The organism is Novosphingobium sp. IK01, from assembly GCF_033242265.1.
In the GTDB taxonomy this organism is placed as follows: domain Bacteria; phylum Pseudomonadota; class Alphaproteobacteria; order Sphingomonadales; family Sphingomonadaceae; genus Novosphingobium; species Novosphingobium pituita.
In genome coordinates this window covers 171,911-397,942 of sequence record NZ_BTFW01000001.1, presented here as the reverse complement: position 1 = coordinate 397,942, position 226,032 = coordinate 171,911, and the positions used below count along the sequence as shown (strand labels likewise).

Here is a 226,032-nt window from a genome sequence, read left to right as displayed (position 1 = left end):
CGCCTGTTCCATTGGCCCCAGGGCCGCAGGCCCGATGACCACCCCGGACTTTCGGACCTTGGCCTTTGAGAGCCTGACGGCACCGGCATTTCCGGGCGCCTTTATGCAATCTTCATGCGCGCTCGCGCAGCCTCATCTGGAACCTTAACGCACAATCGGACCATCAGCGCCCCTGCCAATCCGGCAGAAGGTTCGCGTTCATGGCTCAAGAAACCCCGACACTCGCCCGGCTGATCCCCCCGAAACGGACACCCGCGCGCTTTGAGGTCTTCCGCACGTTCAGGGCCAGTATCCTCCTGCGCTCAGCAGGTCTGGTCGTGCTGCTCGCAGCGCTTGCACTCGGGCGCTGGCTGTGTGGCGCGCCACCGGCAGGCGGGGCCTCTTCGGCCAGCCTGTCCGAATGGATCGGGGCACTGGGCGTGACGGTGCTGTTGTGGAGCGGCCTCCTCCTCCTCCTGGCTGGCGATACGCTCCTGCGTCCTGCACCTCGCCCACCGCGGCCCTTGTGGTGACAAGACGCGGTGACAAGGCGTGGTGACAAGGCCCCGCCAGAAACGCGCGCCTCCCCCCTCCCCCCTGTCTTTCGATGGAACTGTCACATGAATGACGTTGTCTGGCTGGCCGTTCCGGGCGGCCTCGTTTTGCTCACGTTCGCTTTTCTGCGGCTGGCCGTCAGGGCCTGAGCCGCTCCCCGATCCGAAAGAAACCCCGATGACGCTGCCCCTCACCCTGGCCGCGCTGACCGCGCTTGGCCTGCTTGCCTATCTGGTGGTCGCCCTGATGCGGCCCGAGAAATTCTAGGGAGACACCCCATGACCCTTTCCGGCTGGGGCCTGATCCTCGCCTTTACCGCGCTCGTGGCGCTGCTGGCCCGGCCTGTCGGGGCCTGGCTTTTCGCGCTCTACGAAGGCCGCACGACACCGCTGCATCGCGTGCTCGGCCCGCTTGAGCGCGGGTTCTATCGCGCCTCGGGCATCGATCCGGCCCGCGAGCAAAGCTGGCTGACTTATGCGCTGCACATGCTCGCGTTTCAGGTCGTGCTCACGCTGTTCACTTACGCGATCCTGCGTTTGCAGGGCTATCTGCCGATGAACCCGCGCGGTCTGGCCGGGATCGGCACGGATGGCGCGATGAACACCGCCATCGCCTTTGTCACCAACACCAACTGGCAGTGGTATGCGGGCGAAAGCGTGCTGACCAACCTGAGCCAGATGGTCGGCCTCACGCTGCACAACTTCCTGTCGGCGGCCACCGGCATCGCTGTTGCCTTTGCCCTGTTTCGCGGGTTTGCCCGGCACGAGACCGGCACGGTCGGCAATTTCTGGGCCGATTGCACGCGCGTGACGCTCTATCTGCTGCTCCCGCTCAGCCTCGTCTATGCGCTGTTCCTGATCGCCAGCGGCGTGCCGCAGACTTTTGCCAGCCTGGTCGAGGCCCACACCCTCGAAGGGGCCAAGCAGGCCATCGTGCTCGGCCCGGTCGCCAGCCAGGAAGCGATCAAGATGCTCGGCACCAATGGTGGCGGCTTCTACAATGCCAATTCGGCCCACCCGTTCGAAAACCCCACCGCGCTGACCAACTTTGTCGAGATGCTCTCGATCTTCGCCATCGGATCGGGGCTGACCTGGTGCTTTGGCCGCGCGGTTGGCAATACGCGGCAGGGCTGGGCCATTCTGGCGGCCATGCTGATCCTGTTCGTGGCGGGTGCGGGCATCACCTATTGGCAGGAAGCGCAAGGGGCGAGCGCGCTCACCCATGCCGGTTTTGCTGGCGGCAACATGGAAGGCAAGGAAATCCGCTTCGGCATCGCGGGTAGCGCCCTGTTTGCCGCGGTCACCACGGCGGCCAGTTGTGGCGCGGTCAATGCCATGCACGACAGCTTCACCGCGCTGGGCGGCATGATCCCGCTGTTCAACATGCAACTGGGCGAGATCGTCATCGGCGGGGTGGGCTCAGGCATCTATGGCTTCCTGCTCTTCGCGATCCTCGCGGTCTTCGTCGCCGGGCTGATGGTCGGACGCACGCCCGAATATGTCGGCAAGAAGATCGAGGCCCGCGAGATCAAGCTGGCGGTTCTGGCCATCGCGGTCCTGCCGCTCTCGATCCTGGGCTTCACGGCGCTGGCCTGCATGCTACCTGCGGGCCTTGCCGGGCCGCTCAACAAGGGGCCCCATGGTTTCAGCGAGATCCTCTATGCGTTCTCGTCGGCCACGGCCAACAACGGCTCGGCCTTTGCCGGGCTGAGCGCGGGCACCCCGTTCTACAACGGCCTGCTGGGCGTGGCGATGTGGGTCGGACGCTTCTTCGTGATCGTGCCGGTCCTGGCCATCGCCGGAAGCCTTGCCGCCAAGCGCCAAACGCCCGCCACCTCGGGTTCGTTTCCCACCACCGGCGGCCTGTGGGTGGGCCTGCTGGTCGGGGTGATCCTGATCCTGGGCGGCCTCACCTTCCTGCCCGGCCTCGCGCTTGGTCCGATCGCGGACCAGGTCACGCTGAGCGCCGGCCAGACTTTCTGAGAGGAACAGCAATGTCCACTCCCCAATCACCCGCTTCACACGCCCAGCCCGCTCCCCGGACAATGTTCTCGCCCGCCCTCGTGCTTCCCGCCGCGCGCGACGCGGTGTTCAAGCTGGCCCCCCGCCAACTGGTCCGCAACCCCGTGCTGTTCACGACGGCGGTGGTCGCCCTCCTCTTGAGCGTGCTGCTGCTGATCGGCGGCAGCGGGCTTTCCGCAGGCTTTCAGGCGCAACTGATCGGCTGGCTCTGGCTGACGGTGCTGTTCGGCACCTTTGCCGAAAGCCTGGCCGAAGGACGCGGGCGGGCACAGGCCGCCTCGCTGCGCGCCACCAAGTCCGATCTGGTCGCCCACCTGCCCGACGGGCGCCATGTCCCGGCCAGCGAACTGGCGCGCGGCGCCATCGTGGTGGTCAAGGCCGGCGAGCTGATCCCCGCCGATGGCGAAGTGATCGCGGGCGTAGCCTCGGTCAACGAGGCGGCCATCACCGGCGAAAGCGCGCCGGTCATCCGCGAGGCGGGCGGCGACCGCAGCGCGGTGACGGCGGGCACCCGCGTGCTGTCCGACACGATCACCGTGCGCGTGACGCAGGAACCGGGACAGGGCTTCCTCGACCGCATGATCGCGCTGGTCGAAGGGGCCGAGCGCCAGAAAACCCCCAACGAGATCGCGCTGACGATCCTGCTGGTGGGGCTGACGATCATCTTCCTGATCGCGGTTGCCACGATCCCCGCCTTTGCCCGCTATGCCGGGGGGGCCATCCCCGTGGCCGTGCTGGCGGCCCTGCTGATCACGCTGATCCCCACGACCATCGCCGCGCTGCTCTCGGCCATCGGCATTGCGGGCATGGACCGGCTGGTGCGCTTCAACGTGCTGGCCAAGTCGGGCCGCGCGGTGGAAGCGGCGGGCGACATCGACGTGCTGCTGCTCGACAAGACCGGCACGATCACCGTGGGCGACCGCGCAGCCTGTGCATTCCGTCCGCTGGCGGGCGTCCCGCTGGCCCGGCTGGTCGAAGCCGCGCTTCTGGCGAGCCTTGCCGACGAGACCCCCGAGGGCCGCTCGATCGTGACCCTCGCGCGCGAAAGCCATCAGGCCCGCGCCAGCCTGCCCGAAGGCGCGCAAGTCATCCCCTTCACCGCCCAGACCCGTCTTTCGGGCATAGAGACCGGGGACAGGCTGATCCGCAAGGGCGCGGTCGATTCCCTGCTGCGCGCCCATCCCGACAGCGCGCTGACACCGGCCGGGAACGAACTGCGCCGCATCGCCGACGAGATCGCGCGCGCGGGGCAGACCCCGCTGGGGGTTGCCGAAAATGGCCGCCTGCTGGGCGTGATCGCGCTCAAGGACGTGATCAAGGCGGGCATCCGCGAGCGGTTCGGCCAGTTGCGGGCCATGGGCATCCGCACGGTGATGATCACCGGCGACAACCCGCTGACGGCTGCGGCCATCGCCGCCGAAGCCGGGGTGGACGATTTCCTCGCCGAAGCCACGCCCGAGGACAAGCTCGCGCTGATCCGCCGCGAGCAGCAGGGCGGCAGGCTGGTGGCAATGTGCGGCGATGGCACCAACGATGCCCCTGCCCTCGCCCAGGCCGACGTGGGCGTGGCCATGAACACCGGCACCCAGGCCGCGCGCGAGGCGGGCAACATGGTCGACCTCGACAGCGACCCGACCAAGCTGATCGAGATCGTGGGCCTGGGCAAGCAATTGCTGATGACGCGCGGCGCGCTCACGACGTTCTCGGTCGCCAACGACGTGGCCAAGTATTTCGCGATCATTCCGGCCATGTTCGTCGTGCTCTATCCCGGCCTTGGCGCGCTCAACGTGATGGGGCTGGCCAGCCCGCGCAGCGCGATCCTCTCGGCGATCATCTTCAACGCGCTGATCATTCCCGCGCTCGTGCCCCTCGCGCTCAAGGGGGTTCGCTATCGCCCGATGGGGGCCGGGCCCCTGCTGGCACGCAATCTGGCGGTCTATGGGCTGGGCGGCCTGATCGCCCCGTTCATCGGGATCAAGCTGATCGACCTGGGCGTGGCCGCGCTCCATCTGGCCTGAGGGAGAAACCCCATGCTTTCCACTTTCGCTTCCGCCCTGCGCCCCGCTGCCGTGATGACCGCAGGCTTTGCCCTGCTGCTGGGCGGGGCCTATCCCGCGCTGGTCACCGGCCTTGGCCAGATGGCCTTTCCCAGACAGGCCAATGGCAGCCTGATCGTGCGCGGCGGGCAGGTCGTGGGCTCCGACCTGCTCGCGCAGGGGTTTGCCGCGCCCGGCTATTTCCACCCGCGCCCCTCGGCTGCCGGTGCCAATGGCTATGACGCGAGCGCCTCGTCCGGGTCCAACCTTGGCCCGGCCTCGCACAGTCTGGCCGACCGCATCGCCCGTGACAGCGCCGCACTCGCTTCCGAGAATCACCACGCCATCCCGCCTGCGTTGGTGACCACTTCCGCCTCGGGGCTCGATCCCCATATCAGCCCCGAGGCGGCTTTTTGGCAGATCCCCCGCGTGGCAGCGGCCCGCCACATCCCGCAAGCCCGCCTCGAAGCGCTGGTGCGCGCCTGCATCGAGACACCGATGGGCGGCGTTCTGGGCGAACCGCGCGTCAATGTCCTGCGCCTCAATCTGGCGCTCGACGAAGCGGGGCATACGGGCGCATGAGGGACGCATGAATGCCATGCGTCCCGATCCCGATGCCCTGCTGCGCACGCTCGCGCCCGAAGGCAAACGCCGGGGCCGCCTCAAGGTCTTCCTTGGGGCGGCGCCCGGCGTTGGCAAGACCTGCGAGATGCTGAGCGAGGCAGCCCAGCGCCGCGAGGCGGGCGAGGACGTGGTGATCGGGGTGATCGAGACCCATGGCCGCGCCGAGACCGAGGCGCGCATGGCCGGTTTCGAGATCATCCCGCGCCGCGCCATCGACCATCACGGGCAGGTGCTCCACGAGATGGACCTCGACGCCATCCTCGCCCGCCACCCCGCGCTGGTGCTGATCGACGAACTGGCCCACACCAATGTCGCGCCGCCCGGCTACTCTGCCAGCAGTGCTGGCGGCTACTCTGGCAACCATGCCGCCATCCGCCATGACAAGCGCTGGCAGGACGTGGAGGAAGTGCTCGACGCCGGGATCGACGTGTTCTCGACACTCAACGTCCAGCACCTCGAAAGCCTCACCGACCTTGTCGCCTCGTTCACCCGCGTCCGCGTGCGCGAGACCCTGCCCGACCGCGTGCTCGACGCTGCCGAGATCGAGGTGGTCGACATCCCGCCCGACGAGCTGATCGCGCGGCTCAAGGCGGGCAAGGTCTATGTCCCGCAGGAGGCCAGCCGCGCGCTCAGCCACTTCTTTTCCAAGTCGAACCTGAGCGCACTGCGCGAACTGGCGCTGCGCCGTGCGGCCCGGACGGTCGATGCACAGATGCTCGACCATCTGCGCGCCCATGCGGTTGCAGGCACGTTCGGCGTGGGCGAACGCGTGCTGGTGGCAGTGGGCGGCGGCCCGGCGGCAGACAAAGTGGTGCGCGCGGGCAAGCGGCTTGCCGATTCCCTCGCCGCGCCATGGGCCGCGGTCCATGTCGAGACCCCCCATCCTGCCGCCCACGACGAGGCCCTCCACGACGGGGCCCTGACCGCCACCCTCCATCTGGCCGCCCAGCTGGGCGCGCAAGTGATGACCGTTCCTGCCGCCAATGTGGCGCAGGGGATCACGCAGATCGCCGGGGAATTGCGCGCGACCGTTCTGGTTCTGGGCGCCTCGGGCCGGGCGGGCCGCTGGTGGCCCCTGGGGCGGGCGCTCAAAGGCCGGTCGCTCGAACAGCGCCTGCTGGCCGATACCGGCGATCTGGCGCTCCATGTCGTCCCCGCGCAGCAGCGCACCACGTCAGGGCTCCGCGCGCCCTTTGCCGGGTTTCAGACCGGCAGCCTGGCCCTCCCCGGCCTACTGCTCTCGGGCCTGATGGTCGCCGCCGTGACCCTCCTGGGCACCTTCATCGCCAGCCTTGGCAACATCACCAACGTCGCCCTGCTCTACCTGTTGCCGGTCCTGCTCGCGGCCAGCTGCTTTGGCCTGTGGACCGGGATCATCACCGCGCTGACCTCGCTGCTGGCTTACAATTTCTTCTTCATTCCGCCGCTTCACACCCTCACCATCGCCGATCCGCAGAACATCATCACCGCCGTGGTCCTGCTCGCGGTCGCCCTTGCCGTCAGCCACATGGCCGGGCGCCTGCGCGATACGGCGCAGTTTTCGCGTGCGAGCGCGGCGCGCAGCCAGACGCTGGCAGGCTTCGCGCGGCGCCTGACCGGACAGAGCGCGACGGGCCGGATCGCTGCGGTCCTGTGCGAGGAAAGCGCCAGCCTGCTCGGCACCCGCACCGTGCTGCTGATGCCCAATCCCGGAGGCCTGCCCAATCCCGGGGGCCTGCACATCCTGGCCGCCAGCCCGCCCGAGATCACGTTGCCGCCGCTCGATCATGTCGTCGCGCAATGGGCGCTCGACAACCGCCGCCCCGCCGGGCGCGGCTCGGACACGCTGGGCGCGGCCGAATGGCTGTTCCTGCCGGTCGAGGCGGGCGGCAGGGCACTGGCCGTGTTCGGGGTGGCCAACCCGGATGCCGGGCAACCGGTGCGCGCAGACCTGCTGCCCCTGCTCACCAGCTTTCTCGACCAGACCGGACTGGCGCTCGACCGCGCCCGGCTGGAGGCCGAACAGGCGCAGATGAAACGTCTGGAGGAGCGCGACGCCTTGCGCGCGGCGCTGCTCTCGTCGGTCAGCCACGACTTGCGCACCCCGCTCACCGCCGTGATCGGGCTGCTGGGCGATCTCGTGCCCGCCTCGGCCGAACAGGACAAAGTCCTGACCATGGCCCGCGCCGAAGCCGAGCGCTTGCAACGCTTCGTCGCCAATCTGCTCGACATGGTGCGCATCGAGACCGGCGCGGTCGAACTCCATATCGAGCCGGTCGACCTTGCCGAAGCGGTCACCAGCGCGATCCACGACTTGCGCCGCCTGCTCGGCAGTCGCCCGCTCCATATCGCAATCGCACCCGACCTCCCGCTGGTGCGGCTCGATGCCCGGTTGCTGCACCATTGCCTGATCAACCTGATCCAGAATGCTGCGCAATACAGCCCGCCCGACCGCCCGATCACCCTTGTCGCGCGGCGCCTGCCCCAGGGACTCGACTTGTGCGTGCTCGACGAAGGCGAAGGCCTGCCTGCGGGAACCGAAACCATGGTGTTCGAGCGCTTCACCCGTCTCGAAGGGTCTGACCGGCAGGGCGGCACGGGCCTCGGGCTGGCGATCGTCAAGGGGTTTGCGCAAGCCATGGGCCTGCGCGTATCAGCCGCCAATCGCGATGACCGCAAGGGCGCCTGCTTCACCCTGCACATGGCAGAAACACAACTCTGGGAGGATCGGCCATGACGTCCGCGAAAATCCTGGTGGTGGACGATGAAATGGCCATCCGCCGCCTGCTCAGGGCTGGCCTTGCCCGCGCGGGGCTCGCTGTCGTCGAGGCCGCCAACGCGCGCGAGGCGCTGGCGGCGCTGGCCATCGACAAGCCCGATCTGGTCCTGCTCGACCTCGGCCTGCCCGACCGCGACGGCCTCGAACTGATCGCCGCGATCAAGGCCGCCAAGGCCGCGCTGCTGGTCATCTCCGCGCGCGATGCAACCACCGAGAAAGTCGCCGCGCTCGATCTGGGTGCCGACGACTATGTCACCAAGCCCTTCGATACCGAGGAGGTGCTCGCCCGCATCCGCGTGGCGTTGCGCAACCGCCTGCTGGCCGAAACGCCCGACCCCGTGCTGCGCTTCGGCCCGGTCACGCTCGATCTGGCCGCGCGGCTGGTCTACCGCGACGGGGTCGAAGTCCATCTCAGCCCCAAGGAATACGGCTTCCTGGCCGAACTCGCCCGCCATCCGGGCCGCGTCCTCTCGCACGCGGCGATCCTGCGCGCGGTCTGGGGGCCGGGACAGGAACAGTCCGTCGAATATCTGCGCGTGGCCGCACGCGGGCTGCGCCGGAAACTCGAAGACGTGCCTGTCGAACACAGCATGATCCGCAACGAACCGGGCATCGGCTATCGCCTCCTGACCGACGCCAGCCGCCCCGTTGTGCCGTAATCCGGCTTGCCGACGGGCAGAGAGCCCGCCATCCCATCGGCCCCGCCCGCATGAAGACGCCCGCCCTTTTGTCATTCCCCTTGCATCGATCAGCCTCGGCGATCTCCTCGCTCGGGCCTTGATCGGGAACTGCGGCGAAAATATCTCAAAGGTAACGGGGCTGCATCCTTTCCGCACGCCCCGCCTTCCCCCTCGGGGGCTAGCAAGGAATTCGACATGAGCACGCTGATCGAGAAACTGTCCTGGCGCTATGCGACCAAGAAATTCGACCCTGCCAGGACCGTCCCGACCGAAAAGATCGACCGGATCATCGAGGCCGTCCGGCTGACCGCCACTTCAAGCGGGCTCCAGCCTTTCGAACTGCTGCTGGTGACCAATCCCGAAATCCGCGAGAAGATCCGCGCCGTGGCCTGGAATCAGGCGCAGGTCACGGAGTGTTCGCATCTGCTGGTTTTCGCCGCCTGGGACGACATCACCCCCGAGCGCGTCAACATGATGTTCGATCTCACCAATGAAGTGCGCGGCTTTGTCAACGAAGGCTGGGAAAATTACCGCCAGCAGTTGCTGGGGATCATCGCCAGCCGCAGCACCGAGGCCAATTATCAGGCTGCGGCGCGTCAGGCCTATATCGGGCTCGGATCGGCGCTGGTGGCGGCCGCTTTCGAAGAGGTCGATTCCACACCGATGGAAGGCTTCGATCCTGCGGCCGTTGACGAGATCCTCGGCCTGAAGGCACGCAATCTGCGCAGCGTGATCCTGCTTCCGCTGGGGTATCGGCAGGAAGAAGGCGATTGGCTGGTCAACCTCAAGAAAGTCCGCCGTGATCGCGCCAGCTTCGTGACCGAAATCCGGTAATTGCCCCTCGGGATGGCGGCATCCCACGCGCGAGGGTGCCGCCATCCATCAAGCCGGCAAGGCGTGCCTGATCCCGTCGAAGCGCGTCTGGCGGGAGAAAGCGGTGTTCCGGTTGCATCGCCGGTCCGCCTCGGGCAGACTGCGGCAAAACATAGGAGAGGCGCGGCGGTCGCAAGGCGGTCGCGAATATGCATGCTGGCTCACGCAGAACACGTGCGCGAGATCGAGCGGGCGGCACAAGGCCTGGCGGTCAATCGCGATGCGACGGTCATCCAGTCCTGGCGGCGCTGTCTGGACGATTATCGCCTCGATCCGGGTCGTTTTTGCGAAGCCGTGATCGTTCCGGGGGAGCGATTGAAGGAGCATCGCCAGCAATCCGAGGAACTGGTGGCCATCGCGCGGTCCGGGCTGGAGCGGCTCTATGGTCAGGTCGCCGATCAAGGCTATGTGCTGCTGCTGGCCGACAGCCAGGGCGTGACGGTGGATTTCATCGGCGATCCGCAACTGGATGGCAATCTGCGCAAAGCTGGCCTCTATCTCGGCTCGCAATGGGCCGAGCCGGGCAGTGGCACGTCCGCGGTCGGTTCCTGCCTTGCCACCGGCGAGGCGCTGACGATCCATCAGGCCGACCATTTCGATGCGACGCATATCGCGCTCTCGTGCACGGCAGCGCCGATTTACGACATGCTGGGGCGGTTGACGGCGGTGCTGGACCTGTCCCTGCTCTCCTCGCCGATCCCCAAGCCCAGCCAGAATCTGGCGCTGCATCTGGTGCGGGCGACGGCGCGGCGCATCGAACTGGCCAATCTGATGGCGCAGACCCGGCACCAATGGGTCCTGCGTTTCGCGCGCTCGCCCGAATTTGTCGATGTCGATCCCGAAGCGGCGATTGCGCTCGACCAGAACGGGCGGATCGCGGGGATGACCCATATCGGCGCGCAAGTGCTCAGCCGCGCCATCGAGCAGGATTGGCGCAGCAGCCCCGATCTGATCGGGCGGCCCGTGACGGATTTCTTCGATCTCGACCTCGATGTCCTGCCCGAACTGACCCGCCAGCGTGCCACGCAGGAGCGGCTGGTGCGGATGCGCGATGGCCATGCCCTGTTCGCTCATGCCATCGAGCCCAAGCCGGTGCGCTCCGGCATGGTGCGGGGCGCAAGCCTTCCTGCCTCGATCAGCAATCTGGGCGAAGGCGCGGATATGGCGGCGCTCCAGCTCAAGACCGCCAAGCTGGCGCGCACGGCCTTGCCGATCCTGATCCAGGGTGAAACAGGGTCTGGCAAGGAGCATCTGGCCCGCGCCGTGCATGACGCCAGCGGGCGCAAGGGGCCGTTTATCGCGATCAACTGCGCGGCGATCCCCGAGCAGCTGATCGAAAGCGAGCTGTTCGGCCACACCGCCGGCGCGTTTACCGGTGCGGCGCCCAAGGGCCGCAAGGGGCTGATCGAGCAGGCCGATGGCGGGACGCTCTTTCTGGACGAAATCGGCGACATGGCCCTGCCCCTCCAGAGCCGGTTGCTCAGGGTGCTGGCCGAAGGCGAGGTGCAGCCTGTCGGCGCGCTGGCCCCGCGCAAGGTCGATCTGCGGGTGGTCTCCGCCTCGCACCGGTCCCTGACTTCACTGGTGGAAGAAGGGCGGTTCCGGGAAGACCTTTTCTATCGCCTGAGTGCGGCCACCCTGCGCCTGCCTCCTTTGCGCGAACGCAGCGATTTTGGCTGGATTCTCGATCGCCTGCTGGTGCGCCATGGCCTTGACCAGGATGGCAGGGAGATCCCGCTGGCGATGACGGCCACGGCGCGGGCACTCCTTCACGCCCACCGTTGGCCGGGCAACATCCGCGAGCTGGACAATGTGATCGCCGTCGCGGCAGCCCTGAGCGACAGTGGCATCATCGATTGCGACGATCTGCCAGACTATCTGGCCCCCGGCGATCTGGCAGGAGATGACGAGGCCGCCGGGCTGCGCGCGGCGCTTGTGGCCTGCAACTGGAACGTGTCGGAAGCCGCGCGGCGGCTTGAGGTCGACCGCACCACCATCCACCGCCGCATCAAACGGCTGGGCATCACGCCACACAATTGATGCCGCATCTGTGGCGCCCGCTACAGGTGCCCCCACAGATGCTGCCACGGGAGGCCTCTGAAAAAGATCGGCTTTGCGCCGATTATGCCTTTGGCACGGTGATTGCTGGGCACCCTCCAGACAAAAAAATGTCCGGAGGGTGAGGATGAAGGCGATCAAAATCGCAACGATAGGCTGCGCCATGTCGGCCTGGCTGGGGCTGGCCGGGCAGGCCAATGCCGAAGACATTACTTTCGCCGTGATCGGCCCGCATGAATATGACCTGCCGGTCGATTTCAAGCCGTTCAACGCCCTGGTCCAGTATGGCGAGTACAATTCCGGCTCGCGCGCCTATGACGACCGGGGGAAGCGGCAGCAGGGCCCGGACACCGACCTGATGGTGGGCCTCACCAAATATGTCCACTTCTGGACTTTCGACAAGCTGCCCGGCGTGGGCTTCGCCTATGAATATATCCAGCCCGAGGTGCGATTGACCGGACCGGGCCTGAAAGCCAGTGGCTTTGGCGATCCGCTGACCGGTTTTGCGGTGTGGATGAAGCCCTCCAGGAACAGCACGCTGGGCGTGCAAAGCTTCGTGAGCGTGCCCATCGGCGCGCATGAAGTGACCAATGATTTCTGGGCCAGCTACACTTCGGCCTTCTTCGACATCGAGCATCCGCTGGGCAGTATCGGCGGCAATGTCGGGGCGATTTTTCGCGGCAATCGCCACAATGGCCGCGATCCCGATATCGATAAGGGCAACAGCTATCACGCCAACATCCGTGCCAGCCTGAAGACCAAAACCCCGCTGGAACCCTTCTTGTCGTTCGACTGGCAGAAGAACGATGCCAGCCGCTATCGCGATGGGGCGGGTCTGGCGTCCCTGCCCGGACATGATGTGGCGCTGGGAGCAGGCACGGTTCTGACCCTGTCGAAGAAAGTGGCGATCACGGCGCGCTATTCCCGCAGCATTGATGGCCGCAATGTGACCGCCACCAACGCCGCCTATCTCAAATTCGCGCTGATTTTCTGACCCGCCACAGCTGTGGCGCCGGTGTGGCGCCGCAGCGTTGCAAACAACCGGCCATCGTTACGCTGTCACCGGGAAAACAGCGCTTTCAAGCCTTTGGCACGGCGTTTGCAAAGCACTTCGCAAACACATGGGAGAGACTGAGATGGCCATCGATCTGAATGGCGTGCGCGTTGTCATCAACGGCGCCGGGCAGGGAATCGGCGCTGCGATTGCGCGTGGAGTAGCGGAATCGGGCGCCCGTGTGGTGATCGGCGATATCGATGGTGACAAGGCGCAGGCGGTCGCCGACAGCATCGGCGCAAGTGCGCGCGCCATCCGCGTCGATGTGCGGGACCGGGCTTCGGTGCGCGCGGCGATCGGTCTGGCGGTGGCCGATTTCGGCGGATTGGACGTGATGTTCAACAATGCGGGCATCGCCCAGGTCCGCCCTTTTCTCGACATCACCGAGGAGGATTTCCGCGCGGTGATGGAGATCAACGCGCTGGGCGTGCTGATCGGCACGCAGGAGGCCGTCCGCCAGATGCTGGCACAGGGCACCGGCGGCTCGATCATCAACACCGCCTCCATCGCGGGCAAGCAGGGCTATGAGCCGCTGGGCCATTATTCGGCGAGCAAATTTGCCGTCGTGGCCCTGACCCAGACCGCCGCGCGCGCCTTTGGCAAGGACAGGATCCGCGTCAACGCCATCTGTCCCGGCGTGGTCGCCACCGACATGTGGAAGACCATCGACCGCGGTTTTCAGGACAATGCGCTGACCTCCAGACCGCAGGAAGCTTTCGAAACCTTTGCGGCAGGCGCCGTGCTGGGCCGCCCCTCGACGCCGCAGGACCTGGTCGGCGTCGCACGCTTCCTCGCTTCCCCGGAAAGCGGCTTCACCACCGGGCAGAGCATCATGGCCGATGGCGGCATGGTGTTTGTTTGCCCCCCCATCAGAACAGGAGAGAGATGATGAACGATATGAGCAAGCTGTCCCCCGACCAGATGGTCAGCACCGCGCGCTTTGAAACCACCCGGTGGGTCGACGACCTCAATGCGGCGCTGGCCGCGAAAGATGCGCTCGCGGCCTCCAGCCTCTTTGCGACGACCAGCTTCTGGCGCGACCTGATCGCCTTCACCTGGAACCTGAAAACGGTCGAAAACCCCGAGGGCATCGCCGACATGCTCACGGCCACATTGCCGCACCTGGACGCGGTGCATTTTACCATTGCCCAGGAACCCACCGAGGCCGATGGCATCATCACCGCCTGGCTCTCGCTGGAAACCGGCCATGGGCGCGGCGAAGCCGTGGTGCGCCTGCGCGAGGGCAAGGCCTGGACGTTCCTGACCACGCTCGTGGAGCTCAAGGGCCACGAGGAACACAGCGGCCCCACCCGCATCATGGGCGCCGAACACGGCGTGGTTCGCGGCCGCAAGAGCTGGCCCGAGCGCAAGGCCGATGAAGCCGCCACGCTGGGCATCACCGAGCAGCCCTATGTGCTGATCATCGGCGGCGGACAGGGTGGCATCGCGCTGGGCGCGCGCATGCGGCAGCTGGGCGTCTCGCATATCGTGATCGACAGCCACGACCGCCCCGGCGACCAGTGGCGCGGCCGCTACAAGTCGCTCTGCCTGCACGATCCGGTCTGGTACGATCACCTCCCCTACCTCGATTTCCCCAAGAACTGGCCCGTCTTCGCGCCCAAGGACAAGATCGGCGACTGGCTGGAAATGTACACGAAGGTGATGGAGGTGAATTACTGGTCGAAGACCCTGGCCTGCAAGGCCGCCTTCGACGAGGAAGCCGGGCACTGGAGCGTCACCGTCATTCGCGACGGCAAGGAAATCACCCTGCACCCCACCCAGCTGGTGCTGGCCACGGGCATGTCGGGCAAGCCGAACATTCCCCGGATTCCCGGCGCCGAAACCTTTCTGGGCGAGCAGCACCACAGCTCGAAGCATCCCGGCCCGGATGCCTATGCCGGCAAGAAGGTGGTGGTGATCGGGGCGAACAACTCGGCCCACGACATTTGCGCCGCCCTGTGGGAAGCGGGCGCGGATGTGACGATGGTACAGCGCTCCAGCACGCATATCCTGCGTTCCGACACGATGACCGAAGAAGTGCTGGGCGATCTCTATTCGGAACGGGCCCTGGCCAACGGGGTCACCACGCGCATGGCCGACCTGACCTTTGCCTCGATCCCCTACAAGGTGATGCCCGAGTTCCATATCCCGCTCTATGAGCGGATCCAGCGCAAGGATGCGGCCTTCTACGATGCGCTGCGCAAGGCCGGTTTCATGCTCGATTTCGGCGCGGACGGCAGCGGGCTGTTCCTCAAATATCTGCGGCGCGGTTCGGGCTATTACATCGATGTGGGCGCCAGCGATCTGGTGATCGACGGCTCGATCAAGCTGAAAAGCGGGGTGGAAATCGACTGCATCACCCAGACCGGTGTGCGCTTTGCCGATGGCAGCGAGCTTCCCGCAGACCTGATCGTCTATGCCACCGGCTATGGCTCGATGAACGGCTGGGCCGCCGATCTCATCAGCCAGGACGTGGCCGACAAGGTCGGCAAGGTCTGGGGGCTGGGCTCCGACACGCCCAAGGACCCCGGCCCCTGGGAGGGCGAGGAACGCAACATGTGGAAGCCCACCCAGCAGCAGAACCTGTGGTTCCATGGCGGCAACCTGCACCAGTCGCGCCACTATTCGCTCTATCTCGCGCTTCAGCTCAAGGCGCGGATGGAGGGGATCCCCACCCCGGTCTACGGCCTGCAACAGGTCCATCACCTGAGCTGACACAGGTGCTGGCGCGGGGGGGCGTTACGACGCGCCCCGCGCCTTTTTTTTTCCAGAAAACAACAAAGCCCCAAGGCAAAAAGGAGAGGTTCATGAAAGCCCTGCGTTTCCATGCCGCGCGCGATCTGAGGATCGAGAGCGTGAAAGCGCCCCAGAACCCCGGCCCCGGCCAGGTCCGTGTTCGCAACCGCTATGTCGGCATCTGCGGGACGGATCTTCACGAATACGCATCCGGCCCGATCTTCATTCCCAGCAGCGCGCCGCACCCTTTCACCAAATCCCACGGCCCCCAGATCCTGGGCCATGAATTCGGCGGCACGGTCGAGGCCATCGGCGAAGGCGTGACGACCGTGGCAGTCGGAGATCGCGTTTCGATCCAGCCGCTGATCATGCCGCGCGTGGGCGACTATTACGCCGAGCGGGGCCTGTTCCATCTGAGCGACCAGATCGCCGTCACCGGCCTGTCCTGGCAATGGGGCGGCATGGCGGAAGAAGCGATCCTTCATGAATACAATGTCGCCAAAGTGCCCGAGAGCCTGACCGACCAGGAAGCCGCGCTGGTCGAACCGACCGCAGTGGCCGTCTATGCCTGCGATCGCGGCGGCATCCGCGCGGGCGCCAGCGTGCTGGTGACAGGGGCCGGGCCGATCGGGTTGCTCACCCTGCTGGCCGCGCGCGCTGCCGGGGCAACGACCCTGTTCGTGTCGGACCTCAACGATGCGCGCTTGAAGCTGGCCCAGGCCGCGGTGCCCGGCGTTGTTTCCATCAATCCCAAACGCGAGAATGTCGGCGATGTGGTCCGCGACCAGACCGAGGGCAAGGTCGGCTGCGATGTCGCCATCGAATGCGTGGGCAATGAACATGCGCTCAAGGCCTGTGTCGATGCGGTGCGCAAGCAGGGCGTGGTGGTGCAGACCGGCCTGCACCCGCACGAAAACCCGCTCGACTGGTTCAGTGTCACCTTCAAGGACATCGAGGTGCGCGGGTCATGGTGCTATCCCACCTGGTACTGGCCGCGCGTGATGAACCTGATCGCCAGCGGGGCGCTTCCTGCCAGCCGTGCCGTCACCAACATCATCACCCTCGATACGGCGGTGAAGGATGGCTTCGAGGCCCTGCTCGATCCGGCAGGCACCAATCTCAAGATCCTGATCGACCTGGCCGCCTGAGCCTGTCGGCAATCCCCGAGGAGAGACCATCATGAAAGCCTTGCGCTTCCACGCCGCGCGTGACCTGAGACTGGAAGATATTCAGGCACCGCAAAACCCTGGTCCCGGCCAGGTTCTGGTTCGCAACCGCTATGTCGGCATTTGCGGCACAGACCTTCACGAATATGCATCCGGTCCGATCTTCATCCCCGGCAACGAGCCGCATCCTTTCACCAAGGCACGCGGGCCGCAGATCCTGGGCCATGAATTCGGCGGTACGGTCGAGGCCATCGGCGAAGGTGTGACCACCATTGCCGTGGGCGACCGCGTTTCGATCCAGCCGCTGATCATGCCGCGCGTGGGCGACTATTACGCCGAGCGGGGCCTGTTCCATCTGAGCGACCAGCTCGCGCTTGCGGGCCTGTCCTGGCAATGGGGCGGCATGTCCGAGGCGGCCATCGTCCACGAATACAATGTCGCCAAGATCCCCGACAGTCTCAGCGACGAAGAAGCCGCGCTGGTCGAGCCGACAGCGGTGGCCGTCTATGCCTGCGATCGCGGCGGGGTCAGTTCTGGCAACAGCGTGCTGGTGACGGGCGCAGGGCCGATCGGCCTGCTCACCCTGCTGGCCGCGCGTGCGGCGGGGGCGACGCGGCTGTTCGTTTCAGACCTGAACGATGCCCGTCTGGCCTTTGCCGAAAAAGCCGTTCCCGGTGTCATTCCCGTCAACCCCAGACGACAGAATGTCGGCGATGTGGTCCGCGACCAGACCGAAGGCAAGGTCGGCTGCGATGTCGCCATCGAGTGCGTGGGCAATGAGCATGCCCTCAAGGCTTGCGTCGATGCGGTGCGCAAGCAGGGCGTGGTGGTGCAGACCGGCCTGCACCCGCACGAGAACCCGCTCGACTGGTTCAGCGTGACCTTCAAGGATATCGAGCTGCGTGGCTCATGGGCTTATCCGACCTGGTATTGGCCGCGTGTGATCAATCTGATCGCCACCGGCGCCTTGCCCGCCAGCAGGGCGATCACCAACAAGATCACGCTCGATACGGCGGTGAAGGAAGGGTTCGAGGCGCTGCTCGATCCGGCAGGCACCAATCTCAAGATCCTGATCGATCTGGCTGCCTGAACTGATCCTGCCCCTTGCTGGCGTGGCAGCAGGGGGCAGGACTGCTGCCGCCACAATGCCGCCGCGGCAATGCCTGCCCCGACCGATGCGGCCCCCTGAAAGCGAGATGACGATGGTTTTCGTTCCCGGAACGGCACTGCCTCTCCACGATTTCGCGGCTCCTCGCCGGATCATCCGCAGAGGCCACCGCTCTTTTCTGCGCCGCATGGCGGGCGTGCTGGTGCCGGGCCTGCTGGTCGCGGTCGGCTATATGGACCCCGGCAATTGGGCGACCGACATTGCAGCGGGTTCGGCCTTCGGTTTTGATCTGCTTTTCGTGCTGGTCGCGGCGAGCCTTGCTGCCATTGTCCTGCAATCGCTGGCGCTGCGGCTGGGGATCGCCTCGGGGCTCGACCTCGCCCAGGCATGCCGGCATCGCTATGGCACCACTGCGAATGTTGCGCTCTGGCTGCTGGCCGAACTGGCCATTGTGGCAACCGATGTGGCCGAGGTGCTGGGCGGCGCGCTGGCCATTCAACTGCTGCTTGGACTTCCGTTATGGGCAGGCATCGTCCTGACGGCGGGCGATACGCTGATCGTGCTTGGTCTGGAAGGACGCGGCTTCCGCCGGATGGAAGCGATTGTCGCCGCCCTGGTCGGAACGATCGCCCTGTGTTTCCTGATCGAACTGCTGATCGTGCCGCCCGATGGCCCGGCGCTGGTGGCCGGGCTGGCGCCCGATCTCAAGCGCCTCGCGCAACCGGGCGCTCTGGCGCTGGCGGTGGGGATCGTGGGGGCGACAGTGATGCCGCACAACCTCTACCTCCATTCCAGCATCGTGCAATGCGCGGCGCCCGCGCCCGGAGAGACCGGCAAACGCCGGGCGATCCGCGATGCCAACATGGGGTCGGCCATCGCGCTGCTGCTGGCGATGGTGATCAATGGAGCGATCCTGACGCTGGGAGCAGGTGCCTTCCACATGACCGGTCATACCCAGGTTGCGGGGATCGACGATGCCTATCGGCTGCTCTCGCCGATCACCGGCACGACAGCCGCAGCGCTGTTTTTCGGGATCGCCCTGCTGGCATCCGGGCAAAGCAGCACCTTCACCGGCACGCTGGCCGGCCAGATCGTGCTGGAAGGCTTTCTTCAACTCAAGATCCCGCTGTGGCAAAGGCGGATGATCACGCGCCTGATCGCCATCGTCCCGGCCATGGCAGGGGCTATCCTGCTGGGCGATCACGCCGTGGGCGGCATGCTGGTTGCCAGCCAGATGGTGCTTTCCTTGCAGCTTCCTTTCGCAATCTGGCCGCTGGTTCGCGCCAGTCGCGATCCGGCGATCATGGGGGGATTGGCCACATCCCGCCTTCATGCCGCCTGCGCATGGCTGATCCTCGCGGTCATCTCGTTGGCCAACTTGTGGCTGGTATATGATGTTGTGACATATGGGATGCTGTGACAGGGGCATTTATTGCGCGAGGACTGGCATGACTTCAAAAAACACCGCCATCTTGTGACTGATGGCTTAAGAACGGACCATCAGCAGCATCAAGGCCCGCACCATCGCCGATCATCCTGCACAATACGGCCATGCCATTCGCATCTGCCTGCCACAGCCGCCCAATAGCGAGCATGGCTTGACCCGGCGCAAGGGCCGCGCAAAACAGCCCCATGGCTTCCGACAAGACCCTCAACGCCAAAAATCTCGCGGCTCTGGGCGCAGACCGGCTGGCCGATTTGCTGCTGGAACTGGTGTCCGGCAATGCTGCCGCCAAGCGCCTGCTGCGCCTTGAACTGGCAAGCCGCAGCGATGGTGGCAATGTCGCAGCGGAAATCCGCAAACGGCTTGCCACCATCGCCAAGTCGCGCTCCTTTGTGGACTGGCACAAGGTGCGCCCGCTCGCGACGGATCTCGACATGCAGCGCAGCGCCATCGTCAAACATGTCGCGCCAACCGCGCCAGCCGAAGCCTTCGATCTCCTCTGGCGTTTTCTCGAACTGGCCGCGTCCGTCCACGAGCGCTGCGACGACAGCAACGGCACCATCGGCCACATCTTTTCCGAAGCGCTCGACGATCTGGGCGCGATCGCCCCCCAGGCAAAGCCCGATGTCCGCAAGCTGGCCGACCGGGTTCATGCCGCGATCTTCGCCAACGACTACGGTCAGTTCGACGGCGTAATCGGCCTGATGGCCCCGGCACTGGGCGGCGAAGGCCTCGCCATGCTCAAGACCCGGCTGGAGGCAGAAAGCACCACCCCGCCCAAGGCCTCCGACCGCAAGGTTATTGCCATCACGACACGCGGCCCGATCCAGCGAGAAGATTTCGAGGCACGCTACAAGGCCCGCCGCATCCAGTCCGCCCTGACCGACATCGCCGATGCGCTGGGCGATGCTGATGGCTATGCCGCGCGCTACTCCGACGAGGAACGCGGCAATCCGGCCATCGCGGCCCAAATCGCCGAACGCCTGCTGCGCGCTGATCGCCCGGACGATGCCATGGCAGCCCTCGAACTGGCCGAGCCACAGACCCGTGGTGGCCGCCATTGGCCCGATTGGCACAGGGTCTGGATAGACACACTCGAAGCCCTGGGCCGGGCCGATGAGGCCCAGAGCGCCCGATGGTCCATCTTCGAGCGCGACCTCGACGCCGATTATCTGCGCGCCCACCTCAAGCGCCTTCCCGATTTCGACGATGAAGAGGCCGAAAACCGGGCACTGGCCCATGTGCGCCAACATCCCGATTTCCATCAGGCACTCGATTTCCTGATGAACTGGCCGGCCCCTCACCTGGCCGCATATCTGGTCCTGCAACGCCATGGCGAACGCGACGGCGACCAATACTGGCTGCTGACGCCTGCTGCCGAAGCGCTGGAACAGATCAATCCCCTCGCCGCCACGCTTCTCCTGCGCGCCATGATCGATTTCTCCCTCGATCGCGGCAAAACCAAGCGATACGGCCATGCCGCCCGCCATCTCCAAACCTGCCTCTATCTGGCCAAGCGGATCGACAGCTTCGCCCCGCACCCGGACCACGAGGCCTACATCGCGGCTCTCAAAGAACACCATAGCCGCAAAAGCGCATTCTGGAAATCATAGGCCAGGCCTTGGGCCAGGTGCCGCCCGCCGCCAGAAAGCGGATATCCAGCCCCGTCTCGCGCCGAAGGTCGGCAAGCGCGGGGATCATCAGCCTGAGGCACAATGTCGGCGCGCACGAGACGATCAGGGGCCTTGGTTGCCCATGCGCGTAAAAATCCTGAAACGTGCCGGTCAGCTCGGCGAACAGGTCCGTGAGCCTGAGACTGAGCCACTTGCCGCGATCGGTCAGAAAAATCCCTCGATTGCGACGCTCGAACACGCACTCTCCCAGATGGTCTTCCAGCGCCTGGATTTGCCGGCTTACCGCGCCATGCGTCACATGCAGTTCTTCGGCCGCGCGCACCAGGCTTTGATGGCGTGCAGCCGCTTCGAATACCCTGAGTGTGCCGAGCGGAGGAAGGAGGCGGGTGCGCGAGACCATGGATCAATCTGTGATTATTTCTCACAGGATCAGGTCAGAAGAGATCGATTTTCAAGAAACAGCCCGCCCGGCACACATCGCCCCGGCTCCGCGAACGAGGTGAGAGTCCTGATCGTCACAGGAGGGCAAGGTGTTGGAAGAAATCACAGCGCATGAAGGAAAGGGTGGCCTCGACGCCCTCGGCAGGACAACGCTCGGGGGCCTGTCATGAACGCGCTTCCCCTGATTTTCGGTATCACCTGGCTTGCAGTCATCAGCCCCGGCGCGGATTTCGCGATGATCTCGCGCAACAGCTTCCTGCACGGGCGCCGCGCGGGAATGCTGGCGGCGCTGGGCATTGCCATTTCCTGCTGGTTCCATGTGTTTTACGCGGTGTTCGGGCTGACCGTTATGGAACGGCTGTTTCCCCATCTCCTCAATATCGTGAAAATCGCCGGTGCGGCCTATCTGGTTTACGTGGGAGCGGCGACGGCCCTGGCGCGGCCTGCGATCCGGGCAAGGGTGCTGGCCAGCCAGCGCATCTTCAACGCGGCCATCGGGGCTGTTCTCGTCCTGCTGGGCACTGCGCTGGCCCTGTTCGATGCCTCGCATGCCCTGGATGGGTAAGAGGACAGCTCCACTCCGCAAGATGTCGCTGCTGTCCCCGCCTCGCGTGGACCGCGCGACAGGAAACGGACTTTCCAGCCTTCTGCTACGCCAAAGTCAGAATGGCCCCGTTTGCGTTCATGATATGGGTGGCTCGCCGGAACAAGCACGGGCAAAACTCCCCGGCGGGCAGCCGATGCGCTTGCGAAAGGCCGTACTGAAAGCACTGGCCGAGCCATAACCGATATCCTCGGCAATGCGGTCAAGCGATTGGCCGCCCCGCACCAGCGCATCGCGGGCCACTGCCATGCGCCAGTCGATCAGATATTCGATCGGCGCGCAGCCGACTACCGAGCCGAACTTCGCCGAGAAGGCCGAGCGGGACATGCCGGCGATCCCGGCAAGACGCGCGACGGTCCAGTCAGCCCGAATATCGGCGTGCATGGCCGTCAGCGCGCGCGCCAGCGAGGGATCGCGCAAGCCCGCCAGCAGCCCCGCAGGATCTGTAGAATGATCGCCGCCAGCCCAGCGCAAGGCTTCCACCAGAAGGACCTCAAGCATCCTTCGGACAATCAGATCCTTGCCGGGATGGCTGGACCTGCATTCCTCGGCCAGCAGGTCGATCATGCGCCCCAGCCGACCGGTCACACCTTGCGCGGCGGGAATGAAGATCTGTCCGGGCAACAGCGCGAGCCGAAGCGGAGCGTTGGCCCGCTCGAAGGAAAAGCTGCCGCCAAGAGCCAGGAAATCAGGCTCCCCCTGTGGTTCGCCATGGCGAACCGCATCACTGCCGGGTTCCAGCAGGGGGCCGACCAGGCCCGGCTCGCTGCCCAGCGAAAAGGCCGGCGTGGCGGGCATCAGCAGAAAATCACCCTGCGCAAGGCGCAGCGGCGCAGATCCCTCGAACGTGACCCACGCTTGCCCGGCAAGGATCAGCGTAAACCCGGGGGCCTCATGCGCACGATAACGGATGCTCCAGCAGCCGCGCGCCGTGATCGGTTTGGAGATGGCCGCATTGGGCCGAAGCAGGGCGATGATCTCGCTGAGAGGATCCATATCTTGGACGATCGATAATAATATAGCGATATATGATTATGTATCGCCTTGCACATTCTGTCTACCCTTCCCCCATCGCCACGAAGGAGACAGGCCATGAACGAAACCATTCTCATCACCGGAACCTCATCAGGCTATGGCAAGGCAACGGCTGACTTCTTCCTTGAAAGGGGCTGGAATGTGGTGGCCACGATGCGGCGCCCAGATCCGGCGGTATTCGGCCCCTCATCGAACCGGCTGCGTATCCTGCCGCTCGATGTGACCTCGCAGGACAGCATCGCCGCGTTGGTGGAGGCCGCCGGACAGATCGATGTGCTGGTCAACAATGCCGGCATAGGCGGCGTGGGCGCTTTCGAGGCCATGCCGATGCGCCTGATCCGGCAATTGATCGAGACCAACACGATCGGCGTGATGGCGATGTGCCAGGCCTTCATCCCGCAGATGCGGGTTCTCCGCGCCGGTTGCATCGTCAATGTCACCTCGAGCGTCACGCTGGGGGCGTTTCCGCTGGCGGCAGCCTACACGGCAACGAAGCAGGCGATCGAGGGCTTCACCGCGTCGCTGGCGCATGAACTCGGCTATTTCGGCATTCGGGCCAAACTCGTCGAGCCGGGCTACGCACCTACCACGCGTTTCGGGGCCAATGCCATTGTGCCCGTAAGCGACTTGCTGCCTGGCGACTACGCCGATTTTGCCCGCCCCATCCTCGATGCTTTTGCCGCCCCGGCGCTGACAACCCACGAGAGCGATGTCGCACAAGCGGTGTGGTCCGCAGTACACGATCGCACAGGCCGACTTCGCTTTCCGGCCGGGGCCGATGCGCTGGCGCTGGCAGATGCAAGGTGACGCAGTCCCTGGCCGCCACCCTGCGTGCGCATCCAACACGGCGCTTGTCCCTTGTTCCGGTCATCCGCGTTCAAGGCTGCGCAGCGTGACCGGGAGCATCCGCTGCGAACGTCGAGCTCGTCAAGGCACTGGACGGAGGTGGGCCGGGGGCGGGTGATCACTGCCTCGACAGACGGGCAGCGACAGGCGGCACTACTGCGTGTCCGTCAATGCAACCCGTCGGCGAAACAGCGTTGCGCCAGGCGCAGACGCCATTGGGCCAGATAGGCAAACCACAGCATCGCTTCAACGCGAAGCCCGGCAACAATCGCCAGCACGACAGGAACGCGTGCTTTCCTGATCGACGGTTCAGATCGAGGACACTGCCTCGCTGGAGCGCTGCCCTAACCGCCAAATGAGCAACCGCATGAACGGCTCCGGATCGTCCAGGCGGAACGCGATACGGACAACCGCCCCCCGCTTCTTCAGGAGCGAGCGAGGGTGCAGCGGGCGGTTCAGCTGCAGCATGATGTTCGGCCAAGCGAGCAGCGCCGCGTTGAGAGTGGCCGGGTCGCGCACCTCCTCGCCGGTAAAGCCTCCTTCAATGGCCACGATCGCGTCGAGTGGAACGAATTGGTCAATGAGGAACCCTGCCCGTACCCGGACGCCTTCGGGCGTCAGCAATACCGGCCTGAACCGGAACGACTTGATGAGGCCGAGCAAATACACGAAACCGACGTCGCTCAGGATGAACATGACGACGGCGGCGGCACGGCTCCAATGCCCGACAAGCAGGTGATAGACTGCAATCTCGATCGCCGACAGAATCAGCAGTGTCGCACACATCGGTGTCAGGTGCTCGTGATAGGCGAAGGCTCGGGCGTCTTCCGGCACGTCGGCCGGTCCGCCCCAGCGGAACAGCGCCATGTGAATCACCGTCAACTCCGCCACGACCAGACGGACCAATGCGGGCGGGAAAAACTCAGAGGCGACAGATGCCCACCGCTCCTTGCGATCGATGTTCTCGCTGCTTGCCACCCGGCTTGCTCTTGCCGTGGCCCAGGCAACATGCCCCAGAACCACGGCCGTCATCGTCAACGCAAGGATCGGCGTATCCAACAGTACGCCTCGTATCACCGAAGGCGAGCCCAGCCAGACAGTGAAGCTCGCTCCGGCCAACACGCCCAAAACGGCGCGCCACTCCGGCTTGCCGGATGATCGGACGACCAGCGCAAGCATCAACGTGTCCGCGACAATCCAAAGGAATAGAATGAGGGCTAAAAATGGATGAGCAGATGCCAACGGGGTTCGCACCGCCATCCCAGCCAGCGCAACGATGATGAATGGCACAACTTGAGCGACGATCTGCGGTCGAGCAAAACCGATACCGATCTTGACTGTCATCAGCCCCCCATCCGCTTGCGCGAACGACCGGATTCCAGTCCGGCGCAGCGCCAGCCTTTCTTATACGTCGACTTTCCTTGTCGGGAAAGAAGCGACGGTTCGCGGCAAACAGGTGCTTTCTGGCAAGCCCCTCCCCAAAAGAGGGCGTTGCCGGAAGCAAAGCTGTTCGTCGGACTGTGCCGCAGGTTCAGACTGCGAGGCGATTTATGCGTTCGGCTTCTGTAGAAGAAGTGGCCACCCCCGCCTATCTTGCCCGGCACGGCACACCGCAAACGCCCGATGACCTGAAAGCACTCCTGGCCGTGCGCGCTTCCTACCCTCATCTGCAGTGGAATTACGTCTTCGGAACGTTATAGTGCTTCCATCAAGGGCTTGGGGGCACATGAAAATTCTTCTCGCTACACTCGTTGCCACGAGTACGCTCACGAGCGTAACCTACGCTGCAGATAAGCCGGTGATCGGCCCGGCGCCTGCCTGGGTGAAGCCTGTTACTCCGTCACCGGCTCCCGTAAAGGCGGACGAAGCGCCGGTTCGCATCCTGCTGTCCGATCAGCAGATCGCGTTGGAACCGGGACGGCAGACCGTCTACTCCGAGACATCGCTGAAGATTCAGACGCCGCAGGGGCTAGCCGCCGGCAACATTTCGCTGCCGTGGCGCCCCGAGACCGATGTCCTGTCGGTCCACAAACTTCTGATACGTCGCGGCGACCAGACCATCGACGTGCTCAAGTCTGGTCAGACGTTCACGGTGCTCAGGCGTGAGCAAAACCTTGAGAGCGCGACACTGGATGGCGTCCTTACAGCCAATATCCAGCCGGAAGGCTTGCAGGTCGGTGATACGCTGGAGTTCGCGGTGTCGGTTTCGTCGAGCGACCCGACGCTGAAGGGGCACATCGAGCAGATTGCAGCAGCCTGGAACGGCCTCCCAATCGGACGGGCGCATCTCCGCATGGAGTGGCCAACCAACCTGCCAGTGCGCCTCCGCCAGACAGCCTCCCTGCCCGCATTGAAGCCGACGAAGACAGGCAATACGTCCACTGTCGAACTCTCGCTTGACAATGTGGAGCCGATCATTCCGCCGAAGGGGGCGCCGCCTCGCTATCGCATCGGGCGCCTTGTTGAGGTGACCGATTACGCCTCTTGGGCCGATCTAGGGGCACTCATGGCGCCGCTCTATGAGAAGGCTGCCGCGATCCCGGCGCAAGGTCCGTTACGGTCGGAACTGGAGCGCATACAGAGCCTCTCGCCCGACCCTAAGGTTCGCACCGAGGCGGCGCTCGCACTCGTACAAGACAGGGTGCGTTACGTCGCGCTTGCGATGGGAGCGGGCGGCTATGTTCCCACCGACGCCGAGACGACGTGGTCGCGCCGGTATGGCGACTGCAAGGGCAAGACAGCCCTTCTGCTCGCACTCCTTCACGCCATGGGGATCGGGGCGGAACCCGTTGCGGTCAGCACCACCCTCGGCGACGGCCTGGACGCACGTTTACCCATGGTGGGGCTGTTCAATCATGTGCTGGTCCGGGCATCCGTGGCGGGACGCACTTACTGGCTGGACGGGACGAGAACTGGCGATACCAGCCTCGACAGGCTGACCATTCCCAATTTCGGTTGGGGTCTTCCCCTTCTCGCCAAGGACGCCGCGCTTGTCCGCATGATGCCCACGCCCCTCGCGGCACCGACGCAGGACGTTTCCATTCGGATCGACGCGAGCAAAGGGATCTCGGTTTCCGCCCCAGCTATCGTCGAGACCATCATACGTGGTGATGAGGCGATCGGCGTTAACGCCGCGCTGTCGAACCTTGTTGGGGAAGCTCGGGATCGAGCGTTGAAGAACTATTGGAAACAGCAGTACGACTTCATCGATGGGAAAACAGCGAGCGCTAGCTTCGACCAGAAAGCCGGAGAGCTCCGTCTGTCGATGACAGGCGAGGCGAAGCTGGATTGGGCAAATGGCAATTATCAGACGGACGGAACGAACGTCGGTTACAAGGCCGATTTTGGCCGTGATCCGGGTCCAGACAAGGACGCCCCTTTCGCCGTCCCGTATCCCTACTTTACCCGCACTCGCGAGACGATCGTGCTCCCGAAGGGGGCTGGCGAGTTTCAGATCGGGACGGGAATGGAGGTCGACCAGACCGCAGGAGGTATCGAGTATCGACGTCACGCGAGCATAGCGAGTGGCGTGTTCACCATCGAGAAGACTGAGCGAAGCGTCGTTGCGGAGTTCCCTGCCAAGGACGCTCCTGCACAGCAGGCGGCGTTACGCATGCTCAGTGATCGACCTGCTTCGGTACGCATGCCGGCGGGTTATAAGTACTCTGGCAGTGATATCGCTGCAGTTCAGGCCGACGTGCCGTCAACCTCGTCAGGCTACGTCGGGCGCGCCAAGATTTTCATCAACCGGGGCATGGTGAAGGAAGCCCTCCTCGACTACGACAAGGCTGTCGAACTCGACCCGAACAACGTCTACGCATGGGCAAACCGCAGTATCGCTCGTGTGCAGGTCGGGGACCTCGCAGGAGCACGAAGCGATCTTGCCAAGGCCGAGGCTATCGATCCTTCGTTCGTCCAGAACGGCATCGGCCGGGGGATGCTTGCCGATATCGAACGCCGCCCCCGTGACGCCGTAGAGGCCTATACAAGGGCTTTAGAGCAGGAACCTGACAACCGCTATGCAATCGAGCATCGGGCAGCAGCATATGCCAGCCTCGGGGACACGCAAAGAGCGCTCGCTGATCTGACAGCGATCGTTGAGAAGAGGCCCGACGATCCAGCCGCCTACGTCGACAGGGGCAACTTCTTCTTGGACCAGCGGGAGTACGACAAGGCCATAGCGGACTTCGACAAAGCCCATTCTCTAGACCCATCCGATGAGGAGCCACTTGCAAATCGGGGCATGGCACGAGTTTGGGAGCGGGATTTCGCCGCAGCAGTTAGCGACCTCGACGCAGCGGCCAAAATCAACTCGAAGAATGCCGTAGTGTTTCGTGCCCGTGGAATGATGGCACAGCGGAAGGGCGAATGGCAGGACGCGATAGCAGCATATACTTCGGCTTTGCAGGTTGAGCCGAACAGCAGCTTCGCGTTGGGCCATCGCGCCGAGTCGGCGCGCGCGACAGGTGATTATGAGGCTGCCCTTCGGGATGCAGCCGCGGCGATCAAGCAGCAACCCGGATGGATCGAACTCTATCTTCTTCGGGCGAATGTTCTGCGAAGCCAAGGCAAAGAGGCCGAGGCGATCGCCGAGGCCAGGGCTGTCACCGCTGCCAACCCGGACAATAGCTACGCCCATGTCGTCGCCGCGAACATCTACAGCGCCTTTCATAAAGACGCTGAGGCGATGCACGCCTATGACAGGGCTATCGCGCTTGGTCCTGAGGCTTACATCTACCTGAATCGCAGCCTGCGCAGACCAAAAGCGGATGTGGCAGGTCGCCGGGCAGACCTGGATGCTGCCTTGGAGCTCGATCCAAACCTGACCGAAGCCATCGCTCGGAAGGCCGATTTGCAGACGGAAAGCGGAGACCTGACCGGAGCAATCTCGACCTATTCCTCCGCTATTGCGAAGTCTCCAGACGACTTCACGCTTCTTATGGGGCGTGGCATCGCTTATGCTCGCTCAGGTGAAGTTGCCCATGCTGACGCTGACTTCCAGCGGGCCAGAGGGAAGGCTGCCGAGCCGGTGATCTTCAACAATATGTGTTGGGCGAAGGCGACTGCCGGAGTGGCGCTCGAATCCGCGCTTGCCGATTGCAACGCGGCGCTTGCAAAGGCACCCGACATGGCCGGATATCTTGACAGCCGCGGCTTGGTTTTGCTCCGGCTGGGCCGAATTGATGACGCAATAGCCGACTATGATCAGGCACTCGCTAAAAGTCCGAATACACCCTCAGCGCTGTTCGGCCGAGCCATAGCCTGGGCGCGTAAGGGTGATCGCGCCAAGGCCGAAAGCGACGCTGCCGCTGCTGCAAAAGTCGACCCGGATATCCGAGCCGAATTTGAGCGCTACGGCGTCAATCTGTGAAGGATTTGTCTCAGTGGCCTGCTGCAACCAGATCGAAGAATTTGCTGCGGCTCAGCCCAAGAAAAGCAGCAGCTTCCGGAACGCGAATGGCGAGCCGCTCATCCGATGCCATGTCCGGCGCCAGTTTGGGCTCTGCGGCCCGGTCCTTTGCCATGGATTTTCTCCTGTCTGAGGCTGAGTGGCCTTCACTATGGTCGTCATCGCAGCGATCGCCGCCGCAGCACCGGCAGAGGCCGCGCCGCGCCCTCCACGCCGATCGCCGGGCGCTGCACGGAACTGCCAGATATCGGCGGCGCGTGAACGGTTGTCGCCCTGGGCGGCGGCGAGCAATAGTCTGCCCATTGCTGCATCAACCTGGCACGCTTGCGGAAGAAGTCCGTGCGCAGATAGACAGCTTTGGCCTTGTCACCCACGGCATGAGCCAGACAGGCTTTGCGCGGAGATCGTCCAGAAAGCTGGCGACGTCATGATAGGCCAGCGCCGCAAAATGCCCTTTCCGCTTGGGTTGGCGCGGGAGCCCCTTGGTCAATGAACGCTATCGCGAAAGCCGTTGGAATAGGACCAGTCGAGCACCGCGCCGATACGCTGGCGCACACGCCTGGCCGTCTCGGGGATCTTCAGCCAGATTTCTGAACATCGGCCCGTCGATCTTGTCGACCGTCAGCTTGCCCAACTTGGGATAGGTATAGAGCTCGAGCGTTTTGAGCCATTGTTGGGTGTGCTTACCGTTCTTCCAGCCCTTGAGCATCTCCGCATGTGTGCGCCTCGCCGCCTCCTCAAAGGTCGGTATGACCTTGAGAACCTTGCGTCGCTCCTCAAGCGGATCGATACTCAGGGCAGCGAGACGTCTGGCCGCGCCTGCCTCGAGGCGGGCAGTCTTGACCGAGACGTAATTTGCATCACCCAGCTCAATGCCCCGCCGGCCCCGGTTTACCTGGATGCGCAGGACCCAGCTCTTGCCGCCCGAAGGCGAAATCCTGAGGTAGAGCCCCTCCGCCGTCAGCATAGCGCACCATGGCGAGCTGGGGGATGGAAGGCTTGGCGGAGAGGGTGGGATTCGAACCCACGGTACGGTTGCCCGTACACCGCATTTCGAGTGCGGCGCATTCGACCACTCTGCCACCTCTCCGTGAAGTGCCTTGCGGAGGAAGCGACTTGCGCCTCCCGGGTCGATGACGGCGCCTCTAACGCACGATTCGCGACCTGCCAAGAGGGAAGTCGAGTTATCCCCAGCCTGATATTCCTCTTGATGCTTGCTTGTTTCACCACGAGGGCAAACCTATATCTCCCTCATGTCGAATGTTGCCGAAAATGCCCGCTATTTCTCCCCTCAGGCCGGTCGCCAGATTTCCGTGCCTGCCGTGAGCGAGGCGCGCTTTGCCATCGGCGATGTGGTGCGCCATCGGCTCTTCGGGTTTCGCGGGGTGGTTTTCGATATCGATCCCGTCTTCGCCAACAGCGAGGAATGGTATGAATCCATTCCGGAAGACATGCGCCCCGTGCGCGAGCAGCCGTTCTACCACCTCCTCGCCGAGAACGACGAGAGCAGCTACGTTGCCTATGTAAGCCAGCAGAACCTGACTTCGGATGCCGAGGCCGGGCCGGTCGACCACCCTTCCCTGCGCGAGATGTTCGACGGGTTTTCTGATGGGCGCTATCACTTGCGCCGCAGCCTCTCGCACTGAGCCCTGCTCCCCGGAAACAAAAAAAGGGCGCCCCGTTCGGGAGCGCCCTTTTTTGTGGCCCGATGACCGGAGGCTCAGGCCTTCAGCTTCCAGCCCGACCGCAGCAAGGCATAGACGCCAATGCCCAGCAGCAGGTTGAGCACGCCCAGCCCGACCGCACCGTGCAGAACGGCCATGTTGTCGCTGCCAATGTCGCTCTGGCCCAGAAAACCATAGCGGAAGCCCGAGATCACGTAGAAGATCGGGTTCATGCGGCTCACGGTCTGGAAGGCCGGGGCGAGGCGGTCGATCACGTAGAAAGTGCCCGAAAGCATCGACATCGGCGTGATGATGAAGTTGGTCACCGCCGCGTTGTGATCGAACTTTTCCGCCCACATCGAGGTGGCCACGCCGATCAGCGAGAGCAGCGTCGCCCCCATCAGGCCGAACCACACGATGGCCCAGGGATGGCGGGCCTCAAGCGAGACGCCCGGCCAGAACATCATGGCCGCCGCCACCGCCAGGCCGACCAGCACCGCGCGCGTCACCGCCGCACCGACAAGCGCAGTCAGCAATTCGCCCTCGGACACCGGCGGCATCAGATAGTCGATGATCGTGCCCTGGATCTTGCCGCCGAGCAGGCCGAAGCTCGAATTGGCAAAGGCGTTGTTGATCATACCCATGGCGATGAGACCGGGCGCAACGAAGCTGGCGAAAGGAACGCCCAGCACCACCCGGCCACCACCGCCCAGCGCGAGCGTGAAGATCATCAGGTAAAGCAGCGTGGTGACCGCAGGGGCCCAGATCGTCTGGGTCTGCACCTTGAAGAAGCGGCGGACCTCCTTCATATAGAGGGTCCAGAGCCCGACTCGGTTGAAACTGCGGAAAATCGGCTGTCCGGGCGGCGGGAAACCGGCTAGATGCCCGTAGGCATAAGCTGCCGAGGTGCCGGTGAACGCAAGTTCGCCAGCCTTGCTCTGGTCGAGCGGTTTCGTGTCCCCGGTGGGGGACGGGAATTGATTGGCCATGGGCAAGGCGGTATCGCGCGCCGGGGCCAATGGCAAGATGATGTAAGGGCCAGGGAGCATCCCTGCCCATAAAAGGGTTTTCAAACGGATGAGCTGGACCGACGAGCGGATCGAGAAACTGACCAAGATGTGGGAAGGCGGCGCCACCGCCAGCCAGATCGCTGACGAACTTGGCGGGGTCAGCCGCAACGCCGTGATCGGCAAGGCCCATCGCCTGGGCCTCAAGGCACGCCCTTCCCCGGTCAAGGCCAATGAAAAGGGTGAAGTGGCAGAAGCGCCCGTGGCCAAGGCGGCCAAGCCTGCTGCGCCCGCGCCGGTCGAGGCGCGCCCTGCCGCACCCAAGCCGGTGAGCCCGCCTGCCGCACCTGCTCCGGTCGAAGCGCGTCCGGCGCCTGCAAACCCGCCCGCAGCCCCGGCTGCGCGTCCGGCACCTGCCGCTCCGGCCCCCAGCGCCGCACCGGCTGCCGATGCTCCGGTTGCCGCGCCAACCCCGCGCGTGGTCTCGGTCGGCCCCGGCGGCTTCCTGCGTCAGGGCCCCGGCGACCAGCAGGCACCGATCCCGCCTGCCCCGCCCCGCCGCCTCGTGCCCGCGCGCCCGAGCCCGGAAATCGCCGACAAGACCAGCCTGCTCGACCTCAACGACCGCATCTGCCGCTGGCCGATGGGCCATCCCGGCGAGCCCGATTTCCACTTCTGTGGTGAGAAGGTGAACCCCGGTTTCCCCTATTGCGTCGAGCATTGCGGCCGCGCCTATCAGGCGCAGCTTCCGCGTGGCCATCGCCGCCCGCCCCCGCCGATGCCGTTTGGTGGTCCGCGCGTGCGCTGAGGCACAGGCTTCTTGCCATAAGAAAGGCCGCATTCCCTGATGGGAGCGCGGCCTTTTCTTTTGCCTCCTGAAGACGAAGAAGCCCCTCCGTCAGGCCTTCGGCCTGCCACCTCCCCGCAAGCGGGGAGGATCTGGATCTTATGAAAAAAGGGCCCGCACCGGGTGGTGCGAGCCCTTTTTTGTTCAGGCCTCAGGCCCCTCAGTCGTCCGACTTGAGGAACGCGGGCATGTGGTCGGGAGCCGGACCTTCGTCGCGGTCGCGACGGGGACGGTCGCCGTCACGGCGCGGGCCACGGGGGCCGCGATCACCACCACGGTCGCCGCTGCGGGGGCCACGACGGTCGCCGCCGCGATCACCACGGTCGCCGCGCGGTTCACGCGGTTCGCGGGCCGGACGGGTGTCTTCCAGCTCGGCACCGGTTTCCTGATCGACGACGCGCATCGACAGGCGGACCTTGCCACGGTTGTCGATCTCGAGGACCTTGACCTTGACTTCCTGGCCTTCCTTGACGACGTCGGTCGGCTTTTCAACGCGTTCGTTGCGCATTTCCGAGACGTGGACGAGGCCGTCCTTGCCGCCCATGAAGTTCACGAACGCACCGAAGTCGACGATGTTGACGACCTTGCCGGTGTAGATCTTGCCGACTTCAGCTTCCTCGACGATGCCGAGAATCCACTTCTTGGCCGCTTCGATCTGCGCAACATCCGAAGACGAGATCTTGATCACGCCTTCGTCGTCGATGTCGACCTTGGCGCCGGTTTCAGCGACGATCTCGCGGATCACCTTGCCGCCGGTGCCGATCACTTCGCGGATCTTCGACTTGTCGATCTGGATCGTCTCGATGCGCGGCGCGTGAGCCGAAAGTTCGGTACGCGCAGTGCCCAGAGCCTTGGTCATTTCGCCCAGGATGTGCGCGCGGCCTTCCTTGGCCTGGGCCAGAGCCTGACGCATGATCGTTTCGGTGATCCCGGCGATCTTGATGTCCATCTGGAGCGAGGTGATGCCTTCGCTGGTGCCGGCGACCTTGAAGTCCATGTCGCCGAGGTGATCTTCGTCACCCAGGATGTCCGACAGGACGGCAAAGTCGTCGCCTTCGAGGATCAGGCCCATGGCGATGCCCGAAACCGGACGAGCGACGGGAACGCCGGCGTCCATCATCGAGAGGCAGCCGCCGCACACCGTGGCCATCGACGACGAACCGTTCGATTCGGTCACGTCCGAGAGCACTCGGATGGTGTAGGGGAACTCTTCCTTGCTGGGCAGGACCGGGTTCAGCGCGCGCCAGGCGAGCTTGCCGTGGCCGACTTCGCGGCGACCGGGAGCGCCGAAGCGGCCCACTTCACCCACCGAGTAGGGGGGGAAGTTGTAGTGCAGCATGAAGCGCTGATAGGTCAGGCCGTCGAGACCGTCGATCATCTGCTCCGCGTCCTTGGTGCCAAGGGTGGTGGTGCAGATGGTCTGGGTTTCGCCGCGGGTGAACAGCGCCGAACCGTGGGTGCGCGGCAGGAAGCCGACCATCGATTCGATCGGGCGAACCTGCGTGACCGAACGACCGTCGATGCGCTGGCCTTCCTTGAGGATGGCGGTACGCACGATCTCGGCCTCAAGCTTCTTGAGGGTCTTGATCGCGACCATCTGGGTCTGCGGGGTTTCGTCCGCGAACAGCACCTTGGCCTTGGCGCGCACTTCGTTCAGCGCGTTCGAGCGGGCCGACTTGTCGGTCAGCTTGTAGGCAGCGGCGATGTCGGCGCCCAGGCCCTTCTTGAGCTTCGCCTTGATGTCGGCCGTGTTGTCCGACAGGTCGATTTCCCAGGGGTCCTTGGCGGCCTTCTCGGCCAGCTCGATGATCGCGCCGATCACCTTGCGGCTTTCCTCGTGGGCGAAGATCACCGCACCGAGCATTTCTTCCTCGGTCAGTTCCTTGGCTTCCGATTCCACCATCATCACGGCGTTGTCGGTCGCGGCCACGACGAGGTCGAGGCGGCCCGTGGCGGCTTCGGCCAGCGACGGGTTGAGCTGGTATTCGCCGTCCTTGAAGCCGACGCGCGCGGCACCGATCGGGCCCATGAAGGGAACGCCCGAGATGGTCAGCGCAGCCGAAGCGGCGATCATCGCGACGATATCGGGTTCAGTCTCGCCATCATAGCTCATCACCTGAGCGATAACGTTGATTTCGTTGTAGAAACCTTCGGGGAACAGCGGACGGACCGGACGGTCGATCAGGCGCGAGACCAGCGTTTCCTTTTCGGTGGCGCCGCGTTCACGCTTGAAGAAGCCACCGGGGATGCGCCCGGCAGCCGAAAACTTTTCCTGGTAGTGGACGGTGAGCGGGAAGAAGTCCTGGCCTTCCTTCACCGACTTGGCGGCGGTCACCGCGCAAAGCACCACGGTCTCACCATAGGTGGCGAGCACGGCGCCATCGGCCTGGCGAGCGATACGGCCGGTTTCCAGAGTGAGGGTCTTTCCGCCCCACTCCAGCGATACGGTCTTGACGTCGAACATTTGGTTTCCTTCAGCCCGCAGGCCCTATTGCCCACGGGGTTTTGCTGCCGGGGATGCCGTCCCGGTCCGGTCTGGGGCTTGGCCCCTTGGTGCCCTGGCCGAATTGCCGGGGCGCCGATAATCTAGCACTGTTTTGTGACAGCTCCGAAGGCCTTTTGCCTCCACTCAAGCCGCAACACTCAAAAACAGCGCCCAAAAAGAACGGCCCGCCGATGGCGGGCCGTTCGTGAAATCACTTACGCAGACCGAGCTTCTGGATCAGAGCGTTGTAACGCTCCACATCCTTCTTCTTCAGGTAGTCAAGCAGCGAACGACGCTTGTTGACCATCTGGAGCAGGCCACGACGCGAATGGTTGTCCTTGTGGTGGGCCTTGAAGTGTTCGGTCAGGTTGACGATGCGCTCGGTGAGGATGGCAACCTGGACTTCGGGCGAACCGGTATCACCGGCGACGCGCGCGTTGTCCTGGATGATTTCCTGCTTCTTTTCAGCGGTAACCGACATAATTTCACTCCGCGACATACTTTACAGGTTGAAACCCCGTTCGACGCGCAAGGCGCCGTCCGCAAGCATGACCAGCGCCACCGGCTTGCCGCCGCATCGCGCCCACCACAGCCCGTCGGAAAAGGGCAACCCCGCCAGAACACGGCCCTGCTGGACCGCCCTTGCCTGTTCGGGGTCGAGGTCAAGAGCCGGGATGTCGACCAGCCCTGCCTCCAGCGGCAAGATTACGTTCTCGAAGGGGGCGCCTTGGCCCCATTCGTTCAATTTGTCCAGCGAAATCGCCTGATCGAGCGTGAACGGCCCTGCCTTCAGGCGGCGCAGCATGGTGACATGACCGCGCGTTCCCAGTGCCAGCGCGATGTCGCGCGCGAGGCTGCGGATATAGGTGCCTTTCGAGACATGGGCTTCGAGCGTGGCGCTTTCCAGGGCATCGTCCGGCCCCGCCGTTTCCAGCACGCGCAAGGTGTGGATCGTCACGTTGCGCGAGGCCAGCACGACCTCGTGCCCTGCCCGCGCCAGATCATAGGCACGCTCGCCATCGACCTTGAGCGCCGAATAGGCAGGCGGAACTTGCGCAATCGGGCCGGTAAACGTCGGCAGAACGGCGTCGAGCGCCGCGCGCGCGGGCCGTACCGCGCTTTGCCCGATCACGGCGCCTTCAAGGTCGAGCGTGTCGGTCTCCGTTCCGAACGCGACCGTGAAGGCATAAGTCTTGCTGGCGTCGAGCATCCGCCCGCACAGCTTGGTCGCCTCGCCCACGGCAATCGGCAGCACGCCGGTCGCCAGCGGGTCGAGCGTGCCGCCGTGCCCCACTTTCACTTTGCCAAGGCCGCGCGTGCGCGCGTTGCGCTTTACCGCCGCCACACCCTGGGTCGATCCCAGCGTGAGCGGCTTGTCGAGAATGATCCAGCCGTTTGCCATTGCCCGCGCCCTAGCTTGCGCATCGCCCCCTGTCAGCCGGCAATCCCTGCCTGCCCGCAATTCCTCAGGAGATCGGGTGCCCTGCGACCAGCGAGGCAAGCGCGAGGAATTGTCCGCCCAGCCACAGCACGGGCGGCGCCAGGACCAGACGCACGAGATCGAAACGCGGCGCCAGCCAGGGCAGGATCACCAAGAGGAGCAGCACCAGCGGCATGCCCAGACGCCGCAACTGCGCGTAGCGATCCGCCAGCGCCGTCGGCAGCAGCCCCTCGACGATATGCGAACCATCGAACGGGGGCAGCGGGATCAGGTTGAAGCTGCCCAGAAAGAGGTTGATCGCCAGAAAGTTGACGAGATTGTCGGCCACGAACTGCCCGATCACGCCCGGCGCGGAAAGAAACCGCGCCTCCAGCCCCAGCGCCACCGAGGCCAGCAGCGCCAGCGCGAAATTCATCGCCGGCCCTGCGGCCCCCACCAGCATCATCGCCTGACGCGGGCGTGGCAGGCCACTGACATCGACCGGAACCGGCTTGGCCCAGCCAAACACCGGCGCATGGGCCAGCGCCAGCATGCCCGGCAAAAGCACCGTCCCGACCGGATCGACATGGCGCAGCGGATTGAAACTGAGCCGCCCGAGGCGCTCGGCCGTCCGGTCGCCCAGCAGGCGCGCCATGCGGCCGTGGGCGACCTCGTGGAACACGATGGCCACGATCATCGGCACGGCCAGCGTGGCCAGCGCATAAAGGGTATCCATCATCGGTGCAGATCCAGGGCCGCGCTGAAATGGGCGCGGCAGAGGGAAAGATAGCGCTCGTTGCCGCCGATCTCGGTCTGCGCGCCTTCGCGCACGGCACGGCCTTCAGCGTCAACGCGCAAGTTCATTGTCGCCTTGCGCCCGCAGTGGCAGACCGCTTTCAACTCGATCAGCGAATCGGCCAGCCCGAGCAGCGCGGCAGCCCCTTCGAACAATTCGCCCTGAAAGTCGGTCCGCAAGCCATAGCACAGTACAGGCAGGCCTGCCCGGTCAGCCAGATCGGCCAGTTGCCAGACTTGCGCGCGGGTGAGGAACTGCGCCTCATCGACCAGCACGCAAGCCAGAGGCCCCTTCCCCTGTTCGGCGAGAACTTCCGCCCGCAGATCGGTTTCGGGCCCGAAACGATGGGCATCGGCATGGAGCCCGACGCGACTGGCAATCGCATGCCCGTCAGCCCCGGTACGGTCATCGATCGCGGCGGTCCACAGCATCGTGGCCATGCCGCGTTCGCGATAGTTGAAATCGGCCTGGAGCAAGTTGGTCGACTTGCCCGCGTTCATGGCCGCATAATAGAAATAGAGCTTGGCCATGGGCTGCTGCCAAGGGCGCTCAGCCCTCGGATTCGTCCCCGGAGGTCTCTTCACCCTCTTCCAGATCGCGACGAACGCGCGGATCGGCGAGCAGGGCATCGATGCGGAACGCCTCGTCGAAGCTCTCGTCGGCCAGGAACTTGATCCGGGCGGCATACTTGAGCTTGAGGCGCCCGGCCACTTCCTTCTGGAAGAAGGCCGTGTGGGTGCGCAGGGCCTTGAGCACGATCTCCTCGTCGGTGCCCAGCAGCGACTTCACGAAGACGGTGGCATGGCGCAAGTCGGGCGACATGCGCACTTCGGTGACCGAGACGGTATGGGCGCTGAGCACGTCATCGTGGACCTGCTGGCGGGTGAGCAGCTCGGAAATGACGTGGCGCACTTGCTCGCCGACCTTGAGCAGGCGGACCGAGCGTTGTTCGGGAGAGGCAGACTGACGGTTCATTGCCGCCCTATATGGGGCATCCCGCGCGCCAGTTCCAGACGGGAACACCGATTATCGGGGAAGAACCTTGCGCTTGGTGCCGCGCCGGGAAACAACCGCACGCCATACCAGCACGCCTACCCCGGCCAGCGCCAGCGCGGCACTGGCGCGCCCGAAAACCGTAATCGCCAGATCCGCGTCTGGCCTGGCCCAACGTGCCATGGCCACAGCCACAACCAGCAAGACAAGACTGACACTCCAAGCCAGTCCCGGCAGACGATCAAGCCACCCTTTCTTCATGGCACACCCCACAATGCGAAGAACCGGTCCTCTTGTACCGTTCCGCAAGCAAGTTGCCCATGCAAAAGCAAGGCGCCCACTCCTTGCGGAATGGGCGCCCAGCCAGCTTTGCAGAATGGATCGAATCGATCAGAGCGTGCGTTCGCGCTCTTCGACCTCGAACACTTCGAGCGTGTCGCCCGCCTTGATGTCGTTGGTGTCCGTAAGGACCACACCGCATTCCAGACCGGCGCGCACTTCGGCCACGTCGTCCTTGAAGCGACGCAGCGAAGCAATCGTCGTCTTGCTGACGATAACGTCGTTGCGGGTAAGACGCGCGTAGATGCCCTTGCGGATATAGCCTTCGAGCACGAGCAGACCGGCAGCCTTGTCCTTCTTGCCCGCGGGGAAGACTTCCTTGACCTCGGCGCGGCCCACGACCGTTTCGATGCGTTCCGGACCCAGCTCGCCCGCCATCTCCTTGGCGATGTCGTCGGTGAGCTGGTAGATCACGTCGAAGTACTTCATCCGCACCTTGTTGCGCTCGATCAGCTCGCGCGCCTTGGCGTTGGGACGGACATTGAAGCCGACGATCGGCGCACCCGAAGCCTGGGCCAGGCCCACGTCGCTTTCGGTGATGGCGCCCACGCCCGAATGCAGCACGCGCACCTTGATCTCGTCGGTCGAGAGGCGGTTGAGTGCATTGACGATGGCTTCGGTCGACCCTTGCACGTCCGCCTTGATCACCACCGGATATTCGATGACGGTCTGCTTGGCGGCCAGCGCCGAGAACATGTTCTCGAGGCTCGACGGGGCCACGGCGGTGCGCTTGGCAGTCGCCTTTTCCTGACGGTAGGCGGCCACTTCGCGGGCACGGGCCTCGTTCTCGACGACGGTCAGCGTGTCACCGGCCATCGGCACGCCGCCGATGCCCAGCACTTCGACCGGCAGCGAGGGCGGCGCCGACTTCACCTGACGGCCCTTGTCGTCGAGCATGGCGCGCACGCGGCCCGACTGGGTGCCGACAACCAGAATGTCGCCGACATGGAGCGTGCCACGGTTGATCAGGACAGTGGCCAGCGGCCCCTTGCCCTTGTCGAGCTTGGCCTCGATCACGGTCGCTTCGGCGGCGCGATCGGGGTTGGCGCGCAGTTCCATCAATTCAGCCTGGAGCAGGATCTTCTCGATCAGCGTCTCGAGACCGGCGCCGGTCTTCGACGAGACTTCCACGTCCTGCACGTCGCCCGACATCTCTTCGACGATGACTTCATGCTCAAGCAGGCGCTCGCGGATCTTCTGCGGGTTCGCCTCGGGCTTGTCGCTCTTGGTGATCGCCACGATCATCGGCACGCCAGCGGCCTTGGTGTGATGGATGGCCTCGATCGTCTGGGGCATGATGCCATCGTCAGCGGCCACCACCAGGATCACGATGTCGGTGACATTCGCCCCGCGCATGCGCATTTCGGTGAAGGCTTCGTGGCCCGGCGTGTCGAGGAAGGTGATGTAGTCACCGCCCTTGGTCTTGATCTGGTAGGCGCCGATGTGCTGCGTGATGCCGCCCGCTTCGCCGCGCACCACATCGGTGCCGCGCAGCGCGTCGAGCAGGCTGGTCTTGCCGTGGTCGACGTGGCCCATGATCGCAACCACGGGGGGACGCGCCTTGAGCGTGGTTTCGGCGTCGACGTCAGAAGCACTGTCGATGTCGACATCGCTTTCGTTCACGCGCTGGATGTTGTGGCCGAATTCGGTCACCAGCAGTTCGGCCGTGTCCTGGTCGATGGTCTGGTTGATGGTGACCATCATGCCCATCTTGAACAGCGCCTTGATCAGATCCGCAGCCTTTTCGGCCATGCGGTTGGCCAGATCCTGCACGGTGATCGCCTCGGGCACGATCACGTCGCGCACCTGCTTTTCACGCTGCTGGGTCTGCCCGGCGAAGTGCGCACGGCGTTCCTTTTCGCGGGCGCGCTTGAGCGCGGCGAGCGAACGGGCGCGGGCGCCCTCGTCCTCGTTGAGGGCGCGGGTGACGGTCAGCTTGCCAGCCTGGCGACGGTCGTTGGTGTTCTTGTCGCGCGGGGCGTGGGCAGGCTTCTTGGGCGGTTCGGGACGCTTGGGCGCAACAACCGGGGTGAAGCGGCGCGGCGCGGGAATGGCCGCCGCAGGCGCAGCAGGACGCGCTGCGGGCGCGGCCGGGGCAGCAGCAGCAGCCGGAGCGGCCGCAACCGGAGCGGCAGGGGCCGCAGCAGCAGGCTTGGCGGCCTCGACCGGCGCCGGAGCGGCGGCGGCAGGAGCCTGCGCAACAGGAGCCGGGGCCGGTTCGGCAACCACGGGGGCCGCTTCCGCGACGACGGCTTCGGCAGCCTGCTGGGCCGCAGCGGCGGCCGCTTCACCGGCAGCAGCGCGGTTTTCCTCGGCGCGGCGGCGTTCTTCCTCGATCGCACGCAGGCGTTCTTCCTGCTCGCGACGGTTGGCTGCCTCAAGGGCGGCCAGACGCGCTTCTTCAGCCTGACGCAGCAGACGGGCCTGCAATTCCTGGCGCGTCTCGCGCGAGGCAGCAGGCGACACCGGCGGCGGCGGCGGCGGGACGATCGGGGCACGGGCCGCCGGACGGGGTGCCGCCGGGGCAGCAGGCGCGGGCGCTGCCGGCGCGGCGGCCTGACCGCCCTGCACCAGCTTGCGGCGCTTCACCTCGACCACCACCTTGTTGGTGCGACCATGGCTGAAGGTCTGCTTGACCTCTCCGGCTTCCACTGCGGTCTTCAGGCCCAGTGGCCTGCGGCCCAGTGTCGGCTTCTTGTCGCTATCGCTCATCGAACTCATTCGCCCTTCGTATCAATATCATCGTTCGCCGCATGCGCGGCCGGTCGTGCGGCTTCGGCCAGGCCACCAGGTGGCCCGTCCGGCGTCGCAGACCCGAGAAAGTGCATCAGACGGGCCAAAGGCCCGGCAATACGCGCTGCAGCGCCCGCATCGGTGACGCCAAGGTGAACGACGTTGTCGCGGCCCAATGCCACAGACAACGCCGCGCGGTCCAGCGGCAAGATGATGCCCATCTTGCCCGATCCCTCGGCCATTTCGCCCACCCGCCAGGCCTGTCCCAGCTTGCCCACACCATCGGTGCCGGCGTCGCAGGCATGACCCAGCCAGGCAATCGCGCCCGAACGGGCTGCCTGGGCAATCTTTTCGGTTCCCAACACCAGATTGCCCGATCGCAGTTCGATCCCGAATCGATCCAGCAAGGCACGGGTCAGCGCCTGCTCGATACGGTCGGCAAGGTTGTCAGGGATGGTCAGCGGCGCGCCTTTATAGGCGCGCGCCAAGGCACCCTTCAGTTTGCCATTGGCAAGGGCGATTTCAAGGTCTGCACGGTTCACGCCGATCCACGCGCCGCGCCCGGGGGCACGCGCGAGCGGATCGGGAAGAACCAGCCCCTCGGGCGAGATCGCCAGCCGCAGCAAGGCATCCCGCCCGTCATGGACAGCGGTGAGAATACATTTCCGCTCCGGCGAGGCGTCAGAGCGCCTTGCCGGACGGTCCTGCGGCCTTCCGGCGCTCAGCGTCTCATTGCGAGGATTCCGCATTGGCGGCCTCCTCAGTTTCGGTGGCGGCGGTTTCGCCAGTCGCCACATCTTCAGCGACGGCTTCGCCAGCAGCCGGTTCATCGTCGAACCAGTGCGCGCGAGCGGCCATGATCATCTCGTTGCCCTGCTCTTCGTTCAGGCCATATTCGCCCAGAACGCCGCCCTTGTCGTCCTGACGGTCCGAGCGGTCCCGGTCGCGACGATCGTTGTTGCGACGGCGCTGGTCGGTGCCGCGCTTCTTGGCGATCAGTTCGTCGGTGGCAAGGTCGGCCAGATCGTCGAGGGTCTTGATCCCGGCCTTGCCGAGCGTGACCAGCATGGCCTCGGTCATGTGCGGCAGCTCGGCCAGGGCATCCTCGACGCCCAGCGCGCGGCGTTCCTCGCGCTGGCCTTCCTCGCGGCGTTCGAGCGCTTCGAGCGCACGGTTCTGAAGCTCGGTCGCCAGCTCCTCGTCGAAGCCTTCGATCGTCGCCAGCTCGCTGATGTCGATATAGGCCACTTCTTCCAGTTCGCTGAAGCCTTCGGCGACGAGCAACTGCGAGAGGGTTTCGTCAACGTCGAGCTCTTCCTCGAACGTCTTCGAGCGTTCCGAGAATTCCTTCTGACGCTTTTCGCTCGCCTCGGCCTCGGTCATGATGTCGATGGCCGAACCGGTGAGCGCGGAAGCCAGGCGCACGTTCTGACCACGACGACCGATCGCCAGGCTGAGCTGATCGTCGGGGACGACCACCTCGATACGGCTTTCTTCCTCGTCGATCACCACGCGGCTGACGGTGGCGGGCTGGAGCGCGTTGACCACGAACGTCGCAGCGTCTTCGCTCCAGGGAATGATGTCGATCTTTTCGCCCTGCATTTCCTGCACGACGGCCTGAACGCGGCTGCCCTTCATGCCGACGCAGGCGCCGACCGGGTCGATCGAGCTGTCGCGGCTGATCACGCCGATCTTGGCACGGCTGCCCGGATCGCGGGCAGCGGCCTTGATCTCGATGATGCCATCGTAGATTTCGGGCACTTCCTGCGCGAAGAGCTTCTTCATGAACTCGGGGTGCGCGCGGCTCAGGAAGATCTGTGGACCGCGGTTCTGGCGCTCGACCTTGAGGATCAGCGCCCGCACGCGCTCGCCCACGCGCGGCACTTCGCGCGGGATCTGCTGGTCGCGGCGGATCACGCCTTCGGCGCGGCCCAGGTTGACGATCACATGGCCGAATTCGACCGACTTGATCACGCCGGTGATGATCTCGCCCGCGCGGTCCTTGAATTCATCGTACTGACGGTCGCGCTCGGCGTCACGGACCTTCTGGAAGATCACCTGCTTGGCCGACTGGGCGTCGATGCGGCCCAGATCCACCGGGGGCAGCGGATCGACGATGAAATCGCCGACCTTGGCACCGGGCTGGAGCTTCTCGGCCTGCTTGAGGTCGACCTGCTTGAAGTAGTCCTCGACATGCTCGACCACTTCGACGACGCGCCACAGACGCAGGTCGCCCGAACGCGGGTCCAGCTTGGCGCGGATGTCGTTCTCGGCACCATAGCGGTTGCGCGCCGACTTCTGGATCGCTTCTTCCATCGCTTCGATCACGATGGACTTGTCGATCATCTTTTCGGCGGCGACCGCGTTGGCAATTGCCAGCAGCTCGGCACGGTTGGCGGAAATCGCACTGGCCATGTCTTAGTCTTCCTGTTCCTCAAGAAATGCGGCGGATTGAGCCGAAACGTCTTCGTCTTCGAAATCTTCCTCATCGACGCCACTGGCATCGACAGGGCGCGAGGCAGCGATCAGCTTGTCCGTCAGGATCAGCTTGGCATTGGTGACGAGCGCGAAAGGCACCGCGAACACAGCGCCATCATCCTCGATCGAGATCACCCCGGCCGCTTCGTCGAAGGCCACCAGATCGCCACGGAAGCGCTTGCGGTTGTCGAGCAGCTCGGCCAGTTCGACCCGCGCCTCGTGACCGATCCAGGCGGCAAAATCCTTGGGACGGGTGAGCGGACGGTCGATCCCCGGCGAGCTGACCTCGAGGCGATAGGCCTCCTCGATCAGCATTTCACCAGCCTCTTCGAGCGCGTCGATCTTGTCGGAGATACGGTGCGAGAGCGCGGCGCAATCCTCGATCACCAGCTGCCCGGTCTCGGGCCGCTCGGCCATGATCTGAAGCGTATGCTCCTCGTCGCCCACTTCGCTCTTGCCGTAAAGGCGCACGCGCACGAGATCGAAGCCCAATGCCTTCACCTCGGGCTCAACAATCTCGATGATCCGCGCAATATCCGTCATGCCGTCTCCAATGACCCGCTCCTGAACACCGTGCAGGAAATGCCTTTTCGCGCCGGCCCCTTCCGGCGCCAGCCCGCATCTGCCTTTCACAATGTCGGGATGAATGTGCAAATAGGCCACCTCGCGGAAAATTGCAAGAACAAAGCCGCAATCGCGCCAGATCACCGTTGCGGCCTGCGCAAGACGGGACTCGCCCCCTTATTTCGCGAACATCCACGCCAAACAATCGGCAAATTTTCCCAATTTTTGGCGGCGGGCAAGTCCGATGTCGTGCAAATATTTTTTCAGCCTCGCGGAAATCCGCCATTTTTACGGTTTGGCACGCCTCCTGCATTGCCTTGTGCATCCGCCGGGCACCACCGCCCGCGCCACCAGACAAACAGGGAGTTTACCAAGATGACTTCGCTTTCCACCCTCGCCAACCGCAGCCTCGCAGCTTTTGCCGCCCTCGCCCTTTCGCTGACCCTGATCGGCCAGACCGTCTCCAACCCGGCCGCCCACACCACTTTGAGCACCACCCTTTCGGAGATGGCATGATGAGCGACCTGCGCTTCGAGACTCGCGACCCCGTGCGCCCCGCCGCCGGCTCAAAAGGGCGCAGCGGCTTTCACCTCGACCGGCAGAACCGCAAGATTTTCGGTGTCTGCGCAGGGATGGCCAATGCCCTCGATGTCGATGTCACGCTGGTTCGCATCGCGTGGATCGCGGGCACGCTGATCGGCTTCGGCTCGCTGATTCTGATCTACCTCGCCATCGCCCTTCTGGTAGACTGACAAGCTGGCAGATCGAGGGCCGCTCAGGCCGGACGCAAATCACGCGTGTTGCGGAAGCCCGCTTGTAAAAACGGGCTCCGGGCCTTCACAAATCTGATGATCAGCAATTTTTCAGCCGATCATCACGCCCAGTCTACCGGATGCTTCACCCGCATGGCCCGCACCTGACTGTCAAAGACCATTTGTGCAGCCCGCCCGCTCTGCGTCAGGCTTTCGGCAGAAGCCTTGCAGCGCGCGGCGATCTCCTCGCCGATCTGGCGGTCAGGACCCGGAATCTGACCAGCCGCGCATTGCACCTCGGCGGCGCGCTGGGCGATCCAGAGCAGAAAGAAAGTGGAGGGAATGTCGCGTTCGCACACCGCAATGCCGTGGTTGCGCAACACCAGCACATGCTTCTGCCCAAGGCTTGCCACCATGCGCGGGCGCTCGTCGGCGAAGAGGGTGATACCCTCGAAATCATGATACCCCACCCGTCCGATCAGTTGTGCGCCATAGAAGTTGTTGTGATCAAAGCCCCCCTCTTTCATCGCCACGGCGGAAACTGCGATGGAATGGGTATGCGCCACGCAATTCACATCATGTCGATGGCTGTGGATCGCCCCATGCAGCGCGAAACCGGCGGGATTGGCGGCATAGTCTGACGTCCCGACCAATTGCCCGTCGACATTGACCGTGAGCAGGTTGTCAGGGGTGATTTCGGTGTAGTTCAGGCCGAAGGGGTTGACCAGATAGGCATCCCGCCCCGGCAGCCGCACGGAAATATGGTTGAAGATCAGTTCGCCCCAACCAAAATAGTCGACCAGATGGTAGAAATTGGCCAGGTCGCGACGCAAAATCCGTTCGGCTTGATCCATAATGCACTATATCCCTCTGTGTCGCCGGGATCATGAGGTTCCAACCCCTTGCGCGGGAACCTGCAGCAGGCCCCTGCTCCTGCCCAATTCCCCCCGATGCGTGGCACAAAGCGTATGGCATGACACTTGAAGCTTCAAGTGATGTTTTAAGGCGTTGCAGGACTTCATTCCTTCACGCCACAATTCTGCATCCGATCGAATCGACCCCATTCCGCAAGAACCACCCCGCCCTGCCGAGGCGCTCGCCGCAGCGCACACATAATCAAGACAAACAATTGTTATTTAACAATTATCAATTTTGCATCCGCAACAGGCAGGCCAAAAAAATTCAAAAATAATTGAGTTGGATCAATTTTCCTATTGACCCGACACCGGATTCCGCATTCATATTCACATGAAATATCAAGTGAAAATAATAACAGGTCGAGCCCCGGCAGATAACCTCTGACAGACAGGGCCCGGCATTCAGGTGAGCGCATCGACATTCATGTGGGGTATCTATGCAAAAGGCAGTCAAGCAAGCTTCGTGGATGAATACTTGCGCCGTGACAGCGCTGCTGCTGGGGGCCTCTTCCGCCTCCGCCCGCGCTGAAGAAACGGCTCCCGCCGCCCCGCCGGCAGCAGCACCCGCAGCAGAAGAACCTGCCGGTGTCGGCGATATCGTGGTGACCGCACGCAAGAAGCAGGAATCGAGCAACTCGATCGGCATGTCGATCAACGCGCTGACCGGCGATACGCTGGCCAAGCAGGGGATCCTCAACACCGCCGATCTCGTCAAGGCCGTCCCCGGCTTCAACTATACGCGCAGCACTTATGGCACGCCGGTCTATACGCTGCGCGGGGTGGGCTTCAACGAAACCACGCTGGCCGCCGCTCCTCCGGTTTCGGTCTATGTCGATGAAGTGCCGCTGCCCTACTCGGTGATGGCACAGGGCGCGGCGCTGGATGTGCAGCGCGTCGAAGTGCTTAAGGGGCCGCAGGGCACGCTCTTCGGCCAGAATTCGACCGGCGGCGCGATCAACTACATCGCCGCCAAACCCACCAAGACCTTGCAGGCGGGCGCCGACGCCAGCTTTGGCCGCTTCGACAGCTTCACCGGCAGCGCATTCCTGAGCGGCCCGATCACCGACACGCTGCGCGGCCGCATCGCCATTCGCCGCGAATCCTCGGGCCCCTGGCAACAGAGCGCCACCCGCCCCGGCGATCGCACCGGCGGCACCGACCGCACCCAGGGCCGCATCCTGCTCGACTGGGACGCCAACGACAAGCTGACCTTCGAATTGAACGCCAATGGCTGGATCGACCGCTCGACACCGCAAGCCGGGCAGTATGTCGGGGTGATCTCCACCAGGGCCCCGGCCAATGTCGCGGGCGCCGCCACCACGGCGGGCAATGCCCAGAGCGCAGACTGGGATCCGAACACCCGTTTCTACACCCACGACAACTTCTACCAGATCGCGCTGCGCACCAATTACGACTTCACCGATGATCTGAAGCTCACCTCGATCACGGCCTACCAGAAGCTTCACCGCGATACGCTGACCGATGCCGACGGCCTGGCCGTGAACAATTTCACGGCGGGCAACAAGGGCTATATCAAGAGCTTCTCGCAGGAACTGCGCCTGGCCGGGAAATATGGTGATCACGTCAACTGGATGGTGGGCGGCAACTACCAGAACGACGCGACCTACGATACGTTCTCGCCGCAGGCCTCCAGTTCCAGCTTCCCCTTCAAGGCCGCAACCGCGATGGGGCATAATCAGGTCAATACCTATTCTGCCTTCGCCAATGTCGACTGGCAGGTGCTGCCCAAGGTCACGCTGACGGGCGGGGTGCGCTACTCGTACCAGTTCCGCGATTATGTGGGCTGCCTGTTCGATTCCGGCGCGGGCGATCTGGCGGCCGTGGTGGCGTCGGCCTCAACCAGGCTGAGCGGCTCCACCACCACCATCGCGCCGGGCTCCTGCGTGACGATCAGCTCCACCACCTACAAGCCTTCTTACTATCAGGACTCGCTCAACCAGGGCAATGTCTCGTGGAAGGCGGGCGTGAACTGGGAAGTGGCGCCTCACAAGCTGCTCTATGCCACCATCAGCAAGGGCTACAAGAACGGCGTCTTCATCACCACCGGCGCCACGTTTGCGGCCCAGTTGGCCCCGGCCACGCAGGAATCGGTGCTGGCCTATGAAGCCGGCTTCAAGCTGAGCCTGCTGGACCGCAAGGTGCAGTTGAACGGCGCGGCCTTCTATTACGACTATCGCAACAAGCAAATCCGCGGTCGTGTGATCGATGCGGTGCTCGGCGGACTGAACCGCCTGATCAACATCCCCAAGAGCCGTATCGCGGGCGCCGAACTGCAACTGGTGACAGAGCCTGTAAAGGGCCTGACGATCAATGCCGGGGCCACGTATATCGGCTCGAAGATTCTGGGCGATTTCTCCAACTTCACCCCCACTGGCACAGCCATGCTGATGAGCGGCGAAGCCTTCCCGCTGACCCCGAAATGGCAGTTGACCGGCGATATCGGCTATGATCGCCCGATCAGCCAGACCTTCAACGGCTTCATCGGCGCATCGGCCACGTATCAGAGCGCGACCAATTCGGCGCTGGGCGCGCAGAGCCTCTTTGCCGTCAACGCCTATACGCTGGTCGATCTGCGTGCCGGTGTGCACACCGCAGACGACAAGTGGCGCTTCTCGGCCTTCGTGCACAATCTCAACAACGCCTACTACTGGACCAACGTGTCCTATGCAGGCCCCGACGTGGCTGCACGTTTTGCCGGAATGCCGCGCACGTATGGCATTACGGCGGGCTGGCGCTTCCAGTAACATCCGCCTGACAAGACCTGCCCCACGGCCCTGCGTGACCCCTCACGCAGGGCCGTTCGGCTTTACCCGCGCAGCTGCGTCGAAGGCAGCATGCCGAACCGTTCGCGATAATAGCCCGCAAACCGCCCGGTGCTGACGATCCCGCAGGCATGCATGAGCGTGGTGACATCGTCCTGACCCGAGGAAACGGCGATCAACCGGTGCAGTTCATGCAGGCGCTGCTCGCGCAGGTCCTCGCCAAAACTGCGCCCCACAAAACGGCGGAACCCCATCTGCAAGGTGCGCAGGCCCACACCGACCTGCGCTGCCACCTGCCCCGGCGTAATGACCTCCTGGCCTGAGCGGACAAGCTCGGTCATCAGCGCGCGGGCCTGCACCACGAACCAGGGCACCGCCCCCCCCGCAGCCCCCTCGATGGTGACACGATCACACAGAAAATCGCCGATCAGCGCGGCAATATGCCCTGCAGAATCCTGTAGCACCCGGCTGCCGATCTCCCCCCAGCCCAGCGCGAAACGCATCAGATCAAGCCAGACGCCAGCCGAACTATCGTCCAGCGCCACCATCGGGCTGCGCTCCTCCTCGCGAAAAGCTGCGGCGGCGGGCCAGAGGCTGACAGGCAGATTGGCGGTCATATGCCTGCTGCTGCTCCCGAAAGCGATGGCCAGCGGAGCCCCCGGCATGGAGACATGCATCGCCCCCTCGTCCAGAACGCGCGTGCGCCCGTCCGAAAGCGCCATGCGGCTCTGCCCCTCGATCACGGTGTGGACCAGAATGCGGTCTGCCGGCACGCGCGAGCGAATGCGCACCGCCGCACCATACGTCAGGTCGGCCAGACGGCAGGAGGCCAGTTGCACATGGCGCACATGCGCGCGGATCGTCTGGCCGGGATGCCGCACATCCATCTCGTGCGGCGCCAGAATGCGCGACACGGCATCGACCACCGCGACGGCATCGCGCGATTCGAACTGCTGCGGAAACGACGCCCCCATCGAACGATCCTTCCTGCCTTATCCAGCACCACCGTGACCGGACCCGCGTGCGGACAGCCTGTCACACCACATCGCCATCGCCCAACAGGATCTGGCTGCGCTCATACTCCTGCCGCAGGATCGCCAGCGCCCGCGCCGCGCCCGCCTCGCCAGCAACCGCCACGCCATAAAGCGTCGCCCGCCCGCCCATCGCCGCATCGGCTCCCAGCCGCTGCGCCTTGAGCAGATCCGTTCCGCGCCGGATGCCGCCTTCGACCAGCACCATGGCCTTCTCGCCCAAAGCCTCGCGCGTTTCGGCCAGCAGGTCCATGCCCGAGACCGCGCCATCAAGCTGGCGCCCGCCATGATTGCCCAGCACCACGCCATCGGCGCCCAGCGCCATGGCCCGCCGCGCATCGGCGACATGGCCGATCCCCTTGACCAGCATCCGCCCGCTCCACAGGCGCCGCACTTGGGCCAATTCCTCCCATCTGACGGTGGGCGCGATATTGCAGCGCAGCCACTGGCTGGCCTGAAGCAGATCGCCCGCGCCTTCGCCCAGCCATTCCGCGATATTGGGAAACCCCGGCAGGCCATGACGATAGACCTGCGCCAGCCAGCGCGGGTGACGCAGCACGTCCAGCCTTGCCGCAAAGCTCGGGCGCGCCTCGGCGGCATAGAGCCGCGTGTTCCATTCACGGTTGCCGAAGGTGTTGGCGTCCACCGTCACCACCAGCGTTCGCACGCCCGCCCCTGCCGCCCGCGCCAGCAATTGCTCCACCATGGCCATCTGGCTGAACAGGTAGAGCTGGAACCAGTGGTCGATCCCCGGAACCGCCGCAATTTCCTCAAGCCTGACATTGGAGACAGTGCTCTGGGTAAACGGCACGCCCGCCGCCGCCGCCGCGCGGGCCAGCGCCATGTCGGCGCCGCGCCAGTAGAGCCCGTTCAACCCGGTGGGCGCGATGACATAGGGGAAGCCCTGCCCCCCCTGCGCCCCCTCGGCCAGACGCGGACGGAAGCGCAGCCTGTCGAAGGCCGCACGATTGGCTTGCAGCGACACTTCCTCTTCGGCCCCGCCCTCCAGATATTCGGCGGCAATGGCAGGCAACCGGTGCAGGGCCATGGCCCGCAACTCGGCAATCGAAAGCGCACGGTCAACCGGCCCTCCGCGCCGATAGCGCCGCAAGGGCAGGACAGCGCCCCCCACCGCCCCGCATGACAAAAGGCTGCGAGACAGGCGACCGTGTGCCCCGACTCCATGCCGGGGAATCCCATGTGGGGGAAAATCGTCTTGCACCATGCCTCCATATCCGGGCCCCGCCCCGAAAATACTGGCGCAAGGCAATTGAAAATTCCAGTAAAATAACCGCCGATCGCCGACCAGCCGCGGGGCCAGTCGCCGGCATGTCTGTCCTTCCTGTTTGCCCGCAATCATGGGATTTCATCCCGTGGCACCGCATTTTCCTGCACGCGGCGCACAGGCTTGCGCCCTGCGGATAGCGCCGGTCCATCCTGCGGCGCACAAGGCCCCTACAGGTTCAAGGAGAACATCATGCGGATCGCTGTACTGGGTGGGGGCCATGGCTGTTATGCGGCGGCGGCCGAATTGAGCGCCAGGGGGCACGAAGTCTGGTTCTGGCGGCGCGATGCCGCCGCTTTCGAGGCCATCCGCGAACAGGGCGGCATCGAGGTGCGCGACCATGCCGGAACCCGCATCGTGCCCGTCGCCCATCTGGAAAGCGATCTTGGCGCCGCTCTTGCGGCAACCGAACTGGTGATCATCCCCTTGCCCGCCACCGCACACGAGGATCTGGCCAAAGCTTGCGCTCCGCATTGGCGCGATGGTCAGGTGGTCTTCCTCCCGCCCGGCACACTGGGCTCGCTGCTGTTCGTCAAGGCTGCGCGCGCTGCGGGCAACCAGGCCCGCGTGCGTTTCGCCGAAACCGGCACGCTGCCCTATCTGGTGCGCAAGCATGGGCCCGCCAGCATCGTCGTGAGCGTCTATGCCACGCGGCTGCCCACCGGGGTCTTCCCCGCCGCAGATGCCGATGAGGTGATCGGCTTGCTGCAACAGGCCTATCCTTCTGTCGAGCCTTGCGGCGACATCCTCTCGGGCGCGCTGATGAACGCCGGGCCGATCATCCATCCGCCCCTCATCATGATGAATGCAGGCCCGCTCGAACATTTCGACGCCTGGGACATTCACAACGAGGGCACCCAGCCCTCGATCCGTGCGGTGACCAATGCGCTGGATGGGGAGCGCATGGCGATCCGCGAAAAGCTGGGATATCCAGCCCCGCACTTCCCGCTGGCCGACCATTACAGCAAGGATGGCGAGGAATGGATGTATGGCAATTCCGCTCATGAAAAACTGACCGACAGCGGCGACTGGCGCGAGAAGATCGACCTCCAGACCCATCGCTACATGCGCGAGGATACCGCGATCGGTCTTGCCCTGTTCGTCTCGGCAGGCCGCTGGGCGGGGCAGCCGATGGCCGTGGGCGAAGGCCTGCTGGCACTGGCCAGCGCGATCACCGGCGAGGATCTCTATGCCGCCGGGCGCACTTTCGAGAACCTCGGCCTTGCCGGTGACAGCCCGGCAGACCTTCAGGAACGGCTGCATCATGGCTTCTGAGGCAGCCACGCCGGGCAGCCCGCCCGCCCGAACGGAGATCATCGGGATCGTCGGGGCAGGACGAATGGGACGGGGGATCGCCACCAGCTTTGCCCTGGCGGGCCACAAGGTCCGCCTGCTGGACCTTCGCCAGCGTGAAGAGGCCGACTTCGCACGGCTGAGCCGGCAGGCCCGCGACGACATCGCCCGCGATGTCGATTTCCTGCGCGAAGCAGGCCTTGTCGATGCGGCAACGGCGGCCAGCGTGCTGGCCGATGTCACCATCGCCCGCGCAGCGCAGGCCCCTGCCCTGCTGGCAGACTGCGACCTGATCTTCGAAGCGGTTCCCGAAACGCTCCCCGCCAAGGCCGATGCCTTCGCCGCAATCGGAGCCCATGCAAGGGCGCAGGCCCTGATCGCCTCGACCACCTCGACGATCGATGCCGAAACGCTGGCTGCCATGGTGCCCGATCCGGGGCGGTTCATGAATGCCCATTGGCTCAATCCGGCCCATCTCGTGCCCCTCGTGGAGGTGAGCCCGGCCAGTTCAAGCGATGCCGCACTGGTCGAGAAACTCTGCGCCATGCTGCGCAGCATCGGCAAGGTGCCGGTGGTCTGCCGTTCTTCGCCCGGTTATATCGTGCCGCGTATTCAGGCCCTGGCGATGAACGAGGCGGCAAGGCTGGTCGAGGAAGGCGTCGCCAGCGCGCAGGATGTCGATACGGCCATCCGTGTCGGCTTCGGCTTCCGTTTTGCCGTGCTGGGCTTGCTCGAATTCATCGACTGGGGCGGCGGCGACATTCTGTTCCACGCCAGCCAGTACCTGTCCGGCACGCTCGATCCCCGGCGCTTTGCCGCACCGGAGGTGGTCGCCCGGAACATGGCCAGCGGGCGCAACGGCATGCGCGAGGGCAAGGGCTTCTATGATTATGCCGGGGTGGATCTGGGAGCCTATCGGGCAGGACGCCTGAGCGAATTCCTGGCCCTGCTGCGCCATCGCGACATGATGCCGGTGATAAGGGGCCCGCAAGAATAACCCCCCCCGTTCACGCCCATAAACCAAGCCACCCTGTAGCGTTCTACAGGGTGGCTTTTTTGGTGCCTTGGGTTTTCTTCAGCGCGTGATGAACGCCGCATAAGGTGCGCGTCCGCGCGCCAGCACCAGCACTCCCAGCACCGAGGCCACGACCACGATCAGTCCGATCGACGAGCCAATCGCGGCAAAGACATGGTCATTGAGCATGCCGACCAGCGCAGACCCCAGGGTCAAGCCAATAAAGCTGTTAAAGAACAGGAAAATGCTCGACACCCGCGAACGCATCGCGGGCGGCGGTACGATCTGCATCACCGCCGTGGAGGGTGCCATCGCCGTCGAGGCGAAGAACAGGGTCAATGCCACGAGCACTGTCGCGAAGTTGGCCGAATGGGTGAAGGGCAGGCCCACCACACAGACCAGCGTGCCCAGGCACCCCACGATCCCGGTAATAAAGGGCGCAGCGTGGCGCCCGGCCATCGCCAGCCTGTCCATGAACCAGCCGCTGGCGAACACGCCCGCCACGCCCGTTGTCAACGCGGCAGCCCCCAACCGGAGCCCGCATTCGGCAGGCGTCATGCCAAAGCTGCGCATCAAATAGGCCGGAGCCCAGCCGAGTATCACATAGAGCGAGATCGCCATCAGCGAGAAACCGAATATATGCGGCAGGAAAATCGCGCGGCGCTCGATCAGAAAACGGAACACGGCCCATGTGGACGGCACATTGTGTCCACGCGGGGGCACCCCGTCGCGGCGCGGTTCGTGAACCAGCAGGGCGATGATCCCCGCCAGCAGGATGCCCGGCACGCCGACGATCAGGAAGACCAGATGCCAGGACTTGATGACCGTGCCCTCAAACGTGATGCCGCTCCACGAGGAGACCAGACCGATCACGCTTCCGCCCACCAGAAAGGCGATGCCCGATCCCAGAAACGACCCCATCGAATAGATGCCGAGCGCCCGGCCCAGTTTCTCGCGGGGGAACAGGTCGCTGATCAGCGAATAGGTGGCCGGAGACAAGGCCGCTTCGCCCGCCCCCACACCGAGCCGGGCGATGAACAGGGCGGCAAAGCTTCCCGCCAGACCGCAGGCCATCGTCGCCATGCTCCAGAAGGCGACACCGGCCACGATGATGAGCGAGCGCGGGAAACGATCGGCAAGACTGGCGATCGGAATGCCCATCGTCGCATAGAACAGCGAGAAAGCCAGCCCCTGAAGCAGGCCGAATTGCGTGTCGCTCAGATGCAGGTCAGCCTTGATCGGCCCGATCAACAGCGAAAGGATCTGCCTGTCGATAAAGGAAAAGACATAAGCGACCATACAGAGCGCCACAACCAGCCAGGCACGCCGATGCTGTAACTGTCCCAAAGTGTCCCCCCTGCGCCGATGCGGATGTGGATGGGCGAGGGATGCGGCTCTGCGCTGATCCATCGCGGCGGCAACCATGCCGGATGGCCGAAGACTGCCTCGATATATATCACTATTCAAGTGACTTTTTGCGGTGCATCATTTCATGCTGCACCGCCCCCTCCGGCAACGGGGCACGGGTTCTATCCCCCCGTCAGGCACACCAGATCGGTAAGCGTCCGGTTGATCGGCACCGGCACCCCCCACTCTTCGCCGCGCGCGGCAATCGCACCATTGATGGCCCCGATTTCGGTGCGACGCCCGGCGCGGCGGTCCTGCGCCATGGACGGGCGATGCTCGCCCTGCCGCAAAAAAGCCTGTTCGATGCGGGCGCTGACCGCTGCATGATCGAACGGCACCTGCCCGGCGCGCGCCACCGAACCGACTTCGGCCAGAATTGCGGCAACGATCCGCCGTCCCGGCACATTGTCGAGATCGCAAACACGGGCATCAGCCAGTGTCGCCACGGCGTTGAACGCCGCATTGAAAGCCAGTTTTTCCCAAATGGCCTGCCGGATATCGGGCATCGCATGGGCAGAAAATCCGGCTGTTTCCAGCACCGACTGCACCCGTGCCAGCGGCGCTGGATCGTCGGCGGGATTGGCCATGCCGAGCTTCACCAGTCCCGTGCCATCGCTGTGCACCCCGTCCACCCGCAGATCCGCCGCGACATCGCTGACGCCCAGCACCAGCCTGTTTTCCGGGATCAGACCTTCCAGTTGCCCGGCAATGCCCAGCCCATTGGACAGCACCGCCACCACGCCCTCGGGTGCCAGAGCATGGCGCGACTGGGCCAGAGCGGCGGAAAGGCCTGCGAATTTGGTAAAGAGAATGAGCAGTTCCTGCCCGCGCTCCAGATCGGCAGGCTGCACGCAAGGCACTGGAGCGACGATGCACCGCCCGGCCAGATCGACCACCACGCCTGCCTTGCAGATATGCTCCAGCCGCCCGGCATCGACTTCGACCAGCGTTGTCGCAAAGCCCGCCACAGCCAGCCGCGCAGCGAAAAGCGAGCCCATCGCGCCGCCGCCCACAACCGCAATCTTCATCCCGGCTTCCATGTCCCTGCCCCGTCAACTCAGTTGAATATTCAACTTTGCCGCACATCGCGAATGCCCTGTCAAGCCTTCAGGGCACAGGGGGGACCGGGCCACCAAAAAGGTTTACTATTCAAGTGGTGGATTTCCATTTCAAGAGCCGCTAGAGGTCTCGCCGCTCTTCCCGGCGGCCAACGGAAATGGCAGGATTGCGCCACTTCCGATACTGATCGCGCCTGAAACGATCAGATTATATTATAAAAAACAAGGACGACTCGAGTGAATAAGCCTAAATGGAACGGCGAGGATTTCCAGACTCAGGCATGGCCGTTTTTCTGGCTGACCCGTTCGACCGCGCTCTATCTCAGCCGTCTTGAACGCTCGCTCAAAAAGGTCGGGCTCGACATTGCGCGCTGGCGCGTGCTGATGTGCGTGGGCCCCAAAGATGCCATCGGCATCAGTGAAATCGCCGATCTGGCCATCGTGAAACTGCCCACGATGATGAAAATCATCCAGCGGATGGAAGCCGATGGCATGCTCGATTGCCGCCCGCGCGAGGAAGATGGCCGTTTCACCGACGTCACCCTGACCGAAAACGGCATTGCCGCGCGCGAACAGGCCTGGGCGATAGCGCAAAAGATCTATGAAAAGGCCTTTGCCAACATCTCCCCGGCAGAAAATGCCGCGCTGAACAAATCGCTGGCGAAGATCGTCGCCAGTCTGGAAGAAGAATAAGCGACCGGGATCATGCAACCGGCGGCATGGTCTGAAATCGCGCCATGTCGACCACGGCGCGACTGACGGGCAAGTCCATGCCGACCCGTGCCGCCAGTTCAAAGACCGCATCGGCAATCGCCGAAAGCTCCAGCGGGCGGCCCTTGCGGTAATCTTCCAGCATTGATGTGCGGTGGGCTCCGGCAGCCCGCCCCCGGTTCAGCATATCCTCGCGCGTCATCGGGGGCCGGGCATTGTAGCGCGCGGCCACCCGCCATGCTTCATCGAGAATGTTCGAGACGATCGGTTGCAGCCGCTCGTCGGAGCACAATTGGCCCAGCGGCGCCCCCGTCACCACCGATAGCGGGTTGGTGGCGAGATTGAGCGCAACCTTGTTCCACACCGCATCCACGATGGTGTCGCACACCTCGATCCCGATGCCATACGCGCGAAGCCTCTGGGCCAGAGCCGCAACGGCTGCGGTTCGATCCGGGCAAAGGGCACCAAGCACCAGTTTCTGGCTGCCTGTCACCCGAACCGCGGCAGGCCCTTCGACCGTGGCGGTCGTGTAGACCACGCTGCCCACGACCTGTTCGGGCAGGAAACGGCGTTGCAGGATGCCGTCGGGATCGACTGCCTGGATCGTCTCGCCGCCAGCCCCCGCCAGCCACCAGGGAATACCATTCACCAGCGGCATGACCAGGGTTTGCGGGCCGATGCCTTGCGGCAAAGAGGCCGCAACCGCGGGAAGATCGCCCGCCTTCACCGCCATGACCAGAACATCGACCCCGCCATCAGGCACAGTCCGGGCCACGCGCGGGCGGGCGACATACGACACGGCGCCTTCCCGGCAGGCGATGCCCTGCCCGGCGATCAGCGCCGCGCGGGCCGGATCACGCACCACCAGCGTCACATCCGCACCGGCATAAGCCAGTCGGGCCGCAAGGGCGCAACCGATGGCGCCGGCTCCCACGATGGCAAAGCGCATCATGATCGTGGCTGTTTCAGATCGCCTGCAAGGGCGCCCAGGAAGATGGCAGACATGCAAGGCACCGGGGGAAAGCTCCAAAAACTCACCTAAAACCCGAGAATAATGCCTTTGACGGGAAAATGGTTTGCAAAGAGAGGGTCAGCGACCTCCTTTGCGCAAAAAATTTGCACTATTCCTTCGCCTGACATTCGTCATTTGCGCCATTTCTGCATGTGAAGAGTCAGAGCTTGAAATAGCGAGCATGGGCTGCAACATTTTCTCCATGACGCGACCTTCCCCCGAAACCCGCAGGCCGGATGCCTTCGACCGGCGCATTCTGGAGGAAATCCAGAAAGATGGCAGCCTTGGCCCGGCAGAACTGAGTAACCGGGTCCACCTCTCGATCTCGCAATGTTCGCGGCGGCTGCAACGCTTGCGCGATCAGGGCATGATCGAGAAATCAGTTGCCATTCTGGATCGCAGGCAGCTCAATCTGGGCATTACCGCCATCCTGCTCATCAAGCTGGGCAATCACAGCACCGAGAACGAGCAGAAATTCCTGCAAAGAGTGGCCGACATGCCCGAGGTGATCGCCTGCCACTATGTCACCGGCGATCTCGACTTCATCCTCCAGATCGCCACACGCGATCTGGAAAGCTACGATCTGCTGTTGCGCCAGCGACTGCTGCCATGCGCCGTCATCGCCGAGTGCCGCACCAGCATCGTGTTGCGGACCAACAAGGAAACCACCGCCCTGCCACTGGATTTCCTGTAACCGGCCCGAAAATGGACCTGCCCTCAACTGTGCGGTGAATTCCCGTCAGGCACGGCCAGACAGTCTACCTGCCCCAGCGGCCCGAAGTCAGCCTGGGCGCGCTGGCCCACGGCAAGGAGATGCATCCCCGTCAGCGCCCCGGTGCAAACGATGTCGCCCGCCTTCAGGGGGCTGCCGAGCCGGGCTTGCCGGTTACAGGCAAACGCCAGTGCGGCCCAGAGGCCGCCGGGCAGGCGGGAGGTGTCGCCGCGCCCCACGTCCTGTCCGTCGATACGCGCCACGCATCCCGGCGCGCCGAGGTCGCGTGTCTGCCATGCAGGGATCGGCGGCCCCACGATGGCGCCGTTGTTGTTGCCAAAGCAGGCAATCGAGGCCAGCGGCCCCAGGGCATTGATGTCGGCCATCGGGCTTCCGGCGATCTCGATGCCGATATGCAGGCTGGCGACCAGATCGCGCGCGGCCTCGGGCGTGATGGCGGTGTCGTCAGGGGCGTCGCGGCCCAGAACCGCGATCACCTCGCATTCGAGCAGGGCCGTGCCGCCCGCGATCACCGGAAAGCGCGCGGTCTCGCCGGGGGCCGGGTGCTGGATGGTTTCCGCGCAGATCGGGCCGACGAACCGGTCGACAGAGAACCGCTCGGCCCATTCGCCCAGCACGCGGCCCACCTTGACCCCGCCGACCGGCCTGCCCCAGCAGGCTTGCACCGCAGCCTGCACGGCATAGGCTTCGTCCATGTCCCGTGGCAGGTCGCCGGGCCATTCCGCCAGCCCGCGCCCCGCCCTGCGCGCCGCCACAAAGGCGCGGGCGGTTTCGCGTGCCGCGCTCATGCGCAAGCGTCCGCCATCGGCGCCGCGCCGCCCAGATGGTGATAGGCCCGCCCGTAATAGGCCAGAGCCCCCACGCCCTGTCCGCTCACCACTTGCTCCACCGCGCCGATGAAGATCGAATGGGTGCCCGCCTCGATGACCTGCACAACGCGGCAGCCCAGCGCCACCTGAGCTTCGGCCAGTGCCGGTTGGCCATCTTCCAGCATGATCACCGATCCGGCCCGCGCCAGTCGTTCGTCGATGGACAGGCCGCGGGTCGAGAAGGCGCCCGAAACACCATCCTGCCCCGCCGCCAGAACATTGACGCAAAAGCGGCCATTGTCGCGCAGCATGTCATGGATGCGCGCGCTCCGGTTGATGCAGACCAGCAACGAGGCCGGTTCGTCGCTGACCGAACAGACCGCCGTGGCGGTCATGCCCTGACGCCCCGCCGCGCCATCGGTGGTGATGATATTCACCGCCGCCGGCAGCGCGGCCATGGCGCGCCGGAAATCCTGTTGCGATACCATCGCTTGTGCTCTCCCCGCCGCTGTTTCAGCGCATGAACAGGCCGCCGTTGATGTCCCATGTGGCGCCCGTGACGAAACAGGCATCGCGCGCGGCCAGACGCACCACCATGTCGGCGATGAAGGCCGCGTCGCCCAGTCGGCCCACCGGAATGCCCGCCACCATGCCCGCCATCTTGTCTGCGGGCACCAGCGCGCGGACCATCGGGCTGTCGATGGGGCCGGGCGCAATGGCGTTCACCGTGATGCCAAAAGGCGCCAGATCGCGGGCGAACACTTTGGTCAGCGTGATGATCGCGCCCTTGCTGGCGGCATAGTGCGCGCCGGTTGCCGTGCCGCCGTTCTGCCCGGCCAGCGAGGCCATGTTGACGATGCGGCCATAGCCGGCCGCCTTCATGCGGCGGGCCAGGATCTGGCTGGCGGCAAAAGTGCCGCGCGCGTTGACGGCCATGACCTGGTCCCAGTCGTCGAGCGTGATGTCGAGCACGGGCACCGCGCGGGTGAGCACGGCATTGTTGACCAGCACCTGCACCGCGCCCCAGCGCGCCTCGATCTGCGCGGTGGCGCTTTCGATGGCCGCCGCATCGGTGACATCGAGCGGCAGGCCGATGGCGGTTTCCCCCGCAGGGTCGAGGGTCCGCGCCACGGCCTGCGCCTTGTCGCCATCGATGTCGGTCACCGCCACGCGGTAACCGGCCCCATGGAGGCCGCGCACGATGGTCTCGCCAAGGCCGCTGCCCCCGCCCGTGACCAGAGCGGTATCCGGGGGGATGTCCGGCGCGTCCCTCACAGCAGGTATCCGATGCCGTGAAGGGCATCGTCGCAGTTGGCGAGGCGGACGATCTTGCGCGCCAGCCTGATCGCGCCTTCCTCGCGGACCAGACGGCAGGTCAGGTCGGCGGCCAGAACGCGGGTGCGCTCGTACTTGTATTCGACCAGCACCATGGCCGCGCGCAGTTCGATCATGTCGGCCGCCTCGTCGGTGACGACAAAGCGCGAGACGGTGCGCACGGTGCGCGCGGGCGGCGCCGAGCTCATCGAAAAGCCCGAAGTCAGGCGCTTGACCCGCGCCGCGCGCATGGTGGCATTGTCGTGGACGACGTTGAGCTGGTTGTCGAAGTCCTGCCCGTCATGGTCGACCGGGATGGTATAGGTGCCCTCTGCGGTCCACAGCGCCAGCCACGGCTTGTAGTCAAGCCGGTCGAGCATGTCGGCTTCGGCCCAGATGAAACGCGTGGCTTCCTCGAATGCAATGCTCATGCCGTCATCATCCTCTTCCACTGCTGATAGGCCGCGCGCATGCCCACTTCCGAGGAGGCATCGCCCGCATTGTGCCCCGGTTGTGCAAGCCCTTCGGGGGCATCCGTCCCGCGATTGAGCATGATCCACAGGTCATCGCCCGCCTGTGCGCCGCGCTGGACCCGTTCCCAGCCTTCCGCGTCGTCGGGCGTGCCAAAGCCCATCGGGCCCTGGAAATGCTCGTGCAGGCGCAGGCGGGCGCGGTTGCCCGCCGGCGAGGGCGTGGAAGCGGCATCGCCCATGCCGATGGCGACATGCTGGATTTCCGTCTCGTCGACGCTCACCGGGCGCAGCACGCGGAAAAAGGCCATCGAGCAGGCCACGTTGGGGAACAGGTTGAGGTTGAACCCCGTGCCGCCCACCGCGCGCACGATCTTGCGCACCATCGGCTCGTCATGGCCCTCGGCGCGCAGCTCTTCGGCCAGTTGGGCGAAGCGTTCCGGGATCGGCGCGTCGAGATTGTCTTCGAGGTCGATCAGGTCGGGGATCATCACCATGACCGAATGGCCATGGCCCAGATCCTCGACCCAGCCCCCCGAGCCGATGACATCGAAGATGTTCTCGGTCTCGGCATCGAGGCTGTCGAGGAAGGTCTTGTGAACGATGGGGAAATGATAGGCGTCGGTGGTGTTTTCGAGCTGGATCTTCCAGTTGCCGGGAAAGCGGAAACGGTGTTCGCCCAGCACCTTGACGCCAAAGCCGGCGCCCTGCTTCATGAACAGGTCCATCCACTTGCGCGCCGGGCCCAGATGATCGACCAGCGGTTCGATGTCGTCCCTGAAAGTAGCGAAGATCATGCCCTGATAGACTTCGGTGCGCAGGCGGGTCAGGCCGAATTCCTCGCGGTCGAGACCTTCACGATAGCCGTCGGCATAGGGCACCTTGCGCAGGCCCCCGTCGATGTCATAGCTCCAGCCATGATAGGGGCAGACGAAGACCGACTGACGGCCCTTCTTCTTTTCGCACACGCTCGCCGCGCGGTGGCGGCAGCGGTTGAGCAGGGTGCGGATCTCGCCCGCCTTGTCGCGGGTGACGATCACGGGCTGGTTGCCCACGAAGCTCTTCTTGAAGGTGTTGGGGCCGGGCAGCTCGCTTTCATGGCCCACCCAGACCCAGGTGTTCTTGAAGATGCGCTCCATCTCCTCGTCGAAGATCGCGCTGTCCTTGTAGAGCGCGGTGTGGACGCGGTCGTCCTTGACCAGCGCGGCATAATCTGTGCTGCTCATGCGCTTTTCTCCATGGAGGGATCAGGTACCGAAATGGGGGCCTCGTCGTTCCACGGCCCCACATCGCGGGAAAAGATGTTTTCAGTCACAAAACAGGCGATGCGCCATTGGCCGTTCTCTTGCGCCATCTCGACGTCGATCGCGGCGCTGCGCAGGTCCGACCGGCCATCGCGATAGGTCGAGACCTGAAGCATCATCCAGCGGGCACTGGCGCCCGCGCCCGGCCCTTCATGGACCGTGATGATCTCGCCTGTCAGATAATGGGCATTGAGGACGAAATGCGCAGGATCGGCATAACTGCGCAGCATGGCCATGATGGCGCTGCGCCCTTCATGGCGGCCGAAGGCCTTGCGATACCGCCCCCGCCCTTCCCATGTGGCCTCGCGGGTGAACAAGGCCTCCATCGCCGTCCAGTCCGTCTGCGGGCCCAGCGTATCGCACAGGCGGAAATAGGTGGTCACGACCTGCCGGATCACCCTTTCCGCCTCAAGCCGTGCAATTCGCGCCTCCAGCGCTGCCAGACCGGACGGCGCGTTCATCATGCCGGGATCACCAGCTCGCGACCGATGCGGGCTTCCACGCGCATGTATTTCCACAAGCGATGCTCGCCCACCTGAATGGTGCGAAAGAGGTTGCAGGCCGCAACCACGGTCGCACGATCAGGCACGTCGGCCAGAATATAGAACGTCCAGGGCCAGCCATTGGGCGAAGTGCCGACCATGGTTTCATCGTCGTCCAGCGTGCCCAGCACGGTAACACCGGGCAGATCGCGGATGCCCTTGAGCATTTCGCCGGTGGCCGCCCAGACCTTGCCGATCTCGGCAGCAGGCAGGTCAAAGAAGTTCTGCAGCACCGCCGAACAGAAAAGGACACGAAGGGGTTTTGCGGGGGTCTCGGTCATGAATGGTTCCTTCGATGGAAGCGCAGATCAGGGGTAACCGGCGTCAGGGATAACCGGCCTCAAGGATAACCAGCCGGGGCATCGAGCCCCAGCAACACGCGGCCCGCGCTCTGCCAGGTGGCCTCGTTGAGGAAGGCATGCTGGTAGACGACCAGCGCATCCTGAAGCAGGCGCGAGAAAGGATGGCTGTTGAAGATGCCCGCAGTGCCCGCCTGTTCGAACATCAGCCGGGTCACATCGGCCCCGGTGCGCGCGGCCTGCGTGGCAGCCAGACGCACCAGTGCGGTCTGCTCGCGGCTCGGCTTGTCACCCGCCTGAACCACCGCGAAAACCTCGTCGGTGATCTCGTAGAAGAACGCCCGCGCCCCGCGCAACGCAGCCTCGCCCTTGGCCAGCGCAATCTGCACGTTGGCGCGCTCGGCCATCACCGGAGCGCCGGTGATGGAACCGCGCGTGCCGGCCATCTTCCCCATCAGATCAAGCGCGGCCCGCGCAACCCCCAGCCCCACCACGGCCAGAACCTGTGCCGCCAGCGCCATGGAAGGATAGCGATAGGCGGCCAGATCGATGGTCGGCGGCGCGCCGCGCACGAACGTCCATGCCTCGGGCACGAACACATCCTCGACGACCAGATCATGGCTGCCCGTGCCCTTCAGGCCGATCACATCCCAGTTAGGCTCGATCCGCACCTTGTGGGCCGGCATCACCGCCATGCGCGGCAGGCCTGTGCCCGTGGGATCGTCCGTCTTGATCCCCACCCCGATCAGTTCCGCGCCCGGCGATCCGCTGCCAAAGGGCCAGCGCCCCGAGACGCGATAGCCGCCCTCAACCCTGACCGCCTTCTGGGGCGGAAAGATCGTCCCGGCAAAGACCACATCGGGGCCTTCCGCATAGACTTGCGCCAGCGTTTCAGCGGGCATCGAGGCAAGATACATGTGCGACACGCCGAAGCTGGCCACCCAGCCCGCCGAACCGTCCCGCGCCGAAATGCTTTCGATCAGCCGCAGAAAATCGGAAGGACTTTTTTCGTCGCCTCCGAAACGCACGGGGACCAGCGCGCGGTAGACCCCCGCGGCCTTCATCGCCGCGACGGTATCGGCATCCACCTCCTGCTCGGCGCTGAACTGCACAGCTTTTTCCGCCACCATTGTCAGCAGCGCCTCAAGCGCCGCGAGCGGATCGTCCGTCGGTTGACCGGACAGTTGCACCATGGCGCTCATGCCTCTTTCTCCTGAAGTCCAAGTTGCGCGGCGATGGTCGTCGCCAGAGCCAGCAAGGCGGCATCTCCGCCCCGCCGCCCGACCAGTTGCACGCCGACCGGCAGCCCCTGCGCCGTGCGGATCGGCAAAGTGATGGCCGGATGGCCGGAAAGATTGAAAGGTCGCACCAACCGCGTCAGCGGCACCACGGCGCGGGCATCCTGCGCCTCGACCAGCGACGGCGGCACGATTGGCAAGGTGGGCAGGATGAGGGCATCGGCCTGTTCAAGCACCGCATCGATTTCCCGCGCCAGTTGCGCGCCGACAGCCTTGGCAGCCGCCACCGCATCGGCGTCATGGCGCCCACCGGCCTTCAGGCGCGCGCGCACGTCCTCGCCCATGCCAGGATGATCGGCATAAGCCCCCAGCGCCGCCCAGTTTTCAGCCCCCATGACAACCAGACTGGCATCAAAGGCCGCATCGAAGGAAGGCAGTTGCGCGTCGAGAACAGGAGTGGCCAGACCCGAGAGCGCCAGATCGAAAGCCTGGCCGACCTCTTCGCTGACCTCCGGCGAAAGGCGAACCAGACGGATATCAGAATCCTTCGGCGCGGCCACAGGCGCAAACCCTTCGACCATCGCCGTCATCGCGGCTTCGATCACCGCAAGGTCGCGCGCAATCGGCCCGACACAATCGATCGAACTGTATGCAGGGTTCACCCCCTGGCGGCTGACGACCCCATAGCCGGGCTTGAAACCGATCACCCCACAACAGGCCGCAGGCAGACGCACAGATCCGCCCGTGTCCGAACCGACCGACATATCGACGACACCCGCCGCCACGCCCGCAGCCGAACCACTGGAAGACCCACCCACGATCCGGTCCGGCCACTGCGGGTTGACCGGCGTGCCCCCCCAGGGATTGATCCCGGTGACCCCGAAGGCCAGTTCATGCATCGCCGCCTTACCGACAATCCGCCAGCGCCCCGAAGCAAGCAAGGCGTCGACCACAGCGGCATTGGCAAGCGCAGGCCCGGCCTCGGCAAAGACCGCGCTGCCCTGACGGGTCGGCAGACCGGCAATGTCGATGCAATCCTTGACCGAAGCAGTCAGGGCGCCTTCGCCAAGTTCGAATGAGCAGATCAAACCGGTTCTGGCGGTGTCTGCACCGGAAATGTTCGGGATCGTTGGCATGGGAAGAGGGCTAAGATATGTCACTTGAATAATCAAGTGTTATATAGACCATTCCTACACAGCATCACGCAACGCCGACCCGCCCCGAAAAACAACCCTCTAGAAACATTTTTATCCCATATTTTCAGATCAATGCAAAAGAGAGCCCACTGCCAATCAGGCTCCCGCTCCCTCAGACATCAGCCTTGAACGGCGAAAAATCGGTGTGCCGGTCAAAAACATCCACCCCTTCGGCGCGCTTCAGGAAACCGACCACCGCATACGTGACAGGCGTGAGCAGCACCTCCCAGCCCACCTTCAGCGCCCAGTTGGTGACCAGCACCTTGAGCACGAGCGCCGGCGTCCACCCCGAAGCGCCGAGAAAGGCAAGGGGATAGAAAACGAGGCTGTCCACGGCCTGCCCCACGACGGTTGAGCCGATGGTACGGGTCCACAGCTTTTCCCCGTTGGTCCACACTTTCATGGAGGCGAGGACAAAACTGTTCGCAAACTCACCGAACCAGAACGCGGTAAGGCTGGCAAACACGATGCGGGGCACCTGCCCGAACACCTGATCGTAGGCGTCCTGCCCATGCCAGTCTGGCGCAGGCGGCAAGGTCACCACAACCCACGACATGAAGGCCATGAACAGCAGGGCCGCAAAACCGACCCAGACGCACCGTCGCGCCCGGGCATAGCCATAGACTTCGGTCAGAATGTCGCCGATCAGATAGCCCAGCGGAAAGAACAGGATGCCAGCGCCAAACGGCCATCCGCCGATCACGGGCAGGTCGATTCTGGCCACCTTGGCTGCGCCCAGCACGTTCGAGAGCAACAGGATTGCGACAAATGCGGCCATCACGAAGTCGAAATAGCGCATCGGCTTGTGGGTCAGGTCGCGCGCATCGACATGTTTGATATGCTGACGGTCGTTCATCTTCGAATCCATGAAAAATATTGTTCAGGAAAGACTTTTTACGGCAACGGCCCGGATACCGGAATGATGCTTCCCCCACCCCGGCGCGCAGCTCCCGGACTGGCGAACTGCCCGACAGGACCGCACGCCACAGGCAATCTGCGGATCGTTCATGGGGAAGAAGTGCTATCCTCATTTGCACCGGAGGCAAAGCCGCCTTATGGGCAGCCTTGCGCGCGCCCTTAGCTCAGCTGGATAGAGCATCGGCCTTCTAAGCCGGTGGTCGCAGGTTCGAATCCTGCAGGGCGCGCCAATCCGTATTTTTTCCTATTAATTTTCAGATACTTGCGAGACCGTAGCCAAATCGGAATCGCCACCCCTTAGCCAAACCACCTGAGACATTTTTGCCATGGCGCGGCGGGCAATCAGTGCCTGCTCGGCCTCTCGGGTGTAGCGCGCGACCTCGCTGTCGGTAACATGGCCGGTGATCGCCTTGATCTCCTGGTTCGTGAGTCCCGTCTCGGCCATGCGCCTCGACGCCGCTTTGCGCAGGCCATGCATCGAGTATCCGACCAGCCCGGCCGCCTTGGCCTGCTTGGCAAACCACATGCCGAAGCTCTTCGTGCTGAACAGCGCGCCCGCTTCGGTGGTGATGAAAGCCAGATGTGCCACCGGCATCGATGCGATGCTGGCCGCCAGCTCGGGATGGATCGGGATCATCATCGGGCGCCCGGTCTTGAGCTGCTTGACCGCGATCGCGCCGTCCCGAACGTGCTGGGGCCCCATGATGCGCACGTCGCTGCGTCGCTGGGCGGTGTAGAGCGCCAGATCGAAAGCCAGGCGCTGCTTTGTCCCACGCGGCCAGTGGGCCTCGAACTGCGCGATGTGCTCTTCCTGCCAAGTCGGGTAGCCCTGGGACTTGACCCTGATCCCGCTCACGACCGATGCCGGATTGTCCGCCCGCCAGCCCAGCTGAATCGAGAATTTGAAGAGCTGCCCGAGCCGCTTGCGCAGATTGTTCGCCGCACTGGGCGTCCCGCTCATCTGCGCGATCAGGTTTCCCACGTGCTTCGCAGTCATCTTGGAGGCCGAACGGCCACCGTACTTCGCGCGGAACCGCTCGATCTCGCCGCGATAGGTGTACTGGGTCGTTTCCTTGATATCCTGCCAGTGCTTCGATCTGTAGAAGCGCTCGATCAGGTCGTCGAACGAACCCGGCTTGGCCAGATCCTTGGCGATTTCCTTCCGGCCCTCGGCCTCCCATTCGCGATAGGCTGCCGTGAACTCGGGCGTGCCGGGCTCTGCATGGATATAGCGGGTCTCCCACCCTGTGCGCCGAAACCGAATGCGACGGATGCCATGCGCGTCCGTGAACGCGCTGGTGTATTTTGGCAGTACCTTATTCATTCGAGGTCGGCCCATTCATTATCGCTTTCGTCATCGGTGTTCGGCGCCATGATAATGACGATCTTGCCCGTTGGCTCCAATGTGATTCGTGCGCCAATCCCAACCTTGGCCACGCCGGCCGCGACATTGCAGGTCAGCTTCCGAACATCGGCATGGGTGAAGCGGTGTGGGCGTCTGCCCTCGGCGCTCATGTGCCCTTCCCCCGCCCCTTGAGGTGGCTGCATTCGGCGGTGTCCCATGGGGGCATGTGCTTCTGGCACTGCGCGAGGGCGCTGTAGCGCTCGATGCAGCCGGACAGGAGCAGGCACAGCACGGCCATGCGGGCCGCGCGCCAGTGCTGATGGGCCGGGCGGTGGATCATCCCCGCCCTCCTTTCAGGCCGGCCAGCGCCTGGGCGACGAGGAACGGGATCGCAATCAGCAAGGCGAGCAGAACCAGGGCGCGCGAGGCGCTTCTGATCGTGAAGCCGGCGCGGTGTCTGTGGGGGGCGACGGGCGCGCAGGCCCGGCATGGGCAGCCGATCGGGTGGACGGCGTTCGAGGGGCGAGCGGCCATGGTCAGTCGAGCCCCAGCGCGTTCTTGTAGATATCGGTGATGCTTTCCATTTCGCGGCGGTCGTCGGGGCGCATCTTGCGCAGGCGGACGATGAGCCGCATGACCTTGGTGTCGTAGCCGGTGGCCTTGGCCTCGTTGTAGACGTCGCGGATGTCGTCGCTGATCCCTTTCTTTTCTTCTTCAAGCCTTTCGATGCGCTCGATCAGGTGGCGCAGTTGCTCTTCGGTGGCGTTTGGCTGGGACATGGGATGCTCCTTGGAAGGTCAGGCGGCGATCTGGTGGCCGCGATCAGGTGTCTGGCGGGGGTGAGGATTGGGCAGGCGCGGCGGGAACACGCGGCGGCCGGTCTGGGCGCAGAGGGAGCAGATCCGCGGATCGGCCTGCGCCCATGTGCAGTCGAAGCCCTCGACATCGAGCTGCGGGGTCCACTCGTCCCACCCGCAGGCCCGGCACAGGCGCGGGTGCCGGTCGGCCGGGGTGTCGCAAAGCTGGCGGTAGACCGTCAGGCTGAGCGGGAACGAACGGGTCATGGACCACAGCCGCTTCATGCGGATGCCGACCGTCTCGATGCGGCGGAAGTTGCGCTCGACATCGGCCTGGTGCTCGCCATGGTGCCAGAACGGCCGGGCGGCCTGCGCGATGGAGAGCCCGGCGGCCTCGCGGCGCATGCGGATATAGTCCCAGGGCATGACCGCCGCCCCAACGGGATCGGGATCACCGATCATGGACAGAAGGGAGGGAACGCTGCGCATGGTCGTCCTTTCGCTTTCAGGAATGGGAGGCCGTCGCGCGCGAGCGATCGTGGAAGACCCAGCAACGGACCGGGGGCACGCCCTCGTTCCGCGAATTGACGGCGGTCTGCTCGACGAAGCGGCGGTTTTTGGAGGTCTTGAGCGCGCGGATCAGCTCGGCATGGGTGGGCAGCTCGAGGCGCTTTTCGGCGCAGCGGGCCTCCATTTCGTTGAGGCGGACCGCGATGATGCCCTCGGCATGGCGGCGGTGGTGGTTGATGTGGCCGCTCGGCGCCGCCGGATCCTCGTTCTCCTCGAGGTAGTCGAACCGCTCCCAGAACAGGGTGACGATGGGGTCTTCGCTGTTCACGGCCAGTTGCCGCTCGATCGCCATGTCGACGATGAACCTGGCCGTGGCGGCCTGCTGCTCGTCGGTGATCGGGAGCAGCGCGCGCAGCGCATCGAGGAAGGCGAGCAACTGCCCGTGGGTCTTGGCGAGGCGGTTAGTGCGGATGCCCGGCATCGCGAGCAGCTCCTCCTCGTACTGGGCAAAGGCCTGCCGGAAGCGGGCCATGACCTCGTTCTCGCGCTTGGCGGCGTGGACGATGAAGCCCGAGACGGTCTCGATCGGCCACTGCTCAAGCCGCTCGGCCGAGGCCTTGGTCTGGGCCGACCAGCCCGTCATGTCGAAGCCGAGCGACATGATGCGTTCGAGCACGGCCCGGCTCGCATTGACCGGCTCGTTCTGCTCGATGACGATCGCGCCCCGGAACGGCGGCTCGAAGGTTTCCATGCCCCCGTTGCGCACCCCGCGTGCGCGCACGGTGCGCCCGTTGTAGGCGGTCTTGAGTTCTTCCCACTCGAACTTGCGGGCGTGGCTGGCTTCCTCGCGGCGGTCGCCCTCTATCAGCACGACCGGCAGGTTGCCCACTTTGCCCAGGTTGCGCGCCATGGCGGCGGGCGTGGCCTTGGCCGGGTCGAAGCCTTCGTAGTTCTCGCGGCCCAGCAGCTTCCAGAGGAACTCGACCAGCGTGGTCTTGCCGGTGCCGGGCAGCCCGTGCATTTCGAGGAACGGGAAGCTCTTCATTTCGGTGCGGACCTGCTCGGCAAACAGCGATCCGAAGAAGAAGCTCAGGCACACCAGCCCCTTGGCGCCATAGGCGGTCCACAGATCGGCCAGCCAGCTGGTGTCGAGGCGGTCGGCGTCATACTCGATGTCGAGCAGTCGTTCCGAGGTGCCCAGCTTGATCGCCTGCTTGCCGATCTGGAAGAAATCGTCGTCGTTGGGCCGGAACACGCGGCCATTGGCGACCGCCAGTTGCCCGAAGACATAGGCCTTGGCCTCGCGGCAATAGCCGGTGAAACCGAGCGGGCGCACGTCGGGCAGATCGGGCGTCTGGTGCTGGAGGATGCGGGTCAACTGGGCGACGTTGCCGGTCCACACCCCGCCAAAGGCGAACAGCCGGTCTTCGAAGTTCGAGGACTTGCGCAGCTGGGCGGCGGTAAAATCGCCCTTGACCGGCGCGCGCTTGCTGCTGGGATAGCGGATGTCGAGGAAGAACTTGGTCTCGTCGGTCGCCTCGTCGCGCTGGCGATAGAGGACGCGGAACGCGCAATTGGCGATTTCCTCGACGCCCAGCGCCTCGCGCGAGGCTTCCATGCGGATGATCGCCTCTTCCCGGCTGTCGATGTCCTTCAACTCGCGGGTGCGCCCGCGCCGGTATTCGTCGATCTTTTCCTGCACGACCGAAATGTCGATCGAGCACCAGTAGGTCCGGTTTCCGAAATTGAAGTGGAAGCTGTTCCAGCGGTGCTTTTCCCAGATCAGGTAGGCCTTTTCCTGCGCGCTCTGGGCCAGCAGCACCTGCCCGTGCCACAGGTAGTCGGCGCAGTGGCTCTCGCCCAGGCGGTCGAGCCGGAGCAGGTCGTTCCAGTCCAGTTCCTTGCCCGTCTCGTCCTCGCCCATGGGCAGCGCGGCGCTGGCGTCCCAGCGGTCGTTGCGGGCCTGCTTCACGAAATCGCGGTTGCCCTTGGTGCCGGCGGGGCCGACATCGAAGGCAAAGATGATCTTCGGGCTGCGGTGCGGCTTGTCCGAGGCGGCGATATGCGTGCGCAACTGACGCAGGAACTCGGACGGATAGTTGTTCGACGACATCGTCGAGGCCGCGCGCTGGCCCGCCTGTTCGAGCGCCCAGGCATTGAAGATGCCCTCGGCAAACCAGATGCTGGCCGCGTTGGCGAAGTCTTCCATGGTCAGGTCGGGCCGGAACCATGCCTGCCCCTTGTAGGACTTGCGCGGCGCGAAATGGGCCTTGCGGTCAAACCGGCCGGGCTGGTCGATCAGGCGTTCCCACCAGCTTCCGCCCGGCAGCGGGAAGCGGACGGTGGCCGAGCCGATGCCCCGCCCCTCGTCGCGGAAATATTCCTGCGAATAGGCATCGCGCATGCCCATGAGGTTGAGGCCGCGCGCATCGGTCAGATAGGCATCGGCAGCGGCATGGGGGTTTTCTGGCGTCTTCTTGAAGCGCTTGGACCATGTGTCGAAGATCTCGGGATAGAGGTCGCGAATGGAGGCCTCCCAGCCACAGCGGTTGGCCCGGCCACACTTGAGCACCCACGGGCTTTCTGCGCGGGCATAGACCTCGCGCCCGTCGCATTCGGGGCACTTGCCGCCCTGGAGCCACTCGCCCTGGTCCTTCTTCCACTGGAAGTCGGTCTTCAGGAGGGGCATCAGTTCGCGGCGAATGTCGTCTCGCATCTGCATGGAAATTCTTGTCTTTCTGGAGGGATCGGGCGCGGCGCGCGCTTATGCCGGCAGCATGATCCACAAGGCGGCGAAGAGGGCGAACAGGGCTGGCAGGGCCGCCACGGACACGAAAAACTCGGTCCGCTCGGCACGCGGCAGGGCCAGCCAGAAGCCCCACCATGCGGCGAAGGCAGAAGGCGGGGCGCGGAATGGGGTGGATGGGGTGGGCAGCATGGGGATGCTCCGGGAAAGGGGCGGAAAAAGGCAAAGCGGGGGCACGCCCGGAAGCGAGCCGGGTCTGAGGTGAGCAGGCGGGAGGGTGTCAGGCCGCGCGGGCGGCCTGATGTTCGGGCCGGATCAGGGGGTGATGGCGGCGGTGCCCGGTTCGCTGGGCGGGCCGTCGTCGTTGGCGGCGCGGTCGTTGGCGGCGCTGTGCCATTGGGTCAGGGGCAGCTTGTGCCGGGGCATGGGGAAGCGGGAGGGCCGGGTCGTGCGGATGGCCTCCATCGACACCACGAACTGGTGCCCGCAAGCATCTGGGTTGCGGCAGTGATAGTAGACCTCGCGGTAGACGAGGCTTTTCTTGCCGACCGAGCGGGCAAAGGCGCGCCCGCCGCAGGCCGGACAGCAAACGTGTGGAAGTTGGACAGGACGCCCGGACATTATCGCATTTCCCCAGTGGCTTCGCGTCCGGCCCCAGTGCCGGGCAGAAGGGCTTTGAGCCGACCGAGAAGGCGCGGAAACAGCGCGTCGGCTTCTTCGGTCTCGGCAATCGCGCGATAGATCTGCGCGGGCGTGGCGCCGGGATGCAGCGCCTGAATGCAATGGCTGATGGCGTCGCCCGTCTCGCGGGTGGTCGCGGCGATGTCCTCGGCCAGCGCGGTGCGGCAGGCCACGGCATCGACCAGCGCGACATCGAGTTGCAGGCCATAGCTGAACAGGATCGGGCCATGATCGCCCCCGGCGGCGATGAACGCACGGTCGAGCGCCAGCGCCTGATCGAGCGAGGGCGTGCCATGGCGGTCGCTCTCGCTCCAGTGGCGCACGGTGCGGACCGAGCGCCCGCTGACTTTGGCCGCAGCCTCCCACCCGATGGCGGCGGCAATCGTGGTGATGGCCCGCGAAAACGAGAGCGGCGTGCGCAGCTTGGTCATGCCGCCACCTTCGCGCGTTGCGCTTTGCCGGGCTGATCGCAAACGACGGCACTGCCCCCGTTCGCTACATCAGGCGCAGGGCGACCAAGGGGAAAGACGACGTGTTCGGCGGTGAGCGGGAGACCTTGGGCCAGCCCCTTCTCCAGAACTTTGGCCTGCGTTTGCGCCGGAATATGCCCCGCGCGCTTCCACGCCATGACCTTGCTGGGGCTCTCGCCGAGCGCCCGCGCCATGGGGCGGATGCCGCCGAACAGGGTGAAGATTGAGCAAAGCTGTTCCATGGACAGCTTTGTGCAAAATAGTAACACAAAGGGCAAGCTTTAAATTGCACATACATTGTGCAAATTTTTTGCATGGCTAGGGCAGTGACAGCCTCAATCAACACCCGCCTCAAAGAACTCAGGAAAGCCGCCGTTCCGGCCCTCACGATCCGTGGGATGGCTGACGAACTCGGTATCGGCCATTCCCGCTATGCGTATTTCGAAGACCCGAAGCGCTTCAAAAAGCGCGAGCTTCCGCTCGACCTGACCCGGAAAATCGCTGCGGTTCTCAGCCAAAGAGGCGTTGATCCGGCCGAAGTGATGAAACTGGCAGGCCTCAACGAGGGGGAAGCCGAGCCGGAAGCCAAGGCTGTCGAAGCGACAAGAGCCCCGCTCCAGTTCATTTCCATTCAAGCCGTGCTTCCTAGTGAAGGTGCGCTGCGAGATATGTTCCATAGCCTGCTGGCCTTGGTTCCCGAGGGTGCATCGCGAGCCGAAACCGCTGAAATTCTAGCTCGATGGCTGCCAACTGGCTTCGCAGGGATCGGCCCCTATCTCCCCGATCCTTCGGCAAACGCCCCGACTGTGCCCGAATTTCGGCCTCCAGCAGCCCCCGCAAACGATCACGCATCGCCACAAGCGTAGCGCACCCCACACTACAAACCGGACACCCACACGCACACCCAGGCATAAGCCGAACCTCAGCCGCACCCACTCTATCTCACCTCAATTCGTTCACATTATGTTCTATCTGGCGCAATATGCGACTGTAGGAAAGGGAAAAAATTCCCAAAGCGTAAATCATTGTGAAGACTCGGTCCCGAGCATGGCCAGCCAAACAAATCTCCCGCCTGCATAGTGGGCTATGGGGCATTGGCAGCCATTCTTCCCTGTGGCGCATATCGGCAGCTTCCGCCCAATTGCGGACGAGTCCGGTAGCCCGTAACTATCGGTTGAGGCACGACAGCATTTTCGATGTGTGGGGGTGGCTTACCCGATGAGCGAGTTCGAGCGTGGCGAGGGAGTGCTCTATTTCCTCATAATTCCCCTGTGTGTCATCGTGTGGGCAATCCTCGCAGTAGTGTACCAAATTCCCCGGTTAGCCACGATGCTCATTCTGCCGAACGCAGCGTGCCTGGTGATACTACGTGCGACATGGCGCGGGTTCAAAACCGGCACCATTGTTTTGAAACGTGATCGTTACACAAGGGAAGAAAGGCCCTTTGGATATTGGTTTGCCATGTCCATTGCCTCTTGTGGTTCAGCCATGAGCTTGTTCTTTGCCGTGTTCGTGATCGACTTGGGGTTTTGGCTTGGCCTGTGGAAATAACCACAGGGAAGCTTCTGCAGACCTGCTCGTGAACTGGGTGCTGCCGCCCCTAACGGCAGTTAGCCACCATAACGAGACGGGCGGCTCGCGCCCCCTTGCGGGCATCCGCCCGAGCGATAGAAAATGCCTATGAACGTCTTGGTCGTCTTCGAGCCTGCCTACGCGGGCAGCCCCTGCGATGCAGTTTGGATCGTAGATTCGCCGGAAAACCGCGCGTGGTTTGAACGGCACTCGATGTACATCGATCAGAACAGCGCCGTGTTTAATCCAGTCTCCGCCCCCCTGAACATACTGTGGAACGTGTTAGAGCATCATCCGGCGTGGACGGAGATCAACGTAACGGGCGAGCAGATGACCCGTGAGATAGCTTCAGGCATTGCCGACGAGGCATCGATCCTGAACGAGACGCGCGAAGGTTTCAGCCTCAAGCGAGTTGGCTGAAGTCCGCTTTCCACCAAAATTGGCTCGTTTCCCCCCTACCCGGCCGTTTCCATCTTCAACTCGGTGATGAAACCGCCCGCATTGTCGAGGCGGTGGGTTACTTCGGTGATCAGCCATGGGGTGGCATCGATCTCGGGCTTGAAGCCGGTGAGGGTGACGCGGGCTTCGGGGATGGCGTCTGGGCGGCCCAGGGCGAGGCGCATGTCGAGGGTGGCGGGCGCGCGTTTGAGGCGGGTGTGTTCGGCGGTGGCGGCGCGGCGGGCGGTGGCTTCGTCGGGGTAGGTCTTGCGCAGGGTTTTCGCGCCTTCGGCCTTGCCCATGGTGACGGCGCGGTGGCGGGCGGCCTTGCGGTCGTGCCAGTGGGCGGTGACACCGGCCTGCCCGTCGCGCGTCTGGCGCTGCCATGAATGGCCATCGCCGCTGCGGCGGGTGAGCGCGAGGGTCGGCAGGGGCTGGCCCGTGCTGGTGGTGCCCGCGCCCTTGCGCGCGAAGATCAGGGTGCCGGTCTTGATGGTGGCGACGGCGTCGTTCTCGCGGCCGAGGCGGCGCAGAAAGGCGGTGTCGCTCTCGCGGCTCTGGTGGAGCGCGGGCAAGGCGATGGCGGCCAGATCGGGCGCGATGCGCAAGGCCAGGGCGTTGCGCCCGGCGATGTCCTGCAAGACGGTGCCCAGCGTGGTGTTCGCCCAGCTCTGTTCGCGGCGGTTGCGGATCGCGCTGGTAAAATCGGCGGCGCGCGCGCGGATGCGGATCTGGTCGGGCGGGCCGCTGTGGTTCACCTCGTCGACCTTGAAGCTGCCCTTGTGGACGAGGCCGGGGGCCACGTCGCGCCCCTGCTTCCACCCCAGCATGACCAGCAGGCGCGCGCCCTCGGGCGGGATCGCCAGCAGGCCATCGGCATCGTCGAGCACGATGTCGAGCTGGTCGGCCTCGTCCCCGCGTTTTTCCGAGATGGTCAGCGAGACCAGGCGCGGGCGCATGCGCTCGGTCAGGTCGGTGCCGTCGAGGGTGACGCGCCAGTCGGGGATATTGGTGAGGGCGTGGGTCATGCCATGCTCTGTGCGAGGTAAGCCCCGGCGGGATCGTCGACCCGCAGAAGGTCGATGGCAAAGTCGATCCGCAGCGGGCGGCCATCAGCCATGAGCCCGGCGTGGCGCTCGTCGATCGCCTCGATCACGAAGCTGCCGAAGACCAGCCCGCTGCCATCGAGCAGGGGCAGCGCCTCGCCCTGATCGGCCATTTCGCGCAACTGGTCGAGCGAGACGCGGCCATCGGTGATCTCGGCATAGACCGAGCCCGAAAGGCTGATTTTCTCGTCCCCTGCCCCCAGAAACTGCACAGCATCGCGCGCGCCCACGCGGGCCGAGCGGGCAAAGCGCCAGTCGGTCTTGCGCTGCAATTCGTCGTGGGCGAGCGTGGGGATCTGGAAGAGGAACAGGCCAAGGGCCATCAGGTGCATCGCGGGGCCTCCTTATCCATCACCAAACCCGCGCCCGCGCCGCTCGCGCTCGATGTCCTCGATGGCCTTGCGCACTTCGCGGGCGATGTCAGGCGCCGGGGCGGTTCCGGCGTTGATGGTGATCGTGTAGCTGGCCGGGGCGGCACTGGCGGTGGGCGCGCCCGGCCCCGGTGCGGGCGCGGGCATCGCGGCGGCGGGCACAGCCGCGCCGAGAGCCACGGCGCTGGCAATCTGGCCCGAGGCATCACCGATGCGCCCGAGCATGGCCCCGCCATCGGCGCGGAAGCCCGCGGTCATCGCGTCGGACAGGCTGGCGATGCGCTGGAGCGGCCCGGCGGTGTTGTCGGCCAGCCCCTGATCGAGCCCGGCCATCACAAAGCCGCCCAGCCCGGCAAAGACCCGCGAGGGCGAATGAATGCCCAGCTTCGCCTTGAGCAGGGTGACCAGCGAACTGCCAACGCCCGTGATCGTCGCCGCCACCGCGCCGAGCATCGAGGTGATCCCGTTGATCAGCCCCTGAATGAGATTGCGCCCGATCTCGGTAAAATTGAGCGATTGCAGATAGGCCAGCGCGGGCGCGAAGGCCTGAACCAGCAGGCCGAGCGGCGTGAAGGTCAGGAAGGCATTGACCAGAAACGCCAGCGCGCCCGAGGCCATGTCCCTGATGCCCTGCCAGATCCCGCCGAACCACGCGCTGATCGGCCCCCAGTTGTCGTAGACGAGATAGGCGGCGGCAGCGAGGGCGGCGATGCCCGCCACGATCAGCAGCAGCGGCCCCAGCGCGATGCCCAGCGGCGCGGCAGCAGCCGTCAGCGCCCCAAAGGCCAGCGCCAGCCCGCCCAGCAGGATCAGCAGCCCGGCCCCCACCCCCAGAAACAGCATGATCGCCTTGGTCATCGCCGGGTGCTCCTGCGCCCAGTGGCGCATGACATTGGCCGCCTCGGTCACTTTCTCCGACACGGCGACCACCGTGGGCAGCAGGGCCTGCCCCATGGTGATGTTGAGGCCCGAGAGCGCATTGGCGGCAAGGCCGGTCGCCCCTTGCGTGGTGGAGACCGCCGACAGGTATTCCTGATTCATCGACCCGGCATATTGGCTCTTGTCGCCCACCAGCGCGAAGTTGGCCTGCAACTGATCGAGGCTGGTGAGCATCGGGGCGATGGCCGCGACGCTCTCCGAGCCGAACAGGTCGGTCAGCGCGCCCGCCTGTGCCTCCTTGGGCAGGGCCTGAAGGCGCTTCATCACATCGGTAATCGTGCCGCCCGCGTCGCGCTGCATATCCTTGGCGACCTGCTGCGCATCGAGGCCGAGCGATTTGAAGGCATCGCGCTGCGATCTGGTCGCCGCCGCGCCCTTGGTGAGGGCCAGCATCATAGCCTTGATGCCCGTGGCACCCACTTCGGATTCCACGCCCACGCTCGACAGGACCTGACTCATCGCCGCGATCTGCGAGGCGGCAAGCCCGCCGACCTTGCCCAGCGGGCCGATCCGCGTGACCATGTCAGTCACCGCGCCGACATCTCCGCCAAAGCTGTTGGTCAGCGCGTTGATCTGGTCGGCCAGCGCGACAACGCCGGACTGGGGCAGTTCGAAGGCGGTGCGCCACTTGGCCATGGTCGTCCCGGCCTCTTCGGCGGTGCTGTCGAAGGCGACGCCCATCTTGGCGGCATCCTCGGCAAAGCCCAGCAATTCCTTGCGCGGCACGGCGGCCCGCCCGGCGGCGGCCACGATCTGGGCGATCCCCTCGGCCGACATCGGGATGCGGGTACTCATCTCCAGAATGTCGTCGGACATCTGGGCAAAGGCCTGGGGCATGGGGAAATTGACGACCTTGCGCACATCGGCCATCGCGCTTTCGAGCGTCATGGCCTGTTTGGTCGCCACCACCAGCGGCGCGGCGGTGGCCGTGCCGGCGGCGATGGCCGAGAGGCCCATGCCGGTGGCCTTCGAGCTGATCTCGCCCATCTTCTCCGACGCGCGGCGGGCGGCGTTGACCTTGTCGAGCTGGGCGGTCTGCTGGCGCAGGGTGGCGTTCGCCTCCTGCGTCCGGGTGGCAAGGCGTTCCTCGTGCCGGGCAAGGTCGAGCACGTCGATCCCGGCGGCGCTCAGCCCGGCGGACAGCTTTTGCAGCGCGGCCCCGCCCTGCTCCAGCCTCTGTGCGGTCTGGCCGGTCTGGCGCTCGACTTTCTCGAACTCGGCCCGCAGCTTCTTCGTGGGGGCTTCGGTCGCGTCCAATTGCTGGCGCAGGGCGGCCAGCCTTGTCTGCAAGGCCTCGTACTGGCGCGCGTCGTCCGCATAGCGGGTCTCGGCGGCCTTGTAGCGGCCCACCTGCTGCTGCTGCGCATCGAGCGCCTTGAGCTGCTCGTGCGTGCGCGCCAGATCCTGACGCGCGGCGGCCGAGGCGCCGGTGATCGACCGGAGCGGGCTGGTCAGCCTGTCCAGCCCTTCGAGGATGACTTGCAGGCGAAGGTTACGGTCGGCCATCAGCGTCTCGTTCGGGTTTCCGGGGAGCGAGACCGACGGGCGGCATGATCACGCCAGCCCATCAGGTCGGACAGGGCCATCGCCTCCATGGCGGCGGGCGGCCAGTGGAAGACGACCGCCACGTCGGCCATGGCATCGTCTACTGTGCGAGGGCATCCGTGCGCCGCGCTTTCTGCAACAAAAAACTGCCGATCTCGGCGCCGCAGGCGAGGAGGTCCGCCGGGTCCATGTTGGCCACTTCGGCGGGGCTGAGCGGGGGCAGCGTGATGCGCGGCAGCAGCACGCCGAGCGCATCGACCTTGAGCTGGCCCAGATCGACCAGGGCCAGCCCGCGCAACTCGCCCGCCCTGGGCTTGCGGATCTGAACGGTCTCGATGGTCTGTTCGCCGCGCTGGATCGGGGTGTCGAGCGTGACGGTGCGGAGCTGGGGGGTATCGGTCATCGGGGTATCCTGTCAGGCAAAAAGGGGATCAGAACAGGCCGAGCGCGCTGCGCTGCTGCGCCATGAGGTCGACGCCATCGACGATCTGGACCATGTTGAGCGGGTCGATCTCGATTTCCGTGCGGCCGTTCCAGATGAGCTTGTAGTAGGCGAGCGCCGAGGTGACCGTGAAATCCGCCGCCGAGCCGAGTTCCTGATCGCCCATCTCGATCTCGGCATGGCGGCCGCGCACGACGATCTCGATCGTGTCGCTCTGGCCGGTGTCCTGCTGCTGGTAGAAGCCGACGAAGCGCAGGTAGACGCCATTGACGCGCACCACGCCGAACTGGCGCAGCATCGCGCGCTCGGGGCCGCCGAAGACGGACTTCATCTCCAGCGCCTCCATGCCCATGTCGAGCTTGACCGGGGCAGACATGCCCCCGCCCCGGTATTCTTCGAGCTTGCGGGTGAGCGTGGGCAGGGTGACCGTCTTGACCTCGCCCACATAGGACTGGCCTTCGTTGAACAGCATCAGGTTCTGGAGCGTGCGGGGCAATCCCATCGGGGGTTCCTATGCAATGGGGAGGGAAGAAAACGCGGCGGCAGGCCTCAGCCGGCCTGCGAGAGCTGGCTGGCAAAATCGGCGAAATAGCTGTCGGTGATGCGCTGGTTGAAGCCGAGGTCTTCGAGCGGCGGGGGCACCGCATAATCGTAGTCGATCCGCAGCTTGCCCGCCTTGAGGCTGTCGACGGGGTTGTCGGTCTCGTCGAACCAGGCCTTCGCGCCCAGGATCACGCCCGAGGTCTTGAGATCGAGGAAGAAGCCGTTGACCGTCTCGACGATGTCGCGCGCGAGCGAGGGCGTGAGATCCTTGTCCATCGCCCAGACCATGCCGCGCGCCACGGTATCGGCCAGCAACTGGGCCACGCGCACGGTGCTCTCGAACACGAACAGCGGATCGTCGGCGCAAGTGCGGTTGCCCCAGAAGCGGAAGCCGCTGTCCGAGCGGATCAGCGCGGTGACTTGCGCGGCGTTGAGCACCCCGGCATCGCTGGCCATGTCCTCGATGTCCCAGTGAATGTCCTGCGTGAGGCCGACCACGCCCGAGACGGCGACGTTCGACAGGGTCTTGTGCGGGCCGGTCTGCTCGTCGATCAGCGCGCGCAGGCCCATGGCGCGGGCGGCGGCATAGCTGGTCACATTGGCGCTGGTGGCGGTGTCCCAGGCGAGGAAGTCGGGCATCAGCAGCATCAGCTCGCGCTCGCTGAAATTGGCGCGATAGGCGCTCGCCTCGGTGATCGTCGCGCCCAGCGCGCGGGCATAGACGAAGCCGCGCAGCTTCTTGGCGATCACCGCAAGCGCGGCGGTGATGGCCTGTGTCTCAAGGCCGGGCGCGCCCAGGATCTTCGGCTTCACGCCCAGCTGCGCCTGCGCGGCGAGCAGGGCCTGCATGCCGGTCTTCGTACCCTCGGCCGTGGTCGTGCCGATCACGTTGCTGGCGGTGGCCGCATCATCAGCCCCTTCGGCCACGCGCACCACGACCAGGACCGGGCGGGTCTGGTCGGCAATCGCGCGCAGCGAGCGGGCCAGCGTGCCGGCAAGACCGGCCTTGCCGATGGCGGTCTCGATGTCGGTCACGAGGACCGGGCGGTCGAGCGGGAAGGCATCGGCATCGGCGTCGGGCGCGGTGGCGACAAGGCCGAGGATCGCGGTGGAAACAGCGGTCAGCGTCCGGGCGCCGGTGCTGATCTCGGTCAGGGTGATACCATGTTTGAAGGGCATGAACGGGTTCCTTGAACGGGGTTGGAAGCGGGGCCGGGAGCCGGAATTGGTGTTACGGGGTGAGCGGGATGGACAGCCGCACGAGGGCATTGGCCGAGGCGGTGTCGGTGCGCCGGGCATCGAGCACGACTTGCGCGGAACCGGGCCGCTCCCCGACAACCAGGCCGACACGGCGCAGGCGCAGGCGATCCTCCCAGCGGGTGAGCGCGACAGCCGTGGCGGCATAGAGGCGCAGGATATTGGCGGGCGTCATGGGCTGGTCGATCAGCTCGGGCACCAGCGAACCATAGTCACGGCGCCCAACGCGCGTGCCCATGGGCGTCGAGAGAATGTCGGCAACCGACTGGCGAATATGGTCGAGGCCATCGAGCGATGCGCCAGTGGTGCGTGCCATGCCCGCCATCAGTCGCAATCCAGCCCGGAGCCGAATTTGAACCACTCACGCGGATGCCACAGTATCCAGATCAGGCCACCATATCGGCGGTTGCGGACGGAATAGGCCGCCCAGACGAACAAGCGGCAGTAGCAGACGCGCTTGGTCCAGCTGATTTTGTACAAGCTGCTCATACCGGCGCCCCGGTCTGGCCGCTGCCGCCCTGCACGCCGGAATGCCGGTGGCCCTTGAGGGAAACCCCCTCCCCCACGACATCGCCGCTGGCAGTCAGGCTGCCGTTGACGGTGACATCACCATGGATGGTCAGCCCACCGGGCACATCGAGCGCGGCGGTGCCCCCTGCGGGCAGCGTAACGGCCAAGGCATGGCGCACCGGATCATAGCCGATCCACGCCCCATCGGCGAAAGCAAAACAGACAAGATCAGGCTGATCGGATGGCGCCGGGAAAGCATCACAATAGAGCCCCGACAACACGATCCCGTTGCCCAGATCCCCCTCGGGCGAAAGCACAAGGCATTGCTCGCCCACCGAAGGCGGCGCCCAGACCCGCAAGCCCCCGGCCCGCCACGCCACCCACGGCAAAGGCCCGGCCACCACACCCCCGCTCTCCACCATGCAGGTCGCCCCGCCCGGATCAACAGCCGCCACCACGCCAAGACGCAGGACATCGCCGGTAAGGTGTTCAGGATCGGAAGTGGTCGCCATGGCCAGACCATGGCGCGGGATCGTTCAGCTTACGCGGGGGGTGTATCGGGTTGGCTGGCTGGCCAAGTGCTGGCAGCCGAGCGAGGGGCGACCGAGTCTGGGACAAAGCGGTTGTTCGTGGAAGATCCGATCAACGACCGGCGTTGCCGTTAGCCGTCCTTCCATAAGCCGCAGCCTTGTGCGGTCTCGAACCGCACAAGGCTGCCGGATTTTCAGCTTTGAGAGCGCTGACCTAGATCGCCGGAAAATCCACTTCAGTGCCAGCAACATTGTTGATCAGGTTGGTGAAGAAGTTTTCGGCGACAACGGCCACGATCTCCACGATCTGACCTTCGCTGAAGCCAGCCTTGCGGATGGCTGCGATGTCTTCCGCCGAAACCTTGCCCCGAACCTCTGCTACCTTGCGAGCAAAGGCTGTAACTGCTGCAGCGTCCGGATCGGCCGAGGTGCCTTGGCGGGCAAGTTCCACTTCCTCTTTGCTCAGCTTGGCGAAAGTGTAGCCGGTGTAGCTATGCGCCGCATCGCAGTATTCACAGCCGTTCACCGCCGCCACGGCAAGGGCAATGCGCTCGCGAGTCTTGAGATCAAGTGCCTTGCCAAGCCCTTGGTTCAACGCTGCGTGGGCATTGATCACTGCCGGGCTGTTGGACAGGACGCGGAAGAAGTTAGGCACCCGACCCAGCTTGCCGTTGATCGCGCCCAGCGTGGCCTGCGATCCTTCCGGGGCAGCGGCGGATTCGGGGATGGTGATACGAGACATGGTCTTTCCTTTCGTATTTCAAGAAATTGATCGGGATGTGGGACTCAGGCGCCAGTCGGGATCGGATTGTCGACAAGGCTCTGGTTGAAGGCCTCGAACAGGGTGTGTTCATTGGCGCCCGGATTGTCGCGCATCGTCTTGATGCTATCGACGATCACCTCGGGCGCATCGGTCGCCAGCGCCACCAGCGTTTGCTCGATGAAGTCGGGCAACGGCATCGCGCGCGGATCGCCGCTCTTGTAGATCAGGTCGGTATCGACCCACGGCGGCGCGATTTCCTGCACCCGTACCCCGGTGTCGCGCAGCTGGAACCGCTGCGACAGGGCGTAGGAATGGAGCGCGGCCTTGGTGGCAGAATAGATCGCATTGGTGGCGATCGGCACATAGGCGAGCACGCTGCTGGTATAGAGCACGGTGGCTTCCGCCCTGGTCTTGAGGTGCTCGATCAGGGCAGAGGTCACCCGGATCGGGCCGAGCAGGTTGGTGGTGATCAGATCCTGCGTCAGATCGTCATCCACCGGCCCGCTCACATCGTCGAACGGCATGACCCCGGCGTTGTTGAACACGACGTTGAGGTTCGGGAACCGCTCAATCAGTTCGTTCGCCGCATTCCGGATACTGTCGAGGCTGGTCACGTCCAGCTGGATCGAGGCCATTCCGGGGTTGGCTGCGGTCACTTCGTCAAGCAGCGCGGTGCGGCGGCCCGAGATGATCACCTGATTGCCGAGCTTGTGCAGCGCCTCGGCCAGGCCACGGCCGATGCCGCTGGTGCCGCCGGTGATGAAGATAGTGTTGCCGGTGAGTTTCATGTCGAATTGTCCTTTGTCTGGAGAGGATGGCTGGAGGGAAGGATCAGGCCGCGACGTGGAAGCGGGGGGCGGAACGGGTGGCCGAAAGCTGCGGGCCGAGCGCGGCGCGGGCGGTTTCGAAGGCGTTCCACAGTTCGATGTCGCGCAGCGCCGGGATCGTGGCGGTCTCACCCAGGTCAAGGCCGGCCAGCGCCGCATCGACCATGTCTTCTGCGTCCATCACGATCTCGCTCGGCAGGTGCTCCACCGGGAGCCCGCCCAGCGCCCAGAAGTCGGTGCGAGTGGCCCCCGGCATCACGGCCTGGGCGCGGATGCCCTTGTCGGCCAGTTCGTGGTTGAGCGAAGTGGTGAAGGCCTGGACGAAGGCCTTGCTGCCGCCATAGACACCGTTGAGCAGCTCGGGGGCAACCGCCACGATCGAAGCGATGTTGATCACCGTGCCGCCACCGCGCGCCACGAAGCCCGGCACCGCGGCATAGGTCAGCCGCATCAGCGCGGTGACGTTTAGCTGCACCATCGCCGCCATCTTCTCGACATCGCTTTCCAGCAGCGTGGTGTGCGTGCCGATGCCGGCGTTGTTGACCAGCGCCGTCACGCTGGCATCCTCGCGCAGGACCTTCTCGACGCGGGCAAGATCGGCAGCGTCACCAAGGTCGGCAGAGAGCACTTCGACCGAGCGGCCGGTCTTGTCCGAGATCTGCGCGGCCAGCGCCTGCAGCTTGTCCTTGTTGCGGGCAACGAGGATGAGGTCATAGCCGCGGGCGGCAAGGCGATCGGCATAGATCGCGCCGATGCCGGTCGATGCGCCGGTGATGAGAGCCGTGCCCTTGGATGCAGTGGTCATGGTCATGGTCCTTCTTGCTGTCGGGGAGAGCGCCGTTGCTCTCGACACGGACCTTATGGACGCATACACCGATGTCTTATATGACGTATAAACTACGTTTTTAGGACATACCGTTTGGAGGCCGCATGCCACACGTTTCGATGGTACTCACCCCCGGCTTCCAGTTTCTTGCTCTGGGCGTGCAGGCGGCCTTCGAACTTGCCAATGCCATCAAGGACGAGCCCTACTACACCCTCTCGATTGCTTCGGTAGAAGGCGGCCCGGTCACCTCGTCCAGCGGCTTTGCCGTTCCCACAGTACCGCTCGCCGAAGTGGGGCAGGTAGACACCTTGCTCCTGCTCGCCGGCCTTGTGCCCCCGCCACGACAGGACGAAGCAACGCTCGAAACCCTGCGTATCATTGCAAGGGAATCTCGCCGCGTGGCAGGGCTGTGCACTGGAGCCTTCCTGCTTGGGCAGATGGGCCTGCTGGATGGCCGCCGTGCGACAACCCACTGGTCCTACGCTCGCCAGATGCGCGAGGATTTTCCCAACGTCCGCGTCGAGGATGATCGTATCTTCATCAACGAAGGCGCAGTGTGGACCTCGGCAGGACTGACGGCGGGGCTCGATCTCGCCGTAGCCCTGATCGAGAAAGATCTCGGTCGCGACGTAGCAGGCGCAATTGCCCGCCGCCTCGTCATGCACCATCGCCGCGCCGGGGGCCAATCGCAGCATTCCGAACTGCTCGAACTCGCCCCCAGCAGCGACCGCATCCAGAAGGCGGTGATCTTTGCCAAGGCCCATCTCGCCAATCCGTTGACAGTTGAGGAACTGGCCGAGGTCGCCGCTCTTTCACCGCGCCAGTTCGCCCGTGCCTTCCGCGCGGAAACCGGCCAGACCCCGGCCAAGGCAGTCGAGCAGATGCGACTGGAAGCCGCGCGGTTGCTGATCGAGGAAACGCGCCACCCGATGGACCAGATCGCGCGCGAAGCGGGCTTCGTCGACATTCGCCGCATGCGTGAGGCGTTCATGCGGCAGTATGGACAGCCACCACAGGCCCTGCGCAGACTGGCCAAGGCGCCTTAGGTGCAAAATCTGTAGAGGCGCCAACAATCAGTGCACGCCAGTTGCACTGGCGCCGACCAGATTTTAGACCGCTTTGGGAGCGAACTGCCATTCCGGTGTCCGTCGCACGACGACCGGCTCTGGTCGGCTGCCGCCAACAGCGGAACGCGGCGTCGTGGGACATTCTTGCCGTTCCCAAGCGATGCAACGAACGGCAGACTCTGGTGGGAGCCGACATGCGGGGTATTACCCGTCGGGTAGGCATAGACGACCATTTGTCGCTCTGAACCGTCGAGATCGATCCGATGCAGTGCTGGCGGCCCGAGGCCTAGCGGCGCCCGTCCCTCCTGAAGCGCACCGCAATCTCTTCACCGCTGAGTTCGGCCCGGACCCGATCCCATTCCTCCTTTAGCAGGATCTGGCCCCAGCGGACGATCCAGCGCGCCCATCGTTTACGGTCGGCGGTCGCAAGCGCCGGGTTCTCCAGTTGGCGGATGACGACGGCGAGGTTGCGTGATGGTATTTCCCGGGGATTGAGCAGCAACGCAAGTTTGGCTTTGCTCTGGTTGGTGTCACGCTGACGCTGCTCGCTTGCGGCGATTTGCGTCGGTGTCGCCTTGGCCGGAGGTGGTCGGTAATTAGCGAGTAGGGAATGTAGCCTCGAAAGCTCGTCGCGTACGGTATTGATCCATTCTTGACGGAGGCGTGCGACCGCGTGCACGCCTAGGTTATCGGCATTACGTCCGGCGACCGCCGCGTTCTCACGGGCGGCCCCGGCACTCTCGACCGCAGCGCTCGCCCCGAGTGCAGAGGCCTTGGCGGCGTCCGCCGCGACCTGCACCGCAGAGCGGCTAATCTCGGCCTGCTCGCTCGCGATGGCGCGGTTAGCGCGGGCTGTGATCCATTGGGTGGCGAGCACCGTCGCCGCGCCCACCAGGCCCCCGATCACGACCTTAAGCCACCCCCCGTTGTCCGGCCCATCGCCGATTTCCGCTTCCTGGCGGTTGGGTTGCTGATTCTGATTGTTCGCCGCAGGCGGCATCGACGCATTGTCGGGGGCATCCGACACCTCGACGGCAACCGTCTTGTTCTCAGGTGGTTTGGCAGGGCTTGAGTTGTTGGCCATCGGTCCATTCTGAGCCGGCGCCGAGCCAGGGGCTAGGGTCGCTATCGCCACGAACACCACCGTGATGAGAGCCTTACGCCATCGCGCAACCAGCGGTGGAACGTCGCATTCAGCGTATCGCATCATCTTTCTCATCCCGTCAAACAGCCCGACCATCGCTTGCTCGTCCAGAATTCGCAGATGCCAGAGATCGACAGCTTAAGAGACCAGAAGTTGACCGACTCTGATGGGAGCGACCAGCTTTGGTCGGTAAGTGCCTCACGCTCCGCCGGCCTCAAGGATCTGCGACCTAGTGAGCGCTAAAAGGCGACGCTTCAGCAGCGCGACCAAGTCTAGAACTGTGGTCAGCGCCAGCAGGTCTTCTCGAGTGACAACGAGGATCGTAACACCTCCGCCCAGCGCGGCGGTCATATGATAGAAGCCGGCGCTGGCCGATCTTTCGTTCCCCGCGACCCCCCCTAAGGCGACTAGAACACCGCTTCTGCGGCCTTTGTCTGCCAGAGTGGTCGCAAAATAACGCAAATCACGGCCCGCTAGCGGCGTACTCGAACTCTTGCATTCGATGATAAGCGGACAGTCGAGAAAATGGACGCCGTCACGCTCCCGATCATTCCAGAAAAGTAGGTCAATTTCCTCGGTTTTGTAGAAGTTGAGGAGATCCGCGCCATCATACTCTAGGCCGGAGACAAGAGAGAAAATTGCAGAAATTAGTGCTTCTAGGCGTCGGCCCTTTTCAAGCGGCTTGTCCCCCAGCGAATCGATTGCATCGAGTTCGCTACTGATCCAAACGGGATCGAGCGTCACTGTTCTGGCCGGACGAAACGAGCGCGCTCACGCCGCTTGAGGATTTCCCTCTCCAAGGTTCCTTGCTCGGCAGCTTGAATGACATCTTCCACAGCGAACGAGAGCACGCTCGGTGTCTCATAAAGGCTTGGTGGTGGAGTCGATCGGTCATGGTCATAGACGAGAAGCGCCAGATTAGCGTCGCTACGCTCGACCGCCGTCGCAATCCGTCTAATTGTCGCTTCCGAGTTCTTGATGACGCTTCCGCTACCGCCGCCGTAAAATTTGCATTCCACGAGCGTGGGGCCGCCGATCTCGAACGCGATCTCGTTGAACCATACAACAAGATCGGCCCCAAAGTCTCGGCTGTCGCCTACCTCCGTAACCTCTGCTCCTGCTGACCGCAGCAGCTTCGCACATAACTGTTCGAACCTGCTATAGCGCTCGGGCGCCTTGAGCTCTCGCAAACTGTGCAACTCGGCACGCGCCCAATCGAGAGACCTGATAGAGGCCGGTTCGGTCGATCGTTTTGATCGATCGGGGCGCTTGGCGTTTCGCACGAAACGATCGAAATCGCCAGCAATGCCCGCTATTCCTGCCTCGTCCTCCACTAGCACCATATAGGCATTATCGAGATCGAGGCTTTGACGTCCAACAAACACGACGAACGCCGGCTTGTCTCGGCCTTGAGCAAGACCAAGCTCGTAAGCGACACCAGACCGCGATTCATCGGTAATCACGAAAATTACAAAGTCTACCGAATCAATTAGGTTGATGACCTCCCTCGTGAAGGACGTCCCTCCCGAAACATCGGCGGCGCTCGCCGTCTCCAACCCATGCGCACGCGCCAAATCAGTCAGCTTCGCAATGGCCGAGGCATCATCTCCGCTGACGTAACAGCGGCGGTAGAGGGAGCTCGGTGTGATGCTCATACTCTCGCTATGCCACCATTAGCGGTGAATGCACAACCACCGTAGCAAACTAAAACTACCTGATATTATTGCACGACCGTCATCATCGCTGAGCGACCGGATTGGGCAGTTAGCCGTCATAGCGATGGCCGTGCTTGAACGGCGTATTTTGGTCGATACCTGCCCCCCGCGCGCCCGTTCCCAAGCGCGCGGGAGCCCTGCCTCAGTTATCGTTTCCGGGGAGCGGGAAGTTGCTGATGAGCAGTTCTCGGGCCGGGCGGGACTTGGCGCCAACGGTGTAGGTCGTGGTGATGGGGGTGAGGTTGAAGGGGGCGAAGGTTTCGCGCACGCCCTGGGTGTCGTTGAGGGAGACCAGGAACTTGCCCTTGATGGTGGCGAGCTGGCTGGCGAGCGCGGCGAAGTCCTCGCGGGTGAAGACGTCGGGGCCGTAGTCGCGCTCGCAGGCCCAGTAGGGCGGGTCGAGGTAGAACAGGGCGCCGGCGCGGTCGTAGCGGCGGATGAACTCGGCATAGGGCAGGCGCTCGATCACCACGGATTGCAGGCGCTCGTGGATCTCGGCCAGCATCGGTTCGAGCTTGCCCACGTCGAAGCGCGCGGGCGAGGAGGCATCGACACCGAAGGTGCGGCCCGAGACCCGGCCGCCGAAGGCCAGGCGCTGGACGTAGAGGAAGCGCACTGCGCGTTGCAGGTCGGTCAGGCGTTCGGGAGGCTGGGCCAGCAAGCGCTCGAACTCGGCCCGGCTTGCCACGCGGAAACGCAGCATGTCGATCAGGTAGGGGTAGTGTTCGGCAAGGCAGCGGAACAGGGTGACGACGTCCCCGGAAATGTCGTTGATCGCCTCGGCCCTGGGGCGCCGCGCGCGGCGCAGGAAGATGCCGCCCATGCCCACGAAGGGCTCGGCATAGCTGGTGTGGGGCGTGGCCTCGATGATGGCGCAGATGCGGCGGGAAAGATTGCGTTTTCCACCGATGTAACCGGCCGGGGGAGAAACGGGACGAACGAGAACAAAAGGGGTAGACATGGAGGGTATCCTGCACGATGTCCCTTCCGCGCCTGAGACGCGGAAGGGTGCTCGAAGGGACAGGCGCGCTGCCCGGAGAGTGCGAGTGCAGGCTCGCTGGTTTCGAGATGCGGGAACATCCGAGACCCCCTTCCGTAAAGGGGGAACAGGGCGGCGTGAAGGGCCGCCGCAATCTTACACAGCAGCGGGGCCTGCCGGATCGGGCACCGGCTCGGCGATCACGCCCAGCGCGATCTTGTGGGCGACGCCAAGGGCGACCTGCTCGACACGCGCCCTGGTCGCGGCCTTGTCGTAGGCCCCGCCCTCGTCCAGCACCGCGTTGACCTCGCGCGTGTGGCGGATCGCGCCACTGGTGAAGGTGACGGGGACGGCGCGCTTTTCGGCATCGTAAGCGCCGATCGTGGTGGTCAGTTCGGTCATGCCGGATCCTTTTGCGTGGGGGCGACCGGCCAGACGATGCTGGCCGGGTCGGTGATGGTTTCGGGGAGGGTCCGCAGGGCCTGACGGTATTCCGCCCAGGCGCTGCGATCTGCGGAAGCAATTGGGCTGTCGGCGGCCTGCGTCCAGTCGCAGGCGGCCAGCAGGGCGTTGCGACGATGGCGGACCACGGCCAGCACCTCGTCGGTGGTGAGCGTGGCGGGCGCGACCACCGGCCTTCCGCCCTCCCCGGCGACGATCCGGTGGCCGGGGCGCAGATCGGCCAGCGCGCGGTCGCGCTCGCCGGCGGTGATCGCGATGGCGTCGAGCGGGGGCGCGGCGCCCTGTCCGTCCTCGTAGAAGCCGCATGTCGAGGGGCTGAAGTAGATCATCGTTTAGCGTCCGATTGCGATGTAGGGGAGCGAGACATTGGAGATGTCGGCGGCCTGAAAGACGGTGAAGCCGTTCATGGTCCGGGCCGTGAGCAGCGTGTTCTGGTCGGAGCTGTTGTTGACCGTATCGATGGTCGGGAAGACGACCGCCGGGGCGCTTTCGAAGGCGATGGGGAAAGTCGCGTAGCTGTAGGCGTCCTGCGTCAGCTGGACGGTCCCGTAGACAATCTTCAGCCCATTGCTCAGGACGAGATAGCCGGTGCTGCCAATCGACTGGGCGGTGATGCGCGCGAAGGCATCGGCCTGAAAGCCGTCGAGCAGATCCGCGTCGAGGCCCGAACCGGAGCCATCGTTGTCCGGCCCCCACAAGTGGTTGTTGTTGCGCTGCACATAGGCCGCGTTCACGTTCAGGGTCGAATTCGCCAGATTGGGCTCGGTGACGATGTTGCCCTGGTCATAGGTGTCGACGGTCAGCTGCAACTTGCTGCCGTTCCAGCCAATCTTGATGGCATTGGACCGCTGGCCGATACCCGTTCCCTGTTGCACCGGGGCATAGCCCAGTCGCCCGATGATGTCCGCGTACCAGCTGCCCTGCTGCCCATCGAGCAGATCGGCATCGAGACCAGAACCGGCGCCGTCGTTACCCGCGTTCCACGTCAGCGAATTGCTGGGACCACTGTATATCTCGCATTCATTGAAGTAAAACCGTGACCCATTGTATTCTATGTAACGCGCATTGCTGTCACCGAAGCGCAATATGCCGTTATCGGGTCCTGTACGGGTGTGCAAGTCGCCGCTGGCGCGTGCCTCCGCCCGGTTCCCACCTGCCGTTCCGAAAACAAAGGTGCCGGTAACGTTGTCCCCCGCCTTGTTGACCGGGGTGTATCCCAGACGCGCCGGGATGTTCACGAAATAGCTGCTGTCCAGACCATCGAGCAGGTCAGCGTCGAGCCCGCTTCCGGCCCCATCGTTGGTCGGCCCCCACGGCACATAGCCGAGGCGCGCGGCGATGTTGGTGTAATAGGAGCCGTGCTGGCCATCGAGCAGATCCGCATCGACACCAGACCCGGCGCCATCCTGCGCCAGCAGCCACCCGAGGATGGCCGAGCGCGCGGCCTGCGGCGTGAGGGCGCGCAAGGCGTCGATCCCGGCCTGTGCTTCGGCCACGGTCGCCAGTTCGACCACACCCTGCCGCTCGGTCGTCGCGGGCGGGTTGAGGAAGTTCGTGTCGCCAAAGGTGATGGTGGTCGCGTCCACGTCCTCGAAGCGGATGTCGATCGCCAGCAGCATGAGCGCCTGGGCGGACTTTTCGAGCAGCACGTCGGCCTGACCGTAGATCGCGAAAAGCGTGCCGTCGGCAAGGTAGAGCGCGAGGCTGCGCACGGTGAAAACGTCGGCGCTCTCGTCGCGCACGATCAGGTGGATCGTGTCGTCGGCCACGACATCGCCCGAGAGCGTGGCGATGGTCTTGAACTGGCCGGGCAGGACGGTGGCGCCAGCCTTGGGCGTGAGGGCGGTGCCGCTCAGCCCGACTTGCGCAATAGTGACGGCGCGGGTGCCGGTGTTGGCGGCATTGACCAGCGCGGCGCGGCCCGCATTGGTGACGATGGCGGTAAGGCCCATGGGTTCCTCTGCTCAGGAAATGCCGGGCGCCGTGCAGGACAGGCGCGCGTAGATGGTGGGGCGCAGGGCGGCGGCAAGGCGGATGCCCGCCTGCGCGGTGAGGCCCTGGGTGAAGGTGAACGTGCTGCGCGCGGGCTTGGCGCGGTTCACTTCGGCGATGACCTGATCGACGAAGGCGGCCGAGGCGGGCGCGCCCGCGCTGTCGAGGTTGAGGATCAGGCTGAAGGTGTGCGGCAGGCCCCTCGGCTCGCTCTGCCACCATTCGCGGATCGCCACCGAGCCGCCGAAGCTGGCGACGACCGAGCGCACCGATTCTGCCGTGCCCTTGCGCCGCGCGATGGCGATGGCCTTGCGCACGCGTTCGCGCTTGATGTTCTCGGGCCAGTCGGTCGACCAGTTGTCGAGGCTCAGCCCCCAGGCCAGCCAGGGCAGCAGTTCGAGCGGGCAATCGTCGGGCGACCAGACAGCGCGGATCGCCACCTCGACATCGAGCAGCCGCGCGGCAACCTGTTCGAGCGCCTTTTCCAGAGCCGTGGAGCCGGGGGGCAGGATCGAACGGACGGTCACTCCCCTACCCCAGCATAGGCGACCGACATGCCCGTGCAATAGGGGGCCTGCTGGCGGGAGATCACGATGTCCTGCGCCGGCTCGCGCAGGATGACGTTCTGCACGCCCTCGACGCTCAGCGCGGCGAAGATCGCCGAGCGGGTGATGTCGCGGCCGAGGCGATGGCTGGCTTTGGTATAGGCGTCGAGACTGGCCTGCGCCGCCGCCAGCACCACGCCGCCATCCGGGCCGCTGAACGTAGTGAGCGTGGCATCGACCACATAGGGGACGATCCGGGCCGATTGGACCGTAACCCAGTCGGTCAGCGGGCGGCGCGTCTCGTCGGAGACATAGGCGGCGACGGTGTCGATCAGCGCGGCCGGGGCGGTTCCGTCGCCCGTGCGCGCGAGGACCGAGACCACGACCGATCCGGGCCAGCGCGCGGTGTCGAGCGCGCTGGTCATGGCCGCGACCAGATCGGCCGGAGCCGCATGGTCGGCCAAAACGCCCAGCACGAGGGCCTTGATATCGTCGGGCTGCGGGCCGGTGGCGCTGGCATCGAGCACGTTCGCATCGGCGGACAGCGTGTGGGAGATATAGGCCCCTTCCGGCCCGGCCACCGAATAGCCCTCGGGCGCGAGGACCATGCGGCGGCGGAAATCGGTGTCGTCCTCCATCACGGCGGGCGTGCCGGTGGCGGGGTTGGCCGGGGTGATGGTCAGGCGGGTGATGCCGAACAGGGCAGCGATATGGTCGAGGTCGGCCTTGACGGCATAGGCGGGCATGACCGCGCGCGCGGCATCGTTGATGCGCTGGCGCAGCATCTGGGCGTAATAGGCGAAGACCTGAAGGAGCTTGGTGGCCGGATCGCTGTCGCGGGTCTCGAAGGTCAGGCCGCTTTTGGCCATCTCGTCGCGCATCTGCGCGACAGCCCCGGCCAGGATCGTCTCGAAGTCGAGAGCCTCGATGATGTCAGGCGCGGGCAGGCGCGAGAGATCGACAGCGGTGAAGGTAGCATCGGCCATGCCCGCCATCTCGCCGCGACCACCGGCCCAAGGCTATGGCCCGCATTGGGATGGCGGGCTGGCCATATGCCCGAACGGCATGTCGGGAAAACGGGTAACCTGCATTTTCTGAACTTTTAAAGATGCATATTACTTGCATCATCATCTGCCGCGAAATATTCGGCATTTCAGATGCATCATTATGAGTCGGAAAGGTGCCCTCATCTGCCACGCCCTCCGTCCTCAGCCATGAAACACTCGATTGAGCGGTATCTCAAGGAAAGGATGGCGCAGGTCGTTCATCCTTTCGCCTCTCCCCAAATCTATTAACGAAATTGCTCCCGGATCCACAGATGCGTTTCTTACTCGCAAAGCTGCTGCCACATCAGACGAATGGCACTCATCCGATCCGATCATCGATTGGAGCGGGCTTGGCCATTGGGTTAAGTCTTGTCGTAGGATTATGGATTGCACACAGAACGGGCCTTTCTCCAGCCTTAATCGCACCTATCGGGGCATCAGCGGTGTTGGTATTCGCTGTGCCTGCCAGTCCTCTGGCGCAGCCCCGTGCGGTCTTGGGGGGAAATCTGGTCTCGGCGATCGTCGGGGTGCTGCTGTCAAGAACGGGGCTATCGCCATTTGCCATGGACGTTATGGCTGTTGGGCTGGCGATCATGATGATGCACTTGTTGCGTTGCCTGCATCCTCCAGGGGGGGCTGTGGCCTTATCTGTAGCGATAGGCGCGCAATCTGGGGCTTGGCCTTGGAGTTTCTTGCTATTCCCCGTCGGGGTAAACTCCTTGACGCTTTTAGTTATAGGTTGGTTATTCAACAATATGACTGGAAGCAGATACCCGCATCGTCATGAAATTTTACACAAAAACAGCACGCCCATTGCGTACGAATATGATCGTCGAGACCTCGAAGCCGCGCTTGATAAATGCGTTGATCGCCCGGACATATCTATCGAAGACCTCGACGAGATAATTCGCTCCATCCTTATTCGCCGAAAATAATTTGTATATTGAATGTCCGAGCTGAATTATCGTCCAACATGGCGATCCGCTTTGAGAAGACCTTCGGAATTTCGGCGTATACCCTGATGCGGACGCAGGCGGCCTATGAACTGGCCTGCGCCCGCGCGCATAAAGACGAGATCAGGGGGCAGCCGATCGCCAAGGCTGCGTGACGCCTGCCGGTTCCCGCCGGTGGGGTCAGGTGTCGGCCAGTTGCTCGTAGAGCAGGTCGAGCAGGTGTTCGCGGTCGGTGGGGGTTGTGCCGAGCAGTTCGCGGCGCGGGTATTCGATGGCCCTGGTGCGCAGGGAGGGTTTGTCGCGCAGGCCGTTCTGGTGGATGCTGGCGATCTGCGAGACTTTGCCCGAGAAGCCCACCCAGAAGCCCTGGTCGTCGACCTGGGCCTTGAGGTAGCGGGCGCTGGCGAGTTTGCGGAACATCGCCTTGCGGCGCAGGCTTCCCCGGCGACGCAGGCGGGTGCTGGTGCGGTTGCGGTATTCGGGCGGGACCGGGAGCCATTGAACGACCTTGGCGAACTCGAAGGTGCGGATGCCACCGGCCTCGATGTCGAAGCCGGTCATCGAGCGGCCCGTGCCCCATGTGAAGCTTTTCATGATCACCCGGCGCGGCAGGCCGCTGCCGCCGGCGGGGTAGAGGAAGCAGGCGGCGCCCCTGCCCGTCACCGGCTGCGCCTTTTGCTTGCGCGGCGCGAAGGCGCTGCCGTCGGACTGGTGCTGGGCGGCGATGCGCTGGCGCTGGCTGGCGGCAAGGTCGCGCGCCATCTTGCGCAGGAGCTTGCGGCGCTGGCCCGCAGACAAGTTGCGCAGCAGGGCGCCCGCCAGACGCTCGATTTCGGCCAGATCGTCGCCGGTCATGCTTCCGGCGATCCGAGAATGGGCGACTGCACGAGCTTGTCGGCATTGCCGAAGCCCTGGAGGAACGTGGCCGCGCCCTGGGCAAACATCGGCGGGAGCGTTGGCTCGGGCGGGTGCTCGATGTCGAAGCCCGATCCGTCCGCGCGGGGCAGGACGAGGACCGGTTCGGTCAGCTCGATCGACAGTTCGAGGTCGTAGGTGTCGCTGTCGAGCAGTTCGGCCTCGAACTGGAAGGGCGTGTTGTCTGCGGTCTGGAGCAGCTGGGGCTGCTCCTTCTCGATCCATGCGAGCGTCGCCACCATGACCGTGTCGGGATCGCCTGCGAAGTCGGTGATGAGCGCCTTGACCGTGTAGGCATAGGCAAAGGACAGCGTGGCCGACCGCCGCGCGCTGATCCGGCCGCCTTCGAGATAGACCTGAAGGCAGTCGGCCTGCTTGCGCAAGTCGGGCAGGAAGGCGGTGAGCCAGCGGCGCAGGCTATCGGCTTTGCGCATGGGCGGGTTCCTGTGTCAGGCGCAGTTCGGCTTGCAGCTCAACGAGGGTCGCGCGGATCTGGCCGGCGATGTCATAGAGCGCGGTGAGGCTGGCGAGCGCCTCGCGCCCGGTCATCTGCCCGTTGCTATCGCGCCGGGGCTGCGGAAGGCTGGGCGGCGGGGCCAGCAGGGTCGGGCTCACGCTGGCCGTTGGCCGTGGCGGCGGCGCGGTCGAGCAGGCGCACGCCATCAGCGTCAATGCAGGCAGCGCCATAAACCGGGCGGTCGATGATCTTTTCGCTTTCATGATAGATGTCCCTGACGGTGGTCTGGCGGGCATATTCGCGAGCCTGATGGGCCTGCGCCGAGGTGTCGATGCGGGCCTGCGTCTGCTGGCGCAGGGTTTCGCGGGCATCATCGCGCGCTTTTTGCGCGGCCTGTTCCTGCGCGGTGCCGACGTGGACGCCATAGGCATAGCCGCCGATCCCGGTGAGGCAGGCGGCCAGCGCGCTGGCGAGCGCGAGAGTTGGGACGCCGGGCATCAGGCCCAGCCCCCCTCGCCCAGCGCCGCCGCGATTGCATCGGCATGGGTGGCGATGGTCTCGGCCCGGTCGGTGCCGTTGATGATCTTGCGGGCCTTCACGAACTGGGCGTGGGTGCCTGTGCCGGTGATGCAGTCGGCCAGGGCAAGCCCGGTGAAGGCCCCCTGCTCCATGCCCTTGACCAGAATCGCGACCGCCAGATCGGGCCGGAGCGCGAGGTCGAAGTTGCGCAGAAGCGCGCCCTTCAGGCCGAGCGCGCGGTCGGCCCATTCGTAATTGCGGTCCCACGTCAGCTGGACGAGGCCCCGGCCATATTGCGCCTGCCCATAGCGGCCCGGCTGCGCATAGGCCCTGCCCCGACCCCGGCCCCATTCGGCCTGCGGGGTGAAGCAGGCCTCGTGCCAGGCGGTGGCCAGCGCATAGGCCAGCCACCCCGCCGGCCAGAGCGCCCCGGCGGTGAGCAGGGCGTTGACTATCCCGACCTGCCCCTGATCGAGCGGGCCGGTCAGACGGCGCAGGCGCACGAAGAAGCGCGCGGGATCGGCCAGAGTATGGGCCATGACCGGTCAGTCCTTCTTGGGCAGGAAGCGGTCGGCAAGGCGACCGGGCAGGCTGGCGAGCGCATCGGTCGCGGCCCTGAGGACGCGCGGGGTGGCATCGAAGGCCAGCAGCGCGATGCCAAAGGCAATCGACTGCGCGACAAAGCCGCTCCAGTGGGTGACCGCGACGATGGCGAGCGTGGCGTAATAGCTGACGACCGAGCCCACCGCCCACTGCACGAAGCGCTGCCGCCACGAGAGGTGCGGCTTCCACGCCTGGGCAGCGGCCGAGCCGATCAGCGAGGGCGAGATCGACCCGATCAGGTCGGCGCTCGCGTCAACAAAAGTGCGAAAGTCCATGGGGGATCAGCTCCAGAGTTGGACAAGGGGAAGGACAGGCGTGCCGGTCGCTTCGGGCGCCGCCGGCACGAGGACGCGGGTGCCGAGCGGCAGGATCACGCCCAGATCGGCCAGGCCGGGATTGGCATCGAGCACGCGGGTCAGATCGCCCGGCCCCAGCCCGCCCTCGCGCCAGAGCAGCTGGTCGAGCTTGTCTCCCTGCCGGGCGATGAGGATCTGCGCGGCGGCCATCAGATCAGGTCGACCACGGTGCGGGTGCGCCCGGTCAGGTCGCGCACGGCGTGCTGGGCATCGCGGCGCAGTTCGTCGATGGCCGGGGCGAGATCATCGGCCTGATGGGTGCCCGCCGAGGTCAGGTCGTAATCGCGGTGGCGCTCGATCAGCTCGGCCTTGGCATAGAGCGCGACCGCGCGCGTGTAGCGCAGGATCTGGACGCTCTGCCCGTCGAGCTGCGGGGCGGGCACGGCGGCCAGCGTGGCATGGCCCGCCGCGATCTGCGCGGCGGCATAGGCGCGCAAGTCCAGCTCGACGGTCATGATCGCGCCCAGGATCGCGGCACGCAGGCGCGGCCATGTGATGCTGGTGGGAATGCGCGCGGCCTCGCGCAGATGGGCCGGGTCGATATCGGGGAAGAAGCCGTCGTTGGTCACCGGGCTTTCCGGCTCGGCGGGCTGCGCGAGGTCGGATGGGGTCGGCAGGGACAGGAACGTCGACAAGGGGCTTCTCCATTTCGGCCCGCCGGCCAACAGGGGTGAGGATCGGGACCGATGCGGCCCTGCGGCCCAAGGCCTCCCGCATCGCGCGATCCGCCCCTGAGCGCCGGGGGCGAGCGGGTCAGGCGGTCGATCGACCGCCGGTGTTCGGCTTGGGCGCCGGAGCGGGATCGGCCGCCTCGACGGCGGCCAGCAGCTTTTCGGCGCGTTTGACGCGGTCCTTCACGCCGATACGGTCATGCAGGCGCTGGGCCTCGCGCAGATGGACGAGCGCGCTGCGCAGGACGATGGCGCTGCCCTCGGCCGGCATGTCTTCGGCGGTGCGCAACTGCTCGATGCCGATGGCCTTGAGCAGCTTGGCGCGGACCTGATCGTGAATGTCGAGGCCGGATGTCAGGGCCTCGGCGGTGTCGAGCACGGCCTGGTCGAACCGCTGGCCCGCGTTTTGCGCCCTTGCGGCGGCATCGGCGATTTCCTCGACGACGATCGTGGCCACGTCGCGCTCGTAGCGGCGGGGCATCTCGACCCGGTGGCGCAGCAGGAAGGGCACGAGGTCGAGCGCCTCGCCATAGGCGCCCACATCGATCAGCCAGACCATGCAGGTGGGCACGACATCGGCGGCGGTGCCGCTGCCCACGCCCGCATCGGCGGCGACCACGCCTTCGACCCATGCCCTGTACTCGGGCAGCATCGTGCGCTTGGCCTCGATCTTGCGGTCGATCGAGCGGATTTCCTTCAGGCGGCGCAAGTCGTGGGTGAGGCGCAGCGCGATCTGCGCGGCGGCGCGCTCGGCCGGGGTGGAGCGAATGGAGGCCCCTGCTGCCGGGGCGGGATGGCCGGTGGCAGCAGGGGCACCCCCGCGCGAAAGAACAGGCGCTGCGGTGATGGTCTGGGCAGCGAGCGTGCGATCCCGTTTGCGACGAGCAAGGCTCATGAGGGAACGTGTCCTTCGGCGGGGGAAGTCAGGAGGTGGCGCGCTCGGATCAGGCGCCGGGCTTCTTGCCCATCACCACGTTCTCGACGAGGGCGGTGCGGCCATAGTCCTCGACCACGTAGTCCTCGTTGACCGATTCATAGTTCTCGATCTGGTCGAGCGCGGGCTCGTCGCGGATCTGGCGGCGGCGGGTTTCTTCCTGCCAGTAGACCGAGAGGTTATCGAGGCTGGTGATCAGCAGCGAGGTCTCGGGGAAGAAAGGCACGATGACCGCGCGCTTGCCCGCCAGCTGCTTGGGCAGCGTGAGGATGCGGTGTGCGGCCTCGCGCTCGGTCGCGGTGTCGCCAGCGGCCTGAAGCAGGTTCAGGTACTTGTCCTTGACCAGCTTCCACCCGACGATGACCACAAGGTCGGTATCGCTGCGGTGCCAGGGATCGAGCAGGTCGAGCACGTCGAAGGCCAGCGCGTCGAGGTTGGCATAGTCGGCCTGCGCGGTCGCGACATTGGTGGCATCGCCATCGACCACCTCGACCCCGGCCGCGACATAGACCGCGCTGGTTCCTTCGGCGCTGATCTCGCCATCGGACAGGACGCGTTCCGGGGCATGGGTGCGGATCTTGTGCAGCCAGCCCTCGTTGACATCCTGAAGCAGCGGGTTGGCGACGCGGTCGGTCTGCGCCGCGACCGAGGTGCCGTTGAAGCCGATCATGATCCGGTCGCGGCCCTGCTGCTTGAGGATCACGTCGCGCAGCAGCGTCTGGAACTCCGGCTTGTGCCGCCACGCGTCGAGCTTGGCATAGCCGATGGCGTGGTCGAAATTGGTCTGGCGGCAGAAATAGCCGCCATCGTCGGTGGTGTCGGTCGGGTCGGCCGGCGTGCGGCGGTTGCCCGCTGCGGTGTTGGTGCGCCCGGCCAAGGGACGGGTGACGGTCACCCCCACTTTGGCGCCCTGCTGCTGGGGCACGCCCACGACGTTGATCTGCTGGAGGAAGTCGCTCGATTCCTGGATCTTTTCTTCCAGCGTCTGCTCGACCACCGGGGCCACGCTGAACTTGGCCACCGTGTCTTCGGGATCGATCCCGTTCAGGAGGGCGATCTGGCTGACATAGGACTTGAACTGCTGGCGGGTTTCTTTGCGCATGGGCGGAAGGCTCCAGAAAGGACGCGGATCAGGGGGAAGCGGAAGGGCGCGAGGCTCAGCAGTCGGTGACGATCGCGTGGTTGCCGCCGGTGGCCGGGGAACGCCGGAAGGTGTGCGGGCTTTCTTCGGTGGCCAGCTTCGTCTCGATCACGTCGAGGCGCGCGCCCAGCGCGGTGATCGCCTCGTTGCCCGGCTTCATGGCCAGGGCGACCTGTTCGCCCATGAGCGAGGCGAAGCGCGCGATGTCGAGGGTGTTGTCGTTGGCGGGGGCGGGAGCCGGTTCCACGGGTGGCACGACCCCGTTGCTGCCCTTGTCCGCCTTGAACAGCGCGGTGAAGGCCGCCAGAAAGCCGGACTTCGTGGCCTCGGCCAGCGCCGGTCCATCGAGCGCGGCGTCAAGCTCCACCACGGTCTCGCAGGCCGACGAGAACAGGTTGCCCCGCGATCTGACCGCGAACTTGAGCGGTTCGGTCCCCAGCGAGGCAGGCGTGTCGGTGATCGCCAGCCCCACGAGGTAGGCCTTGCCCTCGCCCGCGAAATTGGGATGCAGCTCGCAACTGGTGAACAGCTTCTGCCCGGCCTTGTTCAGCTCGACCAGCTGGTCGTTGGCCTCGATCTCGGCGACAAGGCTCAGCAGCTTCTTCTTCGCGCCGTTGACGGTCAGCTCGATCTCTTCGGTGCGCAGCGAGCGCACCGTGCCATAGCAGTTGAACGGGCGGTCCGGGCTGTAGCCGGCAATGTGTTCGCAGTTGATGCGCGCGGTGTAGGTGTCGGGCTCGTAGCCGTCGGCGGCCTCGACGAGCATCTGGCGCTCGATCACGCGGCCATCGACGGTGGGGCCTTCGACGGCAACGCGGAAAAACTTGCTCTTGGCCATGATCGGTCCGGTTCCCTTGTGGCTGCGGGGGTGTCGCAGGCCAAAAGGGCCGCTCGGCCCGCTCTTCTCAAGGGGGCGCACTTGGCTGGCCCCCCGGCCAAATGCGCGGGCGTGATCGGCGGCAAAAACGCGGGCCATGGTGCCGATCATGCCGGTCCCCACGCAGTTCCCCACGCCCCCGATGCCCCATCCCGATGCCGTGAGCGCGGCGTGGAAGTTCGATCCCCGCCGCCATGCCCGCAGCCTCTACTGGCGCGGATGGGGCGTGACCCAGATCGCCGACGAGTTCGCCCTGCACGCCGTTGTCAGCGACAAGGGCACGCCGATCCCGCGCCCGACAATTGAATCGTGGCGCCAGCGCGACAAGTGGGACGAGGCCCCCTCGATCCGCAAAATCGAGGACGGGCTGGAAATCCGCCTGCTCACCCTGATCGCGAAGGAGAAGAAGACCTCGGCCGATCTGGTCGAGATGGACGCCCTCGCCCGCCAGATCGAGAGCCTCGCGCGCGTGCGGCGCTTCGAACAGCCCGGCGGCCACAGCGGCGACCTCAACGACAAGGTCGGCAACCGCAACGCCGGGCCGCGCAAGAAGGCGAAGAAGAACCACTTCACCGCGGACCAGGCCGCCGAGCTGAAGCGGATCTTCCTCGAAGGCTGCTACGATTACCAGCTGGAATGGTGGAAGGCGCTGGGCCAGCGCACGCGCATGATCCTCAAGTCGCGCCAGATCGGGGCGACCTACTATTTTGCGTTCGAGGCGCTGATCGACGCGATCGAGACCGGGCGCAACCAGATCTTCCTGTCCGCCTCCAAGGCGCAGGCCCACCAGTTCCGCTCCTACATCGTGAGCTTTGCCAAGCTGGTCGGCGTGGCGCTGGCCGGCGATCCGATGCTGATCACCTCGGACTTGCGCCCGGCCGAGGAAGCGGCGGCCGAACTGCACTTTCTGGGCACCAACTTCCGCACCGCGCAGGGGCGCCACGGCAATTTCTACTTCGACGAGTTCTTCTGGGTCCACTCGTTCGAGGAGCTGAACAAGGTCGCCTCGGGCATGGCGACGCACAAGAAGTGGCGCAAAACCTACTTCTCGACGCCATCGAGCGTGGCCCACCCGGCCTATCCCTACTGGACCGGCGAGCGGCGCAACCGGCGGCGCAAGAAGGAAGACCGGGTCGAGATCGATGTCAGCCGCGCGGCCCTTGCCCAGGGCAGCACCGGGCCGGACCGGATCTGGCGCCACATCGTCAACATCGAGGACGCCGAGGCGGGCGGCTGCGACCTGTTCGACATCGACGAACTGCGCGACGAATATGCCCCCGACGAATTTGCCAACCTGTTCCTGTGCGAGTTCGTCGACGATTCCATGTCCGCGTTCCGCTTCAACGACCTGATCGCCTGCGGCTGCGACAGCCTGGTCGAGTGGGAGGACTTCAACCCCGAAGCCGCGCGGCCCTATGGCGCCCGCGCGGTCTGGGCCGGATACGACCCGCAGGAAAGCGAGACCGGCGACAACGCCGCGCTGGTGATCGCCGCGCCCCCGCTGCGCGAGGGCGCACCCTTCCGCATCCTCGAACGCCACCAGCTGCGCGGGCTCGACTTCGAACAGCAGGCCGAGTTCATCAGAGCGGTCCTCGCCCGCTATACCTGCACCTATCTGGGCATCGACGCCAAGGGCGTGGGCTCGGGCGTCTACCAGCTGCTCGCCAAGCCCGGCGCGATGCCCGGCTGCGCGGTGGCCAGGATCGAATATTCGCTCGAACTCAAGGCCCAGATGATCATGAAGGCCCAGAACGTGGTGCGCCGCGCGCGCCTCGCCTTCGACAGCAGCTTCCTCGACATCGTCTCGGCCTTCGTCTCGATCAAGAAGACCCTGACCACCAGCGGCCGCAACGTGACCTTCAAGGCCGGACGCGGCGGCAACGACGGCCATGCCGACCTCGCCTGGGCAACCATGCACATCCTCATGAACGAACCGCTCGACGGCAAGGAAAAGCCCAGGGGCACGATGGAGATTATCGAATGAGCAAGCGAAAGCGGGCACGCCGCATGGACCGCCCTTCTCCCGCATCCAGGCCCCCCAACGCCATGATCGTGGCCAACGACACCCGCGCGGGCGTCTCGGCCTTCACCTTCGGCGATCCCGAGCCGGTGAACAGCCGGGCCACGATGCTCGACATGCTCGAATGCTGGCACAACCAGCGCTGGTACGAACCGCCGATCTCGCTCGAAGGGCTCTCGCGCTCGTTCCGCGCATCCCCCCACCATTCGAGCGCGATCATCCTCAAGCGCAACATGCTGGCGTCCAGCCTCGATCCCACGCCCCAGCTCTCGCGCCGGGCCTTTGCCGGGATGGTGCAGGACTACCTCGTCCTCGGGAACGCCTATGTGCAGGAAGTGCGCAATCGCCTCGGCCAGTTGCTGCGCCTCGACCATGCGCTGGCCAAGTTCACCCGGCGCGGGCTGGAGCCGGGCCAGTTCTGGTGGGTGCCCGGCTTCCGCAACGAGGTGGCCTTCGAGCCCGGCACCGTCCACCAGATCATGGCCCCCGACATCAATCAGGAAATCTATGGCCTGCCCGAGTACCTCTCGGCGCTGCAATCGGCCCTGCTCAACGAGAACGCCACCCTGTTCCGCCGCCGCTATTTCGAGAACGGCAGCCACGCGGGCTATATCCTCTATGCAACGGGGGCCTTCGCCGATGGCGACGTGGACGCCATGCGCGAGGCGCTCAAGCGCTCGAAGGGACCGGGCAACTTTCGCAACCTCTTCGTCCACGCCCCCGACGGCAAGGAAAGCGGCATCAGGATCCTGCCGATCGCCGAGGTGGGTGCCAAGGACGAGTTCCTCGGCATCAAGAACACGACCCGCGACGACGTGCTCGCCGCCCACCGCGTCCCGCCCCAGCTGCTGGGCATCGTGCCCGCCAACGCGGGCGGCTTTGGCGACGTGACCAAGGCCACCGACGCCTTCTTCGAACTGGAGATCGCCCCGCTCCAGACAGTGTTCCTCGAACTGAACGAGGCCCTGGGCAGGAACGTCGTCCGCTTCCGCGAGCGCCCCCGCCCGGCGGCCTGACCTCCCTCCCCTGACCACGAACAAGGGCGGCTCATCCGGGCCGCCCTTTTTGCTGCGCACGATTGTTGCGCGCCCTGCCAGCCCACCGCCAGCCACCGACCAGCCCTCTCGCCCGGCGAAACCCCAGCAAATCCGCAGGCCCGCCACCCCCGGCCCGGCCTCAGCCGCTGCCACCCCTCAAAACGCGCTTTTCCCCCCGCCTCGCCCGCGCGCTTTTCGTGTCGGTTTTGATGCATCCACCAGCCCTGCGAAAAATCGCGGGCTTCCTTGGCCGCGCCGCAAAGACCAGGCACCCGACGCTGATGCATTTTGATGCACCCAGAACGCCCGCTTTGCGAACTCTTGACGCGCAAAATCACAAACAATCCGCTCAAAGTTGCCCAGGGGATATGCGGAAGAATGTAACTTCTGTCGACTTGGGTCGCCAAATTCACGTTATAGATATGAAATTAAACAGAATTTAGGCGTAGCCGCGCGGACGTAATCCGACGCAACCCCAGCGCCCGAAAAATGTAATCCGCCCGGAAATCCTAGGGTTTTCTCTCTGAAAAAATTACACTTCTCGTATGTAATCTCATTATCTCGATGTTACGTGAGCCGTTACGTCAAAAACGGCGGATTTCCGCCGATGTTACGCAGGTTACATTTTTTCCGGTATGGCCCACATGAGATAGAAGGTCGCGCAGCAAAAGCGCATTGGACGCTGTATTCTGGCGCAGCATATCCTGATCGATTCATTCGCTTTCGTTGGTGATGGTGCCTGACTGATGGCTGCCAAGGGTGTCCTCAATGTGGACACCCTTCTCGTACTCTTCCCAACGAGAAAGCGCTTTGCATCGGCCTCGGCCACTCGGACCACATATTCTGGCGATACGGCCAGCTAAGTCATTTCTCGACGGCCGCCAGCCCCTTCAGGATCAACTGGCGGATTGCATCGGCACGCGACGTGACGCGCCGCGCTTCGCAGCCCAAAAGCCGGTAAACAGCCGCATTACGGAGAAGGCCAAGAACTGCTGGGTCTTTGCCGTGCCCACCGGTGACTGACAGGTCGCGCTACAACAGAGGGAGGGAGGGAAGGCTCCCTCCCGGTTTCTCGGGGCTTTTCTTAGCCAAACATGGTTGAATCAGCCCGGAAACCCGCCGAGCAAAAAAGTGCGGTAGCCAAACTTATGCATTGAAATTGCACCCGAAATTCACTCCTGCAGGGCGCGCCAATATAGGATAGGATGCCAAAGGCACTGAGCAGAAATCAGGGGCCCGGCAATATCCATCGCCCCCTGCTGTAACGAATGTAAGCCTTCCTGCGTAATCACATCGTCGCCTCATGCCCGAAAGGCCGGTTCGATGCTGTTCAAATTCCCCTCGCCTTCCGCCCCGCGCGAAACGGACGTTACCGACGAACACCTCTATTTCACGCGGCGCGGCCTGATCGGAGCGGGAAGTGCTGCGGCCTTGCTGCCAGGCTGGGCGCTTCCCGTTCGGGCAGGCGCGGCAGGGGGAGTGGTCAAGGGCGGGATCGCTTTGCGCACGCGCCGCACGCGCAGCCTGGCCGAACCGCTCACCTCCCTCGACACGGTGACCCACTACAACAATTTCTACGAGTTCGGGACCGGCAAGGAAGACCCGGCGCGTCTGGCCGGAACGCTGCGCACACGGCCCTGGACCGTCCGGGTCGACGGCCTTGTCGCCAAGCCGCGCACATTCGATATCGACACGCTGATGCGCGCCTTCCCGCTCGAAGAACGGATATATCGGCACCGCTGCGTGGAAGCATGGTCGATGGTCATCCCCTGGGCCGGCTTCCCGCTCGCCGGCCTGCTCAAGCAGGTCGAGCCACTTTCCTCGGCCCGGTTCGTCGTGTTCGAGACCTTGCGCGACCCCCGCCAGATGCCCGGCCAACGAACCTCCGTGCTGCAATGGCCCTATGTCGAAGGCTTGCGACTCGACGAGGCGATGCATCCGCTCACGATGCTTGCCGTCGGTCTCTATGGGCAGACCCTGCCCGGCCAGAACGGCGCCCCGATCCGGCTGGTCGTGCCGTGGAAGTATGGGTTCAAATCGATCAAGTCGATCGTGCATATCCGGCTGACAGACAGGCAGCCGCCAACGAGCTGGAACCGCTATGGTCCGGGCGAATATGGCTTTTATGCCAATGTGAACCCATCGGTCAGCCATCCGCGCTGGTCGCAGGCCCGCGAGAGGCGGCTGGGCGACTGGTTCCCGCGCGCAACCCTGCCGTTCAACGGCTATGGCGAAGAAGTGGCGGGCCTCTACCGCGGCATGGACCTGAGGCGCTACTACTGACATGGCACGACGCCTGCGCCCCGGAGCCCTGTGCATTCTGCGCCTGACCGCCCATGCCGCACTGGCGGCGCCGCTGGCCCTGTTGCTGTGGCGCTGGGCCGCGATGGTGCTGGGCACCGATCCGCGTCAAGCGGGGCTGAGCGCCGAACCCGTTGCCTATACGATCAATTATCTTGGCCTTTGGGCGCTGCGCTGGATGTGGGCCGCGCTCGCAGTCACGCCCCTGCGCCGCCTGACCGGGAGGACCGATCTTGCCGTGCTGCGTCGTCCGCTCGGCTTGTGGAGCTTTGCCTATGCCACCTTGCATTTCGGCGTCTACTTCGGCCTCGACCAACTGGGGTCCTTCACGCAGGTCTGGCGCGACGTTACCGAACACAAGTTCACTTTTTTCGGTATGGCCGCGCTGATTTTGCTCGTCCCGCTCGCGGCCACTTCCACGCATGGGGCGATCCGCAAGCTGGGCGCACGGCGCTGGCAGCGGCTGCACCGCCTGGCCTATCCGACCGCCCTCCTGATCGCGGTCCATTTCATCCTGCGCGTCAAAGGGTTCCAGTGGGAGCCCTGGATCTATGCCGGAATCGCCGGGGCATTGCTGGCGATGCGGATCAGGACAGGCCCGTCCCGACCCTGATTTTTCGCGCATTCTGATGATCCTGCCTGCTCAAAACCGATACCCCCGCCCCTTTTGCTCGGGCAGCAGCCATCCTATATAATGCGGCACATGCACCCGGATCGTCCGGGCGGGGCAGGCCAGGTAAAGCAAGGCCCCACAAAGCGAGGATCGAGAGTTCATGGGCAAGGCAGACGTCGAACTTTCCGGAGGCGCGTTCGACGCACAGGATCCTTTCAACATCGAGGGCGTGGTCACCCGCCTGCGCGACGTGCGCGAGGGCTGGCGCGAGAACCGGCGGATGCGCGGCGATTATGGCGCGGTGGGTTTTCCTTCGCGTCATGCGCTGGGCCGCATCGTCGATGTGCTGACCGCCGCGCTGTTTCCGCTCCGCCTCGGCCCGGCCGAAGTGACCGCCGCCAACGAGGACATCTTCGTGGCCGCCACCCTGCAATCGGCCATTCCGCTGCTGGCCGCGCAAGTGCGGATGGAACTGCACTACAGCTATCCGCAGAACTGCGACCAGACCGTCGAACGCGAGGTGAACCGCATCCTCTCGGCCCTTGTCGAGCGCCTGCCCGAAATCCGCCGCCTGCTCGACACCGACGTGGAAGCCGCGTTCGACGGCGACCCGGCGGCACGCTGCGTTGATGAAGTGCTGCTGTGCTATCCGTTCGTCACCGCCGTGCTGCATCATCGCATTGCCCACGAACTCTACAACCTTGGTGCGCCGCTGGTGGCGCGGATCATCGCCGAGATCGCGCATTCGCGCACCGGCATCGACATCCACCCCGGCGCGACCATCGGCGAAAGCTTCTTCATCGACCACGGCACCGGCGTGGTGATCGGCCAGACCGCGATTCTGGGCAACCGCGTGCGCATCTACCAGGCCGTGACGCTGGGCGCGCGCAGCTTCAGCACCGACGAGGAAGGCCGTCTGGTCAAGGACGAGCCGCGCCATCCGATCATCGAGGATGACGTGACGATCTATGCCGGGGCGACGATCCTGGGCCGGGTGACGATCGGGCGCTGCTCGGTGATCGGCGGCAATGTCTGGCTCACCCGCTCGGTTCCGCCCGGCAGCCAGGTCCGCCAGACCCAGCCGAGCGTGACGGTCGAGGCGGGCGATCCCTGCGATTGATGCAGCAAGGCTTGGCCGGAGGCATCTTGGCCTGCGATTGCCGCCCCCTTCATTGATCGAGAGGATCAATCATTCTGGCCGGAATTGATCATTGGCAAAGATAGTCGCCAATGCGTAACTCCACTTCAGCAGGAAGCGAAGGCGCCGCCGCAAGGCCGGGCCGCCCGAAACTTCCACCCGGTTTTCAACCGGTTCAGTTTTATCCGGTTCAGTTTAACCCCATTCAGTTTCACAACGACCAACCACAAGGAAGTCGAACCCATGTCGATCGTCGGAACCTCGCTCAAGCCGTTCCAGGCCACTGCCTATGTCCAGGGCAAGTTCGTTGATGTCAGCGATGCTGACGTTCTCGGCAAGTGGGCCGTGTTCTTCTTCTACCCGGCCGACTTCACCTTCGTGTGCCCGACCGAACTCGAAGACCTCGCCGACAGCTACGAAGAACTCAAGGGTCTGGGCGTCGAAGTCTACTCGGTGTCGACCGACACCCACTTCTGCCACAAGGCCTGGGCTGACAGCTCGCCGGCCATCGGCAAGATCAACTACTACATGCTGGGCGACCAGAACCACACCATCTCGAACAACTTCGGCATCCTGCGCGAAGGCGTTGGCCTGGCCGACCGTGGCACCTTCGTGGTCGATCCCGACGGCGTGATCCAGCTCGTTGAAATCACCCCCGAGGGCGTGGGCCGCAACGCTGCCGAACTCGTCCGCAAGATCAAGGCTGCCAAGTACTGGCGCGAACACCCCGGCCAGGTCTGCCCGGCCAAGTGGGAAGAAGGCGCCGAAACCCTGGCTCCCTCGATCGACCTCGTCGGCAAGATCTAAGTCCTGCCCGACCGAACCCGTCCGGGGCTGGTTCCAGCCAGCCCCGGACACTCGGGGCAGCGATGGAGCAAGCGGACCCGTTCGATGCGCGAATTTTGACGCATCTCCTTTTGTCCCGCCCCTCTGCGCCCCATAATTCCGCCCGATTGTTCGCAACCCCTTCCAGGCGTGAGGCCCACTGGCCCCACGCGGCACACCCTCCTGCCTGAGAAAGACGCAAAAATGCCTGTCCTCGACGCCCCCACCACCGCCCAGCTCAAGGGCCTGCTCGTCAACCTGCGCCGCCCGATCGAGCTGGTTGCCAGCCTCGATGAAAGCGCCAAGTCCGCCGACATGCGCAGCCTCGTCGAGGAAATCGCCGCGCTTTCCGACAAGGTGACCGCCCGTTTCGACGGCACCGACGAACGCCGCCCCAGCTTCGCCATCGAAGCCGATCAGGGCCGCTCGCGCGTCGTGTTTGCCGGTCTTCCGCTCGGCCACGAGTTCACCTCGCTGATCCTCGCGCTGCTTCATGTCGGCGGCCACCCGCCCAAGGAAGAGGCAGACCTGCTCGATACCGTGCGCGGCCTCGAAGGCCCGCTGCACTTCGAGACGTTCTTCTCGCTCTCGTGCCAGAACTGCCCCGACGTGGTGCAGGCGCTCAACATCATGGCCGCGCTCAACCCCAACGTGACCCATGTCGCCATCGACGGCGGCCTGTTCCAGGACGAAGTCGAGCGCCGCAAGATCATGGCCGTGCCCACCGTCTTCCTCAACGGCGAACCGTTCGGCCAGGGCCGCATGGATCTGGCTGAAATCGTCTCGAAGATCGACACGGGCGCAGTCGCCCGCGCGGCTGAAAAGATCGCGGCCAAGGAGCCTTTCGAGGTTCTCGTCGTCGGCGGTGGCCCCGCTGGCGCGGCAGCGGCGATCTATGCCGCGCGCAAGGGCATCCGTACCGGCGTCGTAGCCGAACGCTTCGGCGGGCAGGTGCTCGACACGATGGGCATCGAGAACTTCATCTCGGTTCCCCACACCGAAGGGCCCAAGCTCGCCACCCAGCTCGAACAGCACGTCAAGGACTATGACGTCGACGTGATGAACCTCCAGCAGGCCGTCGCGCTCAAGCCCGCCAATGGCGACGGGCTGACCGAGATCGCGCTGGCCAGCGGGGCGAGCCTCAAGGCGCGCACGGTGATCCTCTCGACCGGTGCCCGCTGGCGGCAGATGGGCGTTCCGGGCGAGGACGAATACCGCAACAAGGGCGTCGCCTATTGCCCGCACTGCGATGGCCCGCTGTTCAAGGGCAAGCGCACGGCGGTGATCGGCGGGGGCAACTCGGGCGTGGAAGCAGCCATCGATCTGGCCGGTATCGTCGCCCATGTCACCCTGATCGAGTTCGACAAGGAACTGCGCGCCGACGCCGTGCTCCAGACCAAGCTGCACAGCCTGCCCAACGTGACCGTGATCACCTCGGCGCAGACCACGCAGGTTCTGGGCAATGGCGAGAAGGTGACCGGTCTCGTCTACAAGGACCGCGTGAGCGGCAACGAAGTGACGGTCGAGCTCGAAGGGATCTTCGTGCAGATCGGGCTGGTGCCCAACACCGAATGGCTCAAGGGCGATCTGGCGCTCTCGAACCGGGGCGAGATCGAGGTGGACGCCCACAATGCAACCAACCTGCCCGGTGTGTTTGCCGCTGGCGACTGCACGACGGTGCCCTACAAGCAGATCATCATCGCCATGGGCGAAGGCGCCAAGGCCAGCCTTTCGGCCTTCGATTACCTGATCCGCAACTGATCGGCGGATCGGCATGAAAAAAGGGGCAGGAGCGGGGTTTCCCGTTCCTGCCCCTTTTTCATGTTGCGCAGGCCCTTGCGAGCCTGGAAAAGACGCGCGAGGCCCCCTCCCCCGCGCGCCTTCCCCGGATCAGAGCTTGCCCACCAGTTCGGGCACGGCCTCGAACAGGTCGGCGACAAGGCCCACGTCGGCGACCTGGAAGATCGGCGCGTCCTCGTCCTTGTTGATGGCGACGATGATCTTGGAATCCTTCATCCCCGCCAGATGCTGGATCGCGCCGGAAATGCCCACCGCGATATAGGCTTCAGGCGCCACGATCTTGCCGGTCTGGCCGACCTGATAGTCGTTGGGGACATAGCCCGCGTCGACCGCCGCGCGGCTCGCGCCGATGGCTGCGCCCAGCTTGTCGGCCAGCGGGGTGATTGTCGCGGCGAAGGTTTCCGCGTCCTTGAGCGCGCGGCCACCCGAGACGATGATCTTCGCGCTGGTCAGTTCGGGGCGCTCGCTCTTGGCGATTTCGGAGCCCACGAAGCTCGACAGCCCGGCATCGCCCGCGCCGCCCACGGCTTCGACAGCCGCCGAACCGCCGGTCGCGCCGGCCTTGTCGAAGGCGGTGGCACGCACGGTCACCACCAGCTTGGCGTCGCTCGCCTCGACCGTGGCGATGGCATTGCCCGCATAGATCGGACGGGTGAAGGTCTTGGGACCCTCGACCGACAGGATTTCGGAGACTTGCGCCACATCGAGCAGCGCGGCCACGCGCGGGGCGATGTTCTTGCCGGTCGTCGTGGCCGGGGCCACGAACACGTCATAACCGGCCATCAGGCCCACCACCAGCGGCGCGACGTTTTCGGGCAGCGCATGGGCATAGGCGGCGTCATCGGCCACCAGCACCTTGGCAATGCCCGCGATCTGCGCGGCGGCGGCGGCCACGGCATCGACGCCCTGCCCTGCCACCAGCGCGGTCACGGTGCCGATCTGTGCGGCGGCGGTCACGGTGTGAAGCGTCGCGTCCTTGACCGCGCCGCCTTCGTGTTCAACCCAGACGAGAGTATTGGTCATCATGCGACTCCCAGTTCCTTGAGCTTGGCCACAAGCGCGTCGACATCGGCGACCTTCACGCCCGCCGCGCGCACCGGCGGCTCGGCCACTTTGAGCGTCTTGAGACGCGGGGCCACATCGACACCCAGATCGGCCGGGGTCTTCGTCGCCAGCGGCTTGGACTTGGCCTTCATGATGTTGGGGAGCGAGGCATAGCGCGGCTCGTTGAGGCGCAAGTCGGCGGTCACCACGGCGGGCAGCGCCAGCTTGACCGTTTCAAGGCCACCATCGATCTCGCGCTTGACGATCAGCGCATCGCCCTCGACCGTAATTTCATTGGCGAACGTGCCCTGCGGACGGCCCAGCAGCGCGGCGACCATCTGGCCGACCTGGTTGGCGTCGTCGTCGATCGCCTGCTTGCCGGTGATGATCAGGCCCGGCTGTTCTTCATCCGCCACGGCCTTGACGATCTTGGCCACGCCCAGCGGCTCGACCTCGTCGTCGCTCTGCACCAGCACGGCGCGATCCGCGCCCATGGCCAGCGCCGTGCGCAGCGTGTCGGTCGCCTTGGCAGGCCCCACCGAAACCACCACCACTTCGCTCACCACGCCCTTTTCCTTCAGGCGAATGGCTTCCTCAACCGCGATCTCGTCGAACGGGTTCATGCTCATCTTGACGTTCGCAAGCTCGACACCCGTGCCATCCGCCTTCACACGCGGCTTCACGTTGTAGTCGATCACCCGCTTCACGCAGACCAGGGCTTTCATTTCTACCTCCTCGAACTCGCTCAGCATTCCACCACATTGACGGCAAGGCCGCCTTGCGAGGTTTCCTTGTACTTGTCACGCATGTCTGCGCCGGTTTGGCGCATTGTTTCGATCACCTTGTCAAGGCTGACCATGTGCTGGCCATCGCCCAGCAGCGCAAGCCGCGAGGCGTCGATGGCCTTGACCGCACCCATGGCATTGCGCTCGATGCAGGGGATCTGGACGAGCCCACCCACCGGATCGCAGGTGAGGCCCAGATTGTGTTCCATGCCGATCTCGGCGGCGTTCTCGATCTGGGCATTGTTGCCGCCCAGCGCCGCCGTCAGCCCCGCCGCCGCCATCGAGCAGGCCACGCCCACTTCGCCCTGACAGCCCACTTCCGCGCCGGAAATCGAGGCATTGCGCTTGTAGAGCGCGCCAATCGCCGCCGCCGTCAGCAGGAACGTGCGCCGCCCGGCCTTGTCGCCGCGATAGCACCGCTCGTAATAGCGCAGGACCGCCGGGATGATCCCCGCCGCCCCGTTGGTCGGCGCGGTCACCACGCGCCCGCCCGCAGCGTTTTCCTCGTTGACCGCCATGGCCCAGACATTGATCCAGTCGAGCACGGCAAGCGGTTCGGACAGGGATTGCTGCTGCCGGTCGGCCAGTTCCTTCGAGAGCGAGGCCGCGCGGCGGCGGACCTTGAGCCCGCCGGGCAGCGTGCCGGTCTGCGCGCAGCCCCGGTCGATGCAGGCGGCCATCGTGTCGGCCAGTTCGTCGAGCCCGGCATCGACCTCGGAAGGCGAGCGCAAGGCCAGTTCATTGGCCAGCATGATCTGCGCGATGGTAAGGCCAGTGGTCTCGCCAATCGCCATCAGGTCTGCGCCGGACGTGAAGGGGAACGGGATCGGCGGCAGGTCGAGCGCGGGCGCATTGCGGATCGCCTCGTCCTCGTCGAGCACGAAGCCCCCACCCACCGAATAGTAAAGCCGCCGCAGCAAAAGCTCGCCCTGCGCGTCCCATGCCCCGAGCGCCATGGCATTGCTGTGGTAGGGCTGGCGCTCGCGCTGGAGGAACCGCATGTCGGTCGCAGGGGCAAAGGCCACGTCATGCGTACCCAGCAATGCCACGCGGCCACTTGCGCTCACCGCCTCGACGATGCCGGGAACCGCATCGGGATCGACCGTGGCGGGCACTTGCCCGGCAAGGCCGAGGATGACCGCGACATCGGTGGCATGCCCCTTGCCGGTGAGCGCCAGCGACCCGTAGAGATCGACCGAGACCCGCGCGGTGATCGCGAGCTGGCCTGCGGCTTCAAGCATTTCACCAAAGCGGCGGGCGGCGACCATCGGCCCCACGGTGTGGGAACTCGACGGACCGATGCCGATCTTGAACAGGTCGAAGGTGCTGACAGTCATGCCCGCTCCGGGATTTCAGCCACCAGCGCCGGGTGGTTCCAATGGGCCAGCGCCTTGCGCAGCGCCTCGCCGCTCAGGCCGATGGTCGCCGTGTTGCGCAACGGGTGAACATGGACCGCCTCCTGATCGGCCAGATCAGCATCGAGGACCACGCGCACCGCGCCATCCCCGTCGTTGATCGCCGCCAGCGGCGTCACCGCACCGGGCGTCACGCCCAGCAGCCGCTCCATGTCCTCGGGCTTGCCGAAGCTGAACTTCTTCGCGCCCACCGCGCCTGCCAGTCCCTTGAGATCGACCCGCTTGGCGTGATCGACCGTGACCAGCCAGAAGCTGCCATCGGCGTTCTTGAGGAACAGGTTCTTGGTGTGGCTGCCGGGAAGCGCGGCGTGGATCGCCTCGCTCTCCTCGACAGTGAACACGGCCTCGTGCTCAAGGGCGGTCCAGACGATGCCCAGCCCCGACAGATCGGAATAGAGCCGGGCTTCGCTCACTTGAACACCACGGTCCGATGGCCATTGAGCATCACGCGGTGCTCGCAATGGGCCTTGACCGCGCGGGTGAGCACCCGGCTCTCGGTTTCCTGACCCTGCGCGATCAGGTCTTCGACGGTGTCGGCATGATCGACCATCGACACGTCCTGGGCGATGATCGGACCTTCATCGAGATCGGCGGTCACGTAGTGCCCGGTGGCGCCCACCATCTTCACGCCGCGCTCGTAGGCGCGGTGATAGGGCATCGCCCCCTTGAAGGCAGGCAGCGAGCTGTGATGGATGTTGATCACGCGGCCAGTCAGTTCGCGGCAGATGTCGTCCGAGAGAACCTGCATGTAGCGGGCCAGAATGATCAGGTCGGCCTTCTGCTCGCGGATGAGGTCGCGCAGCCGGGCTTCCTGCTCGGCCTTGTTTTCTGCCGTCACGGGCAGGTGATAGAAGGGAATGCCTTCATGCTCGACACGGCGCTGCCAGGTCAGGTGGTTGGACACCACACTGGTGACTTCCATCGGCAGGTAGCGCGTTGCGGTGCGATAGAGCAGGTCGTTCAGGCAGTGGCCGCCCTTCGAGACCATCACGATGGCGCGCGTCTTGACCTTGAGGTCGAACACATTCCACTCGATGTCATAGGCCGCGCCGACCGACAGGAACGCCTCGTTGAACCTGTCGGTGGTCATCGTTTCGGGTGCGGTGAAAGCCACGCGCATGAAGAAGCGGCCCGTTACCGCGTCGTCAAACTGTGCGCTCTCGACAATATTGCAGTCCTGCGCCGCAATCGAGGTGGCAATCGCCGCCACCAGCCCCTTGCGGTCGACACACGATACAAGCAACACGAAATCCGGTTTCAACAGCGCCACGAACAGCTCCCTTTGGCCCGCACTTCCAGCAGGCCCTGTCCCTTGTGTAGGATGCCTTTTCCTGAGGGGAAACGGGGCACCCACGGAATAAGCAGATATAATCTGGTACTTCAGGCATCATGATGCCACAAGGGCTTAGACAAACGTACCGGCTTAAGCCGGACTTGAGGGTTTCTGCCGATGCGCCTTCCTGCCGAATTCGACCTTCATGGTCTCGAAGTCTTTGTCCTGACAGTAGAACTGGGGGGCATGACGGCCTGCGCCCAGCAATTGCGCATCACCCAGTCTGCCGTTTCGCAAACGATCACCCGCCTTGAGCAGGGGATCGGTGCCCCCTTGTTCGACCGCTCGCTGCGCCCGCTCGGGCTCACCCCTTCGGGCCGCGCCCTTCACGAACGCGCGCGCAAGCTCCTGGCCAAGGCGCGCACCGCCTACGACGAAGTGCGTGAAGGCGCCCAGCAGCCGATCGACCAGTTGACGGTCGGCATGTCGGAAAGCCTGGCCAACCTGCTCACCGCGCCGCTTCTGCGCCGTCATGGCATGCGCGTGGGCTCGTGGCGGGTGCGTTCGGGGATCTCGTTGCGCCAGCAGCAGGATTTCCTCGCCCGCCGCTGCGACATGCTGGTGACGGGCAGCAACACCCTCGAAAAGCACCCCGGCATCGAGCACCACGACGTGCTCGACGATCCCTTCGTGATGATCTTCCCTGCTGATTATACCGGCAGCGCGGAACCCTCCGAAGTGGCCGAACGCCTGCCTTTCGTGCGCTATTCGCTCGATACCGGCATGGGCCAGCGCATCGAGAGCCAGCTCACCCGCATGAAGCTGCGCGTGCCCAACGTGATCGAGGTGGAGATCATCCACCAGCAGTTGACGACCGTGGGCCTGGGCATCGGCTGGAGCATCACCTCGCTGCTGTGCCTGGCCGCCCTGCCCCAGCTCATGCCGCAACTGCGCGTCGAGCCGCTGCCGCGCGGGCGCTTTGCCCGCCGTATCCAGGTTGTCGCGCGCATGGGCGAACTGGGCGATCTTCCGGTCAACACCGCTGCCATGGCGCGCGAGACACTGCTCGACAACGTCCTGCCGCCACTGATCACCGCCCTGCCCTGGGCCGGCGCACTGGTTGCCTGAGGGGTTTGTGGAGGGCGCAGGCCCGCGCAAAAAGGCTAAATAGCCTGCCCCGCCGCATGGCCGCTGGCCCAGGCCCACTGGAAATTGTAGCCGCCGAGCCAGCCGGTCACATCGACTGCCTCGCCGATCGCATAGAGGCCGGGCACTTTGCGCGCCTCCATCGTCTGCGACGAAAGATCGGCGGTGCTGATCCCCCCGGCGGTCACTTCGGCCTTGGCAAACCCCTCGCTGCCATTGGGCATGAAATCCCAGGCGCCCAGCCTTTCTTCGGCAGCGCGCAAGGCCTTGTCCGGAAGGTTCCCCATCTCCGCGCCCAGCCCCAGTTGCCCGGCCAGTGCTGTCGCCAGCCGGTCCGGCAGGGCCTCGCCCAGAACCGAGCGCAGCCCCGCACGCGGACGCGCGCGCTTGGCCTCCAGCAGCCATCCGGACGCACGGTCGGGCAGAAAATCGATGGTCACGGCCTGTCCGCGCGACCAGTAGGACGAGACCTGAAGGATCGCCGGCCCCGAAAGCCCGCGATGGGTAAACAGCGCCGCCTCGCGAAACCGCCCCTTGCCGCAACGCGCCTCGACCGGCGCGGCCACCCCGGAAAGCTCGCGAAACAGCACCGCCTCGTCCGGCAGGGTCAGCGGCACCAGCGCCGGGCGCGGCTGCACGACCTTGAGCCCGAACTGCCGCGCCAGATCATAGGCAATGCCGCTCGCCCCGATCTGGGGAATGGCCGGACCGCCCGTGGCGATCACCAGCGCGGGCGCTTGATACGTCCGCCCGCCTGCCCTCACCCGGAACCGCCCGTCGGCATGGCCCACTTCGGCAATCGGGCTCTCGCAGATGACCTCGACGCCCCCGCGCATGCATTCGTCGAGCAGCATGGCGACAATCTGCCGCGCCGACCCATCGCAAAAAAGCTGGCCGAGCGTCTTCTCGTGCCAGGCGATGCCATGCCGTTCGACCAGTTCGAGAAAGTCCGCAGGCGTATACCGGCTGAGTGCCGAGCGCGCGAAATGGCGGTTTTCCGACAGATAGCGGTCGGGCGCGGTGTGCAGGTTGGTGAAATTGCAGCGTCCGCCGCCCGAAATCAGGATCTTCTTGCCCGGCTTTTCGGCATGGTCGAGCACGACAACCCGCCGCCCCCGCTGCGCCGCCGTGGCGCCGCAAAACAACCCGGCCGCCCCGGCCCCCAGAATGATCGCATCATGGCTCATGGGGCCAGTGCCGTGACGCCCTCAGACCCATTTGGCAAGCCAGTGCAAAAAGAAGGCGGGGCGAAGGAGCCAGACCGCCCCTTCGCCCCGCTGTCTTCGCATCAGATGTGAATGGCGCGTCCGTAGGCGGCGAGCACCGATTCATGCATCGATTCACTGATCGTCGGGTGCGGGAACACCGTGTGCATCAGTTCGGCCTCGGTCGTTTCGAGGGTCTTGCCCACGACGAAGCCCTGGATCATCTCGGTCACTTCCGCGCCGATCATGTGCGCGCCCAGCAGTTCGCCGGTCTTGGCATCGAACACCGTCTTCACGAACCCTTCCGGTTCACCCAGCGCGATGGCCTTGCCATTGCCGATGAACGGGAACGTGCCTGCCTTGACCGTATAACCGGCTTCCTTGGCCTTGGCCTCGGTCAGGCCGACGCTGGCGATCTGCGGGTGGCAATACGTGCAACCGGGGATGTTGGCGCGGTCCATCGGGTGGGGATGGACATCCTTGTTGCCCAGTTCGGCGGCAATCGCCTCGGCAGCAATCACGCCTTCATGGCTGGCCTTGTGGGCGAGCCAGGGTCCGGGGGTCACGTCGCCGATGGCCCAAAGGCCCGGAACGCCGGTGCGGCCATAGCCGTCGATGGCGATGATCCCGCGCTCAGTCTTCACGCCGACGGTTTCAAGGCCGATGTTCTCGGTGTTGGCAACGATGCCGACCGCCACGATCACATGGCTGAAATCGGTTTCGGCAACCTTGCCGTCCTTCGCCTTGATCTTGGCCTTCACGCCCGCGTCGCTCACCGCCAGGCTTTCGACGCCCGCGCCGGTCATGATCTTCATGCCCTGCTTGGTCAGCGCCTTTTCGAGGAAGGCCGAAACATCCGCGTCTTCCACCGGCACGACGCGGTCCATCATCTCGACGACCGTAACATCGACACCCATGTCGTTGTAGAAACTGGCGAATTCGATGCCGATCGCGCCCGAGCCGATAACCAGCAGCTTGGTGGGCATTTCCTTGGGGGTCATCGCGTGGCGATAGGTCCACACGCGCTTGCCGTCGGCCTTGGCAAACGGAAGGTCGCGCGCGCGGGCGCCAGTGGCGACGATGACGTGCTTGGCCGAGATGACCTCGGTTCCCTTGTCACCGGTCACTTCGACACTGGTCGCGCTCTTGAGCACGCCCACGCCCATGTGCACGGCGATCTTGTTCTTCTTCATCAGGTGCGTAACGCCCTGATTGAGCTGCTTGGCCACCCCGCGCGAACGGGCCACCACCGCGTCGAGATCGGCGCGGATGTTGTCGGCAGCCAGGCCATAGGCCTTGGCGTGCTTCATGTGATTGAAGACTTCGGCCGAGCGCAGCAGGGCCTTGGTCGGAATGCAGCCCCAGTTGAGGCAGATGCCCCCCAGGTTCTCGCGCTCGACAATGGCGGTCTTGAGGCCCAGCTGCGCGCAGCGGATCGCCGCGACATAGCCGCCGGGGCCCGAACCGAGGACGATCACATCATATTGATCAGCCACTTGGGTATCTCCTTATTCGTCAACCGGACGGGCACGACCCGTGCCGTCGACGGCAACGAACGTGAACTTGGCATGGGTCACCATCGAGGATTGTTCACGGTGCCGCTCGCGGCGCCATGCCTCGATATTGATGGTCATCGAAGTGCGACCGATCTTCTCGATCTCGCCATAGACGGAGACCTCGTCGCCGACCTTGACCGGCTGAAGGAACTTCATCCCGTCGATGGCGATGGTCGCGGCGCGACCACGGCAGCGCCGCGCCGCGATGAGCCCTGCGGCATTGTCCATCAGGCTGACCAGCCAGCCACCGAAAATGTCGCCATAGGCATTGCAGTCGGCGGGCATCGCCGTCACGCGGATGGCCGGAACCCGGCTTTCAACAGTCATTCGTACAGTCTCCTGCCAAAGGCTCAGGCAACGAGCGCCAGCGGGTTTTCGACAAGGGTCTTGAACGCCTGCATCAGCTCGGCGCCGTCGGCCCCGTCGATGGCCCGGTGATCGAAGCTGCCCGTCGCAGTCATGACAGTGGCCACGGCCAGTGCGCCGTCAACGATATAAGGACGCTGTTCGCCCGCGCCCACCGCCAGGATCATGCCTTGGGGCGGATTGATCACGGCGTCAAACTGCTTGATACCAAACATGCCCAGGTTCGAAAGCGAGGCGGTGCCGCCCTGGAACTCGTGCGGCTGGAGCTTGCCGTCGCGGGCCTTGGCGGCCAGTTGCTTCATCTCGGTGGCGATGGCCGAGATCGACTTGGTCCCCGCATCCTTGATGATCGGCGTGATCAGGCCCGAAGGCGCGGCCACGGCCACCGACACGTCGACACGGGTAAAGCTGCGCAGTTCATCACCGGCAAAACTCACATTGCACTTGGGCACCTGAACCAGCGCCTTGGCCAGCGCCTTGATCAGGAGGTCGTTGACCGAGAGCTTGACACCCTGCGCTTCCAGCGCGCCGTTGAGCTGGCTGCGCAGCTTGAGCAGCGCGTCGAGACGCACGTCGAGGGTCAGGTAGATGTGCGGGATGGTCTGCTTGGCTTCGGTCAGGCGGCGCGCAATGGTCTTGCGCACGTTGTTGAGCTTCTGCCCTTCGTAGGGGATGCCGAAATCGGGCACCGCCGCCGGGGCGGGCGCAGCAACCGGCGCAGGGGAGGCAGCAGCCGGAGCCGCAGCAGCCACGGGCGCGGCGGCAGGCGCCGCTGCGGGCTTGGCCCCGAGCACGTCCGCCTTGGTCACGCGGCCATTGGGGCCCGAGCCCTTGACGCTGGCCAGATCGATGCCCTTCTCGGCAGCGATGCGGCGCGCGAGCGGGGTTGCCACCACGCGGTTGCCCTTGGCCACGGGCGCAACAGCAACCGGTGCGGGGGCCGCCGCCGCCACAGGCGCGGGAGCCGCAACAGGAGCCGGGGCCGGAGCAGGTGCCGCAGCGGCAGGCGCCGGGGCGCTGGCGTCTTCATCCTCGCCCGCGAGGGTGGCGATCACCGTACCGACCTTCACCCCCTCGGAGCCTTCGGCCACATCGATCGAGACGATCGTGCCTTCGTCGACGGCTTCGAATTCCATGGTGGCCTTGTCGGTCTCGATCTCGGCCATGATGTCGCCCGAGGACACCTTGTCACCAACCTTGACGAGCCAGCGGGCGAGCGTGCCCTCTTCCATCGTTGGCGAAAGGGCGGGCATCTTGATCGCGATGGGCATGGGCTTTTTCCGTGTCCTATCTGGGAAGGTATCAATCTGGTTCGCAAAACCGGTTTTTTGAACAAAATTCCGGTTAAATCGAAATTCTTTTCACCGCGCCATTTCACCAGACTTGCCCGCGTGGTCAAGAGCCAACCGCACGCGCCCTCCCGAAATCCAGCCCCCATTTGCCACGCGCGGCCATTGCGGGTAGCACCATGCACACACGACAACCGACCGGAGAGGCACAAAAGGGCACCCCATGAGCGAAGAGCGCATCTATCTGGTGATCATGGACGAAACCCCGGAATCGGCGCTGGCCCTGCGCTTCGCCGCCCGCCGCGCCGTGCGCACCGGTGGCGGCGTCCACATCCTCGCCCTCGTCCCGCGTCAGGAATTCGTCGTCTTCGGCGCCATTCAGGCCACTATCGAGCAGGAAGCCCGCGACCGCGCCGAAATCCTCGCCACGACCGCAGCAGGCAGCCTCGCCAGCGAGTCAGGCCTCGCCCCGCTGATCTCCGTGCGCCAGGGCGATGGCCCGCAAGTCGTCCGCGAATACCTGAAAGACCACCCCGAAGTCTCGGCCCTCGTGCTGGGCGCCGCCGCCGAAAGCAATCCCGGCCCCCTCACCACCCACTTCGCCACCCACGCCGGCGCCCTCCCCTGCGTCCTGATGATCGTGCCGGGCGGCGTCAGCGACGACGTGATCGACGCGGTAAGTTGACAAGAAAAAGGGGAAATGAAGGGGCCATCGCCCCTTCGACCCCAAAAACTCCTGCCCCTAGCACAATCCCGAAAGCGCCCCGCCCCCTTCCCGCCTCGCGATTGCAGAAAGTTGCCAGAATTGAGTTGGCGCGCGTAGACGAATCCAAATAGAATTACCCCCCAACAGCCTTGCTGAAATACACCAACAAACTACGCTTATGATGCTAAGCCATTCATTGCCAAGATCAATACTGCAGGGAAAAAATGGAAAATTGTGGCCTCGGAATCATCCACTGGTGCAGCCTTGACTGGCAATCCGCTTCAACACTGATAGCCGGATTTGCTGCCGTCGCGGCAGCCGTTGTCATTGGCATGAAGCAAACAGAGATTTTAAAATCTCAGGTGGAAATATCAAACAAGCAAATCAATCTTGAAGAGGCAAAAATAAGAGCAGATTTATTCGATAAAAGAATGGAAACGTACCATGCAACAGTAGAATTCCTACTTCTTATAAGTAAAAATGAAGAAATCACTTGCAACGAACATTACGAAAAAATAAATTCTAAGCAAAAAACAATGCAAGCCTTCAACATAAAAATGAGGGAAAGCGAATTCCTTTTCGAAAATAAAAATGTGCACAAAGAGTTAAAACGCATTTGGTATTTCGGAAACGAAGTCGACATGAATCGCATAAATTTAGCAAATGGATGCGGTAGCGGGGAAATTACGCACCAAGAACTTATGGCAACTGTTTGCAACTACCCAACAATTGCTCATGATGAACCATCGAATTTAGCAAATATTTTTCGTGATGATTTGTCAATTTTTCCAAAACAGAATAAAATTCTATAATCCACCACACCAAAATGGAAGCGCAAGGCCAGCCCAAAAGCGCACCATCGGCAGGACGTCCGGGGTCGAAGGGGCGATGGCCCCTTCATTTCCCTTTTCTTCTTATTTCTTGCGCCCCTGATGCCGGATATTGCCGGGCCGTCCGCGCTGGCCGACCATGTGCTTGCCGCGGAACTTGGGTTTTACGTCGAGCTTGCTGCCCCGGCGTTCGATGCGCTGGACGCCTTCGGCAACGTCGACGGGCTCGAACTTGAGCGCGCCGGTCAGCGGGTTGGCTTCGGCGAGGCGCAGTTTGAGGATCATGCCCATGGCGAATTCCTCGCCCGAGAGTTCGCCGACCAGACGCTGGGCCTTTTCATCATAGGCGAAGCGTTCGGCGCCGAGCGTCGAGACGGGGACGAGGCCGTCGCCGCCAAGGCCCAGAATCGTGGCGAAGAGGCCGAATTTCTGGACCCCGGTGATCCGCGTATCGAAGACTTCGCCCACCCGGCTCGACAGCCAGGCCGCGACGTAGCGGTCGATGGTTTCGCGTTCGGCCTCCATGGCGCGGCGTTCGGCGGCGCTGATGGCATCGCTCACGCGGGCAAGGTCGGAGCGGTCGCGGTCGGACAGGCCCGAGGTCGCGGGGATGTCGTGGCTGGCCGGGCGCGGCTGTTCGAGGCCATAGGCATCGACAAGCGCGCGGTGGACCAAAAGGTCTGAATAGCGGCGGATCGGCGAGGTGAAGTGGGCATAGGAGCCCAGCGCCAGCCCGAAGTGCCCGGCATTGCGCGGCCCGTAATAGGCCTGGGTCTGGCTGCGCAGGACGGCTTCCATCACCAGCGCCTTTTCCGCCTCGTCGCTCACGTCCTTGAGCATGCGGTTGAACAGCGAGGGCGTGATCACCTGACCGAGCGACAGCTTGCGCCCGAACGTGGCCAGATAGTCCTTGAGCGCGAGGAGTTTCTCGCGGCTGGGCGGCTCGTGGATGCGGTACACGACCGGCGCCACCTTGGCTTCCAGTGCCTTGGCCGCCGCGACGTTGGCGGCGATCATGAAGTCCTCGACGACGCGGTGGGCGTCGAGTCGCTCGCGCAGGGCGACCTGCGTGATGCGGCCCTTTTCGTCGAGCACGACGCGGCGTTCGGGCAGTTCGAGGGCGAGCGGATCGCGGTCCTCGCGCGCCTTTTCGAGCAGACGCCATGCGCCCCACAGGTCCGTCAGGTGCGCCTCGGCGCGGCCTTCGTCGATGCGGGCCTGCGCCTCTTCATAGGCGATCACTTCGGCGATCCGCACGAGGGCGCGGGTGAAGCGGAAATCGCGGATGCGGCCATCGGGCGCGATCGTCAGGTGGCAGACCATGGCCGCGCGGTCCGCGCCCGACTTGAGCGAGCAGACATCGGCGCTGAGCACTTCTGGCAGCATCGGTACCACGCGGTCGGGGAAATAGACCGAGTTGCCGCGCTGGCGCGCTTCGCGGTCGATCTGGCCACCGGGGCGGACGTAGAAGCTCACGTCGGCAATGGCGACGACCGCGCGATAGCCGCCCTGCCCGTCGGGCTGCGCCCAGATCGCGTCGTCGTGGTCGCGCGCGTCGCTCGGGTCGATGGCCACGATGGGCAGGTGGCGCAAGTCTTCGCGGTGGCTTTCGGCCAGCGGCAGCGCGGCGGCGGCCTGCGCCGCGTCGAGCGCCTCGCTGGAGAACACGCAAGGGATGCCGTGCTTGTGGATGGCGATCAGGCTGAACGCGCGCGGGGCGAGCGGATCGCCCAGAACGCTGGTGACCTTCATGCCCGAACGCGGGGTGCGCCCGGCGGGTTCGGCCAGAACCAGTTGCCCGGCCTCGGCCCCGCCCAGATCGGAGATCGGCGCGGCGTGGCGCTCGCGCTTGTCGATGGGGGCGAGCCATCCCTTGCCCGCGCCGTCGATCTCGACCACGCCCATGATCTGCTCGCTCTGCTGGGGCAGGCGCTTCATCGGGTGGGCGAGCCACTTGCCGCTGCCCTCGCCGCCCGCTTCCTCGGTCCGCGCGAGGATACGGTCGCCGATGCGCAGCGCGGCCTGCCGTTCCTTGGGCTTGCCGCGCGGCTCGATCACGCGCAGGCGCGGCGGCGGGCTGGCGTCGTCGGGGCTCCAGCTGTCGGGAATGGCCAGCACATGGCCTTCGTCGATCTCGACCACGCGCAGCACCGTCACGCGGGGCACGCCGCCCATGGCATGGAACGCGGTGCGGTTGCCGTCGATCAGACCTTCCTCGGCCATGTCCTTGAGCAGCGCCTTGAGCGCGATCTTTTCGGTGCCTTTCAGCCCGAAAGCCTTGGCGATCTCGCGCTTGCCCGCCGGTTCGGCGCTCTGGGCGATGAAGTCGAGCACCTGACGGCGCGTGGGCAGCCCCTGAGGGAATTTGGTCTTGGCCATAAGCCCCGCATTTGGGCCTTTACACGCAAAAGAGCAAGTTCATGCCGGGTGGAGAACCACAACCTTGGTGTCCGGGCGGTCGGCGGGAATCCACGTGAATTGCCGGAACGCGAGGTGCCCGTCCCACGGATGGTCGAACCCGCGCACGCCGCCTTCTCGACCGAGTACCACCTGTCGATCCCAGATCATTGCAAAGTCTTGGCTTTCCTGTCGAAGCCCGGCGACCAGACGCTCGCTTGCCGGGTCGGCATGGCGCCCGACATGGTCGGCGCGAAACTCGGCGATCAGGCGCCGCGCGCGCTCGTGCCAGTCTGGCAGCATGGCGCGCGCTTCGGGGCGCAGGAACATGTAGCGCAGGAGGTTGCGCTCTCCGTTCGCGTCGAGCCAGCCGGGAAAGAGCCGCTCGGCCGAGGCATTCCAGCATGTCGCGCGCCAGCTGCGGTCGAGGCCATAGGCCGGGCCGGGCGCGAACTGGACCAGCAGGCGCACCGATTCGGGGGCCTCCTCGTCTTCGAGCCGCTGGGGCGCCTCCGGGTCGATCCGCCCCGCCGCCCCGAACAGATAGGCCCGCTCGGCGTTCGACAGGCCCAGCGCGCCAGCCAGTCTGGCAAGGGCATGGGGCGACGGGTTGGCCTCGCGCCCCTGTTCCAGCCAGGCCAGCCAGGTCGTGCTGATCCCGGCGCGCAAGGCCAGTTCCTCGCGCCGCAAGCCGGGCGTGCGACGGCGCCCGCCCCCCTCTGCCGGGCAGCGTTCACGCATGGCGCGCAGGAAACGGCCCAGTTCCTGCCGGGTGTGGTCTGGCTCGATCATGGTGGTCGTTATAACAGGATAAACGCCACTCTTGTACCAGGGTAAAGCGGTGCGCATGAGATCGGGCGAAAGGACAGAGCATCATGCGAAAAAGTGGGAACCGGTTTTTCGCCTGAAACGATGCGACAACAAAGGCCTTGATGATGAGTGAAGCCTCAGCCCAAATCGACCAGTTCGGCCCCCGCGCCGCCGCCTATGTCGGCAGCGCCGTTCACGCCCAGGGTGCCGACCTTGCCCGGATGACGCAGGCCATCGCCGATCTATCCCCCGAGCGCCTGCTCGACATCGGCACGGGCGGCGGCCATGTCGCCTATGCGGCCAGCCCCCATGCACGCGAGGTTGTCGCCGCCGATCCCTCGCCGCTCATGCTGCTTGCCGTGGAGGCCCAGTGCCGCCAGCGCCGCCTGACCAACGTAATCACCGCGCGCACGACCGCCGAGGCCCTGCCTTTTGCCGACGCGCGTTTCGATGCCGTGGCCAGCCGCTTTTCCGCGCATCACTGGGCCAGCCTCGCGCAAGGGCTCGCGCAGGCCCGCCGCGTCTGCCAGCCCGGCGCGCTGGCGCTGTTTGCCGACGTGATCGCCCCGGCCCAGCCCCAATGCGACACGCATCTGCAAGCGGTCGAACTGCTGCGCGATCCCTCGCATGGGCGCGACTATACGCTGGCCGAATGGACCGCCGCGCTCGCTCAGGCCGGTTTTGCGATCACCGCGCTCCACCCGGCCCGCCTGCCGATGGAATTTGCCAGCTGGACCGCGCGGATGGAAACCCCGCCCGCGCTCGCCGCCGCGATCCGCTCGCTGCAACAGGATGCCCCCGCCTGTGTGCGGGAGCATTTCTCCATTCAGGCCGACGGCAGCTTCACCATCGACACCGTGCTGATCGAAGCCCGCGCGATCTGAGAGCCCGACCCAAAAGTCGGGCTCTGAACCCTCAGCCCGGCTCCGGCCCGAAACGGTTGGTGCCGGGCGTTGCGGCCCGCGTGGCGAGCGCGACCAGCAGGATCAGCGCCAGCCACCCCAGCCCCACCGCCGACCAGTTGACCGCGCCCATCATGCCGTGATGGGGCCTGGCCTCCATCGCGTGCCCGCCCACTTGCTGTGCCGCGCGCATGGCCTGCATGGCCACGGTCAGCCGCGCAGTCTGCGCCGGAACCGCCACCAGCGCCAGAACATAGGGCACGCCGGGCAGGAGCACGAACCACCCGCTCAGCCCCGCATCGTGGAGGCGCCGCACCAGCGCGGCGGCCAGCAGGACCATCGTTGCCAGTCCCAGCGCCATCGCCGCCACCATCATGCGCGGCATGATGATCGCCATCTGCGCCTGCATCTGCTGCGCCTGCACCAGCGGATCGCCACCATGGACAGCCACGCCAATACCGCCAGCCATCAGGGTCCCGCTGACCACGAGGCCTGCCACCGCCCGCAACAGATAGACGAACAACGCATATGTCCAGAATGTTCGCCGACTATCCCGGCCCTTGAAATTCAGAAGGTTGCAAAGGGTATATCGGATCGTTTCGATCATGTGCCGCCCCCGTTTCCAGGCTTGTTCAGGGCCGTTCGAGCGGGCCGAATGCTCCTCCCGGAACAGCAGACGCTATGGGACTTGCGCTGCCATCGGCAGCAATCGCGCTCACCCCGAAAAACCAGTCATCACCGCGCACACCCGGCAGCGTGGCGTGAAGATCAGCGGTTTCGAGCACCGGCCTGGCGGGCCAGCCCGGTGCATCGGTCGCCCGCTGCCATACCGCATAGCGCGCCGCGCCGGGGACCGGCTTCCAGTCCAGTTCGGTCGAAGTCTGCAAGGCCGCCGTCTTGACCGCAGCGGCAGGTGGCATCGGCGCGCGTGCCAGTGCCGCCAACCCCGCCACGTTGAGCCGCGTCACCCCGGCCAGATAGGCGAAATCCATCGCCTCGACCGTATCGCCATAGACCCGCCCGCCTTCGGTGCGCAGGTCCTGATGCTGGCGGTCGTAATTCTCGATGGCGACGCTGAAGCGCACCGCCGGAAACCCGAGTTGCTCGAAGGGCAGGTGGTCCCCGCCCCGGCCCATGCGGTCCGCGCGCCAGACCTGCCGGACTTCCAGCCCTTTCCTGTCCTGCCCGGCAAGCCCGGCCAGCCAGCGCGACAGATTGCGCGAAGGGCTCTCGTTTTCACCCCCGATCGCCCGCTGTGCCGCGCTCAGCGCCGCATCGGCATCGGCGCGCGGGCCTTCGGAGAAGACGCGCACATGGGTATCGTCGACCACCCCGTCCGAGCCGCGCGAATTGCCCACGATGTCGTTGTTGAACATGGCTTTGACACGCCAGCCCCGGGCCTTGGCATAGTCGGCCAGAACCTTGCCGCCATAGAGCCCCTGCTCCTCGCCGCTGAGCACCGCATAGACGATGGTGGAAGGAAAGCGCCGCTGCGAAAGCACCCGCGCCGCCTCGATCACCAGCGCCGTGCCCGAGCCATCGTCGTTCGCGCCGGGGGCGTCGTGGGTGATGTCCATCACATCGCTGACCCGGCTGTCGATATGCCCGGCGACGATCACCACTTCATCGGGGCGCTCGCTGCCACGCTGGATCGCCACGACATCGACGATCTTCGTGGGCGTGGGCAGCCGCTTTCCGGTAAAGCTCGCCTCGGGCAGGGCCAGCGTCAGACAGCCGCCACACTGCGCACCGATGGCGCGAAACTGCGCCTGTGCCCAGGCCCGCGCGGCCCCGATCCCGCGATGAGGATCGCTGTCGGACGACATCGTGTGGCGCGTGCCAAAACCGACCAGCGTTTCGACATCGGCGCGCAGCCGCGCCGGCGAAACATCTTCGGCATGAGCGGGAATGGCCGCGATCATCAGCGGCAGGCAGATCAGGAAGCGCTTCATGGCGCCAGCCTAGACGAAACAGGACGATCTGCAAAAGGACGAAAGATAATGGGGCAAGAAGGGGCCAATGCCCCCTTCTTGCCCTTTTTCTTCTTCTCAATAAGCCCGCGCGATGAGAATTTTCTCGACCGCCGGTTCCCCGGTGAACGGGCACGTCCCGGTCGGCGCATCGGCATCGAGCGGGGTGTTGCGGATGGTGAGCTTGAGCGCCTTGAGCTGTTCGACCACCTTGTCGAGCGCCTCGCCGGTCGGGCGCGACCAGCCCAGTTCGACCCAGCCGGGGAACTTGCGATCCTCGGCAAAGTAGGCGGCAAGACCGGCCAGATCGGTCACGCCGCGCTCGATCTGCGCGTCGCGGCGGGCTTCCGCTTCGGCAAAAAGGGCGGCCTGGATCGATTCCAGCTCGGCCACGGCCGAAGCCACGAACTCGTCGCGCGACTGGCCCACGAAATTGACCTTGCCATCCTCGCGCCACAGCCGGTCACGGCGCACGGCCGAAACCTGACCGCCTTCGGCATCGCGGCCACCGATTTCGAGGATCAGCGGCACGCCCTTCTTGACCCAGCCCCAACGCTTGGCGGTGGCCTTGCCGGGGCGCTTGTCGAGCAGGACGCGGAGCTTTTCGTCGAAGGCCCACTGGCTGATCAGGGCCTTGCGCAAGTCTTCGCAATAGGCGAGCAGCGCTTCATCGCCTTCGTTGTCGCGCAGCATGGGCAGGATGACGATCTGGTGCGGCGCCACCTGCGGGGGAGTGCGCAAGCCGTCGTCGTCGCCATGGGTCATGATCACGCCGCCGATCAGACGGGTGGACACGCCCCACGACGTGGTGTGGCACAGCGCCTGCTGGCCTTCCTTGTCCTGATAGCGGATGCCTGCGGCCTGCGAGAACGTCGTGCCCAGATAGTGCGAGGTGCCCGCCTGGAGCGCCTTGCCGTCCTGCATCATCGCCTCGATCGAATAGGTCGCGACGGCGCCGGGGAAGCGTTCGTTCTCGGGCTTGGGACCGGCCACGACCGGCAGGGCCAGCACGTCCTGGGCAAAGCTGCGGTACATTTCGAGCGCGCGCAGCGTCTCGGTCATCGCGTCAGCTTCGTCGGCATGGGCCGTATGGCCTTCCTGCCAGAGGAATTCGCTGGTGCGCAGGAACATGCGGGTGCGCATTTCCCAGCGCACGACATTGGCCCACTGGTTGGTCAGCAGCGGCAGATCGCGCCACGACTGCACCCAGCGCGCCATGGCTGCGCCGATCACCGTTTCGGACGTGGGGCGCACGACCAGCGGCTCTTCCAGCCTGGCCTCGGGATCGGGCATCAGCCCGCCCTTGGGGTCGGCGACCAGACGGTGGTGGGTGACGACCGCCATTTCCTTGGCGAAGCCTTCGACGTGGTCGGCTTCCTTGGCGAAGTACGACAGCGGGATGAACAGCGGGAAGTAGCAGTTATCGACGCCCGCATCCTTGATGCGCGCGTCCATCAGCTTCTGGATGCGTTCCCAGATGCCGTACCCCCACGGCTTGATCACCATGCAGCCGCGCACGCCCGATTCCTCGGCAAGCTCGGCCTCGGCGATCACCGCCTGATACCACTGGGCAAAGTCTTCGTCGCGCTTGACCGGCAGCGCATGCTTGATCTTGGGCTGGTTCATGCCCTGCCGAATAAGCGGTGCGAGCCAGTTGGGCAACGCCCCAATCATCCCTGCCCGGCAAAACGGGCGCAAAAATCGCGCCCGTGAACCGGCAGCTCAACAAACCGGCAGAAGCCCGGCTTACTTGCCGAGCTGGTCGAGCTTCTTCTGCATTTCGGCCATCTGCTTGCGCAGCTCGGAAAGCTCGCCCCCTTCCGACGCGGACTTTTCCTCGTCGCGGACGAAGTTGCCCGCCGGGGGAGCGCCGGGCACGAAGGCGGCAGCGGCAGCCTTGAACATTTCCATGTTGCGCTGGGCAATCTGGGCCAGCGGATTGGCACCGATCGATTCCTCGATCGCCTTGCGCAGCTTGTTCTGGTTCTCGCGGAAATGCTCCATCGAGGCTTCGAGGTAGCCGGGGAGCAGGGCCTGCATCGAGTTGCCGTACATGGCGATGAGCTGGCGCAGGAAATTCGTGGGGAGCATCTGCTCGCCACCCGCTTCCTCTTCCATGATGATCTGGGTGAGGATCGAATGGGTGAGGTCCGCACCGCTCTTGGCGTCAATCACCTTGAACTCGACGTTCTCCTTGACCATCTGGGCCAGGTGGTCGAGCGTGATGTAGCTGGACGTTCGGGTATTGTAGAGCCGGCGGTTGGCGTACTTCTTGATGATGACGGTATCGCCGTCCTTTGCTTGATTTGCCATGTTTTCGGACCCCGCTGGGAATGTTCTTGTGCATTAGCAGACGCGGTATGTGCAGCGCAATATGAGTCAGGCGTTAGCCTCACCCCCTGAATATTCCGTACCTGACAGTATTTCATGCAGTTTTGCTTCGGGCAGGGATGGAAAACCGCCGATTTGCGCTGTTTGCCCGCGGCTTTGCCGCGCATCTGGTCGATGCAGAAAAGAGCAGGGGCTGGAGATGTTTAGTCCACAATGGTCACATCCCCGCCCCCCATGCTTCGCTGCGCACAATTGCCTTGCCTCAACGCCTCATCGCGCAGCAAAGTTCCGGCAAGCATCCCGCCCGGCAGGTCATGCCCTTTTCAGGCGGACAGTGGCGCCGCTCCATCGGCTTGCATCTCGTCCGCCTGACCGGCATCCTCGCCCGGCATCCCGTTGCGCAGGCCCCAGAGCGAGACCACCAGCGCCAGCGCCACCACACACCACGTATACCACAGCCCGGCATAGGGATCGCCCGTGCGCACGACGATCAGGGTCGACAGGAACGGCAGGAACCCGCCGAACAACCCCGTTCCCAGATGATAGGGGATCGAAAGCGAGGAATAGCGGATGCGTGGCGGGAACATCTCGCACAAGGTCGCCGCGACCGGCCCATACGTCGCCCCGGACAGGCCCATCAGCACGACCAGAACCAGAACGAGCAGAACCGCCCGGCCTGCCGAAGGCACGATCCGGTCGAAATGATAGCCGCCTTGCGCCAGCAGGGCTTCGAGCGCGACGACACGGCCACGCCTGCCATCGCCCCAGGGATAAGTGTCGAGCAGCAATCGCGCGGCCCCTGCATGAAGGGTGAGTTCATCGGCGCGTTCGACGCGATAGGACACCCCCGTCGCCGTCAGGTCGGACAGCAGGCGGGCGCAGCGCGTGGGCTGCTCGGGCGTGAAGGGATCAAAACGGCAATCCGGGCCCGAGACGACCACCGGCAATTCGCGCGCCTGCGCCGCCAGCCCCGGATTGGCCAGCCCGCCCATCGCCCAATAGAGCGGGAACAGCAGGACGAGCGTGGCCAGATAGCCCCACACGATCGGCCCCTTGCGCCCGACTTTGTCCGAGACATAGCCGAACAGCAGAAAGCCCCCCACCGCAAACAGCGCAGCCACCCCGACAATGACCTCGGCAGCGGTTTCATCCAGGCGCATCGCCGTCTTGAGGAAGGCCAGACTGCCGAACATCGCGGTATACCAGATCACGGTGAGCCCGGCGGCCACGCCGAACAGCGCCACCAGCATGCCCTTGCGGTTGCCCGGCGTGCGGATGCATTCGGCCAGAGGATTGCCCGCCACCTGATGGTGCGCCTTCATCGCCTCGAACACCGGGCTTTCCACCAGCTTCAGGCGCATCCACAGGGAAATCCCCAGAAGCCCGAGGCTGAGCACGAAAGGAATGCGCCAGGCCCAGGCCGCCCAGGCCTCGAAACCGAAAGCCGCCTTGCAGCCGAGCACCACGAGCAGGCTGAGGATGAAGCCACCGGCCACCCCGGCCTGGATGAAGCTGGTATAGAAACCGCGGCGTCCGGGCCGACAATATTCGGCGACATAGATCGCCGCGCCACCATATTCACCGCCCAGCGCCAGGCCCTGCACCACGCGCAGGAAGACCACGAGGGCGGGCGCAGCATAGCCTATGCTCGAAGCAGGCGGCACGAAGCCCACCCCGGCTGTCGCCACCCCCATCATGCCGACTGTCGCCAGGAAGGTCGCCCGCCGCCCGAGCCGGTCGCCCAGAAAGCCGAACAGCGCCGCCCCAAGCGGGCGCACCCCGAAGCCGACCGCAAAGACCAGCCAGAACAGGAGCACTTCGAGCGTCGGATTGCCCGCCGCAAAGAATGTGCGCGGCAGGATCGTGCCCAGCGTGCCGTAGATGAAGAAGTCGTACCATTCGAACACGGTGCCGATCGCACTCGCGGCGATAACCAGCCGCAACCGCGCCGAATCGGGTTCTGCCTGCGTGGCATTCATGAACCTGCGTCCCCCAAAAGCCGGATTTGCCCCCCTGGAGTTTCCTCCAGAACAGACCCTTAACCTTCCTTTGCAGTTCCGTCGATGGCCGCCAGAGCCGCATCCCACGCCAGCAGGATCGCCCCGTGACGCCCCGGATAGGCCCGGGCCGGACAAAGCAGGGCAAGGCCGGGCCAGTCGGGCATTTCGCCCTCGCCGGCCAACCATGCAGCCAGGGCCGTGCGGGCCCCTGCAATGGAATCATGCGTGTGCCCGGCGGCAGCATCGGCAAAGACGCGCGCGGCGGCCTGTCCGACGGCGCAGGCATGGGGCCGCAGCCCAAGCCGGACGATCCGCCCTTCCCCGTCAAGAGCCAGCCCCATCGCCAGCGTACTCCCGCACGAACGCGAGCGCGCCTCGCCGACCAGCGGCAGGCCCTCGTCCCAAGGCCAGCCCGCCAGATCCATCGCGGCGGCGAGCACTTCGGGCGTGTAGAGAGTTCCGGCTCCGGCCATGATCAGGTGTCGGTTTCGTCGCGATGATGGTGCGCGACCGGCTTCTTGTGGCCATGGATGGCCCTGCTGCCATGCGGGGCACGATGGGCAGGCTTGTCGGTCGCGTCTGTGGCGGCCCCGCCATCCTCGCTGCCATTCTCGCTGTCGGCCTCCTGCGCGGCGGCCTCGCGGCGCTCGGCAATCATCGTGACGAGTTCCTCGCTCGCGGCATTGAGGAAGCGATAGGTCCGCGCCTGCGTGATCCAGTCGGGCCGCCCCTTGACGCCCCAGACCACATCATAGGCAAAGACCAGCAGCGAAAAGCCCAGAACCATCAGGATCGAACCCTTGACCGCGCCAAAGCCGAAGCCGAGCAGGCGATCGATAGGGCCGAGCATCGAATCGCGGCTCGCCTCGCCCAGTTTGCGCGCGATCAGGCGCATCAGCCCCCAGGGCACGAGCATGAGCAGCGCATAGGCCAGAACGCCCGCGCCGGTATCGCTCTTGAGATGGGGGCGGATCACCTCGGTCAGCGGCTCAAGGCCATAATGCACGGCCACCAGCACGATGCACCACGCGGCCAGCGAGAGCACTTCCTCGACAAAGCCGCGAAAGAACCCGCCAATCGCGCCGACCGCGACAACCAGGAAGACAACATAATCGAAGCCGGTCATGGCCGGGGAATTAGGCCCCGCTCATCACCCGGTCAACGAGATTTGGCAGAAGACGGATCGGCGAAAAGCGCAAACCCTCGACCTTTTCCACCGCGCCATCAGGCCCATGGACCGTCGCGAAGCCCAGCTTGGCCGATTCGCGCAGGCGCACGCCCGAATGGGCAACCGGCCTGACTTCCCCGGCGAGCGAGACTTCGCCAAACCATGCCGTGTCCGAAGGCAGCGGCCGGTCTGCCAGCGCCGAGACCAGCGCGGCGGCCACCGCAAGGTCGGCCGCAGGGTCGGTCAGGCGATAGCCGCCCGCCACGTTCAGATAGACTTCGGCCGACGAAAAACTGAGCCCGCAACGCGATTCGAGCACCGCCAGCAACATTGCCAGACGGCCCGAATCCCAGCCGACGACCGCGCGCCGCGGCGTCGCCCCGCTGGCCAGGCGCACGGTGAGCGCCTGAATCTCGACCAGCACGGGCCGCGTGCCTTCAAGCGCGGGGAAGACCGCGCTGCCCGCCACCGGCTCCTCGCGCCCCGAAAGGAACAGCAGCGAAGGGTTGCCCACTTCCTCCAGCCCCTGCCCGGCCATGGCAAAGACGCCAATCTCGTCGACCGCGCCAAAGCGGTTCTTGAGCGCGCGCAGGATACGGTACTGGTGGCTGCGCTCGCCCTCGAAGCTCATCACCACATCGACCATGTGTTCGAGCACGCGCGGCCCGGCGATGCTCCCGTCCTTGGTGACATGGCCGACCAGCACAAGCGCAACACCGGTTTCCTTGGCATAGCGGATCAGCTCGAACGCACAGCCGCGCACCTGGCTGACCGTGCCGGGCGCGCCCTCGATCTGGTCGGAATGCATGGTCTGGATCGAATCGATCACCAGCAGCGCAGGCGTGTCCATGCTGCCCAGCGTGGTGAGAATGTCGCGCACCGATGTCGTCGAGGCGAGCTGGATCGGCGCCTTGCCCAGCCCCAGCCGGTCGGCACGCAGGCGGATCTGGTCTGAGGCTTCCTCGCCGCTGATATAGACGACCTGCCCGCCCGCATTGGCAATGCTGGCCGCCGTCTGGAGCAGGAGGGTCGATTTGCCGATGCCCGGATCGCCGCCCATCAGGATGGCCGAGCCGGGCACGAGCCCGCCGCCCAGCGCGCGGTCGAATTCGGCCAGGCCCGTCTTGCGCCGTTGCGGCAGGGCAATGGGCTGGTCGAGCGCGACGAATTGCACCGCGCGCCCGCCGCTCGAAAGATCGTGCTTGGCCGAAAACACCGTCTGCGGTGCATCCTCGACCAGAGTGTTCCATTCAGAGCAATCGGGGCACTGCCCCTGCCAGCGCGAGGAAACACTGCCGCACGACTGGCACACATAACGACGTTTGGGCTTGGCCATGGGCTTGCGCTAGCGCGAACATAGCGAGAACGCAAGCCCGGTTTTTCGCCAAATTGGCCGGAACGATACTGTTCAGCAGCAGCGCCCCCCCTGCTTCCCTCCGTAACGCGCCTGTTGCCGCTCGCGGAAGAAGGCCTTGCGGTCCATCGGCACCCGGTCAGGGTGCCGATCGGCCATGTGGCGGCAATAGGCCTCGTAATCGGGCATGCCGACCATCGCCCTGCCCATGCGCGCCAGATGGGCCAAAAGTCGCGCAAGGAAAGGGGCGCGGGACCGGCTCATGCGTGACTTTCAAGCACGGCACCCGCGCCGATCTCGTGCATGGTGGGCACGGGGCTGCGCAGGGCGGTCATGCCGGTACGCACCGCAGCGACCAGAATGGCGCCCACCACCGCGAGGAACAGCGCGCAAAGCGCGGCGTCGACCCGGTCGTTGAACACGATCTGGTGCATCTGCGCGACCGACTTGGCCGGCGAAAGAACCTTGCCCTCGCCCAGCGCCGCCGAAAAACGCGCGGCGTGGGCCAGGAAGCCGACCTTGGGATCGGCCGACAGCAGCTTGAGCCCGCCTGCATAGAGCGTGCAGACCAGCAGCCAGAACGTGGGCAGCAAGCTCACCCAGACATAGCGCTCGCGCTTCATCCGCAAGAGCACCGTGCTTGCCAGCAGCAGGGCCACCGCCGCCAGCATCTGGTTGGAGATACCGAAGATCGGCCAGAGCGTGTTCACCCCGCCCATCGGATCGGTCACCCCCTGATAGAGGAACCAGCCCCACGCAGCGACGCACAGGCCCGTGGCCACGAGGCCCTGCACCATGCCCGGCAGCCGCGTGAACGGGGGCACCGCCCGCGCGAGCAGATCCTGCAACATGAACCGCCCGGCGCGAGTCCCCGCGTCAACCGCCGTCAGGATGAACAGCGCCTCGAACAGGATGGCGAAGTGATACCAGAAGGCCTTCATCATCGAGCCGCCCACGACGTGCGAAAAGATTTCGGCCATGGCGACTGCCAGCGTCGGCGCGCCGCCCGCACGCGAGAGGATCGTCGTCTCGCCGATGTCGCGGGTCACTTGCGCGATCTGGGCAGGCGTAATGGCAAAGCCCATCGCGCTCACCGCCGCCGCCGCGCTCTGCGCATCGGTGCCGATCAGCGAGGCCGGGCTGTTCATCGTGAAATAGATGCCCGGCTGGATGATGCTGGCTCCCACCAGCGCCATGATCGCGACGAAAGCCTCGGCCAGCATCGCGCCATAGCCGATGAGCGGCGCATCCGCTTCACTGGCGATCAGCTTGGGCGTCGTTCCACTGGCAATCAGCGCGTGGAAACCCGACACGGCCCCGCAGGCGATGGTGATGAACAGGAACGGGAACAGCCCGCCCGACCACACCGGCCCGCCACCATTGATGAACTGGGTCACCGCCGGCATCCGCAGGTCGGGGGCCATGATCACGATCCCCACGGCTAGCGCGGCAATCGTGCCGATCTTGAGGAACGTGGAGAGATAGTCGCGCGGGGCGAGCAGCAGCCAGACCGGAACGAGGCTGGCCACCGCGCCATAGGCGATGAGGATCCAGCAGATCTGGACCGGCGTATAGGTGAACCACGGGGCCAGCGTTGCCGACGCGGCGACCGGCTGACCGGCAACAAGCGCGGCAAGCAGGCCGATCAGGCCCAGCACCGAAACCTCGCCGATCCGACCGGGCCGGATCCAACGCGAATAGATACCCATGAACAGCGCGAGCGGAACCGTCGCCCCGACCGTGAACATACCCCAGGGACTGGCCGCAAGAGCCTTGACCACGATCAGCGCCAGCACCGCCAGAATGATCACCATGATCATGAACGTGCCCACGAGCGCGATGGTCCCGGCCACTTCGCCCATTTCCATGCGCACCATCTCGCCCAGCGACTTGCCGTCACGGCGCATCGAGAGGAACAGCACGAGGAAATCCTGGACCGCGCCTGCCAGCACGACCCCGCCCACGATCCACAGCGTACCGGGCAGATAGCCCATCTGTGCAGCCAGCACCGGGCCGACCAGCGGCCCTGCCCCGGCAATCGCGGCAAAGTGATGACCAAACAGGGTGGTCTTGTCGGTCGCGACATAGTCGAGCCCGTCCGCCCGCCGCACGGCAGGGGTGGGACGCGCCGGATCGAGCTTGAGGACGACCTTGGCGATGAATTGCGCATAAAAACGGTAGGCAGCGAGGAAACAGCAAACCGATGCCACCACGATCCACAGCGCATTAACATGCTCCCCTCGCGCCACCGCGAGGTAAGACAACGCTGCCAGCCCAACGAGGGCCAATGCCAGCCACGGCAGATGCCTGATCACGTAAACCTCTCCTGCCCGGATGTTCGGGTCGTATTTGGGAAAAAATAAAAGCAAAGGTAAAGCAAAAGCCCCCCGCCTGGGCGGGGGGCTTGGAAAATCAGGCCTTGAGTGCAGCCTGCGCCGCCGCGAGGCGGGCAATCGGCACACGGTAGGGACTGGCCGACACGTAGTCGAGGCCGACCTTCTCGCAGAATGCGATCGAGGCCGGATCACCACCATGTTCGCCGCAGATGCCCAGCTTGATGTCGGGGCGGGTCTTGCGGCCACGTTCGGCAGCCAGTTCGACCAGCTGGCCCACGCCCTCGATGTCGAGGCTCACGAACGGATCGCGCGGGTAGATGCCCTGATCGACATAAGGGTTGAGGAAGCGCGCGGCGTCGTCGCGGCTCACGCCCAGCGTCGTCTGCGTCAGGTCGTTGGTGCCGAACGAGAAGAACTTGCCTTCCTCGGCGATCTCGCCAGCCATCAGGGCTGCACGCGGCAGCTCGATCATGGTGCCCACGAGATAGTGGAGCGTCTTGCCCTTTTCGGCGAAGACCTGGGCCGCCACGCGGTCGATCAGCGCGCGCAGGATCTGGAGTTCCTTCTTGGTGGCAACCAGCGGCACCATCACTTCGGGAACGACAGCCTCACCCGACTTCGTGGCGACTTCGACCGCCGCCTCGAAGATGGCGCGTGCCTGCATTTCGTAGATTTCGGGGAACGTGATGCCCAGGCGGCAGCCGCGATGGCCGAGCATGGGGTTGAATTCGTGCAGTTCCCCGGCACGGCGCTTGAGGTGATCGACGCCAAGGCCGGTCGCTTCGGCCAGTTCCTCGAATTCCGCGTCGCCATGCGGCAGGAATTCGTGAAGCGGCGGATCGAGCAGACGGATGGTGACCGGCAGGCCCGCCATGACGTCGAAGATCGCGATGAAGTCGGCGCGCTGTTCGGGCAGGAGCTTGGCCAGCGCCGCGCGGCGACCGGCTTCGTCTTCGGCCAGGATCATCTGGCGCACGGCCGAGATGCGGCCCGCGTCGAAGAACATGTGCTCGGTACGGCACAGGCCGATGCCTTCGGCACCGAACTGGCGCGCAACCTGGCAGTCGAGCGGGGTTTCGGCGTTGGTGCGCACCTTCATGCGGCGGTGCTTGTCGGCCCAGGCCATCAGGGTGGCGAAATCGCCCACCAGTTCGGGTTCGACCATGGGCACTTCGCCCCACATGATGTCGCCGTTCGAGCCATCGAGGGTGATGATATCGCCTTCGACCACGTCACGGTTGCCGATCTTGGCGGTGCGCTTGGCCATGTCGATCGACAGGGCCGAGGCACCCGAGACGCAAGGACGGCCCATGCCGCGGGCGACGACCGCCGCGTGGCTGGTCATGCCGCCGCGCGCGGTCAGGATGCCCTTGGCCGCGTGCATGCCGTGGATGTCTTCCGGCGAGGTTTCGACGCGGACCAGAATGACCGCTTCGCCCATTTCGGCGCGGCGTTCGGCGGTGTCGGCGTCGAACACGACGACACCCGAAGCGGCGCCCGGCGAGGCCGGCAGGCCCTTGGTAAGCACGTCACGCGGGGCCTTGGGGTCGAGCGTGGGGTGCAGCAGCTGGTCAAGTGCCATGGGATCGATGCGGGCAATCGCGGTCGCCTCGTCGATCAGGCCTTCGCCCACCATGTCGACCGCCATCTTGAGCGCGGCCTTCGCGGTGCGCTTGCCCGAACGGGTCTGGAGCATCCACAGCTTGTTCTTTTCGACCGTGAACTCGATGTCCTGCATGTCCTTGTAGTGCTTTTCCAGCAGTTCAAACACGCTCGCCAGCTCGGCATAGGCCTCGGGCATGGCTTCTTCCATCGACAGCGGCTTGGCCCCGGCCCGTTCGCGCGCGAACTTGGTCAGGTACTGGGGCGTGCGGATGCCCGCGACCACGTCTTCGCCCTGGGCGTTGACCAGCCATTCGCCATAATAGGCCTTCTCGCCGGTGGCCGGGTCGCGCGTGAAGGCGACGCCCGTGGCCGAGGTATCGCCCATGTTGCCAAAGACCATGGCCTGGACGTTGACGGCGGTGCCCCAGTCGGCGGGGATGTCGTTGAGCTTGCGGTAGACCTTGGCGCGTTCGCTTTCCCAGCTGTCGAACACGGCGCCGATCGCACCCCAGAGCTGCTCATGCACGTCCTGCGGGAACGGACGGCCCAGTTCTTCGGCCACGATGGCCTTGTATTCGCCCACCAGCTTGCGCCAGTTGTCGGCGGTCATCTCGACGTCGGCAAAGTAGCCGTTGTCTTCCTTGGCGATTTCGAGCGCGTCTTCGAAGCGGTGATGGTCAACGCCGAGCACCACGTCCGAGTACATCTGGATGAAGCGACGATAGCTGTCCCAGGCAAAGCGCGCGTCGCCCGAACCTTCGGACAGCCCTTCGACGGTCACGTCGTTGAGGCCCAGGTTGAGGACGGTGTCCATCATGCCGGGCATCGACACGCGCGCGCCCGAACGGACCGAAACCAGCAGCGGATTGGCCGCATCGCCGAACACGCGGCCCGTGGCGGTCTCGATGTGGACCAGACCGGCCGCGACGCCCGCCTTGATGTCCGCGTCGAACACCTTGCCCGCCGTGTTGTACTGGGCGCAGACTTCGGTGCTGATCGTGAAACCGGGAGGAACAGGCAGACCAATACCGGCCATTTCAGCGAGGTTCGAACCCTTGCCGCCGGTTATGGTCTTGTCCTTGGCTCGCGGGTTGTCGTTTCGCGCACCACCGCCAAAATGGAATACGTATGCACTCATTTTAAAAGCCCGTTCCCTGAACAAGAAGTCGGCAGAAAATACCGATTACGCCTGGTAATGGAAGGTGGATCGAGGGCTCAACCCTCGATCCGCGAAAAGTCCGCAACTTTGTGCACCGCAGCACGGAATTGGTCAAGCAGTGCCAAGCGATTGCTTCGTTTTTCAGACTGCGTGTCGTTAACCGTAACGCTGTCGAAAAACGCATCGATCGGCGCGCGCAACAAGGCAAGTGCCGCCATCGCGCCAGTAAAGTCTTCATGGACAAGCGCCGCATCGACTTGCGGGCCGACAGCAGCGACTGCCGCCATCAGCGCCGCTTCAGCCGTTTCAGGCTCGTAGCCGAGCGCGGCAGGAGCAACCAGCGCCGGTTCGCCGGCAGCAGGCGCTTCCTTCTTGAGGATATTGGCCGCACGCTTGTAGCCCGCGATCAGGTTGGCGCCGTCTTCCGTAGCAACGAAAGCCTGAAGCGCGGCGACACGGGCCAGCAGGCGCACGAGATCGCTCTCACCCCCCAGCGCAAAGACCGCGTCGATCAGGTCGTGGCGCACGCCCGCCTCGCGCTGCTGCACCTTCAGACGGTCGGCAAAGAAAGCCAACAGATCGCCCTCGGCCACCTCGAAACGCAACCCGTTCTCGGTGATCAGGCGAATGACGCCCAGCGCCGCACGACGCAGCGCGAAGGGGTCCTTCGAGCCGGTGGGCTTTTCATCGATGGCGAAGAAGCCACGCAGGGTATCGAGCTTGTCGGCCAGCGCCACACAGACCGAAACCGGCGCGTGAGGCACGTCGTCGCCCTGGCCGACCGGCTTGTAGTGATCGCGGATCGCATCGGCGACGGCATCGGGCAGACCTTCGGCGCGGGCGTAATAACCGCCCATAAGGCCTTGCAATTCCGGGAATTCCCCGACCATGTCGGTGACCAGATCGGCCTTGCACAGTTCGGCGGCCAGACGCGCCTGCGCCGGATCGGCGCCGGGCACCACGCCTTCGCGGGCGAGCCATTCGGCAAGGTCTGCCACGCGGGCAACCTTGTCGGCCAGCGTGCCCAGCTTTTCGTGGAAGGTGATCCGGCCCAGCTTTTGTGCCTGAACGGCCAGCGGCACCTTCTTGTCCTGCTCCCAGAAGAAGCGGGCGTCGGACAGGCGCGCGGCCAGAACCTTCTGGTTGCCCGCTACGATCGCCGCGCCGCCATCGGTCGCCGCGATATTGGCGGTGCACACGAAAGCATTGGCGAGCTTGCCGCCCGCATCGCGGCAGATGAAATACTTCTGGTTGACGCGGGCGGTCAGCTGGATCGTCTCGGCAGGAACGTCGAGGAAGGCCTCGTCGAAGCGGCCCAGCAGCGGGACCGGCCATTCGGTGAGCCCCGCATTCTCGATCACCAAGCCTTCATCGTCGACCAGCACGAGGCCGGCATCCTGCGCGGCAGCGCGCGCCTTGTCACGGACCAGTGCCTCGCGCTCGGCATGATCGACGATCACGAAAGCCTCACGCAGGGCCGCCGCGTACATCGCCGCATCGGTGATCGTGATATCGCCATGATGATGAAAACGGTGGCCGCGCGTGACCGTTCCCGAACGCACGCCCCCCACTTCGAGGTCGATCGGGGTCTGGCCCAGAATAGCGATGATGCCCGAGAGCGGACGCACCCACCGCAAGGATTCCGGGCTGAACGAGGCCGCGCCCCAGCGCTGCGACTTGGGCCAGGGGAACGCGCGCACGATGGCGGGGATCGCTTCGGCCAGAACCGCGGCGGTTTCACGGCCCGGCTTCTCGGTCACGGCAAACAGCACGCCGTCGCGTTCGGTGAGGTCTTCACGCGACAGGCCCGTCTTGCGCAGGAAGCCTTCGAGCGCCTGGGGCGGCGCGGAGGCGCGCGGCCCCTTCACTTCCTCGCGCACAGCCTGCGTGGCGAGCGGAAGATCGCGCGCGATCAGCGCCAGACGGCGCGGCGTCGACCACACGGTGATCGAACCGGCCTTGAGCCCTGCGGCGGCGAGTTCCTTGACGAAAAGCTTTTCCAGATCGGCACGGGCACCAGCCTGCATCCGTGCGGGGATTTCTTCCGAGCGCAGTTCGAGCAGAAAGTCTGCGGTCATGCTCATGCGCTCCACCCCGGATACTTCTGCGCCCATTCGTCCTTGAACTTTTCCATGTAGGCTTCGGCGGACCCGCGCGCGAGATCGCGCACGCGGCCCATGTAACTCGCGCGCTCCTGAACCGAGATCACCCCGCGGGCCTGAAGCAGGTTGAAGACGTGGCTGGCCTCGATCGCCTGCTCATAGGCCGGGATCGGCAGCTTGGCCTCAAGGCAGTTCTGGCATTCCTCGGTCGCCTTGCGGAACAGGTCGAACAAGGCATCGGTATTGGCGATCTCGAAGTTCCACTTCGACATCTGCCGCTCGTTTTCGAGGAAGACCTGCCCATAGGTCACGCCATGGCTGTTGTAGGCCAGATCGTAGACGTTATCGACGCCCTGGATGTACATCGCCAGACGTTCGAGGCCATAGGTCAGCTCGCCCGCGACCGGCTTGCAGTCATAGCCGCCCATCTGCTGGAAATAGGTGAACTGCGTCACCTCCATGCCGTCGCACCAGACTTCCCAGCCCAGACCCCAGGCGCCCAGCGTCGGCGATTCCCAGTCGTCTTCCACGAAGCGGATGTCGTGCTGCAACGGGTCGATGCCGATGGCGAACAGGCTGTTGAGATAGAGGTCCTGCATGTCCGCCGGGCTCGGCTTCATGATGACCTGATACTGGTAGTAGTGCTGGAGGCGATTGGGGTTTTCGCCATAGCGACCATCGGTCGGGCGACGGCTGGGCTGCACATAGGCCGCATTCCACGGCTCGGGACCGAGCGACCGCAAGGTCGTGGCCGGGTGGAACGTACCGGCACCCACGCGCATGTCGTAGGGCTGGAGCACGAGGCACCCCTTCTCGCTCCAATAGGCATGGAGACGCAGGATCATGTCCTGCAAGCTGAGCGGCTTTGATACAGTGTCGGCCATGGTCTGGTTGCCCATGGCCGATGGCGCGACGCAAATCAACCGCCCGCAAGGCGCGCATGACGAAGACTTGGGGACGAAAGCCTTACCGGAGAGGACTTCCCAACCCGGCCCGTCCTGTGCATGGGACACACGCCATGTTCAAACTTTCCCTCCCCCGCACGCTTTCGCGCAATTTGTGCGCCCTGATGGCCGCCTGCCTGCTGGTGGCCTGCCACAAGCCCGCCCCCGCCCCGCTGCCTGCGCGCGTGGCGCTCTGGGAAATTTCGGATACCTCGGGCCCGCGCGGATGGATGCTGGGCACCGTCCATGCCCTGCCCGCTGGCCTGGCCTGGCGCCGCCCGGCCATCGACCACGCACTGGCGGCATCGGACCGCCTCGTGCTCGAAATCGCCCAGCCGCTCGATGGCAATGTGGCGGGCGTGGCGCTGGCGCGGCTGGCCTATACCCCCGGCCTGCCCCCGCCCTCCCGGCGCGTGGCGATGAAGTACCGCGACGCGCTGGCCAAGGCCTACAAGACCCTCCACCTCACCGACGCGCAGTTCGAGAACGAGGAATCCTGGGCCGTCGCCCTCCAGATCGCGGCCATCGGCGGCCAGAAGGACGGCATGGACCCGGCGAGCGGGGTCGAGCCGCAATTGCGCAAGCTGATCGGCGACAAGCCGGTCGAAGGCCTCGAAACGCTCGACGGACAGTTCGGCATCTTCGATTCGCTCCCGCCCCGCGCCCAGCAGACCCTGCTCGAACAGATCGCGGTCGAAACCGCCGACGAACGCGACGACGACGCCGACATGGTCAAGCTCTGGCTGCGCGGCGACGATCTGGGCATCGCGCGCGAAAGCCAGACCGGTTTCCTCGCCGACCCCCAACTCCATCAGGCCCTGCTGACAGGGCGCAACGCGGCCTGGGCGGGCAAGATCGATGCGATGCTCAAGGACGGAGCCACCCCGTTCATCGCGGTGGGCGCAGCCCACGTCTCGGGCAGCGACGGGTTGCCCACCCTGCTCCAGAGCAAGGGCTGGCAGGTGCGGCGCATACAGTAGCGCCTGATTTCCGCCCCTGCGCACCTGCGGACTTGCATTTTCGGCCCGATCCGCTAAGGGCCGCCGCTTCCCTGTCATGGTCATCCCTGGAGGCGTGGCAGCGGAGCATCAACAGAATTTCCAACTGGAAGGTATTCAACATGAGCGAGACGCTGACCCTGTCGGCCGAACTGCGCGAACGGGCTGGCAAGGGAGCCTCCCGTGCCCTGCGCCGCGACGGCCGCACCCCCGCCGTGATCTATGGCGGCAACCAGGAACCGGTTGCCATCCATCTTGAAGAAAAGGCTCTGGCCCGCGCGCTGGGCACCGGCCACTTCTTCAACTCGATCGTCGAACTGACGATCGGCGGCGAAACCGTCCGCACCCTGCCCAAGGACGTGGCCTTCCACGCCGTCAACGACCGCCCCCAGCACGCCGACTTCCTGCGTCTGGCTGCGAACGCCGAAGTGCACGTGAACGTGCCCGTCGTGTTCCAGAACGAAGAAGCCTCGCCGGGCCTCAAGAAGGGTGGCGTGCTCAACATCGTGCGTCACGAACTCGAACTGATCTGCGTCGCCGATGCCATCCCCGATGACATCGTGATCGACGTGACCGGCCTCGAAGTGGGCGCCTCGATCCACATCAGCCACGTCGCCCTTCCGGCTGGCGCGCGTTCGGCCATCACCGACCGCGACTTCACCATCGCCACGATCGTCGCTCCCTCGGCGCTCAAGAGCGAAGAAGGCGACACCACCAAGGAAGGCTGATCCGATCCGATCAGCCCTTCCCCGTCCAACCCGTTTGGACAGGTGAGCATTCAAAAGAACCCCTCCTGACCACAGGAGGGGTTCTTTTTTGGCCGCGAACGGGGCAAAGGCCCTCCCGCACCCCATCCTCACGAACGCACCAAGGAAGGTTTCGCCCATGCAAGTCTGGGTCGGTCTGGGCAATCCGGGCCCGCAATATGCCCTTCACCGCCACAACGTGGGCTTCATGGCGCTCGACACCATCGCCGACATGCACTGCTTCGGCCCCGTCCAGAAGAAGTTCCAGGGCTGGGTCCAGGAAGGGCGACTGGGTACCGAAAAGATCATCCTGCTCAAGCCCGCCACCTTCATGAACGAGAGCGGCCGCGCCGTGGGCGAGGCGCTGCGCTTCTACAAGCTCGGGACCGATGCGCTCACCGTGTTCCACGACGAACTCGACATCGCGCCCTTCAAGGTCAAGGTGAAGCAGGGCGGCGGCCATGCCGGGCACAATGGCCTGCGCTCGATCGACCAGCACTGCGGCCCCGATTTCCGCCGCATCCGGCTGGGCATCGGCCACCCCGGCCACAAGGACCGCGTGACCGGCTATGTCCTCGCCCCCTTCGCCAAGGCCGAGCAGGACGACCTGATCACGATGCTGGGCGCGGTGGGCGCCGAGGCCGAACGCCTCGCCCGCCACGAGGATACCCGCTTTATGAACGACGTTGCGCTGCGCCAGCAGGACTGAGCCCGGCCCCCGGACAAAAAAGCCATCTCCTTGCAAAGGTTAACGCTTTTTACGCCCAAAAGCGTCGGCACAGCTTACACCCTGCCCTTGGGCAAGGAGCCGTTAACCACCGTAATGCGCGCAATTCCGCACTTGGCACTGCTTTTGCTTCCATGACTATCAACCACATCGCCAACAGGGGACAGATCATGAAGCGTTCGATTGCCATTCTCGCCGCCGCGCTGACCACCACGGTTGCCGCCGCGCCCGCGCACGCCACTTTCTGGCACACCCACTATTGCAACTGCGGCCACTCGGCCGGTGCATCGATGTGCGGCAGCACCAGCTCGTCGTCGACCTCGTCGACTTCGGGCGGCACCACCACCTCGTCCTCGACCACCTCGTCGACCTCGGGCGGGACCACCACCTCCTCGACCTCGGGTGGCACGACCACGTCGTCGACTTCGGGTGGCACCACCACCTCGTCGACCTCGGGCGGCACCACCACTTCTTCGTCGACCGGTGGCACCGCCGTTCCCGAACCGGGCATGCTCGGCCTGATGGGTGCTGGCATCGTCGGCCTCGCTTTCGTGCGCCGCCGCCGACGCTAAGCCCTGATTTTCGGCCTCGCCTTGAGGCCGCCATGCGAAAACGCCGTCCGGGTCTGGTCCGGGCGGCGTTTTTGTTTTCCGGCCAGCCGCACTTATTTGTTTTCCGCGCAGCCGCGCTTATCGCGTGGCGACTTCGCCACGCGCCAGATCGGCGCGGAACAGGCGGTTGGCCGGATCGGCCTCGCTCGCACGGGCCAGCAGGCGCCGCGCCGTGTCGAGATCCTGCCCGGCATTGAGCCGCGCGAGGCCCGCCATATGCAGCATGTCCGGGTCACGCGGACTGATCAGCAAGGCACGGTCGGCATAGGCGATGGCCTCGGCATGGCGCCCCGCATTCGAACAGGCCACCGCCAGCCGTTTGAGCACTTCGGCATCACTGCCATCGCCCAGCAGCGCCGAATAGGCCGCAATCGCGGCGGGCCAGTCGCGCCGAGCCATCGCGGCCTGCGCCGCCCCGGCAAGGCCTTCGTCACGCTTGAGCTGGGCCGATTGAAGCCGCGCAGCCAGGGTATCGGCCATCGGATCGCCCGCCGCGCGCGCCGCGCGCAAGGCCAGGTCCAGCTCGCGCTGCCCGGCCAGCAGCGAATCCGAAAGGGGACGGATCGTGCGCAAGGCCGTCTCCGCATCGCCCGTCGCCAGTTGCGCCTCGGCCAGCATCATGCGCGAATAGGGGTTCTGCGGCGAGAGCAGCAGTGCGCGCGCAAACATCACCCGCGCCTGCTCGGGATGGTCGAGCCGAAGCAGCGCCTCAGCATAGGTCAGCCCGTTGGGCGTGCGCGGATCGAGGTCGATCTCGTGGGGCCCAAGCAACTGGCGCACTTTTTCCCAGTCGCCCTTCTCGCTGGCAAACTGGACTTGCAGGTCGAGCACGCGCGGATCGCCCGGCGCAAGCACCGCCGCCTTGCCGATCAGGTCGATCGCCCGGTCGAGCTGGTTCTGCATGTCGGCCAGATTGGCCCGCTCGATCAGCGGCTCGATCCGGCGCGGGTACTTTGCAATGGCCCGGTCATAGGCGCGCGTGGCAGCGTCGAGCTGGCCTTCGCGCACGCGCAACTGTCCCTCGACCATCAGGGTGTCGATCCCGTCGGGTTGCCAGCGCTGCATCATCGCCAGCGCCCCCTGCGCCCCGGCAAAATCCTCTGCCGCGATCAGGAAGCGGGCATAGTCACGCGCCAGCTCGAAATTGCCCCCCGCCGCCATCCCGGCCCGAAAGGCCTCCAGCGCCTTCGCACTGTCGCCCAGCGCCTGCTGTGCGGCGGCGCGCAGGCGCCAGGCATCGACATCGTGGCTTCGGCCCAGCAGCGAAAGCGTCTGGCGCGGCAGCCCACGCAGAAGAGCCGCCTCGGCGCGCATCCGGGTCATGTCGCTGCCCGTCTCGCCGGCGTCCTCCAGACGGGCAAGCGTGGCCTGTGCGCCATCGCCATCGCCCAGACGCAACTGCGCACGGGCAAGCATGCGCAAAAGCGCGCGGCCCTGATCGGCGGGCAATTTCCCGGAATCGAGCGCGGCCAGCGCCTCGACCCGAACCGTTGCGTAATCCTGCGCCCCGAACGCCGCGCGTGCCCGCGCCGCATGGGCCGCCGGATCTGGTGAACAGGCCGCCAGAAGCGCCAGCGGCGGCATCGCCAACAGAAAAATCGCACGCGTCATCCCTGCCATCCTGACACGAAGGACTGAAACTTCGATGAAGATTCGCGATTCCACCGGCAAAACCCCACCATCGCCCCCTGCTGCCCCCTTGACCTCGCGCGCGCCAGCCACCATCGCCAGCCCCCATGCATGGGCCCATCGAAGCAGGGCCGCCAAGCCAAGGACACGAAGATGGGTTTTCGTTGCGGGATCGTCGGCCTTCCCAATGTCGGCAAGTCGACGCTGTTCAACGCGCTGACCGAGACGCAGGCGGCGCAAGCCGCCAACTATCCGTTCTGCACGATCGAACCCAACGTGGGCAATGTCGGCGTGCCCGACGCGCGCCTCGACACGCTGGCCAAGGTCGCCGGCAGCCAGAAGATCATCCCCACCCAGCTCGGCTTCGTCGACATCGCCGGGCTCGTGCGTGGGGCTTCGAAGGGCGAAGGGCTGGGCAACCAGTTCCTGGGCAACATCCGCGAAGTCGATGCGATCATCCACGTCCTGCGCTGCTTTGAAAACGACGACATCCAGCACGTCGACAACAAGGTCGATCCGCTGTCCGACGCCGACACGGTCGAAACCGAACTGATGCTGGCCGACCTCGAAAGCCTCGAAAAGCGCGTCCCCGCCGCCGCCAAGAAGGCGACCAGCGGCGACAAGGAAGCCAAGGCCATGGCCTCGGTGCTCGGCCAGGCGCTCGACCTCCTGCGCGAGGGCAAGCCTGCCCGCCTGACCCAGCCCAGAGACGACGAGGAAGCCCGCCTGTTCGCGCAGGCCCAACTCCTCACCGCCAAGCCCGTGCTCTATGTCTGCAACGTGGAAGAAGAGAGCGCGGCCGATGGCAATGCCCTCTCGGCCCGCGTGTTTGAAAAAGCCAAGGCCGAAGGCGCCGAAGCCGTGGTCGTCTCGGCAGCGATCGAGGCCGATCTGGTCGGCATGGACACCGAGGAACGCCTCGCGTTCCTGGCCGAACTGGGCCTGACCGAAACCGGCCTCAACCGCGTGATCCGCGCCGGCTACGAGCTGCTCCACCTGCTCACCTTCTTCACCGTCGGCCCCAAGGAAGCCCGCGCCTGGACCGTCCATCAGGGCGCCAAGGCCCCCGAGGCCGCCGGGGAAATCCACTCCGACATGCAGCGCGGCTTCATCCGCGCCGAAACCATCGCCTACGAGGATTTCGTGGGCCTTGGCGGGGAAGCTGCCGCGCGCGACGCGGGCAAGCTGCGCCAGGAAGGCAAGGAATATGTCGTCAAGGACGGCGACGTGATGCACTTCAAGTTCAACGTGTGAATATCTGAATTCGCAGCATCCGCAGTTGACGAATGACGGGGCAAGGTACACCCTTGCCCCCATGCGCTTTTACGAAGACCTCGAAGTGGGCGCGGTGAGCCGGTTCGGCAGCCGCCTTGTCGGTCGCGACGAAGTCGTCGCCTTTGCCCGCGCCTACGACCCGCAACCCTTCCACCTTTCGGACGAGGAAGCCGCCAAGACCCATTTCGGGCGTCTGGCCGCCAGTGGCTGGCACACGTGCGCGATGACCATGGCGATGATCGTCGAGGAGCAGGAACGCACCGGCCATCAGGGGCTCGGCTCGCCGGGGATCGACGAATTGCGCTGGCGCCATCCGGTCTATCCGGGCGACACCCTGCGCGTCGAGACAGAGGTTCTCGAAAAGCGCCGCAGCCGCTCGCGCCCCGAAATGGGCATCTTCAGGGCCGAAACCCGCGTCTACAACCAGGACGATGTCGCCGTGCTGACGATGGTGAGCAATGCGATGGTTTCCACGCGCGATCCCGACGGGACCGACTGATCGCGGCCTGCTGAACGCACAAACTGGTCACAAGACCCGAAAAACGGGCGCGCAAGCCATGCTGCGCGCCCGTTCCTCTTTCCCCACCTTCCCGAAGAAGACTTGCCTTCAGAGGTGTTGCTGGGCCGAAGTCTGATCGGCGGTGATCGGACGGGGCTGCCCCTGCGGCTTGGGGTGATGCGCCGCATGATGGTGTGCGCGGTGCTTGGCCGCCTTCTTCGGGTGGGTGCGCGCCCACTTCCAGCGTTCGAGGCGGCGCAGGCGGCCTTCGAGCGCATCGGCCCGCGCGCCTGCCGACTGGGCCGCCATCGAGGCGGTCTGGGCGGCCGCGCCCGCGCCTTGCGCGGCGGTCATGGCATTGTTGGCCGAGCCCTGTGCCTGGGCCGCGGCCCCGGCGGCGGCATCGGCAGACCCTTGCGCCCGCTGGGCCGCACCCAGCCCTTCGTCAGCGCGGGCCTGGGCCTGATCGGCCGCAGCCTGGGCCCGCTTGACCGAACCGGTCGTCGCGCAACCAGCCAGAAGCATCGGCAGGGCCGCGGCAAGCAAAACGACGTGGCGACCCTTTTTAAACTGGCCCTTTTCAAACCGGCTCTTGTTCATTTGGCCCTTTTCCATCTGGCATATTCCTTAAAACGATGCCCCCACGCGCTGACTGGCGCGACAAGGCGCCCGATGTCCACGCCGGGACCACCGCGAATACGACCAGAAGCCTTGGCCCTGCGGCCAGCACCTCGGCGTAAATGCGCCACATTTCAGGGAAAATGCCGGGAACCCGCCGGTTTTACTGGCTTCCTGCGCTCCGGTTCACAGAAATTTTGTACTTTTGCCGGATCACGACGACTTGCACTGTGCCTCGCCCTTGGCCGCATAGACCGCGCGGGCATCGGCATCGCTGATCACCACTTGCGCGCGAAATGTCTGCGCCTGCACGCTGCCACCAAAGGGCGTGCCGGCACTGGCACTCGCACTGGCCCCCTCGATCCGCGTGAAGGTCAGCGCATAGTCGCGCCCGACATAGTGCGACCAGCTTCCCAGCGGCATCCGCGCACTGCCCTTGTCCGCCGCCAGCGCGACGAGGTGCCCGCCCAGCTTGATCACCCCGCGGTCGGCCTGCGCCATCAGGATCGCGCCCATGCCGCCGCCATCGGCGACGAAATTGCATCCCGCCGCGATCAGCTTGCCTTGCATGATGTCGGGATAGAGGATCGGCTCGGGCGCCACTTCGCGCGCGGGGGCGCGTTCGTTCTGTGCGGCCTCGACCTGGGCGACAGCCTGCTCATCGCTTTGTCGTGGCGCCTTCGAGCAGGCGGCAGACAGCAGGCCAAGCGACAGAACCGGCAGGAACAGGACGCGCATCAAAAATCTCCGTCTCGTCGCGCGCGTCACTTGCGCCCGAACAGCTTCTCGATATCGCCATGGGCGAGCTTCACCCACGTCGGACGGCCATGGTTGCACTGGCCCGAGCGCGGGGTTGCCTCCATTTCGCGCAAGAGCGCATTCATTTCGGGCACCGAAAGCACGCGCCCGGCGCGGACCGAACCGTGGCATGCCATCGTGGCCAGCACGAGGTCGAGCTTTTCGCCCAGCAGCAGTGCGTCGCCGTGCTTGGCCAGATCGTCAGCCACGTCTCGCACGAGAGCCTGTGGATCGCCCTTGGCAAGCGCGGCGGGCACCGAGCGTACGAGCATGGCCGCAGGACCGAAGCGTTCGAGCGCGAGGCCGAAGGTGGCGAGGCGCGGCGCGGCGTCTTCGAGCCGGTCGCACGAGGGTTCGTCGAGATCGACCACTTCGGGCAGGAGCAGGGCCTGTGCCGGGGCTGCCCCCTCCCCCGCGCCCGCCGCGCGCAGGCGTTCGAGGACGAGGCGCTCATGCGCGGCATGCTGGTCGACGATGACGAGGCCGTCGCTCGCCTCGGCGACGATGTAGGTCTTGGCGACCTGCCCGCGCGCGACACCCAGCGGGTGCTGCGCGGCTTCCGGGGCAGGCTCGCTCGCCGGTTCGGCGCGGGCGACCGGCGGGGCCATGAGCCCGGCTTCATAGCCGCGCCACGCATCCGAAGCCTTGCGATCCGCCTCGTTCACGCGCGGCGGTTGCCATGGGGCGGAAGATGACGGCCAGCCTGCCGGGCGCGCGGGGGCAAAAATGCTGCCCTGCATGGTCTCCGGGGCAGAATAAGGCACAGAAAAAGGAGCAGCAGGTGCAATCGGTTCCGACTGCCAGGCCTTCATCGCGCCTGCGTCAGGCGTCTGGGCCGAGCGCCGGTCGCCGGTCGCCAGCGCCTGCCGCAAGCCGGTCACGATTATCCCGCGCACGAGCGCACTGTCGCGGAAGCGCACTTCGGTCTTGGCCGGGTGGACGTTGACGTCGACTTCCTCGGCGGGAACCTGAAGGAACAGGGCCAGCACCGCATGGCGGTCGCGCGCGAGCATGTCGGCATAGGCGCCGCGCACCGCCCCCATCAGCAGGCGGTCCTTTACCGGCCGGCCATTGACGAACAGGTACTGGTGATCGGCCACGCCGCGATTGTAGGTCGGCAGGCCCGCCACCCCCATCAGGTGATAGGCGTCGCGTTCGAGATCGACCGTCACCGCATTGTCGGCCAGTTCGCGCGCGACGAGCTGGGCCACGCGGGCCGCCAGCGTCTGCCCCGGCTGGACATGGAGCGCGCGGCGCCCGTCGTGTTCGAGGGTGAAGCCCAGATCGGGCCGGGCCATGGCAAGGCGCCGCACGACATCGAGGCTGGCCGCCCATTCCGAGCGCGCACTGCGCAGGAACTTGCGCCGGGCCGGGATCTTGCCGAACAGGTCCTCGACCCGCACCCGTGTTCCGGGCGGGAGCGCGGCGGGGCCTTCGCTGGCGAGCGCGCCATGATCGACCACGCGCCGCCATGCTTCGTCCGTTGCCCGGCTGCGGCTTTCGATCGTCACCCGCGCGACCGAGGCGATCGAGGGCAGCGCCTCGCCCCGGAAACCCAGCGTCTCGACCAGTTCGATGGCCTCGTCGGGGAGCTTGGAGGTGGCATGGCGTTCGAGCGCGAGGGCGATTTCGTCGGGCCGCATGCCGCAGCCATCGTCGGTCACCTCGATCAGCGAGAGCCCGCCCTCGCCCAGACGAACCGAGATTTGCGAGGCGCCCGCGTCGATCGCGTTCTCGACCAGTTCCTTAAGCGCGCTGGCGGGTCGCTCCACCACTTCGCCTGCCGCGATGCGGTTGATCAGCGTGTCGGGCAGGCGCCGGATGACTCGCGGCGCGCCCGAAGATGCCGGGCTGGAGGGGCTGGAAGCGGTCATTTTGGCAACCTAGCGACGAATGCGCCCTTTTTCGAGACGGGCCCCTGCGTTTTCCAGTGTTCGCAATGCACAATATATTGGGTTTTGCCCCCCGCTTGCGCTAATGAGCCGCCTTCCCCGCGCGCTCACTTTTGCGCATAGGCTACCCCTGCGTGGCACTGTGCGCGAATCACACGGATTTTCTGATGGCTTCGATGTTTTCCCGATTCTTCAAGTTCGGCTCCCAGAACATTGCGATCGACCTGGGTACGGCCAATACCCTCGTCTATGTGCAGGATCGCGGCATCGTTCTGAACGAACCCTCGGTCGTCGCCATCGAAACGCTCAACGGCATCAAGAAGGTCAAGGCCGTGGGCGACGATGCCAAGATGATGATGGGCAAGACCCCCGACAACATCGAGGCGATCCGCCCCCTTCGCGACGGCGTGATCGCCGACATCGAAGTGGCCGAGGAAATGATCAAGCACTTCATCCGCAAGGTGCACGGCTCCAAGAGCCTGCTGCGCTACCCGGAAATCGTGATCTGCGTGCCCTCGGGCTCGACCTCGGTCGAACGCCGCGCGATCCGTGACGCGGCCAGCAACGCCGGGGCCAGCCAGGTCTACCTGATCCTCGAACCGATGGCCGCGGCCATTGGCGCCGACATGCCCGTGACCGAGCCGGTCGGCTCGATGGTCGTCGACATTGGCGGTGGCACCACCGAAGTCGCCGTGCTCTCGCTGCGCGGCCTTGCCTATACCACCTCGGTCCGCGTGGGCGGCGACAAGATGGACGAAGCCATCGTGAGCTACGTGCGTCGCCACCACAACCTCCTCATTGGAGAAGCCACCGCCGAGCGCATCAAGAAGGAATACGGCATCGCCACCCAGCCCGAAGACGGCGTGGGCGAGACGATCCACATCAAGGGCCGCGACCTCGTCAACGGCGTGCCCAAGGAAATCACCATCACCCAGGCGAATGTCGCCGAGGCGCTGTCCGAACCGATCGGCGCGATTGTCGAGGGCGTGCGCATCGCGCTTGAAAACACCGCCCCCGAACTGGCTGCCGACATCGTCGACCAGGGCATCGTGCTGACCGGTGGCGGCGCGCTGATCCGCGGCCTCGATGAACACCTGCGCGAGGAAACCGGCCTGCCCGTGAGCGTGGCCGAAGACCCGCTTTCCTGCGTCGCGCTGGGCACTGGCCGCGCGATGGAAGACCCGATCTATCGCGGCGTCCTGATGACCGCCTGACCCCTCTTCCCGGTTCGTGAATGCGCATGGAGCCCGGTGGTTCAGCCGGGCTTCATCGTATTTCGGGCTTGGGGTTCGTTATGGTACAAGACACACTTCGGGGGTAGAACTTCATGGCGCGGTCGCCTGACCGGCGCCCGGGCTTTTCGCGCAGGGCGCAATACGGGATATTCACCGGCTACGTGATCGCCGTTCTGGGCGTCGTGGCCGGCCTCGTCGTGCTTGGCGTGTCGCTGTTCAACCCGGATGCCTTCGCCTTTGCCCGCACCGCCGCCAGCGAGGTCGCGCGCCCGCTCGGCCAGGCCGGGGCCCAGACGCGCAATGCCAGCCAGGGCCTGTTTGCCGCCGTGGGCGCCTATTTCAACGCCGGGCGCCAGAACGCCGCCCTCACCCGCGAGGTTCAGGCCGCCCGTGCCGACGCGGTGACGATGCGCGCCCTCGCGCAGGAAAACGCCCGGCTCAAGGCCCTGCTGGGCATCGTCGATCCGGCATCCCGCCCGGTTGCCGCCGCCCGCCTGATCGGATCGACCTCCACCTCCACCCGCCGCTTTGCCGTGCTCTCGGCAGGCTCCATGCAGGGCGTGCGCAACGGCCAGCCGGTGCGCGCCGCCGGGGGGCTGATCGGCCGGGTGATCGAGACCGGGCCCGACACCGCGCGCGTGCTGCTGGTGACCGACCCCGACAACGTGGTGCCCGTGCGTCGCGCCTCGGACGGGCTCACCGCGTTCGTCCAGGGCGGCGCCAATGGCCAGATCGACATTCGCCTGATCAACACCGGGGTCGCGGTGATCCGCAAGGGCGATGTCTTCGTGACCTCGGGTTCGGGCGGGCTCTATCCGCCGGGCATTCCCGTGGCCGTCGCCACCCAGCCTCATCGCGACGGCGCCACCGGCCATCTGGCGAGCGACCCGTCCGACGCGGATTTCGTGGTCGTGCTGCCCGCATGGCAAGCCAGCGCGCAAGGCGCCCTCGAAGCCGCGCAGAAGGCCGCCCCACCCGTGCCTTCGGGCGACGACAACGCGCCCTGAGAAGCCCGGAACAAAGGCCCGGAACCGCCCATGCCGCTCCCCAAACCCTTCTCGATCCTGCCCGCGCCGGTTGAAGACCTCGCGCGGCGCAGGCTCAATCGCGGGCCCTCTCCGGTCCTCGCGCAGGGCTTGCCGTGGGTTTCGATCATGCTGGCCTCGATGATCCCCTTCTCGCCGATCATCGCCTCGGCCCCCGTGCTGCCGCCGCTGGGCTACATGATGCTGCTGGCATGGCGCCTGCTGCGCCCGAGCCTGCTGCCGGTCTGGGCCGGGCTGCCGCTCGGCGCCTTCGACGATCTCTACAGCGGGCAACCGTTCGGCACGGGGATCGTGCTGTGGTCGCTCACGATGCTGGTAATGGACGTGGTCGACGAGAAATTCCTGTGGCGCGGCTTTGCCCAGGACTGGCTCGCCGCCGCCGCCCTGCTCTCGGGCTATGTCGTGCTGACCGCCGCCCTCGCCGGACTTGCCACCGGCTATCCCCTGCCCTTCACCGTGGGTCCGCAAGTGCTGCTCACGGTGCTGCTCCATCCGGTGGTCACCCGGATCGTGGCGCTCATCGACCGCGTGCGCCTGCTGCCGCTCAAGAGACTGTAACGTGATGAAGAAGACGAAGCAGAAGCTCCCGCTCACTTCGGCCATCCTTGCAGACCGCTTCGAGCGGCGCACGTTCGTGCTGGGCATGGGGCAGGCGACGGTGGGCGTGCTGCTGGCCTCGCGCCTGGCCTATCTCTCGATCTTCGAGAACGCCAAGTACAAGGCCGCCTCGGAGAGCAACCGCGTCAACCTCTCGCTGATCCCCCCGCGCCGGGGCTGGGTGCTTGACCGCAATGGCGCGGCGCTCGCCTCCAACCGCGCCGATTTCCGTGTCGACGTGATCCCCGACCGGCTGGTCGATGCCGATGCCACGCTGACCCGGCTCTCCGGGCTGCTCGGGCTGACGGCAGACAAGGTCGGCGACATCAAGGACAAGCTGGAAAAGGCCCGCGGTTTCCAGCCGGTCGAAGTCGCCGCCAAGCTCGACTGGGACAAGTTCGCCGCCGTCAGCGTGCGCCTGCCCGAAATGCCCGGCGTCATCCCCCAGCGCGGCTATTCGCGCTATTATCCCACCGGGCCTTCGGTCGGGCATCTGGTCGGCTATGTCGGCCCGGCCTCGGCGGAAGATTATGAGCGCGAGCGCAACCCGCTGCTGATCACGCCGGGCTTCAAGATCGGCAAGGATGGTCTTGAAAAGCACTTCGAGGCGCGCCTGCGCGGGGTGCCGGGCGCGCGCCGGGTCGAGGCGACCGCTTCGGGCCGGGTCGTGCGCGATCTTGGCACGCGCGAGGACGTGCCGGGCAAGCCCGTCCAGCTCACCATTCTGGGCGGGCTTCAAGACTATGCCGCGCGGCGCATCGGGCTCGAATCCGGCTCGGTCGTGGTGATGGACTGCCAGACCGGCGATATTCTCGCGATGGTCTCGATGCCGTGCTACGATCCCAACAGCTTCTCCGACGGCATTGGCCGCATCGAATGGAAGATGCTGTCCGAAGACGATCACGTTCCCTTGAGAAACAAGGTCTTGCGCGGTCTTTATCCGCCCGGTTCTACCGTAAAGCCGCTTGTCGCGCTCTCGTTCCTCGAAGCCGGGCTCGACCCGCACGCCAGCGTCAATTGCGCCGGTGGCCTGCGCGTGGGCAACCGCGTGTTCCACTGCTGGAACCACCACGGCCATGGCCAGACCGATATGCTCAAGGGCATCTACCAGTCGTGCGACGTCTATTTCTACCACTTCGCCCAGCAAATCGGCATGGACAAGATCGCCGCGATGGCGCGGCGGCTGGGGCTCGGCCAGGAATTCCCGATGCCCTATCCGGGGCAATCCTATGGCACGGTGCCCGATCCGGCGTGGAAGCTGCGGAAATATCACAAGGAATGGGCGATCTATGACACGGTGAACGCCACCATCGGCCAGGGCTACATGCTGGTGAACCCCTTGCAGCAGGCCACGATGGTCTCGCGCATCGCCTCGGGCCTTCAACTCACCCCGCGCCTCCTGCTCGACCGTCATCCCCCCAAGGCGCCCTCGATGGGGTTTGCCAAGGAGCATCTCGACCTCATCCATGCCGGCATGAACGAAGTGGTCAACGGGCGCGGCACGGCGGGCCGCGCGCGCCTGCCCATCCCCGGCATCCAGATGGCGGGCAAGACCGGCACCGCGCAAGTCGTCGGCCTCCAGCACGGCAACGGCAAGAACGTGGAATGGAAGCGGCGCGACCACGGCCACTTCATCTGCTTCGCCCCGTTCGACAACCCGCGCTATGCCTGCGCGGTGGCCATCGAGCATGGCGGCGGCTCGCCCTCCGCCTATCCGATCGCGCGCGACGTGATGACCTATCTGTTCGATCCGGCCAAGGCCATGGCTGCGCTCGAAGAACTCGAAAAGGGCTGGGGCGGCAACGTCCAGCAGCGCATGGCCGCGCGCTACAACAGCTTTGCCGCCCAGTTCGGCGCCAGCGCCCCGCGCGCGCCGGACGAGGAACAGGCCAGCAAGGTTGTCGAGGCCGAGAACCGCCCGACGCCCGAGCCCGCCGCCCCCCAGACCGACGCGGCCCCGCCCGCCCCCGAACCCGATGCCAATGGCGTGATCCCCTCGCCCACGACGCCCCCGGTACCCTCCGGTCCGCCGGGCAGCGCCGGCGGCCCGATCGCCCCTTCCATTCCCAATCCGGGGCTTTGACCGCGATGCGCCGCGCCTATATTCCCGCCGCCCTTGCCCGCCAGCCCTGGGGCGTGCTCCTGCCGCTGCTGCTGCTCGTCAACTTTGGCGGCGCGGTGCTCTATTCGGCGGCGGGCGGCCATTTCCAGCCCTGGGCGCTGATGCATGTGGCACGCTTCTGCGTGTTCCTGGTCATGGCCATGGTCCTCGCCCGCGTGCCGCGCGAATGGTTCAAGCGTGCAGCCCTGCCGCTCTATGGCGCCTTGTGCGTCCTGCTCGTGCTGGTCGAACTGATCGGGGGCATCGGCGGGGGCAGCCAGCGCTGGCTCAACCTCGGCTTCATGACGCTCCAGCCCTCCGAACTGATGAAACCGGGCATCGTTCTGGTGCTTTCATGGTTTTACAGCGTGTTGCCCATCGGCGAGACGCGCAACTGGCGGGCCATCGTTCCCGCCGCCGGGCTCGTGGGCTTTCCGGCGGCCTTCGTGATGCTCCAGCCTGATCTGGGGACCGCGCTGGCGATCTGCTTTGGCGCGGTGGTGGTGATGTTCCTGGCCGGGCTGCCCTTGCGCTGGTTCCTGGGCGCGGGCGCAGCCGGGGCCATTGCGGCGCCCCTCGCCTTCTTTTTTGCCCTCCACGACTACCAGCGCAAGCGCGTGCTGGTGTTCATGGACCCGGAAAGCGATCCGCTCGGCTCGGGCTATCACATCACCCAGTCCAAGATCGCGATCGGCTCGGGCGGGTTTCTGGGCAAGGGCTTTGGCCATGGCTCGCAAAGTCATCTCGACTACCTGCCCGAGGCCCACACCGACTTCGTGTTCGCCACGATGGCCGAGGAATGGGGCATGCTGGGCGGCCTCTTCGTGCTGGCGATCTTCGCCATCGTGCTGCGCTGGGGCCTGAAGGTCGCCCTGCGCGCGCCCGACCGCTTCTCGCGCCTGCTGGCCGCCGGGATGACCGCGACGATCTTCTTCTATGCCTGCATCAACATGATGATGGTCATGGGGCTGGCGCCCGTGGTGGGCATCCCGCTGCCGTTCCTGAGCCATGGCGGGTCCTCGATGATGACCAACATGATCTGCATCGGCACGATCATGGCGGTCGACCGCTGGAGCCGGCGGACGTCCACCGGACTTTCCTGAGAAAATGCACATCAAGCCTGAAAAAGTTCATTTTAGGGCTTGGCATACCCTCAAAAATCAGTATTGGGGCCGCTCCCGGGCGGCGACGGTCGCTCGGGAACCCGGACGCATAGCTCAGTTGGTAGAGCAGCTGACTCTTAATCAGCGGGTCCTAGGTTCGAGCCCTAGTGCGTCCACCAAATCCTTTCCGGTGTAACCATCACCGGCCCTGCCTGCGCTCACCAGACCGGCAGGACTTGCCCCCAGGCAGGTATGGACGCATAGCTCAGTTGGTAGAGCAGCTGACTCTTAATCAGCGGGTCCTAGGTTCGAGCCCTAGTGCGTCCACCACCCCCCCGAAATAGTAGCGCATCATTCCGCTCAAGAACGCGCGTATATTCCCGAAGACCCGGCCATGCGCCAGCAAGGGGAATACCCGGACCGGACAACGCTCAACAGTGCCATGTCCGGCGCCCCTCACCCGTCAAAAGCCAAAGATGAGCGCAACATGGGGCAATTCCCGGTGGCGATCGCCAATCGCGTGCCACAGGCTATGGCCCGGCAGGCCACCAGCACCTTCAGGGACGGCTGATCCGGCGGCATTGGACGCCGCCCCCTGCCCTGCAACCCTGCTTCCCTGAGGAGTGATCCGGGACCATTCAGGCACTTCTCCGCCTGTAAATGCCGGCCCTGCCATTTTCGCGTTTGCAGCACCCTTTCGAAATAGCTATTGCGAGTCGATTTCATTATCAAATCGTCAAGGGGGCTTTCTTGTCTGCGTTCCGGTTCATCCTGTTGAGCACTGCCACACTCATCGCTTCACCCGCCCTGGCCCAAGACGCGCCCGCACTGGAGAGCCCCGCACCGGAGGATGACGCAAGCGATCCGGCCAATACCATCCTCGTCACCGGCCGCGTCCAGCGCCTTTATCGCACCACGCAAACGACCGTCGGCAAGTCCGTCGAGGACCCCATGAACATTCCCCAGGCGATCCAGGTCATCAATTCCGACCTCTTCGCCGATCAGGGCGCGCGCGATGCAACCGATATCTACCGCAATATTTCGGGGGTCAGCTTCTTCAGCTATGCCGGGGTCACCTTCCGCGGGTTCCGGCAGGACCAGTCCTTCTACGACGGACAGCGCGGCAATCCGTTCATCGGCTTTTCCGTGCCGCAACTCTTCAACATCGAGCGCGTCGAAGTGCTCAAAGGCCCCGCAGGCCTGTTCTTCGGCCCCGGTTCGCCGGGCGGCATCATCAACTATGTCTCGAAAACACCATCAGAGAAGCGCGCCCTGCGCATGGTTCTGACCGGCGGCACCTATGCCCGCGCCGGGCTTTCAGCCGAGGCAACCGGCCCCATCGACGCCAATGGCATCGTCACCTATCGCCTCGGCGGGTTCTACGAAGCGACCGATCCCTATCGCCGCAACACGAGCAACAAGTCGCGGATCGCCGATGGCGGCATTGCCATCCGCACCAACGAGGGCGGCAAGCTGACGCTTCAGGCCACCATCTACGACAACTACCTGCGCGCCAATCGCCTGCGCGGGGTGCTGACCGACGATGACGGCCATTTCCTGTCCGACATTTCCTGGAATGCCAATGAGCGGACCGATTTCCTCCACCTCAAGAGCCAGGCCTACCAGGCCCGCTACCAGACGAGCATCGGCAAGCGCGTGACCTTCGATGCGGGCGTGCGCTATTTCAACGCCCGCGAAGTCCAGAAATACCATGAGCCGCGCGGGCTGGCCCCGAACAATCCCGACCTCGTCCGCCGCGAATTCCGCGACCAGATCCGGCCCGTGCACGGCCTGTCGTTCTCGACCAACACCACCGCCCGGCTCGATATCCTGGGCATGGAACACAAGATTCAGGCCGGTGCCGACTGGTACAACGAGAAGAGCGTGCTGAACTCGCGCATCCTGCGCGCGGGCGTCACCTCGCTCAGCCTGTCCAACCCGGTCTATGGCACATCGGCCTCCGATCCCGCGCGCGCGGCCCTGTTGCCCTATACGGTCACCGACACCCGCTCGAAACGGCGCGGCATCTACCTTCAGGACCAGATCGCGCTGACCCCGGCCCTGCTGCTGGTGGGCGGTGTGCGCTACGATCACTTCGAAGACAGCGTGACCACCGGCACCGGCCAGACGGCCAGTTCCCGCTCGTCCTACTCCGATAGCGACATCACCTTTCGCAGCGGCCTGATCTTCAAGCCCCGCCACGACATATCGACCTATTTCAGCTGGTCGCAAAGCTTCGAGCCACAGACCGCCGCCAGCCAGGACGCCAACGCAGGCGGCCCCTTCGCGCCCGTCACCGGCAACCAGATCGAAGGCGGGGTGAAGTCCCAGCTCTTCAATGGCCGCCTTCAGGCCAATCTGGCCCTCTACCGGATCGTGCGTCGCAACATCCTGCAAGTCGATCCCTCGCTGGCGCCGGTCAACGGCATCGACCAGCTCGCCCCGGTCGGCGAAGTGACCAGCAAGGGCTTCGAGATCGACCTGTCCACCGACCTTACGCCCAACTGGGTCCTGCTCGCCAACTATGGCTACAACGATACCCGCATCACGGGAACCGCGCCGGGCCAGTCGATCACCAATGCCGTCGGCAACCAGTTCGCCAACGCCCCCCGGCACAAGCTGGGCTTCTGGACACGCCATCAGGTTCCCGCGATCGACGCGGCCTTTGCCTTTGGCGGCGAATATGTATCGCGTCGCCTGAGCCTGTCGGGACAGACGGTGCGTCCCTATGCGATCTTCGACGCATCGATCACCAAGCGCCTGAAGTTTGCCGAGGTGCTGCTCAAGGTCAACAACCTCTTCGACAAGGTCTATGCGGCCTCGGGCTTCAGCGCGCAGAGCGGGCATTTTCCGGGCCAGCCGCGCACGTTTCTGGCCGAACTCCGGTTCAGGATCTGAGGTTCGGGAGCAGACTGGCGCCTCCCGCCATGCCAAGCGGCACCCGGCGTTGACGCCATATGGACATTGCGGCAAGGATGCCCCGCGAAAGGGCCTTCATGCGCATAGTCATCATCGACGACAGCGGGTTGCGTGCGACAGTTCTGGAAGAAGGCCTGCGCGAGGCCGGCTACGATGACATTCACATCGTGCCCCCGCGCGGCGCCTTTGTCGCCCGGCTCGAACGCATGGCACCCGATGTCGTGCTCATGGATCTGGGCAGCCCCAGCCGCGACACGCTTGAGGAAATGCTCACCGTCAGCCGTGCGCTGGCCCGGCCCATCGCGATGTTCGTCGACCAGTCGGACGAGGCGATGATCGGCGCGGCCATCGATGCGGGGGTTTCGGCCTATGTGGTCGACGGCTTGCGCAAGGAGCGGGTCAAGCCCGTGCTCGAACTGGCGGTGCGGCGGTTCAACGCCTTCTCGCGCATGCAGACCGAGCTGGAGGAAGCGCGCACGGCGCTGGCCGACCGCAAGCTGATCGACCGCGCCAAGTCGATCCTGATGAACCAGCGCGGCCTTACCGAACAGGATGCCTATGCCCTGCTCCGCTCGGGCGCGATGAACCAGGGCAAGAAGATCGTCGATGTGGCGCAAGCACTGATCACGGCCAGCGACTTGCTGGGAGGGGCCTCATGACCACCAAGCTGAGTATCGCGTTCCTGCCCCTGAACGACGTGGCCGTTCTGGCCGTCGCGCGCGAACGGGGGTTTGCCGAGGAAGAAGGCCTTGCCCTCGATCTCGTGCGCACGACCAGCTGGGCAACGCTGCGCGACCGGCTCGTCTATGGTCAGGTCCAGGCCGCGCACATGCTTGCCCCGCTTGCGGTCGCCGTCACGCTCGGCCTCAGCCAGCAGCCCGCCGCGCTGTCCACGCCGTTCAAGCTGGGCGTCAATGGCAACATGCTGGTCATGGCGCGCGACTTTGCCGCCGCGCTCGATCCCGATCCGGTCGCGCGGCTCGCCGATCCGCTGGGAACCGCCCACGATTTTGCCGCCGCCATCGGCCTGTGGCGACGCAAGCCGATCATCGGCGTCGTCCATCGCTTTTCCAGCCATGCGCTGATGCTGCGCTACTGGCTGGCGAGCGCAGGGGTCGATCCCGACCGCGACGTGGTGTTGCGCGTGCTGCCCCCCTCGCTCACGGTCGAGGCGATCCATGCCGGGGAAATCGACGGTTTCATCGCGGGCGAGCCCTGGGGCAGCGCCGCCATCGATTCGGGCCGGGCCGAGGCCGTGGCCGTGGGCGAGCGGATCTGGCAGCGCGGGGTGGAAAAAGTCCTCGCCTTCCGCGAGCCATGGCTGGCGGAAAACCCCGATCTGACCGACCGCCTGCTGCGCGCGCTGGCCCGCGCGGCGCTCTGGTGCGACGAGCCGGAAAACCGTCCGGCCCTTGCCGCCATTCTGGCCGAGGAACGCTATGTCGGCCAGAATGTCGAGGTGATCGAGCGGACACTCAAGGGCACGATCATTCCGCGCGCGGGCGACAGCGCGATCGAATGTCCCGATTTCGTGCTGTTCTCGCGCGAGGCCACGCCGTTCCCGTGGCGCAGCCAGGCGCTGTGGATCTATTCGCAACTGGTCCGCTGGAACATGGTCGAAGCCTCGCCCGAGATGGCCGCCCGTGCCGCGCAGGTGTTCCGCCCCGACATCTACCGCCGCGCGCTGACCGGCAGCGACCTGCCGATGCCCGGCGCCAGCATGAAAGTCGAAGGCGCGCTGACCGCCCCGCTTCCCGCCGGATCGAGCAAGGGCAACCTGATGCTCGGACCCGACCGCTTCTTCGACGGACGGGTTTTCGACCCCGAGCGGATCGACGAATATCTGGCCAGTTTTGCCTCTCAGTCATGATTTTAGCCTGAGCCGATACGTTTCCTTGGCCATCACGTAATTTTCCGACTTGCCAGATTGGGCGATTCGAAGGATTATGGGGCTGTCGCGCGATGAAGCGTGCCCATTCCGGATAGCTCGTCCCAAAGGCGGGGCGCTATTCCTACCGACATTCGCAGCAAAGCCGCTGACCGGACTTACCCAAGGGTGACGTCCGGCCTGCGGCTTTTTTCGTGTCCGCTTTCCTGATTCACCCTCCAGCCCACCACTCGACACGTCACCGGGCCGGAAAGTCACAGAGGACGTAACCATGGCAACCGCATTCATGCGCAATGACCAAGACAAGGCCGCGCCCTCGAGCGCGGCCATCCAACCGGCAGACCAGCCTTCGACCAGCTTCTGGAAGGCGGGCCACAAGCCCACGCTGATCGCTGCCTTCCTCTATTTCGACCTTGCCTTCATGGTCTGGGTCCTGCTCGGGCCGCTGGCGCCCGAAATCTCCAAGACGCTGCACCTCACCCCTGCCGAAAAGGGGCTGATGGTTGCGCTTCCCACGCTTGCGGGCGCATTCCTGCGCGTGATCAACGGCCTTCTGGTCGACCGTATCGGCCCCAAGCTGTCGGGCGCGATCAACCAGGTCATCGTCATCGCCGGCCTGTTCACCGCCTGGATCATGGGCGTGAGCAGCTTTGAAGGCACGCTTGCCCTCGCCGTGATCCTCGGCTTTGCCGGCGCCAGCTTCGCCATCGCGCTGCCGCTGGCCAGCCGCTGGTATCCGGCCGAGCACCAGGGCAAGGCCATGGGCCTTGCGGGCATGGGCAACTCGGGCACCGTGCTGGCCTCGCTGTTTGCGCCCACGCTGGCCAAGCTGTTCGGCTGGAACACCGTTCTGGGTCTGGCCTGCATCCCGCTGACCATCGTCTTCGTGCTCTACATGATCATGGCCAAGGATTCGCCCAACCAGCCCGCCCCGCGCAAGCTGATGGACTATGCCGCGCTGCTCAAGCAGGTCGATGCCTGGTGGCTGATGGCCTTCTACTCGGTCACTTTCGGGGGCTTCGTGGGTCTGGCGGCCTCGCTGCCGATCTACTTCACCGACCAGTTCGGCCTGACCACCGTGGTCGCCGGTTACTGCACCGCCTTCTGCGTCTTTGCCGGTTCGCTGGTGCGTCCGATGGGCGGCGCGCTGGCCGACAGGATCGGTGGCGTCAAGGCGCTGATGATGGTCTTCACCGTTGCCGCCCTCGCCCTCGTCGGGGTTTCGCAGGCCACCACGCTGCCCGCCGCACTCGGCTTCTTCGTGGTTGCCATGCTGGCTCTGGGCACCGGCAACGGCTCGGTGTTCCAGCTCGTGCCGCAGCGTTTCCAGGCTGAAATCGGCGTCATGACCGGTCTGGTCGGCATGGCTGGCGGCATCGGCGGCTTCTACCTCGCCAGCTCGCTGGGTCTTGCCAAGCAGTTCACCGGCTCGTTTGCCCCCGGCTTCCTGATCTTCGCAGCCCTCGCGGTTGTCGCTCTGGGCGCGGTGGCCCTGGTCAAGGCCCGCTGGCGCGCGACCTGGAAGACCGGCGCACGCATCTGAACGTACCATAGCCTCATCATTCATTGACCTCATCACACCATAACCGGGCCGGGCGGCGGATCAGGGACCACCGCCCGGCCTGACTGTCCTGAGGGGGACACCTTTCCATGAAGACCATGTCGACTGCGGCGGCCGTCCTGGCCGTCGGCGGAGCCTTCTGCGCGCACTCCGCAAAGGCCGAAGAGTTCTCGATCAAGCCGGTCGTCGAAGCCCGCCTGCGCTATGAACATGTCGAGCAGCAAGGCATTGCTGATCAGGCCGATGCCGTGACCGTGCGGGTACGCGGCGGGGCACAGGCCACGACAGGCCGCTTTACCGCAACGGTCGTGGCGCAAGGCAACCTTGCCATCGACGGCCACTACTACGACGGCCTCAACGGCGCCGCCACGCGGCCTCTCGTCGCCGATCCGCAGAATGTCGGGCTCTATATCGGCCAGCTCCAGTACAAGGCCAAGGGCTTCACCCTGACCGCCGGTCGCCAGAAGATCGTCCTCGACGACGAACGCTTCGTGGGCAACGTGGGCTTTCGCAACAATGCCCAGACCTTCGACGCCGTGCGCGCCGAAATCACCCCGATCAAGTCGGTCAAGCTCGACGTGTCCTATGTCTGGGACGTGCGCACGATCTGGGGTTCGGACGGTCACGGCGCCCGCCAGCAGGGCATCAGCGGCAACAACGTGCTGGGCAACCTGTCGTGGACGACCCCGCTGGGCACGCTGACCGGCTTTGCCTATCTCGTCGACCAGAACGAGGCCCCCGTGCAGGGTTTCCGCCTGTCGAGCCAGACCTATGGCGGTCGATTTGCCGGGACCCACGCCTTCTCCAAGGCGGTCAAGCTCGCCTATCAGGCCAGCTACGCCCACCAGTCGGACTGGCGCCGCAACCCCAACAGCTACAGCGCCGACTATTATCTGGCCGATGGCACGCTCGACGTGAAGGGCTGGAAGCTCAACGCGGGCTATGAAGTGCTCGGCGCCGATCAGGGGGTCGCCTTCACCAGCTTCCAGACCCCGCTGGGCACCAACTTCAAGTTCCAGGGCTGGGCCGACAAGTTCCTGACCACGCCCGCCAATGGCGTGCGCGATCTCTACTTCGGCGGCGGCTATGGCGCCAAAAAGTTCGGCCCGCTCACCGCGATCACGCTTCAGGGCACCTGGCACCGCTTCAACAGCGACCGCCTCGACCAGCATTATGGCGACGAAGTGGACCTGCTGGCCCAGGCCAAGCTGAAGAAGACCACCATGGCCGTACGCTATGCCCATTACGAGGCGCACGCGCTCGCGACCGATACCGACAAGGTCTGGCTCCAGCTCGACTGGGCCATCTGACACAGCCTCTTGATGGAATCGCTTGATCATTCGGGCGATTCCATTTAGGGTGGTGTCAAAGGGCAATGCTGCCCTTCTGAAAATAGCCAAGAGATCCCGCCGATGGGGTTTTGCGGCACCGTTTCATGGCAAAGCCGCCATTTCGATATCTGGTCACGGACCGGGTTTCGAAATGGCGGCTTTTTCTTTTTCCGCATTCTTTTTCTGGAGCCTCGCACATGGATGTTCAGGACGGGATCGCCCCCACCGCCGACATGCCCCGAACCGGTCAGGCCGCCCAAGCCGACCAGACCGAAAGCCTGATCGTTCCTGCCGACGACGGGCGCGAGCATCTGGTCGTCGTGGGCAACGGCATGGCCGGGTGCCGCGCGGTCGAGGAACTTCTGGCACGCGACGCGGGCCGCTATCGCGTGACCATCTTCGGCGCCGAGCCGCACGTGAACTACAACCGCATCATGCTCTCGCCGGTTCTGGCGGGCGAAAAGACGTTCGACCAGATCGTCATCAACCCGTGCGCCTGGTACGACGACAACGGCATCGAGCTGATCACCTCGGACCCGGTCACCGCGATCGACCGCGCCGCCAAGACAGTCACCGCCCTTTCGGGTCGCACGGTGGCCTATGACCGGCTGCTGATCGCCACGGGCTCCGATCCGTTCATCATCCCCGTTCCCGGCAAGGACCTGCCCGGCGTGATCGCCTTCCGCGACATGAAGGACGTCGACACCATGCTGGCCGCAGCGCAGGCGGGCAAGGCTGCCAGCCCCGGCGACGAGGCCAGCAACAGCGCGGTGGTTATCGGCGGGGGCCTGCTCGGCCTCGAAGCCGCCCATGGCCTGAGCCTGCGCGGCATGAAGGTGACCGTCATTCACCTGATGCCCACGCTGATGGAACGCCAGCTCGACGAAGCGGCAGGCTGGCTGCTCAAGACCGCGCTGGAAAGCCGGGGCCAGACCATCCTGACCGGCGCCGACACCGCCGAAATCTATGGGAACGGCAAAGTCGAGGGCGTGCGCCTGAAGGACGGGCGCGAAATCCCCGCCAGCCTCGTCGTCATGGCCGTGGGCATCCGCCCCTCGGTCGCGCTGGCCCGCGCGGCCGGGCTGGACGTCAACCGCGGCATCAAGGTCGATGACCACATGGTCACCAGCGACCCGGCGATCCTCGCGGTGGGCGAATGCGTCGAGCATGACGGCCAGGTCTATGGCCTCGTTGCGCCGCTGTGGGACATGTGCCGCAGCCTCGCCGACGGCCTGACCGACCGGCACACCGGCTATCGCGGTTCGGTCACCTCGACCAAGCTCAAGGTTGCCGGGCTCGACGTGTTCTCGGCCGGCGATTTCTCGGGCGGCGCTGGCTGCGAGGACATTGTCCTGCGCGATGCCGCGCGCGGGATCTACAAGCGCGTCGTCATCAAGGACGACAGGATCATCGGCGCCGTGCTCTATGGCGATACCGCCGATGGTGGCTGGTATTTCGACCTGCTCAAGAAGGGCGAGAACGTCGCCGACTTGCGCGACCTGCTGATCTTTGGCCAGGCCTATGCCGCGATGAGCGCCTCGGGAGGGGGCGCGCTGGACCCTAAGGCCGCCGTTGCGGCGCTCTCGGACGATGCCGAGGTCTGCGGCTGCAACGGCGTCACCAAGGGGCAGGTCGTCGGCTGCATCGAAGCGGGGGCATGCAGCCTCGACGCCGTGCGCGCCGGGTGCAAGGCTTCGGCCAGCTGTGGCTCGTGCACCAGCATCGTTGAAAACCTGCTCGCGCTGACGCTGGGCGCCGATGTCGAGGCCGGGCCGAAGACCTTGTGCAAGTGCACCAGCTTCACCCATGACGACGTGCGCCGCGAAATCGTCGCGCAAGACATGCGTTCGATCCCCGAAGTGATGCACAAGCTGCACTGGTCGACGCCCGATGGCTGTTCCTCGTGCCGCCCCGCGCTCAACTACTACCTGCTCTGCGCGCTGCCGGGCGACTATGTCGACGATCAGGCCAGCCGCTTCGTCAACGAGCGCATGCACGCCAATATCCAGAAGGATGGCACCTATTCGGTCGTCCCGCGCATGTGGGGTGGCCTCACCTCCCCGCGCGAGCTGCGCGCGATTGCCGACGTGGTCGAAAAGTTCAACGCGCCGATGGTCAAAGTGACCGGCGGCCAGCGCCTCGACATCTTCGGGATCAAGAAGGAAGACCTGCCCGCCGTCTGGGCCGATCTCAACGCGGCGGGCATGGTTTCGGGCCATGCCTATGGCAAGTCGCTGCGCACGGTGAAGACCTGCGTGGGCTCCGAATGGTGCCGCTTTGGCACCCAGGATTCGACCGGCCTTGGCGTAAAGACCGAAAAGATGACCTGGGGAAGCTGGATGCCCCACAAGTTCAAGATCGCCGTCTCGGGCTGCCCGCGCAACTGCGCCGAAGCCACGATCAAGGACTTTGGCATTGTCTGCGTGGATTCGGGCTATGAACTCCACGTCGGGGGCAATGGCGGCATCCATGTCCGCGCGACGGACTTCCTGTGCAAGGTGGCGAGCGAGGAAGAGGCGCTCGAATATTGCGCCGCCTTCATCCAGGTCTACCGCGAGGAAGCCCGCTACCTCGAACGCACCGCGCCGTGGATCGAGCGTGTTGGTGTCGACTATGTGAAGGCCCGCGTGGTCGAGGACGAGGCCGGCCGCAAGGCACTGGCCGAACGCTTCCACCACTCGCAGAAGTTCAGCCAGACCGACCCCTGGGCGCAGCGCGCCGCGGGCGACCGGGCCGACCTGCACCAGCACCTCGAACCGCTTGCCTTCCCCCTCGCCAACGCTGCGGAGTGATCAGGATCATGACCAACTGGATCGACATCGGCACCCTGAACGACATTCCCCAGCGCGGCGCGCGCACCGTGCGCTTCGAAGGGGCCAAGGAAATCGCCGTCTTCCGCACCGGCGACGACAAGGTCTTCGCCCTCGTCAACGAATGCCCACACAAGAAGGGCCCGCTCAGCCAGGGCATCGTCCATGGCCATTCGGTGGCCTGCCCGCTCCACAACTGGAACATCGCGCTCGGCAGCGGCGAGGCGCAGGGGCCCGACAGCGGCTGCACCCCGACCGTGCCGGTGCGCGAGGAAAACGGGCGCATCCTGCTCGCCCATCCCGCCAGCATCGCAGATGCCGCCAACCTTGAGGACGCCGCCTGATGGCCGCGGCGATCCGCACCACCTGCGCCTATTGCGGTGTCGGCTGCGGCATCGCCGCAACCCCTTCGGGAAACGCGCGCGAGGTTACCATCCGGGGCGACGAGGCCCACCCGGCCAATGGCGGGCGCCTGTGCTCCAAGGGCACCCATCTGGGCGAAACGGTCGGCCTTGAAGGCCGCCTGCTCCACCCGATGATCGGCGACAGGCGGGCAAGCTGGGACAAGGCGCTCGACCTCGTGGCGAAACGCTTTGCCGAAACCATCGCCCAGCATGGCCCGGACAGCGTGGCCTTCTACGTCTCGGGCCAGCTCCTCACCGAAGACTATTATGTCGCCAACAAGCTGATGAAGGGGTTCATCGGCTCGGCCAATATCGACACCAATTCGCGCCTGTGCATGTCGAGCGCGGTCGCCGCCCAGACCCGCGCCTTTGGCGAGGACGTGGTCCCGGCCTCCTACGAAGACCTCGAAGAGGCCGATCTCATCGTGCTGGTCGGCTCGAACACGGCCTGGTGCCACCCGATCGTCTACCAGCGCATCCAGGCCGCCCGCGCCGCGCGCGGCACAAAACTGGTGGTGATCGACCCGCGCCGCACCGAAACCTGCGAAGGCGCCGACCTTCACCTTGCGCTGCGTCCGGGCAGCGACGTGGCGCTGATGAACGGGCTTCTGGCCTGGTGCGCGCAGGAAGGTCTCGTCGACAAGGCCTATCTGGCCGATTGCGTCGATGTGCCCGAAGGCTTCTGGGACATGCTCGAACAGGGCCACGACTTGTGGTCGACGGCCAATGCCTGCGACCTCGATCCGGCGCGCCTTCGCGAATTCTACGAGTTGTTCGCCGCCAATCCGCGCACGGTCACCGTGTTCAGCCAGGGCATCAACCAGTCGATCCGGGGCACCGACCAGGGCAACGCGATCCTCAACCTCCATCTGGCGACCGGACGCATCGGCCAGCCGGGCGCGGCCCCCTTCTCGATCACCGGCCAGCCCAATGCCATGGGCGGGCGCGAGGTGGGTGGCCTTGCCTCGACCCTTGCCGCACACATGGACTTCGCCCCCGAAAACGTCGCGCGGGTGGGCCGGTTCTGGGCCGCGCCGCGCGTGGCGGCAAAGCCCGGCCTGAAGGCCGTCGACCTGTTTCGCGCGATGAACGAAGGGCGGATCAAGGCGGTCTGGATCATGGCCACCAATCCGGCCGTCTCGCTGCCCGATGCAGGCACCGTGCGCGCCGCGCTCGAAAAGTGCCCGTTCGTGGTCGTCTCGGATGTCATCGCCCAGACCGACACCGGCGCCTATGCCGATGTCCGCCTTCCGGCTGCCGCCTGGGGCGAAAAGGATGGCACCGTCACCAACTCTGTCCGCACGATCAGCCGCCAGCGCCCGTTCCTCCCCCTTCCGGGCGAAGCCCGGCCCGACTGGTGGATCGTGAGCGAAGTGGCCGCGCGCATGGGCTGGGCAAGCGCCTTTGCCTACGACACCCCCGCCGACATCTGGCGCGAACACGCCCGCCTGACCGCCTATCAGAACGAGGGCGCGCGCGTCCTCAACCTCGCAGCGCAGGCCACCCTCACCAACCGCGCCTACGAAGCGATGGAACCCTTCGTGTGGGGCGGCCAGCCTTTTGCCGACGGGCGCTTTTCCACCCCCAATGGCCGCGCCCGCCTCGTGCCTGTGCGCCAGATGGACCTGCAAGGCCCCCTGCCCGACTGGCCGCTGACGCTCAACACCGGCCGCTATCGCGACCAGTGGCACACGATGACCCGCACCGGCCTTGCCCCCAAGCTCGCGCGCCATCGCGAGGAACCGCTGGTCGAAATCCACGCCGACGACGCCGTGCGCTTTGGCCTGAAGGCTGGCGACCTTGCCAAAGTCTCGACCCCGCAAGGCGCCAGCATGTTCCGCGTCGCGCTCAGCGATGGCCAGCGTCCGGGCGAAATCTTCACGCCGATCCACTGGACCGACCAGATTTCCACCGGCGGGCGCACCGGCCTGCTCCCGCGCCCGCTCGTCGATCCGATTTCGGGCCAGCCGGGCTACAAGTCGACCCCGGCCATGCTCGCGCGCGTCGATACCGAATGGAAAGGCTTCCTGATCCTGCGGGGAGAAACGCCGGTCAAGGTGCCGTGCCTGTGGGCCACGCGGGTCGCCGTGCCGGGCGGCGCGCTCTATGAAATCGCGGGCAACGGCGATCCGGCGCGGATCGAGGCCTGCCTGCCTAAGGGCGAGCGGGTCGAAGCCATCGACCCCGCGCGCGGCACCCGCCGCGTGGCGATCCTCGTCGAAGGGCGGCTGGCGGGCGTGCTGATCCTCACCCGCACCGGCCTGCTCCCCTCGCGCGACTGGCTGATCGGCCAACTGGCGGCCAGCGATGTCGGCCCCGCCGTGCTCGCCGCGCGCGGGCCGGGCGCACAGGCCGACAAGGGCGCGACCGTCTGCGTGTGCTTCGACATCGGTCTCAACCAGATCGTCGCGGCCATCCGCGCACAGCATCTGGTCGATGTGCCCGCCATCGGCAAGGCGCTGGGCGCGGGCACCAATTGCGGCTCGTGCCGCCCGGCTCTTGCCACCATTCTCAATCAGGTTCAGACCCGTACCCACGAGGAGGCCCTCGATGCCGCAGAATGAACTGATCGCACCCGGTGATGTCTGGCTGGTTGGCGCGGGGCCCGGCGATCCCGACCTGCTCACGCGCAAGGCCGAGCGGCTGATCGGCGCGGCGGATATCGTGTTCTACGACGCGCTCGTGGGCCCCGGCGTCCTCGCGCTGATCCCGACAGGCACCGAAAAGGTCTGCGTGGGCAAGCGCTCTGGCCGCCACTCGAAAGACCAGGGCTCGATCGACGCCATGCTGGTCGAGGCCTCGCTCGCGGGCAAGCGGGTGGTCCGCCTCAAGGGCGGTGACCCGGCGCTGTTTGCCCGCGCGACCGAGGAAATAACTGCCCTGCGCGCCATCGGAGCCCATGTCCGGGTCTGTCCGGGCATCACGGCAGCCAGCGCAGTGGCCGCCTCGGCAGGGTTGTCGCTCTCGCTGCGCGGGATCGCCCGGCGCGTCCAGTTCGTGACCGCGCACAGCCGCAACGGTCAGGCCCTCGACCTCGACTGGCAGGCACTGGCCGATCCGGCCTGCACACTGGCCGTCTACATGGGCCGCGAAGCCGCCCCGGAACTGAGCCGCGCGCTGATGGCCGCCGGGCTTCCGGGCAGCACCCCGGCGCTGATCACCTGCGATGCCTCGCTGCCGCAGGAACAGCAATTGCGCACCCGGCTCGACCTGCTGCCCCTCGTCGCACGCGGCTTTGCCGCCGATCGCCCGACACTGATCCTGATCGGCGAGGCTGTTGAACAGGCGAGCGGCACTGTCCCTGTCGCCACTGCGGCAACCCATTCAATTCAGGACTGAGATTCAACTCCATGGCTTCCGTGCTCGAAGTCCCCTGCGCCGCCACCATCGGATTTGACGAGGCGCAGGCCATTGTCCGAACCAACAGCGCGCCCCTTGGTGTCGAGCAGGTTGCCCTGCACAAGGCCGGACGGCGCATCCTCGCCCGCGAAGTGGCCGCCCGTATCGATTCGCCCCGCCGCGACTGCGCGGCCATGGATGGCTATGCCGTCCGTACGCAGGATCTCGTCCGCGAGACCAACCGGCTCTCGCTGCAAGGCGAAAGCCACGCCGGGGACACCACCCCCGCCCCGCTCTATCCCGGCACGGCGATCCGCATCTCGACCGGCGCGCCGATGCCGCAGGGGGCCGACCGCGTGGTCGTGCGCGAACTGGCCCATGTCGAGGGCGACGAGGTGATCGTCCCGCGCGCCCAGCGCAGTTCGCACGTCCGCCCGCGCGCGTCCGACTTTGCCTGTGGCGCCCCCCTGCTCCAGCCCGGCACCCCGATCGACGCGCGCGCCATGGTCATTCTGGGCGCCGCCGATGTCGACACCGTGCCCGTCTGGCGCCGTCCGCGCGTCCACGTCCTGACCAATGGCGACGAACTCGCAGCGCCGGGCAGCGCCGCGCAAGACAGCCACACCATACCCGACAGCCTGAGCGAGGCGCTCTCGCTGATGGCCCGGCAATGGGGTGCCAAGCCCATGGGCACATGGCAATCGCCCGACCGTGCAGACTATCTGCGCGCAGTCACCCGGCAGGTGCTGGCCGATGCCGATCTGATCGTGGTGGCAGGCGGCGCTTCGCACGGGCCGCGCGACCTCGTGCGCGAGGCAATGGCGCCCCTCGGCCTCGAACTGGCTTTTGCAGGCATCGCGATCAAGCCGGGCAAGCCGCTGTGGTATGGCACGATCGGCAAGACCCACGTGCTGGGCCTGCCCGGCAACCCGACAGCCGCGCTCACCACCGCGCGCCTGTTCCTCGCCCCGCTGGTCTGCCAACTGGCCGGGGCCGGGTTCAACCACGCCCTGCGCTGGCACCCGCGCCGCCTGATCGAGCCGGTCGGCCCGGTGGGCGATCGCGACGAATTCCTCTGCGCCAGCACCGAAGACGCCCAGACCGGCAGCCCGACCGGCGTGCGCGTCCTTGCCCGACAGGAAGCCTCGGCCCAGATGATGCTGGCCCACGCCGACCTTCTGGTCGAACGCCGCGCCGGCTCCCCGGCCACCGGCGAAGGCACGATGGTGCGCTGCCTGCGTTTCTGACGCAAAATTGCCCTTTCCCGAAAATCGCCTGTGGGTAACTCGCCCAGAGCCGCACATCCCCTGTTGCACCGTCCCCGCATCCCCCCTAAAGGCCGCGTCACCGGGCGACACCAAGCCCCGGCAGCGGCCCAGATGGCCGGTGTGGACGCATAGCTCAGTTGGTAGAGCAGCTGACTCTTAATCAGCGGGTCCTAGGTTCGAGCCCTAGTGCGTCCACCATATCCTCAATCACTTATATCGATATTGGTCACCGGTCAGAGCCGGAAACAGCCCTCATTGTGGCCAATTTCACATTCCGGGCTTTCCCGCTGTATCGGCACTTCGGGCGCTGGCGGCACTGTGCCCGGAAAAATCAACTGGTCCGCAAAGGGCCCCGCAACCTCGATCGGGGGGCAATTATCCCCCTCGCCCGTGTGACAATCCTCGCTCGGCCTGGGCTGGCACCGAAAGGGCTTGATTGGCATGATCGCGGCTATGCCAGGCAGGATAACAAAGAGGATGCGTTCGCTGGAAGACGCCGCGAACAGCTTTCAGGGGAGCATTGATTCCGCGCCCCGGCAGATTGCCGCTGCGGGTCTCGCAGGCGCGATTTTCTGGGCAGACGCGTTTACAAGGCTCGGAAGTGCCATTGCGACGCTCTATGTTCTGGTGCTGCTCATGGCCAGCGATCGCATAAGCCGAACGCTGCTTGTAGCCTGGTCGACAGGTTGCGCTGCGTTGACGCTCACGGCCTTTGGCATCGCACACGGGAGAGACGCGAATATCGATGCGATCGGCCGAATGATCGTCAGTCTCGGCGCCGTTGCGGTGACCACCGGAATGCTCTTTCACCGCCAGGTCATGGACGCCCGCGTCGCCCGCGAGCGGCGACGGCATGAAGAAATGCTCAACTCGCTTGCCGTCGCTATCTGGGAGCATGATTTCACGCCGGTCGCAGCGGCCATCGACGCTGTTCGGGCCAGCGGCGTCAGTGACTTGCGCGCTTTTCTGGACGCCAATCCCGGCTTTGTGGTCGCGACCAGGGCGCTGGTCCAGATCACGGACGTCAACGAGACAGCGCTCGAAATGATGGGGGTTCCGACCAAACAGGCCTTCTTCCAGCGACTGAGCGATTTTCTCCCCGAGACAGACGAGAGCTTCTACGACTGCATCCTGGCGATCGACGAACGCCGGGAGATGTTCCAGGCCGAAACACGGATGATCACCGCCAGTGGCGAGATGATCGATGTCATCGTGGCCTTCAGCCTGTCACCTGACCGCTGCCTGCACAGCGTGCCGGGCAGCATATTGGACAATCGCCAGCGCAAGCGGCTGGAAAGTACGATCGAAGGGACGCGCCAGGAACTGGACAAGGTCCAGCGCAGTGCTGCACTGGGCGCTATGTCCGCGTCGATCGCACATGAGATCAACCAACCCCTGTCTGCAATCCAGAGCTTTTCGAATGCCGCGCTGCGGTGGATGGAGCGCGATGAACCGGATCTGGAAGAGGTCCGCGCATCGCTCGTCGGCCTGCGAAGCGCGGTGGTCAATGTCTATGAAGTCATGCAGCGCGTCCGCAATCTGGTCGGAAGCTCCCGCACGGAGACGGCCCCTGTCAATCTGCGCTCGCTCATCTGCGATACGGTGTCCTTTGCCAACCGCGACGCGGAGACCCAAGGCGCGAAACTCCTGTTCACCCACGCCGCGAACGACGTGGTGGTCATGGGCGACAGAATCCTGCTCAAGCACCTGCTGCTTAACCTGATCACCAACGCCATGCAGGCGATGGAAGAAATGAAGCGTGGCGAGAAACTGATCGAAATCAGCCTCTGGGCCCGCGGAGACGAAGCCCGGATTACGATCCGCGATCAGGGGCCTGGTCTTGCGGGCGTGGCGGAAGACCGGCAGTTCGAGCCGTTCTTCACCACAAAGCCGGGCGGTATGGGATTGGGACTGTCGATCTGCCGTTCGATTGTCGAACTGCACGAAGGGAATATCTCGCTATCCAATCACCCCGAGGGTGGTGCGAAAGTGGCGCTCAGCCTGCCTGTGGGCATGCCTTGCGACCCCATACCCGCATGAGACCGGCGGCGCTTCCAGGTCAGGTTAGCGCTTCTGTCAAAGCGTCGGCCAGATGATCCGCGTCCAGCGGTTTTTCAAGCAGGGCGATCATGTCGAGCGCTTTGGCCTGCGCGTGGGCACCTGATGTTGGAAAGGCGGTCATCAGGATCATGGGCACGGTTGATCCCTGGGCCTTAAGCGTTGCACGCAGGTCAAGCCCCGAGCATCCCGGCATCTGGAGATCCGACAAGATGCAGTCGAGGTGTTGCACCGGCGCGCCAAGGAAGGCATCGGCCGACTCATAGAGCGCCGTCTTGTAACCTAGTGATCGCAAAAGGCTCGATGTCGAGTTTCGCACAAGCTCGTCATCGTCGATGATGGCAATGACCGCATTGGTCACAGATATCTACTCCGGTAGGACAGCTCGAATGTGACCTGCCCTACCCCTGTCATAATCGTGCAATCTTGGAGACTACAGCTATACGACGGTTTATGCGGCCGTCTCGGCACGGTCCGATGGGAGATGCGTCCCCAGTGCATCAGCCGCCCGCACGAGGTCGGGCACGGTCCGCAGCGCCATTTTCTTCATCATGCTGGAACGGTGGAGCTTCACCGTGATTTCGCTGACGCCCAGGTCACCGGCGATCTGCTTGTTGAGCAACCCGCGCACAACGCCCTGCATGACTTGCCGTTCGCGTGGCGAGAGCGAGGAAAAGCGCTCGCGCGTGACGCGTATCTGGTCGAGTTCGACCTGTTTTCGTTCGGCTTTGCCGAGGCAGGCGTAGACGGCGTCGAGCATGTCCTCTTCGCGGAACGGCTTTGTCAGGAAATCGACGGCACCTGCCTTCATCGCCTTGACAGACATGGGAATATCGCCGTGCCCGGTCAGGAAGATCGAGGGAATGTCGATACCCCGCTCGACGAGTTTCCTGCGACATTCAAAGCCACCCATCTGCGGCATCCGGACGTCAATAACGAGGCAGATGGGCGTCTGAGGCAGCTCCGTCTCAAGGAGTTCCTGCGCCGAAGGAAAGGCAAGCACCGTGAAATCGACGGAGCGGAACAGGGCATCGAGTGACGCCCGCAGAAGCGGATCGTCATCGACGACAATAATGACGGGTTTGTCCAGCGCGGCGGCGGTCATGGCTCCGGCTCCTCTCCCGCTCAGGGAAACAGTGTTCGACAGCCACCGACAAGCCCCATGCGGGGCGCCAGGCACCCACCCGAAAGAGGCGTTACTGCAAAACCAGATATCATCTCACTGAATTTGCAACACAATCATAAACGCGAGAAGCTGACTGAAGTACAGCTGCCAAAAACACCATTTGCACAAGTTAAACCATGGTATGAATTCGCTATACGAAGGCGATGCAGGGCTTTGCCGTCGTTCAGTTTCTCGCGACGCGACGGAACGCGACACTCCGGTCCAATCGATCAGGAGTTTGTCATGCTGCATGAATCCCAGGCCATGGTCAGGCAGGAACACTTTTACTACATCCAACAGGCTATCTCGACGACGCAAGTCAGTTCGCTGCTGGCCGACATGCGCAAGTCGCTGGATGCCGATCTCAATCTCGCGCGCCGCTATCTCGATCAATTGTCGGCACTGTTCGAGGAGGAAACAGAGATTGGCGTTCCCGAGGCCCTGCTCCTTCCGCGCCGTCTCGACGAACATGGCACTTCGACAAAAGGTGGACTTGCCGGATGGCAGGTCAGGCGCGTGACCGCCCATATCGAACAGCATCTCGACACATCGCTGGTTACAGAGGAACTGGCGCGCGTGGCGCAACTCAGCACCGGGCATTTCTGCCGTGCCTTCAAGGCGAGCATGGGCGAGACCCCGCACGCCTATATCGTCCGCCAGCGCCTGAGACGGGCCCAGACGATGATGTTGAAGACGCGGGACACCCTGTCCCAGATCGCCTGTGCCTGCGGGCTTACCGATCAGGCCCATCTGACCCGGCTTTTCCGGCGTGCCATCGGCACGACGCCCATGCTGTGGCGAAGGGACCGGCAGCACGCCGCCTGACAGGGCGGCACGCGCGTCTGGCGGCGCCAGTACCCGGAATCTGTGAGGTCATCGATTGCATGTGCAGTTGCTCGGCAGGCATATGTCGTCGGTTCAGCCTCCGGGACCAGCCTGGCCTTGCGTTCTATCGCCTGCCCCTGTCGCGATTGCCGCAAAATCGTCCAAATCCCGTCATCTCCGAACAGGACGGGCGATCCTGCGTGCAGGACATTGGTCCGGTTAGTCCATGACGGCTGTCAGGGGCGCCCGTCAGGAGGACAGCGATGGGAGATATCGAAGCGCGATCACTCGGTACGCGCAAGGGTGTGTCTTTCAAGGCTGCCAAGATCGACGTTCTGGGGTGCGATGTCGATCTGCTCGTGGTCGGAATGTTCGAACGGGACGGGATCAATCGCCCGACCGGTGGTGCAAACCAGATAGACCGGGCCCTGCACGGCACCCTGGGACGGCTGCGGGAAGGCCGCATCTTCAAGGGAACCATGGGCGAGACACTCATCCTGTCCTCAACCCCTGCTCCGATCAAGGCGAACTCACTGATGCTGATCGGGATGGGAGATGACCCCGGAGCATTGCCGCACAGCATCGGGGAACTGACCGCAAACGCAATGCAGACGGCACTGCGGATGGGGGCCCGCTCGACGGCATGCCTCCTGACATGGTCCGAGCGGGAACTGCCTTCGAACCTCGTCGAGCTGACCGCCGAGATGATGATGAAGGGCGTGCTCAGGGCCGTGGAGGGCCATGACGGGCATGACCGACAGCCGGAAATGGAATGGTTTTTTGACATCCGCAATGGCGATGCCGCGCGAATGGCCGATGCGCTGGAGCGGGCCTTGGGCAAGCCTTCGGGCTAAAGAAAAGTGCGCGCAGGACCGCAATCATGTATGAGGCAGCGAACTCAGACCGCAGCAGGACATGAAATACCACCAAATCGACTCCCCGTCCCTGATCGACCAGCCGCGAGCAATCTCCGTGCTGGTGGTGGATGACCATGCCCTGCTGCGAGAGGGGCTGCGCGCCGTCATATCGACGCAGGACGATATTAGGATCGTCGGAGAAGCGGATTGCGGAGCCGAAGCCATCGCGGCCTATGCCCGTCTCAAGCCCGATGTCGTGCTCATGGACTTGCAGATGGCGGACATGTCCGGGGTCGAGGCCATTGCCGCAATCCGCAGCGAGGCGCCCGACGCCAGGATATTGGTGCTGACAACCTATTCCGGCGACGGTCGCGCCATCAAGGCCTTGCGCGCCGGTGCCATGGGATATCTGCTGAAGGCCAGCCTGCGCAACGAGCTGCTCGATGCCATCCGGTCCATTCACCACGGAGGCAAGCATCTTGATGCGGCCGTGGCGACGGCCATCGCGATGCATGTCCTCGACGAACCGCTTTCCGAACGAGAGGTGGCCGTTCTCGAGTTGGCCGCCTGGGGCAATTCGAACAAGCAGATCGCCGCGCGGCTCTACATCTCGGAGGAAACGGTCAAGGGCCATATGAAGCTGATTTTCAGCAAGCTGGGCGCGACCGACCGGACACACGCCGTTACGCTTGCCGCCAGGCGGGGGCTGATAGAACTCTGACCGGGCAGCGTCAGGCACGGCCTTCCTCGGCCGGCTTCACCGGCACCATCCACGATCATGCCGGCCATGGAACCGCCCGGATCGGGAGGGAAGACCGGCCGTGCCGGGACATGTTTCATGATGGCCTGAAGCTTGAAGGCCACTCCAGCACCTGAGCGCTGCGTCCCCGGAGACCCTGCCGTCTGCCGTGCGAGCCAGCGCGCGGATCCCTGTCGTTTTCCGTTCCGGTTCCGATCGAAGATGCTCGGTCGCATCATTCCCGTCCAAGACCGGCCCCGCGCGGACACCTAGCATTGCGGCACAGGAACGGCAGCAGCCCTGCCCGGAACGCATCCGCGAGCCGCAGCGGCCTGCGGCTGCCTGCTTTTCCAGAATGCTGAAGGATATGTTCCTCTTTATCCGACTGACCTGAATTCCCAAACGGCCATACCCTCCCTCCCGGCAGCCGGACGCTGCTTCACCCAAGGAGCTATCGCATGACGATCACCGCCACGCCCACGCCCGGCAAGTCGCTGATTTCGCCCACCGACCACATGCTTGTCCTGATCGACTTCCAATCGCAGATGTCGTTCGCAACCAAGTCGATCGCCCCGGAATTGCTGCGCAACAATGCTGCGCTTGTCAGCCGCGCCGCCAAGGCGTTCGGCGTGCCCGCGATCCTGACCACGGTCGCCCAGAAGAGCTTCTCGGGCCCGATGTATGACGAAATCACCGATGCATTCCCCGGCCAGGCGCTGATCGACCGCACGAGCATGAACACCTGGGAAGACGCAAACGTGATTGCCGAGGTCAACCGCATCGGCAAGGAGCGCATCGTTTTCGCCGGGCTGTGGACCAGCGTCTGCATCGTTGGCCCGGTGGCTTCGTCGATCGACCAGGGTTTCGACGCCTATTTCATTGCGGATGCCTGCGGCGACATCTCGGACGAGGCGCATGAGCGCGCCTGTCAGCGGATGATCCAGCTCGGCGCCAAGCCGATGACCGCGCTCCAGTATATGCTCGAGTTGCAGCGCGACTGGGCGCGTACCGAAACCTACGACGCCACCACGGGTATCGCCAAGCAGTTCGGCGGTGCCTACGGCCTTGGCATCACTTACGCCAAGTCGATGTTCGGTGCGTCCGAAGGATCGCACTGACGCCCAGGGACCGGCGGCAGCTGTCCCGATCCCCCCCTGCGCCGCCGGTCCCGCTCCGCTTCGCCAAGACAAGAAGGACATCCCCGATGAGCTTCGTTTCCACCAAGGACGGTACCCGGATCTATTATCGCGAATATGGTGAGGGCCAGCCCTTTGTCTTCTCCCATGGCTGGCCGCTCAATGCCGATGCCTGGGACGGGCAGATGCTCTTCCTCGCGAACAACGGCTTCCGCGTGATCGCGCATGACCGCCGCGGTCATGGCCGCTCCGACCAGCCGTCGAAGAACAATGACATGGACACTTATGCCGACGATCTGGCCGCGGTGATCGAGGCGCTCGACCTCAAGGACGCGATCCTGGTCGGCCATTCGACCGGTGGCGGCGAGGTTGCCCGCTATATCGGCCGGCATGGCACCGGCCGCGTCGCCAGGGTGGTGCTAGTCGGCGCGGTGACGCCGGTGATGAAGGTCGGCCCCAACAATCCCGACGGCGTGCCCCAGGAGGTGTTCGACGGCATCCGCAAGGCGGTGCTCGACAATCGCTCGGGCTTCTACATGTCCTTCCCGGACACCTTCTACGGCTGGGACATCGGCAATCCGAAGGACGAAAGCCTGCGTTTCGCCTTCTGGCAGCAGGGCATGTCGGGCGGCGCGCACGCGCAATATGAGTGCGTGCAGCAGTTCTCGGAGACCGATTTCACCGAAGATCTCAAGAAGATCGACGTCCCCACGCTGATCATCCACGGCGACTCCGACCATGTCGTGCCGATCGACATCACGGCCAGGAAGGCTGTCACGATCGTGCCGAACGCGACGCTGGCCATCTACGAGGGCGGCACCCACGCCATTCCGACGATCAACCAGGACAAGTTCAACGCCGACCTGCTCGCCTTCGCGCGCAGTTGATCCATGACGCCGGGGAGGTTCCTTCGATGAAGCCCTATCTGATCTCGATTGCTGTCGGCTTGCTGGTCGGCCTCCTCTACAGCCTCCTTGGCGTCCGCTCGCCAGCCCCTCCGGCGATTGCCCTGCTGGGCCTGCTCGGCATGCTGCTTGGCGAGCAGGTCGTGCCCATCGCCAAGCGGATGACATCTGGCCACGAAGTCGCCTCGTTCGTGCGGAACGATTGCGCCGAACATGTGCTCGGCCTGCCCGTCAAGGCAAAGGAGCAGCCGGAGGACCGGGCGTAAGCCTCACGCGCCGCGACAGCCCTACCCGCCATGTCCCTGGTTTGGAAGGAATACCCCGATGCCCCAGTCAGATGTCATCCTCGTCAACGCCAAGGTGACGACACTCGATCGCGCCAACCCGCAAGCCGAGGCGGTCGCCATCCGTGATGGCCGGTTCCTCACTGTCGGCAGCGAGGCGGAGGTGCGCGCGGCAGCGCCCGAAGCAAGCGTGATCGATATCAAGGGCCATCGGGTGATCCCCGGCCTGATCGACAGCCACATGCACATCATCCGGGGCGGACTGAATTTCAACATGGAGTTGCGCTGGGACGGCGTGCCCTCGCTGTCCGAAGCAATGGCGATGCTCAAGACACAGGTGGACCGTACCCCCGCCCCGCAATGGGTGCGCGTGGTGGGCGGCTTTACCGAACACCAGTTCGCCGAAAAGCGCCTGCCCACGATTGCCGAACTGAACGCGGTGGCCCCCGATACGCCGGTGTTCATCCTCCATCTCTACGACCGCGCGCTGCTCAACGCCGCCGCGTTGCGGGTGGTGGGATATGGCAAGGACACACCGAACCCTCCCGGCGGCGAGATTGTGCGCGATGCCGCAGGCAACCCGACCGGCCTGCTGCTGGCCCAGCCCAACGCGACGATCCTCTATTCCACGCTCGCCAAGGGGCCGAAGCTCCCGGAGGAGTATCAGCTCAACTCGACCCGCCATTTCATGCGTGATGTGAACGCGCTGGGCGTGACGGGCGTGATCGACGCGGGCGGCGGTTTCCAGAACTATCCCGACGATTACGCGATCATCGAAAAGCTGCACAAGGACGGCCAGCTCACCGTCCGCATCAGCTACAATCTTTTCACGCAAAAGCCCAAAGAGGAACTGGCCGATTTCGCCGGCTGGGTGAAACAGGTCAGCCCCGGCCAGGGCGACGACAGCTATCGCCACAATGGGGCCGGCGAAATGCTGGTCTATTCCGCTGCCGATTTCGAGGATTTCCGCGTCGCGCGCCCCGACATGCCTCCCAGCATGGAAGGCGACCTCGAACCTGTGATCCGCCTGCTGGCCGAACACCGCTGGCCATGGCGCCTGCACGCCACTTATGACCAGACCATCAGCCGTGCGCTCGACGTGTACGAAAAAGTGAACCGCGATATCCCGCTGACCGGCATCAACTGGTTCTTCGACCATGCCGAGACGATCAGCGACCGCAACATCGACCGCATCGCCGCGCTGGGCGGAGGCATCGCGGTGCAGCATCGCATGGCCTATCAGGGCGAGTATTTCGTCGAACGCTATGGCGCCAAAGCCGCCGAGCGTACGCCGCCGATCACAAAGATGATCGCGGCGGGTATTCCGGTGGGCGGCGGCACCGACGCCACGCGGGTCGCCAGCTACAATCCCTGGGTGTCGCTCTCCTGGCTGGTCACCGGCCGGACGATGGGCGGCCTCAGGCTCTACCCCGGCGCCAACCGCGTGAGCCGCGAGAAGGCGCTGGCGATGTGGACGCATGAGAACACCTGGTTCTCCAGCGAAGTGGGCAAGAAAGGGCAGATCAAGGCCGGGCAACTCGCCGATCTCGCGGTTCTGTCGGACGACTATTTCAGCGTGCCCGAGGACCAGATCGTGCATATCCGCTCGATCCTGACGCTGCTCGGCGGCAAGGCCGTGCACGGCGAAGGCGACTATGCCCCGCTCGCGCCGGACCTGCCCCGGCCGATGCCCGACTGGTCGCCGGTCGCGACCTTCGGCGGTTATCACAAGACACCGGAGGCAAAGGCCAGGCTGGCTGCCGCCTGCGCCTGCCATTCGGCCTGCGCGGTCCATGGCCACGACCATGCCTCGGCGCTTGGCGCCAATGTCCCCGCGCGCGATGTCCAGACATTCTGGGGCGCGCTCGGCTGTGGCTGCTGGGCGGTCTGAGAGCCCGACCCAAAAGTCGGGCGGCGGAGGTTTGGCGAGGGATTTTGGGTCACCACAAGGAGGCTGAGAGCCCAGCGATGCTGGAAGCATCGTGGCGAACAGCCGACGCCGTGGTGGCGCAAAAGGCCCGCCAAACCGACCCGAAGGACTTTTGGGTCGGGCTCTGAGCGAATTCGGGATCAGGAGATTTCCCATGAAGCGTTTCGCCTTTCTCATCGCTGCCGCACTGGTCGCCACCGGGCCGGCCGCCTCGCCCCTCATGGCCCGCGAGGCGGCAACGACCGATTATTCGGTCGGCCCGCAATATGACACGACCCATGTCTATGTGCCTGAAGACCGGTTCGACGCCTTCGTTGCCAGCTTCGTCGCCACTTTCGGCGGCACGACCAGCAAACAGGGCGAGTTCCAGGTCACGCCCACCAAAAGCCTGACCAAGTCGCAACTCGCGCTGACCCCGGTGGGCACGGTCTCGGTCTTCGGCTTCAAGACCCCGATCCCCTACCCCTTCGGCGACGAGCGCACCGGCTATCTGGTGACGGACATTGATGCCGCCGTCGCCTCTGCGGTCAGACACGGTGCTGTCCGGCGCATCGCGACCTTTCCCGATCCGATCGGCCGGGATTCGGTGATCCAGTGGCCCGGCGGGGTCAACATGCAGATCTACTGGCACACCGCCAAGCCGAACTATGCGCCGCTCGCCACCGTGCCGGAAAACCGGATCTACCTGACAAGCGATGCATCCGACAGCTTCATCCGCGACTGGACAGGCTTCGCGCATGGCAGGATCGTTTCCGACGACAGGTCCGCCTCGGGCGCGGAAATCGGCCAGCCTGACAAGACGATCCGCCGGGTCGCAATCGATAGCGGCTATGGCAAGATGGTCGTGTTCGTCACCGATGGCCAGCTTCCCTGGCCCTATGGCCGCGACATGACGGGCTATGACGTACCGGATCTTGCCGCGACGCTGGCGAGGGCGACAGCCGCCGGGGTCGAGACGCTCGTCCAGCCGGTCACGGTCGGCGACCGCCAGAGCGCGATAGTCCGTTTTCCCGGCGGTTATATCGCGGAAATTCATTCCAGCGTGGCGAAGTGACCATGTCCGCCCCCCGTGATCCACGTTTCGTCGATGCCGTTCTCGACTGGCCGCCGACCTGGTTCATCGCGCGGCTGTTTCTGGTCGGCGCCTATCTGCTGGGCGGCGTGGTCAAGCTTGCAAACTGGCCCGGCGCGGTCGTGGAGCAGGCCCATTTCGGGATGAGACCGCCAGCATTGTGGGCGGCGCTCACCATCGCGATCGAGCTGACCGGACCGGTACTGATCCTGTCGGGACGGCTGGTCTGGCTGGGTGCCGGGATGCTGGGCGTGTTCACGCTGCTGGCCGCCTTTACCGCCAATGCCTTCTGGAGAATGCCCGCCGGGCAGGAACGGTTCATGGCGACCAATGCCTTTTTCGAGCATGTCGGCCTGATCGGCGGCTTCGTCCTTGCGGCGCTGGTCGCCGAACAGGCGAAGCGGCGTGGCTAGGCTTGCTGCCTTTTGCCTGCTCGCCCTTCTTCTGCCCACCGCCGCCGCCGCGCAGACGCATGAGGCCTGGCAGGCCCCCACGCTGAGCATCACGCGGTATGACGAAGACTGGTCCGATCTGTCCGACGAAGACAAGCGCGCCCACCACTGGACCGGACAGTTCAAATATATTCCGATCAGCGACGATGCCTGGCTGTCGACCGGCATCGAGGTGCGGGCGCGCAACGAGAATTACGAGAATAATCTCTGGGGTGGCGCCGATGCGCCGGACGACAGCTATCTGTGGCTGCGCGCGCTTCCCTATGCCGACCTGCACGTGGGCCATTTCCGCGCTTTCACCCAGCCGATCATCGCCTATGCCGTGGGCGTGGCCCCGTCCGCGAGCCCGATCGACCAGACCCGCGTGGACATGCTTCAGGCATTCGGCGAGGCGGACCTTGGCCCGGTGACGGTGCGCGCGGGCCGCCAGATGCTCTCGCTGGGCACCGAACGTCTGGTCGGCACGCGCTATGGCCCCAATGTCCCGCTGGCGTTCGACGGCGTGCGCGCCATCGTGCGGCTGGGCAAGGCGAAGGTCAACCTGTTCGCGGTCAAACCCGTGACGCCCGGCCCCGGCAGTTTCGACGACAAGACCTCGTCCACCAGGGCGCTATGGGGCGCCTATGGCTCAATTCCCCGGCTCGACCTCTATTATCTCGGCTTTCGCAATCGCACCGCGCATTTCGGCGGGGTGCCCGGACGTGAGGAGCGCCACACGATCGGCGCACGCTATTATGGCGCATCACGCGGCTGGCACTGGAATGTCGAGGCAGCCGCCCAGTTCGGGAATTTCGCAGGACAGCGCATCCGTGCCTGGACGCTGGGCACCGAAGTCGGCCGCACACTGACGGGGCTGCCCCTGTCGCCCGATGCGACCATGCGGTTCAACATCGTGAGCGGCGATACCCACAAGGGCGACGGCACGCTCGGCACCTTCAACGCCATGTTCCCCAAGGGCAAGTATTTCGGCGAGTTATCGCCGGTCGGCCCGACCAACATCATCAGCCTCAACCCCCGTCTCAGCGCGCCCATCAGCCGAAAGGTTTCCGCCAGCCTCGCGGGCATGGCCTATTGGCGTTACACGACCGCAGACGGCGTCTATGATATTCCGGGCAACCTGCTTCGCGCAGCCGGAGACAGCCGGGCCCGGTTCATCGGCAAGGAAGCGGAAGTGACGCTGGCCTGGCAGGCGAGTGCCGAACTCGAACTGTCGACATCCTTCTCGGTGTTCGCGCCGGGCGGATTCATCAGGGAGACCGGCCCCGCGAAGACGATCCGGATGATCGGCACCGAAGCCAATTTTCGTTTCTAGGAAAAAGGAGGGCCAGCGCATGGCAAGTTCCCCCCCCACCAAGGCGCCCACGGGCTCGCCGCTGCCGGGTCTCCTGATCCTGCTCTCGGTCACGACCGGTCTGATCGACGCGGTGAGCGTGCTGGGCCTGGCCAAGACCTTTTCGGCCAACATGACCGGCAACATCGTGTTCCTGGGTTTCGGTCTTGCCAGGACGCCGGGGTTCAGTGTCGAGCCGAACCTTGTCGCGCTGGCAACCTTCATTGGCGGTGCTTTGATTGCCGGGCGGACGGGCCTTGCCTATGGCAAAAGGCCGCTCAGGCACTGGTTGATGGTCGCCGCCATCGTCGAGACCGTGCTCCTGTGGACGGCGGCGGTGATCGCGCTCGATTACGATCCGGCCGGTTCCACGCCGCGCTGGGCGCTGTTCGCGATCATCGGGCTGACGGCGGTGGCAATGGGATTCCGCAATGCGACGATCCGCCAGCTCAAGGTTCCCGACCTCACCACCACCGTGCTGACCCTGACGATCACCGGCATTGCCGCCGATTCCAGCCTGGCTGGCGGGTCGAACCCGAACCTCGCGCGTCGCATCGCGGCGGTGGTGGCGATCCTGCTGGGCGCCGCACTGGGCGCATGGATGGTGGTAGCCTGTGGCCTCGCCCTGCCCCTCTTCGTCTCCGGGCTGGTGGTCCTGCTGGGCACGACCGCCTGCGTTCGTCATCCCGCAGCCGCCTTGCCAAGGCAGGCCTGAACGTGTCGCGCCCGCCCCCCGAATTCCGCAGTGTCGTCGCGAACTGAAAATTGTGGTTCAGGATGGGCCGGTCCCTATAAGGTCGAACGGAGCGTGGCGCCATGTCCACGCATCCACATCCCAGAGCCCGACCCGCAGGACTTTTGGGCCGGGCTCTCAAGGTGAGACGAAAACAGGGGGGAACGGTGCCAGCCAGACTTGGGCATTCTCAATGCATCTGAAATCGGCCTGGACCGGAACGACCGGAGCGTTCCACCGCAATCGATTGCCTCGCGGACTGCAATGTCTTGTGCTCCTCTGTGCGCTTTTCCTGGTGCTTGTGTGTCCGCCCCGGGCACAATCACAACAGGTCAAGGGATATAGCCATCAGCACTGGGACATCGAGGAAGGTGCGCCACCCGATATTCGCGCGATCGCACAAACCCGCGACGGTTTCCTGTGGCTCGGCACGTCCAACGGGCTCTACCGGTTCGACGGCCTCACGTTCGAGAAGATAGAGCCCGCAACCTATGATCGCTGGCGATCGAACCAGATCACCGCGCTCGCGGCAGCGCCCGACGGGGCCTTGTGGGTCGGCTATGACTTTGGCGGGGTGGGTGTCTATCGCGATGGGCGCCTTGAGGACGTCAATGCCCAGGCCCGGCCACGCGGCTCGGTTTGGGACGTGATCGTTTCACGTGCCGGCGACGTCTGGGTGAGCGTCAACGGCAGCAACGGCAGCGAACTGCGCCACTGGCATAAAGGGCGCTGGACCAGCCACAGCGCGAAGGACTGGCTTGAGCCGGAGCCTATCCAGAGCCTCTATGAAGCGCGCGACGGCACGTTGTGGATCGCCCAGTTCAAAAGCATATTGCGGCTCGCCCCCGGTGCCCCCCGCCCGGAGAAGATCCCTGAACAGGTGGGGTTCGCGACGGCTTTCGCCGAGGACGAGCAGGGCATCCTCTGGCTCGTCAGCGCCAGGGGGTTGCAGCGCCTGACCCCGCCCAGAACCTTGCGCCCCTTTTCATCGAACGGGCCGAGCGCAGGCGGCGCGGGACGCCGCTCGCTGTTGTTCGAGGACGGCCTTGCCTGGATGGCGGGGCATCAGGAAGGCATCATCCGCCTGCCCAACCTCAAATCGATGGCCGGTGGCCGCGATGTCATCCCCGTTCGCTCGCGCGTCCTGTATCGCGACCGCGAAGGCACGATCTGGGGCGGCGGCACCGACGGGCTGGTCAGCTATATCCGTTCGCCGATATTCCCGCTCGGGCTCAAGGGAGCACCCACGACCGGCTTCATGCCCGGAAACGGGCCCGGCGCCCCGGTTTTCGTGGCGACCGATGCTGGCGTCTACCGGCTTTCCCGGCGACCTCCCGAGATGATCCTCAAGGAACTCTATGTCAGCGCCCTGTGCGCGGGGCCGCCCGATCTCCTGCTCGCCATCGGCCTGCACAAGCCCCTTTTGCGCAAGGGTGGCGTCTGGTCGCGCTATGCCGGTCCTCCCGGCATCAATGCGGCAACCGATTGCGCCATCGACCGGACGGGGCGCGCCCTGATTTCGGTGCCCGGCGACGGTGTGTTCGCGCTCGATCATGGCAAATGGACATTGCAGCCCGGCTGGCCGGACGGCCAGATCATGGTGAGCGATGGCCGGGACGGCTTCTATCTCAACCAGCCGATGCGCGCGGTGGAACATGCGCGGCCGGGCTCGGTCCGGACCTTGTGGGAAGGCGACCAGATCGCGATCGGCTTTGTCCGGCTGCTGAGGCCGATCGGTGGATTTCTGTATCTGGGCGGCGAAAAGGGGCTTGCCCGCTATGACGGCAAGCGGTTCGTTGCGCTCGAGGCGCGCTATAATCCCTGGCTGAGCGGGATCAGCGGCATTGCGATTGACCGGACCGATGTGTGGCTGATCGGCAGCGAAGGGATCTTCCGCATCACCCGGACCGACTTCGAGAAGGCGCTTGCCAATCCGACGCTACCCATCCCGCACCAGGTGATCGGCGCGCGGCTGGGGCTCAACAGCCGCAGCTTCTCCTATGTCTCCAACGATGCGGCGACGGGTGCGGATGGCAACCCGATGTTCGTGACGAACCGGGGGATCGTGCGCGTCGACCCCGCCCGCATCGTCCGCAATCCCGTCGCGCCGCCTGTCGTCATTCGCGGCATGGAAGCCAATGGGACCACCTATCTGCAAGGGGCCGTGACGCTACCGGCCGGCACCTCGCGCGTGCAGTTCGACTATGTGGCCCTCAGCCTGACCAGCCCTGCTGCCAACCGTTATCGCTACAGGCTGGACGGTGTAGACGGGGACTGGGTCGATGCCGGCAACAAGCGACAGGCCTCCTACACCGCGCTTGGTCCCGGCACCTTCCGGTTCCGCGTCATCGCCGCCAATCCGGACGGCGTGTGGAACACCACGGGAGCGAGCATGAGCGTGACGATCGAACCCTATTTCTGGCAGACATGGTGGTTCAAGGGAGCGGTCGGGCTCATCGTCGCCGTCACCCTCTGGGCACTCGTCCAGTGGCGCATGCGCGTCGCCACCGAGGCCACGCGCCAGCGGATCGAGGACCGCCTCGTCGTTCGCGAACATATCGCCCAGGAGTTGCACGATACGCTGCTACAGGGCTTTCAGGGCCTCGTCCTGCGTTTCCAGTCGCTTCTCCACCGCCTTCCCCCCGGACATCCGATACGCCCCGATTTCGAGGCGACGCTCGACCGGGCGGACGACGTTCTGCAAGAAGGACGTGATCGCGTCCGCTGGCTGCGCCAGGCAATCGAGCCGGTCGAACTGGCATCGCTTCTCTCGAACATCGCGCGGGCGACGCTCGATAGCCAGCTTCGGTGGTCGCTCAAACAGAGCGGTGTTCCCCGGCCGGTCTGTGCGCCTGTCGCCGACGATATCGCGCGCATTGCCGGCGAGGCCCTCTCCAACGCGCTGCGCCATGCACAGGCGAACAAAGTCACCATCGAGCTCGATCACGGCCGCGACAATGTCACCGTGACAATCGCGGACGACGGTATAGGGATCGATCCGGCGGTGCGCGCCGCAGGCAGAAAGGACGGCCACTATGGGCTCATCGGGATGAAGGAACGCGGGCAGAGGCTGGGCGCATCGCTCGACATCAGCGATGGCGACCCCGGCGGGACCGAAGTTCGCATCGTCGTTCCGGCACGGGTGGCCTATCGTTGACGCGCAGGGATGAGAGGAAATGGCCCGCCGTGCCGATGAAGCCATCACACCACGGGCAGCCGGTCAGTCGCCCCAGGCGATAACCTTCTGTTCCTGCACACCCAGACCATCGATACCGAGCTTCATCACGTCGCCAGCCTTCAGGAAAACGGGCGGCTTCTGGCCAAGCCCCACGCCTGCCGGTGTCCCGGTGGCGATGAGATCGCCCGCCTCGAGCGCATAGAAGCGCGAGACATAGCTCACCATCTGCGCGACGCTGAACACCAGGTTGCGGGTCGTGCCGTTCTGATAGCGGTGGCCGTTCACCTCGAGCCATATCGACAGATTGCCCGGATCGGCAATCTCGTCGGGCGTCACCAGCCAGGGGCCGATGGGCGCAAAGCCCGGAAAGCTCTTGCCCTTGGTCCACTGGCCGCCATGTTCCATCTGGTAGGACCGCTCGGACACGTCATTGAGCACGCAGTAGCCGCCGACATGGGCGAGAGCATCGTCCTCGTCGATATAGAGGCCATCGCGCCCGATGATGATGCCGAGCTCGACTTCCCAGTCCCCTTTCTCCGCATCGCGTGGAAGACGAACCGGATCATTGGCGCCGGTGGGAACGCACCCCTTCATGAAGATCGTCGGCTCGGTGGGAACATCGAGACCGACTTCCGCGGCATGGTCGGTATAGTTGAGGCCAATGCAAATAATCTTGCCGGGCCGCGCAATCGGTGGCCCGAAGCGGACCGGACCTTCAACGACCGGCAGCGTCGCGGGATCGATCGCAGAGATCCGGGCGAGACGCTCGGCTGCAAGAAGCCGCCCGTCGATCTCGGCCACATGCGCCGAAAGGTCGCGCACCCGGCCATCAAGACCGACGATCGCGGGACGTTCGGCGCCAGCGGCGCCCACCCGGGCAAGCTTCATCTGTACTTCCTTTCCATGGACTGTCACGGGTGCGCAGGCACATCGAGGGATGTCTGTGCCTGGCGCACTGCCTTGAAGTTTGGTCCTCTGGCCGCACTCGGGCACGCCGTGCGATGCCTTGAACAAAGAACGGTGGCTCGCCGCAGTTAAGATCAGGGACGCAGCAGGGCTGATACCCGGCCTCGGGAAGAGTGAAAAGTCAATCCGCGATATCGAGCCGGTCGGAGAGGATTTTCATGGGATTTCCTCTCCCGATGCCAGCCATGGATGCAGCCGAATCGTGAAGCGATACCCCGCTTACCCCTGCCAGCCCTGAAGAAATTCGAGGAGCAGGGCATTGACTGCTTCGGGGCGCTCCTCGTGCGGGAGATGACCGCACCGCTCGATCGGGACCGCGCGCAAATTGTCCGCCATTTCCGCCCAGACCCTGGGCATGTCGAACATCTTGCCGACCGCACCGAAATCCGCTCCCCACAGCGCCAGGGTCGGACAGGCGATCTTGACGTTGGCGTCGGCCTTGTCCTGCGCCACATCTTCGGCATTGGCGCGATAGTCTGCCATTGCGCCGCGCACCGCACCGGGGGCCCGATAAGCCCGTACATAAGTGTCGAATGCGTCGCCCGAGATAGCGGAAGGGTCATAGGCCCAGTCGGAGAAGAACCAGCGCAGCCATTGCTCCTCCTTGCCCGAGATCAGCGCCTCGGGCAGGTCTGGAACGAGATGGAACAGGAAGAACCAGTAGGCCTTGGCGATTTCCGCATTGATCTCCCGTGCGACAATGCGCGTGGGCACATTATCCATCACGACGAGACGGTCGACGCGATCAGGATAGTCCTTGGCAAAACGCGTCGCGACGCGCGCGCCGCGATCATGCCCGACAAGAGCGATCCGCCTGATGCCCAAGGCATCGAGCAGTTCGGCGAGATCCTTCGCCATGGTACGCTTGTCATAGCCCGATGCCGGCTTTTCGGTCTCGCCATATCCGCGAAGATCGGGTGCGATGATCCGATAGAGCTCGCCGAGAACCGGAATCTGGTGCCGCCATGCGAAATTGGTTTCCGGGAAGCCGTGCAGCAGCACGACCGGTGCGCCCTGGCCCGCATCAATGAAATTCTGCCTGATACCATTGGCCTTAAGGGTGTGATTCACAAGTGAGATCATGGCGCGATCCGATTCCAACAAGGGGTTGCCACTATGGCCAGAATGCGGGCCGAGACTGCCTGATCGGCGCATCCGCTGCTTGGCCGGGGCTGCGGCTTTTTGGTGGATTGTGACGAAAGGTGAAGCAGCCCCACCCTGAATGGGCGATCCGGGTGGGGCACTCCATTCAGGCTCCGGCTCCTTCCGCGTCGAGTGCGGGGTAGTCCACATAGCCCTGCGCGCTCCCGCCGAAGAAACTCGCGCGATCGGGCTCGTTCAGCGTGGCGGCCCGCCTGAAACGCTCCGGCAAATCGGGATTCGCAATGAAGAGCTTGCCGAAGGCGATGACGTCGCCGCGGCCGTCGGCCAGAGCCTTTTCCGCCTTCGCCTGGTCATAGCCGCCGGCGAGCATCATCGTGCCGTGGAACTGGCCCCGGATGAGATGCACGATCGCGTCCCAGCGCGGGTCATAGTCACTGTCAGTCTCAATCCCGAGCGTCGATGGCTCAACGATGTGAAGATAGGCCAGCCCGACACGATCGAGCGCGGCGGCGATATAGCCGAATGTTTCCTCGGGCGTGTCGTCCCCCATGCCCATGAACCGCCCCATGGGGGTCAGTCGCACCGCGACGCGGCTGGCGCCGACGGCGGCGACCACGGCATCCACGACCTCCAGGAGAAGCCGCACACGGTTCTCGATGCTGCCGCCATAGTCGTCGGTCCGCAGGTTGCTCGCGCTGTTGATGAACTGGTCGATCAGATAACCGTTCGCGGCATGGATCTCGACACCGTCCATTCCGGCAAGGATCGCGTTACGCGCGGCCTGCGCATAGTCGGCAACAATCGCCTTGATACCCGCGACATCGAGTTCCCGGGGGACCGGGACGTCCGCCCAGGTGCCACTGCCGTCCCCGGCAATGATGAAGGTCTTGCCAGGCACGGCCATCGCGGTGGGAGCGACCGGCAGAGCACCACCGGGTTGGAAGCTGGGATGTGAGACCCGCCCCACATGCCAGAGCTGCATGAAGATCCGACCGCCTGCGCCATGAACCGCTTGCGCGACCTTCGACCAACCGGCGATCTGCGCAGAGGTGTGGATGCCCGGCGTCCAGGCATAGCCTTGGCCCTGCTGCGAAATCTGGGTCGCCTCGGTGATGATGAGGCCGGCGGTCGCGCGCTGGCGATAATAGTCGACGTTCATCGCGGTCGGGACATTGCCTTCGCCCGCACGCGAACGGGTCAGGGGCGCCATCACGATGCGGTTGGGAATTTGGAGCTCGCCCAGGGCAAGCGGAGTGAACAGGTCGGGTTTCATCACACTTCTCCACCTGGGCGCGACTGGGCGCCCTTTGAGTGGAACGCGATATGGGCGGGTCCACGGATCTCGATAATCCCTTGATGTCGGTGATCATCGTTGCGGATTGCGCAACGATGATTGCCTTGTGGTCCGAGTTCCGGAAGCCTCCGGTCAGGCGGGCACGTGACGATCCCAATAGGGAGGCGAACCGAAACGCGTTTCCAGGAAGTCGACGAAGGCACGCAATTTCGGCGATTTGCGGTGATCGGCGAGAAATATCGCATGGATGCCGGCATCGGATTGATTGACGCCTCCCTTCCCGACCTGCGGCGTCCACTCGGCAAGCACTGCACGAAACCTGCCCGCGCTGATGTCCTCGCCGATCAGCCATGTCGGCATGAGCAGCAATCCAAGCCCCTGAAGGGCAACTTCGCGCAGCGTCTCGGAATTGTTGGCCCGAACCGAACCCCGGACCCTGACCTGCTCGGTCTTGCCCGCGCGTTCGAAGCGCCAGATCCTGTCACCGCTGGCGTAGGAAAATGTCAGGCAATTGTGACGGGCGAGGTCGCTCGGTACACGCGGCTCGCCATATTCGGCAAGATAATCCGGGGTCGCGCACACGATGCGCCTGTGCGGCGCGAGACGCCGCGCCACGAGGCTGGAAGAGTCGAGACTGCCAAGCCGGATCGCGACATCGATCCTGTCCTCCACGAGATTGACGATCTGGTCGGTCATCACCAGTTCCAGCTCGATCTCCGGATAGGCGCGCAGGAAATCGGCGACGATCGGCGCGACATGAAGCCGGGCGAAGGCCACGGGCAGGCTCACGCGCAGCAAGCCGCGTGGCTGTCCCCCGCGCTCGGCGATGCTGCGATTGGCCTCCTCGACATCGGCGAGAATGCGAACCGCCTGGAGGTGATAGTCCTCGCCCGCCGGCGTCAGTGTCACGCTGCGCGTCGAACGGTTGAGGAGGAGGGTCGAGAGATGGGCTTCAAGCGCGTCGACCTGCCGTGTGAGCGAGGATGTCGCCATGCCCAGCTTCCGGGCCGCCGGAGCGAAACCGCCCTCGTCGGTCACCGCGACAAACGCTTTCATCGATGCGAGCAGGTCCATGGTTCACCGTTGCATATAACGCAACACTGATACCAAATCACGCCGCATTATCAAAGCATGCGGAAAGACACATCCTGGCACCGACAACGAAGCAATCGAGGCCCTGTCGGGCTGGGAACCCGGTCAGGTGGCGTTAGACAAGATGCTCCTGCGCCAGGGGGCGCAAACCGGCGATTTTCTGCTTTTCGGGCCGGGACAGGCTGCCCGCCTCGTTATGCGCTTCATCCTCGCCGATCAGGCACCGCTATCGTCGGAAAGGATTCCACCGCCAGCGACACCGGTGACGGTCATAGGCGGTCGAGGCCGGGAGAATCAGGATGACTTCCGCCCCGCCTCCCGCGCCCTTGTCGAACATCATGTCACCATGGAGACGTGCTGCCCGTTCGCGCATCCCGACCAGCCCGTAATGCCCCTCTCGCTTCCCCGTCCGCAGGATTTCCGGACTTATGCCGACCCCATCGTCCCTGAAGATGATCTGAATGCTGTTGGGACGGTACTCGATATCTATCTCCACCCGGCTTGCCTGCGCATGCTGTGCGATATTGAACAGCGCTTCTTCCGCGATCCGCACGATCTCGGTCGCTGCGGACGGGTGAAGAGGGCGCGGCTCGCCGCAGGTGGCGACGAGGAGACTGGCGCCCGGAACGAACCCCCGCTCCACGCCGGCTCGTGTGATCGCCGGCTCGAGCGTGTCGGGCACCGACAATGACCGAAGATCACGAATACGCTCTCTCGCCTCGCGGAGTACCTTCTGGGCCTGTTCGAGCGTTTTCTCCAGGTCCTTGCGGACCGGGTTTTCGGGCGGGAGTCCCCTCGAGGCCAGATGCACCCGCAGGATCAAGGCCTGCACGGACTGGGCGAGCGTATCGTGCAGTTCGCGGGCAATCCGCTCCCGCTCGTCATGCCGATCGGCAAGGCGCGCCTGTATCCGGGCGGCAAGCGTCCTCAGGCGCAACTGGTAGGCGCCCCACAGCAGCACCAGTATGGTCGCCGCGCACATGACCTTGAACGGCCAGTCCTGGAAGAACGTCGGCTTGATCACCAGGTCGACGGTGGCGCCCTTGCGGTTCCATTCTCCCTCCTGGTTCGCGGCGATCACCTCGAAACGATATCTGCCGGGCGACAGGTTCGTATACGTGGTCGCGCGGCGGATGCCCGGATCGGTCCACTGGGTTTCGAGGCCTTCGAGGCGGTAAAGAATGCGGACACGTTCCGGATCGGCCAGCCCCATCGCCGCGAAGGTGAACCGAACTGTGGTCGTGCCGGGGGGGAGTGTCAGGGATACCGGATCGCGAACCAGGCCCGGGTGCGTTTCCGCACTTCTGATCGCCACGCTTATCGGATGATGTCCGCTGTGCAGGTTGGCCGGATCGATCATCGCAAGACCGCGTGCGGTGACGGCCCATATTCGACCGCCGCCATCGACGGCCATCGTTCTGGTCGGAAAACCGAACATGGCCGGTCCCCCCACAAGCCCGTCGCGCTGGTCGAAGATGCGCAAGTCGAGCGGGAAGCCGGGATGATCGAAGGCCTTGTCGAGCTGCGCGCTCGACACTCTGGCGATGCCCGTGGGCACCCTCAGCCAGGTCTCGCCGCGCGGAGTCTGGACGACGCCGCTCAGCCGCGCGGTCCAGGGATAGAGACGTGCGTCGAGCTTGCGGACCTTGCCATCGCGGACGCGCAGCAAGCCCCGTCTCCCGGCAACGAGAAATCCTCGCAGCGCAGGGCTGACCATGGTGATCTCGTCGATGCCGAGCGCGCGAAAATCATACCGGCGGATGTCGCTCCCTTCGACGACCCCCAATCCGGGCGTGTCGGTGCTGATGGCAATGTCGCCCGCCGCATTGGCCACCACGCCCTGCCCCACGCTGGTTCCCGAAGCGCCCTCATACCCTTTGAGAAGGTGCCAACCGCGCTTGTCGTGCCACCATGTCGATCCGTCATACCCTCTGACCCAAAGCCGGGACAGGCGGTCCTCGGCACATCGGGAAATGAAGGTGGGCAGATCGGCCAAGCGCCGGCCAGTGCCAGCCGGTTTCCATTGTCGCGCGACGTGATCATCGAGAATCCAGACGGAGCCGTCGCGGCCACCGCATATCGCCGAAGGATTGCCTATTGGCAGGGCCGGATGGGCCATTCCCCCCGGCTTTATCCGATAAAGCATTTGATTCGAAACGACATAGATCACACCGTCCGTGCCGCTGGCCAGCCGGATTCCGCGCGTGCTGTCGGACGCGATGGCAGGGTCCATGCCAACATCGGCGTAACGGAAACGGGTGAGTTCGCCCTCGCGGCCCGACCAGATGGCCCCATCCCTGTCAATCAGCAGCGGCGGTCCCGATTTCCCGATCCAGTCCGACTTGTCGATCATTCTGATCTCCGGGCGTGGATCGCCACCCTTCAGTGCGGCGGCAGGCACCATGAAAGTCTCGCCCGCACGCGTGCTGCCCCAGATGTCTCCCAAAGGGTCGAACGTCAGCGTCGCCCGCCGCAGGCTGACTGGCAGCTTGAAATGGATGGGCCGGTCGGGCGGACGCTGGGCACTGTCGCGAAACAGCATCAATTCGTCGCGATCGACGAGCCAAAGGGCGCCGTCTCTTGCCCGGGAGAGGCGGGGCATCTGATACCCGCCTCCAAGCCAGGCGAAGCGGCTGCTTCCGGGCGAAAGCCGCGCAATTCCCGCTGATCGCTGGTCGGGCGCCAGAACGGGAACCCACAAGCTGCCATCCCGCGTCGCGACCAGACCCAGCGTATAGCCGGGCGGGAGATGCAGACCTTCGCCGACCTGGGACCATCTCCCGTTGCGATAGCGCCACAGGCGCCGCGAAAGACCGCCCCACTCGCCCCAGATCGTGCCGTCCGCGCCCTGGACGAGATTGTTGATCATCGTGGGCGGGTCTGGAAGACCGGTATCGACGAGATGGCCGTTGCGATAGACCGCGACGCCGGCGCTGCGGCTATAGCCGATCCAAAGCTCGCCCTCGCGGCTTACCAGCAGAACCTGCGGAAGCGCCGCAGCCATTGCCGAGCCCTGAGGCGGCCGGATTTCCTCGAATGCGATGCCGTCGAAGCGGAACAGCCCATCGGCCGTGGCAAGCCAGAGATAGCCATCGGGAGTTTGCGCGACGGATACGATACCACGTGGCGCACCGTCTTTCTCGGTCCAACTGCGGCCCTGGAAATGATCGGGAGCGCCGGAAGCCGCAGAAAGCACCGATGACGCGTTCGATCGCGTCACCGACACACCGCTGATGATTGCGAGGCACAGGCACAAGGCGGTCGTTCGCGCCCGGCTCCGCAGCTTTGGAGCAGAAATCCAGTCTGCCATGGTCATTCCAGGCCCTTCCGTCGCACTCGCCCCGGAGCGGGCCCGCCATTCGCTTGCAACTGCCTTGGGATTGGTATTCAATATCAATACGCATCAGCCGGATGGTGACAAGTCCCACGCATGCATGGCTTGTCGATGGCGCACCAGATTTGCACAATCCCCACCCAACCAATGCGGAAACAGGCTGATGCCGGCTTCGCCAAAGCCTTGCCTCAGCGACGTAAATGACCACTACCATTTGGACACGCACCATGACTCTGCCCGAAAACGCCACACAGGAAGATGCAACATCCCGCATCACGCGAATTCTGACGGTCGATGATCATCAGTTGCTGCGAGAAGGCGTCAATGCGATCATATCGACCCAGCCGGATATGAGGGTCGTGGCCGAGGCCGATAACGGTCTGGATGCAATCGAAGCCTATCGCAGGTTGCGGCCGGACGTGATGCTGCTGGACCTGCAAATGCCCGGCATCGACGGACTACAGGTCCTCGAACGCGTGAAGGCCGAGTTTCCGGATGCCATGGTGCTGGTGCTGACGACCTTTTCCGGTGACGCACAGGCAGTACGCGCCCTTCAACTCGGCGCTGCTGGCTATCTGCTGAAGGACGGCGTCCTGACCGAATTGATCCATGCCATCCGATCGGTGCGCAGCGGCGGCAAGCACCTGAACATCGCCATCGCGCGCGAGATCGCCTGGCATCTCGATAGCGACCGATTGACCGAGCGGGAGTGCGAGGTGTTGACTATGGCCGCAGCAGGAAAGTCGAACCGGCACATCGCGAGCGGCCTCGCGCTCTCCGAAGACACGATCAAGGGCTATATGAAATCGATTTTCGCCAAGCTCGGCGTTTCCGACCGCACCCATGCCGTTACACTCGCCGTGCGCAGAGGCATGATCAGCATCTAGGCGGCGTGGGCAAAGTGGAATTTGTCCACGCCGCCTGGGCCCTGTCACCGAGCCTTGCAGGCATTCGCAAACTGCAATCCTGCGGCAGCCGTCGCGAAACCGATGCCCAGGATCGAGACTGCGGTCCAGCCGCCCGCCCCCCAGGCCGCAGTGGCCGCCGCCGCGCCGCCAGCGCCGCCAAGGAACATCGCCCCCATGAAGATCGTGTTCAGACGGGCCCGCGCCTCGGGCCGCAGCGCATAGACGATGTGCTGGTTGGAGACGAGAACGCTCTGCACCGCGAAATCGAGCAGGATGCATCCGACCACCAGGCCGATGATCGACGCCCACAGCCCGAAGATCGCCCAGGACACGACCATCAGGAGCGTTCCTGCCAGAATGACCTTGCGCGGCCCGCGCTTGTCGGCATAGCGTCCGGCGACCGGCGCAGCGAGGATGCCAACAGCGCCCACGATGCCAAACAGGCCGGCGACCTCCGCCCCCTGCCCGAACTGCGGCTCCTGCAGATGGAGCGCCAGGATCGTCCAGAAGGCCGTGAAGGCGCCGAACAGCAACGCCTGCGTAACGGCGGCCAGGCGAAGCTCGCCGAACTCCCGCCACAGATGCACGAGCGAAACCATCAGGCTTCCATAGCTGTGATGCGTGTCCGGGTGGCTCTTGGGCAGCGATGCCGCCATGATCGCGCCCGCGCCCAGAGCCAGCGGCACGCCCAGCCAGAACATGGCGCGCCACCCTTCATGCGCGGCAACGAACCCTGCCAGCGTCCGGCTGAGCAGGATGCCGCACAACACGCCGGACATAACGGTTCCGACGGTCGCGCCGCGCTTTTCCGGCGCGGCCAGATGCGCTGCGAACGGCACGATCTGCTGCGCCACTGTCGAGGCGACACCGAGCAGCAGCGAAGCGGCCAGCAAAAGCGGCGCGGTCGGCGCCAGCGCGGCCCCGACCAGCGCGAGTCCCAGAACCAGAAACTGGATCAGGATCAGCCGACGCCGCTCGATCAGGTCGCCCAGCGGCACGAGAGCGAACAGCCCGATGGCATAGCCAAGCTGGGTCGCGGTCGGGACGAGACCGACGATACCGCCCGGCACGTCCCTTTCCATGATCCCGAGCATCGGCTGGTTGTAATAGATGTTGGCGACGGCAAGCCCTGCTGCGGCTGCCATGGCGAAGGTAAGGCCGCGTCCGATCGTCGGGGCGGCCGCCTCAGCCTGTTCGATGGTGGTACTTCTCATCTGAGTATCCTCATGGAAGTGCCCATGTCGGCCGCGCTTCAGGAGCACTGCCTTCGACTGGACGACTGTGATGGCCGCGAATATGGAATAATATCCCTGATCGGTGTAGTGACCTGCTCAGTTATGTCAGCATAACGGATAACGATACAATGAACCTTCAGGATCTGGCGGTTTTCGCCGAAGCCGTCCGTAGCGGGAGTCTGGCAGCCGCTGCGCGGCGGCTGGGGCTCAACGCCATGGCGGCATCCCGGCGATTGGCCGCGCTCGAGACAGAGCTGGGCGTCCGGCTGGTACAGCGGACAACGCGTGCGCTCTCGCCAACCGCTGAAGGCGAAGCCTTCCTGCCGCATGCGCAGGCGATGCTCGATGAACAGGCCAGTGCCCTTGCGGCCCTGCGCCCGGCCGGGGCCGGTGTTTCGGGCCAGTTGCGCGTTACAGCGTCGGCGGCGTTCGGCCGCAAGGTTGTCGCCCCGATGATCGCCCGGTTCATGGCCGCCAACCCGGACCTTGGCGTCGATCTGCTGCTGACCGACGATCAGGTCGACATCGTGGCGCAGGGAATCGATGTCGCGGTGCGGATCGCGAAATTGCGCGACAATCACCTCGTCGCCCGCCGCCTTGCCGACAATCCCCGACGGCTTTGCGCTGCCCCTGCCTATATCGCGCGGCACGGCAAACCCCGCGTCCTGGCCGATCTGGTCGATCACGCCTGCCTGCTCGGCACTGGCGGATCGCACTGGGTCTTCGTCAGGAACGGCAAGACGGTGCGCCAGAAGGTCGGCGGTCGCTTCACGGCGAGTTCCATCGAAGCCCTGCACCAGGCCTGTATCGGCGGGCTCGGCATCGCCAATCTCTCGGGCTGGAACGTCGAGGACGATCTGCGCGCGGGAGTTATCGAGCCGATCCGGCTTGAAGATGCCGAGCCCGAGCCGTTGGCGATCTGGGCGGTCTATCCAACCGCGCGTCTGGTCCCTGCCAAAGTCCGCGCCTTCGTGGGCGCGCTCGAACAGGAGCTTCGCGGCGGCGAGCATCGCCGCGCCTAGCCGATCAGACCGATTGCGGCCTTGACCACCTCCGGGGTCAACGGCATGTCGCGCAGCCTTACGCCGGTGGCATCGGCGACTGCATTGGCGAGTGCGGCGGATGTCGGCCCTTGCGAGGTTTCGCCAGCGCCCAGGAAGGGAAGACCGGGGCGGTCCATGACATGGACGTCGATCGCGCCCGGCACGTCGCGAAACCGCATGATCGGATAGGTTCCCCAGTCGAAACTTGTCCGGCGGGTCGCATCGAACGTGACCGCTTCATAGGTCGCCCAGCTCAACGACTGGATGATGCCCCCTTCGACCTGATTGCGGATGCCGTCGGGCGAGGCGGGTTGTCCCGCATCGACAGCAGCGTTAACCCGGTGGACCATGATCGCGCCGGTCTCCCTCTCGACCTCGACTTCCATGACGATCGCGCAATAGGCGCCGATATTCTTGTAGCGCGCGAAGGCCATGCCGCAGCCGCGCCGCCCATCCGGCCGGGAGCGATGCGACCAGCCAAAACGGCCGGCGGCCTCGATCATCACCGCCCGCGCGCGTTCGTCTTCCATATGCGCCAGCCGGAAGGCCAGCGGGTCGACGCCGCCCGCGCGGGCCAGATCGTCGAGCGTGCTCTCGATCGTGAACACATTGAGATGCGCCCCCAGTGAACGCAACGCCGACACGCGCAGCGGCATTTCCGGCACGAAATGGTAGAGCACATTCATGTTGGGGAAGACATAGAGCGGGTTGGCATTGCGATCGCCATCGCCCTCCGGCATCGGGATGGGCTTGGCCTCCTGCGGCGCGAAGCCCGGTCTGACCTGCTGGGCGACGGCATAGCCGCCCGCTTTCACGGCCCTGGTATTATGCGAATTGCTCCACACCTCATAAGTCCAGTGCGCGATCCGCTTGTCGGGTCCGATCGCCGCATCGACCTTCGTCACCATGCCACAGCCGCATGGTTCCCACCCGAATTCCTGCTCGCGCATCCATTGCAGGCGGATCGGATGGCCGGGCAGCGCCATCGCGATGAGCCCGGCTTCGGCCGTCACGTCATCGGCGCCATTCTGGCCATAGCAGCCCGCCGAGGGGGTGTGGATGCAGCGCACCTTTTCCGGTGCCAGTCCCACCAGTTCGGCGATCGCGCGGTGCATGTCGAACACGCCCTGGCTGTGCGACCAGATCGTAAGACCGCCATCCCTGGCCAGCGCCACCGCGCAGGACGGACCGATCGACCCATGGCTGTACCACGGTCGGCTGAAGCTGCCCCGCACAGTCTTCCAGGCCGGCCTGTCGCCATCATGGGTATCGAGCACAACGATCTCGCGCGAGGGCATGGTTTGCAGATGATGGGGCCCCTCGGCGGCGGGCATGGGCGGCAGCAGGCGCACATAGTCGCTCTCCTGCGCAACGCGCATGGCTTTGATCGCCTGCCATTCCTTGCGTGCGACCACCGCGAGAAAGTCGCCATTCTCAATGACCGCGACCACACCGGGCATTGCCCGCGCCGCCGCGAGCTTCGGCGCCGCCAGCCGCGTGCCATAGCTCGGCCCGCGCACGACGCGGGCATGGAGCATGCCGGGCAAGCGCATGTCCTGAACGAAAGCTTCGCCGCCGACTAGCTTGGCCGGAATATCGACGCGGGGAAAATTCTTGCCCATCGTCCGGTATTGGCGAGGATCGCGGCGCGGCGCGTCGGGCACAGCCTCGACATGAAGCGAAAGGCGCGTGGCGAGTTGGCCATAGGACAGCCGTCGCCCATCGAGCGCCGCGACATGGCCATCGCCGGTGGTCGTCAACTGATCAGGCTCGATGCTCCAGACCCTGGCCGCGGCCTGGGTCAGCAGCATGCGGACATTGGCGCCGGCATTGGCAAGGGCGGTTCCACCGTCCTGCATCGAGTGGCTGCCTGCCGTCAGCCCTTCGTCAGGCGTGCGCGCGGTATCGGCGGTGATGAAGGTGATCGCCGATGGCGGCAGATCCAGTTCCTCGGCCGCGACCTGAAGCAAGGCCGTGCGGATGCCTTGCCCGAGTTCCACCTTGCCGGAAAAGACCGTGGCCTGGCCGTCGGGTCCGATGCTGATCCAGGAATCGAGTTCAGGATTGCTCTTGAGGCTGCCCGGCAGATCCGGCCGGATCGCCTTGGGCGCGGCCCCGCCTTCCCCGCCGCCAGCCAGTTGGGCCAGGCTGCGCGCGGAAAACGAGAACGCGACCAGCAGCCCGCCGGCTGCCAGCACTTCGCGGCGGGCAAGGGCCTTCGACAGTGCGGTGGCGCTCATGCCGCGACATCCCTGACCGGGCGACCGGCGACGCGATTGATAGCGCGCAGGATACGCACATGCGTGCCGCAGCGGCAGAGGTTGGGCTGCATGTGCGCGCGAATTTCAGCGTCCGTCGGTGCCGGGTTCACATCGAGCAGCGCCTGCGCGCGCATGATCATGCCGGCGATGCAATAGCCGCACTGCGCGGCCTGCTCGTCGAGGAACGCCTGCTGAAGCGGATTCATCTTCTCGATCGACCCGAGGCCCTCGATCGTTCGGACCGGCCGGTCGCCGACGGCCGCAACCGGCGTGACGCACGAGAAGATCGCCTTGCCGTCGAGATGGACGGTACAGGCGCCGCATTGGCCGAGACCACAGCCATATTTGGCGCCATTGAGGCCCAGATCGTCGCGCAGGACATAGAGCAACGGCGTTTCCGGATCGGCATCGACCTTGTGGGCCGTGCCGTTGACATGGATGGTGAGGGTCATGGTTGGGCACTCTCCTTGCGAGCCCTGGCAACCGCGCGATCCAGCTTCGACCATGCCGGACGATCGGTGTAGCGAGACCGGGCATAACCGAGCACCGCGGCGACCTGAGCGTCGGTGAGACTGTCGGCGAAGGGCGGCATCTTGGGGCCACGACCGGCAACCGGCGGCTCGATACCACGCAGGATCGCCTGGATGGCGCTGGTCGGCACCTCATCGCGCAAGGCGCTGGCAAGCCCCAGGGCCGGACGCCCCTGCCCCATCATCGGCGCACCGGGGCCGTGACAGCCCGCGCAGGCGCCGGCGTAGAGCGTCGCCCCTTCGGGAAAGAGCCGGGCAGCCCGCACCGGATCGTCAGGGGTCGGGCGTGACGGCGAACCGGCGTCCGCGCCTGCCATCCGCGACGCGATATAAGTTGCGATCGCGCGGACATCCTCCTCGGGAACCGCCGACAGGCTCTCGACCACCGGCCCCATCGGCCCGGCTGCCGCGCTGTGATCAGGAGAAATGCCCGTGCGCAGATAGGTGTAGAGCGCGTCCGGGGTCCAGCCCCGCGCAGCCGGGTTCGAGCGGTCGAGCGGCGGTGCCCGCCAGCCTTCGGCGATACCACCGGCATAGGCGCGCGAGCGGACCTCACCCCCGGCGATATTGCGCGGCGTATGGCAGCCCCCGCAATGGCCGAGGCCTTCGACGAGATAGGCGCCCCGGTTCCATTCCGCCGACCGGGCCGGATCAACGATGATCGCGCCCTTGTGGAGGAACAGCATCTTCCAGCCGGCCAGCAGCGGGCGGAAGCCAAGCGGCGGGATCAGCCTGTTCGCGGGCGCCTTTTGACGGACCGCTCGCCGGGTCATCAGAAACGCGTAGAGCGCATCGAGATCGCCATCGCTCACATGGGTGAAATGCTCGTAGGGGAGCGCCGGGTAGAGATGCGAGCCCGTTCGGCTCACGCCATCTTTCATCGCGCGGCGAAACGCCTCGGCCGACCAGGTTCCGATCCCCGTGTCGGGATCGGGAGTCAGGTTGTCGGAATAGAGCGTTCCGAAAGGCGTGGCGAGCGCACGTCCACCCGCCAGCGGTCGCCCTCCTTCCGCAGTATGGCAGACCGCGCAGTCGCCAAGCCTCGCAAGAACAGCGCCGCGTTCGACCATCCCCGCCGGAAAAGAACCTGGCGCAGGGACCGGAATCGGCGCGATCGCCGGACGCCAGGTCAGCGCCAATGCGAACAGCGCGCCCCCCGACAGGAACAACATGCCATAGAGCACCGACTGCGCATTCCAACGCTTTCGCATCCATGCCCGGAGAGCAGTGATCGCTGCCCCCCGGCGCTGGCCCATGGCTTCTGGTCTGTGTGTCATCGCCGGGCATCGTCGTTCACGCGATCAGGACGGTCTTGGCTTTTCGGATGCCGATTTGGACGAGACGCACATCGACCAACATGCGACGACGGACGCGATCAGGACCGCCGATGTCAGGCCGCCCTTCCGGGGGCGACAGGTCGCACCCGATGTCCGGCGATGGCGGCTTTGCGATACCGACTGGGCAACCGTCGAAGCCCCGGCCAGCCCGAAATCATCAACATTGCCTTATTTGGCAATAGCCTGCCTGTTTTTGTTGCCATGAAACAGAAAGCTGGCGGATTCCTCAATGTCCATCATGATTGCAGGCACGAAGAGTACGCCACACCGGTCAGCCTGCGGCCCATCCACTTTGTGTCAGCATCTGACAAATTCCGTTCGTCGGACGAAAGACGATGTGCCGCACCCTTCGCTAGAAAGGCGCCGATTTCAGGCACTATCTCACTTTTGACGCAACGGGAGGCGAAATGACCGCTGAAGCGAAATGCCCGATGGGCCACGGGCAGGCTGAGGGCAAAGCCGCGCTGTTCGAGATGACGAACCGCCTCTGGTGGCCACACCAGCTTGATCTCACCGTCCTGCACAAGCATCCGCCGGCAGGTAACCCCATGCCCGGATTCGACTATCGCCGGGCTTTCGCGACACTCGACCTCGGTGCAGTCAAGCGCGACATTACCGACCTCATGACGAAATCGCAGGACTGGTGGCCCGCAGACTTCGGCCACTACGGTCCTCTTTTCATCCGCATGGCCTGGCACAGCGCCGGCACCTATCGGATCGGCGATGGCCGCGGCGGGGCGGGCCATGGCACCCAGCGCTTTGCGCCTCTCAACAGTTGGCCCGACAATGCCAATCTCGACAAGGCCCGCATGCTGCTCTGGCCGATCAAGCAGAAGTACGGGCGCAAACTTTCCTGGGCCGACCTGCTGATCCTGACCGGCAATTGCGCGCTCGAATCGATGGGATTCAAAACCGCGGGCTTCGGCGGTGGCAGGATCGACGTCTGGGAACCAGACGTCGATACCAACTGGGGACCGGAACGCGAATGGCTCGCCACCAGCGACAAGCCGGGCAGCCGCTACTCCGGTGATCGCGATCTGGAAAACCCGCTGGCAGCCGTCCAGATGGGGCTCATCTACGTCAACCCGGAAGGGCCCGATGGCAAGCCCGACCCCGTGGCGGCCGCGCGCGATATTCGAGAAACCTTCGCACGCATGGCGATGAACGACGAGGAAACCGTCGCGCTCATTGCCGGGGGGCACACGTTCGGCAAGACCCATGGTGCTGCCGATCCCTCGCGCTACATCGGCCCCGAACCCGAAGGCGCCCCCGTCGGGATGCAGGCGCTGGGCTGGGCGAACAGCTTCGGCACCGGCAATGCCGGCGACACGATCACCAGCGGTCTCGAAGTAACGTGGTCGCAGACTCCGACCCAGTGGAGCCATAACTTCTTCGACAATCTCTTCGGCTTCGAATGGGAACTGACGAAAAGCCCGGCAGGTGCGCACCAATGGGTGGCAAAGGATGCGCAAGCAACGGTCCCCGACGCTCATGATCCCGCCAGACGTCACCGCCCGACAATGCTCACCACCGATCTCTCGCTGCGCTTCGATCCCGCGTATGAGAAGATCTCGCGCCGCTTCCATGCCAATCCGGACGCGTTTGCGGCCGTGTTTGCCGAAGCCTGGTACAAGCTCACCCACCGCGACATGGGTCCGCATGGGCGGCTGCTCGGCCCCGAAGTGCCACCGGAACCCCGGATCTGGCAGGATCCGGTGCCACCCGTCGATCACGCGTTGATCGACGAGGCCGACGCGAGCGCGCTCAAGGCCGAAATACTCGCCTCGGGCCTTTCGATCGCGCGCCTCGTCAAGACAGCCTGGGCATCGGCCTCGACCTTTCGCGGCTCGGACCTCAGGGGCGGCGCCAATGGCGCACGCATCCGGCTTGCGCCCCAACGCGACTGGATGGTGAACGAACCAGCCGAACTTGCCAACGCGCTGACGGCCCTGGAAGCGATCGGGACGACGTTCAACGCATCGCAGACAACGGGAAAGAAAGTGTCGATAGCCGATCTCATCGTCCTGGGTGGCAATGCAGCGATCGAGGCGGCAGCGGCCAATGCGGGGCACAAGGTCTCGATACCGTTCCTGCCCGGACGCACGGATGCGACACAGGAGCAGACCGATACCCATTCCTTCGCCCCACTCGAACCGACCACCGACGGATTTCGCAATTTCAGCGGCGCACCGTCAATCCATGCCGCAGAAGAACTGCTCGTCGATCGGGCCAATCTCCTGACCCTGACCGCGCCCGAGATGACCGTGCTCGTGGGCGGCCTGCGTGTGCTGGGCGCCAATCATGGCGACAGCGATCTGGGCGTATTCACCGAGAGGCGCGAGAGCCTGACGAACGATTTCTTCGTGAACCTGCTCCGGTCGAGCTTCACAATGAAATGGGAGGCATCTCCGGATCGGGAGGACGTCTACGTCGCACGGGACCGGGCTACAGGCCAGGAAGCGTGGAAAGCATCGCGGGTGGACCTCATCTTCGGATCCAATTCACAGTTGCGTGCCTTGTGCGAGGCCTATGCCACCGATGATGCGGCAGGCGCCTTTGTCGAGGCATTCATATCGGCGTGGACGAAGGTCATGAACCTCGACCGGTTCGATCTGGCCTGAAGAAAGCCGATGTGGTCCCCCGGCCTGGCATGCTCCGGGGGATCGTTGGTTGTCGATTGTGTCACCACGGCCAAGGTTCAGCGGCCCTGATGGACCCACCACACCTCCAGAAAAGGCAAGCTTTGCCGGGGCGGTCTTCGTGCTTTTGGGCCTCGGGCATTCTCCAGGGAAATGCCCGAGGCTCTCTCCGAAGGAGGGCAAAAGTCTGGTCCGGGGCACCGCCAAACCTTTGCATGATTGTCCTATGTCATTGAAATGTCCATCGAGGGCGCCGTAGTGCCTTGATCGCCGATGCCCGATGGGCTTACATCTCCCATTCGTCTGGATGGTTTGACATGACATCAACCGCTACCGTGATGCAACTTGATCGGGTTGGTCAACCCTTGCGGCGCGCGCAGCGCCCGCTGCCCGAGCCGGGGAAAGGGGAAGTGCGCCTGCGCGTGCTGGCCTGCGGCATATGCCGGACCGACCTTCATGTGATTGACGGTGAAGTTCAGGCGAACCTCCCGATCGTGCCGGGGCACGAGATCGTGGGCCTTGTCGATGCGCGCGGCGAAGACGTCGAAGGGCTGGAAATCGGGCAACGGATTGGTGTGCCCTGGCTGGGGCGGACCTGTGGCGCCTGTCCCTATTGCCATGGCGGACGGGAAAATCTCTGCGATCATCCCACTTTTACCGGCGCGACGCGCGATGGCGGGTTTGCCACCCATGTTATCGCCGACGCGGCCTTCTGCCTGCCCATCCCCGAAGAATTCGATGATGTATCAGCCGCCCCGCTGCTGTGCGCAGGGCTGATCGGCTATCGTTCGCTGGCAATGGCCGGAGAAGGCAGGAAAATCGGCCTTTACGGTTTCGGGGCATCGGCCCACATCATCGCCCAGGTCGCCCGGTGGCAGGGCCGCGAACTCTATGCCTTCACGCGTCCGGGCGATGTCAGGAGCCAGGAGTTCGCCCGCTCGCTCGGATGCGCCTGGGCTGGCGGGTCGGACGAACCCTCGCCGGTTGAACTCGATGCCGCGATCATCTTTGCTGCGGTCGGCGCCCTTGTTCCTGCCGCCCTCAAGGCGGTCCACAAGGGTGGGCGGGTGGTTTGCGCGGGTATCCACATGAGTGATATTCCGTCTTTCCCCTATGACGACTTGTGGGGCGAGCGCGCGATCATGTCGGTGGCCAACCTCACGCGCGAGGATGGCCGCGACTTCATGGCCATTGCCGGCAAGGCGGGTATCCGCATCACGACCACCGCGTTCCCTCTGGAACAGGCCAACGAGGCGATCGCCATGTTGCGCCGGGGTGAACTGGACGGCGCGGCCGTGCTGGTCCCGGACCAGACGACGCGGGCCTGCAACACCTTTGCCCCCTGATGCCCCTGCGCATGCCGTGCGCGTACTGGCGATTGGAGAAGATACCATGAAAGCTCTCGTTTATCAGGGCCCTGGCCAGAAGGCCTGGACAGAAAAGCCCAAGCCCGCCTTGCAGCAGCCGACCGACGTGATCGTGAAAGTCACGAAGACGACGATCTGCGGCACCGACCTTCACATTCTGAAAGGCGATGTTCCGGCCGTCACGCCCGGTCGTATCCTTGGCCATGAAGGCGTGGGCGTGGTCGAAGCCGTCGGCCCGGCGGTGCAGAATTTCAAGCCCGGCGATGCCGTGCTCATCTCGTGTGTCACATCCTGTGGCAAATGCGCGAACTGCAAGCGGCAGCTCTATGCGCATTGCTCGGACGGGGGCTGGATTCTGGGGCACCTGATCGATGGCACCCAGGCCGAATATGTGCGCATCCCCCATGGTGACAATTCGCTCTATCCGATCCCCGAAGGCGCCGATGAAGAGGCGCTGGTCATGCTCTCGGACATCATGCCCACGGGTCTGGAGATCGGCGTGCAATATGGCCATGTCCAGCCCGGCGACACGATCGCGATCGTGGGGGCCGGGCCTGTCGGCATGTCGGTGCTGCTCACATCGCAATTCTATTCGCCGGGCCGCATCATCATGATCGACATGGATGCCTCCCGCCTCGAACTGGCCAAACAGTTCGGCGCGACCGACACGGTACAGGTCGGCGCCGAAGACCCGGTCGGGAAGGTCATGCAGATGACGCAAGGGCTTGGCGTCGATGTCGCCATCGAGGCGGTGGGCGTTCCGGCGACCTTCGACATTTGCCAGAAAATCGTGGCAGCAGGTGGCAACATTGCCAATGTCGGTGTTCACGGAAAGCCGGTGGAGCTTCACATCGAGGAACTGTGGATCAAGAACATCACCATCTCGATGGGGCTGGTGAACACCAACACGACGCCGATGCTCCTCAAGACCCTGCGCAGTGGCAAGGTCGATCCGGCGCGAATGATCACCCATCGCTTCAAGCTCGACGACATTCTGGCCGCCTATGAGGTGTTCGGCAATGCGGCCCGCGAAAACGCGATGAAGGTCATCCTCAGCGCCTGACTCCACGAGGGCTGACGGCAGGACTGGCGATGTGTCCGGGGACATCTCGGACACATCGCGCCATCATCCCCGTTCGCCGCCAAACCCGCTTCCGTTCAAAGCGCGGCGATCACGCCCTGCCCCAGTGCAAGCCCGCCATCGTTGGCCGGAACCTGCCGATGGGCGAGCGGAACGAACCCGCGTGCGCGCAGGGCCTGCCGCAAGGCGGCCAGCAGCACGCGGTTCTGCATCACCCCACCCGAAAGCGCGACGCGCTGCCCCGCCCGCCCCTGTTCGGCCACACTGTCCGCCAGCGCATCGGCGAGGGTGAGGTGAAAGCGGGCGGCAATGCGCCCCGGCGCGAGGCCTGCCGCGCAGTCGGCCAGAACAGGGCGCCACAGATCGGCCCCCATGCGCCCGGACAGGAGCGGGGATTGCGCCCGATAGGCCGTTTCATCCGCCACGAATGGCCGCGCGAGGGCTTCGAGCGCCATGGCCGCCTGCCCTTCGAACGTCTGGCGCGCGGCATGAAGGCCCAGCGCGGCGGCCACCGCCTCGAACAGACGCCCGGCAGACGAACAGGGCGGGCAATTCGTGCCCCCTGCGATCATCGCCTCGGCCAGCCGCAGGCGGGGATCGGCCTGATCCGCATCGGGCGGCAGATGGGCCATGACCGGCCCGGCATGGGCGCGCCAATCCGGCCCGAACGCATGGACGAGCTGGGCCAGCAGGTTGCGCCACGGCTCGCGCATGGCCGCCGATCCGCCAATCAGTGGCACGGCAGCCAGCCCATCGACCCGCTGCGCATGGCGATAGCCGCCCACCAGCACCTCGCCGCCCCACAAGGCGCCATCGTCCCCCAGCCCGAGACCGTCGAGCAGGAGGCCCAGCACCGGCTCATCCCCCTCCCGCACACCATTGTCGGCCATGCAGGCGGCCATGTGGGCATGGTGATGGCCCACGCGCACCAGCCGCGCGCCGCATTCCGCCGCCATCGCCTCGCCAAGCTGGGTCGAGAGATAGCCCGCATGGGCATCGACCGCGATCACCTCGGGTGTGAACGCGAATATCTGGCGATAGAGCGCGAGCATCGCGCGATAGTCGCCCAGCACGGCGGCCTGTTCGAGATCGCCGACATGGGGCCCCACGATGGCTTCGCTGCCCCGGATCAGCGCGAAGCTGGCCTTGAGTTCGCCGCCCATCGCCAGCGTGGGCGGCAGATCGGCAAATGGCAGGGGGATGGCGGACGGAACATAGCCGCGCGCACGGCGCAAGGGCATGACCTGGCCTTCCTCGTCGAGGGCCAGCACGCTGTCGTCGAGACGGTTGACGATGGCGCGGTCGTGCATGACGAAGCCTTGCGCAAGGCCTCCCAGCCGCTCGCGCGCGGCGTCGTTGTCGATCACTTGCGGCTCCCCGCCGCGATTGCCCGAGGTCATCACGAGGGGACCACCAAAAGCTTCGAGCAGCAGATGGTGCAGCGGCGTTGCGGGCAGCATGACCCCCAGATGGTCCTGTCCGGGGGCCAGTGCTTCGGGAACCGGCACATCGGCGCGGCGCGGCAGGAGCACGATGGGCGCGGCAGGCCCGGCCAGCAGCGCCTCGGCCTCGGGCGAAACCGCGCACCATGCGCGCGCCTGATCGAGGTTGGCCATCAGGGCAAAGGGCTTGGCATCGCGCGCCTTGCCCGTGCGCAGGGCGGCCACGGCAGCGCCATGGGCCGCATCGCAAGCCAGATGGAAACCACCCAGCCCCTTGACCGCCAGCACCGCGCCTTCGCGCAGCATTTTTGCAGCATGAGCGAGCGCGGCACCGGGAATTTCCGCCCCTTGCGCATCCTCGATCCACAGGCGCGGGCCACAGGCCAGGCAGGCAATCGGCTGGGCATGAAAGCGCCGGTCCGCCGGATCGGCATATTCGGCGGCGCAATCTGGGCACAGCAAAAAGGCGGCCATGCTGGTCTGCGCGCGGTCCCATGGCATGCCATGTGCGATCGTCAGGCGCGGGCCGCAATGGGTGCAATTGGCAAATGGATGATGATGGCGGCGCTGGGCCGGATCGCGCACTTCGGCAAGGCAGGCCGGGCATGTGGCCGCGTCGGGCGGGATCAGGGCGCCCCGCCCTTCCGTTCCGCTGTGTACGATGCGGAACGCCTCGGGCGCGGCGCGGCCCTCGGGCAGCGACAGCGGTTCGACGCTGGCGACATGGGCGAGCGGCGGGGCTTCTTCGGCCAGACGCCGCGTCAGCGCATCGAGCGCATGGGGGGCGCCCCATGCCGCGATCAGCACCCCCTCGCCATCGTTCGAGACTTCGCCCCGCAAGCCCAGTTCGCGCGCCAGATGCCAGACGAACGGGCGGAAACCCACGCCCTGCACCACCCCGCGCACACGCAGGCCGCGCCCTTCGTCAAGACAGGACGGCGCCGCCATCAATGGACCGTACAGACCATGCAGGGATCGAAGCTGCGCACGATATGCTGCACGGAAACCGGCTCGGTCTCGCCACTGCGCAAGGGCGCGCCGACGAGCGCCTGTTCGAGGGGGCCCGGCGTTCCGGCCGCATCGCGCGGTGAAAAATTCCAGGTCGTCGGCGCGATGATCTGGTAGTGGCTGATCCGCCCCTGATCGAGGCGCAGCCAGTGGCCCAGGCTTCCGCGCGCGGCCTCAGTCAGGCCCATCGCGTCGCCGGTATCGAGACGCGGCGAGGTATCCTGAAACGGGGCTGCCGGGTCGATCACGTCGATCCAGTGCTCCATCGCGATGGTCACCAGCGCCACTTCGACGAGCCGGGCGACCACGCGCGATTCCACATTGGCGCCATCGCGCGCCACCATGTCGCGCAAGAGCGGATGGCCCGCCACGAGTTGCCGGGAAAGCGCGCCCACTTCGGCGACATGGCCGCCCAGCCGGGGCGCCTTGCACCAGCTATAGGCATCCGGGTTTGCCATGTCGGGCATCGGCGCGGCACTGCGCGGGGGGCCACCCTCGCCGCGATACCACGCGTGGGACACGTCTTCGGCAATGGCCCCGAGCGGCAGGGGAGCCGCCGCGCCCGCCTGGGCATGGAACACCCCGCGCGCGAACAGCGGGCCATCGCTGCTGGCATAGGCCCCGAACGACATGTGGCGCAGGCTCGTGCGCCCCAGCCCCGCGAGGCCCAGCGCACGCGACAGGCGCAGGAAATGGGCAGCATCGCCCGGCGACCCTTCGGCCCAGGCATAGAGCGCATCGCGATTGGTGAAAGCCGCCACCTGTTCGAGCGGGGCGGCGAACAGGCTCGTCTCGCAAAAAGCGCGGAAGCCCGCCAGCATCAGCCGCAGCCGCGCCTGTTCGGCCCGCGTGATCGCCCGCGTCGAGCCACCCGGCTGGATCGAGAGCGTGTGCGGCCACTTGCCCGCCAGAACCCCCATCAGGTTCATCAGCCCGGCCCGCGCGGGCAACATCTGGCTCGCCGCCGTGCCCTTCATCGCGGTAAAACGCGCGGCGGCGGCCTCGTACCATGGCTCGGCCGCATAGGTCTCGCGCGCGAAGTCGGGCATGAAGAACAGGTAGAAATGGGTGATATGATCAGCCAGATTCTCGACCGCGTGGACGAGATTGGTGGCATGGGCGCCATTGGGCGGGGCCACGCGGCGCGCATGGCCCGCCGGTCGCACGCCCGCCAGCGCGCGGGCCGCCGCCACGCTCTGCGAGACCGAGCAGATGCCGCAGATGCGCGGGGCATAGACCAGCGCATCTTCCGCCGCGCGGCCCACCAGCATGCCCTCGAACCCGCGATAGAGCGGCGAGGTCACGCGCGCGGCCTCGACATGGTCACCGGCCATGTCGAGGCGCACTTCCAGATCGCCCTCCACCCGGTTGAAGGGGCCAATGATCAGGCGGGGGGTATCGCTCATCTCTCTCTCTTGCGCCGGTCGCGCGGCAGGACGGCAGGTATGGGGCGCGCGGCGTTTTCCTTGAGCCGCCGGGGCGTGGCCGCCTTCGACAGGCTGGCGAGCGCCACGAACCAGGCCTTGGGCATGTCGGTCGGCAGGCCGATGGGAATGCCGCTGATCTTGGGGGTGACCGCAAAGGCGTGGCCGGGTTCCTCGAAACCGGGGGCGGTGCAGGCGATGCACGGATAGCCACCCGTCAGGCACGAGCCCGAGCCATTCCACGCGCGCGTGTTGCAATCGGCGCGGGCCTGGGTGCCCTTGCAGCCCAGGTTTTCCATCATGCAGCCCAGATCGCCCAGATCCTCGGCGCTGGCCTTGAATTCGTAGAATTCGTTGCGCGCGCAGCCATGGTGGACGAGCGAGGCGGTATAGGCGAGCGGGCGCTCCCATTCGTCGAGGTCCGCCCCGGCCATCGTCCCGCCCGCGATCTGCATCAGGGTATCGACGAACCAGCCCGGATGGATCGGACAGCCCGCGATATTGATCACCGGAAGCCCGCCACGCGCGCGGAACCCCTCGCCCAGCAGGCCGCCCGGCACGGTGCCGTCATAGGCAAGGCCGCCCGCCTCGACCGCATTGCCCCCGCCCATGGTGATCCCGCCAAAGGCCGCGCACGAGCCGACCGCAACGACATGGGTGGCATGGCGGGCGATGCCCTCGATCATCTCGCGCATCGGGCGCCCGGTTCCGGCCATGATGTGGAAGCCGCCCGTGCCATTGGGACCATGGATGACCGAACCTTCGAGGCAGAAGATATCGACCGGCTCCTCGCCGCTGGCCGCCGCATTGAGGATCGCGCGCGCCTCGGCGCCCGTCGCCTCGGACAGCGAGGGATGCCAGAGCACCTCGACGCGCGCCGCCCGCAGCGCCGCGACCAGATCGGGCCCCTGCTGGCCGAGCAGCGACATCGTGCAGCCCCCGCAGCCCCCCGATTGCAGCCAGATCAGCCGCAAGGGGCGATCCTGGGCGCGCTCATGCTCCCCTGCACTCATGTTTCCGCTTCCTCGCCCCCATCCCCGCCCCCATCCCCGCCTTCGCCATGGGCGGGAAGGCGCAGCGTGAAGGCCGCCCCCCCGCCCGGCGCATCGGCATAGTCGAGGCTGCCCCCCAGCTTGCCCGCCATCGTGTAGGACACATAGAGCCCCAGCCCGGTGCCGGACCCGATCGGCTTGGTGGTGAAGAACGGCTCGAAAATCTTGTCCTGCACACTGGCCGGGACACCGGGCCCGTTGTCGACCACGCGCACGACGATCTCCTCGCCCTCCTGCCGGGCAGAAAGGCTCAGGCAGGGCGGCTGCTCCCGCGCCTCCCCCTGCCCGCTTGCCAGGGCATCAGCCGCGTTCTGGACGAGGTTGACGAGAATCTGGTGCAACTGCCCCTTGCGGCTCACGATGTCGAGCCGCTCGGGCAGGTCGAAGCAGACTTCGGGCGGATCGCGCATGGTCTTGATCACCCAGTCCACCGCCGTCTGGACGAGGCGGACGAGGTTGAAGGTTTCGAGCGGCTCGCGCTGGTTGGCCGAAAAACGGCGCAAGTCCTGCACGATGTCACGCACGCGCTCGGCCCCTTCGAGGGTGCCATCGACCAGCGGGCTGATGTCGGCCAGAACGCGGTCGATCTTGAGCTTCGCGCGCAAGGCCGCCAGATCCTCGCCCGAACGCCCCTCGTCGAGCGCGGCCAGATATTGCGTGATCGCCGCGCCATAGCGCTTGAGCGCGTACATGTTGCCGAAGACGAAGCTGATCGGGTTGTTGAGTTCGTGGGCAACGCCCGCCACCAGCCGCCCGAGCGCGGCCATCTTCTCGGTGGTCAGCAATTGCTGCTGGGTCTGGCGCAGCCGCTGGTGCGCGGCGCCCAGTTCGCGATAGGCGCGCTGCAATTCGCCGATCGGGCGCCCGACCAGCACCATGCCGGCAAAACGCCCGCTGGCATCGCGGCGCGGCGCACTGTTGACCGAAAGCGCGCCCGAACTGCCATTGGCGGCAATCGCCTCCCACTCGCGCCCCTCGACGACCGCCTGCCCGCGCGCCAGCGCATCGAGCGCGGCGAGCAGATCGGCATGATCCTCCACGCGGAAGAGATCGAGGATGGCGGTTCCGACCAGTTGCTCGGCACTCTTGCCGACCAGCGTGGTGAGCGCCGGATTGACCTGCTCGATCCGGCCTTGCGCATCGCAGACCACCAGCACGTCGGTCATCGCGCCCAGCACCGAGCCGAGAAAACCGCGCGCCTGTTCAAGGGCCGTGTTGTGTTCCTCAAGCGCGACCTGGCTCGACACCAGATCGGCATAGACGCTGTCCATCTGGCGGATCACGTCAATCCACAAGTCCTCGCCCTGCGCGCCCATTTCGGCAAAGGCACCGGTCAGATCGGGGTCCTGAATGCCTGTCGTGTGATCCCCTCCCGTGCCGCTCATCCGCTATGGCCTGCCTTGTCGCCTGTGCGCGCCCGTACTGGCGGAAGGGGATGAACATTTTCAAGACCATATCGCTCAAGCTTGGCCCGCAGCCCCACCCGCGAAAGGCCCAGTTCGCGCGCGGTGCCGCTCTTGTTCCAGCGGTGGCGGATCAGGGTCTCGCGGATGATCCGCGCTTCCATGGCGCTGACCCGTTCCCTGAGGTCGCCGTGCGGCCCCGACACCAGCTCGACAGGGCTGTCCTCTGCCACGGGCAGGGCGTCCTCGCGGGGGGCATGGATATGGGGCGAAACCACGTCGAGGCCGAGCCAGCGCCCTTCCTCGCCGCGCACGAGCATGCGCTGGATCTCGTTCTGCAATTCGCGCACGTTGCCCGGCCAGTCGTAGGCGGCCAGCCGCGCCATCGCCTCGGGCGCGACGCCGGGCACGCTCTTGCCCATGCGCGCCATGGCCTGTTCGAGCAGGCTCTCGACCAGCACCGGCAGGTCGCCGGGGCGGTCCTTGAGATCGGGCAGGCGCACGATCATGCCCGCGAGGCGATAGAACAGGTCGGCGCGAAAGCGCCCCTCGCGCATCTCGGTTTCAAGGTCGCGGTTGGTCGCCGCGATCACCCGCACGTCGATCTTGCGCGTGCGCCCGGCGCCCAGCGGGCGGATCTCCCCCTCCTGCAAGACACGCAGCAGCTTGACCTGAAACGCGGGCGAAACCTCGCCGATCTCGTCGAGGAAGACCGTGCCACCATCGGCGCGCTCGAACAGGCCGACATGATCGTCGATGGCGCCGGTAAACGCGCCTTTCTTGTGGCCGAACAGCTCGGATTCGAGCAGTTCGTCGGGCAAGGCCCCGCAGTTTTCGACCACGAACGACTTGTTCCAGCGCAGCGACCCGTAATGAAGCGCACGCGCGGCCAGTTCCTTGCCCGTGCCCGAGCCGCCGATCAGCAGGACCGGCACATCGAACGGCGCCACTTGCGCAAGCGCCCCGCAAACCTCGTCCATCGGGCTGCCCGGCGCGCGCACGATCCCGTCGTTCACGTCATAGGCCCGGCGCACTTCGGCCTTGCGCTTCTCGACCACGCGGCCCGCCGCGCTGGGCGCCATGCGCAGTTCGACCGCCAGCAACTCGTTCTCGCGCTGAAGCTGGAACAGGCGGCAGGCCGATTGCAGCGTGAGCAGCAGGTGTTCGGGGTGCCAGGGCTTGGTCACATACTGGAAGATGCCCGCCTGGTTGATCCCCTCGATGATGTCATGCGCATCGGCATAACCCGAGATGATCATGCGGATCACATCGGGCCAGCGTTCCTTCACATCCGTCAGGAACTCCACCCCGCTGCGCTCGGGCATGCGCTGGTCGCACAGGATCACCTGCACCCAGCGGTCAGCCAGAAGCTTTTCCGCCTCGCGCGTCGAGGACGCGGTCAGGACCTCGAAATCGTCTTCGAGAATGCGGCGCAGCGATTCCAGGCTGCGGATCTCGTCGTCGACGATAAGGACAGTGGGGAGCAGTGCCGGATCAGCCATCGTCACAGCCTCTAGCAGATCCGGGGCAGCGGTTCACCCGCCAGCCAGTCGACCACGCGCATGCCCCCGATCAGCGTCTGCATCCGCAGCAAACCGGGTGTTCCGGGCGCGGCCCGCTCGCCCACCGTGCCCACGCGCACGGCGCCCGCGCCTTCGGGATGGGCCCGCATGATCGCCAGCAGCGCCTCGGCGTCCTCGGGCGGGCAGATGCACACGAGCTTGCCCTCGTTGGCGATGTGGAGCGGATCGAGACCGAGCATCTCGCAGGCCCCGGCCACTTCCGGACGCACCGGAAGCGCGGCTTCCTCCAGCGTCATCGTCACGCCCGCCGCCTCGGCCAGTTCGTTGAGCGTGGCGGAAAGCCCCCCGCGCGTGGGATCGCGCAGAACGGCGATGCCGGGCACGTGCGCGACCATCTGCGCCACCATGCGATGCAGCGCGGCGCTGTCGCTTTGGATTGCCGTGCCAAATTCGAGGCCCTGACGGCGCGACAGGATCGCCACGCCATGATCGCCCAGCGGCCCGGACACGAGGATCGCCATGCCCGGCGCGATATGGGCAGGCGCCATGTTCACCCCTTCGGGCACGACGCCGACGCCCGTGGTGGTGATGAACACCCCGTCGCCATGGCCGCGTTCGACCACTTTGGTATCGCCCGTGGCGATCGGCACCCCCGCCGCGCGCGCCGCCGCGCCCATGCTGGCGGCGATGCGGTCGAGATCGGCGAGCGGAAAGCCTTCCTCGATGATGAAGGCCGCCGCCAGCGCGACCGGCCAGGCCCCGGCCATGGCCACGTCGTTGACCGTGCCATGGACAGCCAGCGAGCCGATGTCGCCGCCGGGAAATTCGAGCGGGCTGACGACATGGGCGTCGGTGCTCATCACCAGCCGTCCGGGCGGCAGGGGATCGAGCCGGGCGGCATCATGCCCCTGATCGAGCAGGGGATTGGCGAAATGGCGGGCGAAAATCTCGCGGATCAGGCGGGTGGTGGCCAGCCCGCCGCCGCCATGGGCCATTTCAACGCAGGCACCGGGGCGCAGGATCGTGCTCATTCTGCCGCTTCCATTTGGGCCCCATCCATTTGCGCCATCGTTTCCGCGCGACGATAGGTATAATAGGCCGCGCAAGACCCTTCGGAACTGACCATGCAGGCTCCCAGCGGGGTTTCGGGCGTGCAGGCCCGGCCAAACAGCTTGCAATCCTTGGGGCTTTTCACCCCGCGCAGGATCGCCGGGCACTCGCAGCTCTTGGTTTCGCGGCTCTGCTTCTCGCTGATCGCAAAGCGGGTCTCGGCGTCGAATTCGGCAAAAGCCGGGGCAATCGCCCGCGCGCTGAGCGGCACAGAGCCCAGCCCCCGCCATTCAAAGCTGTCGCGCAGCACGAAAACCTCGTCCATCATCGCCTGCGCGCGCGCATTGCCCTCTTCGGTCACCACGCGGGCATACTGGTTCTCGACTTCGGCGCGCCCCTCGTTGACCTGACGGATCAGCATGAGGACCGATTGCATGACATCGAGCGGCTCGAACCCGGCAATCACCATCGGCTTGCCATAGCGCGCAACGAGCGGGCGATAGGCGCGCGCGCCGATCACCGTCGAGACATGGCTGGGCCCGAGGAACCCGTCGAGGCGGACGGCCTGAGCGGGGTCGATGTCGGGCGCTTCGAGCACATGGACCATCGCGGGCGGGGTCAGCACATGGTTGCAAAACACGCTGAAATTGCGCAGCCCCTCGCGCCGGGCGGCCAGGATCGCCATGGCGCTGGCCGGGGTCGTCGTCTCGAAGCCGATGCCCATGAAGACGACCTGCCGGGTCGGGTTGGCGCGCGCGATCTCCAGCGCATCGAGCGTCGAATAGACCATGCGGATGTCGGCCCCGGCGCCGCGCGCGGTGAGCATCGAGCGCCGCCCGCTGCCCGGAACGCGCATCATGTCGCCATAGGTCGCCAGAATCACCCCGTGCCGCTCGGCCAGTTCGAGCGCATCGTCGAGCCGCCGCATCGGCAGCACGCAGACAGGGCACCCCGGCCCATGGATGAAGCGGACGTTGCCGGGCACCAGATCCTGCACGCCATAGCGGAAGATCGCGTGGGTATGCCCGCCGCAGAACTCCATGAAGGCATAAGTCCGGTCGGGCCGGGCCTCGCGCGCGATGGCGCGGGCAAGGCTCTGCGCGAGGGCCGGATCGCGAAATTCCGAGACGTATTTCATGCCCTGACCTCGCTTCCCGTCTCGGCCCATTCGGCCAGTTCTTCCTGCAAGAGACCGGCCTGCGCCATCATCCGCAAGGTTTCCTCGGCCTCCTCCACGCTCACCTTGTGCAGCGCAAAGCCGACATGGAGCAGCACATAGTCACCCGGCACGACATCTTCGAGCAGGCCGACCGAGACCTGCCGCGTGACCCCACCGGCCGAAACCGTGGCCATCGCATCGGGATGGAGTTCGAGCACGAGCGCAGGGATGGCAAGACACATCGTATTTCTCCCGAACTCAGCCCGCGACCGGTGCGCTTTGCGCAGCCAGTGCCATGCCGCGCGCCGCACGCAGCCAGTCGAGCCAGGCGCCCATGCCCTCGCCGCTGCGGGCCGAAACCTTGAGCACGCGCACGCGCGGGTTGACCCGGCGCATATGGGCAATCGCCAGATCGACATCGAAATCGAGATAGGGCAGCAGGTCGACCTTGTTGACCAGCACGAGATCGGCGCTGGCGAACATGTCGGGATACTTGAGCGGCTTGTCCTCGCCTTCGGTCACCGAAAGGATCGCCACGCGCGCGCCCTCGCCCAGATCGAAGGCCGCCGGACAGACGAGATTGCCCACGTTCTCGATGAACAGCACGCTGCCCGCCGGCGGGTCCAGATGGTCGAGCGCATGGCCGACCATGTGCCCGTCGAGGTGGCACCCCTTGCCGGTGTTGATCTGGATCGCGGGGGCGCCGGTGGCGCGGATGCGGTCGGCATCCTGGCTGGTCTGCTGGTCGCCCTCGATCACGGCGACCGGATAATCGGCCCCGATGGCTTCGAGCGTGCGGCACAGCAGCGTGGTCTTGCCCGAGCCGGGGCTCGACACGAGGTTGAGCGCAAGGATGCCCTGCGCGGTGAAACGGTCGCGGTTGGCGGCGGCATAACGGGCATTCTTACCCAGAATGTCGGCCTCCAGCCGGATCAGCCGGCTCTGGCTCATGCCCGCGACCGAAACCCCGGCGGCACCCGCGCCATAGTCGAGATCGCCTGCCCCGTGCCCATGGCCATGGCCATGGCCATGCTCATGATGATGATCATGCTCATGATCGTGGTGATGATGGTCATGGTCATGGTCATGCCCGTGATCATGATGGTCGTGATCATGCCCATGGTCATGATGGTGGTGATGGCCGTGGGCATGACCATGCCCCTTGTCCATCGTGGCGCCCCCGTCGCTGCAACCACAAACCGTACACATCACACCACCTCCAATTCACGAATGGTCATGTCGTCCCCACCCGTCACCTGCAACTGATAGGACCCGCAGCGCGGGCAAGCATCATAGCGCGCGGCGATTTCCACCGTTTGCGCGCAGACCATGCACCAGGCCGTGCCCGGTACATCCTCGATTTCCAGTTTCGCGTCCTGCGCCACGCTGCCGCGCATGACGACATCGAAGCCGAAACGCAGGGCCTCGATTTCCACCCCCGAAAGGGCTCCGATAGCCAGAACCACACGCTCGACCCGTGCGAAGCGGGCCGTTTGGGCCTGCTCCTCAAGGATCTGGCGGATCGATTCACAGATCGCCATTTCATGCATCAGTTCGCCTCCACGGCAGGGTCGAGGACCCAGCCTACGCAAGGGTCGATGGCCTGCATCGTCCAGTCGACCGCGCGCGCGTCGCCACAGGCCGCCAGCAGGGCGAGCGCGTCCCCTCCGGGGGCAAAGCGCCGCGCGCTGGGCGCATCGATCCGGTACTCCACGATCTGGCCATGCTCCACCCGCACCTGATGGACTAGGCGCCCGCGCGCGCACTCCACCGATGCCTCGCCATGGCCGGGGCCAAGACGCCGCCCCTGCGGCAACGGGCACCCTGCGGCAAGCTCTGCCAGCCGGGCGGGAATGCCCGCCAGCGTTTCCAGCCGCGCGGCAAAGGCGGGGGCCAGTTCGGCGGGCGCGGCGGCCAGAACCCGCGCGGGCAGGCCTTCCGCCCCGCGCGCGGCGATCCAGCCCATCAGCCCATCGGGATCGGGCACCTTCCCTTCGCGCGTCACCTGCATGAGGGCACGCGCGGCCTCGACCTGCGGCGCCTCGCCCAGCAGGGCCGCCCAATCGAGACAGAGCCGCAAGCCGGTCTCGCGCGCGATCTCCACGAGCGCGGCGCCCGTGACGGCCCGCAGATCGGATGCGGGCATGTCTGTGGCCATTGCCGCCGCCAGCGCCAGATCGGCGCACAGCCCTTGCGCCGCGCGGCAAAGCCCATGCAAACGCCGCACCGCCTGCGCCGCCCGGCCCGCAGGCAAGCCGCGCAGCAGGCCTTCGACCGCCGGAAACACCGCCTCGGTCACATGGGCACAAACCTGCCCCTGCGCGCCCGCCTTCAGGCCCAGACGGAGCCGCAAGCCGGTCATGCCGCCGCCTCTCCATTATCGCCATCCCCGCGCGCCCAGCCGAACAGGCCGCGACGGCTGACAGGGCGCGTGGGCAGCGAAGGGGGCGGCGGCGGCGCTTCGGGTTCGGGCGCGGTCATGATCTCGACCATGGCCGCCTGCGCGGTGGCGAGCGCCGCCTCCATCGTTTCGAACGCATCCATCGGCGAGAACAGCGAGACCATCCAGTAAGGCCCCAGTTCGTCCTCGAACCCGGCAATCGCCTCGTAGGCGCCCGAGGGCAGCACGAGGTCGCGCTTGGTCCCAACCCGCACCGGTTCGGGCGCGCCGAGGGGGAAAGCCATGATGTTCATGAACCAGGGCGTCACCAGAACGCCCACGTCATGCCCGCCAAAGGTCTCCAGCCCGCACAGCGCGACACCGAGCGCCGGGTTGAGCACGGGAATGCCCGCCATGCGCACGGTGGCGATCATGGTGAACACGCGCTCGACCCGCGCGGTCAGTTCGGAAAGACGCGCCGCATCATCCCGGTGGCTGGAAAGGGCCGCAGGCAGGCTCATTCGACCACCATGAAGCCCTGCTTGGGCGCGTCGCATTCCGGGCACGTCCAGTGATCGGGCAGATCGGCAAAGGGCGTGCCGGGCGGAACCTGCCAATAGGTGCAGCCTTCCGCCGGGTCATAGATATGCCAGCAGATCTTGCACTCCAGCTTCATCTCCGGGCTGATCCGCGCGTTGTCGCCGCCGAACGAACCGCCAAAGAAATGGTCGCTGGCCGGATCACCGGGTCTGGCAGACGGATCCCCGCTCACTGATAGGTGGCCAGGATTTCGGACAGACGCTCGGCGCTGTCGGCGAGGTCTTCGGGCGCGGCCTGGGCAACCGAAGGCAGGCTGGTCAATTCGATCGAATTGAGGATCAGCGAGTCCTGCGAGTTGAAATAGCGCACCCACCAGCCATGGCGCGTGCCGGTCGAGCGGATGCGGCAATTGCCATAGCCGCGCGACAGGATGATCAGGTCGCCCTGCCCCAGCGCCGCCTCAAGAAAGGCCAGATCGCCTTCGGTATGGGGCAGCAGCGAAAGGTTGATGACATGGGGCCCTTCGCGCGTGGGCGTGGCGGGCGCATGGGCGTTGATCTCGGCGATCAGCGCGGGGGCATTGAACACGCCCTCGATCACCTTGTCGGGCATCACCGCCTCGTCGCGCGCGCGCTCGAACGCGCGTTCGACAATGCCCGCCGGGAACATGCCGATGTCCACCCGGTCGCGGCGCCCGGCGCCGTCCGCGCCTGTTTCACGCACGCGCCAGACCCCGGCGAGGACCGATTCCTGCGCCTGGAACGTACTGCCGCTGATTACCGAAACCTCGCCCTCGCCCAGCATCTGGTCGACAAAGGCCATGTCCGCCGGGGCCAGATGCGACAGGTCGACGCTGGCAGGCGCGCCACCGGCCACGACCTGTTCGAGCGCGGCCAGGATCGCCGCGCCCGCCGCCACGCCAGCGGCATGTTCATCGGCCAGATCGCTGTCGGGGATCGTCGCCATCGAGAACACGCGCATGTCGTCGGGCATGATCATGTAATCGAGCGTGGCGCCATCGGCATCGGCGGGCTGGCTGCCGGGGCCCACGAAGGCCCCCATCAGGCCATCGGACGCCCCCGGCATCCCGCCACCCATCAAATCGCCCATTTCGGGCATGTCGGAAATACCGGACATCAGGCTTCTCCCGCCGGGGTGGCGCAACCTGCGGGCATGCGGAAGGGCGGCGGCGCCTCGGGCTCGCGGCTGAGGATCTCGGGCAGCTCGACCAGATAGTCGGCCCAGTCGCGCACGCCTTCCATCGCGCCCAGATAGGCGCCCTCGCGCAGGAACACGAGCGCGGGG

General features: G+C 65.2%; 219 protein-coding genes and 5 tRNA genes (2 of these 224 only partly in view). 90 read left to right on the top strand and 134 right to left on the bottom strand.

Annotated features, from left to right (window positions below; all coding sequences use genetic code 11):
- The 16 genes from SBI20_RS01860 to SBI20_RS01785 all read left to right on the top strand — a co-directional run.
- Positions 1-69 carry the 3' portion of a nuclear transport factor 2 family protein gene (locus tag SBI20_RS01860; protein WP_317973440.1) on the top strand. It extends 396 nt beyond the left edge of the window, so only the last 69 of its 465 coding nucleotides appear in the window; its start codon lies beyond the left edge, outside the window; it ends in the stop codon at positions 67-69.
- A gap of 131 nt (positions 70-200) precedes the next feature.
- Positions 201-512: a hypothetical protein gene (locus SBI20_RS01855; protein WP_317973439.1), complete on the top strand. Its 312-nt coding sequence runs from the start codon at positions 201-203 to the stop codon at positions 510-512.
- 199 nt (positions 513-711) lie between these two features.
- Positions 712-801 carry a K(+)-transporting ATPase subunit F gene (gene kdpF / locus SBI20_RS01850; RefSeq protein WP_317973438.1) on the top strand — a complete coding sequence of 30 codons (90 nt, stop codon included), beginning with the start codon at positions 712-714 and terminating at the stop codon, positions 799-801.
- Positions 802-812: 11 nt separating this feature from the next.
- Complete coding sequence (gene kdpA / locus SBI20_RS01845) at positions 813-2,516, top strand: potassium-transporting ATPase subunit KdpA (protein ID WP_317973437.1); 1,704 nt, start codon at positions 813-815, stop codon at positions 2,514-2,516.
- A gap of 62 nt (positions 2,517-2,578) precedes the next feature.
- Positions 2,579-4,573, top strand: coding sequence for a potassium-transporting ATPase subunit KdpB (kdpB, locus tag SBI20_RS01840; protein WP_317976014.1), 1,995 nt, complete (start codon positions 2,579-2,581; stop codon positions 4,571-4,573).
- A gap of 12 nt (positions 4,574-4,585) precedes the next feature.
- Complete coding sequence (gene kdpC, locus SBI20_RS01835) at positions 4,586-5,173, top strand: potassium-transporting ATPase subunit KdpC (protein WP_317973436.1); 588 nt, start codon at positions 4,586-4,588, stop codon at positions 5,171-5,173.
- 7 nt (positions 5,174-5,180) lie between these two features.
- Positions 5,181-7,931 (top strand): sensor histidine kinase, encoded by a 2,751-nt coding sequence (locus tag SBI20_RS01830; RefSeq protein ID WP_317973435.1) that lies wholly within the window; start codon positions 5,181-5,183, stop codon positions 7,929-7,931.
- Positions 7,928-8,632, top strand: coding sequence for a response regulator (locus SBI20_RS01825; RefSeq protein ID WP_317973434.1), 705 nt, complete (start codon positions 7,928-7,930; stop codon positions 8,630-8,632). The genes SBI20_RS01830 and SBI20_RS01825 overlap by 4 nt, the downstream gene beginning before the upstream one ends.
- A gap of 216 nt (positions 8,633-8,848) precedes the next feature.
- The gene (locus tag SBI20_RS01820; protein WP_317973433.1) at positions 8,849-9,487 is read left to right on the top strand and encodes an NAD(P)H-dependent oxidoreductase; all 639 of its coding nucleotides are present in this window, start codon (positions 8,849-8,851) and stop codon (positions 9,485-9,487) included.
- Between the two features lie 192 nt (positions 9,488-9,679).
- Entirely contained in the window at positions 9,680-11,566 is a 1,887-nt protein-coding gene (locus SBI20_RS01815) for a sigma-54-dependent Fis family transcriptional regulator (RefSeq protein ID WP_317973432.1), read from the top strand.
- A 145-nt stretch (positions 11,567-11,711) separates the two neighbouring features.
- Positions 11,712-12,578 (top strand): transporter, encoded by an 867-nt coding sequence (locus SBI20_RS01810; RefSeq protein ID WP_317973431.1) that lies wholly within the window; start codon positions 11,712-11,714, stop codon positions 12,576-12,578.
- Between the two features lie 142 nt (positions 12,579-12,720).
- A complete protein-coding gene (locus SBI20_RS01805) occupies positions 12,721-13,527 on the top strand; it encodes an SDR family NAD(P)-dependent oxidoreductase (RefSeq protein ID WP_317973430.1) in 807 nt (268 codons plus the stop codon).
- Positions 13,528-13,535: 8 nt separating this feature from the next.
- Positions 13,536-15,353 carry a flavin-containing monooxygenase gene (locus SBI20_RS01800; RefSeq protein ID WP_317973429.1) on the top strand — a complete coding sequence of 606 codons (1,818 nt, stop codon included), beginning with the start codon at positions 13,536-13,538 and terminating at the stop codon, positions 15,351-15,353.
- 92 nt (positions 15,354-15,445) lie between these two features.
- Positions 15,446-16,522: a 2,3-butanediol dehydrogenase gene (locus SBI20_RS01795; protein WP_317973428.1), complete on the top strand. Its 1,077-nt coding sequence runs from the start codon at positions 15,446-15,448 to the stop codon at positions 16,520-16,522.
- 31 nt (positions 16,523-16,553) lie between these two features.
- Complete coding sequence (locus SBI20_RS01790) at positions 16,554-17,630, top strand: 2,3-butanediol dehydrogenase (protein ID WP_317973427.1); 1,077 nt, start codon at positions 16,554-16,556, stop codon at positions 17,628-17,630.
- A gap of 106 nt (positions 17,631-17,736) precedes the next feature.
- Positions 17,737-19,068 (top strand): Nramp family divalent metal transporter, encoded by a 1,332-nt coding sequence (locus SBI20_RS01785; protein ID WP_317973426.1) that lies wholly within the window; start codon positions 17,737-17,739, stop codon positions 19,066-19,068.
- Between the two features lie 34 nt (positions 19,069-19,102).
- Here SBI20_RS01785 and SBI20_RS01780 read toward each other — a convergent pair whose 3' ends face one another.
- Positions 19,103-19,294 carry a hypothetical protein gene (locus SBI20_RS01780; RefSeq protein WP_317973425.1) on the bottom strand — a complete coding sequence of 64 codons (192 nt, stop codon included), beginning with the start codon at positions 19,292-19,294 and terminating at the stop codon, positions 19,103-19,105.
- On the opposite strand from SBI20_RS01780, the gene SBI20_RS01775 reads away from it, so the two are divergent.
- Entirely contained in the window at positions 19,281-20,705 is a 1,425-nt protein-coding gene (locus tag SBI20_RS01775) for a DUF6880 family protein (RefSeq protein ID WP_317973424.1), read from the top strand. The two genes, SBI20_RS01780 and SBI20_RS01775, sit on opposite strands and share 14 nt — an antisense overlap.
- On the opposite strand, the gene SBI20_RS01770 is transcribed toward SBI20_RS01775, so the two are convergent.
- Positions 20,662-21,126, bottom strand: a complete 465-nt coding sequence (locus tag SBI20_RS01770; RefSeq protein WP_317973423.1) for a LysR family transcriptional regulator — start codon at positions 21,124-21,126, stop codon at positions 20,662-20,664. The genes SBI20_RS01775 and SBI20_RS01770 overlap by 44 nt on opposite strands.
- Positions 21,127-21,333: 207 nt before the next feature.
- Here SBI20_RS01770 and SBI20_RS01765 point away from each other — a divergent pair, with 207 nt between their 5' ends.
- The gene (locus tag SBI20_RS01765) at positions 21,334-21,732 is read left to right on the top strand and encodes a LysE family translocator (protein ID WP_317973422.1); all 399 of its coding nucleotides are present in this window, start codon (positions 21,334-21,336) and stop codon (positions 21,730-21,732) included.
- 117 nt (positions 21,733-21,849) lie between these two features.
- On the opposite strand, the gene SBI20_RS01760 is transcribed toward SBI20_RS01765, so the two are convergent.
- Positions 21,850-22,767: an AraC family transcriptional regulator gene (locus tag SBI20_RS01760; protein ID WP_317973421.1), complete on the bottom strand. Its 918-nt coding sequence runs from the start codon at positions 22,765-22,767 to the stop codon at positions 21,850-21,852.
- A gap of 96 nt (positions 22,768-22,863) precedes the next feature.
- Here SBI20_RS01760 and SBI20_RS01755 point away from each other — a divergent pair, with 96 nt between their 5' ends.
- Positions 22,864-23,613, top strand: coding sequence for an SDR family oxidoreductase (locus SBI20_RS01755; protein ID WP_317973420.1), 750 nt, complete (start codon positions 22,864-22,866; stop codon positions 23,611-23,613).
- Between the two features lie 348 nt (positions 23,614-23,961).
- Here SBI20_RS01755 and SBI20_RS01750 read toward each other — a convergent pair whose 3' ends face one another.
- Positions 23,962-24,996 carry a hypothetical protein gene (locus SBI20_RS01750; protein ID WP_317973419.1) on the bottom strand — a complete coding sequence of 345 codons (1,035 nt, stop codon included), beginning with the start codon at positions 24,994-24,996 and terminating at the stop codon, positions 23,962-23,964.
- 382 nt (positions 24,997-25,378) lie between these two features.
- Here SBI20_RS01750 and SBI20_RS01745 point away from each other — a divergent pair, with 382 nt between their 5' ends.
- Complete coding sequence (locus SBI20_RS01745; protein ID WP_317973418.1) at positions 25,379-29,023, top strand: tetratricopeptide repeat protein; 3,645 nt, start codon at positions 25,379-25,381, stop codon at positions 29,021-29,023.
- Positions 29,024-29,033: 10 nt separating this feature from the next.
- On the opposite strand, the gene SBI20_RS01740 is transcribed toward SBI20_RS01745, so the two are convergent.
- The 4 genes from SBI20_RS01740 to SBI20_RS01725 all read right to left on the bottom strand — a co-directional run bounded on the left by SBI20_RS01740 (position 29,034) and on the right by SBI20_RS01725 (position 30,152).
- On the bottom strand, positions 29,034-29,177 hold the full coding sequence (locus tag SBI20_RS01740) for a helix-turn-helix transcriptional regulator (RefSeq protein WP_317973417.1): 144 nt from the start codon (positions 29,175-29,177) through the stop codon (positions 29,034-29,036).
- Positions 29,178-29,220: 43 nt separating this feature from the next.
- Positions 29,221-29,436, bottom strand: a complete 216-nt coding sequence (locus tag SBI20_RS01735) for a hypothetical protein (RefSeq protein WP_317973416.1) — start codon at positions 29,434-29,436, stop codon at positions 29,221-29,223.
- Between the two features lie 122 nt (positions 29,437-29,558).
- Complete coding sequence (locus SBI20_RS01730; protein WP_317973415.1) at positions 29,559-30,029, bottom strand: Arm DNA-binding domain-containing protein; 471 nt, start codon at positions 30,027-30,029, stop codon at positions 29,559-29,561.
- 33 nt (positions 30,030-30,062) lie between these two features.
- Positions 30,063-30,152, bottom strand: a tRNA-Ser gene (locus SBI20_RS01725).
- Between the two features lie 163 nt (positions 30,153-30,315).
- Here SBI20_RS01725 and hspQ point away from each other — a divergent pair.
- Complete coding sequence (gene hspQ / locus SBI20_RS01720) at positions 30,316-30,708, top strand: heat shock protein HspQ (protein ID WP_317973414.1); 393 nt, start codon at positions 30,316-30,318, stop codon at positions 30,706-30,708.
- A gap of 74 nt (positions 30,709-30,782) precedes the next feature.
- Here hspQ and SBI20_RS01715 read toward each other — a convergent pair whose 3' ends face one another.
- Positions 30,783-31,715: an ABC transporter permease gene (locus tag SBI20_RS01715; RefSeq protein ID WP_317973413.1), complete on the bottom strand. Its 933-nt coding sequence runs from the start codon at positions 31,713-31,715 to the stop codon at positions 30,783-30,785.
- A gap of 88 nt (positions 31,716-31,803) precedes the next feature.
- On the opposite strand from SBI20_RS01715, the gene SBI20_RS01710 reads away from it, so the two are divergent.
- Entirely contained in the window at positions 31,804-32,541 is a 738-nt protein-coding gene (locus SBI20_RS01710; protein WP_317973412.1) for a GcrA family cell cycle regulator, read from the top strand.
- A gap of 199 nt (positions 32,542-32,740) precedes the next feature.
- Here the strand turns inward: SBI20_RS01710 and pnp are convergent, their stop codons facing one another.
- From pnp to rimP, 11 genes are all read right to left on the bottom strand, one after another.
- On the bottom strand, positions 32,741-35,044 hold the full coding sequence (gene pnp, locus SBI20_RS01705) for a polyribonucleotide nucleotidyltransferase (RefSeq protein ID WP_317973411.1): 2,304 nt from the start codon (positions 35,042-35,044) through the stop codon (positions 32,741-32,743).
- 232 nt (positions 35,045-35,276) lie between these two features.
- Complete coding sequence (gene rpsO, locus SBI20_RS01700; protein WP_317973410.1) at positions 35,277-35,546, bottom strand: 30S ribosomal protein S15; 270 nt, start codon at positions 35,544-35,546, stop codon at positions 35,277-35,279.
- A 21-nt stretch (positions 35,547-35,567) separates the two neighbouring features.
- Entirely contained in the window at positions 35,568-36,467 is a 900-nt protein-coding gene (gene truB / locus SBI20_RS01695; RefSeq protein ID WP_317973409.1) for a tRNA pseudouridine(55) synthase TruB, read from the bottom strand.
- 64 nt (positions 36,468-36,531) lie between these two features.
- Positions 36,532-37,224 (bottom strand): site-2 protease family protein, encoded by a 693-nt coding sequence (locus SBI20_RS01690; protein ID WP_317973408.1) that lies wholly within the window; start codon positions 37,222-37,224, stop codon positions 36,532-36,534.
- Complete coding sequence (locus SBI20_RS01685; RefSeq protein WP_317973407.1) at positions 37,221-37,811, bottom strand: thymidine kinase; 591 nt, start codon at positions 37,809-37,811, stop codon at positions 37,221-37,223. The genes SBI20_RS01690 and SBI20_RS01685 overlap by 4 nt, the downstream gene beginning before the upstream one ends.
- Positions 37,812-37,830: 19 nt before the next feature.
- Entirely contained in the window at positions 37,831-38,256 is a 426-nt protein-coding gene (gene rbfA, locus SBI20_RS01680; protein ID WP_317973406.1) for a 30S ribosome-binding factor RbfA, read from the bottom strand.
- A gap of 51 nt (positions 38,257-38,307) precedes the next feature.
- Positions 38,308-38,457 carry a hypothetical protein gene (locus tag SBI20_RS01675; RefSeq protein WP_317973405.1) on the bottom strand — a complete coding sequence of 50 codons (150 nt, stop codon included), beginning with the start codon at positions 38,455-38,457 and terminating at the stop codon, positions 38,308-38,310.
- 207 nt (positions 38,458-38,664) lie between these two features.
- Complete coding sequence (infB, locus tag SBI20_RS01670) at positions 38,665-41,325, bottom strand: translation initiation factor IF-2 (protein WP_317973404.1); 2,661 nt, start codon at positions 41,323-41,325, stop codon at positions 38,665-38,667.
- A gap of 5 nt (positions 41,326-41,330) precedes the next feature.
- Positions 41,331-42,095: a DUF448 domain-containing protein gene (locus SBI20_RS01665; protein ID WP_317973403.1), complete on the bottom strand. Its 765-nt coding sequence runs from the start codon at positions 42,093-42,095 to the stop codon at positions 41,331-41,333.
- Complete coding sequence (gene nusA / locus SBI20_RS01660) at positions 42,076-43,761, bottom strand: transcription termination factor NusA (RefSeq protein WP_317973402.1); 1,686 nt, start codon at positions 43,759-43,761, stop codon at positions 42,076-42,078. The genes SBI20_RS01665 and nusA overlap by 20 nt, the downstream gene beginning before the upstream one ends.
- Positions 43,762-43,764: 3 nt before the next feature.
- Complete coding sequence (gene rimP, locus SBI20_RS01655) at positions 43,765-44,367, bottom strand: ribosome maturation protein RimP (protein ID WP_317973401.1); 603 nt, start codon at positions 44,365-44,367, stop codon at positions 43,765-43,767.
- A gap of 39 nt (positions 44,368-44,406) precedes the next feature.
- Between rimP and SBI20_RS01650 the strand changes: the two genes are divergently transcribed.
- Entirely contained in the window at positions 44,407-44,904 is a 498-nt protein-coding gene (locus tag SBI20_RS01650; protein ID WP_317973400.1) for a hypothetical protein, read from the top strand.
- Positions 44,901-45,140, top strand: a complete 240-nt coding sequence (locus tag SBI20_RS01645; RefSeq protein WP_317973399.1) for a PspC domain-containing protein — start codon at positions 44,901-44,903, stop codon at positions 45,138-45,140. The genes SBI20_RS01650 and SBI20_RS01645 overlap by 4 nt, the downstream gene beginning before the upstream one ends.
- A gap of 122 nt (positions 45,141-45,262) precedes the next feature.
- Here SBI20_RS01645 and SBI20_RS01640 read toward each other — a convergent pair whose 3' ends face one another.
- Complete coding sequence (locus tag SBI20_RS01640) at positions 45,263-45,994, bottom strand: class II aldolase/adducin family protein (protein WP_317973398.1); 732 nt, start codon at positions 45,992-45,994, stop codon at positions 45,263-45,265.
- 545 nt (positions 45,995-46,539) lie between these two features.
- On the opposite strand from SBI20_RS01640, the gene SBI20_RS01635 reads away from it, so the two are divergent.
- Complete coding sequence (locus SBI20_RS01635; RefSeq protein ID WP_317973397.1) at positions 46,540-48,822, top strand: TonB-dependent receptor; 2,283 nt, start codon at positions 46,540-46,542, stop codon at positions 48,820-48,822.
- Between the two features lie 62 nt (positions 48,823-48,884).
- Here SBI20_RS01635 and SBI20_RS01630 read toward each other — a convergent pair whose 3' ends face one another.
- A complete protein-coding gene (locus tag SBI20_RS01630; RefSeq protein WP_317973396.1) occupies positions 48,885-49,814 on the bottom strand; it encodes an AraC family transcriptional regulator in 930 nt (309 codons plus the stop codon).
- Positions 49,815-49,875: 61 nt separating this feature from the next.
- Entirely contained in the window at positions 49,876-51,003 is a 1,128-nt protein-coding gene (locus tag SBI20_RS01625) for an alpha-hydroxy acid oxidase (RefSeq protein WP_317973395.1), read from the bottom strand.
- 345 nt (positions 51,004-51,348) lie between these two features.
- Here SBI20_RS01625 and SBI20_RS01620 point away from each other — a divergent pair, with 345 nt between their 5' ends.
- Both SBI20_RS01620 and SBI20_RS01615 read left to right on the top strand, forming a co-directional pair.
- Entirely contained in the window at positions 51,349-52,431 is a 1,083-nt protein-coding gene (locus SBI20_RS01620; RefSeq protein WP_317973394.1) for an NAD/NADP-dependent octopine/nopaline dehydrogenase family protein, read from the top strand.
- The gene (locus tag SBI20_RS01615; protein ID WP_317973393.1) at positions 52,421-53,446 is read left to right on the top strand and encodes a 3-hydroxybutyryl-CoA dehydrogenase; all 1,026 of its coding nucleotides are present in this window, start codon (positions 52,421-52,423) and stop codon (positions 53,444-53,446) included. Before SBI20_RS01620 ends, SBI20_RS01615 begins: the two co-directional genes overlap by 11 nt.
- Positions 53,447-53,524: 78 nt before the next feature.
- On the opposite strand, the gene SBI20_RS01610 is transcribed toward SBI20_RS01615, so the two are convergent.
- On the bottom strand, positions 53,525-54,763 hold the full coding sequence (locus SBI20_RS01610; protein ID WP_317973392.1) for a spinster family MFS transporter: 1,239 nt from the start codon (positions 54,761-54,763) through the stop codon (positions 53,525-53,527).
- A gap of 230 nt (positions 54,764-54,993) precedes the next feature.
- Positions 54,994-55,899, bottom strand: coding sequence for a ketopantoate reductase family protein (locus SBI20_RS01605; RefSeq protein ID WP_317973391.1), 906 nt, complete (start codon positions 55,897-55,899; stop codon positions 54,994-54,996).
- A 267-nt stretch (positions 55,900-56,166) separates the two neighbouring features.
- Between SBI20_RS01605 and SBI20_RS01600 the strand changes: the two genes are divergently transcribed.
- Positions 56,167-56,622, top strand: a complete 456-nt coding sequence (locus SBI20_RS01600) for a MarR family winged helix-turn-helix transcriptional regulator (protein WP_317973390.1) — start codon at positions 56,167-56,169, stop codon at positions 56,620-56,622.
- A 10-nt stretch (positions 56,623-56,632) separates the two neighbouring features.
- Here the strand turns inward: SBI20_RS01600 and SBI20_RS01595 are convergent, their stop codons facing one another.
- Positions 56,633-57,592 carry a ketopantoate reductase family protein gene (locus SBI20_RS01595; protein ID WP_317973389.1) on the bottom strand — a complete coding sequence of 320 codons (960 nt, stop codon included), beginning with the start codon at positions 57,590-57,592 and terminating at the stop codon, positions 56,633-56,635.
- 262 nt (positions 57,593-57,854) lie between these two features.
- Here SBI20_RS01595 and SBI20_RS01590 point away from each other — a divergent pair, with 262 nt between their 5' ends.
- On the top strand, positions 57,855-58,346 hold the full coding sequence (locus SBI20_RS01590; RefSeq protein WP_317973388.1) for an Lrp/AsnC family transcriptional regulator: 492 nt from the start codon (positions 57,855-57,857) through the stop codon (positions 58,344-58,346).
- A 23-nt stretch (positions 58,347-58,369) separates the two neighbouring features.
- On the opposite strand, the gene SBI20_RS01585 is transcribed toward SBI20_RS01590, so the two are convergent.
- The 10 genes from SBI20_RS01585 to SBI20_RS01540 all read right to left on the bottom strand — a co-directional run bounded on the left by SBI20_RS01585 (position 58,370) and on the right by SBI20_RS01540 (position 66,356).
- Positions 58,370-59,173 (bottom strand): 2-keto-4-pentenoate hydratase, encoded by an 804-nt coding sequence (locus tag SBI20_RS01585; RefSeq protein ID WP_317973387.1) that lies wholly within the window; start codon positions 59,171-59,173, stop codon positions 58,370-58,372.
- The gene (locus SBI20_RS01580; RefSeq protein WP_317973386.1) at positions 59,170-59,652 is read right to left on the bottom strand and encodes a flavin reductase; all 483 of its coding nucleotides are present in this window, start codon (positions 59,650-59,652) and stop codon (positions 59,170-59,172) included. The genes SBI20_RS01585 and SBI20_RS01580 overlap by 4 nt, the downstream gene beginning before the upstream one ends.
- 55 nt (positions 59,653-59,707) lie before the next feature.
- Positions 59,708-60,469, bottom strand: a complete 762-nt coding sequence (locus SBI20_RS01575; RefSeq protein WP_317973385.1) for an SDR family NAD(P)-dependent oxidoreductase — start codon at positions 60,467-60,469, stop codon at positions 59,708-59,710.
- The gene (locus SBI20_RS01570) at positions 60,466-60,939 is read right to left on the bottom strand and encodes an aromatic-ring-hydroxylating dioxygenase subunit beta (protein ID WP_317973384.1); all 474 of its coding nucleotides are present in this window, start codon (positions 60,937-60,939) and stop codon (positions 60,466-60,468) included. The genes SBI20_RS01575 and SBI20_RS01570 overlap by 4 nt, the downstream gene beginning before the upstream one ends.
- On the bottom strand, positions 60,936-62,204 hold the full coding sequence (locus SBI20_RS01565) for an aromatic ring-hydroxylating oxygenase subunit alpha (protein ID WP_317973383.1): 1,269 nt from the start codon (positions 62,202-62,204) through the stop codon (positions 60,936-60,938). Before SBI20_RS01565 ends, SBI20_RS01570 begins: the two co-directional genes overlap by 4 nt.
- On the bottom strand, positions 62,201-62,746 hold the full coding sequence (locus SBI20_RS01560; protein ID WP_317973382.1) for a nuclear transport factor 2 family protein: 546 nt from the start codon (positions 62,744-62,746) through the stop codon (positions 62,201-62,203). Before SBI20_RS01560 ends, SBI20_RS01565 begins: the two co-directional genes overlap by 4 nt.
- Positions 62,743-63,105 carry a hypothetical protein gene (locus tag SBI20_RS01555; protein WP_317973381.1) on the bottom strand — a complete coding sequence of 121 codons (363 nt, stop codon included), beginning with the start codon at positions 63,103-63,105 and terminating at the stop codon, positions 62,743-62,745. The genes SBI20_RS01560 and SBI20_RS01555 overlap by 4 nt, the downstream gene beginning before the upstream one ends.
- 59 nt (positions 63,106-63,164) lie before the next feature.
- Positions 63,165-64,325 (bottom strand): acyl-CoA dehydrogenase family protein, encoded by a 1,161-nt coding sequence (locus SBI20_RS01550; protein ID WP_317973380.1) that lies wholly within the window; start codon positions 64,323-64,325, stop codon positions 63,165-63,167.
- Positions 64,322-65,449, bottom strand: a complete 1,128-nt coding sequence (locus SBI20_RS01545; RefSeq protein ID WP_317973379.1) for an amidase — start codon at positions 65,447-65,449, stop codon at positions 64,322-64,324. Before SBI20_RS01545 ends, SBI20_RS01550 begins: the two co-directional genes overlap by 4 nt.
- 220 nt (positions 65,450-65,669) lie before the next feature.
- Positions 65,670-66,356: a queuosine precursor transporter gene (locus SBI20_RS01540; protein ID WP_411911483.1), complete on the bottom strand. Its 687-nt coding sequence runs from the start codon at positions 66,354-66,356 to the stop codon at positions 65,670-65,672.
- A 272-nt stretch (positions 66,357-66,628) separates the two neighbouring features.
- Between SBI20_RS01540 and SBI20_RS01535 the strand changes: the two genes are divergently transcribed.
- A tRNA-Arg gene (locus SBI20_RS01535) sits at positions 66,629-66,705 on the top strand.
- 17 nt (positions 66,706-66,722) lie between these two features.
- On the opposite strand, the gene SBI20_RS01530 is transcribed toward SBI20_RS01535, so the two are convergent.
- The 11 genes from SBI20_RS01530 to SBI20_RS01480 form a co-directional block, all read right to left on the bottom strand.
- Positions 66,723-67,799 carry a site-specific integrase gene (locus SBI20_RS01530; RefSeq protein ID WP_317973377.1) on the bottom strand — a complete coding sequence of 359 codons (1,077 nt, stop codon included), beginning with the start codon at positions 67,797-67,799 and terminating at the stop codon, positions 66,723-66,725.
- Positions 67,796-67,990, bottom strand: coding sequence for a hypothetical protein (locus SBI20_RS01525; RefSeq protein WP_317973376.1), 195 nt, complete (start codon positions 67,988-67,990; stop codon positions 67,796-67,798). The genes SBI20_RS01530 and SBI20_RS01525 overlap by 4 nt, the downstream gene beginning before the upstream one ends.
- Positions 67,987-68,160, bottom strand: a complete 174-nt coding sequence (locus SBI20_RS01520; RefSeq protein ID WP_317973375.1) for a hypothetical protein — start codon at positions 68,158-68,160, stop codon at positions 67,987-67,989. The genes SBI20_RS01525 and SBI20_RS01520 overlap by 4 nt, the downstream gene beginning before the upstream one ends.
- A 196-nt stretch (positions 68,161-68,356) precedes the next feature.
- The gene (locus tag SBI20_RS01515) at positions 68,357-68,599 is read right to left on the bottom strand and encodes a DUF2312 domain-containing protein (protein ID WP_317973374.1); all 243 of its coding nucleotides are present in this window, start codon (positions 68,597-68,599) and stop codon (positions 68,357-68,359) included.
- 18 nt (positions 68,600-68,617) lie between these two features.
- The gene (locus SBI20_RS01510; RefSeq protein WP_317973373.1) at positions 68,618-69,106 is read right to left on the bottom strand and encodes a hypothetical protein; all 489 of its coding nucleotides are present in this window, start codon (positions 69,104-69,106) and stop codon (positions 68,618-68,620) included.
- Positions 69,107-69,122: 16 nt separating this feature from the next.
- A complete protein-coding gene (locus SBI20_RS01505) occupies positions 69,123-71,849 on the bottom strand; it encodes a toprim domain-containing protein (RefSeq protein WP_317973372.1) in 2,727 nt (908 codons plus the stop codon).
- Between the two features lie 42 nt (positions 71,850-71,891).
- The gene (locus SBI20_RS01500; RefSeq protein ID WP_317973371.1) at positions 71,892-72,065 is read right to left on the bottom strand and encodes a hypothetical protein; all 174 of its coding nucleotides are present in this window, start codon (positions 72,063-72,065) and stop codon (positions 71,892-71,894) included.
- Positions 72,066-72,188: 123 nt separating this feature from the next.
- Positions 72,189-72,494 carry an ogr/Delta-like zinc finger family protein gene (locus SBI20_RS01495; protein WP_317973370.1) on the bottom strand — a complete coding sequence of 102 codons (306 nt, stop codon included), beginning with the start codon at positions 72,492-72,494 and terminating at the stop codon, positions 72,189-72,191.
- Complete coding sequence (locus SBI20_RS01490; protein WP_317973369.1) at positions 72,494-72,985, bottom strand: hypothetical protein; 492 nt, start codon at positions 72,983-72,985, stop codon at positions 72,494-72,496. The genes SBI20_RS01495 and SBI20_RS01490 overlap by 1 nt, the downstream gene beginning before the upstream one ends.
- Complete coding sequence (locus tag SBI20_RS01485) at positions 72,982-73,266, bottom strand: carph-isopro domain-containing protein (protein ID WP_317973368.1); 285 nt, start codon at positions 73,264-73,266, stop codon at positions 72,982-72,984. The genes SBI20_RS01490 and SBI20_RS01485 overlap by 4 nt, the downstream gene beginning before the upstream one ends.
- Positions 73,267-73,359: 93 nt before the next feature.
- Positions 73,360-73,701 carry a hypothetical protein gene (locus tag SBI20_RS01480; RefSeq protein ID WP_317973367.1) on the bottom strand — a complete coding sequence of 114 codons (342 nt, stop codon included), beginning with the start codon at positions 73,699-73,701 and terminating at the stop codon, positions 73,360-73,362.
- Positions 73,702-74,242: 541 nt separating this feature from the next.
- On the opposite strand from SBI20_RS01480, the gene SBI20_RS01475 reads away from it, so the two are divergent.
- Together SBI20_RS01475 and SBI20_RS01470 are read left to right on the top strand one after the other, a co-directional pair.
- Entirely contained in the window at positions 74,243-74,575 is a 333-nt protein-coding gene (locus SBI20_RS01475) for a hypothetical protein (protein WP_317973366.1), read from the top strand.
- A gap of 129 nt (positions 74,576-74,704) precedes the next feature.
- The gene (locus SBI20_RS01470) at positions 74,705-75,016 is read left to right on the top strand and encodes a hypothetical protein (protein ID WP_317973365.1); all 312 of its coding nucleotides are present in this window, start codon (positions 74,705-74,707) and stop codon (positions 75,014-75,016) included.
- A 35-nt stretch (positions 75,017-75,051) separates the two neighbouring features.
- Here SBI20_RS01470 and SBI20_RS01465 read toward each other — a convergent pair whose 3' ends face one another.
- The 12 genes from SBI20_RS01465 to SBI20_RS01410 form a co-directional block, all read right to left on the bottom strand.
- On the bottom strand, positions 75,052-76,062 hold the full coding sequence (locus SBI20_RS01465; RefSeq protein ID WP_317973364.1) for a contractile injection system protein, VgrG/Pvc8 family: 1,011 nt from the start codon (positions 76,060-76,062) through the stop codon (positions 75,052-75,054).
- Positions 76,059-76,472 (bottom strand): phage tail protein, encoded by a 414-nt coding sequence (locus SBI20_RS01460; protein WP_317973363.1) that lies wholly within the window; start codon positions 76,470-76,472, stop codon positions 76,059-76,061. Before SBI20_RS01460 ends, SBI20_RS01465 begins: the two co-directional genes overlap by 4 nt.
- Before the next feature lie 12 nt (positions 76,473-76,484).
- Positions 76,485-78,956, bottom strand: a complete 2,472-nt coding sequence (locus SBI20_RS01455; RefSeq protein WP_317973362.1) for a phage tail tape measure protein — start codon at positions 78,954-78,956, stop codon at positions 76,485-76,487.
- Positions 78,956-79,087 (bottom strand): GpE family phage tail protein, encoded by a 132-nt coding sequence (locus SBI20_RS01450; protein ID WP_317973361.1) that lies wholly within the window; start codon positions 79,085-79,087, stop codon positions 78,956-78,958. Before SBI20_RS01450 ends, SBI20_RS01455 begins: the two co-directional genes overlap by 1 nt.
- An 8-nt stretch (positions 79,088-79,095) precedes the next feature.
- The gene (locus SBI20_RS01445; RefSeq protein ID WP_317973360.1) at positions 79,096-79,398 is read right to left on the bottom strand and encodes a phage tail assembly protein; all 303 of its coding nucleotides are present in this window, start codon (positions 79,396-79,398) and stop codon (positions 79,096-79,098) included.
- A gap of 28 nt (positions 79,399-79,426) precedes the next feature.
- Complete coding sequence (locus SBI20_RS01440; RefSeq protein WP_317973359.1) at positions 79,427-79,939, bottom strand: phage major tail tube protein; 513 nt, start codon at positions 79,937-79,939, stop codon at positions 79,427-79,429.
- A gap of 47 nt (positions 79,940-79,986) precedes the next feature.
- Positions 79,987-81,159, bottom strand: a complete 1,173-nt coding sequence (locus SBI20_RS01435; protein WP_317973358.1) for a phage tail sheath subtilisin-like domain-containing protein — start codon at positions 81,157-81,159, stop codon at positions 79,987-79,989.
- A 52-nt stretch (positions 81,160-81,211) separates the two neighbouring features.
- Positions 81,212-81,553, bottom strand: a complete 342-nt coding sequence (locus SBI20_RS01430) for a GPW/gp25 family protein (protein WP_317973357.1) — start codon at positions 81,551-81,553, stop codon at positions 81,212-81,214.
- 169 nt (positions 81,554-81,722) lie between these two features.
- Positions 81,723-82,259 (bottom strand): phage baseplate assembly protein V, encoded by a 537-nt coding sequence (locus SBI20_RS01425; RefSeq protein ID WP_317973356.1) that lies wholly within the window; start codon positions 82,257-82,259, stop codon positions 81,723-81,725.
- A 232-nt stretch (positions 82,260-82,491) separates the two neighbouring features.
- Complete coding sequence (locus tag SBI20_RS01420; protein WP_317973355.1) at positions 82,492-83,019, bottom strand: carboxymuconolactone decarboxylase family protein; 528 nt, start codon at positions 83,017-83,019, stop codon at positions 82,492-82,494.
- A 44-nt stretch (positions 83,020-83,063) separates the two neighbouring features.
- Positions 83,064-83,828 carry an SDR family oxidoreductase gene (locus SBI20_RS01415; RefSeq protein ID WP_317973354.1) on the bottom strand — a complete coding sequence of 255 codons (765 nt, stop codon included), beginning with the start codon at positions 83,826-83,828 and terminating at the stop codon, positions 83,064-83,066.
- A gap of 43 nt (positions 83,829-83,871) precedes the next feature.
- A complete protein-coding gene (locus SBI20_RS01410) occupies positions 83,872-84,672 on the bottom strand; it encodes an SDR family NAD(P)-dependent oxidoreductase (RefSeq protein ID WP_317973353.1) in 801 nt (266 codons plus the stop codon).
- A 125-nt stretch (positions 84,673-84,797) separates the two neighbouring features.
- Between SBI20_RS01410 and SBI20_RS01405 the strand changes: the two genes are divergently transcribed.
- Complete coding sequence (locus SBI20_RS01405; protein WP_026167023.1) at positions 84,798-85,739, top strand: GlxA family transcriptional regulator; 942 nt, start codon at positions 84,798-84,800, stop codon at positions 85,737-85,739.
- A 307-nt stretch (positions 85,740-86,046) separates the two neighbouring features.
- On the opposite strand, the gene SBI20_RS01400 is transcribed toward SBI20_RS01405, so the two are convergent.
- From SBI20_RS01400 to SBI20_RS01360, 9 genes are all read right to left on the bottom strand, one after another.
- Entirely contained in the window at positions 86,047-86,844 is a 798-nt protein-coding gene (locus SBI20_RS01400) for a hypothetical protein (protein WP_317973352.1), read from the bottom strand.
- A 258-nt stretch (positions 86,845-87,102) separates the two neighbouring features.
- Positions 87,103-87,648, bottom strand: a complete 546-nt coding sequence (locus tag SBI20_RS01395) for a hypothetical protein (RefSeq protein ID WP_317973351.1) — start codon at positions 87,646-87,648, stop codon at positions 87,103-87,105.
- Positions 87,645-88,559, bottom strand: coding sequence for a restriction endonuclease (locus SBI20_RS01390; RefSeq protein ID WP_317973350.1), 915 nt, complete (start codon positions 88,557-88,559; stop codon positions 87,645-87,647). The genes SBI20_RS01395 and SBI20_RS01390 overlap by 4 nt, the downstream gene beginning before the upstream one ends.
- 202 nt (positions 88,560-88,761) lie before the next feature.
- The gene (locus SBI20_RS01385) at positions 88,762-89,580 is read right to left on the bottom strand and encodes a DNA adenine methylase (RefSeq protein WP_317973349.1); all 819 of its coding nucleotides are present in this window, start codon (positions 89,578-89,580) and stop codon (positions 88,762-88,764) included.
- A 174-nt stretch (positions 89,581-89,754) separates the two neighbouring features.
- Positions 89,755-90,000 (bottom strand): hypothetical protein, encoded by a 246-nt coding sequence (locus SBI20_RS01380; protein ID WP_317973348.1) that lies wholly within the window; start codon positions 89,998-90,000, stop codon positions 89,755-89,757.
- Complete coding sequence (locus SBI20_RS01375; protein ID WP_317973347.1) at positions 89,997-90,389, bottom strand: tail fiber assembly protein; 393 nt, start codon at positions 90,387-90,389, stop codon at positions 89,997-89,999. The genes SBI20_RS01380 and SBI20_RS01375 overlap by 4 nt, the downstream gene beginning before the upstream one ends.
- 3 nt (positions 90,390-90,392) lie before the next feature.
- Positions 90,393-92,012, bottom strand: a complete 1,620-nt coding sequence (locus SBI20_RS01370; RefSeq protein ID WP_317973346.1) for a gp53-like domain-containing protein — start codon at positions 92,010-92,012, stop codon at positions 90,393-90,395.
- 12 nt (positions 92,013-92,024) lie between these two features.
- Complete coding sequence (locus tag SBI20_RS01365) at positions 92,025-92,579, bottom strand: phage tail protein I (protein ID WP_317973345.1); 555 nt, start codon at positions 92,577-92,579, stop codon at positions 92,025-92,027.
- Entirely contained in the window at positions 92,576-93,583 is a 1,008-nt protein-coding gene (locus SBI20_RS01360; protein ID WP_317973344.1) for a baseplate assembly protein, read from the bottom strand. Before SBI20_RS01360 ends, SBI20_RS01365 begins: the two co-directional genes overlap by 4 nt.
- Positions 93,584-93,915: 332 nt before the next feature.
- Here SBI20_RS01360 and SBI20_RS17585 point away from each other — a divergent pair, with 332 nt between their 5' ends.
- Positions 93,916-94,578, top strand: a complete 663-nt coding sequence (locus SBI20_RS17585; protein ID WP_411911482.1) for an HPP family protein — start codon at positions 93,916-93,918, stop codon at positions 94,576-94,578.
- 38 nt (positions 94,579-94,616) lie between these two features.
- Complete coding sequence (locus SBI20_RS01355; RefSeq protein ID WP_317973343.1) at positions 94,617-94,751, top strand: plasmid maintenance system antidote protein; 135 nt, start codon at positions 94,617-94,619, stop codon at positions 94,749-94,751.
- Between the two features lie 25 nt (positions 94,752-94,776).
- Here the strand turns inward: SBI20_RS01355 and SBI20_RS01350 are convergent, their stop codons facing one another.
- From SBI20_RS01350 to SBI20_RS01300, 11 genes are all read right to left on the bottom strand, one after another.
- Positions 94,777-95,451: a phage virion morphogenesis protein gene (locus tag SBI20_RS01350; RefSeq protein WP_317973342.1), complete on the bottom strand. Its 675-nt coding sequence runs from the start codon at positions 95,449-95,451 to the stop codon at positions 94,777-94,779.
- On the bottom strand, positions 95,448-95,945 hold the full coding sequence (locus tag SBI20_RS01345; protein ID WP_317973341.1) for a phage tail protein: 498 nt from the start codon (positions 95,943-95,945) through the stop codon (positions 95,448-95,450). Before SBI20_RS01345 ends, SBI20_RS01350 begins: the two co-directional genes overlap by 4 nt.
- Positions 95,929-96,060: a hypothetical protein gene (locus SBI20_RS01340; RefSeq protein ID WP_317973340.1), complete on the bottom strand. Its 132-nt coding sequence runs from the start codon at positions 96,058-96,060 to the stop codon at positions 95,929-95,931. Before SBI20_RS01340 ends, SBI20_RS01345 begins: the two co-directional genes overlap by 17 nt.
- A 10-nt stretch (positions 96,061-96,070) precedes the next feature.
- Positions 96,071-96,466 carry a hypothetical protein gene (locus tag SBI20_RS01335; RefSeq protein ID WP_317973339.1) on the bottom strand — a complete coding sequence of 132 codons (396 nt, stop codon included), beginning with the start codon at positions 96,464-96,466 and terminating at the stop codon, positions 96,071-96,073.
- Positions 96,466-97,026: a lysozyme family protein gene (locus SBI20_RS01330; protein ID WP_317973338.1), complete on the bottom strand. Its 561-nt coding sequence runs from the start codon at positions 97,024-97,026 to the stop codon at positions 96,466-96,468. Before SBI20_RS01330 ends, SBI20_RS01335 begins: the two co-directional genes overlap by 1 nt.
- 6 nt (positions 97,027-97,032) lie before the next feature.
- Positions 97,033-97,365: a hypothetical protein gene (locus SBI20_RS01325; RefSeq protein WP_317973337.1), complete on the bottom strand. Its 333-nt coding sequence runs from the start codon at positions 97,363-97,365 to the stop codon at positions 97,033-97,035.
- Positions 97,366-97,371: 6 nt separating this feature from the next.
- Positions 97,372-97,596, bottom strand: coding sequence for a tail protein X (locus tag SBI20_RS01320; RefSeq protein WP_317973336.1), 225 nt, complete (start codon positions 97,594-97,596; stop codon positions 97,372-97,374).
- Positions 97,596-98,081, bottom strand: a complete 486-nt coding sequence (locus SBI20_RS01315; RefSeq protein ID WP_317973335.1) for a head completion/stabilization protein — start codon at positions 98,079-98,081, stop codon at positions 97,596-97,598. Before SBI20_RS01315 ends, SBI20_RS01320 begins: the two co-directional genes overlap by 1 nt.
- Before the next feature lie 118 nt (positions 98,082-98,199).
- A complete protein-coding gene (gene gpM / locus SBI20_RS01310; RefSeq protein WP_317973334.1) occupies positions 98,200-99,012 on the bottom strand; it encodes a phage terminase small subunit in 813 nt (270 codons plus the stop codon).
- Between the two features lie 49 nt (positions 99,013-99,061).
- Positions 99,062-100,153 carry a phage major capsid protein, P2 family gene (locus SBI20_RS01305; protein WP_317973333.1) on the bottom strand — a complete coding sequence of 364 codons (1,092 nt, stop codon included), beginning with the start codon at positions 100,151-100,153 and terminating at the stop codon, positions 99,062-99,064.
- A gap of 55 nt (positions 100,154-100,208) precedes the next feature.
- On the bottom strand, positions 100,209-101,030 hold the full coding sequence (locus SBI20_RS01300; protein ID WP_317973332.1) for a GPO family capsid scaffolding protein: 822 nt from the start codon (positions 101,028-101,030) through the stop codon (positions 100,209-100,211).
- A gap of 148 nt (positions 101,031-101,178) precedes the next feature.
- Here SBI20_RS01300 and SBI20_RS01295 point away from each other — a divergent pair, with 148 nt between their 5' ends.
- The 7 genes from SBI20_RS01295 to ahpF all read left to right on the top strand — a co-directional run bounded on the left by SBI20_RS01295 (position 101,179) and on the right by ahpF (position 110,764).
- Complete coding sequence (locus tag SBI20_RS01295) at positions 101,179-103,053, top strand: terminase large subunit domain-containing protein (protein ID WP_459349867.1); 1,875 nt, start codon at positions 101,179-101,181, stop codon at positions 103,051-103,053.
- On the top strand, positions 103,050-104,105 hold the full coding sequence (locus SBI20_RS01290; protein ID WP_317973331.1) for a phage portal protein: 1,056 nt from the start codon (positions 103,050-103,052) through the stop codon (positions 104,103-104,105). The genes SBI20_RS01295 and SBI20_RS01290 overlap by 4 nt, the downstream gene beginning before the upstream one ends.
- Positions 104,106-105,449: 1,344 nt before the next feature.
- Positions 105,450-106,409, top strand: coding sequence for a protein-methionine-sulfoxide reductase catalytic subunit MsrP (gene msrP / locus SBI20_RS01285; protein ID WP_317973330.1), 960 nt, complete (start codon positions 105,450-105,452; stop codon positions 106,407-106,409).
- A 1-nt stretch (position 106,410) separates the two neighbouring features.
- The gene (locus tag SBI20_RS01280) at positions 106,411-107,040 is read left to right on the top strand and encodes a protein-methionine-sulfoxide reductase heme-binding subunit MsrQ (RefSeq protein ID WP_317973329.1); all 630 of its coding nucleotides are present in this window, start codon (positions 106,411-106,413) and stop codon (positions 107,038-107,040) included.
- A gap of 160 nt (positions 107,041-107,200) precedes the next feature.
- Positions 107,201-108,160, top strand: coding sequence for a serine O-acetyltransferase EpsC (gene epsC, locus SBI20_RS01275; RefSeq protein WP_317973328.1), 960 nt, complete (start codon positions 107,201-107,203; stop codon positions 108,158-108,160).
- Between the two features lie 261 nt (positions 108,161-108,421).
- Positions 108,422-108,985, top strand: a complete 564-nt coding sequence (gene ahpC, locus SBI20_RS01270) for an alkyl hydroperoxide reductase subunit C (RefSeq protein WP_317973327.1) — start codon at positions 108,422-108,424, stop codon at positions 108,983-108,985.
- 222 nt (positions 108,986-109,207) lie between these two features.
- The gene (gene ahpF / locus SBI20_RS01265; protein ID WP_317973326.1) at positions 109,208-110,764 is read left to right on the top strand and encodes an alkyl hydroperoxide reductase subunit F; all 1,557 of its coding nucleotides are present in this window, start codon (positions 109,208-109,210) and stop codon (positions 110,762-110,764) included.
- Positions 110,765-110,893: 129 nt separating this feature from the next.
- Here ahpF and SBI20_RS01260 read toward each other — a convergent pair whose 3' ends face one another.
- From SBI20_RS01260 to purU, 5 genes are read right to left on the bottom strand one after another with little or no spacing between them, the layout of a single operon-like run.
- Complete coding sequence (locus SBI20_RS01260; protein WP_317976012.1) at positions 110,894-111,826, bottom strand: electron transfer flavoprotein subunit alpha/FixB family protein; 933 nt, start codon at positions 111,824-111,826, stop codon at positions 110,894-110,896.
- The gene (locus tag SBI20_RS01255; RefSeq protein ID WP_317973325.1) at positions 111,826-112,572 is read right to left on the bottom strand and encodes an electron transfer flavoprotein subunit beta/FixA family protein; all 747 of its coding nucleotides are present in this window, start codon (positions 112,570-112,572) and stop codon (positions 111,826-111,828) included. The genes SBI20_RS01260 and SBI20_RS01255 overlap by 1 nt, the downstream gene beginning before the upstream one ends.
- A 20-nt stretch (positions 112,573-112,592) precedes the next feature.
- The gene (locus SBI20_RS01250) at positions 112,593-113,969 is read right to left on the bottom strand and encodes an L-serine ammonia-lyase (RefSeq protein WP_317973324.1); all 1,377 of its coding nucleotides are present in this window, start codon (positions 113,967-113,969) and stop codon (positions 112,593-112,595) included.
- On the bottom strand, positions 113,966-114,460 hold the full coding sequence (locus SBI20_RS01245; RefSeq protein WP_317973323.1) for a prolyl-tRNA synthetase associated domain-containing protein: 495 nt from the start codon (positions 114,458-114,460) through the stop codon (positions 113,966-113,968). The genes SBI20_RS01250 and SBI20_RS01245 overlap by 4 nt, the downstream gene beginning before the upstream one ends.
- Positions 114,457-115,311, bottom strand: a complete 855-nt coding sequence (purU, locus tag SBI20_RS01240; protein ID WP_317976011.1) for a formyltetrahydrofolate deformylase — start codon at positions 115,309-115,311, stop codon at positions 114,457-114,459. The genes SBI20_RS01245 and purU overlap by 4 nt, the downstream gene beginning before the upstream one ends.
- Positions 115,312-115,497: 186 nt before the next feature.
- On the opposite strand from purU, the gene SBI20_RS01235 reads away from it, so the two are divergent.
- A complete protein-coding gene (locus SBI20_RS01235) occupies positions 115,498-116,448 on the top strand; it encodes a LysR family transcriptional regulator (RefSeq protein ID WP_317973322.1) in 951 nt (316 codons plus the stop codon).
- A gap of 35 nt (positions 116,449-116,483) precedes the next feature.
- Here the strand turns inward: SBI20_RS01235 and SBI20_RS01230 are convergent, their stop codons facing one another.
- The 4 genes from SBI20_RS01230 to SBI20_RS01215 all read right to left on the bottom strand — a co-directional run bounded on the left by SBI20_RS01230 (position 116,484) and on the right by SBI20_RS01215 (position 120,864).
- Positions 116,484-117,653 (bottom strand): BaiN/RdsA family NAD(P)/FAD-dependent oxidoreductase, encoded by a 1,170-nt coding sequence (locus SBI20_RS01230; protein WP_317973321.1) that lies wholly within the window; start codon positions 117,651-117,653, stop codon positions 116,484-116,486.
- A gap of 101 nt (positions 117,654-117,754) precedes the next feature.
- Positions 117,755-119,167 (bottom strand): dihydrolipoyl dehydrogenase, encoded by a 1,413-nt coding sequence (lpdA, locus tag SBI20_RS01225; RefSeq protein WP_317973320.1) that lies wholly within the window; start codon positions 119,165-119,167, stop codon positions 117,755-117,757.
- 12 nt (positions 119,168-119,179) lie between these two features.
- Complete coding sequence (locus SBI20_RS01220; protein WP_317973319.1) at positions 119,180-119,554, bottom strand: acyl-CoA thioesterase; 375 nt, start codon at positions 119,552-119,554, stop codon at positions 119,180-119,182.
- Between the two features lie 23 nt (positions 119,555-119,577).
- Positions 119,578-120,864 (bottom strand): pyruvate dehydrogenase complex dihydrolipoamide acetyltransferase, encoded by a 1,287-nt coding sequence (locus SBI20_RS01215; RefSeq protein ID WP_317973318.1) that lies wholly within the window; start codon positions 120,862-120,864, stop codon positions 119,578-119,580.
- Between the two features lie 241 nt (positions 120,865-121,105).
- On the opposite strand from SBI20_RS01215, the gene SBI20_RS01210 reads away from it, so the two are divergent.
- The gene (locus tag SBI20_RS01210) at positions 121,106-121,567 is read left to right on the top strand and encodes a universal stress protein (RefSeq protein ID WP_317973317.1); all 462 of its coding nucleotides are present in this window, start codon (positions 121,106-121,108) and stop codon (positions 121,565-121,567) included.
- A 245-nt stretch (positions 121,568-121,812) separates the two neighbouring features.
- Entirely contained in the window at positions 121,813-122,400 is a 588-nt protein-coding gene (locus tag SBI20_RS01205) for a hypothetical protein (RefSeq protein WP_317973316.1), read from the top strand.
- Positions 122,401-122,502: 102 nt separating this feature from the next.
- On the opposite strand, the gene SBI20_RS01200 is transcribed toward SBI20_RS01205, so the two are convergent.
- Positions 122,503-124,797, bottom strand: a complete 2,295-nt coding sequence (locus SBI20_RS01200) for a ribonuclease R family protein (protein ID WP_317973315.1) — start codon at positions 124,795-124,797, stop codon at positions 122,503-122,505.
- 39 nt (positions 124,798-124,836) lie between these two features.
- On the bottom strand, positions 124,837-125,607 hold the full coding sequence (locus SBI20_RS01195; RefSeq protein WP_317973314.1) for a helix-turn-helix transcriptional regulator: 771 nt from the start codon (positions 125,605-125,607) through the stop codon (positions 124,837-124,839).
- A 140-nt stretch (positions 125,608-125,747) separates the two neighbouring features.
- Between SBI20_RS01195 and SBI20_RS01190 the strand changes: the two genes are divergently transcribed.
- A complete protein-coding gene (locus SBI20_RS01190; RefSeq protein ID WP_317973313.1) occupies positions 125,748-126,509 on the top strand; it encodes a class I SAM-dependent methyltransferase in 762 nt (253 codons plus the stop codon).
- Positions 126,510-126,540: 31 nt separating this feature from the next.
- Here the strand turns inward: SBI20_RS01190 and SBI20_RS01185 are convergent, their stop codons facing one another.
- The 13 genes from SBI20_RS01185 to SBI20_RS01125 all read right to left on the bottom strand — a co-directional run bounded on the left by SBI20_RS01185 (position 126,541) and on the right by SBI20_RS01125 (position 143,436).
- Positions 126,541-127,134, bottom strand: coding sequence for a DUF805 domain-containing protein (locus SBI20_RS01185; protein WP_317973312.1), 594 nt, complete (start codon positions 127,132-127,134; stop codon positions 126,541-126,543).
- Positions 127,135-127,159: 25 nt separating this feature from the next.
- Entirely contained in the window at positions 127,160-128,479 is a 1,320-nt protein-coding gene (locus tag SBI20_RS01180) for a M28 family peptidase (protein WP_317973311.1), read from the bottom strand.
- 96 nt (positions 128,480-128,575) lie between these two features.
- Positions 128,576-130,123: a proline--tRNA ligase gene (gene proS, locus SBI20_RS01175; protein WP_317973310.1), complete on the bottom strand. Its 1,548-nt coding sequence runs from the start codon at positions 130,121-130,123 to the stop codon at positions 128,576-128,578.
- A gap of 120 nt (positions 130,124-130,243) precedes the next feature.
- A complete protein-coding gene (gene phaR / locus SBI20_RS01170; protein WP_317973309.1) occupies positions 130,244-130,810 on the bottom strand; it encodes a polyhydroxyalkanoate synthesis repressor PhaR in 567 nt (188 codons plus the stop codon).
- 341 nt (positions 130,811-131,151) lie between these two features.
- Positions 131,152-132,807: an MFS transporter gene (locus SBI20_RS01165; protein ID WP_317973308.1), complete on the bottom strand. Its 1,656-nt coding sequence runs from the start codon at positions 132,805-132,807 to the stop codon at positions 131,152-131,154.
- Between the two features lie 59 nt (positions 132,808-132,866).
- On the bottom strand, positions 132,867-133,301 hold the full coding sequence (locus SBI20_RS01160) for an iron-sulfur cluster assembly scaffold protein (protein ID WP_317973307.1): 435 nt from the start codon (positions 133,299-133,301) through the stop codon (positions 132,867-132,869).
- Positions 133,302-133,303: 2 nt separating this feature from the next.
- Positions 133,304-133,954, bottom strand: coding sequence for a CvpA family protein (locus tag SBI20_RS01155; RefSeq protein ID WP_317973306.1), 651 nt, complete (start codon positions 133,952-133,954; stop codon positions 133,304-133,306).
- A gap of 10 nt (positions 133,955-133,964) precedes the next feature.
- Positions 133,965-135,332, bottom strand: coding sequence for a DNA repair protein RadA (gene radA / locus SBI20_RS01150; RefSeq protein ID WP_317973305.1), 1,368 nt, complete (start codon positions 135,330-135,332; stop codon positions 133,965-133,967).
- Positions 135,333-135,404: 72 nt separating this feature from the next.
- Positions 135,405-135,614: a YbdD/YjiX family protein gene (locus SBI20_RS01145; protein WP_317973304.1), complete on the bottom strand. Its 210-nt coding sequence runs from the start codon at positions 135,612-135,614 to the stop codon at positions 135,405-135,407.
- Positions 135,611-137,665 (bottom strand): carbon starvation CstA family protein, encoded by a 2,055-nt coding sequence (locus SBI20_RS01140; protein ID WP_317973303.1) that lies wholly within the window; start codon positions 137,663-137,665, stop codon positions 135,611-135,613. Before SBI20_RS01140 ends, SBI20_RS01145 begins: the two co-directional genes overlap by 4 nt.
- Before the next feature lie 97 nt (positions 137,666-137,762).
- On the bottom strand, positions 137,763-140,429 hold the full coding sequence (gene ppdK, locus SBI20_RS01135) for a pyruvate, phosphate dikinase (RefSeq protein WP_317973302.1): 2,667 nt from the start codon (positions 140,427-140,429) through the stop codon (positions 137,763-137,765).
- A 77-nt stretch (positions 140,430-140,506) separates the two neighbouring features.
- Positions 140,507-142,528, bottom strand: coding sequence for a glycine--tRNA ligase subunit beta (glyS, locus tag SBI20_RS01130; protein WP_317973301.1), 2,022 nt, complete (start codon positions 142,526-142,528; stop codon positions 140,507-140,509).
- 2 nt (positions 142,529-142,530) lie between these two features.
- Complete coding sequence (locus tag SBI20_RS01125) at positions 142,531-143,436, bottom strand: glycine--tRNA ligase subunit alpha (protein ID WP_317973300.1); 906 nt, start codon at positions 143,434-143,436, stop codon at positions 142,531-142,533.
- A gap of 134 nt (positions 143,437-143,570) precedes the next feature.
- Here SBI20_RS01125 and SBI20_RS01120 point away from each other — a divergent pair, with 134 nt between their 5' ends.
- The 4 genes from SBI20_RS01120 to SBI20_RS01105 all read left to right on the top strand — a co-directional run bounded on the left by SBI20_RS01120 (position 143,571) and on the right by SBI20_RS01105 (position 146,539).
- Positions 143,571-144,476, top strand: a complete 906-nt coding sequence (locus tag SBI20_RS01120) for a TraB/GumN family protein (RefSeq protein ID WP_317973299.1) — start codon at positions 143,571-143,573, stop codon at positions 144,474-144,476.
- 140 nt (positions 144,477-144,616) lie between these two features.
- On the top strand, positions 144,617-145,222 hold the full coding sequence (locus SBI20_RS01115; RefSeq protein ID WP_317973298.1) for a 50S ribosomal protein L25/general stress protein Ctc: 606 nt from the start codon (positions 144,617-144,619) through the stop codon (positions 145,220-145,222).
- A gap of 157 nt (positions 145,223-145,379) precedes the next feature.
- A complete protein-coding gene (gene pth, locus SBI20_RS01110) occupies positions 145,380-145,949 on the top strand; it encodes an aminoacyl-tRNA hydrolase (protein ID WP_317973297.1) in 570 nt (189 codons plus the stop codon).
- A 188-nt stretch (positions 145,950-146,137) separates the two neighbouring features.
- The gene (locus SBI20_RS01105; RefSeq protein WP_317973296.1) at positions 146,138-146,539 is read left to right on the top strand and encodes a PEP-CTERM sorting domain-containing protein; all 402 of its coding nucleotides are present in this window, start codon (positions 146,138-146,140) and stop codon (positions 146,537-146,539) included.
- A 117-nt stretch (positions 146,540-146,656) separates the two neighbouring features.
- Here SBI20_RS01105 and SBI20_RS01100 read toward each other — a convergent pair whose 3' ends face one another.
- Positions 146,657-148,189 (bottom strand): tetratricopeptide repeat protein, encoded by a 1,533-nt coding sequence (locus tag SBI20_RS01100; protein WP_317973295.1) that lies wholly within the window; start codon positions 148,187-148,189, stop codon positions 146,657-146,659.
- A 171-nt stretch (positions 148,190-148,360) separates the two neighbouring features.
- On the opposite strand from SBI20_RS01100, the gene ychF reads away from it, so the two are divergent.
- Together ychF and SBI20_RS01090 are read left to right on the top strand one after the other, a co-directional pair.
- Positions 148,361-149,461 (top strand): redox-regulated ATPase YchF, encoded by a 1,101-nt coding sequence (ychF, locus tag SBI20_RS01095; RefSeq protein WP_317973294.1) that lies wholly within the window; start codon positions 148,361-148,363, stop codon positions 149,459-149,461.
- Positions 149,462-149,522: 61 nt separating this feature from the next.
- Positions 149,523-149,981 (top strand): MaoC family dehydratase, encoded by a 459-nt coding sequence (locus SBI20_RS01090; RefSeq protein WP_317973293.1) that lies wholly within the window; start codon positions 149,523-149,525, stop codon positions 149,979-149,981.
- A gap of 108 nt (positions 149,982-150,089) precedes the next feature.
- On the opposite strand, the gene SBI20_RS01085 is transcribed toward SBI20_RS01090, so the two are convergent.
- The 3 genes from SBI20_RS01085 to mutL all read right to left on the bottom strand — a co-directional run bounded on the left by SBI20_RS01085 (position 150,090) and on the right by mutL (position 153,271).
- Complete coding sequence (locus SBI20_RS01085; RefSeq protein ID WP_317973292.1) at positions 150,090-150,596, bottom strand: hypothetical protein; 507 nt, start codon at positions 150,594-150,596, stop codon at positions 150,090-150,092.
- Positions 150,597-150,812: 216 nt separating this feature from the next.
- Positions 150,813-151,337 (bottom strand): hypothetical protein, encoded by a 525-nt coding sequence (locus tag SBI20_RS01080; protein ID WP_317973291.1) that lies wholly within the window; start codon positions 151,335-151,337, stop codon positions 150,813-150,815.
- A gap of 26 nt (positions 151,338-151,363) precedes the next feature.
- Positions 151,364-153,271, bottom strand: a complete 1,908-nt coding sequence (mutL, locus tag SBI20_RS01075; protein WP_317973290.1) for a DNA mismatch repair endonuclease MutL — start codon at positions 153,269-153,271, stop codon at positions 151,364-151,366.
- 185 nt (positions 153,272-153,456) lie between these two features.
- On the opposite strand from mutL, the gene SBI20_RS01070 reads away from it, so the two are divergent.
- From SBI20_RS01070 to SBI20_RS00975, 20 genes are all read left to right on the top strand, one after another.
- Entirely contained in the window at positions 153,457-154,503 is a 1,047-nt protein-coding gene (locus SBI20_RS01070; RefSeq protein WP_317973289.1) for a rod shape-determining protein, read from the top strand.
- Positions 154,504-154,616: 113 nt separating this feature from the next.
- The gene (gene mreC / locus SBI20_RS01065) at positions 154,617-155,531 is read left to right on the top strand and encodes a rod shape-determining protein MreC (protein WP_317973288.1); all 915 of its coding nucleotides are present in this window, start codon (positions 154,617-154,619) and stop codon (positions 155,529-155,531) included.
- Between the two features lie 30 nt (positions 155,532-155,561).
- Positions 155,562-156,128, top strand: coding sequence for a rod shape-determining protein MreD (locus tag SBI20_RS01060; RefSeq protein ID WP_317973287.1), 567 nt, complete (start codon positions 155,562-155,564; stop codon positions 156,126-156,128).
- Positions 156,129-156,132: 4 nt separating this feature from the next.
- Positions 156,133-158,250 carry a penicillin-binding protein 2 gene (gene mrdA / locus SBI20_RS01055; RefSeq protein ID WP_317973286.1) on the top strand — a complete coding sequence of 706 codons (2,118 nt, stop codon included), beginning with the start codon at positions 156,133-156,135 and terminating at the stop codon, positions 158,248-158,250.
- 5 nt (positions 158,251-158,255) lie between these two features.
- Complete coding sequence (rodA, locus tag SBI20_RS01050; RefSeq protein WP_317973285.1) at positions 158,256-159,371, top strand: rod shape-determining protein RodA; 1,116 nt, start codon at positions 158,256-158,258, stop codon at positions 159,369-159,371.
- A 103-nt stretch (positions 159,372-159,474) separates the two neighbouring features.
- Positions 159,475-159,550 (top strand) — tRNA-Lys (locus SBI20_RS01045).
- 75 nt (positions 159,551-159,625) lie between these two features.
- Positions 159,626-159,701: transfer RNA gene (locus tag SBI20_RS01040), tRNA-Lys, on the top strand.
- Between the two features lie 64 nt (positions 159,702-159,765).
- Positions 159,766-159,942 carry a hypothetical protein gene (locus tag SBI20_RS01035; protein WP_317973284.1) on the top strand — a complete coding sequence of 59 codons (177 nt, stop codon included), beginning with the start codon at positions 159,766-159,768 and terminating at the stop codon, positions 159,940-159,942.
- A 203-nt stretch (positions 159,943-160,145) separates the two neighbouring features.
- Positions 160,146-162,269 (top strand): TonB-dependent siderophore receptor, encoded by a 2,124-nt coding sequence (locus SBI20_RS01030; RefSeq protein ID WP_317973283.1) that lies wholly within the window; start codon positions 160,146-160,148, stop codon positions 162,267-162,269.
- Positions 162,270-162,367: 98 nt separating this feature from the next.
- Positions 162,368-162,949, top strand: coding sequence for an ANTAR domain-containing response regulator (locus SBI20_RS01025; RefSeq protein ID WP_317973282.1), 582 nt, complete (start codon positions 162,368-162,370; stop codon positions 162,947-162,949).
- A complete protein-coding gene (locus SBI20_RS01020) occupies positions 162,946-164,160 on the top strand; it encodes a CmpA/NrtA family ABC transporter substrate-binding protein (protein WP_317973281.1) in 1,215 nt (404 codons plus the stop codon). Before SBI20_RS01025 ends, SBI20_RS01020 begins: the two co-directional genes overlap by 4 nt.
- A 289-nt stretch (positions 164,161-164,449) precedes the next feature.
- On the top strand, positions 164,450-165,721 hold the full coding sequence (locus tag SBI20_RS01015; RefSeq protein ID WP_317973280.1) for a nitrate/nitrite transporter: 1,272 nt from the start codon (positions 164,450-164,452) through the stop codon (positions 165,719-165,721).
- Between the two features lie 107 nt (positions 165,722-165,828).
- Complete coding sequence (locus tag SBI20_RS01010) at positions 165,829-167,049, top strand: hypothetical protein (RefSeq protein WP_317973279.1); 1,221 nt, start codon at positions 165,829-165,831, stop codon at positions 167,047-167,049.
- Between the two features lie 254 nt (positions 167,050-167,303).
- Entirely contained in the window at positions 167,304-169,862 is a 2,559-nt protein-coding gene (nirB, locus tag SBI20_RS01005; RefSeq protein WP_317976010.1) for a nitrite reductase large subunit NirB, read from the top strand.
- An 8-nt stretch (positions 169,863-169,870) separates the two neighbouring features.
- A complete protein-coding gene (nirD, locus tag SBI20_RS01000; protein ID WP_317973278.1) occupies positions 169,871-170,224 on the top strand; it encodes a nitrite reductase small subunit NirD in 354 nt (117 codons plus the stop codon).
- Complete coding sequence (locus SBI20_RS00995) at positions 170,224-172,848, top strand: nitrate reductase (protein ID WP_317973277.1); 2,625 nt, start codon at positions 170,224-170,226, stop codon at positions 172,846-172,848. The genes nirD and SBI20_RS00995 overlap by 1 nt, the downstream gene beginning before the upstream one ends.
- Positions 172,835-173,623 carry a uroporphyrinogen-III C-methyltransferase gene (cobA, locus tag SBI20_RS00990; protein WP_317973276.1) on the top strand — a complete coding sequence of 263 codons (789 nt, stop codon included), beginning with the start codon at positions 172,835-172,837 and terminating at the stop codon, positions 173,621-173,623. Before SBI20_RS00995 ends, cobA begins: the two co-directional genes overlap by 14 nt.
- Before the next feature lie 11 nt (positions 173,624-173,634).
- Complete coding sequence (locus SBI20_RS00985; protein WP_317973275.1) at positions 173,635-174,870, top strand: molybdopterin molybdotransferase MoeA; 1,236 nt, start codon at positions 173,635-173,637, stop codon at positions 174,868-174,870.
- 143 nt (positions 174,871-175,013) lie between these two features.
- Positions 175,014-175,089 (top strand) — tRNA-Lys (locus tag SBI20_RS00980).
- A gap of 279 nt (positions 175,090-175,368) precedes the next feature.
- On the top strand, positions 175,369-176,931 hold the full coding sequence (locus SBI20_RS00975) for a sensor histidine kinase (protein WP_317973274.1): 1,563 nt from the start codon (positions 175,369-175,371) through the stop codon (positions 176,929-176,931).
- 19 nt (positions 176,932-176,950) lie between these two features.
- Here the strand turns inward: SBI20_RS00975 and SBI20_RS00970 are convergent, their stop codons facing one another.
- Positions 176,951-177,310 (bottom strand): response regulator transcription factor, encoded by a 360-nt coding sequence (locus SBI20_RS00970; protein WP_317973273.1) that lies wholly within the window; start codon positions 177,308-177,310, stop codon positions 176,951-176,953.
- A gap of 90 nt (positions 177,311-177,400) precedes the next feature.
- Complete coding sequence (locus SBI20_RS00965) at positions 177,401-178,054, bottom strand: response regulator transcription factor (RefSeq protein ID WP_317973272.1); 654 nt, start codon at positions 178,052-178,054, stop codon at positions 177,401-177,403.
- 303 nt (positions 178,055-178,357) lie between these two features.
- On the opposite strand from SBI20_RS00965, the gene SBI20_RS00960 reads away from it, so the two are divergent.
- The 12 genes from SBI20_RS00960 (at position 178,358) to SBI20_RS00905 (ending at position 191,534) form a co-directional block, all read left to right on the top strand.
- On the top strand, positions 178,358-178,939 hold the full coding sequence (locus tag SBI20_RS00960; RefSeq protein ID WP_317973271.1) for a helix-turn-helix domain-containing protein: 582 nt from the start codon (positions 178,358-178,360) through the stop codon (positions 178,937-178,939).
- 263 nt (positions 178,940-179,202) lie between these two features.
- Positions 179,203-179,793, top strand: a complete 591-nt coding sequence (locus SBI20_RS00955; RefSeq protein WP_317973270.1) for a M17 family peptidase N-terminal domain-containing protein — start codon at positions 179,203-179,205, stop codon at positions 179,791-179,793.
- A 61-nt stretch (positions 179,794-179,854) separates the two neighbouring features.
- Complete coding sequence (locus SBI20_RS00950) at positions 179,855-180,517, top strand: response regulator transcription factor (RefSeq protein WP_317973269.1); 663 nt, start codon at positions 179,855-179,857, stop codon at positions 180,515-180,517.
- A 476-nt stretch (positions 180,518-180,993) separates the two neighbouring features.
- Positions 180,994-181,653, top strand: coding sequence for a hydrolase (locus tag SBI20_RS00945; protein WP_317973268.1), 660 nt, complete (start codon positions 180,994-180,996; stop codon positions 181,651-181,653).
- 86 nt (positions 181,654-181,739) lie between these two features.
- Positions 181,740-182,558 carry an alpha/beta fold hydrolase gene (locus SBI20_RS00940; RefSeq protein WP_317973267.1) on the top strand — a complete coding sequence of 273 codons (819 nt, stop codon included), beginning with the start codon at positions 181,740-181,742 and terminating at the stop codon, positions 182,556-182,558.
- Positions 182,559-182,584: 26 nt separating this feature from the next.
- Complete coding sequence (locus SBI20_RS00935; RefSeq protein WP_317973266.1) at positions 182,585-182,842, top strand: DUF1427 family protein; 258 nt, start codon at positions 182,585-182,587, stop codon at positions 182,840-182,842.
- Positions 182,843-182,900: 58 nt separating this feature from the next.
- A complete protein-coding gene (locus tag SBI20_RS00930) occupies positions 182,901-184,751 on the top strand; it encodes an amidohydrolase (protein ID WP_317973265.1) in 1,851 nt (616 codons plus the stop codon).
- A gap of 193 nt (positions 184,752-184,944) precedes the next feature.
- Complete coding sequence (locus SBI20_RS00925) at positions 184,945-185,844, top strand: glyoxalase (protein ID WP_317973264.1); 900 nt, start codon at positions 184,945-184,947, stop codon at positions 185,842-185,844.
- A 2-nt stretch (positions 185,845-185,846) separates the two neighbouring features.
- Positions 185,847-186,275 carry a DoxX family protein gene (locus SBI20_RS00920; protein WP_317973263.1) on the top strand — a complete coding sequence of 143 codons (429 nt, stop codon included), beginning with the start codon at positions 185,847-185,849 and terminating at the stop codon, positions 186,273-186,275.
- Positions 186,268-187,626 carry an alginate export family protein gene (locus SBI20_RS00915; RefSeq protein ID WP_317973262.1) on the top strand — a complete coding sequence of 453 codons (1,359 nt, stop codon included), beginning with the start codon at positions 186,268-186,270 and terminating at the stop codon, positions 187,624-187,626. The genes SBI20_RS00920 and SBI20_RS00915 overlap by 8 nt, the downstream gene beginning before the upstream one ends.
- A 19-nt stretch (positions 187,627-187,645) precedes the next feature.
- Positions 187,646-188,359 (top strand): YoaK family protein, encoded by a 714-nt coding sequence (locus SBI20_RS00910; RefSeq protein ID WP_317973261.1) that lies wholly within the window; start codon positions 187,646-187,648, stop codon positions 188,357-188,359.
- A gap of 211 nt (positions 188,360-188,570) precedes the next feature.
- Positions 188,571-191,534, top strand: coding sequence for a sensor histidine kinase (locus SBI20_RS00905; protein ID WP_317973260.1), 2,964 nt, complete (start codon positions 188,571-188,573; stop codon positions 191,532-191,534).
- A 63-nt stretch (positions 191,535-191,597) separates the two neighbouring features.
- Here the strand turns inward: SBI20_RS00905 and SBI20_RS00900 are convergent, their stop codons facing one another.
- From SBI20_RS00900 to SBI20_RS00880, 5 genes are all read right to left on the bottom strand, one after another.
- Complete coding sequence (locus SBI20_RS00900; protein WP_317973259.1) at positions 191,598-192,443, bottom strand: fumarylacetoacetate hydrolase family protein; 846 nt, start codon at positions 192,441-192,443, stop codon at positions 191,598-191,600.
- 297 nt (positions 192,444-192,740) lie between these two features.
- The gene (locus SBI20_RS00895; protein ID WP_317973258.1) at positions 192,741-193,622 is read right to left on the bottom strand and encodes an alpha/beta fold hydrolase; all 882 of its coding nucleotides are present in this window, start codon (positions 193,620-193,622) and stop codon (positions 192,741-192,743) included.
- Positions 193,623-193,770: 148 nt separating this feature from the next.
- Positions 193,771-194,898, bottom strand: coding sequence for an alkene reductase (locus SBI20_RS00890; RefSeq protein WP_317973257.1), 1,128 nt, complete (start codon positions 194,896-194,898; stop codon positions 193,771-193,773).
- A 153-nt stretch (positions 194,899-195,051) separates the two neighbouring features.
- Positions 195,052-195,993 (bottom strand): LysR family transcriptional regulator, encoded by a 942-nt coding sequence (locus SBI20_RS00885; protein WP_317973256.1) that lies wholly within the window; start codon positions 195,991-195,993, stop codon positions 195,052-195,054.
- 244 nt (positions 195,994-196,237) lie between these two features.
- Positions 196,238-199,327 carry a sensor histidine kinase gene (locus SBI20_RS00880; protein WP_317973255.1) on the bottom strand — a complete coding sequence of 1,030 codons (3,090 nt, stop codon included), beginning with the start codon at positions 199,325-199,327 and terminating at the stop codon, positions 196,238-196,240.
- A gap of 245 nt (positions 199,328-199,572) precedes the next feature.
- On the opposite strand from SBI20_RS00880, the gene SBI20_RS00875 reads away from it, so the two are divergent.
- Positions 199,573-200,232, top strand: a complete 660-nt coding sequence (locus SBI20_RS00875; RefSeq protein WP_317973254.1) for a response regulator transcription factor — start codon at positions 199,573-199,575, stop codon at positions 200,230-200,232.
- Positions 200,233-200,276: 44 nt separating this feature from the next.
- On the opposite strand, the gene SBI20_RS00870 is transcribed toward SBI20_RS00875, so the two are convergent.
- Positions 200,277-201,467: an MFS transporter gene (locus SBI20_RS00870; RefSeq protein ID WP_317973253.1), complete on the bottom strand. Its 1,191-nt coding sequence runs from the start codon at positions 201,465-201,467 to the stop codon at positions 200,277-200,279.
- Positions 201,468-201,616: 149 nt separating this feature from the next.
- Between SBI20_RS00870 and SBI20_RS00865 the strand changes: the two genes are divergently transcribed.
- Positions 201,617-202,510: a LysR family transcriptional regulator gene (locus tag SBI20_RS00865; RefSeq protein ID WP_317973252.1), complete on the top strand. Its 894-nt coding sequence runs from the start codon at positions 201,617-201,619 to the stop codon at positions 202,508-202,510.
- On the opposite strand, the gene SBI20_RS00860 is transcribed toward SBI20_RS00865, so the two are convergent.
- Genes SBI20_RS00860 through SBI20_RS00850 form a run of 3 tightly spaced genes read right to left on the bottom strand, consistent with a single transcriptional unit; the run spans position 202,507 to position 206,533 of the window.
- Positions 202,507-204,771, bottom strand: a complete 2,265-nt coding sequence (locus SBI20_RS00860) for a xanthine dehydrogenase family protein molybdopterin-binding subunit (RefSeq protein ID WP_317973251.1) — start codon at positions 204,769-204,771, stop codon at positions 202,507-202,509. The genes SBI20_RS00865 and SBI20_RS00860 overlap by 4 nt on opposite strands.
- Entirely contained in the window at positions 204,768-205,244 is a 477-nt protein-coding gene (locus tag SBI20_RS00855; protein WP_317973250.1) for a (2Fe-2S)-binding protein, read from the bottom strand. Before SBI20_RS00855 ends, SBI20_RS00860 begins: the two co-directional genes overlap by 4 nt.
- On the bottom strand, positions 205,241-206,533 hold the full coding sequence (locus tag SBI20_RS00850; protein ID WP_317973249.1) for a c-type cytochrome: 1,293 nt from the start codon (positions 206,531-206,533) through the stop codon (positions 205,241-205,243). Before SBI20_RS00850 ends, SBI20_RS00855 begins: the two co-directional genes overlap by 4 nt.
- Positions 206,534-206,576: 43 nt before the next feature.
- Between SBI20_RS00850 and SBI20_RS00845 the strand changes: the two genes are divergently transcribed.
- The 4 genes from SBI20_RS00845 to SBI20_RS00830 all read left to right on the top strand — a co-directional run bounded on the left by SBI20_RS00845 (position 206,577) and on the right by SBI20_RS00830 (position 211,728).
- Entirely contained in the window at positions 206,577-206,864 is a 288-nt protein-coding gene (locus SBI20_RS00845) for a hypothetical protein (protein WP_317973248.1), read from the top strand.
- A 202-nt stretch (positions 206,865-207,066) separates the two neighbouring features.
- Complete coding sequence (katG, locus tag SBI20_RS00840; RefSeq protein ID WP_317973247.1) at positions 207,067-209,280, top strand: catalase/peroxidase HPI; 2,214 nt, start codon at positions 207,067-207,069, stop codon at positions 209,278-209,280.
- A 335-nt stretch (positions 209,281-209,615) separates the two neighbouring features.
- Positions 209,616-210,644, top strand: a complete 1,029-nt coding sequence (locus tag SBI20_RS00835) for a zinc-dependent alcohol dehydrogenase family protein (RefSeq protein WP_317973246.1) — start codon at positions 209,616-209,618, stop codon at positions 210,642-210,644.
- Between the two features lie 46 nt (positions 210,645-210,690).
- Positions 210,691-211,728: a zinc-dependent alcohol dehydrogenase family protein gene (locus SBI20_RS00830; RefSeq protein WP_317973245.1), complete on the top strand. Its 1,038-nt coding sequence runs from the start codon at positions 210,691-210,693 to the stop codon at positions 211,726-211,728.
- Between the two features lie 95 nt (positions 211,729-211,823).
- On the opposite strand, the gene hypF is transcribed toward SBI20_RS00830, so the two are convergent.
- The 16 genes in view from hypF to SBI20_RS00750 are tightly spaced (at most 51 nt apart) and all read right to left on the bottom strand, a layout consistent with a single transcriptional unit that may run on beyond the window.
- Entirely contained in the window at positions 211,824-214,136 is a 2,313-nt protein-coding gene (gene hypF / locus SBI20_RS00825; RefSeq protein WP_317973244.1) for a carbamoyltransferase HypF, read from the bottom strand.
- A complete protein-coding gene (locus SBI20_RS00820) occupies positions 214,136-215,602 on the bottom strand; it encodes a nickel-dependent hydrogenase large subunit (RefSeq protein WP_317973243.1) in 1,467 nt (488 codons plus the stop codon). The genes hypF and SBI20_RS00820 overlap by 1 nt, the downstream gene beginning before the upstream one ends.
- Positions 215,599-216,633, bottom strand: coding sequence for an NADH-quinone oxidoreductase subunit B family protein (locus SBI20_RS00815; RefSeq protein ID WP_317973242.1), 1,035 nt, complete (start codon positions 216,631-216,633; stop codon positions 215,599-215,601). The genes SBI20_RS00820 and SBI20_RS00815 overlap by 4 nt, the downstream gene beginning before the upstream one ends.
- Positions 216,630-218,057 (bottom strand): PAS domain-containing sensor histidine kinase, encoded by a 1,428-nt coding sequence (locus SBI20_RS00810; protein ID WP_317973241.1) that lies wholly within the window; start codon positions 218,055-218,057, stop codon positions 216,630-216,632. Before SBI20_RS00810 ends, SBI20_RS00815 begins: the two co-directional genes overlap by 4 nt.
- Positions 218,054-219,577, bottom strand: a complete 1,524-nt coding sequence (locus SBI20_RS00805) for a sigma-54-dependent transcriptional regulator (protein WP_317973240.1) — start codon at positions 219,575-219,577, stop codon at positions 218,054-218,056. The genes SBI20_RS00810 and SBI20_RS00805 overlap by 4 nt, the downstream gene beginning before the upstream one ends.
- A gap of 11 nt (positions 219,578-219,588) precedes the next feature.
- The gene (hypE, locus tag SBI20_RS00800) at positions 219,589-220,629 is read right to left on the bottom strand and encodes a hydrogenase expression/formation protein HypE (protein ID WP_317973239.1); all 1,041 of its coding nucleotides are present in this window, start codon (positions 220,627-220,629) and stop codon (positions 219,589-219,591) included.
- Complete coding sequence (gene hypD / locus SBI20_RS00795) at positions 220,626-221,786, bottom strand: hydrogenase formation protein HypD (protein ID WP_317973238.1); 1,161 nt, start codon at positions 221,784-221,786, stop codon at positions 220,626-220,628. The genes hypE and hypD overlap by 4 nt, the downstream gene beginning before the upstream one ends.
- Positions 221,783-222,049, bottom strand: a complete 267-nt coding sequence (locus SBI20_RS00790; protein WP_317973237.1) for a HypC/HybG/HupF family hydrogenase formation chaperone — start codon at positions 222,047-222,049, stop codon at positions 221,783-221,785. The genes hypD and SBI20_RS00790 overlap by 4 nt, the downstream gene beginning before the upstream one ends.
- Before the next feature lie 16 nt (positions 222,050-222,065).
- Complete coding sequence (hypB, locus tag SBI20_RS00785; protein WP_317973236.1) at positions 222,066-222,758, bottom strand: hydrogenase nickel incorporation protein HypB; 693 nt, start codon at positions 222,756-222,758, stop codon at positions 222,066-222,068.
- Complete coding sequence (locus SBI20_RS00780; RefSeq protein ID WP_317973235.1) at positions 222,755-222,964, bottom strand: hypothetical protein; 210 nt, start codon at positions 222,962-222,964, stop codon at positions 222,755-222,757. Before SBI20_RS00780 ends, hypB begins: the two co-directional genes overlap by 4 nt.
- Before the next feature lie 51 nt (positions 222,965-223,015).
- Positions 223,016-223,348 carry a hydrogenase maturation nickel metallochaperone HypA gene (hypA, locus tag SBI20_RS00775; RefSeq protein ID WP_317973234.1) on the bottom strand — a complete coding sequence of 111 codons (333 nt, stop codon included), beginning with the start codon at positions 223,346-223,348 and terminating at the stop codon, positions 223,016-223,018.
- A gap of 8 nt (positions 223,349-223,356) precedes the next feature.
- On the bottom strand, positions 223,357-224,169 hold the full coding sequence (locus SBI20_RS00770) for a Ni,Fe-hydrogenase I large subunit (RefSeq protein ID WP_317973233.1): 813 nt from the start codon (positions 224,167-224,169) through the stop codon (positions 223,357-223,359).
- The gene (gene hybE / locus SBI20_RS00765; RefSeq protein ID WP_317973232.1) at positions 224,166-224,708 is read right to left on the bottom strand and encodes a [NiFe]-hydrogenase assembly chaperone HybE; all 543 of its coding nucleotides are present in this window, start codon (positions 224,706-224,708) and stop codon (positions 224,166-224,168) included. The genes SBI20_RS00770 and hybE overlap by 4 nt, the downstream gene beginning before the upstream one ends.
- Positions 224,705-224,959, bottom strand: a complete 255-nt coding sequence (locus tag SBI20_RS00760; RefSeq protein WP_317973231.1) for a rubredoxin — start codon at positions 224,957-224,959, stop codon at positions 224,705-224,707. The genes hybE and SBI20_RS00760 overlap by 4 nt, the downstream gene beginning before the upstream one ends.
- A complete protein-coding gene (locus SBI20_RS00755; protein WP_317973230.1) occupies positions 224,956-225,864 on the bottom strand; it encodes a hydrogenase expression/formation protein in 909 nt (302 codons plus the stop codon). Before SBI20_RS00755 ends, SBI20_RS00760 begins: the two co-directional genes overlap by 4 nt.
- A protein-coding gene (locus SBI20_RS00750; RefSeq protein WP_317973229.1) for a thioredoxin domain-containing protein crosses the window boundary here: on the bottom strand, positions 225,864-226,032 show its 3' end. Its footprint extends 335 nt past the window's final position; only the last 169 of its 504 coding nucleotides appear in the window; the start codon falls outside the window, past its right edge; its stop codon occupies positions 225,864-225,866. Before SBI20_RS00750 ends, SBI20_RS00755 begins: the two co-directional genes overlap by 1 nt.

Excerpts from the sequence above, each read along its gene's own strand:
- SBI20_RS01855 (WP_317973439.1), top strand. The coding sequence starts at position 201 with ATGGCTCAAGAAACCCCGACACTCGCCCGGCTGATCCCCCCGAAACGG.
- kdpF (WP_317973438.1), top strand. The coding sequence starts at position 712 with ATGACGCTGCCCCTCACCCTGGCCGCGCTGACCGCGCTTGGCCTGCTT.
- kdpA (WP_317973437.1), top strand. The coding sequence starts at position 813 with ATGACCCTTTCCGGCTGGGGCCTGATCCTCGCCTTTACCGCGCTCGTG.
- kdpB (WP_317976014.1), top strand. The coding sequence starts at position 2,579 with ATGTTCTCGCCCGCCCTCGTGCTTCCCGCCGCGCGCGACGCGGTGTTC.
- kdpC (WP_317973436.1), top strand. The coding sequence starts at position 4,586 with ATGCTTTCCACTTTCGCTTCCGCCCTGCGCCCCGCTGCCGTGATGACC.
- SBI20_RS01830 (WP_317973435.1), top strand. The coding sequence starts at position 5,181 with ATGAATGCCATGCGTCCCGATCCCGATGCCCTGCTGCGCACGCTCGCG.
- SBI20_RS01825 (WP_317973434.1), top strand. The coding sequence starts at position 7,928 with ATGACGTCCGCGAAAATCCTGGTGGTGGACGATGAAATGGCCATCCGC.
- SBI20_RS01820 (WP_317973433.1), top strand. The coding sequence starts at position 8,849 with ATGAGCACGCTGATCGAGAAACTGTCCTGGCGCTATGCGACCAAGAAA.
- SBI20_RS01815 (WP_317973432.1), top strand. The coding sequence starts at position 9,680 with ATGCTGGCTCACGCAGAACACGTGCGCGAGATCGAGCGGGCGGCACAA.
- SBI20_RS01810 (WP_317973431.1), top strand. The coding sequence starts at position 11,712 with ATGAAGGCGATCAAAATCGCAACGATAGGCTGCGCCATGTCGGCCTGG.
- SBI20_RS01805 (WP_317973430.1), top strand. The coding sequence starts at position 12,721 with ATGGCCATCGATCTGAATGGCGTGCGCGTTGTCATCAACGGCGCCGGG.
- SBI20_RS01800 (WP_317973429.1), top strand. The coding sequence starts at position 13,536 with ATGAGCAAGCTGTCCCCCGACCAGATGGTCAGCACCGCGCGCTTTGAA.
- SBI20_RS01795 (WP_317973428.1), top strand. The coding sequence starts at position 15,446 with ATGAAAGCCCTGCGTTTCCATGCCGCGCGCGATCTGAGGATCGAGAGC.
- SBI20_RS01790 (WP_317973427.1), top strand. The coding sequence starts at position 16,554 with ATGAAAGCCTTGCGCTTCCACGCCGCGCGTGACCTGAGACTGGAAGAT.
- SBI20_RS01785 (WP_317973426.1), top strand. The coding sequence starts at position 17,737 with ATGACGATGGTTTTCGTTCCCGGAACGGCACTGCCTCTCCACGATTTC.
- SBI20_RS01775 (WP_317973424.1), top strand. The coding sequence starts at position 19,281 with ATGGCTTCCGACAAGACCCTCAACGCCAAAAATCTCGCGGCTCTGGGC.
- SBI20_RS01770 (WP_317973423.1), bottom strand. The coding sequence starts at position 21,126 with ATGGTCTCGCGCACCCGCCTCCTTCCTCCGCTCGGCACACTCAGGGTA.
- SBI20_RS01765 (WP_317973422.1), top strand. The coding sequence starts at position 21,334 with ATGAACGCGCTTCCCCTGATTTTCGGTATCACCTGGCTTGCAGTCATC.
- SBI20_RS01760 (WP_317973421.1), bottom strand. The coding sequence starts at position 22,767 with ATGGATCCTCTCAGCGAGATCATCGCCCTGCTTCGGCCCAATGCGGCC.
- SBI20_RS01755 (WP_317973420.1), top strand. The coding sequence starts at position 22,864 with ATGAACGAAACCATTCTCATCACCGGAACCTCATCAGGCTATGGCAAG.
- SBI20_RS01750 (WP_317973419.1), bottom strand. The coding sequence starts at position 24,996 with ATGACAGTCAAGATCGGTATCGGTTTTGCTCGACCGCAGATCGTCGCT.
- SBI20_RS01745 (WP_317973418.1), top strand. The coding sequence starts at position 25,379 with ATGAAAATTCTTCTCGCTACACTCGTTGCCACGAGTACGCTCACGAGC.
- SBI20_RS01740 (WP_317973417.1), bottom strand. The coding sequence starts at position 29,177 with ATGGCAAAGGACCGGGCCGCAGAGCCCAAACTGGCGCCGGACATGGCA.
- SBI20_RS01730 (WP_317973415.1), bottom strand. The coding sequence starts at position 30,029 with ATGCTGACGGCGGAGGGGCTCTACCTCAGGATTTCGCCTTCGGGCGGC.
- hspQ (WP_317973414.1), top strand. The coding sequence starts at position 30,316 with ATGTCGAATGTTGCCGAAAATGCCCGCTATTTCTCCCCTCAGGCCGGT.
- SBI20_RS01715 (WP_317973413.1), bottom strand. The coding sequence starts at position 31,715 with ATGGCCAATCAATTCCCGTCCCCCACCGGGGACACGAAACCGCTCGAC.
- SBI20_RS01710 (WP_317973412.1), top strand. The coding sequence starts at position 31,804 with ATGAGCTGGACCGACGAGCGGATCGAGAAACTGACCAAGATGTGGGAA.
- pnp (WP_317973411.1), bottom strand. The coding sequence starts at position 35,044 with ATGTTCGACGTCAAGACCGTATCGCTGGAGTGGGGCGGAAAGACCCTC.
- rpsO (WP_317973410.1), bottom strand. The coding sequence starts at position 35,546 with ATGTCGGTTACCGCTGAAAAGAAGCAGGAAATCATCCAGGACAACGCG.
- truB (WP_317973409.1), bottom strand. The coding sequence starts at position 36,467 with ATGGCAAACGGCTGGATCATTCTCGACAAGCCGCTCACGCTGGGATCG.
- SBI20_RS01690 (WP_317973408.1), bottom strand. The coding sequence starts at position 37,224 with ATGATGGATACCCTTTATGCGCTGGCCACGCTGGCCGTGCCGATGATC.
- SBI20_RS01685 (WP_317973407.1), bottom strand. The coding sequence starts at position 37,811 with ATGGCCAAGCTCTATTTCTATTATGCGGCCATGAACGCGGGCAAGTCG.
- rbfA (WP_317973406.1), bottom strand. The coding sequence starts at position 38,256 with ATGAACCGTCAGTCTGCCTCTCCCGAACAACGCTCGGTCCGCCTGCTC.
- SBI20_RS01675 (WP_317973405.1), bottom strand. The coding sequence starts at position 38,457 with ATGGCACGTTGGGCCAGGCCAGACGCGGATCTGGCGATTACGGTTTTC.
- infB (WP_317973404.1), bottom strand. The coding sequence starts at position 41,325 with ATGAGCGATAGCGACAAGAAGCCGACACTGGGCCGCAGGCCACTGGGC.
- SBI20_RS01665 (WP_317973403.1), bottom strand. The coding sequence starts at position 42,095 with ATGCGGAATCCTCGCAATGAGACGCTGAGCGCCGGAAGGCCGCAGGAC.
- nusA (WP_317973402.1), bottom strand. The coding sequence starts at position 43,761 with ATGGCCAGTGCGATTTCCGCCAACCGTGCCGAGCTGCTGGCAATTGCC.
- rimP (WP_317973401.1), bottom strand. The coding sequence starts at position 44,367 with ATGACGGATATTGCGCGGATCATCGAGATTGTTGAGCCCGAGGTGAAG.
- SBI20_RS01650 (WP_317973400.1), top strand. The coding sequence starts at position 44,407 with ATGCCTTTTCGCGCCGGCCCCTTCCGGCGCCAGCCCGCATCTGCCTTT.
- SBI20_RS01645 (WP_317973399.1), top strand. The coding sequence starts at position 44,901 with ATGATGAGCGACCTGCGCTTCGAGACTCGCGACCCCGTGCGCCCCGCC.
- SBI20_RS01640 (WP_317973398.1), bottom strand. The coding sequence starts at position 45,994 with ATGGATCAAGCCGAACGGATTTTGCGTCGCGACCTGGCCAATTTCTAC.
- SBI20_RS01630 (WP_317973396.1), bottom strand. The coding sequence starts at position 49,814 with ATGGGGGCGTCGTTTCCGCAGCAGTTCGAATCGCGCGATGCCGTCGCG.
- SBI20_RS01620 (WP_317973394.1), top strand. The coding sequence starts at position 51,349 with ATGCGGATCGCTGTACTGGGTGGGGGCCATGGCTGTTATGCGGCGGCG.
- SBI20_RS01615 (WP_317973393.1), top strand. The coding sequence starts at position 52,421 with ATGGCTTCTGAGGCAGCCACGCCGGGCAGCCCGCCCGCCCGAACGGAG.
- SBI20_RS01610 (WP_317973392.1), bottom strand. The coding sequence starts at position 54,763 with ATGGTCGCTTATGTCTTTTCCTTTATCGACAGGCAGATCCTTTCGCTG.
- SBI20_RS01605 (WP_317973391.1), bottom strand. The coding sequence starts at position 55,899 with ATGAAGATTGCGGTTGTGGGCGGCGGCGCGATGGGCTCGCTTTTCGCT.
- SBI20_RS01595 (WP_317973389.1), bottom strand. The coding sequence starts at position 57,592 with ATGATGCGCTTTGCCATCGTGGGAGCCGGCGCCATCGGTTGCGCCCTT.
- SBI20_RS01590 (WP_317973388.1), top strand. The coding sequence starts at position 57,855 with ATGACGCGACCTTCCCCCGAAACCCGCAGGCCGGATGCCTTCGACCGG.
- SBI20_RS01585 (WP_317973387.1), bottom strand. The coding sequence starts at position 59,173 with ATGAGCGCGGCACGCGAAACCGCCCGCGCCTTTGTGGCGGCGCGCAGG.
- SBI20_RS01580 (WP_317973386.1), bottom strand. The coding sequence starts at position 59,652 with ATGGCCGCGCTGCCGGCGGCGGTGAATATCATCACCACCGATGGCGCG.
- SBI20_RS01570 (WP_317973384.1), bottom strand. The coding sequence starts at position 60,939 with ATGAGCATTGCATTCGAGGAAGCCACGCGTTTCATCTGGGCCGAAGCC.
- SBI20_RS01565 (WP_317973383.1), bottom strand. The coding sequence starts at position 62,204 with ATGAGCAGCACAGATTATGCCGCGCTGGTCAAGGACGACCGCGTCCAC.
- SBI20_RS01560 (WP_317973382.1), bottom strand. The coding sequence starts at position 62,746 with ATGATGAACGCGCCGTCCGGTCTGGCAGCGCTGGAGGCGCGAATTGCA.
- SBI20_RS01555 (WP_317973381.1), bottom strand. The coding sequence starts at position 63,105 with ATGACCGAGACCCCCGCAAAACCCCTTCGTGTCCTTTTCTGTTCGGCG.
- SBI20_RS01550 (WP_317973380.1), bottom strand. The coding sequence starts at position 64,325 with ATGAGCGCCATGGTGCAACTGTCCGGTCAACCGACGGACGATCCGCTC.
- SBI20_RS01540 (WP_411911483.1), bottom strand. The coding sequence starts at position 66,356 with ATGCGCTATTTCGACTTCGTGATGGCCGCATTTGTCGCAATCCTGTTG.
- SBI20_RS01530 (WP_317973377.1), bottom strand. The coding sequence starts at position 67,799 with ATGAATAAGGTACTGCCAAAATACACCAGCGCGTTCACGGACGCGCAT.
- SBI20_RS01525 (WP_317973376.1), bottom strand. The coding sequence starts at position 67,990 with ATGAGCGCCGAGGGCAGACGCCCACACCGCTTCACCCATGCCGATGTT.
- SBI20_RS01520 (WP_317973375.1), bottom strand. The coding sequence starts at position 68,160 with ATGATCCACCGCCCGGCCCATCAGCACTGGCGCGCGGCCCGCATGGCC.
- SBI20_RS01515 (WP_317973374.1), bottom strand. The coding sequence starts at position 68,599 with ATGTCCCAGCCAAACGCCACCGAAGAGCAACTGCGCCACCTGATCGAG.
- SBI20_RS01510 (WP_317973373.1), bottom strand. The coding sequence starts at position 69,106 with ATGCGCAGCGTTCCCTCCCTTCTGTCCATGATCGGTGATCCCGATCCC.
- SBI20_RS01505 (WP_317973372.1), bottom strand. The coding sequence starts at position 71,849 with ATGCAGATGCGAGACGACATTCGCCGCGAACTGATGCCCCTCCTGAAG.
- SBI20_RS01500 (WP_317973371.1), bottom strand. The coding sequence starts at position 72,065 with ATGCTGCCCACCCCATCCACCCCATTCCGCGCCCCGCCTTCTGCCTTC.
- SBI20_RS01495 (WP_317973370.1), bottom strand. The coding sequence starts at position 72,494 with ATGTCCGGGCGTCCTGTCCAACTTCCACACGTTTGCTGTCCGGCCTGC.
- SBI20_RS01490 (WP_317973369.1), bottom strand. The coding sequence starts at position 72,985 with ATGACCAAGCTGCGCACGCCGCTCTCGTTTTCGCGGGCCATCACCACG.
- SBI20_RS01485 (WP_317973368.1), bottom strand. The coding sequence starts at position 73,266 with ATGGAACAGCTTTGCTCAATCTTCACCCTGTTCGGCGGCATCCGCCCC.
- SBI20_RS01480 (WP_317973367.1), bottom strand. The coding sequence starts at position 73,701 with ATGGAACATATCTCGCAGCGCACCTTCACTAGGAAGCACGGCTTGAAT.
- SBI20_RS01475 (WP_317973366.1), top strand. The coding sequence starts at position 74,243 with ATGAGCGAGTTCGAGCGTGGCGAGGGAGTGCTCTATTTCCTCATAATT.
- SBI20_RS01470 (WP_317973365.1), top strand. The coding sequence starts at position 74,705 with ATGAACGTCTTGGTCGTCTTCGAGCCTGCCTACGCGGGCAGCCCCTGC.
- SBI20_RS01465 (WP_317973364.1), bottom strand. The coding sequence starts at position 76,062 with ATGACCCACGCCCTCACCAATATCCCCGACTGGCGCGTCACCCTCGAC.
- SBI20_RS01460 (WP_317973363.1), bottom strand. The coding sequence starts at position 76,472 with ATGCACCTGATGGCCCTTGGCCTGTTCCTCTTCCAGATCCCCACGCTC.
- SBI20_RS01455 (WP_317973362.1), bottom strand. The coding sequence starts at position 78,956 with ATGGCCGACCGTAACCTTCGCCTGCAAGTCATCCTCGAAGGGCTGGAC.
- SBI20_RS01450 (WP_317973361.1), bottom strand. The coding sequence starts at position 79,087 with ATGGCCGACGTGGCGGTCGTCTTCCACTGGCCGCCCGCCGCCATGGAG.
- SBI20_RS01445 (WP_317973360.1), bottom strand. The coding sequence starts at position 79,398 with ATGACCGATACCCCCCAGCTCCGCACCGTCACGCTCGACACCCCGATC.
- SBI20_RS01440 (WP_317973359.1), bottom strand. The coding sequence starts at position 79,939 with ATGGGATTGCCCCGCACGCTCCAGAACCTGATGCTGTTCAACGAAGGC.
- SBI20_RS01435 (WP_317973358.1), bottom strand. The coding sequence starts at position 81,159 with ATGCCCTTCAAACATGGTATCACCCTGACCGAGATCAGCACCGGCGCC.
- SBI20_RS01430 (WP_317973357.1), bottom strand. The coding sequence starts at position 81,553 with ATGGCACGCACCACTGGCGCATCGCTCGATGGCCTCGACCATATTCGC.
- SBI20_RS01425 (WP_317973356.1), bottom strand. The coding sequence starts at position 82,259 with ATGGCGACCACTTCCGATCCTGAACACCTTACCGGCGATGTCCTGCGT.
- SBI20_RS01420 (WP_317973355.1), bottom strand. The coding sequence starts at position 83,019 with ATGTCTCGTATCACCATCCCCGAATCCGCCGCTGCCCCGGAAGGATCG.
- SBI20_RS01415 (WP_317973354.1), bottom strand. The coding sequence starts at position 83,828 with ATGAAACTCACCGGCAACACTATCTTCATCACCGGCGGCACCAGCGGC.
- SBI20_RS01410 (WP_317973353.1), bottom strand. The coding sequence starts at position 84,672 with ATGACCACTGCATCCAAGGGCACGGCTCTCATCACCGGCGCATCGACC.
- SBI20_RS01405 (WP_026167023.1), top strand. The coding sequence starts at position 84,798 with ATGCCACACGTTTCGATGGTACTCACCCCCGGCTTCCAGTTTCTTGCT.
- SBI20_RS01400 (WP_317973352.1), bottom strand. The coding sequence starts at position 86,844 with ATGGCCAACAACTCAAGCCCTGCCAAACCACCTGAGAACAAGACGGTT.
- SBI20_RS01390 (WP_317973350.1), bottom strand. The coding sequence starts at position 88,559 with ATGAGCATCACACCGAGCTCCCTCTACCGCCGCTGTTACGTCAGCGGA.
- SBI20_RS01385 (WP_317973349.1), bottom strand. The coding sequence starts at position 89,580 with ATGTCTACCCCTTTTGTTCTCGTTCGTCCCGTTTCTCCCCCGGCCGGT.
- SBI20_RS01380 (WP_317973348.1), bottom strand. The coding sequence starts at position 90,000 with ATGACCGAACTGACCACCACGATCGGCGCTTACGATGCCGAAAAGCGC.
- SBI20_RS01375 (WP_317973347.1), bottom strand. The coding sequence starts at position 90,389 with ATGATCTACTTCAGCCCCTCGACATGCGGCTTCTACGAGGACGGACAG.
- SBI20_RS01370 (WP_317973346.1), bottom strand. The coding sequence starts at position 92,012 with ATGGGCCTTACCGCCATCGTCACCAATGCGGGCCGCGCCGCGCTGGTC.
- SBI20_RS01360 (WP_317973344.1), bottom strand. The coding sequence starts at position 93,583 with ATGGCCGATGCTACCTTCACCGCTGTCGATCTCTCGCGCCTGCCCGCG.
- SBI20_RS17585 (WP_411911482.1), top strand. The coding sequence starts at position 93,916 with ATGCGTTTCTTACTCGCAAAGCTGCTGCCACATCAGACGAATGGCACT.
- SBI20_RS01355 (WP_317973343.1), top strand. The coding sequence starts at position 94,617 with ATGGCGATCCGCTTTGAGAAGACCTTCGGAATTTCGGCGTATACCCTG.
- SBI20_RS01350 (WP_317973342.1), bottom strand. The coding sequence starts at position 95,451 with ATGACCGGCGACGATCTGGCCGAAATCGAGCGTCTGGCGGGCGCCCTG.
- SBI20_RS01345 (WP_317973341.1), bottom strand. The coding sequence starts at position 95,945 with ATGCGCAAAGCCGATAGCCTGCGCCGCTGGCTCACCGCCTTCCTGCCC.
- SBI20_RS01340 (WP_317973340.1), bottom strand. The coding sequence starts at position 96,060 with ATGACCGGGCGCGAGGCGCTCGCCAGCCTCACCGCGCTCTATGACATC.
- SBI20_RS01335 (WP_317973339.1), bottom strand. The coding sequence starts at position 96,466 with ATGCCCGGCGTCCCAACTCTCGCGCTCGCCAGCGCGCTGGCCGCCTGC.
- SBI20_RS01330 (WP_317973338.1), bottom strand. The coding sequence starts at position 97,026 with ATGGCCCATACTCTGGCCGATCCCGCGCGCTTCTTCGTGCGCCTGCGC.
- SBI20_RS01325 (WP_317973337.1), bottom strand. The coding sequence starts at position 97,365 with ATGGACTTTCGCACTTTTGTTGACGCGAGCGCCGACCTGATCGGGTCG.
- SBI20_RS01320 (WP_317973336.1), bottom strand. The coding sequence starts at position 97,596 with ATGGCCGCCGCGCAGATCCTCATCGCCCGGCAGGGAGACAAGCTCGAC.
- gpM (WP_317973334.1), bottom strand. The coding sequence starts at position 99,012 with ATGAGCCTTGCTCGTCGCAAACGGGATCGCACGCTCGCTGCCCAGACC.
- SBI20_RS01305 (WP_317973333.1), bottom strand. The coding sequence starts at position 100,153 with ATGCGCAAAGAAACCCGCCAGCAGTTCAAGTCCTATGTCAGCCAGATC.
- SBI20_RS01300 (WP_317973332.1), bottom strand. The coding sequence starts at position 101,030 with ATGGCCAAGAGCAAGTTTTTCCGCGTTGCCGTCGAAGGCCCCACCGTC.
- SBI20_RS01295 (WP_459349867.1), top strand. The coding sequence starts at position 101,179 with ATGCCGGTCCCCACGCAGTTCCCCACGCCCCCGATGCCCCATCCCGAT.
- SBI20_RS01290 (WP_317973331.1), top strand. The coding sequence starts at position 103,050 with ATGAGCAAGCGAAAGCGGGCACGCCGCATGGACCGCCCTTCTCCCGCA.
- msrP (WP_317973330.1), top strand. The coding sequence starts at position 105,450 with ATGCTGTTCAAATTCCCCTCGCCTTCCGCCCCGCGCGAAACGGACGTT.
- SBI20_RS01280 (WP_317973329.1), top strand. The coding sequence starts at position 106,411 with ATGGCACGACGCCTGCGCCCCGGAGCCCTGTGCATTCTGCGCCTGACC.
- epsC (WP_317973328.1), top strand. The coding sequence starts at position 107,201 with ATGGGCAAGGCAGACGTCGAACTTTCCGGAGGCGCGTTCGACGCACAG.
- ahpC (WP_317973327.1), top strand. The coding sequence starts at position 108,422 with ATGTCGATCGTCGGAACCTCGCTCAAGCCGTTCCAGGCCACTGCCTAT.
- ahpF (WP_317973326.1), top strand. The coding sequence starts at position 109,208 with ATGCCTGTCCTCGACGCCCCCACCACCGCCCAGCTCAAGGGCCTGCTC.
- SBI20_RS01260 (WP_317976012.1), bottom strand. The coding sequence starts at position 111,826 with ATGACCAATACTCTCGTCTGGGTTGAACACGAAGGCGGCGCGGTCAAG.
- SBI20_RS01255 (WP_317973325.1), bottom strand. The coding sequence starts at position 112,572 with ATGAAAGCCCTGGTCTGCGTGAAGCGGGTGATCGACTACAACGTGAAG.
- SBI20_RS01250 (WP_317973324.1), bottom strand. The coding sequence starts at position 113,969 with ATGACTGTCAGCACCTTCGACCTGTTCAAGATCGGCATCGGTCCGTCG.
- SBI20_RS01235 (WP_317973322.1), top strand. The coding sequence starts at position 115,498 with ATGCGCCTTCCTGCCGAATTCGACCTTCATGGTCTCGAAGTCTTTGTC.
- SBI20_RS01230 (WP_317973321.1), bottom strand. The coding sequence starts at position 117,653 with ATGAGCCATGATGCGATCATTCTGGGGGCCGGGGCGGCCGGGTTGTTT.
- SBI20_RS01220 (WP_317973319.1), bottom strand. The coding sequence starts at position 119,554 with ATGACTGTTGAAAGCCGGGTTCCGGCCATCCGCGTGACGGCGATGCCC.
- SBI20_RS01215 (WP_317973318.1), bottom strand. The coding sequence starts at position 120,864 with ATGCCCATCGCGATCAAGATGCCCGCCCTTTCGCCAACGATGGAAGAG.
- SBI20_RS01210 (WP_317973317.1), top strand. The coding sequence starts at position 121,106 with ATGAGCGAAGAGCGCATCTATCTGGTGATCATGGACGAAACCCCGGAA.
- SBI20_RS01205 (WP_317973316.1), top strand. The coding sequence starts at position 121,813 with ATGGAAAATTGTGGCCTCGGAATCATCCACTGGTGCAGCCTTGACTGG.
- SBI20_RS01200 (WP_317973315.1), bottom strand. The coding sequence starts at position 124,797 with ATGGCCAAGACCAAATTCCCTCAGGGGCTGCCCACGCGCCGTCAGGTG.
- SBI20_RS01195 (WP_317973314.1), bottom strand. The coding sequence starts at position 125,607 with ATGATCGAGCCAGACCACACCCGGCAGGAACTGGGCCGTTTCCTGCGC.
- SBI20_RS01190 (WP_317973313.1), top strand. The coding sequence starts at position 125,748 with ATGATGAGTGAAGCCTCAGCCCAAATCGACCAGTTCGGCCCCCGCGCC.
- SBI20_RS01185 (WP_317973312.1), bottom strand. The coding sequence starts at position 127,134 with ATGATCGAAACGATCCGATATACCCTTTGCAACCTTCTGAATTTCAAG.
- SBI20_RS01180 (WP_317973311.1), bottom strand. The coding sequence starts at position 128,479 with ATGAAGCGCTTCCTGATCTGCCTGCCGCTGATGATCGCGGCCATTCCC.
- proS (WP_317973310.1), bottom strand. The coding sequence starts at position 130,123 with ATGAACCAGCCCAAGATCAAGCATGCGCTGCCGGTCAAGCGCGACGAA.
- phaR (WP_317973309.1), bottom strand. The coding sequence starts at position 130,810 with ATGGCAAATCAAGCAAAGGACGGCGATACCGTCATCATCAAGAAGTAC.
- SBI20_RS01165 (WP_317973308.1), bottom strand. The coding sequence starts at position 132,807 with ATGAATGCCACGCAGGCAGAACCCGATTCGGCGCGGTTGCGGCTGGTT.
- SBI20_RS01160 (WP_317973307.1), bottom strand. The coding sequence starts at position 133,301 with ATGGCCGGAGCCGGAACTCTCTACACGCCCGAAGTGCTCGCCGCCGCG.
- SBI20_RS01155 (WP_317973306.1), bottom strand. The coding sequence starts at position 133,954 with ATGACCGGCTTCGATTATGTTGTCTTCCTGGTTGTCGCGGTCGGCGCG.
- radA (WP_317973305.1), bottom strand. The coding sequence starts at position 135,332 with ATGGCCAAGCCCAAACGTCGTTATGTGTGCCAGTCGTGCGGCAGTGTT.
- SBI20_RS01145 (WP_317973304.1), bottom strand. The coding sequence starts at position 135,614 with ATGAGCCGGTCCCGCGCCCCTTTCCTTGCGCGACTTTTGGCCCATCTG.
- ppdK (WP_317973302.1), bottom strand. The coding sequence starts at position 140,429 with ATGAGTGCATACGTATTCCATTTTGGCGGTGGTGCGCGAAACGACAAC.
- glyS (WP_317973301.1), bottom strand. The coding sequence starts at position 142,528 with ATGACCGCAGACTTTCTGCTCGAACTGCGCTCGGAAGAAATCCCCGCA.
- SBI20_RS01125 (WP_317973300.1), bottom strand. The coding sequence starts at position 143,436 with ATGGCCGACACTGTATCAAAGCCGCTCAGCTTGCAGGACATGATCCTG.
- SBI20_RS01120 (WP_317973299.1), top strand. The coding sequence starts at position 143,571 with ATGTTCAAACTTTCCCTCCCCCGCACGCTTTCGCGCAATTTGTGCGCC.
- SBI20_RS01115 (WP_317973298.1), top strand. The coding sequence starts at position 144,617 with ATGAGCGAGACGCTGACCCTGTCGGCCGAACTGCGCGAACGGGCTGGC.
- pth (WP_317973297.1), top strand. The coding sequence starts at position 145,380 with ATGCAAGTCTGGGTCGGTCTGGGCAATCCGGGCCCGCAATATGCCCTT.
- SBI20_RS01105 (WP_317973296.1), top strand. The coding sequence starts at position 146,138 with ATGAAGCGTTCGATTGCCATTCTCGCCGCCGCGCTGACCACCACGGTT.
- SBI20_RS01100 (WP_317973295.1), bottom strand. The coding sequence starts at position 148,189 with ATGACGCGTGCGATTTTTCTGTTGGCGATGCCGCCGCTGGCGCTTCTG.
- ychF (WP_317973294.1), top strand. The coding sequence starts at position 148,361 with ATGGGTTTTCGTTGCGGGATCGTCGGCCTTCCCAATGTCGGCAAGTCG.
- SBI20_RS01090 (WP_317973293.1), top strand. The coding sequence starts at position 149,523 with ATGCGCTTTTACGAAGACCTCGAAGTGGGCGCGGTGAGCCGGTTCGGC.
- SBI20_RS01085 (WP_317973292.1), bottom strand. The coding sequence starts at position 150,596 with ATGGAAAAGGGCCAAATGAACAAGAGCCGGTTTGAAAAGGGCCAGTTT.
- SBI20_RS01080 (WP_317973291.1), bottom strand. The coding sequence starts at position 151,337 with ATGCGCGTCCTGTTCCTGCCGGTTCTGTCGCTTGGCCTGCTGTCTGCC.
- mutL (WP_317973290.1), bottom strand. The coding sequence starts at position 153,271 with ATGACCGCTTCCAGCCCCTCCAGCCCGGCATCTTCGGGCGCGCCGCGA.
- SBI20_RS01070 (WP_317973289.1), top strand. The coding sequence starts at position 153,457 with ATGGCTTCGATGTTTTCCCGATTCTTCAAGTTCGGCTCCCAGAACATT.
- mreC (WP_317973288.1), top strand. The coding sequence starts at position 154,617 with ATGGCGCGGTCGCCTGACCGGCGCCCGGGCTTTTCGCGCAGGGCGCAA.
- SBI20_RS01060 (WP_317973287.1), top strand. The coding sequence starts at position 155,562 with ATGCCGCTCCCCAAACCCTTCTCGATCCTGCCCGCGCCGGTTGAAGAC.
- mrdA (WP_317973286.1), top strand. The coding sequence starts at position 156,133 with ATGAAGAAGACGAAGCAGAAGCTCCCGCTCACTTCGGCCATCCTTGCA.
- rodA (WP_317973285.1), top strand. The coding sequence starts at position 158,256 with ATGCGCCGCGCCTATATTCCCGCCGCCCTTGCCCGCCAGCCCTGGGGC.
- SBI20_RS01035 (WP_317973284.1), top strand. The coding sequence starts at position 159,766 with ATGCGCCAGCAAGGGGAATACCCGGACCGGACAACGCTCAACAGTGCC.
- SBI20_RS01025 (WP_317973282.1), top strand. The coding sequence starts at position 162,368 with ATGCGCATAGTCATCATCGACGACAGCGGGTTGCGTGCGACAGTTCTG.
- SBI20_RS01020 (WP_317973281.1), top strand. The coding sequence starts at position 162,946 with ATGACCACCAAGCTGAGTATCGCGTTCCTGCCCCTGAACGACGTGGCC.
- SBI20_RS01015 (WP_317973280.1), top strand. The coding sequence starts at position 164,450 with ATGGCAACCGCATTCATGCGCAATGACCAAGACAAGGCCGCGCCCTCG.
- SBI20_RS01010 (WP_317973279.1), top strand. The coding sequence starts at position 165,829 with ATGAAGACCATGTCGACTGCGGCGGCCGTCCTGGCCGTCGGCGGAGCC.
- nirB (WP_317976010.1), top strand. The coding sequence starts at position 167,304 with ATGCCCCGAACCGGTCAGGCCGCCCAAGCCGACCAGACCGAAAGCCTG.
- nirD (WP_317973278.1), top strand. The coding sequence starts at position 169,871 with ATGACCAACTGGATCGACATCGGCACCCTGAACGACATTCCCCAGCGC.
- SBI20_RS00995 (WP_317973277.1), top strand. The coding sequence starts at position 170,224 with ATGGCCGCGGCGATCCGCACCACCTGCGCCTATTGCGGTGTCGGCTGC.
- cobA (WP_317973276.1), top strand. The coding sequence starts at position 172,835 with ATGCCGCAGAATGAACTGATCGCACCCGGTGATGTCTGGCTGGTTGGC.
- SBI20_RS00985 (WP_317973275.1), top strand. The coding sequence starts at position 173,635 with ATGGCTTCCGTGCTCGAAGTCCCCTGCGCCGCCACCATCGGATTTGAC.
- SBI20_RS00975 (WP_317973274.1), top strand. The coding sequence starts at position 175,369 with ATGCGTTCGCTGGAAGACGCCGCGAACAGCTTTCAGGGGAGCATTGAT.
- SBI20_RS00965 (WP_317973272.1), bottom strand. The coding sequence starts at position 178,054 with ATGACCGCCGCCGCGCTGGACAAACCCGTCATTATTGTCGTCGATGAC.
- SBI20_RS00960 (WP_317973271.1), top strand. The coding sequence starts at position 178,358 with ATGCTGCATGAATCCCAGGCCATGGTCAGGCAGGAACACTTTTACTAC.
- SBI20_RS00955 (WP_317973270.1), top strand. The coding sequence starts at position 179,203 with ATGGGAGATATCGAAGCGCGATCACTCGGTACGCGCAAGGGTGTGTCT.
- SBI20_RS00950 (WP_317973269.1), top strand. The coding sequence starts at position 179,855 with ATGAAATACCACCAAATCGACTCCCCGTCCCTGATCGACCAGCCGCGA.
- SBI20_RS00945 (WP_317973268.1), top strand. The coding sequence starts at position 180,994 with ATGACGATCACCGCCACGCCCACGCCCGGCAAGTCGCTGATTTCGCCC.
- SBI20_RS00940 (WP_317973267.1), top strand. The coding sequence starts at position 181,740 with ATGAGCTTCGTTTCCACCAAGGACGGTACCCGGATCTATTATCGCGAA.
- SBI20_RS00935 (WP_317973266.1), top strand. The coding sequence starts at position 182,585 with ATGAAGCCCTATCTGATCTCGATTGCTGTCGGCTTGCTGGTCGGCCTC.
- SBI20_RS00930 (WP_317973265.1), top strand. The coding sequence starts at position 182,901 with ATGCCCCAGTCAGATGTCATCCTCGTCAACGCCAAGGTGACGACACTC.
- SBI20_RS00925 (WP_317973264.1), top strand. The coding sequence starts at position 184,945 with ATGAAGCGTTTCGCCTTTCTCATCGCTGCCGCACTGGTCGCCACCGGG.
- SBI20_RS00920 (WP_317973263.1), top strand. The coding sequence starts at position 185,847 with ATGTCCGCCCCCCGTGATCCACGTTTCGTCGATGCCGTTCTCGACTGG.
- SBI20_RS00910 (WP_317973261.1), top strand. The coding sequence starts at position 187,646 with ATGGCAAGTTCCCCCCCCACCAAGGCGCCCACGGGCTCGCCGCTGCCG.
- SBI20_RS00905 (WP_317973260.1), top strand. The coding sequence starts at position 188,571 with ATGCATCTGAAATCGGCCTGGACCGGAACGACCGGAGCGTTCCACCGC.
- SBI20_RS00900 (WP_317973259.1), bottom strand. The coding sequence starts at position 192,443 with ATGAAGCTTGCCCGGGTGGGCGCCGCTGGCGCCGAACGTCCCGCGATC.
- SBI20_RS00890 (WP_317973257.1), bottom strand. The coding sequence starts at position 194,898 with ATGAAACCCGACCTGTTCACTCCGCTTGCCCTGGGCGAGCTCCAAATT.
- SBI20_RS00885 (WP_317973256.1), bottom strand. The coding sequence starts at position 195,993 with ATGGACCTGCTCGCATCGATGAAAGCGTTTGTCGCGGTGACCGACGAG.
- SBI20_RS00880 (WP_317973255.1), bottom strand. The coding sequence starts at position 199,327 with ATGACCATGGCAGACTGGATTTCTGCTCCAAAGCTGCGGAGCCGGGCG.
- SBI20_RS00875 (WP_317973254.1), top strand. The coding sequence starts at position 199,573 with ATGACTCTGCCCGAAAACGCCACACAGGAAGATGCAACATCCCGCATC.
- SBI20_RS00870 (WP_317973253.1), bottom strand. The coding sequence starts at position 201,467 with ATGAGAAGTACCACCATCGAACAGGCTGAGGCGGCCGCCCCGACGATC.
- SBI20_RS00865 (WP_317973252.1), top strand. The coding sequence starts at position 201,617 with ATGAACCTTCAGGATCTGGCGGTTTTCGCCGAAGCCGTCCGTAGCGGG.
- SBI20_RS00860 (WP_317973251.1), bottom strand. The coding sequence starts at position 204,771 with ATGAGCGCCACCGCACTGTCGAAGGCCCTTGCCCGCCGCGAAGTGCTG.
- SBI20_RS00855 (WP_317973250.1), bottom strand. The coding sequence starts at position 205,244 with ATGACCCTCACCATCCATGTCAACGGCACGGCCCACAAGGTCGATGCC.
- SBI20_RS00850 (WP_317973249.1), bottom strand. The coding sequence starts at position 206,533 with ATGCGAAAGCGTTGGAATGCGCAGTCGGTGCTCTATGGCATGTTGTTC.
- SBI20_RS00845 (WP_317973248.1), top strand. The coding sequence starts at position 206,577 with ATGGCTTCTGGTCTGTGTGTCATCGCCGGGCATCGTCGTTCACGCGAT.
- katG (WP_317973247.1), top strand. The coding sequence starts at position 207,067 with ATGACCGCTGAAGCGAAATGCCCGATGGGCCACGGGCAGGCTGAGGGC.
- SBI20_RS00835 (WP_317973246.1), top strand. The coding sequence starts at position 209,616 with ATGACATCAACCGCTACCGTGATGCAACTTGATCGGGTTGGTCAACCC.
- SBI20_RS00830 (WP_317973245.1), top strand. The coding sequence starts at position 210,691 with ATGAAAGCTCTCGTTTATCAGGGCCCTGGCCAGAAGGCCTGGACAGAA.
- hypF (WP_317973244.1), bottom strand. The coding sequence starts at position 214,136 with ATGGCGGCGCCGTCCTGTCTTGACGAAGGGCGCGGCCTGCGTGTGCGC.
- SBI20_RS00820 (WP_317973243.1), bottom strand. The coding sequence starts at position 215,602 with ATGAGCGATACCCCCCGCCTGATCATTGGCCCCTTCAACCGGGTGGAG.
- SBI20_RS00815 (WP_317973242.1), bottom strand. The coding sequence starts at position 216,633 with ATGAGTGCAGGGGAGCATGAGCGCGCCCAGGATCGCCCCTTGCGGCTG.
- SBI20_RS00810 (WP_317973241.1), bottom strand. The coding sequence starts at position 218,057 with ATGAGCGGCACGGGAGGGGATCACACGACAGGCATTCAGGACCCCGAT.
- SBI20_RS00805 (WP_317973240.1), bottom strand. The coding sequence starts at position 219,577 with ATGGCTGATCCGGCACTGCTCCCCACTGTCCTTATCGTCGACGACGAG.
- hypE (WP_317973239.1), bottom strand. The coding sequence starts at position 220,629 with ATGAGCACGATCCTGCGCCCCGGTGCCTGCGTTGAAATGGCCCATGGC.
- hypD (WP_317973238.1), bottom strand. The coding sequence starts at position 221,786 with ATGAAATACGTCTCGGAATTTCGCGATCCGGCCCTCGCGCAGAGCCTT.
- SBI20_RS00790 (WP_317973237.1), bottom strand. The coding sequence starts at position 222,049 with ATGTGTCTTGCCATCCCTGCGCTCGTGCTCGAACTCCATCCCGATGCG.
- hypB (WP_317973236.1), bottom strand. The coding sequence starts at position 222,758 with ATGAGCCAGAGCCGGCTGATCCGGCTGGAGGCCGACATTCTGGGTAAG.
- SBI20_RS00780 (WP_317973235.1), bottom strand. The coding sequence starts at position 222,964 with ATGGTCATGCCCACGGCCATCACCACCATCATGACCATGGGCATGATC.
- hypA (WP_317973234.1), bottom strand. The coding sequence starts at position 223,348 with ATGGCGATCTGTGAATCGATCCGCCAGATCCTTGAGGAGCAGGCCCAA.
- SBI20_RS00770 (WP_317973233.1), bottom strand. The coding sequence starts at position 224,169 with ATGACCGGCTTGCGGCTCCGTCTGGGCCTGAAGGCGGGCGCGCAGGGG.
- hybE (WP_317973232.1), bottom strand. The coding sequence starts at position 224,708 with ATGAGCCTGCCTGCGGCCCTTTCCAGCCACCGGGATGATGCGGCGCGT.
- SBI20_RS00755 (WP_317973230.1), bottom strand. The coding sequence starts at position 225,864 with ATGTCCGGTATTTCCGACATGCCCGAAATGGGCGATTTGATGGGTGGC.